This is a genomic window from Arthrobacter sp. KBS0703 (assembly GCF_002008315.2).
Classification (GTDB): Bacteria; Actinomycetota; Actinomycetes; order Actinomycetales; family Micrococcaceae; genus Arthrobacter.
Genome location: NZ_MVDG02000002.1, coordinates 1 through 226929, shown reverse-complemented (window position 1 = coordinate 226929; position 226929 = coordinate 1). Strand labels below are relative to the sequence as shown.

Below are 226929 nucleotides of genomic sequence, written 5' to 3'. Positions count from 1 at the left end.
GGTATAGCCGGTGACTATCCATTGCAGTCCGGATAGGCCGCCGCCAAGGTCGTTTCTGATCTCGGGCAGGGCGACGTTCACGATCTGGGTATCGAGGGCGACAACGAAGAAGCCCAGCATGGCTAGCGCCAGCGAAGCGCGCGGACGGGTCACGGTTGTCGTAGGGCTGACAGCCGACACGGACATGGTGTCCTTTCGGACGAGGGGGAAACTGGACTCCTTCAAGAAAACCAGCCCATTCCTGCACGTGGGAGTTCCTGCTGTGCGGTGTACTGCCAGTTCCTGTTAGGGATCACCGTGCCGCCGTAGCGTAGAGGCCATGGAGAACAGCAAAGACGCCCGCGAGTTCCTCATGAGCCGGCGGTCGCGCATCACACCGGCCCAGGCCGGGCTGCCCGCTTACGGCGGTACGAGGAGGGTGGCCGGCCTCAAGCGCGAGGAAGTGGCCATGCTCACAGGCGTCAGCACCGAATACTACGCCCGGCTTGAAAGGGGGAACCTGCGGGGAGTCTCCGAGAGCGTCCTCGAGTCCCTCGCCGGCGCCCTCCAGCTCGACGAGGCTGAGCGAGCCCACCTGCTTGACCTGGCCAAGGCCGCCGCGCCGTCGCGGGTATCAGGAACGCGTCGGGTCCGGGCAGAACTGCGCCCCAGCATTCAACGGATCCTGGCCGGGATGACAGGCACGCCGGCATACGTCCGCAACTCACGCATGGACATCGTGGCAGCCAACAGCCTCTGCTTCGCCCTCTATACGGACATCCTCTATACGGACATCCTCGGCCCCGACACCCTGCCACTGAACCTCGCCCGTTTCATGTTCCTGGACCCACGATCCCAAGACTTCTTCCTCGAATGGAGCGCCATCGCTGATGACCTCGCCGCCGCGCTCCGAACCGAAGCGGGACGCAACCCGCGCGACAGGGCTTTGAACAGCCTGATAGGCGACCTCGCAACGGGAAGCGCGGAATTCTCGACCCGCTGGGCACGGCACAACGTCCGCTTTCACCGCTCAGCCCGGAAGACGCTGCACAACCCACTGGTCGGCGACATCGAACTCACAGGCGATGCACTCGAACTCCCCGGCGAGGGTCTGACCCTTATCGCTTACACCGCCGAACCGGGAAGCCATGCCCAGGAACAACTCGACTTCCTCACCAGCTGGAGTACCACCAACCAGCCTCCGACCGAATCAGCTCCGGCCAGCCCGCACACCGCACCGACCAAGCCATCCGCAGGTGACTCGAGAGACTAGCCGAGCGACTAAAAGCGCTCACGAACGCGCGTGAGCCATTCGGCAAATAGGGCTTGAACGAGGTCGGGTTGCTCGTGCAGCAGAGCGTGGCCGGCGCTATCGAGTACGGCAAACGTAGCGCGAGGGTAGTGCTCGACCAACTCCCACGGGCCTGTGTGCCCGGCCGTGGCATCCTGCCGCCCGGCAAGGACCAACACTGGCTGAGGAACGTCGCGAGTATGCGCGCCAACCGGGCAGATCAGAGCTAGCCCGACAGCCTGATCAGCTCTGCGATTCGCAATCGCACGGGCCAAGTACCCACCGTAAGAGTGACCAATGACAAGAAACGGTTCATCACCAACGGTGCTGTCGATAAAGCCAAGGAGAATGTCCAGGACGTCATCGTTCTCGTGATCGTCCCGGCTGCCGGGGTGCGGCCCATCCCCGGCAGGTCGGGATACAGTCGCCGAACGCCAGGCACGCTGCTGAATATCGGTTCAAGAGCGCCGGAGATCTCCCTGTGATCCACCCCGGCCCCGTGCAGAGCTAGAACCGGCGTGCCGCTGCCGTACTCGGCGTAATGCACAGGCACCTCGCTGACCATAGCTTCCATCCAGCCAGTGTAAAAGGCGGGCGCGGTCATGCGGGGTCGAAGCGAGGGTGCGTGCGCTGCCGGCCCAAGCCGCCCGGCGTATCATGGGTCGCGAAACTCAAGGTAAGCGGGGCGCTGAGCATGACCCACGATCGAGAACGCAAAGAAGCGCCGGCCGGGAACGTTGCGCTCGTGACCGGTGCGAGCCGAGGCGTAGGCCGCGGCATCGCAATCGGCCTTCTGGCGGCCGGGTTTCGCGTTTACGGCACGGGCCGCTCGATCGACCAGGCGGACTTGCCGCAGCAGATACGGCGCCTGCGCTGCGACCATCTCAAAGATGAAGAGACGGTGCGCGTCTTTGAAGCGATCCGGTCTGACACTGGCCGCCTCGATCTCCTCGTCAATTGCGCCTGGGGCGGCTACGAGAGGATGGTCGAAGACGGCGTGTTCACGTGGGCTGCTCCGTTTTGGGAACAACCGCCGCATCGCTGGACCGGCATGATGGACGCCGGCGTTCGGGCGGCGTTTGTGTGTTCCGCGCGCGCGGCGGGCATGATGACGCCACGGCAGAGCGGCCTGATCATCAACATCAGCTTCTGGGCGGCGCAGCGTCACCTGGGCAACACCATCTACGGCATCGCCAAAGCAGCGACCGACAAGATGACGTCCGACATGGCCGTCGAGCTGAAGCCGTTCGATATCCCGGTCATCTCGCTGTACCCCGGTCTGGTTCGAACTGAGGCCGTCCTGGCAGCGGCGAAAAGCGGGGCGTTCGATCTCTCGACCAGCGAAAGCCCTGAATTCATCGGCCGCGTGATCAATGCGCTGTTCCACGATCCGAACCTGATGTCGCGGACCGGCCAGGTGCTTGTTGCCGCCGCGGTGGCGAAGGAGTTCGGCGTCCTGGACACCGACGGAAGTTCGCCGCCGGCGCTGACACTGGCGGACATCTAGGACTGTCAGACCAACGCCGCACGAATGCTCCTGTCTCCCTCAGCCGAATCACGAAGCTCTTACGCCAGGCTCCGTTTCCAGGCTGCCGAGGAATTGCACATTCGCAGGTTCTGACCTGCGGTCTCTGATGATGGCCTGGAGACCATCCTCGAAGTCCGCGCGTCGTGACTACTGCTCGTAAGCCGTGGAGGGAGCCGGCCCGAGCCTACTTGCCTGCGGGCTGGAACAACTCCACCACGTTGCCGGACGGATCTTCCAGCAGGATCTGCTGACCGCCCGGACCCTTGACGATGTCGTTCCGGAACGTCAGGCCGGCGGCGCGCAGTTGCTCCACCTCGGCCGCGACATCGCTCACGATCAGATGGATACGGTTCCATCCTCCCGGCGCCGGCACCGCGCCGTCGGGCATTGGCCGGCCTGCCGAGCTAGTTGGCCCGCTCAGCAGAAGCCGCAGTTGGCCGCGTGCGACGTCGGCGAAGGCCGGTGCGGCGCTCATCCTGAGGGTGAATCCGAGGTGCTTTGTGTAGAAGTCGATTGCCGCATCGACGTCGTGGACCATGTATCGGACGCTGACCATGTCAGTATCGGCGTTGGGCATTTCTAGATCCTCTCCGAACTCTTGGCCGGCGGCTGCTTCGGCCCCGGATCGGCGATGCTCCAGTGCACCACGGTCCATCCAGACAGATCAATCAAAGAATTGTGATTGATCTGTCGACGCGTCCGACGGCGGCCGGCCGGCGCTGCGGGGGAGCGGCACCCGACGCATGCGGACGGCGGCGGAACGGCCCGCCGTCGTCCGTTTTGCAAGGCGACTGGGCCCTTTTTCGTCGATAGCGGCCGGGGTTAGGATGCCGTGTGACCTTCACTCACGGTTTCGCGGACAACAACGGCCTTCGCATGTATTACGAGGTCCACGGCCCAGCGGTGCGCGGCAGGCCGCCGCTGCTCCTCATCCCGGGCGGCGGCTCCACCATCGGCACCAACTTCAGTGAAATCATCCCGCTGCTGGCCGGACAGCGCCAGGTGATTGCCGTTGAGGAGGAGGGCCACGGCCGCACCCAGCCCACCAGCCGCCCCCTCACCGCGGAGAACTCCGCCGGCGACGTCCTCGCTGTTCTGGACCAGCTCAACGTGGAATCGGTGGATGTGCTGGGATTCAGCGCCGGCGGCCACACCGCCATGGCTCTCGCACTCGCGCACCCCGCCAGGGTCCGGCGCCTCATCGCCGCCTCCACCTTTGCGGGACGCGATGCCGTGCCGGACGCGTTCTGGGAGGGCATGGCCAAGGCCACCCTCGACGACATGCCGGACACCTACAAGGTGGCCGATCGCTTCATCAACCCGGAACCCGGCCACCTGGAGCGGCTCTTCGAACTGGACCGGCAGCGCATACTGAACTTTGCCGGGTGGTCCGACGGCGAGCTGGGCACCATCGCTGCCGCCACGCTGGTGATGAGCGCCGACCGCGACGTCGTCACCGCCGCGTATGCCGCGCGGATGGCCGGCGCCATCCCGGGCGCACGCCTGCTGATCGTCCCCGGCGGCCACGGCGATTACCTCGGCGAGCAGGCCGCCAGCGGCGGCGACCTCCGGACGATGCACGCCACGGTCCCGTTCCTGCTGCGCTTCCTCGACGAGTAGCGGGCCGCCGTCGCGGGCTCCAAGCGAGGGCATCTGCAATGCCGGTCAGCATGACGGTCACCTTTGAATGGCGTGGAGCGGTTCGGAACGAAGAAATCAATCAGCTGCACGCGGAAGGCTTCGATCATGCCTATGTTGAAGACGATTGGACTGACATGCTCCAGCGCCTCAGCCCGGGGTGGGTGACCGCGCGGGACGATCAGGGCCTCGTGGGCTTCGTCAACGTGATCTGGGACGGTCAGGTACACGCGTTCATCGAAGACACCCTGGTGGCACACCGTGCCCGCAGGCAGGGCGTCGGGAAAAGACTGCTCGCCGTTGCCACAGAGCACTCCAGGGCAGCGGGGTGCGAGTGGCTTCATGTTGATTTCGATGACCACCTGAGGAGCTTTTACATCGACGCATGCGGTTTTCGTCCCACCAGTGCTGGACTAATCCAACTGCGGTAGCCGGGAAGGACAGCAAGAACCGATCATGTGCATCCTTCGACCTAGACCCAGGCTTAATTCCGCGCCGCCGGGACCGTGCTTAAGCTGGAGGGCGGCCGCGGAACGGTGTGGAGAGTGACCGCTTTGGGTGGGGTGAAGAGGACGCTGCCCTGCCGGTCGCGGTTCCCCATATCGGAGAACTGCTGAGCGTGCGGCGGCCGGTGTCCGACGCCCCTGGCATCAATCATGGGGATCTGACCGGGAATGTCTTGTTTGATTCCTCTCTTTCGCCGGCCGTAATCGATCTGACCACCGGGTGACCGACCGATCCTAGTCAGCCGGTTCGGTGGTCCATCCGGTGAGCGCCAAGAGATCAGCGGTGATCTCCCTGACGCTGCGGTTGTCCGTGGGGCATCGATGGACCCATTCGGGTGTTAGGAGTTCAAGTTCCCTAGCGGCGGCTTTGCTGCGGTCAAGATGTTCCTGAAAGTCGCTCCCCTGAATACGCCCGCGCAGCCGGGCTGAGGATGTCTCATCGGTGGCCGTCAGCAGAACGGCGGTAATTCTGGGTACGTCTCCCATGGCTGCCGCCAATTCCTGGGTGAATCGGACGCTCACGGTGTTCGTGTAGATCATCCGCCGATAGCCCAGATCCCGGTAGTTTTCCCAGATCGCGGCCAGATTGCGCTCCGCCAGGTGGTCCTCCCAAGGAGGCGGGAACGCCAGGTCGAGGCTGTCCCCTTCGATCACGCAGTGTTTAATTCTCAGGGCGGCGAGCTGGGCATGGAGTTCAAACGCCACGGAGCTCTTCCCGACGCCCGAGCGGCCGCCGACGAAAAGAACCTGGCTCTGCACGTTCATCTCTTGAGTATTGTGCAGAGGGGGCAGGATGGGCTGGTGACTTCCGAGGATGAGCGACTCTTTCTGACATATGTCCAACATGCGCCTGCCCGTCCTTTCGTTGTGGGGGAGCGGCACGCAAAGTAAACGGACGACGGCGGGATGTCCCGCCGTCGTCCGTTCCCTTAAGCGCTGACTGCTCAGGCAGCTAGCCGCGGTTGTACATGACGTGTTTGGTGCGGGAGAAATCCTCGAGGGCATAGACGGATAGGTCCCGGCCGTAGCCGGAGCCCTTGAAGCCGCCCCACGGCATTTCGTTGGCAATGACCAGGTGCGAGTTGACCCAGACGGTACCGAAGTCCAGCCGGCGGGGAGCGGAAAGCGAGCGGGCAGAGTTGGTGGTCCACACCGAGGCGGCGAGGCCGTACGGGGTTTCGTTGGCCCGGGTGATGGCCTCCTCGACGCTGCTGAAGGTCTCCACCGACACCACCGGGCCGAAGATCTCCGTCCTCGTGATCGCGGCACCGGCAGGCACATCGGTCACCACAGTGGGTTCGATGAAATAGCCCGGGCCCTCGATGGCGTTGCCTCCGACGGCGACCGTCAGGCCTTCATTGCGGACGTCGTCGAGCGCGGCCAGGACCCTCTCGTAGTGGGCTTTGGAGATCATGGAACCCATTCCGACGTCGCTGCCGGCGCCGGGAGTGCCGACGGAGATCTCGCTGACCTCCCGGACGAGAAGTTCGGTGAACTTCTCTGCGACCGATTCATGGACCAGGACACGGCACGCCGAGCCGCATTCCTGCCCGCCATTCCAGAACCCGGCGGAGCGGACGCCCTTCGCGGCGGCTTCCAGATCGGCGTCGGCGAACACGATGACGGGTGCTTTGCCGCCGAGTTCGAGGTGCACGCGCTTGACGGTTGCGGCTGCGCTGGCGGCGACCTTCTGGCCGCTGCCCACGCTTCCGGTGATCGCGACCAGGTCGACGTCGGGGTGTTCCGAGATCCGGTTTCCCACCACCCGGCCGGGGCCCGTGACGATGTTCAGGACACCGGCCGGGACCTCCGCGGCGATGAGCTCGGCCAGCTTGAGGGTGGTCAACGGGGTCTGCTCTGAGGGTTTGAGCACCAGGGTGTTGCCGGCGGCCAGGATCGGGGCGATTTTCCAGGCGGCCATCAGAAGCGGGTAGTTCCACGGGGTGATCACCCCGACGACTCCCACCGGCTCTCGGAGCATCACCGAGGTGTGGTTTTCTGCGTAGTCGCCCGCGCCGGGTGCGGTGAAGGCGCGGGCAGCGCCGGCGGAGAACCTGAAGGTGTCAATCGCGCTGGAGATATCGTCTTCGGCCACGGCAGCCGGTTTGCCGGTGTTGGCGGCTTCGAGGGTTTCGAGAAGTTCGCGGTTGGCCTCAATGATCTCCGCGATGCGAAGAAGGACCGAGGAACGGTCCTTGGGCGTCTTCGCTGCCCAGTCCGCCTTGGCCGCCACGGCAGCCGCCACGGCGGCGTCGACGTCCTCAACGGAACCGGCGGGAACCCGCGCGATTACTTCTTCAGTGGCCGGATTGACCACATCGACGGTCGCATCCGAACGAGACGCGGTGAACGCCCCGCCGATGAACTGGCCGAAAGGAGGGAGGGAAGGCGCGGGCGTCTCTGGCGCTCTGCGGACGGTGAACAATGCTGTGTCTGTCGCGGTCATGGTTTTTCCTCGAGTCCTGTCTTTACTTCTGGTTGAGGGCAGCCAGGGCGTGCTGAACCCGTGCGAGGTCCTCGGCGCTGAGGTCGGCGGTGGGGCGCCGTGGCGAACCGGCCGGAAGGCCCTGCAGGGCGAGGCCGGCCTTGACGGACGGGATGAACGGAACAGAGAGCAGCGCGTCGATGACCGGGTACAGCCGCTTCCACAGTTCAAGAGCGCCCGCGAGGTCGCCATCGGCGATGCGGCGGCTGACGGCGACGATTTCGTTGGGGACGACGTTGGCGGTTCCGGCCATCACACCGGCCGCGCCTTCGGCAAGGGCGCTGTAGATGTAGGCGTCCCAGCCGATGAAGGTGCCAATGACGTCGCTGTGGTGGTGGATCAGCTGGAGCGCCTGTTCCCAGTTCGCGCTGGAGTCCTTGATGTAGCGGATGTTATCCACGTCCTCGGCCAGCGCGCGGACCGTGGCCGGATCCAGGTTGACGCCGGTGACGGCCGGGATGTTGTAGAGCATCACCGCAATGTTCACGGACCGGGCCACGTCCTTGATGTAGGTGACCGTTTCCTCCAGGGACAGCGGCTCGTAGTACGGCGTGATCAGCATGAGCACGTCCGCCCCGGCCTTCTCGGCCGCCTGCGACAGCCGGATTGCCTCGGCCGTGGAGGTGGCGCCGGTCTGGGCGATGACCGGCACGCGGCCGTTCGCCTGCTCGATGACCGTGTCGATGAGCAGCAGCCGCTCCTCGGACGACAACGCGCCCACCTCGCCCGTCGATCCCGCCGCCACGACGCCGTCGACCCCGGCGTCGATGGAGCGGTCCACGATGCGCCGCAGGGTGTCGACGTCGATGGCGCCGTCCTGGTCAAAGGGCGTGGACAGTGCGGTGAGGACACCTGTGAGTTGCTGTGACATGGTGGGTTGTTCTCCTTGGTGATGTTGGTTCTTGGGCGGGCACAGGCGCCGGATCAGGTGCCTGTGGCGAGGTGCAGGGTGGGGACTGCGGCTCGCTGCTTGTCCGTGGCCATCAGGCTGGCCGCTTCCTGGGCGGCCGAGAAGCCGGTGGTGATGGAGCTTTCGGTGTAGAGACTTCCGAGGAAGTCTCCGGCCAGGAACACGCGGTCCGTCCCCCGCATGAGCGTCGACTGGAGCTTGGCCCGGCCGGGGAAGCAGTACGGGGAAGCGACCTTCCACCGATCCGTCGTGGCCTCGACGACACTGTCGGCAAAGCCATGGCCGAGGACCTGGTCCAGATCGGCAAGGTGGGTCTGGATGACTTCCTCGTCGCTCTTCTCCAGCAGCGCGCGCCCCAGGCCGGCCGGCGAGAACGTCATGAAGCTGCCGCCGGGCTTCCGCACGGACTCCGAACCGCGGACGATGCTCGCCTGATTCAGGGCGATCGCGAACGAGCGCTTCGGCGCCGCGATGGCATAGATGTCGTCCCAGGGCCGTGCCGACGTCTCATTGGTCAGGAAGGCCGTGCTGACGTGCGGGCCGTACTTGATCCGGCTGAGTGCGCCGCGTAGGTCCTCCGGAAGGTCGACGCCGATTTTGTGCGACACATCAGCGGTGGTGGCCAGGACGACGGCACGGGCCTCTACCTGCCGCTCCACACCGCCCTGGCTGTACCGGACGACGACGGAGTTCTTCTTGTGCACCACTTCCTGCACGATGGCTCCGAGCTGGACCCGGTCGCCCAGGGCGGCGGCGATTGACTCGGTCAGGGTGGACGGGCCACCGACGATGCCCTGGCTGAGCCCCTGCCCGATGCCGAGCACCAGGCTGAAGTAGCCGATGCCGGCACCGGCGGAGATCTCGTTCATGTCACCGGCTGAGCGTGTGACAGTGGTCTTGAAAAGTGCTGCGGCATCTTCGGACAGGCTGCCGATGAAGTCCAGGAACGAGTTGTCATTCTCGAAGTCATAGATCCGCTGCTGGCGCATCGCGCCGGATTCGCCCGAGCGCTTCCTCACGACGCGTGTGTACTTGGCGACGCCGCTGACCACCTTCATGCCGGCCCGCAGGGTGTCGATCCGGGATGAAAGGGACATCGGAATGCGGAACGGATAGGTGGCGATGTGCCCCTCGCGGATGAACTTGCCGTTCATCGACAGGGCCTGCAGGGATCCGGGGATCTGGACGGCCGTCACGCCGACCTCGTTGAGCAAGGCATCGGTGGACGAGCCGGCACCGGCGAAGACGTGCCCTCCCCAGTTCAACCAGTAGGCACCCCGGCGCTCCGAGCGGATCCGCCCGCCGACACGCGCGTCCGATTCCAGCAGCACGGTGTCCCAGTGCCGCAGCCGCCAGGCTGCCGACAGGCCGGCGAGCCCGCCTCCAACGATGACTACGTCTTTCATGGTCTGGACTTCTTTCATTGTTGGCAGATCCACCGAGGGTGGTGGGCCGGATCTGCAGGGTAAGGTTGCGGACTAGTTCGCTACGGGCTGGCCCAGGGGGGCCGTCGTGGTGGCTTTGCCGGGCAAGGCGGCGGCCTCACCGAGTGTCATTCCCCGGGTTTCCGGCGCCCAGGCCATGGAGACAACCATGCCGATCAGCGTGACGACTCCGGCAATGATCATGGTGGTTCCGATGCCGAGCGTCGTCAGGGCCAGCGGGACCAGGTACGTGCCGACGGCGGCACCGATGCGGCTCAGGGATGAGGCCAGCCCGACGGCGGATCCGCGCACCTCGGTGGGGAACAGCTCGTTGGGGTACACCCACTGCATGATCTGCGTGCCGCCGATGAGCAGCGCGTAGGCGGCGAACAGCGTCATGATGATGATGGAGTCAACGTTGGGGAACAGCCCCATGGCGAGGAGAGCGAGGCCGCTCCAGAGGAAGCTGTGGATGATCAGGGGGCGCCGGCCCATCCGGTTGACGAGGAACACGGCCACGAGGCAGCCGATGAGGAACATCACCGTGATGGCCGCGGAGCCAATGTGTGCCAGGTCGCCGCCGAGGTTGAGGGCCGAAAGGATGGCCGGCCCGAAGGCGTACACGGCGAAGAGCGGGACGATGGAACAGGTCCAGAAGATGGTGATGAAGGCCATCCGCTTGCCGTAGCCGGATTTCAGGAGCTGGCCGACGCTGACGTTGCTGCCTGCTTCTTCGGGCAGATCGGCGAGGGTGACGTTGGGACCGTAGACGCGCTTGAGTACCTTGTTGGCCTCGTCGAGGCGGCCGACCTTCACCAGCCAGCGCGGCGACTCAGGTGTGCCCATGCGCAGCAGCACAATGATGAGGGCGGGAACGGCCGAACTGGCGAGCATCCAGCGCCATCCGTCCTCGAAAGTGAGCAGGAACTGGCCCACGATGTAGGCAACCGCGGCACCGACGAACCACATGGTGACGAAGGCCCCGAGCAGCGGTCCACGCCATTTTTTGGGTGTGAATTCTGCCAGCAGGGACGTGGCAATCGGGTAGTCGGCGCCCACGGCGAAGCCGATGAGCAGGCGCAGGATGATCAGCCAGAATGCGTCGTTGACGAAGGCCTGGGCGACGGAGCAGGCGACCAAGGCGATGAGGTCAACCGTGAAGAGCAGGTGCCGGCCGAACTTATCGGTCAGCCAGCCGCCCAGGAAGGCACCGAAGAAGATGCCGGCCAGGGCGGCTGCCCCAATCAACCCCTGTTCCGACGGTGAAAGGTTGAATTTGGTGGTGATCTGGATCATCGCCACGCCGATAATGCTCAGAATGTACCCGTCGACGAACGGGCCGCCGGAGGAATACAGAGCCAACTTCTTATGGAATGACGACAGTGGCGCGTCATCGACTACATGGGACATTGCTGTTCCTTTCGAAACCCGGACAGTCTGGCGGTAAGCCCTCGGACGGAGGGCCGGGTGACCAAAAATCGGGGGAGTCTGAATTTGCTGGAGGGTCCCTGCCCGAACTCTGTCTTCTTCGGCAGCGGAGGGCGGGTTCCGCGGCTTTCTTGCGGTTGGAGAGGCGTCTGCCAGGAGCTGGTGTGTGCGCCTGGTCACACTTAAAAGATACATCATTGTATGATTAATGCAATAGCTTTTAGGGAACAGGAGAATTCTGAAGGGCAGCCATCGGTTGCTTTTGGGCGCAGCGCAACCCGGATTCCGGGGTGTGATGACGACGACGCTGCCCGGCTGCGTGCGGGGCAAACGCCTTACGGCTGGAGGCTGATGAGCTTCCAGGGCAGGCGGGTGCGGCTGCCCGGGGAGACGTCAAGCGAGGTCTCGGCCCGCTTCAGGTCTTCTTCCAGGAGCAGCGTGCCCGTGGCGATGCGCGCGTTGTTGGAGGCAATCACCCGGCCATTGGGCCCCAGCAGGACGACGGCGGGCTCGCGGAGCCGGAGCGCCCGGAGGAACACTCCCTCAAGCTTGGCGAGGGGTAGGTCGCAGCCGAGGACATGGATGCCCTGTGCGGTGTGGGCGGGAACGCAGAGGGTGATGATGTTGACATTGATGCCGCCGAAGTCGACGTAGGGACCGACTGCCACCGGCCGCCCGGTCGAGGAGGGAAGGGTGAACCACTCCCGGCCCGTGTAGTCGTAGTAGTTCAGCGAGTCCGGATTGAGGTCGTGCGTGACGAAGCGGGGGCCGCCTTTGGGCTGAGCCCGCCACCATTCCAGCCAATGCGGCGCCTCGGGGAGGCTCCCCGGGGCATAGGCGATCCCTGCACCGATGATGAGGTCGGAATGCAGCTCGATGATGTCGGCCAGCTCCTGCTTCAGGAACAGGTACTCGCTGCGGCGGGTGACTCCCGGCGCGGCCTCTGCGGCCGCAGTGACCGCTGCGGCGATCTTTTCCAGGTCGGCGAAGACGCCGTTGAGGCTGGAAGACAGGGTGCCGGCGGTCCGCTCAAGGGCTTCCATCATGGGCTCCACGTCACGCACCTTCTTCGGGCCGCATCGTCAACCTCAGATGCTGCTCAATCAAATATTCTGTCTCACTGCGGCTGTGATCCTCAGCGGCCCGGGCCGCGGCGTCGGCGTCCCGCTCCCTGATCGCATCGACGATCGCCAGGTGCTGTTCCACCAGGACGCCCTCGCCGCCGGGCTGGCCGGGATCGCCCCACCAAAGGGTCATCAGCTCGGCCTCAAGTTGAAGTGCCGCCGACGTGAGCCTGCTGGACTGCGAGGCGATGCTGATGGCCACGTGAAAGCGGCTGTCCATCCTGCGCCGGGCACGTTCATCGGTGGCTTCCCGGTGGCGCTTGACCAGGTCCTCCAGGTGCTCAACGTTTTGCGGATCTGCACGGCGGGCGGCAAGCCGGGCAGACATTGACGCGATGGCAGCCCCCAGGTCACCAAGGTCCCTGAGGGCTTCGGTGCTGGTGTCCCGGAGCTTGTGCCGCAACTGCGTATCCGTAAGTTCGATCTGGCGGCGGATGACGCTTCCGCCGCTGCGGCCCCGGCTGGTTTCGATCAGGCCCTTGGTCCGGAGGGCGGCAAGGGACTGGCGAAGGGTTATGGGCGAAATGCCAAGTTCCGCAGCGAGCGCAGACTCCGTGGGCAGCCTGTCGCCCTCGGTCAGGATTCCCATCAGGATCGCTGTTTCGATCTGGTAAGACACCTGGTCTGCGCGGCCGAGCCCTTCCGGCTCACTGCCGCGCAGCAGCAACAGAAGATCCAAGGCGCGAGTGGAGATTGCCGCACTTTGCATTCCGGGGCCTCCCTGCTGATAGGGCTCGGCGGGAATCCGCCGTCAGGCATTTTCCCTATTACCTTCAATCTTTGCACATTAGGGTTTTCGGCCGGGACTTTAGGGGAGCGGCGCGCAACGCCAGCGGACGACGGCGGGAGGTTGCCGCCGTCGTCCGGTCCCGGCGTGCTGCCCTGGCCGGCGTTCCGGCGGATTTGGGGGTGTCTGACAGACACTGCCACCGGCCGCTCCGGCTCCGTAGCGTGGTGGATGTGGACAGAAAAGAAGAAATCCGTGAGTTCCTGATTTCGCGCCGTGCGAAGATCAGCCCGGAGCAGGCGGGGATCTCCAGCTACGGGGAGCTGCGCCGCGTGCCGGGACTGCGCCGGGAGGAAGTGGCGCAGCTCGCCGGGGTGAGCGCGGATTACTACACGCGGCTGGAACGCGGCAGCCTGAGCGGCGTTTCAGACTCGGTCCTTGAGGCGGTGGCTTCTGCGCTCCAGCTGGACGAGGCCGAGCGGACACACCTGATGGACCTGGCGCGGACGGCCAACACACCGACGCGCCGGGCACCGCGCCGGCCACCGCAGCAGCGGGTCCGTCCCGGCGTGCTTCAACTCCTGGACGGCATGACCGTAGTGGTCGCCATGGTGCAGAACGGCCGTTCCGACGTGCTGGCCGCCAACCTGCTGGCCCGGGCGCTGTACGCGGAGGTACTCGACTCGGCCGCGCCTCCGGGGCAGGCCACGCCAGCCCGACTGCCGAACCAGGCGCGTTACATCTTCCTCGATCCTCGCGCCGGTGACTTTTATCCGGATTGGCCGGCGGTCGCCGCGACTGCGGTCGCGATGCTGCGCTTTGAGGCGGGGCGGAACCCCCATGGCCGGGAGCTGAACGAGCTGGTCGGGGAGCTGACCACGCGCAGCGGGCCGTTCGCCTCTTTGTGGGCCGGGCACGACGTGCGGATCCACACCACTGGGACCAAGCGCTTCCACCATCCGGTGGCGGGGGATTTGTCCCTCCAGTTCGAGACGCTCCATCTGCCCGGCGATGAAGGGCAAACCCTGTTCACCTTCACCGCTGAGCCCGGCTCCGCGTCCGAAAACGCGCTGGCGTTCCTCGCCAGCTGGGCGGCATCGCCTCCCGAACCAACCGCCGCCGGCGATCCTGCCGGCGGATCCACCGTCCCCGAGGCACGCGTCCAGGCGCAGCCCGGAACACCCAAGGGAAAGACAGAACCATCACATGACTAAGCAGAACAAAAGCAAGAAGGTCTGGTTCATCACCGGCGCCGGCCGCGGCATGGGCGTGGACATCGCCAAGGCGGCCCTTGCCGCCGGCCACGCGGTGGTCGCCACCGGCCGCAACCCGGAAAAGGTCACCCAGGCCGTGGGCGAAAACGAGAACCTGCTGGCCGTGAAGCTCGACGTCACCGACCCCGCCAACGCGGCGGCCGCCATCCAGGCCGCCGTCGAGCGGTTCGGCCGGATCGACGTGCTCGTGAACAACGCCGGCAACTTCTACGCCGGGTTCTTCGAGGAAATCACCCCTGCGGACTTCCGGGCGCAGATCGAAACCACCATGTTCGGGCCCATGAACGTCACCCGCGCTGCCCTGCCGGTGCTCCGGGCCCAGCGCTCCGGCCTGGTGGTCACGATCTCCTCGACCGCCGGCATCGCGGGCGGGGAGTTCCTCAGCGCCTACGCCGCGTCGAAGTTCGGCGTCGAGGGCTGGGCGGAATCCCTGGCCGCCGAGGTCGCGCCGTTCGGCATCCGCACCATGATCGTGGAACCCGGGTTCTTCCGCACTGAGCTGCTCACCCCGGAATCCACCAGCTACGCCGAATCCACCATCGGGGACTACGCCGAGCGCACCGCGCAGACAGTGGCCGCCTGGCAAAGCATGGACGGGCAGCAGGGCGGCGACCCGGCCAAGCTCGCCGACGCGCTGATTCAGCTGGCCGAGCTGGATGAGCCGCCGCTGCGCTTCGCCGCCGGCGCAGACGCCGTCGGAGTATTCGAAACCCGGGCCGCCGCTCTCAAGGAGCAGGCCGACGCCCACCGCGAACTGTCGAGCAACCTCGCGCACGAGGACGCCTGACGCAGTAGACAAAGGTCCTCGCACCGGAGGACGTCGCTGACGGCGTTGCCTACATGGTCACGCGGCCCCGGCGTGCCTCCATCGGCGAGCTGTGGATCATGCCGACTGACCAGGCCTGACACCTCGAGCCGGCCTGATTCCGGCCCGCGTCCCGCCGTCAAATGCCGCCGCATGCATCCTGGTCGCAACCTTTGACGCCCTAGCATGGGGCTGGCCGGCACTCGGAAACAGGCCCGGGCTCTTCCAGGGCCCGGCTGGAGACGGCAGCGCGCTTTCAGTAGCGGCACAACGAAGGGTTACTCGAATGACAAGAATGTTGATTATCGGGCCGCCCGGTTCCGGAAAAGGGACGCAGGCGGAGCGCATTTCGGAGCGCCTCGGCGTCGTAGCGATCTCCACGGGCGACATCTTCCGCGCCCATGTGAAGGGCGGAACGCCTCTTGGCATCGAAGCCAGGAAATACATGGACGCCGGTGACTTCGTCCCCGACAGCGTCACGAACGAGATGGTGCGCAGCCGCCTCAGCGAGGACGACGTCGAGAACGGCTTCCTGCTGGACGGCTACCCGCGCACGGCCTGCCAGGTCGACTACCTGGACGAAGCCCTGGCCCAAGGCGGGCAACAGCTCGACGTCGTACTGCAGCTGACCGCCGATGACGAGGAGCTGGTGACCCGCCTCCTGGGCCGCGCCAAGGACACCGGGCGCAGCGACGACAACGAAGCCGTCATCCGGCACCGGCTGGACCTGTACCACGAGCAGACCGAGGCTGTTGTGGCCAAGTACGCCGAGCGCGGTGCGCTGACCCGGGTCGACGGCGCCGGCGGCATCGATGAAGTCACCAACAGGGTGCTGGACGCCATCGCCACGGCTCCCCTCGCCGGCAGGCGGTGATCCTGCACCACGGGAAACCGTGTGTGGCCAGGAGCTAAACGCAAACGGACGACGGCGGGAGGTCCCGCCGTCGTCCGTTCCCGCCGTACGACTGCTACGCCGGGATGACCCCTGAATCAGGCTGAAAGCCCCACGTCATCTTCCGGATGGTCTCGCGCTGCAGTCCGCTCAGGGCCGCGAGTTCGTAGTCATCCAGGACTCCGAGCCGGCGTGCCGCGGCCAGGAGGTTCAGCCGCTTTCCCTTAAGCGCTGCCTTTGTCTGCTCAAGCGCGGCCAGCTCGGACTTGAGCCGGCCAATTGCCGCAAGATGCTGCTCAGGGGGCACACCCGAGGGGAGCAAGTCCTCGGACGACGGGTCCGGGCCCATCGGGGCGATGGCCGTCGCGGTGCTGAAGCTGTCTCTTATACACATCTAGATGTGTATAAGAGACATGCACGCCAAACCGCTCGAGATCGCCGCCGCGGTCGGCGCGGACGAGGTCCTGGCCGCCGGCGACGCGGACGCGATTGCCGCCGTCGAGGCCGACGTCGTGATTGAGTCCTCCGGGAACCATCACGGGCTGGCCTCCGCCATTGGGGCGCCGCCCGCGGCGGGACCGTGGTGATGGTCGGGCTGCTGCCCACCGGCCCGCAGCCGGTCCTGATCTCGCTGGCCATCACCCGCGAACTGGACCTCAAGGGCTCCTTCCGGTTCAACGACGAAATCGATGACGTCATCGCCGCCCTCGCCGACGGCACCCTGCACATCGAACCCGTCATCACCCACGAATTCCCGGTCCAGGACGCCCTCGAAGCCTTCACCGTCGCCCGCAACTCCGCCGAATCCGGCAAAGTCCTGCTGAGCTTTGCATAGAGCTGCTGAACCCGGCGCCGCACGCACGGCCCCAGGACGCATCGCCGCCGCACGCATCGCCGCGGGCGGCAGGAACTATTCAAGGAAGAACATCATGAACACGAATCTGCCGCCCCTGGTTGTCATGGGCGTGTCCGGCTGTGGAAAGTCGACCATCGGCGCCCTGCTGGGGGAACGTTTGGGCGTCCCCTTCTCCGACGGAGACGACTTTCATCCGCCCGCCAACAAGGCAAAGATGGCCGCCGGCATCCCGCTGGACGACGACGACCGGGCGCCGTGGCTCGCCGAAATCGGTGCCGCACTGGCGACGCCAGGAGGCGGCGCAGGCTCCCGCATCATCGCCTGCTCGGCGCTCAAGCGCAGCTACCGCGACCTGTTGCGCAGCTTCGTGCCGGACCTCGTCTTCGTCCATCTGTCCGGCGAGGCAGCGACGATTTCCGGCCGGCTGAGCAGCAGGGCGCACGAGTACATGCCCAGCAGCCTGCTCGCTTCCCAGCTGGCCACGCTCGAACCGCTGGCGGACGATGAGGCCCACATAGTCGCGGACATCCTCGAGGAACCGGCGGCCCTGGTGGACGGAATCGTCCGGCAGCTGGAACTATCCGCTGGCCCGCACGAGGAACTGGCCCGGCACGACGAACTGGCCGGGATGCCCGGCTCCTAAGGCTGGGGTTGGGGCATATTCATCGTTGGGGCGGGAGCCCCGCGCCGGCTGGTTTGGCGAGCGTTATTTCGGTGTTGACAATGACGGCGGAGCACTGGAATTGCGCGCTGCAGGTTTGCAGAATCACCGAAGCAGCGGCGGCGCCTTCGTTGAACGCCATCAGGTTTGGAACCACCCTGATGGTGACTGTCTGGGCCTGCTTGGTGCAGCTGAGCTGATCGTTTCCGCCGCCACCGGCGATCCGTCCGTCGCTGACTCGTTGGGTGAGTTGGACGACGGGTACCGCGATGATCAGGGCAGGGTCGGTGTCGCACACGAATTTGACGGGAACATCCACCGCGGCGCCGTCGGCGACGAGGATTCCCGGCCCCGCGCTCACGAGCGTTGCGGGGACTGCGTGCGCGGGCGCGGCTATGGTCATGAGGGCAACGGCAAGAGCGACGACGGCGAGGCCGCTTCTGGTGCCTAACATCAGGTTCTCCCTTGAATGGAAGCGTGGCACCCTGTGTTCCACGTTGTCGGCCAGTGTGGTGACGGGCGCCTTTATTTACGGGAATAGCCCCTGACGGCGGCGCCGTTCCGGGCGCCGCCTGATGCGGCCGAATGTCCGGCTGGCCGCAGAATACTAACTCCCTGCCTGGGTGACAATAGCCATTTACAAGACGCGCACGTCGGCGAGTCGGAGGCAGCGGTGGGAGGTCCCGCCGTCGTCCTCTGCCGGCGAAAACAACGCCTCATGTGACGCAGATTTTGCATCCGGCGCGGACAGCAGATAATGTGTGAGCCGTGTCACCCACCAGTGGCACAGCTTATGATCTGCGGCGGGAGAGTCCTGCCGGTACGTTCAGCAGGCGCCGTAGGAGCAAATCCTCCCCAGGAATCTCTCAGGCCCACGTACCGCCGCGGCAAGGCAACTCTGGAAAGCAGTCCGGGAAACCGGGCTCACCGACGGTGCAAGTGGCGCCTGCGAACAGCAGGCAACGCGGAAACTCTCAGGTCCAATACAGAGCGGGGAGGAACCCGAATCATCGTGGCACTCTGTGCCACCTGAATTATGGAGTTCCTCATGACGGTTCAATCGTCCCCGTCCACGTTCGCAGACCGCCACATCGGTGCGCGCCGCCAATCAGACATCGACACCATGCTCAAGGCCGTCGGCTACGACACCGTAGACGGCCTCGTTGACAACGCAGTCCCCGCCTCCATCCGCCAGGAAAAGCCGCTCAGCCTGGACACCGCCGTCAGCGAAGTTGAGGTGCTGGCCGAGCTGCGCAAGCTGGCGTCCAAGAACAAGACGGCCGTGCAGATGATCGGCCAGGGCTACTACGACACCGTCACGCCGCCGGTGATCCGCCGCAACATCCTCGAAGCCCCGGCCTGGTACACGGCGTACACCCCCTATCAGCCGGAGATTTCCCAGGGCCGGCTCGAGGCGCTGCTGAACTTCCAGACCATGGTCCAGGACCTCACCGCGCTCCCGGTCGCCAATGCGTCGCTCCTCGATGAAGCGACCGCCGTCGCCGAGGCCGTGCTCCTGATGCGCCGCGCCAACAAGTCCGCCGGACAGAACGCTGGCGCCCGCGACGGCAAGACCGTCCTGGACGCCGACTGCCTGCCGCAGACCATCGCCATCGTCAAGGGCCGCGCCGAGGCATTGGGCTTCGAGGTCGAGGTTGCGGACCTGACCCAGGGGCTGCCCGACGGCGACATCAACGGCGTGGTCCTGCAGCAGCCCGGCGTCTCCGGCCGGGTCTGGGACCAGTCCGCGGTGATCGCAGAGGCCAAGGACCGCGGCGCGCTCGTCACCGTGGCAGCGGACCTCCTGGCCCTGACCCTGATCACGCCTCCGGGCGAACAGGGCGCGGACGTCGCCGTCGGCTCCACGCAGCGCCTGGGGGTGCCGCTGTTCTTCGGCGGCCCGCACGCTGCCTACATGGCGGTGCGCGAAGGCATGGAACGCACGCTCCCGGGCCGCATCGTCGGCGTCTCCAAGGACAACGCCGGCGTCCCCGCCTACCGGCTGGCCCTGCAGACCCGCGAGCAGCACATCCGCCGTGAAAAGGCTACGTCCAACATCTGCACCGCCCAGGCGCTGCTGGCCATCGTCTCCTCGATGTACGCCGTCTACCACGGTCCCGAGGGCCTGAAGGCGATCGCCGAGACCGTCCACAACAACGCCCGAGCCCTCGCCGCCACGCTCAAGGTCGCCGGCCGCGAACTGGTGAGCGAGTCCTTCTTCGACACCGTCACGGTCCGTGTCCCGGGCAAGGCCCGGAAGGTCATCACCGCGGCAGAGGCCCGGGGCATCAACCTTCGTTTCATCGACGCGGACACGGTTGGCGTGTCAGTCGATGAGACCACGACGGCGGAGGTCCTCTCCGCGGTGGTCGTCGCCTTTGGCGCCGGTCCGGTGGTGGCGGCCCAGGGCTTCGAGCTGCCCGAGACGGTGCTGCGTTCCTCCGAATTCCTGCAGCACCCGGTGTTCAACACGCACCGCTCCGAGACCCAGCTGCTGCGCTACATCCGCAGGCTCTCCGACCGGGACCTCGCGCTGGACCGCACCATGATCCCGCTGGGTTCGTGCACCATGAAGCTGAATGCCACCGCCGAGATGGAAGCCATCTCCTGGCCGGAGTTCGCCTCGATCCACCCGTTCGCGCCGGATTCGCAGACCGAGGGCTGGCGGGAACTGATCGCCGACCTCGAGGCGCAGCTGACCGAGATCACCGGCTACGACCAGGTGTCCATCCAGCCGAACGCCGGCTCCCAGGGCGAGCTCGCGGGCCTGCTGGCCATCCGCGGCTACCACCTCTCCCGCGGCGACGAGCAGCGCAACATCTGCCTGATCCCGGCCTCGGCGCACGGCACCAACGCGGCCTCCGCGGTGCTGGCGGGCATGAAGGTTGTTGTGGTGGCCACGGCCGCCGACGGCACGATCGACCATGCCGACCTGAATGCCAAGATCGAGCTGCACAAGGACGCGCTGTCCGCCATCATGATCACCTACCCGTCCACGCACGGGGTGTACGACGCCGACGTCCGCGAGGTCTGCGACGCCATCCACGCAGCCGGCGGACAGGTCTACGTGGACGGCGCCAACCTCAACGCCCTCGTGGGCCTGGCCCAGCCGGGCAAGTTCGGTGGCGACGTGTCCCACCTGAACCTGCACAAGACCTTCTGCATCCCGCACGGCGGCGGCGGACCGGGCGTGGGCCCGGTCGCGGCAAGGCGCACCTGGCCCCGTTCATGCCGGGCGACGCCAACAAGGCCGCGCATGAGGCCGGGCGCGGCGTCGCCATCAGCGCCTCCCGTTACGGGTCCGCCGGTGTCCTGCCGATTTCGTGGGCCTACGTGAAGCTCATGGGCGGTGCAGGCCTGACCGAGGCCACCAAGTCCGCGCTGCTGGCGGCGAACTACATCGCCTCCCGGCTGAACGAGTTCTTCCCGGTCCTGTACACCGGCGAAGGCGGACTGGTGGCGCACGAGTGCATCCTTGACCTGCGTGATCTGACGGCCCGGACCGGCGTCACGGCCGAGGACGTTGCCAAACGGCTGATCGACTTCGGCTTCCACGCACCCACGCTGGCGTTCCCCGTGGCCGGGACGCTGATGGTGGAGCCCACCGAGTCCGAGGACCTCGCGGAGATCGACCGTTTCATCGACGCCATGATCACCATCCACGCCGAGATCGAGCAGGTCGCCGCCGGGGACTTCACCCTGGAGGGTTCCCCGCTGCGCAACGCACCGCACACGGCTGCCGCCGTCGTCTCCTCCGACTGGGCCCGCAAGTACCCGCGTGAGCAGGCCGCGTTCCCCGTGCCCGCTCTCAGGCAGGACAAGTACTTCCCGCCGGTGGGCCGCATCGACGGTGCGGCAGGGGACCGCAACCTGGTCTGCTCCTGCCCGCCGCTTTCCGAATTCGAAAACTGATTTCGACCAGCTCAATCACCGGATTGAAAGGATTTTCGCATGACTGAGAACTACACCGCGCTTTACGAAGAGCACAAGAAGGCCGGCGCCTCCTTCACCGACTTCGGCGGCTGGCAGATGCCCTTGAAGTACAGCTCTGAGCTGGCCGAGCACCACGCCGTGCGCTCCGCCGCCGGCCTGTTCGACCTCTCCCACATGGGTGAAGTCTGGGTCACCGGCCCGGACGCTGCGACTTTCCTGGACTACGCCCTGGCGGGCAAACTGTCAGCGGTCGCCGTCGGCAAGGCCAAGTACTCGCTGATCTGCCACGAAGACGGCGGCATCATCGACGACCTGATCTCCTACCGCCGGGGCGACGAGAAGTACCTCGTGGTCCCGAACGCCGGCAACGCCGCGGTGGTCGCCGCGGCACTGGCCGAAAGGGCCGCCGGCTTCGAGGTTACGGTGGAGGACGATTCCGCAGAGACGTCCCTGATCGCCGTGCAGGGGCCGAAGGCAGAGGCGATTCTGCTGACCCTGGTCCCGGCCGAGCAGCACTCGCTGGTCACGGAGCTCAAGTACTACGCGGCGGTCGAGATAGGTATCGCCGTCAACGGCACTACCCAGGAGCTGCTGCTGGCCCGGACCGGGTACACCGGCGAGGACGGCTTCGAGATCTACGTGCCGAACGAGGACGCAGCGGGCCTGTGGGAGGCGTTGCTGGAAACCGGTGCCGGACACGGGCTCATTCCCGCAGGCCTGGCTTGCCGCGACTCGCTGCGCCTCGAAGCCGGCATGCCGCTCTACGGCAACGAGCTCTCCCGCGAAGGCAACCCCTACGCCGCAGGGCTCGGCCCGGTTGTCTCCCTCGCCAAGGAGTCGGACTTCATCGGCAAGGCCGCACTGAGCGAGCTCAAGGCAGCAGGCGCGGGCTCCACCACCGGCCGCAAGCTGGTCGGCCTCAAGGGCCTGGGCCGCCGGGCAGGCCGCGGGCACTACCCGGTCCTGAAGGATGGCAACGTTGTTGGCGAAGTCACGTCCGGACAGCCCTCGCCGACGCTGGGCTACCCCGTCGCGATGGCCTATGTCGACGTCGAGTTCACCGAACCCGGCACCGCCCTGGACATTGACCTCCGCGGCAAGGCGGAGCCGTTCGAAGTCGTCGCACTGCCTTTCTACAAGCGCGCAAAGTAGTCCGCCCCGCTGGATGAGCTTGTCGAAACCGGTGGTCTCCGCAAGCTCGATCATTGGGGGTTGAGCTTGATGCCACCTGGATCTCGACAAGCCCGATCGGCGGTGCAGCCGCTGGTTGAGCTTGCCGAAACCGCGACTGGCACCCAAGCCCACCACAGATTTTTTAGACAGATGAGAAGTAAGGAATTGGAATGAGCAAAGTAGTTGCTGAACTGAAGTACTCCGCAGAGCACGAGTGGGTTGCTGCTGACGGGGCCGGCCCTGCGGGGATTGGCATCTCGGCCGTGGCTGCCGATGCCCTGGGCGACATTGTGTATGTGGACCTGCCCGAGGTCGGCTCGACCGTGACGGCGGGGGAGACCTGCGGCGAGGTGGAGTCCACCAAGTCCGTCTCGGACCTGTACGCCCCGGTGACGGGCGAGGTCGTCGAGATCAACGATGACGTCGTTTCTGATCCCGCCCTGATCAACAGCGATCCCTACGGTGCCGGCTGGCTGTTCAAGGTCGCCGTGACCGAAGAAGGTCCGCTCATGTCAGCTGAAGAGTACGCCTCCACGAACGGCGGCGAGCTGTGAGCGGGGCAGGCGCCGCAACGGCGGCCTTCGAGCAGGTCGTTTCCCCGTCCCTGGATGCGGAGCTGTCCGCGCTGGATCCGGAGATCGCGGCGAAGATCGACGACGAACTGACCCGGCAGCGCAACGGGCTGGAGATGATCGCGTCGGAGAACCACACCGCGGTCGCGGTGATGCAGGCGCAGGGTTCGGTGCTGACGAACAAGTACGCCGAGGGCTACCCCGGGAAGCGGTATTACGGCGGCTGCGAGCACGTTGACGTGATCGAGCAACTCGCGATCGACCGCGTCAAGGCCCTGTTCGGGGCCGAGTACGCGAACGTGCAGCCGCACTCCGGCGCGCAGGCGAACGCTTCCGTAATGCACGCGCTGATCCGTCCGGGCGACACGATCATGGGCCTGAACCTGGCGCATGGCGGGCACCTGACTCACGGGATGCGGATTAACTTCTCCGGCCGGCTCTACAACGTCATCCCCTACCAGGTCCGCGAAGAGGACCACCGGATCGACATGGCCGAAGTGGAGCGCCTCGCCCTCGAGCACAAGCCGGCGCTGATTGTGGCCGGCTGGTCCGCCTACGCCCGGCAGCTCGACTTCGCCGAGTTCCGCCGCATCGCCGACCTCGTGGGCGCGTACCTGATGGTGGACATGGCGCACTTCGCCGGGCTGGTCGCCGCCGGGCTGCACCCGTCCCCGGTGCCGCACGCGCACGTCACCACGTCTACGACGCACAAGACACTTGCCGGTCCTCGCGGCGGGATCATCCTTTCCAACGACGCCGACATCGCCAAGAAGATCAACTCGGCGGTGTTCCCAGGCCAGCAGGGCGGCCCGCTGGAACACGTCATCGCCGGCAAGGCCGTGGCCTTCAAGATCGCCGCCTCTGAGGAGTTCCGGGAGCGGCAGGAGCGGGTGCTGGCCGGCGCCCGGATCCTGGCCGAGCGCCTGGTCCGGCCGGACGTCACCGCGAAGGGGATTAACGTGATCTCCGGCGGCACGGACGTGCACCTGGTCCTGGTGGACCTGCGCGACTGTGAACTGGACGGGCAGCAGGCCGAGGACCGGCTCGCGGAAATCGACATCACGGTCAACCGCAACGCCGTGCCGTTCGACCCGCGTCCGCCGATGGTGACTTCGGGGCTGCGGATCGGCACCCCGGCCCTGGCCACCCGCGGGTTCGGCGAGGCCGCCTTCGCCGAGGTCGCGGACATCATCGCCGAGGCCCTGATCGCCGACGCCGGCGCGGACCTTTCCGGTCTGCGCGCACGTGTGGAGGCCCTCGCGGAAGCCCACCCGCTTTACCCGGCAGTGGCCGACCTCGCAGGCTGAACCTGTCGAAACCACCGTCCCCGTCCCCGGCTCCGGGGCCGGGGCCGGGTCATCTACCTCCCACCCATCCAGGCTCCCGCCCGCCCCACCCGACCACTTACCAACTAAGGAATTGCAATGGCTGTTGGAGTCTTTGACCTCTTCTCGATCGGGATCGGCCCGTCCAGTTCGCATACTGTGGGTCCGATGCGGGCTGCCGCGGTGTTCGCGGGGGAGCTTAAGGCGTCCGGGGTTCTGGACCGGGTGGCGTCGTTGCGGGTGGATCTGTATGGTTCGTTGGCCGCGACGGGGCATGGGCATGGCACCATGACGGCGATCCTGCTGGGGCTGGAGGGTTTCCATCCGGAGCTGATCCTGCCTGATGAGGTGGAGCAGCGGCTGGCGGCGATCTCGGAGACCGGGACGCTGCGGCTGGCCGGTGCGGTTTCGTTGCCGTACGGGGTGAAGGACATGGTCCTGCGTCCGCTGACCGTCCTGCCGCGGCATACGAACGGCATGACGTTCACGGTCTCGGACGCGGGCGGGGAGGTGCTGCGCAGTGCCACGTTCTTCTCGGTGGGCGGGGGTTTCATCGTCCGGGAGGGCGAGGAGGACGCGGCGCAGCAGGAACTGGACGAGTCCAAGAAGGAATTGCCGCTGCCGTTCCGCACCGCAGCCGAGTTGCTCGAGCACTGCCAGAACACGTCGTTGGGCATCAGCGATGTCATGCGGCTCAACGAGGAAGACAGCCGCACCGAGGAGGAGATCCGGGAGGGGCTGCTGCATATTTATTCGGTGATGGAGGGCTGTGTGGAAACCAGCCTCCGGCGTGAGGGGCTGCTGCCGGGCGGGCTGAAGGTCCGCCGTCGTGCCCCGGACTGGCACGAGCGGCTGCTGAAGGAGAGCCGGGACCAGGATCCCGATTACCGGGACCCGAAGTACTGGCAGGAGTGGGTGAACCTGATTGCCCTGGCGGTGAACGAGGAGAACGCCTCCGGCGGCAGGGTGGTTACCGCGCCGACCAACGGCGCCGCGGGCATCATCCCGGCGGTGCTGTACTACGCGCTGCACTTCGCCCCGGGCATGGATCAGGCGACCCAGCAGGATCGTGACGATGTGGTGGTGAAGTTCCTGCTCACGGCGGGCGCGATCGGGGTGTTGTACAAGGAGCAGGCGTCGATTTCCGGGGCCGAGGTGGGCTGCCAGGGCGAGGTGGGCTCGGCGTCGTCGATGGCCGCCGCGGGGCTGGCCGAGGTCATGGGCGGCACGCCGGCGCAGGTGGAGAACGCGGCCGAGATCGCGATGGAGCACAACCTGGGCCTGACCTGCGATCCGATCGGCGGGCTGGTGCAGGTGCCGTGCATCGAGCGGAACGCCATTGCCGCCGCGAAGGCCATCAACGCGGCCAAGATGGCGCTCTGGGGCGACGGCTCGCACCGGGTTTCGCTGGACGAGGTCATCGTGACCATGCGCGAAACCGGCAAGGACATGAGCTCCAAGTACAAGGAAACCGCGATGGGCGGCCTCGCCGTCAACGTGGTGGAATGCTGACCGGCACGTCCGCCCCAGCACCAAAGTCTTGCCGGTCCGCCGGCGCACGCACTAAGGAAAGAGAACAATGACACTGGCACCAGAAGGCCGGAAGATGCTGCGCATTGAGCAGCGCAATGCGGCCACCCCGGTGGAGCGCAAGCCGGAATGGATCAAGGCCAAGGTCCAGATGGGCCCGGAGTTCGTCCAGCTCAAGAACCTCGTGAAGAAGGAGGGCCTCCACACCGTGTGTGAGGAGGCCGGCTGCCCGAACATCTTCGAGTGCTGGGAAGACAAGGAAGCCACCTTCCTGATCGGCGGCTCCGAATGCACCCGGCGCTGCGATTTCTGCCAGATCGACACCGGCAAGCCCTCCCCGGTGGACGTCTTCGAACCCACCAAGGTGGCCCGCTCGGTCCAGGCCATGCAGCTGCGCTACGCCACCGTGACCGGCGTGGCCCGTGACGACCTCGAAGACGAGGGCGTCTGGCTCTACGCCGAAACGGTCCGCAAGATCCACGAGCTCCGGCGTCGAACTGCTGATCCCGGACTTCTCCGGCAAGCCCGAGCACATCGAGGCGATCTGCGATTCCAAGCCCGAGGTCTTCGCCCACAACGTCGAGACCGTGCCGCGGATCTTCAAGCGGATCCGCCCCGCGTTCCGCTACGACCGGTCCCTGGACGTCATCACCCAGGGCCGGAACCTGGGCATGGTGACCAAGTCCAACCTGATCCTGGGCATGGGCGAGACCCGCGAGGAAATCTCCGAGGCGCTCCGGGACCTGCACGAGGCCGGCTGTGACCTGATCACCATCACCCAGTACCTGCGCCCGTCCGAACGCCACCTCCCGGTGGACCGCTGGGTCAAGCCGCAGGAATTCGTGGACCTGCAGCAGCAAGCGGACGAGATCGGCTTCCTCGGCGTCATGTCCGGCCCGCTGGTCCGCTCCTCGTACCGGGCCGGCCGGCTCTGGGCCACCGCGATGCGCAAGAAGGGCTGGGACATCCCGGCCGAACTCGCGCACATCGAAAGCTCCGGCAGCACCCGCCAGGAAGCCAGCTCACTGCTCGCGGCCTCGGCCTGACTTTCCAGACCCACCCTGATGTTCAGAGAGGACCAAAGATGTTCCCCGTCAGAATAGAAATCATCCCCTCGGAAGGAATCGTTGAGCAGGTCGAGGCCCTGGTGCCCCTGACCACCACGCTCACCGTGACGTGCCTGCCCCATCACGGCATCGAGCGGACCATGCGCACGGCCGTCCAGCTGAGCGTGCTCGGCTACCAAGTGATCCCGCATCTCGCGGCGCGGAGCCTGCACAGCCGTGCCGACCTCACCGGAATCCTGCGCGACTGCGACGTTGCCGGCATCGGCGAAGTGTTCGTGATCGGCGGAGACCGGAAGCAGCCGGCAGGCCCGTACGAGTCCGCCCTTCCGGTGCTGGAAGACATCGCGCAGTACTCCGGCGGAATGATGCGGGCAGGCGTCGCGGGCTACCCGGAGGGTCACCCTTCCGTTGGCCCCGTGGACATGCTGGATGCCCTGCTGGCGAAGCAGCACCTGGCTTCGCACGTCGTCACGCAGATGTGCTTCTCCGCACCGAAAATACTCGACTACACGGCGCTCCTGCGCCGCGAAGGCGTCCGGCTGCCCGTCTGGGCGGGCGTGGCCGGGTCCGTTCCGCGGACCAAGCTGGTCTCCCTAGCGACGCAGATCGGCGTCGGAAGTTCCCTCAGGTTCCTTAGCCGCAAAGGCCCGCTGGCCCGCAAACTCCTGAGCGGCGACCGCTACTCGCCAGAGGGCCTCGTGTCCGGACTGGAAAGCCAGCCGGGCAGCGTCGCGGGCATCCATCTCTACAGCTTCAACAGCCTTGATTCGGTTCCCGGCGCCCCGGGTCAGGCGGCAACATCATCAGCACTCCAGCAAGCATTGATTCGAGGAGCAGCACGTGACAACTGAAACCGTAACTTCCCAGCAAACGCCGCATCTTGAGCGGCAGCTCAGCAACCGGCACATCCAGCTGATCGCCATTGGCGGCGCCATCGGCACCGGCCTCTTCATGGGCTCGGGCAAAACCATCTCCGCGGCAGGGCCCTCGGTCATCTTCGTCTACATGATCATCGGCTTCATGCTGTTCTTCGTCATGCGGGCCATGGGCGAACTGCTGCTGAGCAACCTGAACTACAAGTCCTTCAGCGATTTCGCGGCGGACCTCCTGGGCCCCTGGGCCGGCTTCTTCACGGGCTGGACCTACTGGTTCTGCTGGGTGATCACGGGCATCGCGGACGTCATCGCCATCGCCGGCTATTCGAAGGAACTCTGGCCGGGGCTTCCGCTCTGGATCCCGGGCCTGGCCACCGTGGCCATCCTGCTGCTCCTGAATCTCACCACGGTGAAGGCGTTCGGCGAGACGGAGTTCTGGTTCGCGCTGATCAAGATCATCGCCATCGCGGCACTGATCGTGGTGGGCCTGTTCATGATTTTCAGCGGGTTCCAGTCCGACGCCGGCCCTGCCACCTTCACGAACCTGTGGAGCCACGGCGGTTTCTTCCCGAACGAGTTCATGGGATTCGTGGCCGGCTTCCAGATTGCAGTCTTCGCCTTTGTGGGCATTGAACTGGTGGGCACCACGGCCGCAGAGGCCAAGGACCCGGAGAAGAACCTGCCCAAGGCCATCAACTCCATCCCCATCCGTGTGCTGCTCTTTTACGTGGGCGCCCTCATCATTCTGATGTCCGTCACGCCCTGGACCCAGTTCCAGGCCGGCCACAGCCCGTTCATCGCCATGTTCTCCTTGGCAGGCCTGGGTGCCGCCGCCACGGTGGTGAACCTGGTGGTGCTCAGCTCGGCCATGTCCTCGGCCAACTCCGGCATCTACTCCACGTCCCGCATGGTGTACGGGCTGGCCCAGGAGGGTGACGCTCCGTCCGTTTTCAGCGCGCTGTCGCGCCGCAAGGTCCCGCAGAATGCCCTGTTCCTGTCCTGCGTCCTCCTGCTCTCCGGCGTGGTGCTGATGTACGCGGGGCAGGACATCGGCAAGGCCTTCGACATGGTGACCACCGTGTCCGCCGTCTGCTTCGTGTTCGTGTGGTCCATCATTCTGGCCAGCTACATTTCCTTCCGCCGGCGCCGCCCGCACCTGCACGAGGCGTCGAAGTACCAGATGCCGGGCGGCGTCCCCATGGTCTGGGTGGTCTTCGCGTTCTTCGCCTTCGTGCTGTGGACGCTGACCACACAGCCGGACACCCTGACGGCGCTGCTGGTCACGCCGGTGTGGTTCATCCTGCTCGGCGCCGCCTGGCTGGTGCTGCGCCGGCGCCCGGCGCACCTGGCCCGCTACGCGACGTTCCAGGCCGAACTCACCGAGGATCTGGCGCAGGAGTCAGCCGCCGCGCGGGAATTTGGATCGGTGAAGAAATGACCACTGCACAGATGGGCACCGCACCGTTGCACGCGGCACAGACACTGAACGGCCCCGTCAGGACGGCGGAGGAGCCTGCAGCCGGGGTCGAACATGTCATGACGGTCGACTGTGCGGAGTCTCCGGGCATCGTTCACGCTGTCTCCGGTTTCCTACTCAACCATGGCTGCGACATCATCGACATCAAGCAGTACAGGGACAAGGGCGAAGGCCACTTCTTCATGCGCGTGCACTTTTCCTCAGCGCAGGAGTCCCCGGCACACGAGTCCCCAGCGCAGGAGTCCTTCACGGAAGAGCTGCGCCGGGACTTCACGCCGGTGGCGGAGCAGTGGCAGATGAACTGGCAGCTGGAACCGCACGGCCGCAAACGCCGCGTCCTGGTGATGGTGTCCAAAATGGGCCACTGCCTCAATGACCTGCTCTTCAGGGCAGGCACGGGCGACATCCCGGTGGAGATCGTCGCCGTGGTGTCCAACCACCGCGAGCAGGAGGCGTTGATGCAATGGCACGGCATCCCGTTCTTCCACCTCCCGGTCACCAAAGACACCAAGCCCGACGCCGAAGCCCGGCTCCTCGAACTCGTTGATGAATTCGACGTGGAACTCGTGGTGCTGGCCCGCTATATGCAGGTCCTGAGTGACGACCTATCGGCCAAGCTGGCAGGGCGGACCATCAACATCCACCACTCGTTCCTGCCCAGCTTCAAGGGCGCCAAGCCCTACCACCAGGCCTACGAACGCGGCGTAAAAACCGTGGGCGCCACCGCGCACTACGTCAACGCCGAGCTCGATGAGGGCCCGATCATTTCGCAGCAGGTCATCGACGTGGACCACACGTACGCCGCCGATGACCTGGTCGCGGTGGGCCGGGACGCCGAATGCGCCGCCCTCCGCAACGCCGTCCGCTGGCACTGCGAGGGCAGGATCCTGCTGCTCGGCAACCGCACCGTCATATTGCGATAGGGCGGTTCCATCCGGGTCCGCGAGTCCGGACCCGGATGGAACCCGAGTGAACGTCGAAGGTTCCACCGGGAGGATTATGTGCGGGCCGAGAACGACGCGTAGCGGGAAATCCCGCCGGACGTCGAACCGGGAAAGGACCGACGCGCGGCTGCGCCGGGAAACCTGGGCGGTCACTTTCACGGCCCTTGCCCTCATGGCAGTCATCGTTTGGCAGTCGATGTCCTACTGACCTGACTGGCCAGCCCGGGCGGCTGCTCCCGGGCGTCGCCGACACCGGCGCTCACCGCCCACGGATCAGTACAGCGCTTCGATCGGTGCCACCGCGACCAGATCGCGGGCCGCCAGCGCGAGCTTCCCGTCCAGGGTGACCAGGGCTTCGGCCTGCAGCTGGGTCAGGGCGACGTACTCGGCGTCGAGGGTGTCCGGCCAGCCGAGCTGGTCAGCCACTTTCCAGGCGGTGCCCTGAAGAACGCGGTCGCCGAGCAGGCGGATGCGCAGGGCCCGCACATAGTTGAGCTGCCGGGCGGCATCCGCCTTCGATAGCTCGCCGCGCCGTACCGCCTGGTAGAGGAGCGACAGGACCTGGGAGCGGAGAAGCGTCGGGGCCACCAGCTGGCACCCGTCGCCGGTGGCGGTCTGGTCCTGCGCGAGCCGCAGGGCTGTGTTCGGGGTGATCACATACCGAGTCATGGACCCATTTTCGCCCACGCCTGACTACGCAGGCCCTACGGCTGCCCTACGGCAGCCGGGACGGCCGCAGCAGCGTGGGCTCGCCCGCACGCTCTGGGTCGAGCAGTACGGGGCTGATCCTGTCTCTTATACACATCTAGATGTGTATAAGAGACATGCCGTCCGAAAGCGGCTGGCAGCGCACGCCGCCCCGCCCGCGCATGGCCTTGTGCGCCCGGGGCCAGCATCTGTCTCTTATACACATCTAGATGTGTATAAGAGACAGGCCTTCAGCCGCACCATGCTCCCGCGCGATTCCAGCTCGAAGTCCTGGCCAATCAGCGGAGCCAGGTGGGCGCCCCTGAGGACCACATTGCGCCGGGTCAGGAGGGGGTCGAAGGGCGCTGCGCCCAGCTCCGCGGCCATGGCTTCGAGCGCCTCAACCGCGAACAAGGTGACGGCAGCATCCATGTGCGCGGCCTTGCCGAAGAACCGGTCACCGACGATGCCCTTGCCCGCCACCAGCTGGACCCGGTCGGCATCGGCCGTGGGGACGTCCGCCGCACCCTCGCGGGCGCGGCCAAAGTAGGCGTGTTCCGGCGACACTAGGAGGTGCAGCACTTCGACGTCGTACCTGTAGCTAGCCGTCATGCCACCAAACTATCCCCATCGCAGGGGCCGGCACACCACCGGGCTCGCGGCGCTCGCCTTGCCCGCCGGTGGTTCTCGGTCGCCGCACCGACCAAAATTGCCGGCGCTGCGGGATTGCCCTCCAGCAGACGACGGCGGGAGGTCCCGGCGTCGTTCCCTCTCTCCCACCCCTGACCGCCTTCGGGACGGGCTTTGGGCTACCGTGGATTGCGCGCCATTGCGCCGGGTCGGCCGCACCAAGCGGCCGCCGGCGGTGGTGCAGGGAAAACACATTGCCACTCGTGGCGGGGGAACGGGGTACCAATGCGCAGCTTCACGTCCGTAGAGAACCGCATCGACGAGCGTGCGCACCGGCTGCTCGACAACGCCCCGGCCAGCGGCATCCGTGCGCGGCTCATGGAGTTCGCCGTCTTCGGCCTCAAGCAGGCCTGGGCCTGCATCTTCGGCGCCGCGCTCCTCGCCGTGATCTTCGCGGCGCGGCTCTGGTATCCGGACGCCGCCGCACTGGCCCGGAACGATTTCCTGACCCTCGCTGCCGTCGTGATCCAGATCCTGATGGTGGCCACCCGGTTGGAAACCGTGCGGGAGCTCAGGGTGATTGTCCTCTTCCACCTGGTGGGGACGGTGATGGAGCTGTTCAAGACCGACGTCGGGTCGTGGACGTACGAGGCCGAGGGTTTCCTGCGGATCGGGGCGGTGCCGCTCTTCAGCGGCTTCATGTACGCGGCCGTGGGTTCGTATATGGTGCGCGTGTACCGGCTCTTCGACCTGCGCTTCGCGGCATATCCGCGGCGGTGGATCACGGCGATCGTGGCCGCCGGCATTTACGCGAACTTCTTCACCCACCACTACGTCGCCGACGCCCGTTGGGTCCTGCTGGCCGCCGTCGTGGTGATCTTCGGCCGGTGCGTGATGCACTTCCGGGTGTTCCGCCGCCGGTTCCGGATGCCGCTGGTCCTGGCGTTCCTGCTGGTGGCGCTGTTCATCTGGATTGCCGAGAACATCGCCACCTGGTCAGGGGCGTGGCTTTATCCGAACCAGCTGAACGGCTGGCACATGGTCTCGCCCGACAAGCTGGTTTCGTGGTTCCTGCTAATGATCATCTCGGTGGTGCTGGTGGCCTGGGTCTACAAGCCGGAGCCGCCGGAGGCTTCCGGGGAGGCCGAGGGTACAGAGGCCGGCGCGGCACCGGCCGTCCCGGCGGCCACCGCGGAAGGCTAGGCGACGACGGCGGGAGGTCCCGCCGTCGTCCGTTCCCGCCTGCCGTTCTTACCTGAGTTGCGGTTGTCTTTAGGCCGGCTGCTCGCGCCGTTCGTGTGTCTGTCCGTAGGGGACATCGCGGCTTACAGCGACGGTGTAGCTGGTGTATCCGTGCTGCGTAACGAGGATGCCGTGGCGGGATTCCTTCATGGCTTGTTGGCGGACGATCTCTACGGCGGCGTTCAGGTCGTTTTCGACGGTGTCGGGGTCGTGGGCGGTGATTTCCAGGACGACGTCCGAGTGGCGCTTGATCATCGTGGTCTCTTTCTCGTCGGGATGTGCCGGGCTCTCAGCGGCAGAGGCTTCCGGGGCCGGGCGTACCCGGAGAGGCGGAAAGCGGTGGTTCGAGAGGGGTTGCCCGGCATTCTCTGATGGGGCGGGGGTGGCCGGCCGTGGTGTCTGGCGGGCTGGATCGGCGGAGGGAATCTCCTGCGGATCTGTAGCCAGTGTGGATGATCAGCGGGCCCCGGCGCAATACAAAGTCGGAAAAAGTCGGCCGTGGCAGTGCCGTGCGCCAGCCGGCGCGGTTGCACCGAAAGGGGTCAGGCCTGGCCGGTTAGGGTCAGGGTGATCAGCACGCAGTTCAGTCCGACGATGAGCGTGGCGCTGGTCCAGCCGGCGATCTTCAGCGGCTTGGAGTCGGTGTGGATGCCCATGACTTCGCGCTTTCCGGTGAGCCGGATCAGCGGGATCAGGGCGAAGGGGATGCCGAAGCTGAGCAGGACCTGGCTCAGGACCAGGGCGAGCGTCGGTTCGATGCCGGCGCCCAGGATGATGAGCGCAGGGATCAAGGTGACGACGCGCCGGGTGAGCAGCGGCACGCGGATCTTCAGCAGACCGCCCATGATGGTGGCGCCCGCGTAGCAGCCCACCGATGTGGAGGCCAGCCCCGAGGCCAGCAGCCCGATCGCGAACACGATGCCGATGGCCGGGCCGAGCGCCGACGGGACGGCGGCGTGGGCGCCGGCGATGGTGTCCGTTCCCTCGATGCCGCGCAGGCTGGACGCGGCCAGCAGCAGCATCGAAATGTTGACGACGCCAGCCAGCAGCAGGGCTCCGACGACATCGAAGCGGGTGGCCCGGATCAGCCGCGTCCGCACGGCCGGGTCTTCGGAGAAGCCGTGTCGGTCCCGCGCCAGGGCAGAGTGCAGGTAGATCGCATGTGGCATCACCGTCGCGCCGAGCATGCTGGCGGCCAGCAGGACCGTGTCGGTCCCCTCGAACCGGGGCAGCAGCCCGCCAAGGGCGCTTCCGGCATCGGGCGGGTTGACGAACAAGCCGGACACGAACCCGACGGCGATGACGCCGAGCAGGATCAGGATGGCGTACTCAAACGACCTCTGGCCCCGGGCTGTCTGCAGGATCAGCAGCAGCATGGAGGCCAGCCCGATGATGAACCCGCCCGCCAGCAGGGGGAGCCCGAAGAGCAGGTTCAGGGCCACGGCGCCGCCGATGACTTCGGCCATGTCCGTGGCACCGGCAACGATCTCGGCCTGGGCCCAGTACAGCCGCCGGCGCCGGGTCCCCAGGCGCTTTCCCATGATCTCCGGAAGGCTCAAGCCGGTGGCGAGGCCCAGCTTCGCCGACTGGTACTGCACCAGCACGGCCATGGCGTTCGCCACCACCAGCACCCAGACCAGCAGGTAGCCGTAGCTGGCTCCGGCGGTGAGGTTGGCGGCGACGTTCCCGGGGTCCACGTAGGCGATGGCGGCGACAAACGCCGGGCCGAGCAGCAGCAGCCGGGACCAGACCCGGGTGGCTGCCGGGCGTACCTGAAGTGTCGTTGTGGCCATCATCGGTCCTCGTCATCGGGGCATGCTGATAGGACGAGGATAACGCGAATTTAGGGATACCGAAAAGTAGCGTTTCGGACGGGCAACATCTCCTAGACGCCGCTCGGCACTGTGCTGAGCGGAACGTCGAGCTGGCCGAGCAGGTCAGCCCTGCAGGCGTTGGCGGTAGTGCCGCGGGGTTTCGCCGGTGTCGTTAAGGAAGTGCCTGTTGAAGTTGGACAGGTTGGAGAAGCCCACTTCGTAGCAAATGTCCGAGATGGCCTTGTCCGTCCGTTCCAGCAGGCGCCGCGCGTGGGCCAGGCGGAGTTTGCGCACCAGGTCGCTGAAGTTTTGCCCGGTGGCGCGTTTGAAGTACTTCGAAAACGTCGGCTCGGGCATGCCCACCAGGGCCGCCGCCTCGGACATTTTGACCGTCCCGGCGTGATTGGTGAACACGTACTCAAGGACGATGTCCACGACGGCGGCCGCCTGCCCGTCCAACTGCGGCCTGAACCATTCGTCGGCCAGATAGCGCCGCTCCTCCTGCGGTGCGCGGGTGAGGATCGCGAACAACTTAAAGAGATGGTGAAGCCGCTCCAGTCCCGTCGATGTGCCCATGGCTTCGATGGAAGCGGCAGCGTTCTCGGCGGAGCGGCCAAGGAACTCGATCCCGCGTGCGGACTGCTCCAGGAGTGGATTGACCTGAGCCAATTCGGGAACAATCGAGGCAGCCTGCAGGACCCACTTGCCGTCGAACTGGATAACGGCATCGCGGCCCTCAAGGACCCCGCCGGGCTCGAGGTCGCTGACCCAGTCGTGGGGAAGCCCCGACCCCACGATGGACACATGCCCGGCCTCGAACGTTCCTATGTGGTCTCCGACGATGAATTTGCCGGTGCCTTTCCGGATCAGGTGGATCTCGTATTCGGGATGGTAGTTCCAGCGCGCCAGCGGACTGGGGTAGTCATGCTCATGCCACCGGACTGACTGGTTCGGATCCGCCGGGATTACCTCCCTGTTGGCGCGCATGCCCAGCAGCCGCTCGGCAAGCCTCGCCGACGCGCCATCGTGCGGATCTGATGTAACCACAGCCGTACTCCTGCATCCCGGGTCATGAAATCTGGACATCACCGATGGTGATTTCTCCCAGAGTACCGCCTGGGCGGACGGCGGGCCGGGAAAATTAGTATCAGAAATTGGCAAGCAGGGCGCTAGTTGTGGGGCAGCGCACAAGCCTAATCTTGAGGAACATCAGCGCGGCACTCGGAAATTCCGATCAAAAGCCCCGCTCCAGTCCGGTACTTCGACACAGCAGTCGACGTGCAGTGGCTGCGCACCCCATGAAGAACGAAGGAGTCCTTAATGCGCCCGAAAATACGTGCAGCCTCACTGGCGGCCGGCGCCCTGTGTATCGCACTTTCTGCCTCTGCCTGCTCCGGTGCCGGCGGCGGCACGGCGGCAGGTGACCAGAACAGCATCAATGTCCTGATGGTGAACAACCCGCAGATGGAAGACCTGCAGAGGCTCACGGCGGACAATTTCACCAAGGACACCGGGATCAAGGTGAACTACACGGTCCTGCCGGAGAACGATGTCCGTGCCAAGATCAGCCAGGAGTTCTCCAGCCAGGCCGGCCAGTACGACGTCGCGTCCCTGTCCAACTACGAGATTCCCTTTTACTCCGCGAACAACTGGCTGGCGCCGCTGGACAATGTGGCCAAGGACCCGGAGTTCAACCAGGCGGACATTCTTCCGGCCTACACGGCGTCGCTGACCGGAAAGGACGGCAAACTCTACGGCGAACCGTTCTACGGAGAGTCCTCCTTCCTCATGTACCGCAAGGACATCTTCGATGCCAAGGGCCTGACCATGCCGGAGAAGCCCACCTGGGACCAGGTGGCCGATCTTGCTGCCAAGGCCGATGGCGCGGCTCCGGGCATGAAGGGCATCTGCCTGCGCGGCCAGCCCGGCTGGGGCCAGGTCTTTGCGCCGCTCACCACCGTGGTCAACACCTTCGGCGGCACCTGGTTCGACAAGGACTGGAACGCGAAGGTCAATGCCCCAGAATTCACCGAGGCGACCGAGTTCTACACCAAGCTGGTGCGGGAGCACGGTGAAGCCGGCGCCGCCCAGGCGGGGTTCACCGAATGCCTGAACAACATGAGCCAGAGCAAGGTCGCCATGTGGTACGACGCCACCTCGGCCGCCGGCGCCCTGGAGGCCGCAAGCTCCCCAGTCAAGGGAAAGATCGGCTACGCCCAGGCTCCGGTGAAGAAGACCGATTCTTCCGGCTGGCTGTGGACCTGGTCCTGGGGCGTGCAGGCAGCATCGAAGAAGCAGGACGCTGCCGGGAAGTTCATTGCCTGGGCCAGCTCGAAGAAGTACGAGGAACTGGTCGCCTCCAAGCTCGGCTGGGCCAAGGTTCCGTCCGGCAAGCGCATCTCCACCTACGAGAACGCCGAGTTCCAGAAGGCCGCGCCGTTCTTCAAGGCCGAACGCTCCGCCATTGAAAACGCCGATCCCAAGAACCCCGGCGTCCAGGAACGCCCGGTGGTGGGCATCCAGTTCGTCGGCATCCCCGAGTTCGCCGACCTTGGCACCACGGTCTCCCAAGGTGTCAGCTCCGCCATCGCAGGGCAGGGCTCTGTAGCCGACGCCTTGGCCAAGGGCCAAGACGCCGCACAAAAAATCGGCGACAAGTACAAGAAGTAACAACCCACACCAACCGGTTCCGTGGCCCGCCCTGGGCGGGCCACGGAACCGCAGGAGACCAAACATGACTACCGCAACAGCGCGCATCTCCCGCCCCGGGACCAGCGCAACCAAACCTTCCAAGAACGCCAGGGCCCGTGAACGTGCTCTGGCCTGGGCCCGGCGTGCGCCGTTGCTGCCGGCCCTGATCTTCCTCATCATCGTCACCCAGCTTCCGTTCGTGGTGACGCTGATCATTTCGTTCCTGAACTGGAACAGCCTCCGCCCCGACCAGACCGGCTTCGCCGGCTTGGAGAACTACATCCAGGTCCTCACCAACGCCGACCTGCGCCAGGCCATCTTCACTACGATCATCCTCACCGTCTCCGTCGTCCTGGCCAGCCTGGTCATCGGCCTCGGACTGGCCCTGCTGCTGGACAAGAAGTTCATCGGCCGTGGCCTGGCCCGGACCCTACTGATCGCGCCGTTCCTCGTGGTCCCCGTGGCCGCGGCACTGATCTGGAAGCACGCCCTCCTGAACCCCACTTACGGCCTGATCAACGGCACCCTGACCTGGATCTGGTCCCTCTTCGGCAGCAACACCCCGCCGCAGCCGGACCTGCTGTCCCAGGCGCCGCTGATGGCGGTCATTGTCTCGCTCGTCTGGCAGTGGACGCCGTTCATGATGCTCATCCTGCTCGCGGGCCTGCAGTCCCGGCCCATGGACACCGTCGAAGCGGCCCAAATGGACGGCGCAACGCCGTGGGACATCTTCCGCCACCTCACACTGCCGCACCTGCGCCAGTACCTGGAACTGGGCGGACTGCTCGGAGCCATCTACATCGTGCAGAACTTCGACGCCGTCTTCACCCTCACCTCAGGTGGGCTGGGCACCGCCAACCTGCCCTACGCCATCTACCAGACGTTCTACTTCGCCAACGAATACGGCCTGGCATCAGCCGCCGGCGTCGTCGTCGTCATCGGCACCATCGTCGTGGCGACCTTCGCCCTCCGCACCGTTTTCTCGCTCTTCAAGAAGGAGGCAGCACGATGAGCACCCTCACCCCTGCCGCACCCCAGAACTCCGTCCCCGGCCCGACCGCCCTCAACAGCGGATCACGGCGCAGTAGATTCGGAAAGTTCGGCGGCAAGTCCCGGATGGACCCCACCCGGAACAACACCGCCGCCGGCATCGCGGCCTGGCTGCTGGCCCTGCTGTTCGCCGCCCCGGTCCTGTGGATGATCCTGACCTCGTTCCACTCCGAAAACGATGCAGCCACCAACCCGCCCTCCCTCGCGGCGAACCTCACCCTGGACGCCTACAAGGAGTTCTTCGGCGCCAGCTCAGGCGTCAGCCCGTGGCCGCCGCTGATCAACTCCGCCACCGCCTCCATCCTCTCCACCGTGCTGGTGCTGGTATTGGCCATCCCGGCCGCTTACGCCCTCTCGATCCGGCCGGTGAAGAAGTGGACCGACGTCATGTTCTTCTTCCTCTCCACCAAGATGATGCCGGTGGTCGCCGCCATCCTGCCCCTCTACCTTTTCGCGAAGACCACCGGCGCCCTGGACAACATCTGGTTCCTGATCCTGATGTACACCTCCATGAACCTGCCCATCGCAGTCTGGATGATGAGGTCATTCCTTGCCGAAGTGCCGGTGGAAATGCTCGAAGCAGCCCAGATCGACGGCGCAAACCTGCTGCTGACCCTGCGCAAGGTCATTGCCCCGGTGGCGATGCCCGGCATCGCGGCCACCGCGTTGATCTGCTTCATCTTCAGCTGGAACGAACTGCTGCTGGCCCGGGTCCTCACCGGGGTGGTGGCCGGCACCGCTCCGGTCTTCCTGACCGGCTTCGTCTCCAGCCAGGGCCTGTTCCTCGCGAAAGTCTGCGCGGCCGCCGTCGTCATTTCCCTGCCGGTGCTGTTTGCCGGCTTCGCAGCCCAGGACAAGCTCGTCCAAGGCCTCTCCCTCGGCGCCGTCAAGTAACCGGCCATCCCCACTTCGATTCTTAGAGGATTACTTCGATGACAACATCAACCGCACAGTCTCCAGCCCTCGGGCGCCCGGAAGTACCGGCCACGATGCGTGCCTCCGTCCTGAAGAGCCAGGGCGACATGGCCATGGAAACCCTGTCCGTCCCGCAGCTTGAGGCCGACCAGGTCCTGGTGCAGGTCGCCGCCGTCGGCGTCTGCGGCAGCGACGTCCACTACTACGAACACGGCAGGATCGGCGACTATGTCGTGGACCATCCGCTGATCCTCGGCCACGAACTCTCCGGCCGCATCGCCGCCGTCGGAAGCGCCGTTGACCCCGCCCGGATCGGCCAGCGGGTCGCTGTCGAACCCCAGCGTCCCTGCCGCACGTGCAAGCAGTGCAAAGCCGGACGGTACAACCTCTGCCCGGACATCGAGTTCTATGCCACCCCGCCGATCGACGGGGCCTTCGCCGAATACGTGACCATCCAGAGCGACTTCGCCTACGACATCCCGGACAGCGTCAGCGACGAGGCAGCAGCCCTGATCGAACCGCTCTCCGTCGGACTCTGGGCCTGCGAACGCGCCGAAATCAAGCCCGGCAGCCGCGTCCTGATCGCTGGAGCCGGCCCCATCGGGATCATCGCGGCCCAGGCCGCCAGGGCCTTCGGTGCAACGGAAATCTACGTCACGGACATCGCCGAAGACAGGCTGGCCTTCGCGCTCGAGCACGGTGCAACCCACGCGCTCAATGCCAGGACGGACAGCGTCGAAGGGCTCGACGTCGATGCGTTCATCGACGCTTCCGGCGCGCCGCAGGCTGTCCGCTCCGGCATCAAGGCCGTCGGCCCCGCCGGCAGGGTCATCCTGGTAGGGCTCGGGGCGGACGACGTCGAACTCCCCGTCTCCTACATCCAGAACCGGGAGATCTGGCTCTCCGGCGTCTTCCGTTACACCAACACCTGGCCGCTGGCCATCCAGCTGATCGCCGACGGAAAAGTGGACCTGGACATCCTGGTCACCGGCAAGTTCACGTTGGCCGAATCAGAGGCGGCGCTCAACGCCGGCAAACAGCCCGGGCAGCTCAAGGCCGTCGTCTACCCGGGCCGCTAGGCTCCTCGTCCTGACCCACGAAGAACACTGCAAGGAAGCAGCCATGCGCGAAAACGAAACCACAACAGCCTCCTTTTCCGCTTTGGGGGACGCCAGTGTCACCGTCATCGGCGAGTCCCTCGTCGACGTCATCAGCGATCCGCGCCAGATGGCGCGCACCGAGGAACATCCCGGCGGGAGCCCCCTCAACGTGGCCGTGGGGGCGGCACGCCTGGACCTGCCGACGACCCTGGTGACTCACTACGACGACGACCGGCACGGGCTCATGGTCGAAGAGCACCTGCTTTCCAACCGCGTCACCGTGGTCAGGGGCGGCAGCGCGCCCACGTCAACGGCAACCGCCATGCTCAGTCCGGAGGGGGCGGCCACCTACGCCTTCGACATCACCTGGGACATCAACGGGGCATCGCTGCCTGCCCTCGCCGCCGTCGAGGCTTCCACCCACGTCCACACGGGATCGATCGCCGCCGTGTTCCCGCCAGGCGATCAGGCCACCCTTGTCCTCGTCGAGGCCGCCCGGGAGCACGCGACCGTCAGTTACGACCCCAACTGCCGGCCGGGGATCAGCCCCGATGTGGCCGCGGCACGCACACAGTCCGAACTCTTCGTGGCAGCCAGCGACCTTGTCAAAGCCAGCGATGAAGACCTGGCCTGGCTCTACCCGCACCGCACCCCGGAGGAAACTCTGCAAGCCTGGCTGGAAATGGGCCCGGCCATCGTGGCCCTGACGCGGGGAGCGGACGGGCCCGTCATCCTCACCCGCCACAGCCGGGCGGAAATGACCGCCGAACCAGTCACCGTGGCAGATACCGTGGGCGCCGGCGACTCCTTCATGGCCGCCCTCATCTCCGGCCTGGCTCAGCTGGGAGCGCTCGGGGCGGAAGGAAAACCACGGCTGCAAGCCCTGGCCTCGGATGAACTCCACGCCCTCGCTGCCTACGCCAACCGTGCCGCGGGGATCACCTGCTCGCGCCCGGGCGCCAATCCGCCCCACGCGGCGGAACTCGGCCCGCTGCACGTCCCGTCACAGGCTGCCCGGGAGCACTGACGCCATGCCAACCCTCAACAGCACCACCGTTACCGCCGTCCCGGCCTCCCTGGCCACGCCCCGATACGACCGTTCCGCCCTGACCGCCGGCATCGTCCACTTCGGCGTGGGCGGATTCCATCGCGCGCATCAGGCCATGTACCTCGACAGGCTGATGAACACCGGCCGCGCCCTCGACTGGGCCATCTGCGGCGTCGGCGTCCTGCCCTCCGATGCCCGCATGAAGCAGGTGATGGACAACCAGGACTGCCTGTACACCCTCGTGGTGAAAAACCCCGATGGAACCCGGGAAGGGCGGGTCATCGGCTCGATCGTAGAATACCTCTTCGCCCCCGACGACCCCGAAGCCGTCATCGAAAAGATGGCATCGGCGGAAATCCGGATCGTCTCCCTCACCGTCACTGAGGGCGGCTACAACTTCCACCACGTCACCGGCGACTTCAAGGCCGACAACCCCGACATGCTGCATGACCTCCAGCCCGGCGCCGCGCCGCGGACGACCTTCGGTCTCGTCACGGAAGCACTCGCCCGGCGGCGGCAACGCGGGCTTGCGCCCTTCACCGTGATGTCCTGCGACAACATCCAGGGCAACGGAGACGTCGCCCGCACCATGTTCACCGCGTTCGCGAACCTCAAGGACCCTGAGCTGGGCGCCTGGGTGGCAGCAAACGTCCCTTTCCCCAACAGCATGGTGGACCGGATCACCCCGGTCACCACGGACGCCGACCGCGCCGCCATCGCCGGTGAATTTGGGTTCGACGACGGCTGGCCGGTGGTGTGCGAGCCGTTCGAGCAGTGGGTGCTTGAAGACCATTTCAGCCTCGGCCGGCCTCCGTTCGAAGATGCCCGCGTCCAGCTCGTGAAGGACGTCGAACCTTACGAGCTGATGAAGCTGCGGCTGCTCAACGCCAGCCACCAGGGCATGTGCTACTTCGGCTACCTCGCCGGCTACCGCTACGCCCACGAGGTCGCACAGGACGCACTGTTCGCGCAGTTCCTGCTCGACTACATGGACAACGAGGCCACCCCAACGCTTCAGCCCGTCCCCGGTATTGACCTCGAATCCTACAAACGGACCCTGATCGAGCGGTTCTCCAACGAATACGTGCAGGACACCCTGGCGCGGCTGTGCGCCGAAAGCTCCGACCGGATCCCCAAATGGCTACTCCCGGTCATCCGCATCAACCTCGACCAGGGCGGCCCGATTCACCGCTCCGCGGCGATCGTCGCCAGCTGGGCCCGCTATGACGAAGGCACCGACGAACAGGGAAGCCCGATCGACGTCGTCGACCGGCTCAAGGAACCACTGATGGAAGCCGCCGCGCGGCAGCGCGAGGAGCCACTGGCGTTCATCGCCAACCGGGAGGTCTTCGGCGACCTGATGGACAACGAACGCTTCGTCGCCGCCTACGCCTTGGCCTTGAAGGACCTTCATGCAAGGGGAGCGCGGGCTGCACTGGAATCCTTGAGGTCCCGTTCCTAGGAATCCAGAGCCGCCCCGGACGGCAGGCGGGAGAACGTCACAGTCAAAGTCGTATCGTCGAATGTCTTGCATTATGAGTTGAATCCCATAATATGGGTTTAGCGATGTGGCCTTCCTCACGGTGCACATCTGTTCCCAAGCCTTCAATGTGGAAGGCCCAACGATCGGATTCCCCTCATGTCAGACATAGCTGTCCTGATCAATACGGCCGTGGCGGTCATAGCCGCCGTCGTCCTGATCGTCCGTTTCAGAGTCAATCCCGTCATCGCCCTCGTCATCGGTTCGGTCTACCTGGGCCTCGCCGCCGGACTCGGCGTGGAAAAAACAGTCAAGACCATCACGTCCGGTTTCGGCGAGATCATGGTGGACGTGGGCCTGCTCATCGCCTTCGGTGTGCTGATGGGGTCCATCCTCAATCAGAGCGGCGCAATCCGGCGCCTGGTGGAGCATCTGCTCAGTACCTTCGGCCCCAAGCGCCTGCCCTACACCATGGGCCTGGCCCTCGGAACGGTCCTCCAATCCATTTTCCTGGACGTGCTGCTGGTCATCTCGGCCCCGTTGGCCCGCAAGCTGGCACCGAAGATCGGCAAACTTGGCACGGCCCGCATGGCAACCGCCATGGCCATCGCCCTCGAATGCGGCATCGTCTTCACGGTCCCCGGCGTCGCTTCCCTCGCCCTGGCGGGGCTCCTCAATGTGCCGCTTGGAAAAATGCTGCTGTTCGGCCTGCTCCTGGTCATCCCCACCATCATCATCTCCATCGCCATCATGACGTTCCTCTTCCGCCGCGGCTTCTGGAACGAAGCGAAGGACGAGGACCACACCTTCGTCGAGGAGGAGGATCGTGAGGGCGAGGAGGAAGAGTACGACGGCGGGACGCTGCCTTCCGCTTCGGCGGCACCTGGCGGAAACCCCGGTTCCGACGGTTCTGCCGCCCGGCCGGCCGGTGCCGCTGTTGCCGTGGCCGAACACGAACGGAAGCAGGCGCCGCTGATTCTGCTTTTCGCCCCGCTCCTGACCTCGCTGCTCCTCATCGGAGCCGGCGCCATCCTGCAGATCCTGAAGATTGACATGCCCTGGCTGCAGCTCCTCGGCGAGCCCGTCATCGCCCTGCTGATCGGCCTGATCGGCACCTGCCTCGTCGCCCGCTCCGCCATCGGCCAGAAACGCGTCGAGCAGGCCATCACCGTGGGCTTCAAGGAAAGCGGACAGATCCTGATCCTCACCGGCGTGGGCGGGTCCCTCGCCGCAACCGTCGCCGCAGCGGGCCTCGGCAACATCCTGGGCGGATTCTTCTCCGCGAGCACCGTTGCCCCGCTCCTGGTGGTCTGGGCCATCGCGGCCGTGCTGCACATCGCCGTCGGCTCCGTCACCCTGTCCGCCATCACCGCGGCCGGGCTGCTCGCTCCGATTGCTCCGGCCATCGGGCTGGATCCCGTGCTCCTGGCCCTTTCCGCCGGCGCCGGATCCCTGTTCATGGTCCACGTCACCAGCAATACCTTCTGGCTCCTGCAGTCGCTGCTGGGGCAGAGTGTGAGGGGAGCGCTGAAATCGGTGACTGTCGGGGTATCGGTGGCATCCGTCGTCGCGATCCTGCTGATCCTGCCCATGAGCCTGCTGTTCTGACCGGACCGCGAGCATCAAGACCAGGCCCACGCCCACGAAAGAAGAAGAAGGACATGACACAGACACGCATTGCGCCCCTGGAGGGAGTACGCGTCCTTGAACTGGGCAACTATATTGCCGCGCCCACGGCCGGCCGGCTGCTTGCCGACTTCGGTGCCGAAGTGATCAAGGTGGAACGGCCCGGAACCGGTGATGAACTGCGCAACTGGCGCCTGCACAAGGGCGACACCTCCATGCTGTACCGGACGATCAACCGCAACAAGAAGTCCGTGGTGCTGGACCTCAGGACCGCGGCCGGCAAGGACGCGGTGCTCGCACTCGTGGCAAAGTCGGACATCCTGCTGGAAAACTTCCGGCCCGGCACGCTGGAAAAGTGGGGCCTCGGCCCCGACGTTCTCAACGAAGCCAATCCGGACCTCATCATCACCCGCATCTCGGCCTTCGGGCAGACCGGCCCGCTGTCCGCGCGGCCCGGTTTTGCCGCCGTCGCCGAAGCCTATGGAGGGTTCCGAAACCTGGTGGGCGACCCGGACCGCCCGCCGGTCCGCGTGGGTGTCTCCATCGGAGACTCGATCGCCGGACTTTACGCCGCCTTCGGCTCCATGATGAGCCTCTACCAAAGGGAAGCGCGACGCCGGGACGCGGCGGGCGCCGTGCCGCTCACCGAACGCGTCATCGACGTCGCGCTCCACGAGGCGATGTTCTCCATGATGGAATCCCTCATTCCGGACTACCAGGCTTATGGCGTGGACCGGCAGCGCGTGGGCGGCCGGATGGAAGGCATCGCTCCCTCCAACGCCTACATCTGCCGGGACGGCGCAAGCATCGTCGTGGCCGGCAACGGAGACTCGATCTACCAGCGGTACATGCACACCATCGGACGCCCGGACCTGGCCGAGGACCCGTCGCTGCAGACGAACGCGGGCCGCTGGGCGCGGCGCGAAGAGCTCGATCAGGCCATCGGCACGTGGGCAGGCGGGCTGGACGCCGCCGACGCACTCGCGGCACTCGACACCGCCGGGGTACCCGCCGGACCCATCTACACTGCGGCCGACATCAGCACCGACGGCCAGTACGCAGCCCGTAACATGATCCAAAAGTTCGACGTTTCCACGGGGGACGAAGTCCTGCCCGGCGTGGGATTCCCCGGCATTGTCCCCGTCATCGGAGACCAATCACTCGCCATCCGGAACCTCGGCCCTGACCTGGGTGCAAACACCGAAGAAATCCTCGGCGGGCTCCTCAACATGGGCCCCGCGGAGATCAGTGCGGCCTCCGGCCGCGAGGAGGCACTCCAGCCATGAACCGCCCCCAAGACACCCTCGCCGCAACATTGGGCGCCACGATCCTCCGGGACGTGACCCTGCGCGACGGGCTCCAGCTCACCGGGAAACTTCTCCCCACCGAGCAGAAACTCGAAACGGTCCGGGAACTGCTGCGCCTGGGTGTGCCCGCCATCGAACTGGGCTCCATGGCCCGCCCGGACCTCGTCCCCACCATGGCCAACACCCTGGAAGTCGTGCAGGCCCTCACGCCCGAGGAACTGGAAAAGTGCTGGATCTGGGTAGCAACACCCGGCCACGTGGCCAAGGCCTCGGCCGCCGGAGCGCGGAACTTCCAGTACTGCCTGTCGGCGTCGGACTCACACAACAAAGCCAACATTGGCCGCACCACCGAGGAAAGCCTCGCCGCTCTGCCTGAAGCGGTCAAATACGCCCAGGCCGTCGGCGGTCAGATCCAGCTCTGCATCGCCACGTCCTTCACCTGCCCCTTCGAAGGAACGGTGCCGGAGGAGCGTGTGCTGTCCATCGCCAACGATCCCCGCGCCGAGGGCACCACGGACATCGTCCTGTGTGACACCCTGGGGCAGGCCGTCCCGGCTCAGGTCTCGGGGCTGGTTACCCGGGTCCGGGAAGAATCCCCGCTCCGCAGGATCGTCTACCACGGCCACGACACCTGGGGCCTGGGCGTGGCCAACACCCTCGCCGCCATCCAGGCCGGCGCCGCCATGGTGGACGGCGCCCTCGGCGGTCTGGGCGGCTGCCCCTTTGCTCCCGGTGCCAGCGGCAACACCTCCAGCGAGGACATCCTGTTTGCCACCCGGCCCGAATGGCTGACCACGGAGACCTTCGCGGAGCTGGTGGTCCTGTCCGAGAAGCTGCTTGCCGAGCTCGGCGAGCCCAACCGCTCCAAAGCTGCCCAAGGCGCCCGGTCCAACGCGGCAGCCTTCGGCTGGGTGATCCCGTCGGACAGCACCACTCCCGCTCCCAGCACCAAGGGAGGCAACTGAGCGTGGGCAACAGATTCCTGGTCACCACCGCCATTCCGGAGCCCGGACTTCAGCTGCTGTCCGACGCCGGCCGGGTCACCGTGCTGCCCGAACCGCCGGATTACGAGACGCTGGCGGCGCTGTGCGCCTCGGGTGATTTCGACGTCGTCCTCACCCAGCTGCGCGATGTCATCGACGAGCCGCTCCTGGCCGGCGCCCGCCTGCGGGGCGTGTCCAACTTCGCCGTGGGATACAACAACATCGACGTCGGCGCCGCCACCCGGCACGGCATCCTGGTGGGCAACACCCCCGGGGTCCTGACCGACGCGACGGCGGACATCGCCATGCTGCTCATCCTCGGCACGGCCCGGCGCGTGGTCGAGGCGGACCGGCTGGTCCGCGATGGCAAGTTCCTCGGCTGGGAACCGGAGCTCCTGCTGGGCCGGGACGTCTCCGGCGCGGTGCTGGGCCTGGCCGGCTTCGGCAGGATCGCCCGTTCCACCGCCCGGCGCGCACTGGGCTTCGGCATGGCGGTGCTCTTCGCGCCGCGTCCCCCGGGCGACCGCCCCGTCAGCGACGACGAACTCGGCGAGTTCGCCGGCAAGGTCCAGCAGGTCCCCTGGGACGAACTGGTGGAGCGCAGTGACTTCCTGTCCCTGCACGTGCCGCTCAACGACCAGACCCGGCACCTCGTGGATGCCGGCGTGCTGGAGCGGATGAAATCCGATGCCATCCTGATCAACACCGCGCGCGGCCCGGTGGTGGACGAGGCAGCCCTGGTGGACGCTCTCCGCAACGGCGTCATCGCCGGTGCCGGACTGGACGTCTTCGAGGACGAACCGAAGCTCGCACCCGGTCTGGCCGAGCTGCCCAACACCGTCCTGCTGCCGCACGTGGGCAGCGCCACCGTGCCCGTACGCAGCGAAATGGCCCGGCTCAGCGCCCTGAACGCCGTCGCCATCGCGGAGGGCCGCACCCCGCCGCACGCCGTCAACCACCTCGCCACGGCATGACCGTCCTTGTTGCCCCGGACAGCTTCAAGGGGACATACTCGGCGGCGGACGTCGCCGCGGCAATCGGCGCCGGCATCGAAGACGGGGGCGGCACGGCCGTGCGGCCGCCCGTTGCCGACGGGGGCGAGGGGACGTTCGATGTGCTCTGCCGCAGCCTGCGGGCGTCGGCAATGCCGGTGGACGTGCTGAATTCCTGGGGCGAGCCGCTGTCCGCGATCATCGGACTCGCCGCGGCCGGGACCGCCGTCGTCGAGGTTGCCCAGGCCAGCGGCCTCACATCCGCACGGAACAGCCCGCAGGATGCGTTAACCGCCGGCACATACGGAACCGGCATGCTGATCGCGGCCGCCGTGGACCACGGCGCCACGCACATCCTGGTGGCAGCCGGCGGTTCAGCCACCACCGACGGCGGAGCAGGCGCGGTCCGCGCCATCCAGGACCACGGCGGACTCCGGGGTGCCCGGATCACTGTCCTCTCCGATGTGACCACGACGTTCCTGGACGCTCCGCGCGTCTTCGGACCCCAGAAAGGGGCCGACCCGGCCGGCATCAGGCTGCTGGAAGAACGGCTCACGCACCTTACCGGTTCGTATCCGCGGAACCCGGCAGGCGTGCCGCGCACCGGCGCGGCCGGCGGCCTCTCCGGCGGGTTGTGGGCGCACTTCGGGGCGGACCTGGTGTCCGGCGCGGACGCTGTCCTGGACGCGGCAAGGTTCGACGCCCACCTGGAGTCAGCCGACGCCGTGGTGGTCGGGGAGGGGCGCCTCGACTCCCAGACCGGGGAGGGCAAGATCATCTCGGCCATCTTGGAAAGAGTGCGGAACTCCGGCCGGACCATCCCCGTGGTGGCGGTTGTGGGATCCGTAGCGGCGGACCTCGGTACCTACGCGGAAAATTTCACGGAGATCCTCATCGCCATCGACGCGGCCGAGATGCAGGCCGCCGGAAAGTCCGTGGCCGGCTACTCCAAGCGCTGCTAGCCGGCCCGTGTTTCCTGGCGGGTATTACGACTCGCCGGGAAACCGGCCGCCAATCAACCTGGTCATGTGCTCCGCCGTGGCTAGCAGCGGCTCCACCCAGGCTTCACAGGTCTCCAGCGGCATCCTCAGGGTGGGTCCGCTGATGGTCACCGCCCCCACCAGTCCGGCCGCCGAGTCGAACACGGGAGCCGAAAGGCCCGACGCTCCGTCTTCGCGCTCACCCACGGTGATCGCAAACCCGTCCACCCGCGTCTTCTTGACTGCGGCTTCCAGATCCCCGGAGCTGGTGATGGTGGATTCCGTGATGGGCTCCAACGGATCCAGCAGGACGGCGTCCATCAGGTCCGGATCCCAGGCCAAGAGTACCCGCCCGGCCGAGCCGGCGTGGAGCGGAAGGACCTTGCCCAGATGCATCTCGCGGCGCAGCGCATGGCGGGTGTCGGCCATGGCCACGCAGACGCGGTAGTGCTGCTCAGCTTTGAAGAAACACGCAGTCTCGCCCGTGGTGTCCCGCAGCGTCTTGAGGAGCGGGCTCAGGATGTCGATGACTTCCATTCCGCGCGTTGCCGGAGCCGCCCAGTACGCCATCCTCATGCCGATGCGGTACGCATCCTCCTCGCGGTCCAGGAATCCCTGGGAGGTCAGGTTCGTGACAAGCCGCTGGACCGTGGACGTCGGCATTCCCGTGTGCTCGCGGATGTCGCTCAGCGAGAGGACAGGCTTGGAGAGGGAGAAAGCATCCAGGATGGAGGTTATTTTTCCGAGAACAAGCAAGGGGTTGGTGCTGGACTTCGCAAGAGCATCGGACGCCGACATAGAACTCACGCTAGACGCTGGCGGCGGCCTAATCCACTCGCCTCCCCGCACGGGGGCCGGACAGGTTGGAGACGCCGCCGGGCGCGGCCGACGAGGGCCGCCGGTGCTGACCGTGGAGGCGTTGAGTGTCCCGCGCCGGCGGGGTAGCGTGGCAGTACCGTCACTTGCATCGCACCGAGGGGGAGCGACCATGGCACATCTGAGACGTCAATTAGCGGCCGTCACGGCGGCCCTGGCATTGAGCGTGACCGGCGGCGCCGTCGCCAGCCCTGCGTTCGCCGATCCGCGGGCGACGGAAAAAACCGCCACCGCCACCGGGTATGGCGGTGCGGTCAGCACCGTTGACCCGGAGGCCTCCGCCGCGGCGATTGAGATCCTCCGCAAGGGCGGCAACGCGGCGGACGCGGCCGTCGCCGCCGCCGCGACCCTCGGCGTAACCGAGCCCTACAGCGCCGGGATCGGCGGGGGCGGCTACTTCCTGTTCTACAACGCCAAGACCGGCCGGGTGGGCACCATCGACGGCCGCGAGACGGCACCGGCGGCAATGCCCCGTAACGCGTTCATCGACCCCAAGACCGGCAAGCCCTACAATTTCACGCCTGAGCTCGTCACGAGCGGCGTCTCCGTTGGCGTGCCCGGCACGCCGGCCACCTGGGAGCGGGCCCTGGACCGATGGGGCACGCTGGACCTTGACGACGCCCTGAAGCCCGCCATCAAAGTCGCAACCCGCGGCTTCGAGGTAGACCAGACCTTCCGCCAGCAGACCCTCGACAACAAGGTCCGTTTCGCCGCGTTCCCCTCGACCAGCAAGCTGTTCCTCCCCGGCGGCGACGCGCCCGCCGTCGGAAGTGTCTTCAAGAACCCCGACCTCGCCGAAACGTACCGGCTCCTCGCGCAGAAGGGAACGCGCGGCTTCTACCGCGGAGCGCTCGCCGCAGAGATCGCGGCCACCGTCCAGGCTCCGCCGAAGACCAAAACCACCAAGCTGCCCGTCCCGGCGGGCCACCTGACGACGGCGGACCTCGCCGCTTACAGCGCCCTTGACCAGGGTCCCACGCACGTGGAATACCGCGACCTGGACGTCTACGGCATGGCGCCGTCGAGCAGCGGGGGCACCACAGTCGGCGAGGCGCTGAACATCCTGAACACGTTCAACCTTTCGGAGATGTCCGCGCCCGACGCCCTCCACCACTACCTTGAGGCCAGCGCCCTCGCGTTCGCGGACCGCGGCAAGTACGTGGGCGACCCCGCGTTTGTACACGTTCCCACGGACGCCCTGACAGACCCGCTGTTCGGGAAGGAGCGCTCGTGCGCACTTGATCCGAAGCACGCGGCCGTGAAGCCCGTGCCGCCGATGCGTGGCCAAGTACGACGGCGCGTGCCCGGCAGCCGCCGCGGCCCCCGCCGCCGAGCGGGACACCGAGAACATCTCCACCACCAACATGACCTGTCTCTTATACACATCTAGATGTGTATAAGAGACAGGCTCACCATCGAGCAGACCGGCGGGTCCGGCATCGTGGTGCCGGACCGCGGATTCCTGCTCAACAACGAGCTGACCGACTTTTCCACGGTGTATGACCCGGCCGACCCGAACCGGATCCAGCCGGGGAAGCGTCCGCGCTCCTCGATGTCGCCGACCATCATCCTCGAGGACGGCAAGCCGTTCCTCGCGCTGGGCTCGCCCGGCGGATCGACGATCATCACCACCGTCCTGCAGACCATCCTCAACCGCGTGGACCTGGGCATGAGCATCTCCGAGGCGATTGCGGCACCGCGCGCGGCCCAGCGGAACGCAGCCAAGGTCACAGCCGAGCCTGCCTTCATCAAGGCGCATGAAAGTCAGCTCACGCCGTACGGCCACCGGTTCACTCCGTCGGGTGACGCGTTCACATCGGCGGCGGAAATCGGCGCGGCCACCGCCATCGAGTTCGGCCCCAACGGGCGGATGGTCGCCGCGGCCGAGCCGGTCCGGCGAGGGGGAGGCTCGGCCATGGTGGTCAAAGCGTCGCGGTGAGCTGCCCGGCCTTAGGGTGATCCGCCGTCGGGCCGGTCCGTTCGGTCCGGCTCCGGGCAGATCGGGATGTCCAGGGCGTTCTCGCCCCCGATCCAGCTGCTCCGCGTGCCGAGCTGTGTGCTCAGCCGCTGCATCCTGTAGATTTCGACGCCGCGGAAAATGTGGGCCGAATGCCCGAACACGACGTCGGCCCCTGCCTCGATCAGCGACCGGGCCAACCTTCGATGGGCGGCCGGGACTTCCGATCCCCAGTTGCCGCCCCAATGTGCCGACGTGACCAGCAACTGGACCCGGCCCTTCGTCTGACGGACCAGTTCCAGCAAACCCGCGACCCTCCCGCCGCCGGCATCCACAGGGACGTATCATGCTGGGCCGGCTGGTCAACGACCGGCTGAAGATCGCCGATCCCTCCCCCAGGAGCGCGATCTGCATGCCCCACCTCCAACTCGCAAGGCTCTTGCTATCAGGATGCCCCGCTTCCAGACGGGTGCCAATCCAGCGGCGGAGGCGGTATCCGCCGTCGAACCTTCAGCGGTTCCGCGCCGCAAAAAAGGGCCTCGCAGGGTCGGGATTCGTGCGGGATAGTGGGAGGAGGAGCAGTAGGCCGCAGCACGGATCTGCGGCCGCCGTGTTGATGGGAACGTCGCAGTCATGGGCATTTTCGCGGACAGGGCTGATGCGGGGCGGCAGTTGGGGCTGCGGCTGGAGTATTTGCGTGGGGCGGACGCCGTCGTCCTGGGCGTGCCCCGCGGCGGAGTGCCGGTGGCCTTCGAGGTTGCGCGGGCACTCGATGCGCAGCTCGATGTGATCGTCGTGCGCAAGCTGGGGGTACCGTCCCAACCCGAACTCGCGATGGGAGCCATCGGGGAAAAGGGGGCATTCACCCTGGACAAACGCGTCCTCGCACTCGCACGGGTCAAGGATGCAGACCTGCGGGCTGTTGAACACCGGGAGCGCCGCCTGCTTGATGATCGGGTGGCACGCGTCCGTGCTGGCCGGCCGCCCATGGATCTGCGCGGCCGCACCGCCGTGGTCGTCGATGACGGGGTTGCCACCGGATCAACGGCCCGCGTGGCCTGCAGCATCGCGCGCAAGCTGGGGGCGGCGAGAGTGGTCCTGGCCGTTCCTGTTGCCTCCGCCGACATCCTCCGCTCGTTGCCGGAGGCGGACGAGGTGGTGTGCCTCTTCACGCCCCGGCACCTCACCGCTGTCAGCCAGCACTACCGTGACTTTTCGCCGACCAGTGATGACGAGGTGGTGTGGCTGCTGGAAGCGGCCGCCCGGCGTGCGCAGAGGGCGACGTCGGCCCCCGGCAGCCCTGGCCCCGATGAAGACGTGCAGATTCTTTCGGACCGAGTGCCACTCCGGGGACACCTGAACCTTCCCCGGCCGGCTGCGGCAGTGGTGGTGTTCGCCCACGGCAGCGGCAGCGGCCGGCACAGTCCGCGGAACCGATTCGTCGCCGCGGTACTCCAACGGGCGGGCCTGGGCACCTTGCTTCTGGACCTGCTCAGCCCCGGCGAGGAGCTTGAGCGCGCCAACGTGTTCAACATCGAACTGCTTGCGCGCAGGCTGACGGCGGCTACGGACTGGCTTGGCAGCCGGCCGGACACGGCCTCGTGCGGCGTGGGCTACTTCGGCGCGAGTACAGGAGCCGGTGCCGCCTTGTGGGCGGCGGCTGAACAAGCCGAAAAGGGGCGTCAGGTCAGCGCGGTCGTCTCAAGGGGAGGCCGTCCGGACCTGGCCGGCCCGTGGCTTGCCCTTGTGCGCGCCCCGACGCTCTTGATTGTCGGCAGCGCAGACCACCGGGTGCTCGAGCTCAACCGCGGGGCGCAGGTCCGGATGCACTGCACCAACCGGCTGGAGCTGGTTCAGGGCGCAACCCACCTCTTCGAAGAACCCGGGACATTGGAGCAGGCAGCCGTCCTGGCCAGGGACTGGTTTGTCCAGTACATGCCCCGGGAGGTGGAACCTGGGACCGAGCCCGCCCGATGACCAACGCCCCCGCCCAGCAGCTGTGGCTAGAGCAGTCCCTGGTGCTGGGTCCCGGCAACGATCGGGGCCAGGCGGGTCACTTCAACAGGCTCCTCCAGGAGTCCCTCGAGCGAGGCATTCAACCGCTGGACGGCTTCGCCCGCGCCGTGGGCGTCGAGGAGCTCCGCGGTTTCCCATTTCTCAATCATGAGGATCTGGCCGTTCGGGTCCTCGTGGATGGCGTAGAGCAGGCAGCCCGGTTCTTCGTGGACTTCGGCGATGGCGGGGGAGAGGGCCGCGACGACGTCGTCGAAGGCGCCCTCTTTCGGCGTGAATACAGCAGTGACGATGACGGTCATGGTGTTCCTTAACTTGCAGCGGAGCGGATAAGAGGGGCAGAACTGTTGCGCGGCACGAAGTCCGCCTTGACCTCGATGGTTCGGGCACCGGCCGGCAGCCGGCCCTGCATCCGTCCGAGGACGAGTTCGACGGAGTGCACGGCCAGCATATCGATCGGCTGGCGGATCACGTTGAGCGGCGGGTTGGTCAGTTCGGTCCACGGATTGTCGTCGAACACGATGACGGAGAGTTCGTCAGGTATCCGCACGCCGACCTGAACGAGGCGGCGGACGGAGCTCTGCACCTGGGCGGTGTTCGCGACGATGAGTCCCGTGGGACTGTCCGGAAGCGCGAGCAGGGACCCGACGGCGTCGCCGCCGCCGTCTCCGCGGAACGGTACGTCCCGGATCAGCATGGGATCCACCGTGATGGACGCGTTGTCGTGGGCGGATCGGTAGCCTTCGATCCGTGCCTGGCCGGTGGAGGTGCTCGTGGGGCCTGTGATGAGGCCGATGCGGGTGTGGCCGAGGGCGATGAGGTGCTCGGTGGCGCGGCGGGCTGAATCGGAGTTCTCGATGCTGACGACGTCCACATCCTCGAGCTCCGGGATGGTGCGGTCGACGAAGACAACGTTTACGCCGAGGTCACGCAGCCGTTCCCACTTCTCGATGTTGCCGCCAGTGGGCGTTGCGATGACGCCGCCAACGGAGCGGTCGAGGAGAGTGTCAAGGGAGTCTGCCTCAAGGTGGGGGTCCTCCTGGGTGGTCATGACCACCACCTGTATTCCGTGGCTGCGGGCCTCCCAGACGACGCGGTCTGCAAGGTGGGCGAAGAAGGGGTTGGCCAGATCCGCAACCACGAGCCCGATGGTGAGCGCGTGGCCTGCACTGAGCTCCCGGGCCGCGGCGCGGGGCCGGTAGCCGAGCTCCGCAATCACCCGTAATACTTGTTCGCGCTTTGCCGGCGCGACGGGTCCGGATTCGGGATTCAGGACCCGGGACACCACGGAGACCGATACACCCGCCGCCGCCGCGACATCGCGAATAGTCGGGGCCTTTTTCATGTCTCCTCCTCCTTGAGGTCCTGCCTTGAGCGTGCAATGCCGGTCATGCTCCGATTCACCGGACCTGTTGACACAGCCTAACACCGACTGGTACAAAAGTGGAACCGGTTCCACTCGGTCCCGAAATCAGCTCACACCGCGACGAAGAAGTTGCTCCGCCCCTGAGGTGGAGAGCTCCTCTCCGGCGCGAAACGTCAACCAGAGAGATCCCCATGAACCTCCACAAACTTCTCAGCGATCGCGAGCAGCAGGGCCGCCCGGTTCGAGTCGGACTCATCGGAGCTGGCCGCTACGGCACCATGTATCTGGCCCAGGCGAACAACATTCCCGGTATCCACGTCGTCGCCATCGCCGACATCAACGTCAAGCGCGCTGAAGGCGCTTTCGCGCTGGTTGGGTGGCCCGAGAACCAGATCGCCCCCGACATCGCCACGGCGCTGAAGAACCGTTCGACCACCATCGTTGCAAATGCGGACGAACTGTTCGACGTCGACATCGACGTCATCGTCGAGGCAACGGGAAACCCCATTGTCGGGGTGAAGCACGCACTGCGCGCCATTGAAACCAAGAAGCACATCATCATGGTCACGGTTGAGGCGGATGCCCTGGCGGGGCCGGCCCTGGCCAAGCGCGCAGAAGAAGCCGGCGTGGTCTACTCAATGGCCTACGGCGACCAGCCGGCCCTCATCATGGAACTTGTCGACTGGGCGCGGACCAGCGGCTTCGACGTCGTCTGTGCCGGCAAGGGCGCAAAGTACCTTGAGCACTACCACGAGATGAACCCGGACAACGTCTGGGAGAACTGGGAGTTCTCCAAGGAGCTCACCGACTCCGGGCAGCTGAACCCCTACATGCACACCTCGTTCCGCGACGGCACCAAGGCCTCCATCGAGATGGCGGCCGTCGCTAACGGCGCAGGCCTGACCCCTTCCGACAACGGGCTGTCCTTCACCCCGGGCGACGTGGAGGAAATCGCCACGATCTGCCGCCCTGCCGACGTCGGCGGCGCCCTGGCCCATGAAGGAAGCGTCGACGTCATGTCCAGCGTCAACCGCGACGGCAGCTGGATCAGCCACAACACCCAGGAAGGCGTGTTCGTCGTCGTCAAGGCCACAAACGCGTATGTTTCCGGCTGCTTCAACGAGTACCCCTGGCACCCGGACCCCACCGGCCAGTACGCGGCGCTCTACCGCCCCTACCACTACGTGGGCCTCGAACTGAATATGTCCATCGCCAACGCAGCCCTTCGTGGCATCGCTACCGGGTCCCCGGTCGGTTTCTTCGGCGACGTCGTGGCCACCGCCAAAAAGGACCTCAAGGCAGGCGAATTCCTCGACGGCGAAGGCGGCTTCACGGTGTGGGGCAAGCTTGTCTCGGCCAAGCACTCCGTAGCCATCGGGGCCCTGCCGGTGGCGCTCGCCCACCACGTGGAACTCCGTGCCGACATCGCCAAGGGCGCGACTGTCCGGTGGGAAGACGTCATCATGGACGATTCACTGTCCCAGGCCCTTGAGCTGCGCCGTGAAACCGAAGCTCTCGTGGCCGAAGCCGCCCTCAGCATCTAACCACTCCGCTCCAACCCCTCCCCGGGCCGGCTGTGAGATGACGACGTCGTTTCACGCCTCCGGAACCAGACTCCTTCCAATGAAGAAAGGCATCACATGAAATCCAAGACCCGCGCCCTCACCGGAGTGCTGACATGCACCCTTGCCGCCTCGCTCCTCGCCGGCTGCGCTTCCGGAGCGCCCGGCGGGGGCGGGCCCGTGGCCAAGATCCAGCTGTCCATCCCGGACCCGCTCACGTCCTCCGTCGGCGTTTCGGCCCAGCACTTCGCCGACCAGGTGAAGAAGACATCCAACGGCTCTGTCGCGGTGACGGTCGTCCCCAACGGAACCAGCTTCAGCGGAGACCAGAACGCCGCCGTCACCCGGCTGCAGGGCGGTTCCCTGGACGCGCTCATTCTCTCGACCTCCGTGTACGCGTCGGTGGTGCCGGAAATGAATGCGATCAGCATCCCTTACCTCTTCGACAACACTGCTGAGGAAGCGGCGTTCCTGGAAGGAAAGCCGGGCCAGGTCCTCAAGGACAAGCTCGCCGAGAAAAACACCGTGGTGCTGTCCTTCCTCACCCGCACCGGACGGCAGATCACCAACTCCGAGCGCCCCATTGAAAAGCCGGCCGACCTCAAGGGCCTGAAAATCCGCGTCCCCGGCAACCCGCTGTGGACCGACTTCTTCGGGAAGCTGGGCGCGAGCCCGACGACGATGGCGTTCTCCGAGGTCTTCACCGGCCTGCAGACCGGAACGATCGACGGCCAGGAAAACCCGATCGAGGTGCCCTGGACCAACAAGTTCTCCGAGGTGCAGAAGTACGTTTCCCTGACCCACCACATCAACGACGCCTGGGTCCTGGCGCTGTCCGACAAGAAGTGGGACTCGCTCACCGAAGAGCAGAAGAAAGCCCTCACGGATGCCTCCGCCGAGACCGCGACCTTCAAGACCGGCTACGACAAGGAGCAGTCCGAGAAGCAGCTGGCTGAGCTTACAAGCAAGGGCATGACGGCCAACGAGCCGTCCGCCGCCGGGCTTGAGCAGTTCAAGGAAGTGTCCAAGAGCCTCTACCCGGTGTTCTCCGAGCTGATCGGCAAGGAATTCTTCGATCAGGCGATTGCCGCCGCCAAGTAGCAGCATCTTGAGGTCCGGAGCGCCGTGCCGCGCTCCGGACCTCAGCCGAACATCCCCGCTCTCAACGTTGACAGTCTGGAAGAACATGGAACATACACTCGCACCCAGGGAACTCGAAGAGGTCCTTCCGTCTGACGCGGAAGAGATTCTCCACCACGGTCACGTCGCACCGCGCTGGAGCGGGGCCGCCTGGCTCGACAAAGTCCTGGAAGGAATTGTGGGCGCGGCGATCCTGGCCGAGCTCGTCGTCATCCTCCTGAACATCACGGTCAGGGTGGTCACCGGTGACTCGGTGCTCTGGACCCAGGAAGTCTCTGAAATCGCACTGCTGTCCATCGCCTTCATCGGCGGCGCCATCGCGTATCCCAAGGGCGCGCACATGTCCGTCCAGGCACTCATCATGCGCCTCCCGGCGAGCTGGAAGCCCTACCTGGCGGCCCTCGTCGACTGCCTTGTGTTCGTCATGAGCGCGGGGGCGTTTGCGCTGTTCGTTCCCACCCTCGTGCAGCAGATCGAGGAGAAAACACCGATCCTCCAGCTGCCCGTCTTCTGGGTCTCGCTGCCCTTCTCCATCGGCATGGTGCTCATCGCCTGGTTCGCGGTCCTCAAGCTCTGGCGGCAGGAACGCCGCACTGTCCTTGTGGCCGTCGGCATCACGGCAGTCCTGGCGGCCGCCGTCCTGGTCTCGCAGCCGCTTTTCTACTACGCCTCGCCCAACCTGCTTCTCGCCGTCGTGCTTATCGTTCTGTTCGTCCTGCTGTTCCTCGGCCTGCCGATCGCGTTCGTCCTCGCACTGGCTTCCGGCATCTACCTCTACCTGGGCGGCATTTCCGAGGTCAGCGCCATTCCGATCGGCATGGCCTCGGGGGCAAAGGGCTTCGTGCTCCTGGCCATCCCGTTCTTCATCCTCGCCGGCACAGTCATGAACTCCGCCGGCCTCACCCTCCCGCTGGCCAAACTCGTCGACGCGCTCATCGGGCACCTGCGCGGCGGCCTGCTTCAGGTGGTCGTCGTGACCATGTACATCTTCTCCGGCATCTCCGGCTCCAAGGTCGCGGACGTCGCCGCCGTCGGCACCACCATGCGGGGGATGCTCGAGGAACGCAAATACCCCCGCGGCGAAGTCGTCGCCGTCCTTTCAGCCTCGGCCATCATGGGCGAGACGATCCCGCCCAGCATCGTGCTCCTCATCCTCGGATCCATCACCACCATCTCCACCACCACGCTGTTCCTGGCCGGGTTCGTTCCCGCCGCCTTCCTGGCCCTCGTGGTCATGGGCCTCGTCTTCTTCCGCGCCCGCAAGCAGGGCGGCGTCGCCAGCCCCAAGGCCACCTGGCGCGCACGGGGGTCGGCAACCTTCTTCGCGATTCCCACCCTCCTGCTCCCTGTCGGCATGGTGGTGGGCATCCTGAGCGGCTTCGCCACTCCCACCGAGGTGTCCTCCGTGGCCGTCGCCTACGCCTTCATCCTCGCCGCCGCGTACCGCCGCGGCAGCAGGCGCCTGCTCGGCGACACGCTGCGGGAAACGACGACGACGGCCGGCATGGTTCTGTTCATCATCGCCGCCGCATCCCCGCTCGCCCAGACGCTCGCCCTGGCCGGTGTGTCACAGCAGATCCACGACCTCATGTCCGGGCTGGGCGACTCGCCGGTGCTGTTCATGCTGTTCACCGTCATATTGCTCATCATCATGGGCCAGCTGCTCGAGGGCCTTCCGGCGGTGCTGATCTTCGCACCCCTGCTCCTGCCGATCGCCATCGACTTCGGCGTCAACCCGGTGCAGTACGCCATGGTGCTGATCATTTCCATGGGCATCGGGTCCTTCGCGCCGCCGGCGGGCGTCGGCTTCTACGTTGCCTGTGCAACCGGGCATGAAACCGTGGAGAAGAGCCTCAAGCACTTCTGGCCCTACCTCATCGCCGTCTTCCTCGGGCTGCTTGTCCTTGCCGCCGTCCCGTGGTTCAGCACCTTCCTGCCCGCCGCTGCCGGACTCATCCCCTTCTAGGCTCATGACGACACCGATCAACACCCAAAAGCAGTTGCCCGACTTCGCGCTGACTGTCTCGCTGTGCGGCACCGGGCCGATGGGTGCTCCCATCGCCAGGAACATCCTCAGCGGCGGCCTTCCCCTCACCCTCTGGAACCGCACGGCAGCAAAGGCCCAGGCGATCTCCGGAGGCAGGGTGGCAGGCTCCCCGGCGGAGGCCGCCGCGGAGGTGGTCCTGACGGTGCTGCCCGACCTGCCCCAGGTCGCGGCCCTCCTCCCCGGGGAGGACGGCCTGCTGGCAGGATGGGCGGCTGCCGGAATACGCAACCCGGTCCTGGTCATCCACGGGACCGTCTCGCCGGTGGCCGTCGCGGAATTTGCCGAGGATTGCCTGCGCGACTACGGACTGGCCGTCATCGACGCGCCGCTCAGCGGCGGAACCATCGGGGCGGAGGAGGGGCGGCTGAGCACGATGGTCGGAGGCCCCGCCGACGCCGTGGGGCGCCTGACGCCGCTGTTCGGGCTCTACAGTTCGACGGTCGTCTGGTTCGGCAAGACCGGCGCGGGGTCAACCGTGAAGGCGTGCAACCAGATCGTCGTGGCCGCTACGGTCACGGCCTTGTCCGAGGCGATGGCCGTTGCGACCGCCGCCGGACTGGACCTGGGTAAGGTTCAATCCGTGCTGGCCGGCGGCCTGGCCGGCTCGGAGGTGCTGATGCAAAAGGGAGCGCGCTGGATCGGCGGGGACTTCGAAGGCGGCGGGTCCGCGAAAAACCAGCTCAAGGACCTCAACTTCATTGCGGAGATCGCGAAGGACTCCGGGCTGCAACTACCGCTCTCCACAAGCGTCCGTGGCGCGTTCGAAGTGATGATCGCTGCAGGTGACGGCGACCTGGACCACACCGGGATTTACCGGTCCATCCTCGCGGGATCCGAAGCTGCGGCCGCCTGATCACGTTGGTTGAACCGGTACCCGGTCAGCTTTTATGAAATCGATGGATAAAGCTGTTCTGGTACCGCTGACGAAGAGTGTGGTGCCAGTGGCATCCCGTCCTGACCTGGCCGGCGACGCCATCCCGGGTGACCCGGCCGGCGTCGGGCGCTATTTGGCAGGTTTGCCGACGATGGATGCCGGCGGTTTGGGGAAGGCCTTAGCCGGGTACAGCCGGGCTACTTTGAGCATGTAGTTGGCCCACTGCGGGCCGGCGATCATGTAACCGTCAATCCGCGAGTAGAACTTACCGTTGACGGTGAGGTTCTTGCCGGGGCGCTGCTGGCCTTCAAGGGCGTCCCCGAAGAAGGAGGCGGTGGCCAGGCCCGTGGTGTAGCCGAGCACCCACGTGGCGCTGTTGCTGTTGTTGGTGCCGGTCTTGGCGGCCACCGGTACGCGGCTCTGGACCTTGGGGTTGATATAGACCCCGGAGCCCTTGTTGAGCATGTCCTGCAGCGCCTTGTTCACGCCCCGGGCCACGTTCGGGTCCACGGCGTCGCGGCAGTCGGGGTCCTGGTGTGGGAGCGCCCGTCCGGCGAAGTCGGCCACCCGCAGGATCGCAATCGGCGCGCAGTACCGGCCGTCGGCGGCGAAGGTGGCGAAGGCGGCAGCCATGGACATCGGGGACACGCTAGTGCCGCCCAGCAGGTTCCCCAGCTGGTGCATGCTGATGGGAGTGCCGTCCAAACCGCTGCGCAGGCCCACGCTGTTGACCATGTTCTGGATCCCGCAGAAGTCCAGCTGTGCCGCCTCGGCAAACGTTGCCGTGTTGATGGAGTTGTAGAGGCCGTAATCGGCCGGCATCTTCCGGTAGTAGCCGGGGGAGGCGTTCTGCAGGTCATCGGCTACTTCCAGGCCGGCCCTGCGCTGCTTGGTGCTGTAGCCGCCGATCACTTTCCCGCAGGAGGACCGCCAGCGGAATCCCAGCGGGTACTCGCGCCGCGAAGCATCCACCACCTCGGTCATGGCCCGCGCCTGATGCAGCCATTCGGCGAACGTGAACGGTTTCATCGTCGATCCGGGCTGGAATCCGCCGGCGCCGTTGAGGTCATTGCCGTTGGGGTCCTTGGCGTCCACATTGAAGTTCAGCTGCGAGTCGAACTTCCCGCGCTGCGCCAGGAAAACCGTGTTCTGCGCCATCGCCAAGACCCTGCCTGTCAGGGGCTGGACCGTGACCAGCGAGGCGCCCCATTTGTCCGGGTTTGCCCCTGCCGTGGCGTTCACCTGCGCCTGGGCCGCTGCCTGCAGCCGGCTGTCCAAAGTGGTGGTGATGGTCAGCCCGCCGCGGCGCAGCCTCTGTTCCCGTGCTTCCGTGTCTGCGCCGAAAGCCGGGTTGTTGAGGATCAGATGGGAAACGTAGTCGCAGAAATACGGTGCCATGGCTGCCGCGGCGCAGCCCTGCCTCGAGGGCCTGATTTTCACCCCGACACCGGTGGCGACGGCGGCGTCATGCTGCTTCTTGGTGATCTTGCCTTGGCTGAGCATGGCGTCCAAGACCTGGTTGCGCCGTGCCAGGGAGTTCTCCGGGTTGGCCACAGGGTCGTAGAAGCTGGGGCTGTTCACCAGTCCGGCGAGCAGGGCAGCCTGGGGCAGGTTGAGCTTGCTGGCCGGCACGCTGTAAAAGTATTGGGCGGCGGCCTCGATGCCGTACGCAGTGCGGTTGAAGAAAACGATATTGAGGTAGCCCTCGAGGATCTGGTCCTTGGTGAATTTCCTCTCCAGGGCAATCGCCAGCCGCATCTCACGCAGCTTGTCACCGATGTTCTTCTGCCCGCTGAGGATCACCTCATCCTCACGGCCGGAGGAGATTCTGGCTTCATTGGCCACGTTGGTGACGTACTGCTGGGTCAGGGTAGACGCACCCTGCCTCTCTCCTTGGGTGAGGTTGCTGGTTAGTGCCCTGAGAACGCCCTGCGCATCCACGCCGCCGTGCTCGTAGAAGCGGCTGTCCTCGATCGCGACGATCGCATCCTTGACGTAAGGGGACATGTCCTTGAGCGGGATCCGCACCCGGTTTTCCTCATAGAACGTTGCGATGACCTTCCCGTCCGCCGCCAGCATCCTCGTGGTCTGCGCCGGCGGCTGCACCGCAAGCTCGGTGGGCAGGCCGTTGAAGAAGCTGATCGACCCGCTCACGGCGGTGCCGGCAGCGGCAATCTGCGGAACCAGGAACGCGGCCACCAAGACGCCGCAGATCCCGCTGAGGAGCACGAATCCGAGCATCCTTGCCAGAAACGTGCGAAACCGGGATAACAGGCTTCTCCGTGCCATCACTGCAGCTCACACCCCGTCCGATGTGACACCAGAATACTCGCCGAAAAGCACGCGATCCAGAGAGCAAATTCAGAGGTGCAGCCCCGCAGGCGGCGCCTCGCTGGCCGCCCTCACCACGGGCGATGGACGAGGTCCCGCCAGCAGAATGGCTGCCGCGTTGGTGGCGACGATCAGCACGATTCCCAGCCATTCATGCAAGGCGAGAATCTGCCCCAGCACGATCATTCCTGAGAGGGCTGCGAGGAGGGGGTTGATGCTCATATACACGCCGAAGAATGCCTGCCGCACGTGACGGAGCGCACTGAGGTCCGCGGCGTAGGGGATGACAGAGCAGAGCACTCCGGCGAGGACGGACAACAACAGCGCCGGACCCGTCAACGACCCCGCCGAGAGGAGATATGCGGCCACCGGCAGGTAGAACACCAGGGAGACCATGGTTGCAACTGCCGGGCCCTGTAGGCCTGGCAGCCGCTGGCCAACCACCCCGTTCAGGATGATGTAGGCCGCCCAGCAGGCGGCCCCGGCCACCGCGATGCCAATGCCGGGAAAGTCGCTGGAAGGTCCTGGCAGTACAAGAACGTAAACCCCGACGCCGGCACTCACCGCACACAGCACGTCCAGTTTGGACTTGGACCGCGTGAGGGCGATTGCCAGCGGGCCGAGGAACTCCAGGGTGACGGCCAGGCCCAGCCCGATGCGCTGAATCGCGACGTAGAGGCAGATGTTCATGAGCGCGATCGTTCCGCCCAGCAGGAGCGCCGGCCACCACTGTTTCCACGTCAGGCGGTGCAGGGGTGGCCGGGCCGCCGGCAGGAGCACGGCAGCGGCGACGAGTTGCCGCACGGCGACCACCCCCGCCGGCCCAAGCGCTGGGAAAGCATGCGCTCCGATCCCCGCACCGATCTGATTGCTGATGCCGCTGCCCGTCATGGTCAGCAGGCCGCCGAGAATTCGGGACCGGGATTGGGTTGCCTGACGGCCGTCCGGGCCGAAGCTGTCCTCTGCGTAAGTCTCCATATCCCCAAAGTGTGGGGGAAAATTTTCAAACCAATAAATGCCTCCGCTACTTGTTCTATACGATGACCGTATGAATCTTGAGCTGCGCCATCTTCGGTCTCTCGTGGCCGTCGACGAGGCCCGGACCTTCACCGACGCAGCCATCAGCCTGGGAACTTCCCAAGCCAGCGAGCTGCGGGTCGGGTACGCCTGGTCCGCGCTGGGCGGCCGGACCATAGCCCTGCAGCGCCGCTGGGAGGAGGCAAACCCCGGAGTTCAACTCATCTGGGTCCAGTCGGGCTCCCCGACGGCCGGCCTGGGCGGGGGATCAGTCGATCTGGCGGTGGTCCGGCGGCAGCTCAATGACCCGCGCTTCACTGAAACCCTGGTTGGAACGGAGCGCCGCTATGCCGCGGTGGCCGCCACGGATCCGCTGGCCCGCAGGCGGTTCCTGCGCATGGCCGACTTTGCGGAGCGGACGATCGCCGTCGACAGCCGCACCGGCACCACCGCGGAAAATCTTTGGGGTCCGGAGGCCCAGCCTTCATCCGTCCGCTATGTCGAGGGTGTTGACGATTGGCTCACGCTCATCGCCACGGGAAAGGCCATGGGCATGTCCTCCGAGGCGACCGCGGCACAGTACCCACGGCCGGGAGTGGTCTACAAGGTGGTCCGTGATGCGCCGCCGATATCGGTGCTCCTTGCCTCGTGGAAGGATGACCTGTCAGTCCTCATTGCCGACTTTGCGCGCCTGGCCCGGCAAGCTTTTGCCGAAACCCCACCCGCCGAAAACCGCGGCGGGCACCGTGCCTGATTACCGGGTCTCCCTGAGGCCCGGGTCGCGAAGGTGATCCAGCAACGCCCTTTCCGGGTTCCCGGGATTTTCCGCGAGGTGCTTCAGGAGACCGGCGCGTACCTCGGGCCGCACCGGTGCGGATTCGGAGAGAACGTCCAGGATGATGTCGATAATCTGCTCGCGAAGGATAGTCCCGCCGGTAGCCTCATGCGTACCGGAGCCTGACTCGGCAAGATCCTGTGCGCGGTCACCGGCAGCGTTCTCGCGGGACTGAAATTTGGTAAGCATCTCCGACTCCTTTTCTGAGCCTCACGCAATAGTCCTGCCAACTGCTTCCATCATGAGCGCCCAGTCTGAGTCGCACGTGAGACTTGTCTGAGAGTCTTCTCATCGTCTCGCGGAGCGATGCCGAGCCGTGGATCCCCGCGGGGCCCGCAAACTAGCTCACGATGTTTGCCGCACCAAGCTTGGATGACTCTTGGATTTGTTCTGGACCTACCTTTTCCAACAAATTCCTACGGTTGAACCATGAAAACAAAAGCAGCCCTCGCACTGTCCCTCACCGGCATCCTCCTCACCGGGTCCGCCGCCCTCGCGGCCAATTCCCAGACGCCCAGCTCAGGCACTGGTGTCAGCGACGACGCCGGGAACGTCCGCCTCACGGACGATTCCGTCACCAAAAACCCTGCCGTAGCGCCGGCCAAGGCCAGCCCCAGCGCAACGCTGAAGGCAGCCACCAAGGCCAGCGACGACAAGCAGGCCAACGACAAGAAAGCAGCAGCAGCCAAACAGGCCTCCCGTCCTGCCGAACCAGGCGACGACGAAGGCGGTCTCCGCACCACAGCAGAGCCGGGCGACGACAAAGGGGGTCTTCGCGCCACGGCGGAATCCGGCGACGACAAAGGCGGCCTCCGGTCGGCTCCGGCATCCAGTGCGGAGCCCCGCGACGACAACGGCGGCCTTGTGAAGGCGCCCGAACCGGGAGACGACAGCGGCGGCCACGGCGGCCACGGCAGCGACGACTAATCCCAGCCTGACGCACCAAGAGCCAGCCCACGAACGGTCCTCCCGGCAACTCGGGAGGACCGTTCTCTTGGACGTATCTTGGATGTCCTTTTCATCTATCTTGGCCATAGCTGCCCTACAGTTGAACCATGAAATCCAAGGCAGCCCTGGCACTGTCAATTGCCGGGATCCTTATTACCGGCTCTGCCGCCCTGGCCGCGAACACGTACACGCTCAACAGTTCGAGCACGTCGACCCTCGGCAACGCCAGCAATATCCTGCTGCCAAACGATTCCGCAACCAAGACTCCTGCCCCGGCCGACACTCCTGCCAGGCCCAAAGCGACACCGAAGCCGGCCGGCCAGGCAAGTAGTGGCACACCCACCGTCGCAAAACCAGCGCCATCCAGGACAGCTCCCCCCTCGCCCGCACAGGGGAGCGGCGGCGCCGTGACCTCCCAACCCGGCAGCGGCGGGACCATCGCAACCCCGGCTCCCGGCGGTGGCGTCGTCAGCACGCCCGGCGACGACAAGGGCGGCCTCCGGAACGGCGGCAGCGGCGGCCACGGAAGCGACGACTGAACAGGCACCAGCCTCCCTCCAGTTCCGCCCGGTGACGAAGCACGGGACCGTGCCGCTCGCGCGAAATCGCGCGATTCCGTGTCAGGATCGGTTATGCCCCACCGCCTGATGCTGCTGGACACTGCGTCGCTGTACTTTCGCGCCTTCTACGGCGTACCCGACACGATCCGCCGCGCTGACGGCACCCCGGTGAACGCCGTCCGCGGACTGCTGGACATGATCGCGCGGCTGACCACCGACTACGGCGCGACGCATCTCGTTGCGTGCTGGGACGACGATTGGCGGCCGCAGTGGCGCGTGGACCTCATCCCTACCTACAAGTCGCACCGGGTTGCGGAGGTGGTGGCCGGCGCCCCCGACGTGGAGGTGGTGCCGGACGCACTTGAGGCGCAGATTCCGATGATCCGCCGGGTGCTCGACCTCGCCGGCGTCGCCATCGTGGGAGCTGCCGACCACGAAGCCGACGACGTCGTCGGCACCTACGCCAGCCACGCCGAGCTTCCGGTCGACGTGGTGACCGGCGACCGCGATCTCTTCCAGGTTGTCGACGACGACCGTCAAGTGCGGGTGATCTACACGGCGCGCGGCATGAAGAACCTCGAAGTCATCACCGACGCGGTCGTCGTCGGCAAGTACCGCGTGCTGCCCCAGCAGTATGCCGACTACGCGACGCTCCGCGGCGACGCCTCCGACGGGCTCCCTGGCGTTGCCGGCATCGGCGAGAAGACCGCCGCGTCATTGCTGTTGGAGTACGGCACACTCGACGGGCTGCTGGAAGCCGCGACGGATGCCGCAAGCGGGCTGTCCGCATCCGTGCGGTCCAAGCTGGCTGCGGCCGCCGACTACCTCGAGGTCGCGCCCACCGTCGTGAAGATCGTGCGCGACCTCGAACTGCCGACGCTCGAGGAAGCCGGCGCGCAGATGCACCCCGTGGAGGGCGATTCGCGCGCCGAACTCGAGCGCCTCGCCACCGAGTGGAACCTCGGCGGCTCCGTCAAACGGCTCCTCGAAGCGCTGGACCTGCATCACTGAACGAGCACGTCCAGCTGGCATCCACGAAGCGCTGAGTCATTTTCAGCAAGAGGAGACAGACTGGTCTGTCTCCTCTTGCTGCGTCGGAATCCCGCAGCAAGGGTGCCGCTTTGTCATTGCCTCTGGTAGCCGCGCATGCACGTGGGTAGACTCCGCCTTGTCGCTCCCCGGATCGGCGGCGCCGGGATCCGACGGCCCGATCAACGAGCGGTCTGCAAGGCGGAGGCATTTCCGAGTCGGCTGGACCGCGGAAGCCAGGAGCAAGTCATGAACAGGGTTGAAAAAGGCGTGGTCAACGCAGCTCTGGTCGCCGGCCTCGCGGGCGGCAGCATCTATCTCGCCATGGGCGGACCCGTCAGTGCGTCATTCTCGAGCCAGTCGGACAGCCGCTCCGCTGCAACGGCAGCCAAGGGCGGCCACCAGGCCAACGGGATCACGGAGCAGCTGCTGACCGGGACCCCGGCAGCCAGGGTCAGGGCGGCTGTGCTCGCGGCAAATCCCGGGGCAACGGTCCAGCGTGTCGAGACCGACGCCGAGGGCGCCGCCTACGAAGCCCACATCATCAAGGCCGACGGCTCGCCGGCAACGGTGAAGCTGAACGCTTCCTTTACCGTCACGGCCACGGAGCCAGGGCGGGGACGCTAGAAACGACGACGGGCGGGCGACGACGGCGGGAGGCCCCGCCGTCGTGAGTTCCACTTTGGTCCTGCGTCCGGTTCCCCGCCCGTTCACCTATTCACCGAGGTGCCCGATGAGCGCGTCAAGGATCGGCACTTGCCCCTTCACCAGCTTCATGCGGGCTTCGGCTTCCGGAAACCACCTCGCGTCATCGATCTCGGGGTAGTCCTGCAGCACGCCCGATCCCTTCGGCCATTCCAGCGAAAACGTGTTGCTCACAATCTGTTCGGGCTGGAAGTCCGCCTCTGCGGCGAAGGCCGTAATGAGCTTGCCTGAGGGTTGCCGGAAGGTCCCCAGCTGCAGGTAGTCGGCAGCCGGTGCGGGCGTGCCCATTTCCTCGGCAAATTCACGCAAGGCGGCGGCCAGGGGATCCTCGGGCTCGATGTACTCGCCCTTGGGGAGGGACCAGGCGTGGGTGTCCTTGCGGGCCCAGAACGGCCCGCCCATATGCGCAATCCAGACCTCCAGCCGGGATTCTGCGCTCCGCCGGTACAGCAGGATGCCTGCGCTGCGAACCGTCATGTGCCCTCCACGTCCCAAGCCATAGGTAACCATTGTGCCCCGGGGACTTCGGTTCCAGGGTGAGGGTGTTCTCACCAACACCAGGAGGGGCGATGCCCGGCCAGGCAGCACCGCAAACGCAGCGGACGACGGCGGGAACCTCCCGCCGTCGTCCGTTTGCGTTTTCTAGCGCTTCTGGTCCTAGCGGCTCAGGCTGACCGTAAACGTGTTCGGTCCGCTGCAGGTGACCGCGATGCTGTGCTTTGGGGCGTTGGCCCGGGTGGAGAGGTCGTGTACGGCTGCCTCCAGTGTGTGGTCAATCGCAGACCGGTCCCAGATTTTCAGCGTTACGGAGTCAGTGGTTTCGAACGTCATTATTCGGTGCCTCATTCATTAATTCGGTCAAGGGCCGCCGCATCGGCGCGGAGCCCGGAACAGTCCAAACCGTGAACGTTCGGAGACCTAGTGCAGCTCGGCTGAGCTCACTGGTTTGGCCTCGTTGCGTCCACCAGGTTGGGTTTAACTTTGCTTCTCGGCCGCTCGGCCGTCCATTCCATGATGCCCGGCGGGGCGATTGCGTCTCAAGCGGATTTGCGTTCATTGCAGGTGAGACTGATCACAACGTGCTGGAGGGCCCCCATGGGAGCCACCCTTTCGCGGGTCCGCCGTGCCACTTGGACAGTCAGTACGCCTTGACCCGTTGTTCGACGATGAGGTGGATCAGGGCAAACACCCCGTTCCGATCGATGGCCTCGAGCGCGGCGTCGAGGGCCGCCGGCACGTCCTTGTCCTGCGTGACCGTGACGCCGAAGCCGCCGAAGGCCCGGGCCATGAGGCCGAAGTCGGGGTTCTTCAACTGCGTGCCGGAGACGCGGGACGGGTAGTGGCGTTCCTGATGGGTGCGGATGGTGCCGTACTCCTGGTTGTCCATCACGATGATCAGCGGGGTGGCGCCGTATTGGGCCGCGGTGGCCAGCTCCTGGCCGTTCATGAGGAATTCCCCGTCGCCGGCGATGGTGACCACCCGGCGCTGCGGGCTGGCCAGTGATGCGGCGATGGCCGAGGGCACGGAGTAGCCCATGGAACCGTTTCTGGCGCTGATCATCGAGGCGTAGCACCGGGTGGGAAAATACCGGTGCGCCCAGTTGGTGTGCTCGCCCGCCCCGAAGGTCACCATGGCGTCCTCGGGCAGTCGCGGGACGAGGTTCGCCATCAGCGTGTCCATCCGTGCAGGTCCCTCACCCGGTGTGGCCGGCGGCAGTGCGGCGAAGGACGCCTGCTCGGCGCGCATCCTGCCCGTCCACGCCTTCCACTCCTCCTTCACGGGCAGCTTGATGCCGGCGAGATCCCGGACGAATGCGTCCGGTTTCGCCAGGATCTGCCGGGAGACCGGGCCGGAGCGGCCGCGCAGCGAGGGGTCAATGGTGACGAGGAAGTTCTTCTTGTTCCAGTCCTGCCGGCAGACAAATCCGTCCGTGATCACGTCCCCCGGGACGGTGCCGACGAAAACGAGGAGGTCGGTCTCCTCCAGCAGGTCGTAGGTGGGGCGGGGGCGGCCGTAGCCGATCGGACCAACGTAGGACGGGGAGTCGAAGGAGACCGTTCCCTGGGTTCGCCATTCCGCGGCGGCCGGGATGTGGTGCCTTTCCAGCCATTCGGTGAGCTGGCTGGCCGCTTCCTGGGTCCAGTCGTTGCCGCCGGTGACGAAAAGTGGCTTCTTGGAGAGTGCAAGGGCGGCGGCGAGTGCCTCGGCGTCCGTGGTGCTCATGCCGCCCGCCGCCACAGGGATGGCTGGGTGCAGGGCCGGATCAACCTGCTGGCGGATGATGTCTTCCGGCAGGCCGACAACGACCGGCCCCGGCCGTCCGCTCATGGCCGCGAACATGGCTTCCGCAACAATCTCGGAGGCGCGCTCGGCGTGATCGAGCACCATGACGCGCTTGGCCCCGGTGTCGAACCAGGCCTTGATATCGAATTCCTGGAATGCTTCGCGGTCGCGGTGCGCAAAGGGGATCAGCCCGACGAAGAGCAGCATGGGCGTGGAGTCCTGCCAGGCGGTGTGCAGGCCAACGTGGGCGTTGGCCGCACCCGGGCCGCGCGTGACCATGGCAACGCCCGGCCGCTGGTTCATTTTGCCGTCGGCCTCAGCCATGTAGGCGGCCCCGCCCTCGTGCCGGCAGACCACGGTGTCGATGTCCGAACCGTGCAGCCCGTCCAGCACGTCCAGGAAGCTCTCGCCGGGGACCACGTAGGCGCGGTCCACTCCGTGGGCCACCAGGGCGTCAACAATCACGTGCCCGGCGGATTTCAGTGTGCTGCCGCCGCCCGGGCCGCGCGCGCCGTCCGTGCCGGACGGCGCGGCCGGTGGGAGGGCTTGTGCCGCGGAGTGGTTGGGGATGTGGCCTTCGAACGGTTGCGTGTGGGTTGTGGTCATGGTGGATGCGGACTCCGTTGTCATCACTATTTGTCTTCTTGGGTTGGGTGTGGGTTTACGTGTGTTGGGTGGAGGCGCCGGTGGCGCCTAGTCGGTTTCCGGTCCGGTGCAGAAGAAGCAGCCGTCCTCGCAGCTGTCAATCGGCTGGTTTTCCGTTGGCGCCCGGTCGGGTTGGGGGCGCAGCAGGTCGTGTCGGTTCATGGCGGTCTTTCGTCGGTTGTTGTTGGGTCTGGGGACTGTGGAAACCGGGGCGGTGGCGCGACTTGCTACCGGATGGGAGTCCGGTTGGCCACCACCGGCGCGGCACCGGTGTAGCCGTCGCGGGTTTCGGCGATTTCGTGGATGCGTTTGCGGCAGGCGTACCAGCCGGCGACCATGAGGGCGCAGGCGACGAGGGTCACGAGCAGGGTGAGCGGGGAGTCGATGAAGACCATGACGAGGACGCCGACGAGGAAGAGCAGGGAGAGGTAGCCGGTGTAGGGGGCGCCGATCATCCGGAAGGTGGGGCGTTTGAGCCAGCCTTTGTCGGCCCAGCGTTTGAGCTGCATCTGGCACAGGACGATGGTGGCCCAGGTGACGATGATGCCGACGGAGGCGACGTTGAGGACGATTTCGAAGGCCTGGGTGGGGACGAGGTAGTTCAGCGGGACGCCGAGGAGGGAGACGCCGGCGGTGATGGCGATGCCGCCGTAGGGGACGCCGGCTTTGTTCATGCGCTGGGCGAACTTGGGGGCGGAGCCGGCGACGGACATGGAGCGCAGGATCCGGCCGGTGGAGTAGAGGCCGGCGTTGAGGGAGGACAGGGCGGCGGTGAGGACGACGAGGTTCATGATGACGTCCACGCCCTGGATGCCGATGGAGCCGAAGAAGGTCACGAAGGGGCTGACGCCCTTCTGGTAGGTGGTGTAGGGCAGCAGCAGGGCCAGGAGGATGACGGAGCCGACGTAGAACACGGCGATGCGGAAGACCACGGAGTTGATGGCCTTGGGCATGATCTTTTCGGGGTTTTCGGTTTCGCCGGCGGCGGTGCCGACCAGTTCGATGGAGGCGTAGGCGAAGAGCACGCCCTGCATCAGGATGATCATGGGCAGGATGCCGTTGGGGAAGATCCCGCCGTTGTCGGTGATGAGGCTGAGGCCGACTTCCTGGCCGTCCACGGGGGTGCCGAAGATGACGAAGTAGGTGCCTATGAGGAGGAACGCGACGAGGGCGGCGACTTTGATGATGGCGAACCAGAATTCCATTTCGCCGAAGACCTTTACGGAGACGAGGTTCAGGCCCAGGACGACGATCAGGGCGGTCAGGGCCCAGGCCCATTGCGGGACGTCGGCCATCCAGGGGACGTATTTGCCGAAGAAGTTCATGTAGAGGGCGGCGGCGGTGATGTCCACGATGGTGGTGGTGGCCCAGTTGATCCAGTAGAACCAGCCGGCGACGAAGGCGGCCTTCTCGCCGAAGAATTCCCGGGCGTAGGAGACGAACGAGCCGGATGACGGGCGGTGCAGGATGAGTTCGCCGAGGGCGCGGAGGATCAGGAAGGCGAAGAAGCCGCAGACGGCGTAGGCGATGACGAGGGAGGGGCCGGCGGCGTTGAGCCGGCCGCCGGCGCCGAGGAACAGGCCGGTGCCGATGGCGCCGCCGATCGCGATCATCTGGATCTGCCGCGGTTTCAGGCTCTTGTGATAGCCCTTGTCTTCGGCGTGAAGGAGGGAATCCGAAGCGTGGGCGTGGCCGCCGTCGGCCTCGTGCTGGGCAACCTCGTCATTGGGGTTGTTGGACATGGGTGATCCTTTCGACCGGTTGAAGATCTAACTGGGGTGGAACAGGAAAGTGCGGGGACCGGATCTAGAAAACAGACCATCCGGTGCGGTCGGACAGATCAGCGAGGGCCGCCGAGCCCGCCAGGGAATTGCCCTTGGCGTCCAGCCGCGGGCTCCAGACGCAGATGGAGCACTCGCCGGGGACGATTACCAGGATTCCGCCGCCCACACCGCTTTTGCCGGGAAGGCCGACGCGGTAGGCGAACTCACCGGCGGCGTCGTACATACCGCAGGTGAGCATGATGGACCCGATGCGCTTGGCCTCGCTCCGGGAGACGACAGGGCCGTTTGCTCCGTGGCCGCCGCTGGCAAGGAACAGGCCGGCCTTCGCCACCTCGACGCAGCTCATCATGATGGAGCACTGCCGGACGTAGTTCTCCACCACGGCCTCGGCGGGCCGGTGCAGGTTGCCGAAGTTCTTCAGGAAGTGGGCCAGGGCCAGATTGCGGCTGCTGTTGGCCAGCTCGTTCTCCGCCGCCACCTCATCGATGAACGGTCCCTGGCCACTGAGCTGCCCCGCCTGCCCGCGGAGGAACCGCAGGACATGCCCTGCAGAGTCAGCGAACTTCCCCATCACGTGGTCGGTCACCACCAGGGCACCCGAGTTGATGAACGGGTTCCGGGGGATCCCGTGCTCCACTTCAAGCTGCACCAGGGAGTTGAACGATGTCCCTGACGGCTCACGAAGTACGCGGGTCCAGAGCGCACCGGGGTCGTCGGCGCGGAGCGCCATGGCCAGGGTGAAGACCTTCGAGATGCTCTGGATCGAGAAGGGCAGGTCGGCGTCGCCGGAACTGAACACGTCCCCGGACGTGGTGGCCACCGCAATCCCGAAACGGTCGAACGGCGGCGCTGACAGGTGCGGGATGCTGGCGGGAACTGATCCTGCTTCACTTCGGGGCCGGTGGTTGCGGACGATCTCGTCCAGGACCAGGTTAAGAGGCGGCGAATCGAGTGCTGTCATCATTTCTTGCCCAGGTGCTCCTTATGCTTGCCGGCCCACTCCTGGATATGAAGGAGGGCGACCAATGAGTGGTGGAGATCGCTGAAGTTCAGGCCGGTAACGCGGCTGGCCTTGCTGATCCGGTAGTAGACGGTGTTCTTGTGCAGTTTCATCCGCTTTGAGCATTCGGCCACATCCAGCGACGCCTCGAAATACGCCAGCAGGGTTTCGGCCAGTTCGCCGTCGTCGCGGAGGAGGGCCCAGAGGCTGCGGTGGCGAAAAGCCGAGGCGGTGAAGCTCTGAAGTGCTTCGTGAAGGAGGATGTCCACCTCGAAGTCGTCCACGGTGGCCACGGCAGCGGTGCCTGACCGCCGCATGCTGCCGAGCAGTGCCTCCGTTTTGGCGGTCACGGAATGAATCGAGAGCAGATCCGGGGCGATTGGTCCCACTGCGGCGAAAGGACTGACACCCAGATGCCTCCCGGCGTCCCGGACGATCGCTTCGGCGAGGCTACGAATTCCGGCCTCGGCGTTGGCGGACTGGAGCGCCGGGATGATGACGGCGGTGTCGCCGTTGAACTGCCCCACTATGGCTGACGGTTTGTAGGCTGCCGCATGGATTGACGCCAGGTTGGCGAGCTCACCATGTTTGAGGGCCGCATCGTCGTGCTGGGCCTCAGCGGCAGACATTCCCAGCAGGATCAGTGCCGAAGGACGGTCCGCGGGGATCTTCTCGCTATGCGCACTTGCGGCGGCCTCCGCCGGGCCCGAAAGGATCCGCGCAATGCGGTCCTGGCGCATGTGCACCGACTGCTGGTTGCGGTGGCGGATCAGCTCGGCTGACACCCGAGCGGCCGATCCGGTCAGGACGTAGTCGACGTCCGCGCCGAAGCCGTCCCCGGTTTCCTGCAGCCAGATGTACCCCATGATGCGGTCGCCGGCGAACAGGGTGATGGCGACGCGCTCCCTCAGCCCGTCCTGCGGCCGGGCCGGAACCCTGACCGGCAGGCGGGTCCGGTGCAGTTCGCGGTAGGCGCCAAGATCCTTGAGGAGCAGCTCGTATTTCCGCGGACCGCGGCGCGCAAGGATCGATGCCTTGCGGAGCTCGTCGATGTCATTCGTCACCGTGGAGTAGGCCAGGACCTTGTTGGCGGCATCCTCGATCACCACATGGCTCGAGGTCAGGCGGGCCGTGGTCTGCGCGATGGCGAACAGGTCCTCCTCCAGCAGCGTCAGGACTTCGCTCTGGTAGCTGCGCGGCGTGATCCGGTCCTTGGCGATGGACAGCAGCCGGTCCCAGTCCGCGGCCGGATCCACCAGCAGGAGACCGGTTCCGGCAGCCCGGAGCAGCTCTTCGGCTTCCCCCAGTTCGCCGGGGCCGCCCTTGACGGCCAGCACCAGCGGAGGGTTTTTCAGAAGGCGCCGCAGCGCCGGCAAAGCGGAGCGTCCGCGGACCCCGATGAGCAGGACAAACGCGGCCCCGCCGTCGGACGTCTCGTCGTCGGCGTCAACGATCAGAAAGCGTTCGATAGGCGTTTCGGCGCGGTCCGGTCGAAGAATGAGGCTGGCGAAACCCAGAGGGAGATCCGACAGGATGTCGTCCACTGTAGCTGCGGCCATGGGCTTCCTTGCGTTGATACCCGTCCGGACGGCTCTGTCCGGTCACCCAATGCTATCGACAGTAAATCCCGGAATGTATGGATCCCAGCCTAAAACCAGCCCTCCGTTTTCGGTCCCGGAACCAATGCGCACCAGTTACGGGCGGGCGGGGATTGACACCCTTCCCGCGCGGCCATAATCTACAACCAAATGGTTGTAGATCAGCTTAGCGATGCCGAACTCGACCGCCTCTTCCAGGCGTTCGCGGACACCACCCGGCGGGACATCATGCGCCGGGTGGCGGTGGAGGAGTATTCGGTGTCCGGCCTGGCGTCCCTCTACGCCATGAGTTTTGCCGCCGTCCAGAAGCACGTGGCGGTGTTGGAGCGCGCTTCCCTGGTCACCAAGGAAAAGCGCGGAAGGGAGCAGATCGTGCGGGGCAGCCGTGAAGGACTGCAGAAAGCCCGGCGGCTGCTTGACGAGTACGAGGCGATCTGGCGGCAGCGCGCCGAGCGGATCGCAGACATCCTCGCTGAAGAATAGGAAGGGTCCGGCAATGACGGTTATCAGTTCCACGAAGAGCGCAGAGACGCTCAGCTTCACCCTTGTGGCCGAGTTCGACGCCGACGTCGAGCGGGTCTGGCAGGTCTGGGAAGACCCGCGGCAGCTTGAGCGCTGGTGGGGCCCGCCCACCTGGCCGGCCACGTTCGTGAAACACGAATTCACCCCGGGCGGAGAGGCCAGCTACTACATGACCGGCCCCGAGGGCGAGAAGGCCGGCGGCTGGTGGCGCATCACCGCCATCGAGGCTCCGCGCCGCCTCGAATTTGACGACGGTTTCGCCGACGACGACGGCGCTCCGGTCGAGGCCATGGGCACCACGCATGCGACCGTCACGCTTGAGGACCTCGGCGGCCGCACCCGGATGACCGTCCTGTCCACGTTCGAATCCGAGGAACAGATGGGCAAGATGATCGAGATGGGCATGGAGGACGGCATGAAGGAAGCCGCCGGCCAGATCGACGCCCTGATCGCCGAACATTCCCGCGCCTGACCGGCACGGCGAACCTGCGGTAGGAACGCGGAAGGCAAGCGGACGACGGCGGGACCTCCCGCCGTCGTCCGCTTGCTGCGTGTGCCTCCGGCCTAGAAGCTCCTGGCGTTCGCGAGCACCGGGAGTTTTCCGCGAACTTCCGCAATGACGGCCGGGTCGATGTCGATCACGGCCAGCTCGGGCTCGCCGCCCAAAGTAACCAGCGGGGAGCCGAGCGGGGAGATCACGGCGCTGTGGCCGATCCCGGTGGGGGCGGCACCTGCGGACGGCAGGCCGATGCTGGCGGGATCGCCCTGGCCGCAGGCCACCACAAACGTGGTGCTGTCCACGGCACGGGCCCGGACCAGCAGGTCCCACTGCTCAGCCTTTCCTTCGCCGGCGCCCCACGAGGCGCAGACGATGTTGACCTGGGCCCCGGCTTGGGCGTTGGCCGTGAAAAGGCCGGGGAAGCGCACGTCGTAACAGGTGGCGAGGCCAATCACCGTGCCGTTGAGTTCAAAGGTCACCGGTGACGTGCCGGCATCTACCGAATCGGACTCGGCGAAACCGAAGGCATCAAAGAGGTGGATCTTGTCGTAGGACGTTTCGATGCCCGGGCCGGTGACCAGCAGGGTGTTCCGCACACGGCCGCCGTCGCCCGGGGTGAACATCCCCGCCACGATGGCGATGTCCAGCTCGCCGGCGATGCTGCGGACGGCAGTTGCCCACGGTCCGTCCAGCGGCTCGGCGATGTCCGCCAGACTGTTGCCGAAGGCGCGCATCGCCGCTTCCGGGAATACGGCCAGCTCGGCTCCGGCGGCTTTGGCGCGCGTGGCGTATTCTCGAATCAGCTCCAGGTTGGCGGCCGGATCGGCTCCGGTGATGATTTGGGCCACTGCTAAACGCATGGAATTACTCCAGTCTGTTGTATACATAATGTATGCGAAAAAGTTCGGGGACGGCGGCGTCCGGCCGCGAGAAGGCGTACGCGTACCTGCGCGAAAACATCCTGATTGACCCGGAGGTGCAGGGGAAGTTCCTGAACGAGCAGGAACTGGCTGCCGAGATCGGCGTCTCGCGCACTCCGGTCCGGGAGGCGCTCCTGCTGCTCGTCTCGGACGGCCTGGTGGAACTGATTCCGCAGCGCGGAGCCTATGTTCCCCCCATAACCGGCCGGGAAATGTCCGAGCTCATGGAACTGCGCGGAGTCCTCGAAAGCCACGCCGCCCGCCTGGTCATCGAGCAGCGCAGGGTCCCGGCCGAGACGATGCAGGAGACCCTGGACCAGCAGTCCAAGCTTCCGGAAACCCTGAGCCCGGACGCAGCGCGGGAGTTCATCCGCCTGGATACCCTCTTCCACCAGCAGCTCATTGATGCTGCGGGAAACGAACTCATCTCCCGCACCTACAGCAAGCTCCATGTGCGGCAGATCCTGGTGGGCGTATCCGCGCTGTTCCGCACCGGCGGCCGGCGCGGGGAGGTGTGCGCCGAACACCAGGACATCCTCGATGCCCTGGTGTCCGGAGACGCGGCGGAGGCGCAGAAGGCCATCGACCATCATCTGGCCGTTACCCGCGACATCCTGCTCCGCACCTAGGTCCCGCTCACTTGGAATCTGCGGCGCCGGACGGCTGGGGTGCTGCGGCGGTTCCTTCCAGCAGCAGGCGGTAGTCCGCGTCCTCTACGGTGTCGTTGTCCCGGCCAAGGGCCAGCCCCACCAGGGTGACGGCGGCGGCCACGGCGACGTAGATGGCCACCGGAATCCAGGTGCCGAACTGGGACAGCAGGAGCGTGAACATCAGTGGGGCGATGGCACCGCCGATTACGCCGGCGAACGTGTAGGCCAGTGAGCTGCCGGTGGAGCGGAGCCGCGGCGAGAACTGCTCCACGATGAAGGCGGCCTGGGGGCCGTACATGAAGGAGTGGGCCATGAGGCCGAGCACGATGCCCACGATCAGCATCGGTTCGTTGTTGCCGCCCAGGACGCCGAAGAAGATGAACGTCCAGACGGCGCCCGCCACGGCGCCGATGCCGTAGACGCGGCGGCGGTTGAAGCGGTCGGAGACGGCGCCTGCCAGCGGGATCATGAACAGCTGGAACGCGGAGCCGACCAGGACGGCGGTGAGCACCTGGTTGCGTTCGTAGCCGAGGGTCTGGATGCCGTAGGTGAGGGTGAAGACGGTGAACAGCGCGTAGAGCACATCCGGTCCCACGCGGCACAGGATGGCCGCGATCAGCGGACGGAGCTCTTTGCGGAAGACCTCCTGGACCGGGGCGTGGGGCTGCTCGCCGTGGGCCTGGATGGCCTTGAAGATGGGAGTGTCTTCGAGCCGGAGCCTGATCCAGAGGCCGAATCCGACCAGCAGGGCCGATACCAGGAACGCGATGCGCCAGCCGAAGGAGAGGAACTGCTCCTCGGTCAGTGCCAGCGTGAGGACCGCCAGGGCGCCGTTTGCCAGCAGGTTGCCTGCCGGCGGACCCACCTGGGCCGCAGAGGCCCAGAAGCCGCGCCGGTGGGGATCGCCGTATTCGCTGGAGAGCAGGACGGCGCCGCCCCATTCGCCGCCCACGCCCACGCCCTGGCCGAACCGCAGCAGGACCAGGATGATGGGGGCGGCGATGCCGATGCTCGCGTAGCCGGGCAGCACGCCGATGAGCACGGTGGCCACACCGATGATCATCAGGGTGGCCACCAGGACCTTCTTGCGGCCGATGCGGTCCCCGAGCCGGCCGAAGATGATGCCGCCGACCGGGCGGGAAACGTAGCCCACCGCGTAGGTGGAGAAGGCCAGGATGGTGCCGGTCAGGGGATCGGATGACGGGAAGAAGACGACGGGAAATACGACGGCGGCCGCCGCCGAGTAGACGGCGAAGTCGTACCACTCGAGCGCGGTGCCCGTGAGGCTGGCGGCGAAGGCCTTGAACAGGCCCTTGGGATGAATCGGCTTGTCCGGATGCGGCGTAGTGCCGGAAGCCGGAACTGGGACGTTTGCCATGGTGTTGTCCTCCACGAGTCTTTTATGGTGACGCCTGTCACGCTGGCGTTAAATGTATACATTACGCATACTGGATGTACATTGGCGACTGTTTCAGGTTTCCGGTTTGTAATTTTTCAGCAAAAGGATGGATCCACCATGACGACTCTGAGCTTCGAACTTCCCGACGGCAGCACCAAGGACGTACAGGTGAAGCGCCTCCTGAACGCGGGCTACGCAGGGCGGGAGCAGGATGAAGTGCAAGCCCACATTGCCGAACTGGCTGAACTTGGCGTTCCCGGTCCCACCACCACGCCGGCCCTATATCCAGTGTCCCCCTATCTGGCCCAGCAGGTATCGGAAGTGAGCGTGCAGCATGGACGAACTTCCGGCGAGGCCGAGTGGGCGATGGTGATCACCGACGACGGCGTGCTGCTCACCGTCGCCTGCGACCATACGGACCGCGAACTGGAGGTCCACGGCGTGGCCTGGAGCAAGAATGCCAGCCCGGATGTGCTGGGGCGGAAGGCCTGGCGCCTGGACGACGTGCGGGACCATCTGGACCAGATCACGCTGAAGGGCTGGGTGGGGGAGGGCGACACCGCCGACACCCTGATCCAGGACAGCTCGCTGGCCGCCCTGCTGACCCCGGACTACTGGCTGGACGTCCTCACGGAACGCGGGCTGAACGCGCCCGGAACCGTCCTTATTTCCGGCACGGTGGCCATGACCCACGGCGTGAACCAGTTCGCCCGCAGCTGGAAGGTCGAGATGACAGATCCCGTCACGGGCGCCTCGGTGGATGCCCAGTATGTGGTGGAGCAGATGCCCGAGCCGATCGGCTGATTCGGCCCCTGAGCGGCGAACGGAAGCGGACGACGGCGGGAGGTTCCCGCCGTCGTCCGTTCTGCGTTGGGGAGGTGCCCGGACCGGCGGTCAGCACGCCAGCCAGCCGCGGGAAGATGCCAGGTTAGACGGTTTCGACAGGCCTGTCCGTGGCGTGTCCATACTGGGACCAGCCGCCGACGAACAGTCTGCCTTTGCCTTTTCCGAGTTGCTCCAGAACCAGCAGGTTGTGGCAGGCGGTCACTCCGGATCCGCAATATGCAATGGTGTTCTGGGCGGAGACGATGCCGGCCCGCTCGAAATTCTCGCGTAGCTGTTCCTCTGGGATCAGTCTTCCCGAGGAGTCGAGGTTCTCGCGGCAGGGGACATTTACGGCGCCGGGTATGTGCCCTGGGCGGGGGTCAACAGGGTCTCGGCGCCCCTCGAAGCGGTCACGATTCCTCGCGTCCACGACCCTGAATTGATCGGAAGACGCCTCGGCGATACCGGCAAGCAGGCTTTCAGGCCAGACCTGGGCTGAGAAGTCTCCTTCCAGCCTTTGCCGGGACTCGGTAGCGAGCTCTCCCGGGTAACTGGCGATGCCGCCGTTCAGGATCGCGGCGCTGCGGCCCGTCGATCGGAGCATCCACACCATTCGGGCCGCGATGACTCCACCTGCGTCGTCATAGGCGATCACGACGTCAGAGTCACTGATTCCGGCTTCCTGCATCCCCTGGGCAAACACTTCAGGATCGGGCAGCGGGTTCCTCCCGGCTTTCTTCGAAGCCGCCCCCGAGAGCCACCGATCCATGTCGACGAAGACGGCATCCGGGATATGACCAGCGTTGTAGGCGTCCCTTCCCGAGGTCCCATCCAGATACCAGCGGGTATCCACCAGAACGAACCGCCCCAAGTTGCCCGCGCACCAGGTCCAGTCAACAAACGGCTGCAAGTCCGACTCGCTATTACTCATAATCCGGAGTCTAAAGCGAGGATCCGTATGTTGAGATGTCCATCTCAACATACGAACCCGAGCGTCCGGGAATCGGCGTTCCGCTCCGGGGCCCTGAATCTATTGGGGTGACAGGTCCGGCAGGACCGGCGCGGGCTACGCGGCGCGGGTGCGGCCCCCCCGGGCGCGGTAGGCGGCCAGGAAGGTGGCGATGCGGCGTACGGCCTCCCGGATTTCGTCCACGGGCGGCAGGATGACGAACCTGAAGTGATCGGGGGAGGGCCAGTGGAACGCCGAGCCGTGGGAGACCAGGATCTTCTGCTCCTGCAGCAGGTCAAGCACGAACTGCTCATCGTCCGCGAAGGGGTACATCTCCGGGTCCATCTTCGGGAACAGGTACATCGCCCCGGCCGCGGGCACGCAGGTGATTCCCGGAATCTCATTGAGCAGCCGCAATGCGAGGTCGCGCTGTTCGCGCAGCCGGCCGCCGGGTTTGATCAGGTCTTCGATGCTCTGGTAGCCGCCCAGTGACGTCTGGATGGCGTGCTGTGCCGGAACGTTCGGGCAGAGCCGGAGCGAGGCCAGCAGTTCGAGGGATTCCCGGTACGCCGCGGTGGCCGAGCGCTGTCCGGTGACGGCAACCCAGCCGGCCCGGTAGCCAGGCATCCGGTAGGCCTTGGACAGGCCCGAGAAGGTCAGCACGGGCAGGTCGCCGGCCACGGAGGCGGTGTGGATGTGGAGGGCGTCCTCAAACGTGATTTTTTCGTAGATCTCATCGGAGAACAGCACCAGATCGTGCCGCCGGGCGATTTCGACGAACCCGGCCAGGATGTGGCGCGGATAGACGGCCCCGGTCGGGTTGTTGGGGTTGATGATGACGATGGCACGGGTGCGGTCGGTGATCTTCGTCTCGACGTCGGCCATGTCCGGCCACCAGTTGTTCTGCTCGTCGCAGGCGTAGTGCACGGCTTCGCCGCCGCTGAGGACCGTCGCTGCCGTCCAGAGCGGGTAATCGGGCGAGGGGATCAGCACCTCGTCGCCGTTTTCCAGGAAGGCCTGGAGGGTCATGGAGATCAGCTCGCTGACCCCGTTGCCGATGAAGATATCCTCGACGCCGATCTGCATCAGGCCCTTGGTCTGGTAGTACTGCGAGATGGCGGTCCGGGCGGAGAAGATGCCCTTGGAGTCGCTGTACCCCTGCGCCTCGCGCAGATGGTGGATCATGTCCACCACGATGGACTCGGGGGCGTGCAGCCCGAACGGCGCCGGATCGCCGAGGTTCATGCGCAGGATGCTGTGGCCCTCCGCTTCCAGCTTCTTCGCGGCATGCTGCACCGGGCCCCGGAGGTCGTACCGGACATCTTGCAATCGGCTGGAATTCTGCATGGCGCGCATGAGGCATATTTTCATAGCCGCACTGCCGGAAACAACGTGGGCCGGTTCCGTCACAGCTCCGGGACGCACTGACCCGTGCCGAGCAGCGCCAGGCCGGCGAGGTCGCCGGCGGCGAACTCCGTGACGTCGGTGCCCTCAGGGTGCATCAGCTGGGTCGGATCGTCCACATGGTCCAGTCCCACCACATGGCCGAGTTCATGCATGATCACTGCGCGCACATAGTCCGGTCCGTCCGGCCAGTGCATCATCTCGGTCAGATCGGGAGCGTCCAGTGCCACCTGCCCGGCCACGAGGACGTAAGGGCGCCCGGTGGTGTACGCGTACGAGCTGCCGCCCAGGCCGTCCACGTCCCCGGCCAGGTCCGGACTCTCCTGGGGCGTGGACCACGCGATGAGGACCGGCGCCCACCTCTTGCCGTAACGGTCCGGCTGGTAGCTCTCCCGTTCGTCGCGGGGAGCCTCCGACGTGTAGCCGTCGAAGACGAACCGCAGACCGGTGGCAGCCGAAACCTTGGCGACGGCCTGTTCCATGAGCTGGTCGGCGCCCGGCGGCGCATTGTAGGGACGGACCACGTAATGCACCGGACGGCAGGGATCATAGGCGGCGAACGGCTGGCCGGGGTCGGGAGATTCCTGCAGCGCGTAGGCCTTGGAGCCGGTGCCGCCCGGCGGGTGCCCCAGCGGGGTGTCCGATGCCTCGAACCCGGGCGGCGGCACGGGAGCTCCCGGAAGGTAGGGCAGGACCGCCGGGAGCACGAAACGTTCGAACACAGCGGGAACGGAGTAGAGGCTGGCGAGCAGTGCAATGCCCGCAGCGATGGCCCACTTCCTGCCACCGCCTATTCCGCCACGCCTTTTGCCACCAGGCTGCGGATACCAGATCTGAGGGGAAGCGTGCCCTGGCGGCTGCGGAGGAAATGCTGCCTCGGAACGCCATGGAGCGGCGCCCTCCGCTGTCCCCATGGCCTCATCAATTGCCCACTGCGGAATGCGCCCGCTGGCAGAGCGTCGGACACCCGGCGGCAGGTCCTCGTCCGTCATCGGCAAACGCTCTGCAGGCGGATCGTCCCGCCAATTAGATGTCGAACGCAACAGTGTCCCCCAACAGTGTCCCTCTGGTTGCCACGCCATCTTGAGTGATGGACCACCCCAGCATAGGGGACGACGGCGGTGTCTTCCCGCCGTCGTCCCCCGCCTTGGCTGTGACTGTCGACATCTGGAGCCGGCTCCGGACTAAGCTGCCCTTCTCCGGTTATTATTTGGGTAATTTCAAGGGCCCGCAGAGCTGGCCCAAAGGCAGGATCCCGGAAGGTGGAGATAGGAATGAACAGGGCCGCGAACAAGGTGCACGCTCGGGAGGCATTTAGCCGCGCGGAGAAGCGACTCCGGTCGGGCGGGCGGGCCTCCAGGACAGCGTGGCTGGTCCTCGGTATTTTGGCGGCCGCCGTCACCGGATCGGTGATCGTGTGGCAGGTCCTGGAGCGCAGCGAAGAACCGAACAGTGCACCCGATGAAGAACCCCGCACGGAAAACATGTGACGGGCTAGCCCTTCCGGGGGCGGCGACGGCGGAACCTCCCGCTGTCGCCGCCTCCGGCAGTTCAGCGTCAGGATGTGACACCGCCGCGTCCTCCGTAACCGCAGGTAGGCAGTTATTTTGAGTCAGTCAAAATAACGGGTATAGTTGGTCATGCCAGCTCAATAGCGAGCTGCCGGGCCCAGCCCGGGCAATCCGCGGAATCCCTTCCGCCTCCGCCGGCCTGGTCGAGTGCTTCAGACTCGCCAAGGCGGCCCTCCTCAAAGCGCCGGGTGGGTAACAACCACCGCCACACTCCATGTGTGAGCCGCGCGGAAAACCAGAGACATCGACTGCGTCGTCGCAGCGGCCCCCGCCTTACCATCCGATCCTCAGGGGTCCGCTGGTTCATGCCGCCGTGCCGTCTACGCCGCTTGCCCGGACCCGCTGGCCCGGAGACACCTGCCCAAAAACCACCGCCTACCTGCCACACCGCAGGCACCAACGAGGAGAACAAACCATGACTTTGAAGACCGAACGATTCACGCCCCGCAGCGCCGCAACCGCCGCCGCAACCATCCTTCGGACACCCCGCGGCGGCAGCTACGTGACGCCGACCAGCCACGCGGCGCCCGGCGGCAACCGCGGTGCCGGGCGCACCGAAGGGTCCTACATCACCACTCCCGGTGGCGGCCACGGTAACGGCAACCGCGTCCAGGGACGCTATGTCACGCTCGCTGGCGGGTACCCGGACGACACCGAGGGAAGCTACGTCACCGGCAGCTGACAACATCCGGAGAAACTCCAGAGGACGACGGCGGGAACCTCCCGCCGTCGTCCTCTTGTGTCCCGGCATGGGCAGCCGTCAGGTGGTGCGCGGCGCTTTGGCGAGGTTCTCGGCCAGCTGGGCCGCGTTCTGCCGCACGACGTAGGCGGGGCGGTCCCGTTCCGCGCGCCAGCTTTCGGACAGCGGGCCGATGTTGACGGTATCGAAGCCGAACTCGTCATAGAGCTTCGTCACCAGGGCGCTCGCTTCCGCGTAATCACTGGCGGTGGCCAGCGCCCTGCGGTTGGGCGTGCCCGCAGGGGTGCCGTCCGTGGTGATCTGCTTGGCCATGATGTGGTTGAAGCCCTTGGCCACCTTCGACGCGGGCAGGTGTTCCTGCAGTAGCCCCGACGTGGTGGCTTCGCCGCTGTCCAGGGCCGGGAAGCGGCCGTCGCGCTCCCAGTAGTAGTTGTTTGTGTCGATCACGACCTTGCCGGCCAGTGGCTCCACGGGGATGTCCCGGTAGTTCCTGAGCGGGACGGTGACGACGGCGAAATCACCCGTCGCTGCCGCTTCGGCCGGCGTCGCGGCGCGCGCCCGCGGCCCCAGTTCCGCCACCAGCTCCGCCAGGGTTTCCGGTCCCCTGGAGTTGCTGATGACCACGTCATAGCCGAGCTGCACCGCCTTGCGCGCAACCTGGCTGCCAATGTGTCCTGCACCGATGATTCCAATTGTTGTCATGTCCGGGCCAACAGCGCCGCCGGTGCAGATATTTCGTGCGTTACGCCGGAGGACGGCGGCGGATCCCGCCGCCGCCCGCCCTGCCGCCCGCCCCGCCGGTTGAAGCCTCCTCGTGCGGTCAGTAGAGTCGCCCGGTGACTTCAATGCTGCATTCCCTGGTTGGCGACGTCGGCGTGAGACTGCTGCATTCCTCTGATGCGGACGCCCAGGCGGCGGCGTACCGGCGCAACCGTGAGCACCTCGCCCCATGGGAGCCGGTCAGGCCGGAGGACTTTTTCACGGTGGCGGGCCAGCACCAGGAAATCGAGACCAGGCTCGCCCAGTACGACTCCGGCCTGTCGGTCCCGTGGGCTCTCGTCGACGGCAGTGGCCGAATCGTTGGAAACATCACCCTGAGCCGCATTGTCCGCGGGCCGCTGCTCAGCGCACACCTGGGCTACTGGGTGGACCGGGAGGTCAACGGCCGCGGAATCGCCTCCGCCGCCGTGGCGTTCGCGCTCCCCTCCGCACGGGACGGCTACGGGCTGCACCGGGTCCAGGCCGGGACTCTCGTCCATAACGCGGCCTCCCAGAAAGTGCTGGCCCGCGCGGGCTTTGAGAAGATCGGCCACGCCGCGTCGTACCTCAGGATTGCCGGCCGCTGGCAGGACCACATACTCTTCCAGCGCATTCTGGACTGATGTGCCGGTCCCGAGTGGACAAGTAGCCAGCGTAGAAAAAACTCGGGTAATTGATACGGATGCTTCTGCCGCTAGGCGGCCATAGTGTTATTGCATTGGGTGGTTGTGAGGGCAGGGACATGCACGATGGGCCTGCACCGCTGGGCTGGGACGGCCGCCACGGTCGCTGTCGGAGTGGCAAATCCAGGTCTGCTTCTCCGGCACCACGATGATCGACGCCGCCAATTGGGCCGGCCGGTTGCAGCGCTGCACCAGCCCGCCCGCATGACGGCACGGACATCGTTCACGAGTCCCATGGTTCCGGCTTTCAGTGGCCGACGATATGCGAGGGTACCTATGAATCTTCCGAGGTCTGAGCTTGCAGCCGCCTCTGAACCCGTGCACACGCCGCCCAGCGGGGTCGCGCCTGGCCCCGGCGGCCCAGCCTCACCCGTGTCCGTCGGCCCGGCAACGCCCGACGCTGAAGGCCCGTCCCGTCCCGGCGCACCTGCCGCCGGCGATGCCCCCGGCCCTGCCGCCCCGGTCCGCGCGGCCATCGGAAACTGGCCTGACCCGATGTAAGCAAACGCAGGGTTACGACGGCGGGAGGCTCCCGCCGTCGTACCCTGCTGTCCCGTTCGGCGGCAGTCGGTTTCCCCGGTGCGCGCTGGGCCGGGGCGGTTGAAGAGCAACGCCCCCGGCGGAATACTGGAAATCGGGTTTATGGATTCCAGACGGGCAAAGGCGTGGTGGATGATGGGCAGCGGGGCGGCGGGCGAGTTCAAACGGCGGATGGAACGGGGCGCGGAACTCCGCGCCGTCCTGGCCTCCGGCGGAACGGCCCAGGAAGATGCGGAGCTTGCCGCGGCCGAGGAGGAAGACCGGCAGAAACGCAAGAAAATCGATGACGCCGCCCGCGTTGAGTACCTGATCCGGGACGCCATGGCGCAGGGGAAGTTCGACAACCTGAAGTACGCCGGCAAGCCGATTCCTGGGCTGGGGGAGGGCTACGATCCTGATTGGTGGGTCAAGGGCCTGATTCAGCGTGAACACCTCACCGGGCTGGGGCCGAAGGCAATTCTCCTGCGCACCGAGGACGCCGAGCTCGACTCCAGGCTCGATGCCCAGTACTCCGAGAAGCAGGTGCGGGACCTGGTGGCGGACTTCAATGCACGGGTGATTGATGCGCGGCGCCAGCTCCAAGGCGGTCCGCCCGTGATCACCAAAACCCGCGACGCCGACGCCGAAGTGCAGTGCTGGAAGGAGCGGCGGGCAGCCAGGGCCGCTGCTGCCCCGCCGGAGCCTGAGCCGGAACCCACCCGCCGGTGGTGGCGGCACCTCTGGAGCGGGTCCACCTGAACGGCCCCGCAGGTGGCACCATAAAGACATGGTGGCTGTATTGCTCGGATGGAACCCGGGCGCCGGTACTACGTGGCCGGAGTATTCGAGGGTTGTCGACGAGCTCGCCGCGGCCGGGGTCCATCGCCGCCCGTGGCGGATCCTCAACAGCGCAAGCGTCTTGCCCGGTGCGGATGCCTGGCTGCTCCTGGTCGGTAAGGCAGGCCGCGGACTGATCGGCCACGGTGTTACCGCTTCGCATCCCTACCGGCCCGCCCGCGAGGAGCAAACCGGCGCATCCGGCACGGTCATTGATGTCGACTTTGACGCCCTGCTTCCGGTGGGCGACCAGATTCCCGTGGACTTCCTCCTTGAAAGGGCACCGCGGGCCGGGTGGAACACCGTTAAAGCAGCTGGCCGGCGGATCCCGGAGGAGGAGGAACGGGCGGTCCGCGCCATCTGGGCGGAGCGCCTGCCGGCCGACGGGATCGATCCGATCCTTCCCGTGCCCGGGACTGCACCGCAGGATGCCCTGACCCGGGTCGGCATGAACCGGTATGAGCGCAGCCCCCAGGCCCGGCGGATCTGCCTGGCACACCACGGCACGTCCTGCGCTGCCTGCGGATTCTCCTTCGAAGCCGTCTACGGTCCCGAAGGGGAAGGGTTCATCCACGTCCATCACCTGACGCCCGTCTCCCAGCTGGGGCCCGGCTACGAGCTGGACCCCATCGGCGACCTGGTCCCGCTGTGCCCGAACTGCCACTACATGGCTCACCGCCGGCCCGTGCCCTACACCCCCGCGGAGCTCAGGGCGATGATGTCAGGAGCCGGACACATTGCAGGCTCGGTCTTGTCCCCGCAGGAACTGGAGGCGCAGGCCGCCGCCCAGAGGATCCTCGACAGCAGGTGACCGGCCGGGTCACGGGGAGGCTGACTAGTCACGGTGTGGCTGTCCCGTCACGGTGACCACAGCCAGTCCCGTTCGAAGTCCGGATGGTCGGAGTAGGGCAGCGCCAGGGCATTCAGGGACAGCCCGGTCCATTCCAGGGCGCCCGGGATCCAATGGGTGTCCTCGCCGAACGGGTCGCTGACAAGCGTTGCCAGGGCGGTCTGCCGGGCGGCTTCGATGATGCCGATGAGCCTTCTTTTGGCCTCGCATTCGAGCAGCAGGCGGCGTTCGTACCACTTGCCCGCTTCGGAGGTGGTCCGGTCACCGAGGAGCTTGCGCGCAACCGCCTCATCTTCCGCGATGCGATCGGACAGAAATTCCACAATGTCCACAAAGTGAGCCTACGCCCGGGAAATCATCCGGCAATAGCGCCCGGCCCCCGGCTATGGCGTGGCGACGAGGTCCGCCGCCGGCAGCGGGAGGTAGTAGGCGGAGTGGTAGCGGCTGTCATCGCCGGTGAGGACCCAGGCGGATCCTTTCCGGACGCGGAACCGCTTGTTCAGGACCGTGCGGTCATGGCGGATCAGGTGGTCCAGGACGCCTTCCATGACGCCCTCGTGCGTGCACAGGACCGTTCCGGTCCCGCGGGCCTGCGCAACGAGGCGGAGGGCAGCTTCGATGCTGCCTCCCGTCAGGTGGTCTGAACGTTCCACCTCAAGGGACTCCCGCCGCGCCAGCGCGGCTACGGTCTCGACACAGCGGACCGTAGGGGCGGACAGGACGCGTTCTATTTTGAAAACCGCGCCCAGCGCGGCGAGTGATCGCGCGGCGTGTTCAACTTCCTCACCCGGCGACCAGACGTCATCCGAAAGTTCCCGCTCGCTTCGCTTGGTGACCTGGGCGCCGCGGACCAGCAACAGCATCTTTTCCCGCTCGGGCGCGGGACGCACTCCGAGCTGCAGGTGGAGCTGCGTGCCCAGGGCGACGATGGCGGGCCGGTCCCGCGGCTCTGTCACGGTGCGCAGGGCTGCGGGGAGGGAGAGCCACCTCGCCGCGTCCACCTCGGCATTGGCGCGGAAATGGCCCGACTCTGCGGCTGCAGCCCAGTAGCGGATCGTCTTGATCCTGTTCCTGCTGTCCTCGTACCTGATCCTGGGGAGTTCCGCGCCGAGACGGCAGTCGAAGCCGGTCTCCTCCCGTAGTTCCCGTGCCGCACATTCCCGGCCCGACTCTCCGGGCTCGGCCTTGCCCTTGGGGATGGACCAGTCGCCATGCGCCGGCCGGTGAATGAGGAGTACTTCGAGGGCGCCCTTGCTTCCGATGCGCCACGGCAGTGCACCATAGGTGGCGGGCTTGATCTTACTCATGTGCTTGACTCCGTCGGCACCAGGGCCAAGGCCGGCACGGGCGTGTCCTTGGCGTGCTGGAGCTGGTCCAGGCGGCTGTAGAGGCCGCCGGCTGCGACAAGCTCGCCGTGCCGGCCGCTCTCGATCACCCGTCCGTGGTCCATGACGTAAATCCGGTCAGCGCGTTTGAGCGTCGAAAGCCGGTGGGCAATGACGATGACCGTGCGTCCGGCCATCAGCCGTTCGAGGCCACGCATGACGTACTGCTCCGAGATCGCATCCAGGCCCGATGTGGGTTCATCGAGGATGACGATGGGTGTGTCCCGGACCAGCGCCCGGGCGATGGCGATGCGCTGGCGCTGTCCGCCGGAGAGGGTTACGCCCCTCTCCGCTACCGGCGTGTCATATCCCAGCGGCAGCTTCCCGACGAATTCGTCCACGTAGGCCGCCTCTGCGGCCGCAAGCACCTGCTCCCTGCTCGCCCCCTCGGAGCCGTATGCGATGTTGTCGTAGATCGTTCCGCGGAAGAGGATGGACTCCTGCAGCACCATCGAGATCTGCCTGCGCACGGTGGCGACCTGCATGTCCTTCACGTCCATGCCGTCGAGCAGGACGGCACCCTGCGTTGCGTCGTAAAGGCGCGGAATCAGACTGACGACGGACGATTTGCCGGCTCCCGTGGGCCCGGTGATAGCCACGACGCTGCCCGGTTCGGCTGTGAGGTCGATTCCGTGGAGGACATTGCGATCCCCCTGGTAACCGAAGCTGACTCCGCGCAATTCGACTGCACCGGCCAGCCTTGGGGCAGGCGCGGCCCCCGGTTTGTCGGAGATGGCCGGAGCCGTGTCCAGGATTTCCTGGATGCGCTCGGCGCTGGCCTGCCCGCGGCTAATCACGGTTGTCAGTTTCGCCAGGGATTTCATCGGTGAATAGAGCGCCTTGAGGTAGGCGAGGAATACAAGCAACATTCCCAGGGTCATGGTTCCGTCCAGCACCCGTTGGGCGCCGATCCAGAGCACCAGGACCGTGCCCATGGTCGCGATGACGTCAACCAGGGGCGAGAACATGGACTGCAGCCGGATGACCCTCAGCCCGGCATCCCGCCGTCCGTTGTTGCGTGTGCGGAAGTCGTCCTCATGGCGCGCTTCGCTCGTATATGTCTGCATCACCCGGACAGACGCGAATGTCTCGGACATGGCTGCTGCTATGTCGCTGTCCTTGCTGCGGGCCTCCCGGGAGGCCGACTTTATCCGGCGCCGGTAGAGCAGCACCGTGACGAACAGCAGCGGCGCCACCGCAAGGCCGATCAGGGCAAATGTGGGATCGACGATCACGCAAATGGTGGTGACGAAACCCAGGATGAACACGTTGGGAAGCAGCACCGAAAGCATCGACACCATCAGCGCGCGCACATAGTCGACATCCGTGGTGGTTCGTGTGACCAGATCGCCCAGCCGCTGTTTGTCGTGGAATGACAGGGACAGCCGTTGCAGATGGGCGAAGACGTCGGCACGGATGGTGGCCATGGTCTTCTCGCCGACGCTGTTCAGCAACCGGGTCCCCAGATAGTCGGCGGCGGCGTTCATTACTGTCATGGCGAGCAGCGCCCCTGCGGCAAGGAGGAGCAGCTGAAGGGGCCGGAGCGCGGCCAGCCCCGGGAAGTCCGGCGTGCCGTGTTGAGCGGGTTGGCCCAACGGCTGCAGGACGTCGTCGACGATGATTTTCATGGGCCAGGGCAATGCAACTTCCATTGCGGCAACGAAAATGACCAGCAACGCACCTCCGCCCATCGCCCCGGCGTGGGCTGCGATCGCGCTGCGGAACCGCCAAAAGGTTAGAAACATCTTTTCCCCCAAATCCCTAGTGCCGCTCACTATCTCTGGCCGAGCTTTGGGAAAGGTCTGCCAGAGGTTGGAGAAACCTTGCTGATAGGGGCAGCGGGGGAGGCGGGATGTGCACCAAAGCAGGGGTTTCGGACCTTCAGGCCGTGCGGAACCGCTCCGGAGACAGCCGGAATCACGGTGCGGGGCACCAGAAGCGGGGAGCTGGGCCCAACGGTGCGGAAGTGGCTTTCTGGGGGCTTACATTCGGGCCGTCACGGGCTACCGTTTTGCTTGTGGGCAGTTCCTGCCGCGCATGGCGAGCAAAGGAGTTCCAATGGGTGACGTGTGGATCCGCACGATCAGCCAGAGCCTGGTCCGTGCGGACAGGGTCACGGAAATTGCAACCTCCCGCGGATCCGTCCATGACGATCAGGGATACTCACTCAAGGTCATTGCGGACGGAAAAGCCTCCATCCTGATCGACAACAGCGACCTCGCGGGCACCACGGGCGAACGGCTGGAGCACGCGCGGCGCATGGAAGACGCGCTGCTCCTCGCGATGGATGCCGCCAGCAGCACCAATTCATCCGTGGTGATCAGCTACGAACAGGATGGCGAACGCTGGATCCTCAGGCCCGCGTCGGAGCTGGCCGGCGAGATCGCACCCTGAATGGGGCGCCGGCGAGCACGCCGTCAGAAACGGCATCGAGGGCTGGCGCCCGGCGCTGGAGGTCAGTGTTAGACGGTCGCGGCCAGCTCGTAATCCGCCCCGCGCATGTCCTCGCACAGTGCCACGCAGGCGCCGATGCGGGCCTTGAACTCGGGTTCCTGCTTCCACGCGTTCCGGGAAGCCTCGTCGGTCCATTCGGAGAACGAAATGTAGCGCCCGGCCGTCCCGCTATCGCGGAGAAGTTTCGCCACCACCAGGGCCGGGTAGTTTTCCCGTGACCACTGCAGGAACTCCTTCCACCGCTCCACAAACTCGTCGTCGTTGCCAAGTTTGACCTGCCAGACCCCGGAAGCGTAATGCTCTGCCATCGGTCTCACACCCTTTCGCGCGTGCTCAGATAGCACAATCTTAGGACGGGACCCGCACGCGGGGGAGTGCCGATCGCTGGCCGCCCCGCCGTCGTGCCCGGCGGCGGGGAATGGAACCCACTACTTGAACGTTCAACAAAACATGGACTTTGGCATCTTCACCTTTGGCGAGCTATCCCGAAACATCAACACCGGCGCGGCGCTGTCCCCGCAGCAGCGCCTCAAGGAAATCATCGAGCTAGCCAAGCTGGCTGATCAGGCCGGCCTCAGTTTCCTCGGCCTGGGGGAGCACCACCGGCGGGACTTTGCCCTGTCCGCCCCGGAGATCGTCCTGGCGGCCATTGCCCGGGAAACCACGAACCTTCGGCTCGCCACCGCAGTCACCGTGCTCTCCACGCAGGACCCCGTGCGCCTCTTCGAACAGTTCGCCACCCTGGACCTGATCTCCGACGGCCGGGCCGAGATCATCGCCGGCCGCGGAGCCTTCGTGGAGTCGTATCCGCTGTTCGGCCACGAGCTTGACGACTATGACGCCCTCTTTGATGAAAAGCTGCGCCTCCTGCTGGAACTCCGGGACGCTGCGGTGGTGACCTGGCAGGGAAGCCTTACCCAGAGCTTTCCCGGAATGGACATCGCACCGCGGCCCGTCCAGGACAAGCTCCCTGTCTGGGTGGGCGTGGGCGGCACCCCGGCGAGCTTCGCGCGGGCCGGGCGCCTGGGGCTTCCGCTCTTCATCGCCCTGCTCTCCGGACCGGCCAGGTTCCGCCGGCTCGTGGAACTCTACCGCCAGAGCGCAGCCGACGCCGGGCACGATTCCGCCGCCCTTCCGGTAGGGGCGGGCGGGCACTTTTACGTGGCGCCCACCTCGCAGCAGGCGCGGGACACGTTCTACCCCCATTACCGGGCCTATTTCGAACAGAACATGCCCCGTCCGGTGGACCACTTTCCGCGGCCCACCTTCGACGACTGGACCGAACCCGGCGGCGGACTCCTCGTGGGCAGCCCCCAACAGGTCACCGAGAAGCTCCTGGACATCCATGAGAACCTCGGCACCAGCCGGTACCTGGCCCAGATCGGTTTAGGCGGCCTCCCGTTCGCCGAAACGGCTCGCTCCATAGAGTTGCTGGCCACCGAAATCATGCCCGCGGTGAACAAGGAAATCGGCGTCCCGGCGAACTGAGCCACCGGGCCTGTCACGTCACCGGGTCCGCTAAGTCACCGGGCCCGCTAAGTCACCAGGCCCTTGGCGTCGTCGGGGCCGACAAAATCGCAGGATCCAGCGTGGCGCTCGGGCAGGATGCACGTGCGCCCGGTAGCCAGATGAACGTTGCCGCAGCGCCCAGTGCGCGCCACGTCTTCGCGGACGTGCAGGCTCCTCAGATCGGGCCGTTCGCTGTGCGGTTGCAGGTGGAAGGTATCGGACGTGCCGTTTTCATGACTGTTCATGCCTTGATACTCCTCATCGAGTGGCTGCCCCCAGTAGCAAAAGGCCAGTCGTTTGGACCCCGAGACTTAAGGGTCGCCCCGCGGGATTAACGGCGGGTTACGGCCATGTTAGATCCGGACGCGCCGTATGTCAGCCAGCAAATGTTTCAGCCCAGCAAATCGTCGACGTAGCACCAACGCCAGTCCTCGCCCGGTTCAATGCTGCGCATGGCGGGATGGCCTGTCGCCTCGAAATGCTTTGACGCGTGGGTGCCGGGCGAGGAATCACAGCAGGCCACGTTGCCGCATTCCAAGCACATCCGGAGGTGGACGGTCGTGGTGCCGTCGCGGACGCACGCGAGGCAGTAGGCGTCCTGCGGGACGGCCGGATCCGGTGCCGATTCAAGGTGCTCGCACCCGCCGCCGGGCCGGGGAGTCCTTCCCGTCCCGGAGACGTCGGCTTCGTCAAGGGCGGCATCGAGCATCGACTCCTCGATGTCGAGCCTCTCCAGCACGTCGCTGAGCACCTCGTGGGCGTACTCGCCGCCGCGGCGAAGTTCCAGCACCCGGGCCCGTTCAGCGTCCAGCATGGCCAGCCGCAGCCAGGCGTAGCGCTGGCTGGGAGTGGCGGCCTCCGCCGTCGGACGGCCCAACCTTTCCCACGCCGCGAGTCCGCGTTCCTGCGTCCGCCGCTTCAGCATGGCCACGACCTCCGGAGGATCGTTGTCAGTCCGCAGTTCGTGCAGCCGTTCAACGCCTGCCGCCGTGGCCAGATGCATCAACGCGGCCTTGCTGAGCGCGTCTTCGCGCGGATCCGGGCCCCGCACGCGGAGCAGCCGCACCAGCGGCGGAAGGGTGAAGCCCTGGATGGCCAGCGTGCCCGCCACCACCACCATGGCCGCCAGGATGAGCACGGACCGGTGCTCCAGGTCCTGGGGGAGCGTCAAGACCGCCGCAAGGGTCACCACGCCGCGCATCCCGGCCCACGAAACGATGGCCGTGTCCTGCCACGGCGGCGCGGGATCCTTGCGGGATACGGCGGGAATGAGCCGGGGCAGGTAGGTGGCGGGAAACACCCAGAGCGGCCGGAGCACCAGCACGGCCAGCAAAATCACCGCGCAGCCCGCCCAGATCCGTCCCGGGCCCAGTGGATCGTCCTGGATGCCGTCGATGATGGTCCGCACCTGCAGGCCGATGAGCAGGAACACCGAATTCTCCAGCAGGAACTGCACGGTGTCCCAGTTGCTCCGCTGGCTCAGCCGCGCTGCGCCGTTGGGCATGGACGGTGCTTTGGTGCCCATGATCAGGCCGGTGACCACCACGGCCAGCACCCCGGAGGCGTGAATCCCCTCCGCGGGCAGGTAGGCCACGAAAGGTGCCATCAGCGACGTCGACGTGTTGATCGCAACATTGTGGATTCTCAAGCGGAGCTGCGTGAGGAGATAGGCCGCAGCGAGGCCCACAGCCAGGCCGCCGCCCGCCGCCAACAGGAACTCGCCGCCGATCTCCGCCGCGGAGACTGCTCCTGCAATCGCGGCGATGGCACCGCGCAGGCACACCAGGGCCGTGGCGTCATTGACCAGTGATTCGCCCTCCAGGATGCTCACGATCCTGCGCGGCATCCCCACCTTCCGGGCGATTGCGGTGGCGGCCACGGCATCCGGCGGGGCCACCACGGCACCCAGTGCGATGGCCGCAGCGAGTGGTATTTCCGGGAAAAGCCAATGAACCACCGCTCCCACCGCGATGGTGGCAAAGATGACGTAACCCACCGAAAGCAGTCCGATGGTCCGAACGTTGGAGCGGAAGTCGAACAGCGAGGTCCGCAGCGCGGCGGCATACAGGAGCGGGGGAAGCAGCCCCACAAGCACCAATTCGGGGTTCAGCTCAAGTGGCGGAACGAACGGCAGGAATGAGCCCGCGACGCCGGCGAGGACCAGGAGCAGCGGAACGGAAACATTGATTTTCCGGCCGAGCGCGCTGCCTGCGCACACCACAGCCGCCAGCACCACCAGTCCCAGAGCGACGTCCATGCCGCTATTCTTTCAGCTCGGCTCGTTCAGTTCAGTGTGCCGGTGCGGTCTGGTGTTGTTGCTGGGCCGTGCCCTCACCCAAGCGTGGCTCGGGCACCGCGCGTGCGGGTCTATTTCCCGCTCGCGTCATCGGTGATGTCGGCGCCTTCGGCAGGCTCCTGGGAATGGACGCGGATGTCAGTGGGGTCGGCCAATTCGTCCCCTTCGGCCGGGGCCTCGCTGTGGATCCGCTGCACCGTTGGGTATTCACTCATGACCGCTCCTCTGCCGCCGTTGTGTGCTGTTGGCCATCACCTAATGTTCATCTAGCTCCTGCTTTCGTGGACTGTCAAGAACATTCCAGCCGCTATGGCCGTGCAACTTGTTGTGTGTTGGACTGTGAGTTGAGTTCCGCCTGCGCCGCCCATTGCGGCCCCGCAGCAGCCCGCCACGCACCGCTTCAAGCACCGTCGGAAAGCCGGTTTCGCTCCGGCTGTAGGAAAGGATCAACCTCATGGCAACGTACAAGATCGGATACTTCGTCGGGAGCCTGGCCAGCGGCTCCATAAACCGCACCCTCGCCAACGCCCTCATTAGGCTTGCCCCGGACGATCTGGAGTTCACGGAGATCCCCATCAAGGATCTTCCGCTGTACAGCTACGACTACGATGCCGACTTCCCGGCGGAAGGACGGGCCCTGAAGGACGCCATTGAAGGCTCCGACGGCATCCTCTTTGTGTCCCCTGAATACAACCGGTCCATCCCGGGAGCGCTGAAGAATGCCATCGACTGGGGATCACGCCCCTGGGGCACCAATTCCTTTGCCCGCAAGCCGACGGGCATCATTGGTGCCTCGCCGGGCAGCATCGGCACGGCCGTGATGCAGTCCTCCATGCGTGCCGTGCTGAGCTTCCTTGACGCGCCCCAGCTCAACGCCCCGGAAGCCTACGTCAAGTTCAATCCCGGCGTCTTCGCCGACGACGGAACGGTCAGCGACGACGGCACCGCCAAGTTCCTGCGCCATTACATGGAGGAATACGGTGCGTTCGTGGAACGGGTGCTGGCCGCCAACGCGCCCGGACACATCGGCGACCCCAAGCCAGACGCCGAAAAGCTGTCCCGCTAGGGTCTGCGACGGACTTGTGGCCGGACTGCTTCCGGCGGGCCGGCCCGCCGTCCGGCTAGGCCGGGCTGGCGGCCTCCGCAACGAGTCCGCCGAGGCGGCGGTATTTTTCGATCCGCTGCGGCAGCAGTTCGCCGGTTCCGGCCGAGGACAGCGCGGCCAGTTCGTACTCGATCGCCTGTCCCATGCGCTGGCAGAAGGCCCTTCCCTCCAGCGCGGCGTCCGGGCGTTCGTCCACGATGTGCTCCACCATTCCGTTGGCGTACAGCGACGCGATGTTGACGCCCTGCGCTGCGGACATGGCCGGGGCAAAGTCCGTGCTCCGGTGGACGATCGCGCTGGCGCCTTCGGGCGGCAGCGGTGAGAGCCAGGCGTGCTGTGCCGCGATGGTCCGGTCGGCCGGCATCAGGGCCAGCGCCCCGCCGCCCGCTCCCTGCCCCAGCAGCACGGACACTGTGGGTGAGTTGAGGCCGATGAGATCGTGCAGGGACCTCGCGATCTCGCCGGCCAGGCCGCCTTCTTCCGCTTCCTTGGACAGGGCAGCGCCGCCGGTGTCGATGACCGTCAGCAGCGGCAGCCCGAGCTCCTCGGCCAGCCGCATGCCGCGGCGTGCCTCGCGGAGCGCCGCCGGCCCCAACGCCGTCTGCTGCGACGGCCGCGGCCGGGTGTGGCCGATCACCACGCAGGACTTCTGCCCGAACCGTGCCAGCGCCAGCAGCAGGCCGGGGTCCTTTTCCCCTTGGCCGGTGCCGTTGAGCGGAAGCACGTCGCGGGCGCCGTAGGCGAGCAGCTGTCTCTTATACACATCTAGATGTGTATAAGAGACAGATTCCGTGAGATTTCGATTGATTCCCAGGCTCCGGCGTCGGACGGCTTCACGGCGAGCGTGCGCGGCGGAGCGACGCGGGGGTGCGGGCCGGTGACCAGAATACTCAGGGCGCGGTCGACGACGTCGGACAGCTGCCAGGGCGGCACCACCGCATCGATGAGCCCCTTGTCGAAGAGGTTCTCGGCGACCTGGACGTTCTCTGGAAACGGCGTGCCGTAGAGGGCCTCGTAGACGCGGGGCCCGAGGAAGCCGAGCAAGGCACCGGGCTCCGCCACCGTGATGTGCCCGAGCGATCCCCACGACGCCATGACGCCGCCGGTGGTGGGGTGCCGCAGGTACACCAGGTACGGCAGGCCGGCCTGCCGGTGCGCCCGCACGGCGGCACTGATTTTTACCATGGAAAGGAACGCTATGGTGCCTTCCTGCATGCGCGTGCCGCCCGACGCCGGGCCCGCCAGGAGCGGCAGGCCTTCCCGGGTGGCGCGCTCGACGGCGTTCACGATCCGTTCCGCCGCGGCGAGCCCGATGGAGCCGGCCAGGAAACGGAACTCGCTGACGATGACAGCCACCCGGCGGCCGCGGATGAGGCCTTCGCCGGTCAGCACGGACTCGTCAACGCCGGTCTTCGCCCGTGCGCCGGCCAGTTCTTGCCGGTACTCGGGACTAGGATCAGGATCCGTGACCGGGGCATCCCAGCTCCGGAAGGAGCCGGGGTCAAGTACGGCGGCGATCAGCTCGGCGGCTTCCAGGTGCCGGACGTTCTGCTGGGTGAGCATGCTCAGTTGCCCTCCCCGCCGGTGCCCGGGCTTTTGCCGGACGCGCCGGTGCCGGCGGCGTCGGCAGGGGTCAGCCCCAGCCACTGCCGGATCTGGCTGCCGTCCTGGTCCAGCAGCGGCGGAGCCGTGTGCGTCTTGAGGGTTGTCTCGGCGGTGTCGGCGGCGCTGAAGAACCGCAGGGGCGGCCCGGGCAGGCTGACGTTGCCGAGGATCCTGTGGTCCACGTCTATCACCAGGCCCTGGGAGTGGACCTGCTCCCATGCGTAGACCTCGTCCAGCGTCCGCACCTTGCCGGCCGGGATCCCGGCCTCATTCAGCTTGGCGAGCAGCGGCTCGGCTTCGAAGTCGGAGAACACGCGCTCCACCTCTTCGATGACCTTTTCCCGGTTCCGCACCCGGTCCGCGTTGCTGGCGAACTCGGGCCTGGTGTTATCGATCCCGAAGGTCGAGGCAAAAGTGGCCCAGAGCTTCTCGCTGCCCACGCTGATCTGGACCCGGCCTTGCCGGCAGTGGAACAGCCCGTAGGGCGCGATGGACGGATGGTGGTTGCCCTGGGCCTTCGGCATCTCCCCGGCGACGGTGGCCCGTGTGCCTTGGAAGGCGTGGACACCGATGAGCGCTGCGAGCAGGGAGGTACGGACGATCTGCCCCTGGCCGGTCCGCTCGCGCTGCAGCAGGGCCGCGAGCGTGCCGAACGCCCCGTACATGCCGGACAGCAGGTCAGCGATGGGGACGCCGACACGCTGTGGGTCGTCCGGCCCGGACCCGGTCAGGGACATCAGCCCGGCCTCGCCCTGGAGGATCTGGTCGTAGCCGCTGCGCCTGGATTCGGGCCCGTCGTGGCCGAATCCGGTGATGGACAGGACCACGAGCGCGGGGTTCAGCGCATGCATCTCGGCCGCCGAGAACCCGAGCCGGTCCAGCACGCCGGGGCGGAAGTTCTCGATCACGACGTCGGCGCGTTCCAGCAGTTCGCGCAGGACCGTCCGCCCGTCGTCGCTCTTCAGGTCCAGGGCGATGGATTCCTTGTTGCGGTTGCAGGACAGGAAGTAGGTGGCCTGGGGATCATCCTCGGGGCCCACGAACGGCGGGCCCCAGCCGCGCGTGTCGTCGCCGGTGCCCGGGTTCTCGACCTTGATGACCCGGGCACCGAGGTCCGCCAGCATCATTCCCGCGTGCGGGCCGGCGAGGGCGCGGCTCAGGTCCACCACGACGTAGCCCGAGAGGGGGCCTTCGGCCCGGGGCGTGGATTCAGTGCTCATGAAGGCTGTTCCTTTTCTTGCTGTGCGGGGGTCTGCCGAGGGGCGGGTATTGCGGTGCTGGGGGCGGGCTACATCCAGCCCGGGACCACCATGACCAGCCAGGCGATGCCCGGGCCGACGGCGACGACGATGCCGCTGTAGGCGAGGATCTGCTTGTAGAACCTGTCCTTGTCCACGTCCTCCGGGGCGTTGGCCAGCACCAGCGCCCCGTTGGTGGAGAACGGCGAAACGTCGACGATCGTGGAGGCGACGGCCAGGGCCGCGATCACCCCGACGGCACCGACTTCGCCCGTGGCCAGGAACGGGACGGCCAGCGGGATGAGGGCTGCGAGGATGGCGGTGGAGGAAGCAAAGGCGGAGACGACGGCGCCGATGTAGCAGATCAGCAGGGCGGCCACGAGCGGCATGCCGAGGTGGGCCACGCCGTCGGAAACGAATTTGATGGTGCCGGCTTCCTCGAGGACGCCTACGAAGGTCAGCATGCCGCAGATGAGCAGGACGGTGGACCAGCTGATCTTGTTGACCGCGCCCTTCTGTGCGGCCGGGGAGACGAGGGCCAGGATGATGGCGATGGTGATGGAGACGAATCCGACGTCCACCTTGAAGCCCAGCGAGATGACGGCGAGGGCGATCAGGCCCAGGACGGTGATGAGCTGGGGAACATTGGCGCGGGCGCCGTTCGACGCTTCCTGCGGGGCGGCAGCCGCGGAGGAGCCGGAGGTCCCCTTAGCGGAGACGCCGGAGGGCGAAATGTCCGAACCGGAGCCCTGAAGGGTGACGCCAGCCGCCCGGGCGCCGACGCTGACGGCCATCCGCGACTCGGCAGCTTTCTCTACCAGACGGCCGGTCTTGGTGCTGAGCAGCTTGCTGCCGCCCAGGACCACGAAGAGCACCACGGCGATGGCCAGGTTGAAGAAGAAGCTGGCCAGGAAGATGGCCATCGGGCTGGCCTCGAGGTCGGTCTTGGCAATGATGCCGTTGACCGTGACGCCGTAGACGGCGATGGGGGAGAAGCCGCCGGCCTGGGCGCCGTGGACCACCATCATGCCCATCATCAGCGGATTGATCTTGTGCTTGGCGGCAAAGCTCAGCGCGATCGGCGCAATGATGGCGACGGCGGCCGGGGACAGTGCGCCCACCGCGGTGATCACAGCCGTGATGGCGAACATGACCCAGGGGATGAGTGCCACTTTGCTGCCCACCAGGCGGACAGCGCCCCGTACCAGCAGGTCAATGGTGCCGTTGTTCTGCGCGATGGCGAAGAGGTAGGTGACACCGACGATCGTCAAGAACAGGCCGCCGGGGAAGTTGGCCAGAATGTCGTTGGTGGACATCCCGAGGACTACGGCGCCCAGCAGGAACGCTCCCACGAAGGCCAGGGCGCCCATGTTGAGGGGCAGCACCGTGGCGAGCAGGAACATCACCGCCAGGATGATGATGGACAGGACGGGAGCGGACATCTTTGTTCCTCCGGATCAAGAGATTGGTGGTGTGATGTGGATTACTGGCTCACTGGCCTAGCCTCCTAGACACTAGGTGACTTTGTCAATAGTTCTCCGCTAAGCTAGTGCCGACGACGTCGCCGGAAGGACTTGCATGCCCAAGAAGACAGCAACGCAGCAGATTTCCCGCGTCTCGCGGCCGCGCCTCTATGAGCAGCTGGTGGAGCAGCTCATGGATTTCATTGAGGCCGCGGAGCTGGGACCGGGGGACACGCTGCCCGCGGAGCGGGACCTGGCCGAACGGCTGGGCGTCTCGCGGGCCACGCTGGCCCAGGCGTTGGTTGCGCTGGAAGTCCTTGGCGTCATCGACGTCCAGCACGGGACCGGAGCGGTGCTGGTCTACCGGCCGAATGTTCCGTCCGTGATCAAGGGCCTGCGCGAGCACAGCAGCAGGCTCCCCGAGATTGTTGAAGCCCGCAGCACGCTGGAGGTCAAGCTTGCCGAGCTGGCTGCCGCAAGGCGGACCGACGCGGACATGAAAGCCATCGACAAGGCGCTCGACGCGATGGCCGAGGAAGTGGCCTCGGGCGCCAAGGGAGCGCACGGTGACGAACTTTTCCACCAGGCTGTCACCGCAGCGGCGCACTCCTCGGTGCTGGCCCAGCTCATGTCCTTCATTGCCGGGATGATCCTGGAAACCCGCCTCGAGTCGCTCGGCCAGCCCGGCCGGCCGGAGCAGTCGCTGGCCTCGCACCGCAAGATTGCGGACGCCATCAGGGCCCGGGATGCCGACGCCGCCGCGGCGGCCATGCTGGACCACATCACCCTTGTCTCCGACGTCGCACTGCTGAAGTAAGCCCGTGAAACCGTTTCTGTTGCTCGCGTCGCGGGCCGAGGACACCGCGGCGGACGAAGAGTACGAGGCCTACCTGCGCTTTGGCGGGCTGGACGCGAGCCAGCTGAGGCGGATCCGGATGGAGCAGGCCCCGCTGCCTGAGCTGGAGCTGGACGACTACTCCGGGGTGATCGTGGGCGGCAGCCCGTTCACGTCCAGCGATCCGCCCGAAAAGAAGACTGAAACCCAGCACCGCGTGGAGCGGGAATTGTCCAAGCTGCTGGACCGGATCGTTGCGACGGACTTCCCCTTCTTCGGTGCCTGCTACGGCGTGGGCACGCTGGGGCTGCATCAGGGGGCGGTCATCGACCGGACCTACGGCGAGCAGCTGGGCGGCGTGACCATCACCCTGACCCCGGAAGGCCTGGACGATCCGCTGCTGGCGGGCATGCCCGCCGAATTCACAGCCTTCACCGGCCACAAGGAAGCGTGCACGGTGCTGCCCCCGAACGCCGTGCTGCTCGCGAGCTCGGCCGCGTGCCCGGTGCACATGTTCCGGATCAAGAAGAACCTGTACGCCACCCAGTTCCATCCTGAACTCGACGCCGAAGGGCTGGTGACCAGGATCGACATCTACCGTCACGCAGGGTACTTCCCGCCGGAATCCGCCGAAGAACTGATGGAGGCCGCCCGGACGTTCACGGCAACAGAGCCGATGAAGATCCTGCGGAACTTCGTGAAGGTCTACGGCAAGTAGTCCCGGACGGAAAGGAACGACGGCGGTGCGTCCCGCCGTCGTCCGCTTGCGTTCCCGGCGGCTATCCCGGCAGGGCCGGGTCCGCGGAAGGGCCCGGAACTGCCGAGAGGTGCTCGTGGACGGCAACCACCTCGCCGCCGCCGGTCCGGGTGAACACAATGGTCTCCCGTTCGTCAGTGGACAGGGTGCTGCCGTCCGGGCCAGTCCGGACCACCGTGGCCACCCGGTGCGTGAAGACGGCAGCGGAGCCAAGCAACTGGATGTTCTGCTCGCTGCTGCGGCAATCGAGCACCTTCCACCCCGAGCCGACCCACATGTCCCAAAGTTGCCGGTACTCGCTCCGGGAACCCAGTGCCTCCGGCTCGGGATGGAAAATGAACGTGGCTGACGGGCTGAAGGCGGCGAAGTAGCGTTCCGTGTCCGTCGCGGCGAAGGCTGCGATCAGCCCGTCCGCGGCCTCCTGGACCTCCGCCCGGCTCAGGTCCCGGCTCTCCGGCTGCCGGGACGGCGCACCGGGCTGCCGGGACGGCGCTTCGTGCCCGAAGCTGGCCGGTCCGGTCCGCGCCATGGCCCGGACCGGTGCCCCGTCGGCGTCGGGGATGCTGAGCGGGAAGAGGAAAACCTCGACGCCGGTGCCGCTGGCCAGCGCCCGCTGGACCTGGTCCAGCCCGGTGAGGTTCTCGGCGATGACGCAACCGTTGCCGGCGAGGATGTGATGGGCCGGAAAGGCCTGGTCTTCGGCGAGGCTCCCGGTTCTGTCCACGCTCAGGGCATCCACTCCGACGGCTCGGTAGCCGCGGTCCACGATCAGCTGGGCGGCGGAGGCGTCGAGCCACGGGTGGTCCAGGTAGGCGGGGGAGCCCCAGTGCTCTGCGAACCCCGTCCGGAGCAGCAGGATGCTCTCCGGCTGACCGGGCCGGTCATTCCCGGCCGTGGCCGGCGCGAGCCCGGACAGGTGTTCCGCGGTGATGGCGCCGCCGGCACCGGCGCTACGCACGTCAATCAGCTCCACGGGCCCGCTGAACTGCGCCGGCGGCAGCGCGTCGAGTGCCGCCAGCGAATTCCGGACGTGGAACGGCGCGTCAACATGCGTCCCCGAGTGGGAGCCGATGGCGAGGGACAACACGTTGGCACCGTCGCCGTCGGCTGTCAGCGCCGGCGAGATCCGCACTTCCGGGTCGCCGGGATAGACGGGCATGCCTGTCCGGAGCGGGACGCTCAGATCCATCCATGTCACGGCCGGACCGCCGAGCTCGTAAGCGCCCGGTCGTCCTCCGCCGGCGTCGGCTGCTCCTGCAGTCCCGGGTCCGGCTGCCCCGGCGCAACGGCGCGCCCGGCGCTGTCCATCACCGGCGGCACGGCAACGTTCCGGCTGGGAATCCAGCGCGGACCGGCCTCCGGAAACACGGCGCGGGGTTCGGGGAAGATCCACAGCATCCCCACGTAGAGCACCGCGGCAAGGACGAGGGAGGCCGGGAGGCTGATATCCACGCCGCCGGCGAGGTTGCCCAGCGGGCCCTGGAACTGTCCCGGCATATTGACCAGGCACAGGCCTGCCGCGGCGCTGAGCAGCCACGCCAGCATTCCACGCAGGTTCCAGCCATGATTGAACCAGTAGCGGCCGCCTGTTTGGCGGCGGTTGAACACCTGCAGGGCGTCGGCGTCGTACCAGCCCCGGCGGGTAATGAAGCCGATGATCATCACCACCATCCAGGGGGCCGTGCACGTGACAATCAGCGTGGCGAAGGTGGAGATGCTCTGGACGAGGTTGAAGGCGAAGCGGCCCACGAATATGAACGCGATGGCGAGTACGCCGATGAACACAGTGGCCTGCACGCGGTTAAAGCGCGGGAAGACACTGCTGAAATCCAGTCCGGTTCCGTACAGCGAGGAGGCGCCCGTGGACATGCCGCCGATCAGGGCGATCGCGCAGAGCGGGACGAAGTACCAGGAGGGGGACACAGCCAGGAGCCCGCCCACATAGTTGGGGGCCGCCGGATCCATGAACTCCGGTGCCTTGGTGGCGATGATGGACGCCGTCGCCAGCCCGAAGACAAACGGCACAAGGGTGGCCAGCTGCGCGAGGAGGGCGGCACCCATGACCTTGCGCTTGGGCTTGTTCGTGGGAATGTACCGAGCCCAGTCGCCGAGGAAGGCTCCAAAGGAAATCGGGTTGGACATCACGATGAGGGCGGCGCCGATGAAGGCAGGAATGAAACCGGCTACGCCGAGGCCGTCCAGGCCCACCCCGAAGGAGCCGGCAAAGTTCAGGTCCAGGTCCCCTGCGAACGCGATGTATCCGATCACGAACAGAAGGGTGGCCGCCGTTACCGCGATCTTGTTCACGAGCAGCATGAACCGGAACCCGTAGATGCAGACGGCCAGCACCAGAACTCCGAAGAGCCCGTAGGCCACGGCAAAGGAGCCCATGTCCTGGGGCAGGCCAACCAGGCGGTTAAGGCCTCCCACCAGCGCGTCGCCGGAGCTCCATACCGAGATGGAGAAGAAGGCCGTGGCGGTCAGGAGCGAAAGGAACGAGCCGACGACCCGGCCGTGGACGCCCAGATGGGCCGAGGACGATACCGCGTTGTTCGTGCCGTTCGTGGGTCCGAAGACGGCCATCGGCGCCAGCAGGAGCGCGCCCACCACCAGGCCGAGGACTGTCGCTGCCAGACCCTGCCAGAACGAGAGGCCGAAGAGGATGGGGAACGCTCCGAGGAACGCTGTGGAAAACGTGTTAGCGCCGCCGAACGAGACCCTGAACAGGTCAAAGGGGCTTGCGTTCCGGTCCTTCTCCGGAATTTGTTCGATGCCGAACGCTTCCACCTCGGTCACCTTGACGCGGCCGGTTCGGCCGGCTTTGGCCTTTTGCTGAACATTTTTCACACTGGTCTCCCTCTGGCTGATCCATCCTGTGTTGCCAAGAGGGCATCACAAGTTGTTGATTAGGCTACATTTGTCACGAGGCTACAGTGTGAAGCGGCTCACATCGAAGATTTCGTCATCATGACGCGCCCCCAGGGACAACGGCAGAACTGTCGGCGCCGCACGCACGGAACCGGACGAACGGAAGCGGGCAAACGGAAGCGGACGACGGCGGGTGCGTCCCGCCGTCGTCCGCTTCTGTTTGGGCCAGTCCCCTGGGAAAAGGGGGCCCAAGTGTTCGTTCGCGCTGCCTGCGGTTAGCGGGCGGGCGTCACAGTCGCCTCATAGGTGAGGATCTCGGTGGCCATGCCGGCATTGTCCGGTGCGACGCGCATGGTCAGGTGGTTGCCGGCGGCGGTCATCTTGAACGGATTGCGCGATGCCACGTGGCCGTCGGCGGACCACTGCTGGAACGGGACGCTGTGCAGCGTGGCGTGCGTCCTGCTGTCAATCAGGGCGATGCCGCCCAGATCGTACTTCGCGGCTGGACCGCCCGCGGCGGGCATCTGCGGAAGGCTGGCCACGCCGGCGCAGAGCATCTTGGAGTCCGCCGCGTACTGGCAGTCCTGGTAGTCGATGAAGTTGTCCGGGTTCTGCCAGCTGCTCAGCTCCTTGCCCTTCAGGGTCCACTCGGCGAAACGCCGTGAGCCCCAGCTGTTGCCGATGAGGTGGCCGGACTGCTTGTCCATGACAATGCCGCCGAAGTGGTCCTTGACTTCGAACTGCTTCCGCACGTCCAGGGACTTTGCGTCCACCCGGTAGACGATGGAGCTGCTGTTGGGCCGGTACTGTGCCACGGGGACCCACACGTTGGTGCCGTCGAAGTCGATGCCGCCCGGGTGGTACATGTCGCCTTCGCCCAGCACGATGTCTTTCTGGAGCTTGCCCGCCTTGTCCATGACGAACAGGTGGCCCTTGCCTTTGCCGGCCGTACGGTCGTAGCCGCCCTGCGGGCTGGGGAACTTCACCGTTGGCTCGAGGATTTCCACAGAGGACAGGAAGATGTGGTCCTCCGAGAAGGCGATGCCTTCGGTGTGGAAGGTGGGGAAGTCCAGCTTGAGCCTGCTGGTGAGCTGCCAGGCCGTGTTGCGGTCGACGGCGGTGAATGCGTCTGCGACGGCGGTGTCCGCCGTGCGGTGGTCACCACCGTTTCCGGTGTCCCGGGACGCCTGTGCGACTGCGGCGCCGCCGATGGCTGTCGCTGCAATGGCCGCCGCGATGACGGCTTTGGCCAGGCTGCGGGTGCGGAGTGATTTCATGGGGATGGCCCTCTCGTTGGTTCGGACCGGTGTGACGGTACGGGCCGGTCATGAACCGGGAGCGACGGGCGGCTTAACGCGGTTCGGCAGTTGCCTGCTCCCCGCAGCGGCGGGGGCCCCATTTGCCCATTGACTTCGGCCGGAGGACGGCTAACGTTGAACTACGTCAACACGGATCTGTTGTACGCACGTGCGCTGAGGGGGCGGCGGCGCAATTGCAGATTGTTCGCACACACAGGCCTCGGTCGGCAGCCGCAACTCCTCAAGCTGGTTCACGCCAGCGCCCTCATGTCTTGATTCCAGGTCTCACCCTAGCCCCAGGTGCCGTCCCATGACCGCTAATATCGTCACCGCCTTTGCCGTCAAGTCCTTCGATGTCCCCGACAAGAAGCGTTACCCGGACAAGGCCGAAGTGGACCTTGTCAGCGTGAACGACTATTCCGTTGCGCGGCTCATCCTCGCCCCCGGCTGGCGGTGGTCCGAGTGCTCTAAACCCACCGAAAAAACACCATTCTGCCAGCACAACCACCTCGGCTTCTGCGTGTCCGGGGTGATGGAGGTCGAAACGCCGGAAGGTGTCCGCTCGTCGATCCACGCCAACGACACGTACGCCATCCCGCCGGGCCACAATGAATGGGTGGTGGGTTCGGAGCCGTTCGTGGCCGTGGAATTCCTGGGCGCGGCGTCGTTTGGCCGGCCGGTCAGCCGCGGCCAGCACGCCAAGATCTGACTCGGATCAGCCGACCTCGGATCAGTCGCGCGGACCCAGTGCGGCGGGCGGTCAGCCCACGTGGACCCAGGGCCGCCTCGACACGTCAGGCTCGGCTTCGCGCAGCACTTCGCGGGTGACCGGTGCGATCTCGCCTTCGCCCAGGAACAGGAAGCGCAGCAGGTTCACCACTGGATTTCCCTCGGTCCAGCGGAAATAGATGTGCGGCATGAGCCCCGTGACGTCCCGGATGTGCAGCAGCACGGAGGCGATGGTGTTGGGCACCACGGGTCCGTGCACTTCCAGGATCTGGTAGCCGTGCCGGGTCACCCCGGTGACCTCCAAGGCTGTTTCAAAATCGGAGGAATCGTCCACGATCACTTCCAGGAACAGCGCCTGGTAGTCCACCGGGAGATGGCTGACCTCGATGGCCGATGTCAGCTTGTCCCGGTAGGCCTGCGCGCTGAGTCGGAGCGGTTCGTGGGCAATGATGGAGATGGGTCCCTCCAGGTTCGAGGACATGAATTCCAGCGCCTGCCGGTCAAGGTGGACGTGGGTGGCATGCAGCTCGAAGGAACGGAGGATACGGGAGAGCAGGGAGATCCCGATGATGCCCAGGATGAAGAACGACGCGATCCGGAGGCCTTCGGGCCGTTCAAAGACATTGGCGACTGTCGTGTAGATGAAAACCACTGCGATGATCCCGAAGCCGACGGTCCGCCGGTGCTGCTGCTGACGCCGGGCCGACAGTGTCACGGCAACCGCTGCGGAAGTCATCAGCACCAGGACGCCGGTGGCGTAGGCGCCGCCCTGGGCATCGACGTCGGCGTTGAAAAGATAGGTGATCAGGAACCCGATCGCCGTGAACACCAGCACCAACGGGCGGACAGCCCGGGCCCATTCGGGCGCCATGCCGTACCGGGGCAGGTACCGCGGGACGAGGTTCAGCAGTCCCGCCATCGCGGAGGCGCCGGCGAACCAGAGGATGCCAATGGTGCTGACATCGTAGACGGTGCCGAAGCCATTCCCCAGGTATTCATGGGCCAAGAACGCCAGGGCGCGGCCGTTCGCCTGCCCGCCGGGCTCGAATTCCTGCGCCGGGATCAGGATCACGGTGGTGAGGCTCGTGGTCACCAGGAACGAACTCATGATGACGGCGGCCGTGGTCAGCAGTTTCCGGGTTCCCTCGATCCTGCCTGCCGGGTACTCGTCCGTGTCGCCGGGCCGGCCCTGGATCTGCGGCATCACCGCGACGCCCGTCTCGAAGCCGGACAGGCCAAGGGCGAGTTTGGGAAATACCAGCAGAGCAATGCCGACCACCATGAAGGGGCTTCCGTGCGAGGTTGTCAGGGCTTGCCACCAGTCCCCGACAGCCGTCGGGTGGGCTGCTGCCTCGAATACCGTGGCGGCGACGACGATCACGTTCAGTCCCAGATAGAGTGCCACCAACGCGACGGCTACGCCGATAGCCTCCTTGAATCCGCGCAGGAACACCGCTCCGAGCAGGGCAAGGAGGAACAGGGTGACAACAATGTTTTGTCCCTGCAGCCAGCCGGGCGCAAAGGGGTTCTGGATCGCGTGTGCTGTGGCGTCGGCGGCCGACAACGTCATGGTGATCATGAAGTCCGTCGCCGCGAAGCCCAGAAGGACCAGGACGAGGAGCTTGCCGCCCCAGCGGGGCAGCAGCCGCTCAAGCATGGCGATGGATCCTTCGCCGCGGTGGCTTTCGCCCGCAACCCTGCGGTAGACGGGCAGGGCGCCGAACAGGGTGACGGCCACCAGCACCAGCGTGGCCAGCGGGGAGATCACCCCGGCGGCAAGCGCGGCGATCGCCGGCTGGTAACCGAGGGTCGAGAAGTAGTCGACGCCTGTCAGGCACATCACCTGCCACCACGAATGCTTCTTGAGGTGCGCGTCGCCCACAGCGCCGGGACCCTGGTGGGTGCCCTTGGCATCCTGAAGGCCGAACAGCAGCCAGCTCCGGAATCTGTCCCTGGCCCCGGGCCGTGCGGCGGACGGATCAGCCGGAGGCCTGCTCAGCGTGGTCATGTCTGCCTCTCCGCGATGCGCAGCACCGCTCCATTGCCGACGATAACAGCGGCCGGCCGCCGTGCTCCCGGTGCCTCCGCAATCCTGACGCATCCTTAACGTGGCGGTGGCGCCAACGGGGCGTGGGCGTCGGGTCCGGCCAGGCGCTATGCGGGAACTTCGCCGGGCGGCGGGGTTTCAACGTAGACGATCAACGTTGCCGCGGCAGGCAGGTACCAGTGCCGGCGGTGCAGCACCGGCCGGTAGGCGCGGCCGTAGGGGTCCCGCACGCGGGCCTGCTCCAGGCGGATCTGACGGGAGAGCCGGCGGTCGACTTCCCGCAGGTCGTGCAGGCGCGTGGTGACACCCCCGAACTCCAGGGTCCATTGTCCGGCCGCGGGGTCGGCGCCCTGTTCGAGGAGGAGAATTTCGAAAAGGTCCCGCAGCAGCTGGTCACGGGTGCCGGGGTGGAAGCGACGAAGCCGGTGCCGCTCGACGTGCAGGTTCTGGGCAGCCTGCCACGCCTGGCCGAGCCAATGGAATTCCACCGGACCGAGTGCCGGTCCGAGGACCAGGCGGCGGTCCGGATCCATAACCAGAAGATAGTCATTGCCCCTGCGGTCGATGACGCTCCTGGCCTCGCCGGAATATTCAAATGCCGCGAGCAGCTCGTGAGCTGACCGGTGATAGCCAAAGTCGCCGGTATCGTCGACAGTGACGTAGTCCCCGCCGGCAGGGGGCGGGCCATCCGGAGGATGCGGCTGGAGCCGGGACGTGGAATTCATTTCGCATGCTCCATCGGAGGATTCGGCCGCGACCTCCGTGGCCGCGGGTCCCACGGTTCCATGACACCACCGGCAGGGCCGTTTCCGGGACTGTTTTAACGCTTTCCATATGCCGCGAGGAATGAAATTAGCGTTCTCTTAACGCGCGGCTACCGCTCGGGTGCTGCGCCCTCCCGGATACACCGGCAGGTGTTGGCACAGCGGCGGGGAAGGGCTAACGTCACAGCCAGGAGGCCCGATTCAACGAAGGAGTCGCTGCCATGACCATTGTCGACAATGCCGTGTATGTGGCAGGCCGCCGGACGGCGGATCCGGAGGGCCTGGAGGAAACGTACTTCCTCCTGCGGCAGCGGCAGGGGATGGCATGGATCGGGCTCTACCGGCCGGATGCGCGGGAGCTGCGCTCTGTGGCTGACGAGTTTGACCTGAGCTCGCTGGCAGTCGAGGATGCCTTGACCGGACACCAGCGGGCGAAGGTCGAGCACTACGGCGACACCCTCTTCATGGTGCTGCGCCCCGCCCGGTACCTCGACGATGTGGAAAAGGTGGAGTTCGGTGAGATCCACATCTTCATCGGCCCCGACTTCGTGGTCACCGTCCGCCACGCCGAGTCCCCGGACCTGGCCAAGGTCCGCCGGCGCATGGAGTCCGAGCCCGAGTTCCTCGCGCTGGGGCCCGACGCGGTCCTGTACGCCATCCTCGACCAGGTGGTGGACGAATATGAGCCCGTGGCCGCCGGCCTCGAGAACGACATCGATGAGATCGAAGACGAGCTCTTCGGTGCGGATCCGGAGGTCTCGCGCCGGATTTACGAGCTCTCCCGCCAGGTCATTACGGTCCAGCGCGCTACCGGGCCGCTGGCCGGGATCCTACAGGCCCTCATGACAGGAACGCCTGACCACCATCCCGACGCGGAGTTGCAGGACCATCTCAGGGACGTCCAGGACCACGTCCTGCGGCTGAATGACCGGATCGCGTCATTCCGCGCCCTGCTGCAGAATGCCCTTGCGGTCAATGCTGCCCTCGTGGCCCAGCGCCAGAACGATGAAATGCGCCGCCTCACCGAATCGAGTTTCGCCCAGAACGAGCAGGTCAAGAGGATTTCCTCGTGGGCAGCCATCCTCTTCGCACCGACGCTCATCGGCACGATCTACGGCATGAACTTCCACACCATGCCCGAACTCGACTGGGTGTTCGGCTACCCCATGGCCATCAGCCTGATGGTCGGCATGGGACTGATCCTGTACGCCACGTTCAAGCACAATAACTGGATCTAGCCCGCCGGACGGCGTTGAGCGCGCCGCCGGCACTCCTGAGCGCGAATGCCCCGGGGGCGTGGCCGTCAACGCCCAATTTGGGTGGGCAGCGAGCCGAAACGGCACGTGCTCCAAGGTTTTTTGGAGCCGCCCCGCTGATGATGGGGCTGTTCCTTCCTCATTGCGGCAGTGGTGCAGATGACCGGGTCCGGACATGCGTTCCAAAGGCATCCGGGTGACCCTCGGGATCTGCGTTTCAGGGGAAAGGCAGGCCTGTGGCCCGTTCGGCCACAGGCCTGCCTCTTTATCCACATGACCGAAAATCTGGAGAAGACAATGGCGTCCAGCAGGGAAATGCTCAGGCTTGGTTTGATGGGGCAGCGGCAATGACAGCGCCCGCGGTCCACCGCCCGGGATTCCCGGCGGGACCTGGCATGAATGAGCCCGCCCAGCGCAGGATTACGCCAGCTTTTCCCCAGCGTCCGAAGGTTCACCGAAGGTTATGGACAGCCGGGGGACTTCCCGGGACGACCGAAAATACACTGGAACTAGCCAGATTCCGGCTTCCGTTCGCCGGTCCTCACACCCGAAGGAACCCCAAAATTCGTGCCCTGTCCGCTCTCCGTCCCGCACTGGCATCGCTGCTGCTGACCGCCCTGGCCGCCACCTCCGCCGGAGTGGCGGCCGGCGCCGCATCGCCGGCCGCCACGAACTCCGAAGCAGCAGCACCCGGCGGCGCAACTGCCCGGTACCTGGTGCGGTACGCCGCCGGCACTGATGTTCCGTCCGAGGTGAGTAGCCTGCGTTCCCGGAACATCGCCGTCGGCCGCACGTTCTCCAAGGCGCTGCGCGGTGCGGTGGTGACGGCGACGCCGGCCCAGGCTGCAGAGCTGAAGCGCTCGGCGCGGGTGGCCGCCGTCGAGATCGATGCGCGGGTGACAGCCGCGGAAACCCAGCAGCCCGCGCCGTGGGGACTGGACCGCATCGACCAGCGCGCGTTGCCGCTGTCCGGCTCCTTCACCTCGGCGTCGTCGGGGGGCGGGGTGTCTCTTATACACATCTAGATGTGTATAAGAGACAGACTCCGGCGTGCTGGCTGCCCACACGGAATTCGGCGGCCGCGTTGCCGCAGGATGGACTGCCGTGTCGGACGGCCTGGGAACGGGCGACTGCAACGGCCACGGCACGCATGTCGCCGGAACCATTGCCGGCAAGACCTACGGCGTGGCCAAGGCGGCCACCATTGTTCCTGTGCGCGTCCTGGACTGCACCGGCTCGGGCTTCAACTCGGACGTGGTGGCAGGCCTGGAGTGGGTGGCCTCGCAGCACCAGGCGGGGACGCCGGCCGTCGCAAACCTGAGCCTCGGCAGCGTCACCAGCGCGGCGGTGGACGCTGCCGTGCAGGGCCTCGTCAACGACGGCGTCACCACAGTCGTCGCCGCCGGAAACGCTGCCGCCGACGCGTGCAACAGTTCCCCGGCCCGGGTGCCGGACGCACTGACCGTCGCCGCGAGCGACTCCTCTGACAGGCAGGCGTCGTTTTCCAACTTCGGAACCTGCGTTGACCTGTACGCTCCCGGCGTGGGCATCACCTCCGCCAGCTCCGCTTCGACGACGGCGACTGCCTCCATGAGCGGAACGTCCATGGCGACTCCGCATGTGGCCGGCGCCGCTGCCGCGGTGCTGTCGAGGTCGCCAGAGCTCACGCCCGCTGCCGTGGCGTCTAAGCTGCTCTCCGCTTCCACCCCCGGCGTGGTCACGGCCTCCGGTGCAGGCACCCCGAACCGGCTGCTGTTTTCGGATCCGTCCGCGGGAATCCTCACCGCGCCGGTGGTAACGGGCAACAGCCCGGCCGCCAATGCCGCAGGCGCCGCAGTGGCCGGCAGCGTGTCCGCCACGTTCAGCAGAAACGTCCAAGGGGTCAGCGGTTCCACCTTCGTCCTGAAGAACGCCGCCGGAACCGCCGTCCCGGCCGCCGTCACCTACGACGCGGCAACGCGGACCGCGACGCTGAAGCCGTCGTCCCTCCTGGCCGCATCCCAGAAATACGCGGCGACACTGACGGGCGGGACGGCAGCCATCCGTGACACCACGGGCACGCCGCTGGTCACGACGGGCTGGAGCTTCACCACGGCGGCGGCCCCCACCGTGACCTGTCTCTTATACACATCTAGATGTGTATAAGAGACACCGGCGCGAACGCCACCGGCGTGGCCGCAGGGAGCAACATCACCGCCACCTTCAACAGCGCAGTCCAGGGCCTGGACGCCGGCACGTTCCTCCTGCGGGGCCCCGGCGGTGCCGCGGTCCCCGCGGCGGTCAGCTACAACGCCACCACCCGGACGGCCACCCTCAATCCGGCGGCCAACCTCGCCAACGACACCAAGTACACCGCCACCCTGACCGGCGGAGCGGCTGCCGTCCGCGACGCCGCAGGAACCCCGCTGGCCACATCGAGCTGGACGTTCACCAGCGGGCCGGCCCCGGTCATCACGGCCATGACGCCGCGGCCGGGGGCCACCCTGGTGAGGCGCGCGAACAACGTGGCGGTGACATTCAGCGAAGCGATCCAGGGCGCAGGTACAGGCACCGTCGTCCTGAAGGCCACGGCCACCGGCGCGAAGATAGCCGCCACCGTGTCACGCGTCGGCACCACCAACCAGTGGATCCTCGACCCCACCGCGACGCTGGCCGCCAGGACCGGTTACACCGTGACCGTCACCGGCGGCACAGCGGCCATCCGGGACCTCGCAGGGAACAGTCTGGCGTCCTCCAGCTGGGCATTCACCACCGGGTCCCTCTGACTCAGGTGGCTGTTGGCAAACAGAGGCCGACGGCGGCACTTTCGTGCCGCCGCCGGCGTCCCAGTCGTTAAACACTCAGTTGCATGGCCATTCCAGACTGTTACCTGTGGTTGTTCGAAACCCAGATGGTGACGGTGTTGCTCCTGTCAAAATCGGACGACCCGTTCCTGTGACCGCCCCGGTCGTCCTGCACACGGATCCTGACGGTGTGGTACACCGTTACCGACCTTTCGCCCCGGTCGGCAGTCACCCTCTCGACATTGACGATTCTGTCGTGACCGGAAACCCATACGGTGTCCCAGGCATTCCCGATTTCTTCGGTGTCCCAACGGTCGTGCTTCTGGAACATCCTTTGGTTGTAACGAACCTGGGCGTCCTTGTCGCAGTGAATCCTGAACGGGAAACTAACCCTCACGGATTTGCGGTTACCGTTGCGGGGATCGCCCCTCATGGCTTCCCTGCCGTGGTTAGAAGCGTAGGGGTCGAGAGCCGTGACGGTACAATCGGCTTTTCTGGAATGATTGGGCATTGCCGTGGCTGGCCCGGCCATGGCGATTGGGCCGGCAAGCAGCCCCAGTGAAACTGTGGAAACCATCGCGACCCTTGCCGCTAGGGAACGACGGGGCCGTGTTGGCGGAGTCATAGTCATTTTTCCTCCCGCGATTGTGCGTTTCGGGCAGCCCTGGCCGATCACGTTGCGTTTGGCAGGCTTAGTCAGCCACTTCCGCCCGTATTAAAAAAGGCTCCCGTGATGAGCGGGAGACCTGGAGCCGGATTCGTTTTCGAGGCATTTCCTTGGATCCGGTACCTCACTATCTTACGCCTCGGGTCCGGTTGTGTGCCCTTTTTTCCACCGATTTTGGTTGTTTTGGCCACTCGGCACGGCAAAGGGCGGCCGACGGCGGCAAGTACCGCCGCCGGCCGCCCTTCGGACTGCCGGGCTACTTCCGGAGGAAGCCGAGCAGGACCTCGTTGACTTCGGCGGCGTGCGTCCAGAGCAGGCCGTGCGGGGCGCCGTCGATCTCCACGTACTCCGCATCCGGAAGGGCCTTGCTGAATTCCCGGCCGGTGGCGTCGATCGGCAGGATGTTGTCGGCCGTGCCGTGGACGATCAGCGACGGGACGTCGATTTTGGGGATGTCGGCGCGGAAGTCGGTGATCCAGGTGGGCTGGGCGGCGACCGAGGCGAAGGCCCCGGCGCCTGCGGCAAGGTTCCAGCTGGCCCGGACGGCTTCCTCGCTGAGGCGGGGCGTTCCCAGGAAGGTATCGCTGTTGTAGAAGTTCTTGAAGAACTCGGTGAAGAAGGCGTAGCGGTCGGCCGTGACCGCGTCCTTGAGGCCGTCGAACACCGACTGCGGCACGCCCGTGGGGTTGTCGCCGGTCTGCAGGAGGTACGGCTCCAGGGACCCCAGGAAGGCGGCCTTGGCCACGCGGGCCGAACCGAAGGTAGAGATGTACCGGGCAACTTCTCCGGTTCCCATAGAGAACCCGACCAGCACGACGTCGTTCAGGTCCAGGGTGTTCAGGACCGTGTCGAGGTCGGCGGCGAAGGTGTCGTAGTCATACCCGGTGGTCGGCTTGCTGGACTTCCCGAAACCGCGCCGGTCGTACGTGATGACGCGGTAGCCGGCCTCCAGCAGGGCGGCCGTCTGCTTCTCCCAGGAGGAGCCGTCCAAGGGATAGCCGTGGATGAGGACGGCCGCCTGGCCGGTCCCGTGGTCTTCGTAGTAAAGCTCGATGTCGGTGCTGTTTTCCTGTCCAACGGTGATGTACGCCATGTCAGCAGTCCCTCCGGGCTCGTGAGAACGGTCGTCCTCTGGTGGTGGTACCAACCTATCGGGATTGTCCGCCGGGCGGACCGGCCGGCGGCAACTTCCCTGCGGCAACGTCCCTGCGGAAACGTCCCCCCGGAATGGCAGCAGCCGCGGGAGCGTTGTGGACGGCATGAAACGAATTGGCTTCCTGTCCTTCGGCCACTGGGGCCCGGTGCGGGGTTCGCACACCAGGACGGCGCGGGACGCGCTGCTGCAGGGCATCGACCTGGCCGTGGCGGCCGAGGAAATCGGCATAGACGGCGCGTTCTTCCGGGTGCACCATTTCGCCCGGCAGCAGGCCTCGCCGTTCCCGCTGCTTGCGGCCATCGCCGCCCGCACGAGCCGGATTGAGTTGGGCACCGCCGTGGTGGACATGCGCTACGAGAACCCGCTGTACATGGCCGAGGAAGCCGCCGCGACGGACCTCATCAGCGGCGGCCGCCTCCAGCTCGGGATCAGCCGGGGTTCACCCGAACCCGCCAGGAACGGCGCCTCCGCCTTCGGGCACGTGCCGCGCGACGGGGAGACGGACGCGGACATGGCACGCAGGCACGCCGACGAGTTCCGCCGCGCGGTGGCCGGTGCCGGCATCGTGGAAGCTGATCCCAGGTACGCCGGCGGAGCCACCGGCCTGCTGCCCGTCCAGCCGCGCTCCGAGGGGCTGGGGCAGCGGATCTGGTGGGGTGCCGGAACCCGGGGCACGGCCGTGTGGGCGGCCGGGCAGGGCATGAACCTGATGAGCTCAACGCTGCTGACGGAGGACACCGGAGTGCCGTTCGACCAGCTCCAGGCCGAACAGATCGCGATGTTCCGGGAAGCCTGGAAGGCAGCCGGCCACAGCCACGAACCGCGGGTCTCCGTCAGCCGCAGCGTCCTGCCCCTGGCCGACGACGAGGACCGGCAGTACTTCGGGCTGAGCGCCCTGCGCGAGAGCCGGGACCAGGTGGGAGCCCTCGACGGCGCCCTGGCCCGCTTCGGCAAAAGCTACATCGGCGAGCCCGACGCCGTCGCCGCGGACCTCGCTGCCGATGCCGCAGTGCAAGCCGCAGACACCGTCCTGGTCACCGTTCCCAACCAGCTGGGCGTGGAGTACAACGCCAAACTCCTGGGGAACATCGCCCGGTACGTCGCGCCGGCCCTCGGGTGGGAACCGGCGCGGGGCATGCCGGAAGCGCGTCGCGGCTAGCCCCGGGAGCCGCCCGGCCAATGGTTTGTTGGGTCCAACGGGCGTAACCTACTGGCATCGTGCGGTTCCTGCGAGCGGGGCGATTTCCATGAAAGAGAATCAGTACGACGACGGCGCGCACCGTGGACACAGGCGTCCGGCCATGGATTCGGGGACGGACGCTGCCCGGGAGGGTGACCCGCAAACTGGTGACCCTCGAACCGCCGGACCGCAGGCATTGGACGGGGCGCCGTACCGGCTGGCCGCCACCCTTCTCTTTTCCGGCGTGGTGGTTTCCCTCGTGGCCGGGATCCTGCATCCGGAGCGGGCCAACGCGAATGACCACGTGGCCGCCTTCACCGAGTATGCGGGCAGTGAACTCTGGATTGGCGTGCACCTGGGCCAGTTCGCGGGCATGGCCATCCTCACTGCGGGCTTGTATGTTCTGGGGTCGGCGCTCGCCGGCGTGCCCGGCCGGTCGGCGTGGGCGGCGCGGCTCGGCAAGTTGGCAGCGGCTGCCGCCCTTGCACTCTACGGCTGCCTGCAGGCTGTGGACGGAGTAGCCCTCAAACACTCCGTCGATGCGTGGGCAGCCGCCGACGACGCCGAGAAAGCCGTGCGCTTTGCCGCGGCGGAGGACATGCGCTGGCTGGAGTGGGGCATGCGGAGCTACCAGAGCTTCGTGCTGGGTGCCGCCCTGGTCCTGTTCGGCGTCGCGGTGGGAACGGCGCGGGGGATACCGCGTGCGGTCGGCTACCTCATGGGCCTGTCCGGGGTGTCGCATCTCGTGCAGGGCTGGGTGATCGGGACGGAAGGATTTTCGGGCAGCAACACCGTGCCGACGCTCGCGGGCATTGTGCTCATCCTGGTCTGGACCATCTGGCTGCTCGGAAGCTCCTGGCGCAGGTTCTGGCCGGACCGGGTCCGGGCACTCGACCACTGGCGTGCATAGACTGGGAGCTCGCTCGGCCTGCGGAGCCGGAACTGCGCAGTCAGCAGGCCGGCGGGACCGTGCCGGCGAGCTATGTGGGGAGCGGCGCGCCGGACAACGGCCACAAACCGGAAGAAGCCGCGGATGACTCCGGTCTGTGGGACGCGGAGGACCGGTAGGGGCCCAGCGCCGCAGCTGCCCGCCTCAGCCCCAGCGGATGATCCGGTCCGCCCGGTGGCGGGTGGCCTCGATCAGCCGGGCATTGGCTTCGTCGGACCCCGTGGCCCAAGCCTCGGCGGCGGGCCGGCCCATGCCGAAGAGCATGTGCCGTTCCACGAGGCGGGTCAGCCGAAGCTCCCGGGGAGTGTCAACAAACCAGACCTCGTCCAGCTGGGACCTCACCTGCTGCCATTGCGGGCCGTCGGCCAGCAGGTAGTTTCCCTCGGTGATGACCAGCGGCACGTCGGCCGGCACGGCAATCGACGCGGCCACAGGCTCGTCGATGGAGCGGCGGAAGTCCGGTGCGTAGACAACTTCCTCGTCCCGCTGCGCGAGCCGCCGCAGCAGCGAGAGGTAGCCGCCGACGTCGAACGTGTCCGGAGCGCCCTTGCGCTGCTTTAGCGGGGTGCCGTCAACGATGGCATTCCCCAGATGGAACCCGTCCATCGGGACCACGAGGGCAGATCCGGGGCTCAGGGCTTCCGCCAGGCAGGCAGAGAACGTGGACTTTCCGGAGCCCGGTGCGCCGGCTACGCCGAGGAGTACCCGGCTCCCGGTGGCTAGTCTGCTGCGCAGCCCGGCAAGGGCCTGCTGAGTGTCCGGGGATTCAAAGGCCCGGACCGCCAGGGGCCGGACGTCGCGAACTGTCATGAAAGCATCCTAGGCGAGTCCGCCCGGCGTGCACCGTGCGTGTCCGGCGCCGGCAGCGAATCAGCCTGCTCCGCGGGGAGCGTCCTGGTGGAAGTTCAGTCCAGCGGGATGGTGACGGTGACTGCGGTGCCACTGCCGGGAGTGGAGTCGATGGCCATGGTTCCGCCGGCTTCCTGAACCGCGGCGGACATGGTGCGGAGCCCCCCGCCCCCGAATCCGGTGCCGTTGTCAGCGACGGTCAGGCGGATCCCGTGGAACACCGCGCACAGGCGGACTGTCACGTCGGTGGCATGCGCGTGCCTGAAGGTGTTACTCAGGGCCTCTTGCGCGGTCCGGTACAGCAGCGATGCAGAACTGGAGGAGATCTCAAGGCCGTGGTGCGGCGTCTCCCAGTGAACGCACGTTCCCTGCCTGCGCAACGGCGCCGTCAGCCTGTCGATGCATCCGGCAAGCCCCAGCCGGTGGAAGTCCACGGGCTGGTGATCCGTGATCACGCCACCGACGTCGGTGACTTCTTCGAGAGTTGCTGCCGTGGTCATGGCACTTCCCGCTTCCTGGCCGCTCTTGCATGCTTTCCCCGGAAGGATCGCTCCCCCCACGGGCTGATGCACTTAAGAGTGGCGCGGGCAGATCAGGCTTACCGCGGCTTTTCCTCAGGATCCGATCAAGTTTCCCGCGCGGGGCCCTTGCCGGATGGTGCGGATTACTAGGCCACAGACCAAGGTTGAAGCGCTTGCCGCGGGTACATGACGGCATCGGCTGCGTCCAGGACCTCCAGCGCAGTCATGTGGGCCGCTGCGGCCACGTCGCGGATCGGCTTCCCGTGGGTCACGGCTGCCGCCACCGCGGTCTGCAGGCTGATCGCCGCAGGCTCGTGCTCTTCGCTTGCGGATTCCAGGGTCGCCACGGCTTCCTCCACAGCGCGGATGTCGTCATCGTCCATCGGTGCACTCCCATCTCTGCTCCATTGCAGTAACCTCTGCTCCATTGCAGTAGCGCCAGCGACGCCGGGGACTGCCTGTCCCCGAAGTTGCGTGCGTCTTGTTGATAAAAAGAATAGGACAGACAAGTCTGTCTCTGCCAGTCCCAAGGTAGACTATTTCCTTAATGAGTGCACCTGATTCGACCGGGGACGCCTTACTGCCTAGCGAGGTGCGTACCGGCCATAGCGAACCAGTGGACCGGATACTTTCCACTGCCTACGAGCTGTTCTCCCGCCGCGGTATTCGCGACGTCGGGATCAACGAGCTAATCGATCGATCAGGTGTGGCCAAGTCGACTTTCTACCGTCATTTTCCGTCCAAGGATGCGCTGGTTCTTGCCTTCCTGGCGCTCCGCGACCAGGTCTGGACGGTGGACCTCATCGTGTCGGAAGCCAGGCGCCGTGGAAACACGCCGGCGGAACAGCTGCTGGCCGTTTTTGACGTGTTCGGAGACTGGTTCCAGCGTGACGACTTCGAGGCCTGCACCTTCATCAACGTCCTCCTGGAAATGGGCCCGGAGCATCCGCTCGGGGAAGCCAGCATCGGCTACCTCGCAAGGATCCGCGGGCACATCAAGGCGCTCGCCGAAGAAGCTGGCCTTCAGCGCACCGACGACTTTGCCCGCTCCTGGCACATCCTGATGAAGGGCTCCATCATCTCCGCGACGGAAGGTGACTTCCTGGCGTCCAAGCGGGCCCAGCAGATGGCCGGCTGGCTGATCGACCACCACCGGAACTAGGGCCGGCCGGCTTGTGCGCGGTGGTCGTCCTACCCGCCGCCCTTGCCCTTGTTGGAGCCCTTGGCCTTGCTTTCGCCGCCGGGCCGCTTGTTAACAGCGGGCAGGGGCGCCGTGGCAGGTGCCTGAGTGACGACGTCGGCTGCTGCGGCAGCGCTCTCAGCCGCGGCTTTCGCAGTCGCCTCCCGGGCCGCCGCCGCCTTCGCCGCTGTGGCCCGTTCTGCTGCGGCTTTGGCTGCCGCTGCCTTCGCGGCCTGGGCCGCCAAAAGGTCGGCGCGCACCGCCTCTACTGCTTTCATGATGCTTTGGTGGCGCTTGAAGGACACCTCGCCATTGGCGGCGGCGCCGGTCACATGGCCGACCAGCTCATCGAGGGACCGCAGCCCCGCAGCGGGGTCCTGCGCGGCCGCCGCCGCGCTGACTACAAGCACCTGCGCCTGCAGCTCCTTGCCGGTCTTGGAATCCAAATCCGGGGCTGACTGCGCGCAGCCCGCCAGGGCGGCGGCGAGGCATCCAGCAATAAGCATGGTGCCGGTTCCGCGCCCCCGGCCCGGCCTTCCGCCTAGCAAAACCAACGTTCCTCCAAGCTTTTACCGGGTGACGCACCGGCACCGTGTCAGGTGCCAGTGCCGCCGTCGTACAACGGCAACCCATAGATCATAAGCCTACTTAGCTTCATTCGGGGAGCGCTCATTCCGGGAGTCCGAACAGGTCCGTCCGCGAACCGGCGCATTCCCGGAGATGGCCGCCGGGGCTCCAGCCCCCGAACGCATCTGCGCTCCGGGCGTCGGAGCTCTCGGCCGGGGTGAAACCGGGCACCGTTGAAAGCCGGGCGTTCTCCCTCAAGTGGGAGAGGAGTGCCTGTTCGGGGCAGCCCGGATGGGCGGCAAGGTGGCGCAGCAGCCTCAGCCGCACCTCGGACTCCTGATCGGTGGCGCCAAGGATATCGAGGATGACTTCGACCACCTGGTGGCGCATCACTGTCCGTTCGGTGACGCCCAGCCAAGCGAAGAACGCGGAGGGGCTCTTGAAGGCATCGGCGTCGGGGGCGGTGGCGTCGAATCCGTCGAGGGCGGGCGCTCGGACGGCCGGGGCGCCTGCCGGCATTGCAGGGTCCTGCGGGCCCTGGAAATCAGTTGGCATGGCGGCCGCCGTGGTGTCCGCTGCGGCTGTCTTCGGACTTCCCGTTCTGCCTGCTCCGCCCTCGGCCCCGCGAGCCGCCGTCGTCCCCGGCCTCGTGACTGCTGATGACGATCTCGGCGGCCGGTACCAAGACCGTGACCCGGTCCAGGGATCCTGCATCCAAGAGCTCCGGTGGCACCGCCGACGGTTCTTGAACGGCGGAGGGGGCAGCCGCACGGGTCACCGCCGGGCCCTTCGCCGTGGTCTTCGCTGCGGGCTTGAACGTTGTGCTTGAGACGCTCTTCGCTGCGGCGGCTTCGGGGATCTCTGCCCCCTGCACGTCCGCTGCGAGGTCAGGGCCCCCGCCGTCCCCGACTACCACGCCCGGGCCCCGGAAATTGGCCGGCTCCGCCACCGCCTGACTCCAAACATTGAGCCCTGCGAGTGTAACCAGCGGAATACCAAGGAGTAACAACTTTTTCATCAGGGCTCCTCATAAGACGGCTCGAATGTCTGCACTCCGCCACTATCCTGTGCGTCTCCTGTGAAAACCTCGCTTTGCGAACCCCTCGTTCCGGTGAGGAAGGTGGGTAATGGGGGACTGGTGTGACGGATAGGCCGCCGCAGCCCCCGCGGGCAGGGATTCCACCAGAAAGTTCCGGGGTTTTCATAGGAAAACCCACAGGTCCCAAACGCTCGCATGGTTGTTTCGCGGCCTTAACAACATGGTGGCGGGGGCGTAGCTTTGGTGGTGTTGGAAGCCATCCCCGGCCCCGGGCGAATCGGCCAAAAAGGGCCGGAAGCAATCAGGAGGTAACAGCGATGACCAACATTCTTCGCCGCGCGGGCGTCGACTTTCCGGAGCCTTTCCGGCGCTTCCTGGAAGGCGATCTGGACACCTGGCTCCGAGTGGAGGAATACCGTGAGGCCGGGTTCCTGGTGGTCAAGGCCGAGGTCCCGGGCCTTGATCCGGACAGGGACGTTGACATCACCCTGGCGGGTAATCAGCTTCAGATCAGTGTGCGGCGCGAAGAACGCTCCGAGCACAAGGACAAAGAGGGTTACCGCTCCGAGTTCCGTTATGGCACCTTTGCCCGGACCGTGAGCCTCCCCGCTCCTGTAAACCAGGACGACATCCGTGCTTCGTACACGGACGGCATCCTCGAAGTCCGCGTCCCGCTCCCGGAAGAACCCGCCGCCGGATCAAGGAAGATCCATGTCTCCCGCGGATCGGGGTTCACGGGGTCAGCCGGTCAACAGGCGCCCGGTCAGTAATCAGGCAGCAATAGCCCGCCTAGCGGGTGTTCTTCACCCTTCGTAGTGGGTCCTCGCCGGTCCCTGGCCCAACGAGGCAACGATTGACGCAGCCACGCTGTGCAGCTTGGTGTTGCGGGTACTGGATGCGGTCCTCAGCAGCTCGAAGGCCTCCTTCTGGCTGCACCTGTTCTGCGCCATGATGACCCCCACGGCGACGTCGATCACGGTTCGTGTTTCCAGGGTGGCCTTCAGGTTCGCCGCGGCGTCACTGTAATGGGCGAAACGGACAGCCAGCCGCAGCGCCATCGAAGTCTGGCTGACAAAATCCTGGGCCAGTTCCAGGACCCGCCCCTCGAACCGGCCCGGCCTGTGCGAGTAGAGGTTCAGGGCTGCCCGCGTATCGCCTTCGAGCCGGAAGGGAACGGCCAGGATGGACCGGACGCCGTGGCCGAGGACCGTCGCCGAGTATTGCGGCCAGCGTTCGTTGTCTTCGAGGTCCGTGATGTGGACGGTCGCCTGCTCCCGCGATGCCGTCATGCAGGGGCCGTCACCGAAGTCGTACTGGATCTCGTCCATGGCCTGGGCCGCGGGGCTGCTGCTGGCCACGGTGGCGGCCTTCCGGTGCCGCAGCAGCGTGATGCCACATAGGACTTCGTCCCCCGGTTCGGACAGGCTGCGGGCGGACACCCGGGCCAGCTCGTGGAGGAATTCCTCCACATCGGCGCTGGCAAGCACCGTTTCATTCAGGTGCTCTGTGATGGACGTTTCAGATTTTGCGGTCGACTCGCTGGCCACGATTCCCGGTACCGTTTCGCTCAGGTCAAGACGAGCCGGCGGACGCAGCGCAGATTGCCCGGGACCGGGACGGGTAGCGGCAGCAAGAAGCCGGATCGAACAACTATCCAACGGCCTTCTGCTAAACCGTACCGGGAAATTATATACATCTGTTCGGGGGCATTATGACAGCAAGTCAGAACAATGAACATGGCTGGCATTCTGCCCGGGCAGCCCGAGTGGCTCCGGTTTTCCTAGGACTCGGAGGGCCTGCCAAAAGGGCTGCGCAGTCCGCCTGCCGCCCCTAGGCTGGACAAGGACGTTGCGGGCGGTGCGCGCCTACCGCCCGCTGCAGTCAGGCAGGCTGCCAAACCAACCAGAGGAGACCACCATGAGGATTGCCGTAACCGGCGGGAGCGGAAAGCTTGGACGCCACGTGGTCCGCAGGCTGGTTGAGGACGGCCACGCCGTCCTCAACCTTGACCGAACGGGGGAGAGAAGCGCTCAACTGGCGGTCGTGGACCTGCGCAACTACGGGCAGGTGCTGGACGTCATTTTGGGCCTTGATGACAGGCATAAGGGCTTCGACGCCGTCGTCCACCTGGGCGCCATTCCGGCTCCGGGCCTCGTGCCGGACGCCGCCACGTTCGAGAACAACATGCTCTCCACCTACAACGTGTTCCAAGCGGCCCGCAGGGCCGGCATCAAGAAAATCGTGTACGCCTCGAGTGAGACGGTGCTGGGGCTTCCGTTCGACGTCGACCCTCCCTACATCCCGGTGGACGAGGAATATCCGGCCAGGCCGGAAAGCACGTACTCCCTCGTGAAGCACCTGGAGGAACAGATGGCGATCGAAATGACACGGTGGGACCCCGAGCTCAGCATCACAGGCCTGCGGTTCTCGAACGTCATGGATGCCGGCGACTACGAGAACTTTCCGTCCTTTGACGCCGACGCGACGCTGCGCAAATGGAACCTCTGGGGCTACATCGACGGACGCGATGGTGCCCAGGCGGTGGCGCGTGCCCTGGAGCTCGGCAAACCGGGATTTGAGGCCTTCATCATCGCCAATGAGGACACCGTGATGAGCCGCTCCAGCGCCAGCCTGGCCGCCGAGGTGTTCCCCGGCGTCAAGGTGACCAAGGAACTAGGGGAGCACGAGACCATGCTCTCTATCGACAAGGCCAAGCGGCTCCTCGGATTCGCACCCGAGCACAGCTGGCGGACCTACCACTCGAACCGCACCACGCCCACCGAAGACTGAAATCGAGGACTGACAGCCGAAGACTGAAATCGACGACTGACAGCCGAAGACTGACCCCAACGACTGAGGAGAACCATGCAATACCGCACACTGGGAAACAGCGGTGCCGTCGTGTCCAACTACGCGCTGGGCACCATGACTTTCGGCGCCGAGGCCACCGAGGAAACCTCCCACGCCATCCTGGATGACTACGTGGCGGCGAGCGGCAACCTCATCGACACAGCCGACGTCTACAGCGCGGGTGTCTCCGAGGAAATCATCGGGCGCTGGCTCGCGAAGCGGCCGGAAGCCAAGGATCGGGTGGTCCTGGCCACCAAGGGCCGCTTCCCGATGGGGAAGGGCCCCAATGACCTCGGCACCTCCCGCCGCCACCTCACCAAGTCCCTGGACGATTCATTGCGGAGGCTCGGCGTGGAGCAGGTGGACCTCTACCAGATGCACGCGTGGGACCCCGTCACCCCGCTCGAGGAGACCCTCCGTTTCCTCAACGACGCCGTCAGCAGCGGAAAGATCGCGTACTACGGTTTTTCGAACTTCCTGGGCTGGCAGCTGACCAAGGCCGTCCACCTGGCGAAGGCGCACGGCTGGAGCCCGCCGGTGACGCTTCAGCCGCAGTACAGCCTGCTGGTGCGCGAGATCGAGTCGGAGATCGTGCCCGCCTCGCTGGACGCGGGCGTCGGGCTGCTGCCGTGGTCGCCGCTGGGCGGCGGCTGGCTGTCCGGCAAGTACAAGCGGGACGAGCCGCCGGCCGGAGCCACCCGCCTGGGCGAAAACCCGACGCGGGGCATGGAGGCCTGGCAGGCCAGGAACGACGACGACCGCACCTGGCAGGTGATCGGCGCCGTCGAGAAAATCGCCGCGGACCACGGCGTGACAGCCTCCCAGGTTGCGCTGGCGTGGCTCGCCGGCCGCCCGGCCGTCACGTCGGTCATCCTTGGTGCCCGGACCACGGAGCAGCTGGCGGATAACCTGGCCGCGGCGGACCTCGAACTCACCCCGGAGGAGACCGGGCGGCTCACCGAAGCCAGCCAGCCGCGCGTCGGCGTTTATCCGTACGGGCCGATGGCGCAGGAGCAGCGCAGCAGGAAGATCGCCGGCGGCCGCTAGCCGCGACCCGGCGCGAACGGACACTTGCGGCCTTTGCCGCCGCCCCTTGGGTTCTAGCCCTGTTGGGCGGCGGGTGGGGGCTTAAGTGTCCGTTTGCGCGGAAGGGCCCTGGTAGTTCTGGGACCAGATATCGCCCATTTCCTCCGTGGACTGCTCCACGATCCGGCTCATCGCGGCGTGGGCCGCCTCGGCTTCGCCCCGCTGGATGGCGCTGGCCACGTCCACGTGCAGCTGGAGTGCCTCGTGGTGCGGGAGGTGCGGCATCAGGCCGTGTTCGGTGCGGCCGGTAAGGACTTCCCTGACCAGGTTGTGCAGTTGCGAGAACATCGGATTGCCGGAGGCCTTGAGCACGGACGCGTGGAAATCGATGTCCAGGAGCAGGAACTGTTCGCGATTTCCTGCCTGGCCCGCCGCCCACAGCCGCGCCGCCTGGAAAACCAGGTCGCTCCCGGCGTCCAGCGAAATCCGGTTGGCCGCGAGCCGGGCGGCCTGCGGCTCGATCGCGCCGCGCAGTTCGTTCAATGCCCGCAGCTGGTCAAGCCGCCCGGACGTAGCCAGGCGCCAGCGGATCACCTGCGGATCGTAGAGATTCCAGCAGTCCTCTTCCTGGACCACCGTCCCGAGGCGCCTCCGGGACTCGAGCATCCCCATCGAGCAGAGCACCCGCACGGCTTCCCGCACCACGGATCGGGAAACATTGTGCTGGGCTTCCAGTTCATCGAGCCTGAGGATGCTGTTCGGCGCCAGCGTGCCGTCGGCTATGGCCAGGCCGAGCCGGTGCAAGAGCGATGCGTGCAGGTTCGCCGGGTGCTCCGCCTTTGGAGATTTCATAAATAAATCATACTGGTGGGGCACAAGGGGTTGTTTAAGTCTGCTTTATTTACCTATGATCGCTTCCGGAGCAGATGCAACGATGCGTTTGCGGGCGGCCGGGGATGATCCGGCCATGATTTTTAGGGAGTCGTAATGAAGCGACGTTCAGTAGTGAAGTATGCGGCCGTCGCCGCGGCCCTCTCGCTGGGTCTGACCGCCTGCGGAGGTGGAAGCAGCGAGTCCAAGGGTTCGGATACCGTCCGGGTCACCCTTGCCAACCATGTGTGGACCGAAGGCATCAAGGCAGCAATTCCGGAGTTCGAAAAGTCCACCGGGCTGAAGGTGGAGCTCACCCAGCTCGGCGAAGACCAGCTCTCGGACCAGTACAACGTCAAGCTCAACGCGGGCAGCGACGAGATCGACGTCATGATGTACCGCCCGCTGCAGGAAGGCAAGGCGTTTGCCCGCAACGGGTACCTCGCGGACCTGACCAGCAAAGTCGCAGAAGACGCCAGCTGGAACTGGAAGGACTACCAGGACGGCCCCGTCAAAGCCACCACCTACGAGGACAAGGTGACGGGCGTCCCCATCATCACCGAACGCGAAGTGCTCTACTACCGCAAGGACCTGCTGAAGGCCGCCGGCATCGAAGTTCCCAAGACCATGGAGGAGCTCGAAGCCGCCGCCAAGAAGCTTTCCTCCGCGGACACCGCAGGGTTCGTCGCCCGCACCGGCAAGTCGGCAGCGGTCACGCAGTTCTCCAGCTTCCTGTACAGCTTCGGCGGCGACTTCACCGACGAAAACGGCAAGTCCACCGTCGGCACCGAGGAAGCTAAGAAGGCCTACGCCTTCTATGGCGGCCTGATCAAGAACTACGGCCCCAAGAACGTCAGCACGGACATGAGCTGGCCCGAGGCAATGGCCATCTTCACCCAGGGCAAGGCCGCCTTCTACACCGAAGCGGATTCCCTCTACAAGAACGCCACGGATCCGGCCAAGTCAAAGGTGGCCGACACCGTCGGGTTCGCCCCGCTGCCCGCCGGACCCGCCGGTTCCAAGCCGTACAACATCCCGTCCTGGGGCCTCGCGGTCAACAAGGCCTCGGCCAACCAGGACAACGCGTGGAAGTTCATTAAGTGGGCCACCAGCAAGGAGCGCACCCTGGAAGCGCAGAAGGCCGGCGTACCCGGGCCGCGCGCCTCGGTCTGGTCCGACCCCGCCGGAACCTCCACCTACCCGAAGGACCTCGCCGCCGCCATCGCGGTGAGCGCTGAAAACGGCGTGGGCCACGACCGCCCGCAGGTCCTCACCGTGGGCAAGGCCCGCGAGATCGTCGGCGGCCCGATTGTCGCCTCCATCACCGGTGCCGACGCTTCAGCAGCCGCGGACACGGCCAACACCGCGTTCCAGAAGTTCCTGGACGACGAAAAGTAAGTAACCAAAGCGCGACGGCGGGACACCCGCCAGGCTGTTGTCCCGCCGTCGTCCGCTGAAGATTTTTCACCCCCAACTTCTTAGGTGAACCATGTCTGTACTGACCCCTGCCCGGACCTCCGGTCGACCGGCTAGCGCCCAGGAGAATTTCTCCGCCTGGGCCAACCGCCACCGGAAGTGGCTGTTCGCAGCGCCCGCCATGATCTTCGTGGGCGTCCTCATCATCTTTCCGCTCGCCTGGACCCTGTACCTGAGCCTGACCGACTCCCAGGGGTCGGTGCGCGCGGCGTCGGACTTCGTGGGCCTCGAGAACTACTTCACGGTCCTCACCGATACCGAGCGCTTCTGGCCCGCCGTGGGCCGAACGCTCTCGTTCACGCTCGTGGCGCTCGCCTGCGAAATTATTCTCGGCATGTGCATCGCCTTGCTGCTGTGGCGTCCGTTCCGCGGCGAAAAATGGGTCCGCGTGGCAATTCTGTTGCCACTTGTGGCCACCCCCGTGGCGGTCGGCATGATGTGGCGGCTGATCTTCGACCCGAACATCGGCTTCGCCAACCAGCTGCTCGGCCTCGTGGGCATTCCGCCGCAGCCGTGGCTGTCCGGGCAGGACTCCGCCCTGCCCACCACCATCTTCATGGACGTCTGGCAGTGGACCCCCATGGTGGTCCTCATTCTCCTGGCCGGCCTCACCTCCCTCTCCGAGGAGCCGGATGAAGCCGCACGGATGGACGGGGCCACCGCGGTCCAGCGTTTCTTCTACGTCACCCTGCCGTTGATGATGCCCACGGTCATCGTGGCCATCCTGCTCCGCGGCATCGATGCCCTGAAGACCTTCGACATCCTCTACGCCACCAAGGGCAAGGGCGGCGGTTCCTTCCACGAGGTGGAGACCCTGAACGTCTACGCCTACGGACTGAGCTTCGACTACAACCAGTACGGGCTGTCCTCGGCCGTACTGATCCTGTTCTTCATGATCATCGTTGGCTCCATGTGGCTGCTGACCATGCGCAAGAAAGCGGTAAGCAAATGACCCTCCTGACTGAACCCCAGGCACCGGCCCGGCACCGGCCGCAGGTGGCACGCCGCAAGAAGCCGCTGCGCAGCCGTGCCTACAAGACCTTCCGCGTAGCAGCCCTGGTGGCGGTGGTGCTGTTCCTCGTCGCGCCGCTGTTCTGGATGCTGCTTGCCTCCTTCAAGACCAACGTGGACATCTACGACGCCGGCAAGTCTTTCCTGTTCACACCCACCGGCGAGAACTACGCCAACGTGCTGCAGCGCAACAACTACTTCGTCTTCATCTTCAACAGCTTCTGGGTGGCGTTCGTGTCCACGGCACTGTCGCTGATCCTGGGCGTCCCGGCCGCCTACGCTATGAGCCGGTTCACCATGCACCGCTCGGCGCTGGTGGTCCTGATGGCCCGCGTCATCCCGGGCGTCTCCCTGCTGGTGCCCTGGTACTACGTCTTCTCCAACCTGAAGATGGTGGGCGGCTTTGAGGTGCTGATCCTCAGCCACATGTTTGTCGCCCTGCCGCTGATCGTGTACATCATGATGAGCTACTTCGATTCCCTGCCGCTGGAACTCGAGGAGTCGGCGCAGGTGGACGGACTGACGCCGATCGGCGCGTTCCGCCGCATCACCCTGCCGCTGTCCGTGGCCGGCATGGCCACCGCCGGGATCCTGTCCTTCATCTTCTCGTGGAACAACTTCATGTTTGCCCTGGTCCTGTCCGGTTCGAAGACGAAGACGCTGCCTGTGGCCATCTTCGACTTCGTCTCCTACGCCAGCATCGACTGGGGCGGACTGATGGCCGCCGCCACCGTGGTGACCATCCCGATCATGATCATTGCGCTCTTCACGCAGAAATACATCGTGTCCGGCATGACCGCCGGCGCCACCAAGGGCTAGGGGCACACCGTGACTCGCATCAGCAGAATAGAAACCTTCCTGGTCCCGCCGCGCTGGCTGTTCGTCCGCATCGAGACGGACAGCGGGATCGTCGGCTGGGGAGAAGCGTCCTGCGAGGGGCGCAGCGAAACCGTCCGCACCGCCGTCGACCAGCTCTCCGAGCTGTTGCTCGGACAAGACGCCCTGCGGATCGAGGACCACTGGCAGGTCATGACCAAGGGCTCCTTCTACCGCGGCGGCCCCATCCTGGCCAGTGCCGTGTCCGGACTGGACCAGGCGCTGTGGGACATCGCCGGCAAGCACTTCAACGCGCCCGTCCACCAGCTGCTCGGCGGCCCTGTCCGCGACCGGATCCGGATGTACGGCTGGGTGGGCGGCGACGAGCCCAACGAGGTGGCCGACCAGATCAGCGCCCAGCTGGACGTCGGACTCACCGCGGTCAAGATGAACGCCAGCGGCCGGATGAGCCCGGTTGCGTCGGTGGCAGAGCTCGACGGCGTGGTCCGCCGGGTGGCAGCCGCCCGCGAAGTCCTGGGGGACCACCGGGACGTGGCCGTGGACTTCCACGGCCGCTTCAGCCTCGCCAACGCACGCCGTGTGGCGCCGCTCCTCGAGCCGTACCGGCCGTTCTTCCTCGAGGAGCCGGTGGTTCCGGAGAACACCCACCTGCTGCGCGAATTCACCTCCTCCACCACGACGCCGGTGTCCACCGGCGAGCGGCTCTACAGCCGGCAGGAGTTCCTTCCCGCGCTGCAGGCCGGAATCGCCGTGGCGCAGCCTGACCTTTCGCACGCCGGCGGCATCACGGAGGTCCGCAAGATCGCCTCCCTGGCCGAAATCTACGAGGTCCAGCTGGCGCCGCACTGCCCGCTGGGTCCGCTGGCACTGGCCGCCTGCCTGCAGGTGGGCTTCGCGACGCCCAACTTCCTGATCCAGGAACAGAGCATCGGCATCCACTACAACCAGGGCGCGGAAGTCCTCGACTACGTGGTGGACAAGTCGCCCCTGAAGTTCGTCAACGGCCACATCGAGCGGCTCACCGGGCCCGGGCTGGGCATCGAGATCGACGAAGCGGTGGTCCGGGCGGCGGACAAACGGGGACACGCATGGCGCGGACCCGTGTGGCGGCACCCCGACGGTGCTTTCGCAGAGTGGTGAGCCCCGGAACGGTGACCCCGGACCAGAACGCCCCGACAAAGGAGAACCCTGACATGGAGAACACCCCCACGCCCGGATCGCTGACCCCTGAATCGTTGCTCGCCGGCATCCGGGAGACCCGGTTGGTGGCAATCGTGCGCGGCACGGACGGAACGGCTGCCGCGAAGGCGGCCCTGGCCGCGATGGCGGAGGGTTTCCGGTACGTCGAGATCGCCCTGACCACGCCCGGCGCCCTGGAGGCAATCCGCGAGGTCCGGGCTGCGGCACCTGCGGACTGCTTCGTCGGGGCGGGAACCGTGCTGACCGCCCAGGACGTGGGCCGGGTCGCCGAGGCGGGCGGCCAATTCATGGTGACCCCTGCGCTGGCGGAGTCCATTGACGAGTCGGCGCGCCGGGGGATACCGGTGCTCGCCGGAGCCCTCACCCCCAGCGAAGCTTACGACGCCATGAACCGCGGGGCCACCGCGGTCAAGCTCTTTCCCGCCTCCATCGGCGGCCCGGGCTACCTCAAGGCGCTCCGCGATCCGTTCCCCGGCATCCCGTTCATCGCGGTGGGCGGAGTGGGGCTCGACGAAGCGGCGGGCTACTGGGAAGCCGGCGCCATCGCCGTCGGGCTCGGCGGGCCGCTGTTCGGCGACGCCGGCTCCGGAGGGAACCTGGCCCCCGTGCGGGAGCGTGCCCGCAGCTTCGTTGGACTGGCCGCCGATTTCGGCCGCCGGACCGTTGAGGCAGGTTCCCGGTGACGGCCGCCGTCGACCTCCTGACCCTGGGCGAATCCATGGTTTCGCTCAGATCGGGCGGCCCGCTGTCCGCCGGCGGCAGCCTGTCGATGCATGTGGCCGGTGCCGAGTCCAACGTTGCGGTGGGCGTGGCACGCCTGGGCCACGGAGTGTCGTGGGCGGGCGTGGTGGGAGGTGACCCGCATGGCCAGTTCATCGTGCGGCAGCTGCGCTCGGAAGGCATCGGGCTGCACCACCGCGAAGACGCCGCGCGCAGCACCGGGGTGATGTTCCTGGAGCAGCGGACCGCAGATGTGAGCCGCGCATATTATTACCGGTCGGGGTCGGCCGGGTCCACGCTCAGCATTCCGGACGTGGATGCAGCGCTGCGGGACGGCGCCAGGGTGCTCCACCTGACCGGAATCACCGCCGCCCTCAGCCCTGAGGCCCGGCGCGCAGTGGAGTATGCCGCCGAGCGCGCCGCGGGGGAAGGCATCCTGGTTTCGCTGGACGTCAACTACCGGGCCAAGCTCTGGTCACGGGACGAGGCACGTGCCGCTCTGGCCCCGATCGTCCGGCACGCCACCATCGTGATCGCCTCGGAGGACGAACTGGACCTGGTGGCGTCTTCGATTGTGGCTGCGGGCGCCGAACCGATTTTGGACCCGGCTGCGGCCCCGGCAGCGGGACTATCCGAAGCTGCCGAGGCTCTCCTGGCGAAACGGTTGCTGGAACTGGGCGTACGGGAGGTGGTGGTCAAGCGCGGTGCCGCCGGTGCCGGCGCCTACACGGCCGACGGCCAGTGGGAAGTGCCGGCCGTGCAGGTGACCAGTATCGATACCGTCGGCGCCGGTGATGCCTTCGCCGCCGGCTACCTCTCAGCGCTGCTCGACGGCGACGACGTGGCCGGGCGGCTGCGGCGCGGCGCCCTCGCGGGAGCCTTCGCCGTCAGCACCGCCGGTGACTGGGAAGGCCTCCCGAGCACCGCGGAACTCGCACTGCTCGGCAACCACGTTGCCGGAAGCACGCAACGCTGACCCGACCCCGCACCCAACGCCTGTGCCGGCCGGGACGCCGGAACGTTCATTGTTGACCGAAAGAAAGCCTGGACCTGTTGTGAAAATCATTGCCGCGGAAGTCTTCGTGACGAGCCCGTCCCGTAACTTCGTGACGCTCCGGATCACCACGGAGGACGGCGTGACCGGCATCGGTGATGCCACCCTGAACGGCCGTGAGCTCGCGGTGGCCGCGTACCTCAAGGAGCATGTGGCGCAGCTGCTGATCGGAAAGGACCCGCACCGGATCGAGGACACCTGGCAGTTCCTGTACCGGTCCTCCTACTGGCGCCGGGGGCCGGTGACGATGGCCGCGATCGCCGCGGTGGACATGGCGCTCTGGGACATCAAGGGCAAGATCGCCGGGATGCCGGTGTACCAGCTCCTGGGCGGGGCGTCGCGGAACGGGCTGCGCGCGTACGGGCACGCCTCCGGCGCGGACATCCCGTCGCTGTTCGACTCGGTCCGCGAGCACCTGGAACTCGGCTACAAGTCCGTCCGGATCCAGACCTCCGTCCCGGGCATCAAGGCCGTCTACGGCGTCGCGGCCCAGGCGCAGGCCTCGGGCGAACGCTACGACTACGAACCCGCCGGGCGCGGCGCGTTCCCGGTGGAGGAAGACTGGGACACCCGCGCCTACCTCCGGCACCTGCCGTCCGTGTTCGAGGCCGTTCGGAACGAGTTCGGCCCGGAGCTGCCGCTGCTGCACGACGGGCACCACCGGATGACCCCGATCCAGGCCGCGAAGCTGGGCAAGGCGCTGGAACCGTATGACCTGTTCTGGCTGGAAGACTGCACCCCGGCCGAAAACCAGGAAGCGCTGCGCCTGGTCCGCCAGCACACCACCACCCCGCTGGCGATCGGGGAGATCTTCAACACCGTGTACGACTACCAGAGCATCATCAAGGAACAGCTGATCGACTACGTCCGGGCGGCCTCGACGCACTTCGGCGGGATCTCGCCGCTGAAGAAGGTGATGGACTTCGCCGCGCAGTACCAGATCAAGTCCGGCTTCCACGGCCCGACCGATATTTCCCCGGTCGGATTCGCCGCGCAGCTGCACGTGGGCCTGGCGATCCATAACTACGGCATCCAGGAATACATGCAGCACTCCGACGCCACCAACACCGTGTTCGAGCAGTCCATGACCTTCGTGGACGGCTACCTGCACCCGGGCGAGAAGCCCGGCATCGGCGTCGAATTCAACGAAGAAGCCGCCGCGGCCTACCCGTACCAGCAGGCCTACCTGCCCTACAACCGCCTCGTCGACGGCACCGTGCACGACTGGTGAGGAACGCCGCCAGGCCCTGAGCCCGAGCAGTTCCTGAACGGGCCGGCATTCCGTGCGGCCGGTGACCTGAACTGGCTCAGGACACCGGCCGCACCTCGAAGCCGTCCGACTTCGCGATCAGCTGGCGGCCGTGGTTGCCGTCGAATCGCAGCCACATCACCGACGAATCCAGGGACGCATCCTCCACCTCGGCAGTGCGGACGTGCAGGCCGTCGCGCCGCAGCTCCACGGTGCGTCCGATCAACAGGTTCCAGTCGTCGCTGGCGTGGGACATGCGCATTCCTTCCGTGCGGTGCCCTGCCCGCCCAACTGGGTAGCAGCACACGCGGTTCTGGGCGCTGAGAACGGCGCGTGCTGCTACCCAGTTGGGCCTGGCGGGGCGGATCAGGGGTTTTCGACCGCGCCCACCGGCTCCGCGCCCACCGGCTCGGCGCCCACTGGCCCGGCGCCCGCAGGCTTGGCGGCAACGGCAACGGGCGTCTTGGCTGCCGGCTGGGGTTCCTCGGCGCTGTCCGACGGGGCCGTCTTCCACTTGAACCGTTTGGCGATGGTGGGTCCGCCGCCGCTGCGGTTCTTGTTGAAGATGTCGAAGCCCACTGCGAGCAGGAGCACCAGGCCCTTGATGAGCTGCTGGTAGTCGGTGCCCAGGCCCAGGATGGACATGCCGTTGTTGAGCACGCCCATGATGAGGCCGCCGATCATGGCTCCGGCCACGGTGCCGATTCCGCCCTGGACTGCGGCTCCGCCGATGAACGCCGCGGCAATGGAATCCAGTTCGAAGCCCGTGCCCCCCGCCGGCTGCGCCGAGTTCAGGCGCGCGGTGAACACGAGTCCGGCCAGGGCGGCAAGCACACCCATGTTCACGAACAGCCGGAACGTCACGGCTTTGGTCTTGATGCCGGAGAGCTCGGCTGCGTGGAGGTTGCCGCCGATCGCGTACGTGTGCCGGCCGAAGATGCTGTTGCTCATCAGCGCCGAGTAGGCGATCACCAGGACGGCGAGGACGATCAGCACGATCGGGGTGCCGCGGTAGCTGGCGAGGAGGAACGTGATGGTCAGCATGAGCACCGCGATGAACGACGTCTTGGTGGCGAACCAGGCCATGGGCTCGTTTTCGAGGTTGAACTTCCGGCGCACGCGGCGTTCCTTGATGGACTGGAACAGGATCGCGGCGGTGCCGCCGACGCCGAGGATGACCGTCAGCCACTCCAGCACCGAGGTGCCGCCGGAGATGTCCGGGAGGAAGCCTCCGCCCAGGGCCCGGAGCTCGTCCGGGAACGGGGTGATCTGCTGGTTCTTGAGCGTGATCAGCGTCAGGCCGCGGAAGATGAGCATGCCCGCCAGGGTCACAATGAACGCAGGGATGCCCACGTAGGCAATCCAGTAGCCCTGCCAGGCCCCGACGAGCGCGCCCACCAGCAGGCAGGCCGGGATGGCGATCCACCAGGCCCAGCCCCAGTGGACGATCATCACGCCCGATACGGCCCCGATGAAGCCCGCAATGGAGCCGACGGAGAGGTCGATGTGGCCGGCGATGATCACCATCACCATGCCGATGGCCAGGATCAGGATGTAGCTGTTCTGGACCACCAGGTTGGTGACGTTCTGGGGCTGGAGCAGGATCCCGTCCGTGAGGACCTGGAAGAGCAGGACGATCAGGATCAGGGCGACGAAGATGCCAACCTGGCGGAGGCGGCTTGTCAGGAAGCCGAGGGATTCTCGTAGGGCGGACATATTCGTTATTCCTTCTCTTTGGTCATGTAGTGCATGAGGGTTTCCTGGGTGGCCTCGGCGATTGGCACTTCGCCGGTGATGTGCCCCGCGGACAGCGTGTAGATCCGGTCGCAGATGCCCAGGAGTTCGGGGAGCTCGGAGGAGATCACGATGACGGCCTTACCCTCGGCGGCGAGTTCGGCGATGATCGTGTAGATCTCGAACTTGGCACCCACGTCGATGCCGCGGGTCGGCTCGTCGAGAATCAGCACGTCCGGGTCCGAAAACATCCACTTGCTCAGGACCACCTTTTGCTGGTTGCCGCCGGACAGTTTGCCCGTGATGGCCGCAACCGAGGGGGCCTTGATGTTCATGCTGGTCCGGTACCGGTTGGCCACGATGGTCTCTTCGTTCCTGTCCACCCAGCCGCGCTTGGCGAGCTTCCGGAGGGCAGCCATCGAGACGTTGCGCTTGATGTCCTCGATGAGGTTCAGGCCGTAGTGCTTCCGGTCCTCCGTTGCGTAGGCGAGCCCGTGGCGGATTGCCTCCGACACGGTGGAGGTGTTGATCTCCTGCCCGTGCTTGAACACTTTCCCGGACACGGCGCGGCCGTACGTCCGGCCGAAGACGCTCATGGCCAGCTCGGTCCGGCCGGCTCCCATGAGGCCGGCGAGCCCGACGACCTCGCCCTTGCGGACATTGAGGCTGGCGTTGTGGACCACGGTGCGGGTGTGGTCCTGCGGATGCTGCACCGTCCAGTCTTCAATCCGGAGGACTTCTTCGCCGATGCTGGGCGTGCGGTCCGGGTAAAGGCTTTCGAGGTCGCGGCCCACCATGCCGCGGATGATGCGCTCCTGGGTGATCTGCCCCTGGTCGAGCCGAAGGGTCTCGATGGTCCTGCCGTCCCGGATGATGGTGACGGCGTCCGCCACTTTCCGGATCTCGTTGAGCTTGTGGCTGATGATGATGCTGGTGACGCCCTGGCCTTTCAGGTGCAGGATGAGGTCCAGCAGGTGGCCCGAGTCCTCGTCATTCAGCGCGGCCGTGGGCTCGTCGAGGATGAGCAGCTTTACTTCCTTGGAGAGCGCCTTCGCGATCTCGACGAGCTGCTGCTTTCCGACGCTGATGTGCTGGATTGGTGTCACCGGGTTTTCGCTGAGTCCGACCCGGGCCAGCAGCTTGGCGGCTTCAAGGTTGGTTTTGCGCCAGTCCACCCAGCCGCGGGTCGCCAGTTCGTTGCCGAGGAAGATGTTCTCCGCGATGGACAGGTACGGGCTCAGCGCCAGTTCCTGATGGATGATGACGATGCCGCGCTTTTCGCTGTCGCTGATGGTGGAAAAGTCACACGGCTCGTTTTCAAAGAGGATGTCGCCGTCAAACGTGTTGTGCGGGTACACGCCCGACAGCACTTTCATGAGGGTGGACTTCCCTGCCCCGTTCTCACCGCAGATGGCGTGGACCTCGCCGCGGTTCACGTCCAGGGTGACGTCCTGGAGGGCTTTGACGCCGGGGAAAGTCTTGGTGATTCCCCGCATTTGAAGGATGGGTACGTTCATGTTTATTTCCCGCAGATTGGTTGGAGCCGGACTCCTGCTGATGCAGGGCCCCCGGGGAGTGCGGCCGGGCAGGGGCCCGGCCGCACCCGTCACGGCGGCTACTTGATGTCGGCCTCCGTGTAGTAGCCGGAGTCAACGAGCTCCGGCTTGTAGTTGTCCTTGGTGATGATCACGGACTTCAGCAGGAACGCGGGAACTACCTTGACCTTGTTGTTGTAGGTTTCGGTGTCGTTGGTTTCGGGCTGCTGGCCCTTGAGGACCGCGTCGACCATCTTCACTGCCTGCTCGCCCAGCTTGCGGGTGTCCTTGAAGATGGTGGAGTACTGTTCCCCGGCGATGATGGACTTCACGGAGCCCTTCTCCGCGTCTTGGCCGGTGACGACCGGCAGGCTGCCCTTGGAATAGCCGCCGGTGCTGGTCAGGGCGGAAATGATGCCGATCGACAGTCCGTCATATGGCGACAGCACGCCGTCGAGCTTCTTGCCCGAGCTGTAGGCGGCGGTGAGGATGTCCTCCATGCGCTTCTGCGCGACGGGTGCCTGCCACCGGAGGATGGCTGCCTGCTCGAACTTGGTCTGGCCGCTGGGCACCTTGATGGTGCCGGCATCCATGAACGGCTTCAGGGTGTCCATGGCGCCGGTCCAGAAGAAGTTCGCGTTGTTGTCGTCCGGGCTGCCGGCGAAGAGCTCCACGTTGAACGGGCCCTTGCCGTCCACCTTCTTGCCGCTGGCGTCCATGAGGCCCAGCCCGGTCAGGAGGGACGTCGCCTGCTGGACGCCCACCGTGTAGTTGTCGAAGGTGGTGTAGAAGTCGACGTTCGGCGTGCCGTTGATCAGGCGGTCGTACGCGATGACCTTGACGTTCTGTTCCTTGGCCTTGGCCAGGACGTCCGTCAGGGTGGTGCCGTCGATGGCCGCGATGATCAGCGCCTTCGCGCCCTTCGTGAGCATGTTCTCAATCTGCGAGACCTGTGTGGGGATGTCGTCGTTGGCGTACTGAAGGTCCGCCTTGTAGCCGAGCTTGGCTACGGACTCGGAGACGTTCTTGCCGTCGGCGATCCAGCGTTCGGACGTCTGCGTGGCTGTCTCTTATACACATCTGCCGACGAGGGCACCGGCAGCGTCTGCGCTGCCGGACGGGGCCGCGGTGCCGGGCCGGCTGCCGCAGCCGGTTGCCCCATACACATCTGGCGAGGACGACTGCAAAGGCGCCCAGAAGTTTCTTGATACGCACTTGTTCTCCTTCCGCGGCTGACTCGTGCCGCGAATTGGTGCTGGGTCGAAAGGCATCTGCGCCTTCCGACGGGACCGGCTGGTGGCGTTGCGGTCACGTTGTGAGCGCTAACAAAGTCGAGAATAGCCCAATTTCCGACTGTGAGTCAACTCACACGCGTCCGCGTCCCGGAACCGGCAGTGCCACGGGAGGAGCGTAACGGTTTTGACGGCGGGATGCCGGCCGGAATGGGCCGGCACCCCGCCGCGTATTTGGAGCGGTTAGCCGCGCTACTGCAGTCCCGGAACGCCGTCGTGGATCTGGAAGGAGGCCTTGGTGCTCACCGGCGAACCGGGGGCCGCCACGTAGTCCAGCACCCGGAAGTCGGCCGTCATCGAGTCCTTGGTGATGGTGGTCCTGACGTACCCGCGCTGATCGTTGAAGAACTTCAGATGATCGTTCCAGGCCATGGTCGGGTCTGTGACGGAGCCTGTTCCGTTGCCGGTCGAGGTGACGGAAGTGCACACCAGTTCCGAGCCCACCACGGGCGCACCCGGGTTCTTGTAGTCGACCTTGACGTTGTTGGCCCAGTTGCGGTGGACGTCGCCGGTAAGCACGACGGCGTTCCTCACCTTCGCGTCCACCCAGCCCTGGGTGATCCGGCGGCGGGAAGCGGCGTAGCCGTCCCAGCCGTCCATGGACATGTCGTCGATGTCCGCGGCCGCGTTGCGGTCGCGTTCGGCGAAGAACACCTGCTGGCCCAGGACATCCCAGCGGGCACGGGACTTCCGGAATCCGTCCAGCAGCCACTGTTCCTGCTCCGCGCCCGTGATAGTCCGGTTCTCCGCGAGGCGCTCCTGCACGTTCCTGCGCCAGCCGTCGCCGGCCAGCTGGTCGTCCCGGTACTGGCGGGTGTCCATCATGTGGAAGTTCGCCAGCTGTCCCCACTGCACGGTGCGGTAGATCTTCATGTCTGCCCCCGCGGGACTGGTGGGAGCGCGCAGGGGCATGTTTTCGTAATAAGCCTGGAACGCCGCAGCCCTGCGCCGGCGGAAGTTGGGGGCGGTGTCATTCAGCTGGGCCGGGTCGGTGTTCTCCGGCACCTCATCCGCCCAGTTGTTGTCCACCTCGTGGTCGTCCCAGACCACCAGCCACGGTGCGGCCGCGTGCGCGGCCTGAAGGTCGGCGTCGGCCTTGTACTGCGCGTGGCGCTGGCGGTAGTTCTCGAGCGTCACAGTCTCCGGCCCCTCGTGGTCGCGGGGGTTGCCGCCCGCCGTCACGTAGGAGCCCTTCTTGTATTCGTACTGGTAGTCGCCCAGATGCAGCACGAGGTCCGGCTGGTCCTCGGCGAGGCGCCGGTAGGCCGTGAAATAGCCGTGCTCGTACTGGGCGCAGCTGGCGAAGGACATGGCCAGCGCCGCGGGCGTCTCGTTCCAGGCCGGGCTTGTCAGTGTGCGGCCAACCGGGCTGATGTGGCGGCCGGCACGGAAACGGTAGAAATACTCGCGGCCCGGCTTGAGTCCGCGCAGCTCGGCATGCACGGAGTGGGCGCCTGCCGTCACGGCCTGCTCGACCCCGCGCCGGACAACCTTCCGCATTGCCGGGTCTTCGGCCACTTCCCAGCCCACGGCGACGGTGCGCGACGGCATGCCGCCCCGGCCGTCTTCCGCGAGCGGGCTGAGGGCGAGGCGGGTCCAAATCACAAAGCCGTCAGGCCACGGGTCGCCGGAGGCCACGCCCAGGGTGAAAGGGTCTGTGGGAAGGCTAGCCTCCGAGTTCCGTTCGTCGGCGATTGCGGTTCCGGGCAGGGCGATGACGAGTCCGGCACCAAGGCCGGTGGTGATGAGCGTTCTGCGCGTAATGTCCATGGCCCGAACCTAGCCAGCCCGTTTGGACAGGCGAGAACGCGCGCGTGAATCGGGAGTGAACGCAATCGTGCCGTCCGGCTACTTTGAGGGCTGCGGAACTTCGCAGGCGATCTTGGGGTTGGCGCCCATGTAGTTCAGCGGCCCGGCGACGATGGTCACGGCCACGGTGCCGAACTCGGCGCACGAGTTAGGGGAACCGCCGAAATAACCGCGCTGGAATGCAGCAAAGGCCCCGATGAGGAGCCAGATGATCAATAGCGTTCCGACGATCCTCATGGCATCCTCCGTAGCTGCGTCGCCACCACTGTGAATCCATTATCCACCGGGGTCCTGCTGCGGGACAGAGCCCGGATTCGGCGGCCCTGATTCGGGCTGCGCCAGTGTCAGCCCGGCTCGGTGGTGTCCACGGGGGTGTTGTCGACGTCTTCAGTTTCTTCGGCGGTGGCCACTTGGGGGTCGGTTGTGGGGAGTGCCGCTTTCCCGTCCTTTGGTGCGGCTGCATCAGGCTGATCGTCCTGGCCTGTTCCGGTTCCTTCAGTGCTCATGCTGTCTCCTGAGGCCTTGTAGTGGCTGGGTAGTTCACGGTAACAGCGGCGCGGTTCCTCCGTAAGGCGCCGCCGAACATGGCTTTTTCCGCCCGGCGTTTCCGCAACGGGGATATTCTCATCAGAGGACAGTTTCCCCTCGGCGTATAGGCAGGCTTCCAATGGCAGAAGAATCAGCGGGCAAGGCGGGCTGGTGGCGGACATTCCACGACAAGTTCGTGGTTGAGGAACGCTACATGGACGCCGGAGCGAGAAAAGCGCTTTACGTGACTGCGGTGGTCCTGGTGCTGGTGGGTGCCGCAGTCTTCTTCGTGACACTGGCCGGAGTCCTCCAGCACGACGGAGTGGCGAGCGCCGACGAGGCAGCGCGGCAATGGCTGCTGACCCTGCGCTCCGGTGCCTTGACCGTTGTCATGATTGCCCTGGCGGTCATATTTGGGCCGGTGGGGTTGCCTATCATCGTCCTGGTGGTCACGGTCGCGTGGGGGATCCTGGCCAAGCACGCCTGGCGGCCCATTTTGCTGGCGGCTGCGATGCTCACGGGTGTGGGGCTGGCGCAGCTCATCGGCCATTCCGTTGGGCGTGACCGCCCGCCGGTGGATCTCATGCTGTTCGGGGCCGACCACACCTTTTCGTTCCCTTCCGGCCATGTGCTGGGTGCCTCGGACTTTCTGCTGGTGACCACGTTCCTCGTGTTTTCTCGGCGGAAGTCCAAGTCGGCCGCCGTCGCATTTGTCTTCGCCATTATTGGCGTGTTCCTGGCGGCGGTCAGCCGGCTCTACCTCGGCTACCACTGGGTGAGCGACGCCGTGGCCTCTGTGGCGCTCTCCCTTGTGGTGGTGGGCGCCGTGATCGCCGTGGATACCTGGCGGACTGCCCGGGTGCGGGGTGAGGCCGTCACCGGCGAGCTGTCCAAAGCTGATTCCCCCGCGGATTGACGGCGCGCGCGTGTCCGCGCGTCCAGGTGGCGGCGCGCCCGGGTAGCCGCGTGTCCGCGCGGATATTGCCGCGGCCGGCGCGCGGTGCCACAGTGGGGCATGGTCACCGAAGCCGACGTCCGCCGCATCTGCCTCTCACTGCCGGGCGTCACCGAACGTCCCAGCTGGGTCAGCCGGCATGGTTCGCGAAGACGCTGATGGCCCGGATCTGGGAAGAGGGCGTGCTGACCGTCAAAACCGGGGAGCGCGAGGCGCTCGCGGGCACGGATCCGGAGACGTACTTTTGGACGCCGCACCACGAGCGGTCGCCGCAGCTGGTGCTGGTCCGGCTTGAAAGGCTCGACGGCGGCGAACTCGCCGAGCTGCTGGAGGAGTCATTCATGCTCGCTGGCGGACGGAGCTAAGATTCGGACGGAGCTGAGCGGCACACGGAGTTGAGAAGCGTGGTGCGCCGGGCGCGGGGAGCTCGGTGCCGCGTGTTTCAGAGGCCGGTGGCGCGCCGCGAGTTTCGGGTCCGGGACCGTTCCAGCTCCCGCCGGAGCCTGGCGTTGTCCACCTCGAGGGCAAGCACCTTGGCCACGCCCGCCAGGTTGAGCCCGTCGTCCAGGAGCTCCGCGATCCGGCGCAGGACCGCCAGGTCCTGCTCGCTGTACTGCCTGGTTCCGCCTGATGTCCGGTCCGGGGTGAGCAGGCCGCGCCGCTCGTAGAGCCGGATGTTCTGCTGGCCGGTACCGAGGAGTTCCGCCACCACGGAAATGGCGTACAGCCCCCGGTCGTCGCCCTGATCTGCCACTGTTTCCCCCGGTCTGGAAATTTTCGAAATAGTCTCTTGCGCCAGTTTGTCACGGATGCTATAAAAAATCTATATCCACCACCATAGATCTGAATCATGGATCTCGGGGTGGGTTGCCATGAACACCTACATGCTGAAGGAGTGGGAAATGATGTTGATCCGTACCGACCCGTTCCGTGAGCTGGACCGGCTCACCCAGCAGGTCTTCGGCACGGCGGCTCGTCCGGCCGCGATGCCCATGGACGCGTGGCAGGAGGACGGCGAGTTTGTCGTCGCCTTTGACCTGCCCGGCGTCACGCCCGACACCGTGGACCTGAACGTTGAACGGAACGTCCTGACAGTCCGGGCAGAGCGCCGCGACCCGACGCAGCCCAACGTTGAGCTGGTGGTTGCCGAGCGGCCCCGCGGCGTCTTCAGCCGCCAGCTGATTCTCGGCGACACCCTCGATACCGAGCACATCAAGGCCACCTATGATCTCGGCGTGCTGACGCTCCGGATCCCGGTTGCCGAGCAGGCCAAGCCCCGCAAGATCGAAATTGAGAGCAGGGGCCAGCTGCACGAAATCGGAAGCTAACCGAGTCGCCCCGGGGACGGCTTCCGGTTTCCCGCTTCGGGCGGAACCGGAAGCCGGTCCTGTACCCTCCAGCTAGGGGACCCCCGATGGCCAGCGCCGTTCCCGACCACTACGCGGTGTTGCACGTTCCCCGCGCGCGCCTACCGTTCCCTGATGCGCACGCATCACCCTGACCTGGACAGCGGGGAAGCCGTGCCCGCCGAACCGCAGCGCATCACGCAGGCCTTGTTCGTGCTGAGGGACCCGGAACGCCGCAGTGCCTATGACCAGGAAACCGCCCGTTCCGCCGACACCAGTCCGGTCCGCACCAGCACCGCCAACCCGCGGAACATCCCCGTCCGGCGCATCCCGCACGCGGATCCGCCGCTGTGGGTCGGCCCTGTCCGGTGGGAGAGCGGCCCCTGGGCTTGAACCCTACGCCAGCGTCATTTTCCCCAAGTCATCATGCCCCGGGGTGGAAGGGGCCTTGCGCGCCGAAGCCTGGCCCGCCGAAACCGTCGCCGTCGCCGGGGCCACTGCCGAGGAGCTGTCTCTTATACACATCTAGATGTGTATAAGAGACAGCTTCGCCGTCGGCCATCAGCCCGTCCACTGCCTGGCCCAGGTGCCCGTCGGCGACGGGCACGCCCTCCAACGCGGCGGCCACTACCGCCCGGCGCACGAGCTCGCGGGCGAACGAGGCCGTGGTGCCTTCGGTGCGCGCGGCGGCTGTCTCTTATACACATCTAGATGTGTATAAGAGACAGGGACTGAAGGGGATCCCGCGGGCATACAGTTTCACCAGTTCGGTGCGTTCCGCCACGGCCGGGAGGGGGATCTCCACGGCAAGGTCCACACGGCCGGGACGCTGTGCCAGGGCGCGTTCAAGCATGTCCACGCGGTTTGTGGTGAGGACGAACGCAACGTCGGCGTCGCTGTCCAGGCCGTCCATGGCGTCCAGCACTTCGAACAACAGCGGCTGCGGCCCGTGCCCGAAGCTCCGGTCCTCGGCGATCAGGTCGCAGTCCTCAAGAACCACGATGGACGGCTGCAGCGCCCTGGCCATGGTGGCGGCTTCCGAGATTCTGGCCAGCGATCCGCCGGACAGGAGGATGGCGGTGGCGCCGTCACTCTGGCTCAACAGGTACCGCACGGTATGCGTCTTGCCCGTGCCGGGTTTGCCGTAGAGCAGGATGCCCCGCTTGAGGTGCTGCCCGTATTCGCTGAGCGACTCACGGTGCTCGGCGATCCCGAGGGCATGGTCCGACACCTTTTGCAGCAGGCCGTCCGGCAGGATGACATCAGAGGCAGCCAGCTCCGGCCGGGGATGGAACGTGACTCCTGCGGCGCTGGGGCCATACTCGCCCATGACCAGTGATATGACCTGGCCCTTCAGGACACTGGGGTGCTGCATCTGCCTGCGGAAATCGGACAGGAAGCCGGCGGAGTTCGTGGTGTCGCCTGCCAGGACTTCGAGGGAGGCGGTCTGCCGTCCGTACCGGGGGTTGGCGTCACGCTGCAGGACGGCGACTGGCCTGCCTCCGTGCCTGAAGAGCCACAGCCCGAGCGCCACCGCCTGCCGCTGCTCGTCCGGCCCCACGGCGAGGTTGGTGTAATCGGGCTGGGACAGCGGGAACTGCGGGAAGAACTGGGATTGCTGCAGCATGTCGCTGAGTGACTGGTGGTGGCGCTGGTCACCGCCGCCGATGCCCACGAGCTGGAATCCCTCATCCGCACCGGCCAGCTCGGCCATCAGGATGTCCGCATCCACGAACCGGTGCGGCGGAATTTCCTCCACCACCACGGACAGTGATTCGGCGGGGATCCCCAGATGGTCTGTGAGCGTCGTCAGCAGCTGCGTTCCCGCACGGACCCGGTGCTGGCCGGACTGCGCGAGTTCCACCAGCCGGGCAAAATTGTCGATGAACTTCCCCAAATTTTCATCCATGCGCAGACCCTACCAGTGCAATCAGTCGACGCCCGCGGCCCCCTGGGCGCGCCCGCCGGTCGGAGCGGGATGCCCTCGTCAGCCGACACGGCGTGTGTCATTCTGGAAGATACCGCAGTTCACTGATATACCTAGCCTTCCCGACAACACCATAGAGGTTCCGCTCATGCACATGTCCGCCAAAGAGCTGGCCACCACGATTCCGGCGGCCTTCACGCTCGGAGTGGCAACAGCCGCTTTCCAGATCGAAGGCGCGCTCGACGAGGATGGCCGCGGACCTGCAGGCTGGGATGTCTTTGCCGCCAAACCCGGTGCGATCGTGGACGGCCACAGCCCGGCGGTGGCGTGTGACCACTACCATCGGATGCCCGAGGACGTTGCCCTCATGAAGGAATTGGGCATCGACTCATATCGATTCTCCCTTTCATGGCCGCGAATCCAGCCCCGCGGCAGCGGACCGGTGAACCGCGCAGGGCTGGACTTTTACGACCGCTTGCTGGACGAGCTCCTGGCCAACGGGATCTCTCCGATGGTGACGCTCTACCACTGGGACACGCCCCTGCCCCTGGACGAGGCCGGCGGATGGCTGAACCGGGACACGGCCTACAGGCTGGGCGAGTTCGCGGCAGTCGCCGCGGCCGCCTACGGCGACAGGGTGGCCCGCTGGGTGACCATCAACGAGCCCGCAACGGTCACCACCAACGGCTATGCACTCGGCCTGCATTCGCCGGGCAAGGCGGAGTTCTCGAACGGGCTGCCTTCCGTGCACCACCAGCTGCTGGGCCACGGATTGGCGGTCCAGGCGCTGCGGGCGGCAAAGGTGCCGGGCGAAATCGGCATGACCAATGTCTACTCACCCATGGTGCCGAACTCCGGCAACCCGCTGGACTGGATGAGCGCCGGGGCAATGGACGTGGCCCAAAATCGCCTGTACTCGGACCCGGTCCTTCTGGGAAAGTACCCGGACCTCGTGCGGGTCGGAAAGTTCTTTTCGTCCTTCGAGCATCCGGACGAGGACATGGGCGTCATCTCCCAGCCGCTGGACTTCTACGGGCTCAACTACTACATGCCCACACGGGTGGCGGCCGGCGCTGGCGACAGTCCGGTGCCTGCGGCCATGGCCGAGGCCATGGGGGACGATCTCAGCGCCGCCACGCCCGGCGCGCCGCTGCACATCGAGCCCTGGCCGGACACGGAGACCACCGCCTACGGCTGGCCGGTCAAGCCGGGATACATGGCGGTCGCACTCAAGGAGATGCGGGACCGGTATCCCAACCTCCCGCCCGTCATCATCACCGAAGGCGGAGCGAGCTTCGAAGACATCATCGTCACGGACAAGTCGACCAACCGCAAGTTCATCCCGGACGAGCGGCGCCTGCGCTACCTGTCGGACCACCTGGGCACGGCACTTGCGGCCACGGCCCCCGGCGGCGTGGCGGAAGGGCTCGACCTTCGCGGCTATTACGTATGGTCCCTGATGGACAACTTCGAGTGGTCCGGCGGATACAAGCAGCCCTTCGGGCTGGTGCACGTGGACTTCGAGACCCAGGAGCGGACGCCGAAAGCGTCCTACTACTGGTTCCAGGAACTCCTCGAGGAACGCAAGCTTGCGACCTCGGCGGGAGCCGCCATCGCCGCGGCCGTGGTGCCGGAAGCGATGCAGTCCGACGGCGGCGCGCAGCCACTCGAGCTCTGACCCGCCAGGCCGGCATGGGTCAGGTCAGGGCCGGTCAGATGAGCTGGAGCTCCCTGAGCTGGCGGGCCATGCCGGCGCCGTCGGGGGAGTAGATCCACGGCACGGAGGAGGCGCTGTGGTCGCCGTCCTCCGAGTGGCCGCCGGCGAGGACTGATTCGCTGACGGACAGTTGCCGGATGGCGATGGCCGCCACCTTGTCAGCGTGGTCCTGGGCGAACTCCGAGTAGATCTCCTCGTCGTGCTGGCCGTTGTCGCCGACCAGGAGCCAGCGCATGTGCGGAAACTCGGCGGCGAGCCGGTGTAGGTTCCCGAGTTTGTGGTCCTGGCCGCTGCGGAACCAGCGGTCCTGCGTGAGCCCCCAGTCGGTCAGCAGCAGGGCGCCGGACGGATACATGTTGCGGTTGAGGAACCGGGCCAGCGTGGGCGCCGCGTTCCAGGGGCCGGTGGAAAGGTAGATCACCGGCGCTTCAGGGTGCTCCACTGTCAGCCGGTCCAGCAGTACAGCCATTCCCGGGGTCGCCATCCTGGCACGCTCGCTGAGCACAAACGTGTTCCACAGGGCAAGGAAGGGCCGCGGCAAGGCCGTGACCATGACGGTGTCGTCGATGTCGGACACGATTCCGAAGTTGGTTTCGGGGCCGATGACGAAGATGCGGGCTTCGGCCGGTTCCGTGCCGACTGAACGCAGGACGGCCGTGTGCCAGCCCGGCGCGAGGGACACCTGGACATCGATGTCAATCAGTCCGCCCCGGTCGGCCGTGACCTTGGTGACCGTTCCGCCGATCTCAATCTCCACCTCGGACCGCGGGATGGGCACACTGGTGAACGCCCGCCAGCCGCGCACGTTTTCGTTGCCGTTCTTGGCGGCGTGCTCCGCGCGGCTGCCCGGCACCGGTTTGCTGGCCAGCACCACCCTGCCGAGGACACGGACCCACCCCGTCGAGCCGTAGCCCTGGTAGGCAATGGTTTTGGGTTCGAACTTCCAGCGCCGCGCAAGTTTCAGGCGCGCGGTGTTGACCGCGTCTGAGAGCCGGTGGGCCAGGCGGAAGACGCGCTTGCCTGACAGGGATGTTTGGTGTGACGCGGTGTCCATTCCTTCACTCTGCCACAGGCCGGGGTCCGGCGGGTCGCCGTCATGCTCTGTTACCTTCAGCCACCGGGACGGCCGCACGGGCGCCGGCCCCGATCAGCCGTCCCCCAGCAGCCACCGCAGGGTCTCCGCGTTCCGCACGGCGTTACCCCCGCCGTCGTTGTTGAAATAGGCGTACACATCCTTGCCGGCGCCGCGCCACTCGCGGATCCGGTCAGCCCACCAGCCAAGCTCCTCATCCGAGTACGATCCGCCGTACAGGTGCTGGTGGTCCGGACCGTGCAGCCGGACGTAAACGAAGGGGGCGGTGGCGCGCAGGATGCAGGGCAAATTGGCGCCGCTCATAACGCAGTACGCGGCCTGGTGCCGCTCCAGCATGCTGTACACCTCGGGGTGGTCCCAGCTGGGGTGCCGGAACTCCACCGCGACCGGGATCCAGCCCGGCATGGCGGCAAGGAAATAGCCAAGGCGGGCGTCGTCGCGTGCCAGATCCGGCGGCAGCTGGACCAGCAGCACGGCGCGTTTGTCGCCAAGTTCATGCCAGCACCGCGCGATCCGCTCGATCCACACGTCCGGGCCGTAGAGCTTCTTGCCGTGGGTCAGGCCGCGCGGGGCCTTGACGGACAGGGCGAATCCGTCGGGCAGCCGGCGCCGCCAGCTCGCGAAGGAGGTGTCCCGCGGCCAGCGGTAGAAGCTCGCATTCAGCTCCACGGTCCTGAACCGCGCCACGTAGTGCTGCAGTCGGTCCCGGGCGGGCAGCCCGGGCGGGTACAGCACATTTTCCCAATGGTCATAGCTCCAGCCGGACGTGCCGATGTACACCGTCACCGTGCCCCCGTTCTCAGTTCATGGCGGTCGAAAAGTGCTCCCCGTCGGCGGATTCCGTCCGACGGGGGCACCAGTCACTCGAAGTGGGTTGTCAGGCTCCCGCCGCCGGCCGATATCACGGTGGCGGCTGCCACCTCCCGGAGTTTGACATTGCGGCTGCTGGAAGCGGATTTCAATAAGTCCACGGAGAGTAGCGTGCCAGTTCATTGAGGAAGTCCCCGACGTCCCGGGTTCCGAGCAGGAGGTCCTGGGCGTACTCCGCCACGTCGGTTTCGTTCAGGTCACTATCCAAAAGTTGGCTCCAAAGTTCTGCCCTGCCCTCTCGCCAAGGACGGCCCGGCAGGGACAACAGTCAGCTTCCGACGGCAACTGCTTTACCTGCGTTCAGGCTACACCCGGCATCCTCTCGTGCCGCGGGGTCAGCTGTGGCACTGTAAGGGCATGGTACGCATCGAGGACTACGCCATGGTGGGCGATCTGCACACGGCAGCCCTGATCAGCACGGAAGGCTCCATCGACTGGCTCTGCCTGCCGCGCTTCGACTCCTCTGCGTGCTTCAATGCGCTCCTCGATACGCCCGAATCGGGCCGGTGGATCCTGGCACCTGAGGGCGGCGGCGAATGTACCAGCCGCCGCTACCGCCGGCACACCCTGATCCTGGAAACCGAGTGGGAAACCGAAGACGGAGCGGTGCGGGTCATCGACTTCATGCCCCCGCGCGACGAAGTGGCGGACATCGTGCGGATTGTGGTGGGCCTGCATGGCAAGGTCAGGATGAAAGGGCAGCTGGCCCTGCGCTTCGACTATGGCCACATCATGCCCTGGGTGCGCCGAGACAGCCGCGGACTGCATGCCATCGCCGGGCCGGATTCTGCTTACCTCGTGACGGACGCGCCGCTTCGGGGCGAGCACATGCAGACCGTCAGCGAGTTCACCGTAAAGGCCGGCGATCGTGTGCCGTTCGTGCTGACCTGGGCGCCGAGCCACGTCCACCGGCCCCGGTCCGTGGACGCCGAAAGCGTCCTGGAGTCCACCGAGAAATTCTGGCGGGAATGGGCCGGGCGGTCCAAGGTGACCGGCCCCTATAAGGATGCGGTGGAGCGTTCGCTGATCACGCTCAAGGCCCTCACCTACGCTCCCACCGGGGGCATCGTGGCGGCCGTGACCACGTCCCTCCCGGAGCAGCTGGGCGGCCCGCGCAACTGGGACTACCGCTTCTGCTGGCTCCGTGACGCCACCCTGACGCTGCAGGCTTTGCTTGCCGCCGGCTACACGGCAGAGGCTGCCGCCTGGCGGGACTGGCTGCTGCGCGCCGTCGCGGGCGATCCGGCGGACCTGCAGATCATGTACGGCATCCACGGCGAACGCCGGCTGCCCGAGATGGAGATCCCCTGGCTGGCAGGGTACGAGGGCTCGTCGCCGGTCCGCATCGGCAACGGCGCTGCGGGCCAGCTGCAGCTGGATGTCTGGGGCGAGGTGCTGGACTGCCTGTCCCTCACGCGCAACTCCCTGCTGAAGCACACGGACGAAGCCTGGGATGTCCAGGTGGCGCTGATGGAATACCTGGAAGGCGCATGGGACCAGCCGGACAACGGGCTGTGGGAAATGCGCGGGCCGCGGCGCCATTTCACGCATTCGAAGATCATGGCCTGGGTCGCGGCGGACAGGATGGTCCGGGGCGTCAGGGATTCGGGCCTTCCCGGTCCGGCCGACCGCTGGGAGGCCCTGCGGGACACCATCCGCGACGACGTGATGACGCACGGCTTCGACGCGGAACGGAACACGTTCACGCAGTCCTACGACCGCCCCGAGCTGGATGCCAGCCTGCTGCTCATTCCGCGCGTGGGCTTCCTGCCGCCGGATGATCCCCGGGTGATCGGTACCATCGACGCCATCCAGCGGGAACTCACCGAGGACGGATTCGTGCTCCGGTACCGGCCCCAGGAAAGCGACGACGGCCTGCCCGGCGACGAAGGTGTCTTCCTGGCCTGTTCGTTCTGGCTCGTGGAAGCGCTGCTCGGTGCCGGCCGCCGGCGGCAGGCCACGGAGCTCTTCGAGCGCCTGCTGGCGCTCCGCAACGACGTCGGCCTGCTGAGCGAGGAATGGGGTGTCCAAAGTGCGCGGCACCTGGGAAACACGCCGCAGGCGTTCAGCCACTTCGCGCTCGTGACGAGCGCCCTGGAACTTCACCAGCAGCGGCCCCGGCGCAGTGACAAGCCCATGGAGTCAAGGGCGGGCAGGGCCTGACGCTGCCCCTTTTTGGCTCTTATCTTGCAGCTGGCAGTAAGTATACTTACTAATAACTCGCCGAATCGTGAAGAAGCGGATGGTGAAGAAGGAGGAAAGCGCGATGGCTGGATATTTCGAATTGGTGGACGCTCCCGACGGAGGCTACAGGATCCGGTTGCTTGACGGATCGGGGGCGCTCATGGCCGTCTCCGTCACTTTTCCCACCAAGCGCGCAGCTGTGGCCGGCGTGGCGCGTGCCCGTGAGATTGCCGGCATGGGACTGGTCCGCGATCACTGCAAGGATGCAGTCAAGCGGCCCGCAGTCCACAGCACCAAGCCCGCACGTAAGGCGGCAACCGCGGGCGCAACCCGCACGCCCGCCCTCCTGACGCATCCGCACTCGCCGGCCGGGCACTGAGGCCGCGGAGGAATGCCGAACCGCCAGTTGAAAGGCCGATACACCAAGGGAGTCCTGTTCGATGTGGACGGGACTCTCGTCGATTCGTCCTACATCCACACGATTGCCTGGTGGCAGGCGTTCCGCCAGGCCGGCTTTGACGTGCACATGGCACGGATCCACCGCTGCGTGGGAATGGGCGGCCCGCGGCTGGTGGACGGCCTGCTGCCGGAGGAACGCGACAAATCCCTCGACGACACTGTCCTGTCGGCGCACTCGGGAATATTCGGCACGTACTGGCCGTCCCTCCGCGCGTTCAGCGGAGCCCGGAACTTGCTGGCCCAGTGCTACGAGAGCGGGCTGGCCGTGGCGCTGGCCTCCTCCGCGAAGGGCGGGGACCTTAAGGCCCTCCGCTCCACCCTCGCCGCCGATTCCTTCATCCATGCGGCCACGAGCGCCGACGATGCCGAGGAAAGCAAGCCCGAGCCGGACATCTTGGTGGCGGCGCTCGACGCGCTGGGGCTTGCGGCCACCGATGTTGTCTACGTGGGGGATGCCGTCTGGGATGTGCTGGCCGCCAATAAGCTCGGGATCCCCACGATCGGGGTCACCTGCGGCGGCACGAGCGAGGCGGAACTCCGGGCGGCCGGCGCGGTCGAAGTCTACGAAGGACCCGGCGAGCTCCTGGACGGACTCAGGGACAGCGCCATCGGCAGGCTGCTGGAGGGCTAGGCCCCTGCGTCCACAACGCAGAAGCGGTTTCCGTCCGGGTCCTCCAGGACCACGAAGTCGGGGTCGTCCGGGTACAGGTCCCAGTCCACGCGGGAAGCTCCGAGCTCCACGAGCCGTTCCACTTCGCCGGCCTGGTCATCGGCGTAAAGGTCCAGGTGGATGCGCGGGTGTGCCTGCACGGGCGACTCGCTGAGCATGAGGGCCAGCCGGGCGCCCTCGCCCCGTTGCGGGACCAGCACCACCCACGTTTCGTCGCCCTCCTCCCGGGGGACGTAACCCAAGGCATCACACCAGAACGCGGTGGCGCGGGCGACGTCGTTGACTCCGAGGACAGTTGTTCCGATGGTCAGCATGCCTTCATGCTTCCGCGCGCCCTGTCCCGATGCAAGGGTGGCGGCCCTAGCACCAGTCGTTCAGTGTTTGCTGGGCCAGATCGGCCATCTCCGGGACGAGCGGGTGGAGGAAGGCCACGAACGGCGACGGCGGATAGGTCATGGCCATGAAGATCTGCCGCGTACCGTCGGCGCTGGTCATCGCCACCATCCCGTAGCCCTGCACGTCCCCGATGTTGCCGTAGTAGAAGTCGTTGGTGCAGGTGTCGTTCCACCGGGTCATCCCGAGTTTGAAATCGGAGTACACCGCTTCCTTCATCTGGGCCAGGGTGGAGGGCTTCAGGAGCTTTCCCTGCAGCAGCGCCGCATAGTAGGTGTTGGCATCCCGGACCGTGGAAACCATGCCGCCAGGGGCGTCGATGTACACCCGGGGATAGGCGACATCGAACTGCCTGTCCTCAACGGTGATGTACCCGTGCAGGAGCTCCGCTTTCGGAGGCCCTCCGGCGGTCATGAAGGTGTCCGTGAGTCCCAGCGGCTCGATGATCTCCGACCGCAGAACCTCGGCGAAGGGATGTCCCCTGAGCTGTTCTATGAGCAGGGCGAGGGCGACGAAGTTCGATCCGGAAGGCTCGAAGGGCTGGGCGAGTTTGTACGCCCAGGGCAGGTGCGCGGCGAGCCTGAGCCGGTCACGCAGGGACAGGGGCGTGTTGAAGACCTGCCGGAGCGGCCCGGACGTCCACAGTTCGTCGCCGTAGTCCGGGATGCCCGACTCCTGGTTCAGCAGCCTGCGCACGGTAATCGGCTCAGGCTCCTTCAGGATGCGGCTGAATTCCGGAAGGTATTGGTCCACCGTGCCGTCGAGCGTGATGCGCCCTTCCTCCGCGAGCCTCAGCACGGAGACGGCGATCATGGACGTCGTGAGCCCGCCCATCTGGACCGGATCGGTCAGCTGCACCGGCTGCCGCCCGTCGAGGGTCCGGACCCCCTCGGCGTGATTCCACTCCACACCGTTGTTCCTTGCCTGGACGAGGACGGCCGGAGCGCCCTCCTCGCGCATCGTCTGGCTGAAATCAAGCAGGTCCGCGAATATCCAGCTGGGCGGCGTCTGCCGGTCGGGCGGCTTGGGCACCGGTGTGCAACCGCCGAGGGCGACGGCCAGCATGCCTGCAGCCACGGCTGCAACGCATCGCTGGATGGAGCCCGGAAACCGGAGCCCTGGCATGGCATCAGGATACGCGCCAAGCCGCCGGAAGCGCCGCACCGAATTTGCCGGAACGCGGGAGATCGCCGGATGCTTGCGGTGGCAGGCTTCCGGCGATCTCATCGTGGGTATTAGGCGTCGCTATTAAAAGGCAGGCAGGCTAGGTCAGCCGGATTTGGCGGTTCATGTCCTTGTACAGCAGGTAACGGAACTGGCCGGGGCCACCGGCGTAGCAGGCCTGCGGGCAGAAGGCGCGCAGCCACATGAAGTCGCCGGCCTCCACCTCAACCCAGTCGTTGTTGAGCAGGTACATGGCCTTGCCCTCGAGGACGTACAGGCCGTGCTCCATGACGTGGGTCTCCGGGAACGGGATGACGCCGCCCGGCTGGAACGTCACAATGTTCACCTGCATGTCGTGGGCCAGGTCGCTGGAATCCGTGAAGCGGGTGGTCTTCCAGGCGCCGTCGGTATCCGGCATCGCGGTGGGTTCCACCTCGGCATCACTGGTGACGAAGGACTTGGCCTCGTAGCCCTCGAGCCGCTCGTAGGCCTTGCGGATCCATTGGAAGGAGACAATGTCATCCGAGACGTTCTCCAGTCCCCAGGTGGCACCGGCGGCCAGGTAGGCGTAGCCGCCCTCCTCAAGCTGGTGCAGTTCACCGTCGAGGGTCAGGTTGACCTTGCCCGTGGTGACGAAGACGACGCCTTCGACGCCGGGCTCAAACTCGGCCTTGGGAGCACCGCCGCCCGGGCCGATCTCCACGATCAGCTGCGAAAACGTGGTGGCAAACCCGGAGATCGGGCGGGCCAGGATCCAGGAGCGGGTGTTGGAGAATCCCGGCAGGGTGCTGGTCACGATATCGGTCATGACGCCCTTGGGGATGACCGTGTAGGCTTCCGTGACGATGGCCCGTTCCGTGGTGAGGTGGGTCTGCGGCGGCAGGCCGCCCTGGGGGTAGTAGTACTTGCCCATCATTGGATCCTTACTTCGAAGTGGTGTGGGCCAGCCTCGGGTGGGCCAGGCCGGTGAGTTGGGGGATTCCGACGCCGGCAAGCGCCTGGACGTCTTCGGCACCTACGGCGCCGCACTGGACGCCGCGCAGCACGAAGGCGGCCAGCGCCCGGGCGGTGGCCGGTTCGTCCATGACCCCGCCCTCGGTGTGTTCAATGTAGTTACGCAGCCGTGCCGCCGCGGCGGGCAGCCCCTGGCGGTAGAACGCGTAGGTCGCCGCGAACCGACTGGGCAGCTGGGCCGGGTGCAGGTCCCAGCCCTGGTAGTAGCCGCGTTCCAGGGAACGCCGCACCAGCCGCCCGTGCAGGCGCCACGCGTTCTCCACGTTGTCGCCCACGGGAATGATGTTGGTGGAGCCGTCCGACAGCCGGATGCCCGTGCCGGCGGCGGCCAGCTGCATGACTTCCTTGGCGAAGTCCGCCACCGGGTGTTCCATGGACTGGTATTCGGCGGAGATCTGCAGGGAAGCGGAATAGTCGTACGTGCCGTAGTGCAGGCCGCTGATCCTGCCCGGGACCGCGTGCGGAAGCTGCGCCACAGGTGAGCTGCCGTCCGGGCCGAGGATGAGCTGCGGCGTCTCCACCTGCACCTCAAACCGCAGCCGGCCCGCCGGCAGCGAGTGGATTTCCTCGAGCCGGGAAACGGCGAAGTCCATCGCCTCCACCTGGGCCACCGTGGTGACCTTGGGCAGCGTGAGGACCAGGCCATCGGGGAGCTCGCCGGCCGCGGCCAGGCCCGAAACAAACAGGTCCAGGGTGCGCAGCCCGCGGGCCCGGGTGGGGGCTTCGAAGCACTTGAACCGGATCCCGATGAACGGCGGCGCGGAGCCGGCCGCAACAGCGGCGGCCACGGCGGAAGCCGCCGAGACGGCGGCGGCGTCCTCGGCGTCGTCGCCCCGGTCCCCGAAGCCGTCCTCGAAGTCGAGCCGGAGGTCCTCGATCGGTTCGCTGCTCAGCTTCGCCTCCACCCGTGAGGCGACGGAGGCGGCCAGGTCGCCGTCCTGGCCCAGCAGCGCGCCGAGCCGGGCCAGCCCGCCGTGGGCGGCCGCCGTCGACAGCGCCTGGGCGCCCCAGTCGGCGGCGAGCGACGGCGTGAACCGGTCCGCGGGGACGTAGACGGTGTGAACTGGCTGGCGGGTGCCGTCGTCGCCGGGGTAGTTCCGCTCCAGCAGGCGGTCGGTGGCCGCCAGCTGGGAGTCGATCCGGGCGAGGTCAGCGGCACTAAGCGAGGGTTCGGGTACTGCCATGCGTCAGCCCACCAGTTCGTAGGCCGGGGTGGTGAGGAAGTCCGTGTAGTCCTCGGACAGGCAGATGTCTCCGATCAGGCTGCTGGCCGGCCGGTAGTAGCGTTCGAAGGCTTCCTCGCCCACCTCGCCGCGCAGCTTCTCGGTCTCCTCGGCCAGGATCGTCGTGACCAGTTCGCGCGTCACGGTGTTGCCGGTGTCGGCGAGGACCACCTGGTTGCGGATCTGCTGCCACACCTGCGAGCGGGAGATCTCGGCCGTGGCGGCGTCCTCCATCAGGTTGTGGATGGCCACCGCACCGTTGCCCGAGATCCACACGGCCGTGTAGGCGACGGCGACGTACAGGTTCAGGCGCAGGCCCGCTTCCGTGACCTGGCCGTCGGCCGAGGCGATGTCCAGCAGCTGGCCCGCGGTCACGCTGACCTCGGGGCGCTGCTTATCCAGCTGGTTGGGGCGGTCGCCGAGAACCGAGTCGAACACTTCCTGGCAGACCGGGACGAGGTCCGGGTGCGCCACCCAGGAGCCGTCGAAGCCGTCGTTCGCTTCGCGGGTCTTGTCCGCGCGGACCTTCTCGAAGGCCTGGGCTGTGACTTCGGGTTCGCGCCGGTTCGGGATGACGGCTGCCATGCCGCCCATCGCGAAGGCGCCGCGGTGGTGGCAGGTCTTGACCAGCAGTTCCGTGTAGGCGCGCATGAAGGGCGCGGTCATGGCCACCGTGGCACGGTCCGGCAGCACGAAGCTGGCGCCGGCGTCGCGGAAGTACTTGATGATGCTGAACAGGTAGTCCCAGCGGCCGGCGTTCAGCCCCGAGGCGTGGTCGCGGAGCTCGTAGAGGATCTCGTCCATCTCGAACGCGGCCGGGATGGTCTCGATCAGCACGGTGGCGCGGATGGTGCCCTGGTGGATGCCCAGGAAGTCCTGCGCGAACACGAACACCTCGTTCCAGAGGCGGGCCTCGAGGTGGCTTTCCATCTTGGGCAGGTAGTAGTAGGGGCCCTGGCCGTTGAGGACCAGCTGCTTGGCGATGTGGAAGAAGTGCAGGCCGAAGTCCACCAGGGCGCCCACGGCGGGTGCGCCGTTGATCAGCAGGTGCCGTTCCTCCATGTGCCACCCACGGGGCCGGGCCACCACGACGGCGAGCGGGGCGTCCGTGCGGAGCCGATACTCCTTGCCCTCGGGGGAGGTGTAGCTCAGGGTTCCCGTGGCGGCGTCGCGGAGGTTCAGGATGGCGTCGATGACGTTGGCCCAGGTGGGGGTGCTCGCGTCCTCGAGGTCCGCGAGCCACACCTTGGCGCCGGAGTTCAGCGCGTTGATGGCCATTTTCGCGGGGGAGGCGGGGCCCGTCATCTCAACCCGGCGGTCCCGCAGGGCCGCCGGCGCAGGCGCGACCTTCCAGTCGCCGTCGCGCACGTCCTGGGTGTCCGGCAGGAAATCGAGGCTGCCGGTCCTGGCCACGTGCTCGCGCTTGACGGCCCGGGCCTTGAGGAGGTCCGAGCGGGTGCCGGCGAAGCGCTTGTGGAGTTCCTCCACGAAGGCCAGCGCCTTGGGGGTGAGGATCTCCTCAGCACGTTCGATCGGCCGGGGGTCTGTGACTGTGATAGCCATTGTGGGTCCTTTCCAGGGCTGCGAATCAGGCGTTGGCGAAGGCCGGGTCAGCGGATGCTGCTGCTTCTGTTGAGTCTTCCGCTGTTGCCGCCGGGATGCCAGTACCCGCCGCGGCGAGGGCGGCTGCGGCGACTGCTGCCGCGACGTCCGCGGCCACGTGGGGATCGAAGACGCTGGGGATGATGTAGCTGGCGTTGAGCTCATCGTCGGCAACGCGATTGGCAATGGCCTCGGCAGCGGCCACCAGCATTTCGGGCGTGATGTCCGACGCCCCGGCGTCCAGCAGCCCGCGGAAGAATCCGGGGAACGCCAGCACGTTGTTGATCTGGTTCGGGAAGTCGCTGCGGCCCGTGGCCACGACGGCGGCGTGCTTGGACGCGATGGCGGGATCGATCTCCGGGGTGGGGTTTGCCATGGCGAACACGATCGCATCCTTGGCCATCGAGGCAACCTGCTCCTCGCCGATCACGTGCGGGGCGCTGACGCCGATGAACACGTCCGCGCCCTTGAGCGCCTCGTGCAGGGTTCCGTTGAAGCCCTCTTCGTTGGTGTTCGCGGCGATCCAGCTGCGGTGTTCGTCGTTGTACTGCTCGCCGGAGTGGATGGCGCCGGAGCGGCCGGCGGCCACGATGTGCCGCGCGCCCTGGGCCTTGAGCAGCTGGATGATGGCCGAACCCGCCGCGCCCACGCCGGACACCACGATCCGGACCTCGCCGAGCTTCTTGCCCACCACGCGGAGCGCGTTGACGAGGGCTGCCAGGGTGACGATGGCGGTGCCGTGCTGGTCGTCGTGGAACACGGGGATGTCGAGTTCGTCGCGGAGCCGGTTCTCGATCTCGAAGCAGCGCGGGGCGGCGATGTCCTCGAGATTGATGCCGCCGTATACGGGGGCCATGGCCTTGGCGATCATGATGATTTCCTCGGTGTCCTGGGTGTCCAGGCAGACCGGCCAGGCGTCAACGTTGGCGAACTGCTTGAACAGGGCCGCCTTGCCTTCCATGACGGGCAGGGCCGCGGCCGGGCCAATGTTGCCCAGGCCAAGCACGGCTGAACCGTCGGTAAGGACGGCGATGGTGTTGCGTTTGACCGTCAGGTTGCGGGCCGCTGACGGGTCCTCTGCGATGGCCAGGCAGACGCGGGCGACGCCGGGGGTGTAGGCGCGGGAAAGGTCGTCGCGGTTGCGGAGGGCAACCTTCGGGACGACCTCGAGCTTGCCGCCCAGGTGCATGAGGAAGGTGCGGTCCGAGACGTTCCGGACCGTGACGCCGTCGAGCGCGTTGAGGGCGTCCTTCACGCGGTTGGCGTGGTCGTCGTCGGTGGTGTTGCAGGTGACATCGACAACCAGGGTCTCGTGGTGCGACTCGGTGACGTCCAGGGCGGTGATGGCAGCGCCGGCAGCGCCGACGGCGGCGGCGAGTTCGCTGGTGGCGGAGAAGCTGGACGGCGCTTCCACACGCAGGGTGATCGAATTTCCGGGGCTCGGGTTCGCCATTGAATGGTCCTCCTGTTTGGGCCCATCGCTGGGCCGGTTCGTTGCGGTGAATGTTTTCGTATTATGGATATTATTATCTACCTTATGGAAACACAAGCCCGAAGGTGCATCGACGCCGGCGATACGGTGCTGTATCTTTGGCTTTCTAAGCAGTTCTTTTCACGATGCGGATAAGAGTTGTCGGAACCGAGCAAGCAGGAGATTCCTACATGGCTGAAAAAGCCCCCGGAGGCGTGCAGTCCGTTGAGCGCGTCTTTGAACTTTTGGAACTGATTACCGACGCCGGCGGCGACGTCACGCTCAGTGAACTCTCCTCGTCCACGGATCTGCCCCTGCCCACGATCCACCGGCTCCTGCGCACCCTGGTCACGCTGGGCTACATCCGCCAGCTGCCTAACCGCCGCTATGCACTCGGACCGCGGCTGATCCGGCTCGGCGAAGGCGCCAACAAGCAGCTCGGCGCCCTGGCCCGGCCGCAGCTGAAGTCCCTCGTGGACAGGCTGGGCGAGACCTCCAACATGGCGGTGCTGGACTCGGACATGGTGATCTACGTGGCACAGGTGCCGTCGCTGCACTCCATGCGCATGTTCACCGAGGTGGGCCGCCGCGCGCACACGCATGACACCGGCGTGGGCAAGGCCATCCTGGCGCAGCTGGACGACGAAGTGGTCCGCGGGATTGTCACCCGGACCGGAATGCCCACGCCCACGCCCAAGAGCATCGGCGACTTCGATTCCCTCATTGCGGACCTGAACCGCATCCGCGAGCGCGGCTACTCCATTGACGAGGAGGAGCAGGAGCTCGGGGTCCGCTGCTTCGCCATGGCCGTGCCCAACGCTCCCACGCCCACGGCCATCTCGGTGTCCGGGCCGGTGTCCCGCGTGGACCAGTCGTTCGCCGACCGGGCCGTGCCGCTGCTCCGCGAAGCAGCCCAGGCGATCTCGGACGAGCTCAACCAAAACTGACCCCCGCCGTCGTACTTCGCGCTTGCTTTTGGTGCTGCCACTGGAGCGCGAAAGAACACTTGAGGCCCGGCGCTTTCCAGGGGCCTCAAGTGTTCGTTCGCGCTTTTTCGTGGAGTGGCTCCGTGCTCAGTGCTCCGTGGTGGTGGAGGACTGGACCGGGACTTCCTTGCCGTCGCAGTCGATCAGCTTGCCGCCCTCGTAGCGGTCGCCGTCGGCCAGGCACTTCAAATCCTCCTCGCGGACCACGCGGCCGGTTCCCGCCACAAACACCGACTGGTTCTCCGAGTTGCCGGCCTTGAGGTGGTTGAAGAGCAGGTTCAGCGCGATGGCCATCACCGCGGCCGAGCTGATGCCTGAGTGGAAGATGGTGCCGAACCAGGACGGGAACTGGTCGTAGAACGCCGGGGCGGCAATCGGAATCATGCCGAACCCGATGGATGCAGCCACGATGATCAGGTTCATGTTGTTCTTGTACTCCACTTTGGCAAGTGTCCGGATGCCGCTGGCGGCTACCGTTCCGAAGAGTACGACGCCGGCGCCGCCCAGGACGGGAGTCGGCACCGCTGCGACCACCCGGCCAAGCACCGGCAGCAGGCCAAGGATGACGAGGATGAGGCCGCCGGCGCTGACCACGAACCGGCTCTTGACGCCCGTGATGGCAACCAGGCCCACGTTCTGGGCGAAGGCACTCTGGGTGAAGGAGTTGAACAGCGGTGAGATGGCGCTGGAGAGCATGTCCGCCCGCAGGCCGTCGCCGATCCGCTTGGAGTCCACCTTGGTGCCCACGATCTCGCCCACAGCAATGATGTCCGCTGAGGTCTCCGTGAGGGTCACCAGGATGACGATCAGCATGGAGACAATCGCGGCGATCTCAAAGGTGGGGGCGCCGAACGCGAACGGCGTGGGGAACGCGACGATTTCGCCCTGGCCCACCTTGGAGAAATCGGCCATGCCGAAGATGACGGCGATCAGGGTGCCGAGCACCATCGCCAGCAGGATGGAGAGCCGCGAGATCGCGGCGCTGCCCACCTTGCTCAGCAGCAGGACGATGGCCATGGTGGCGGCGGCCAGTCCGATGTTGGCGACACTGCCGTAGTTCGGTGCCTTGCTGTTGCCGCCCATGGCCCAGTTGGCCGCGACCGGCATCAGCGTCAGGCCGATCGTGGTGATCACCGTGCCCGTGACCACCGGCGGGAAGAATCGGATGATCTTGGAAAACAGCGGGGTGATGAGCAGGCCGATCAGCGATGCTGCGATCACCGAGCCAAAGACCGCCTGGATGCCACCGCCGCCGTGGACGATCGCCACCATGGTGGACACGCCCGCAAAGGAGACGCCCTGGACCAGGGGCAGCTGGGACCCGAAGAACCGGATGCCGACGGTCTGGAGAATTGTGGCCAGGCCGCCAACGAACAGGCAGGCGGCAATCAGCAGGCCGATGTCCTGCGAGGACATCCCTGCAGCCGCACCGATGATCAGCGGCGGGGCAATGATTCCCCCGTACATGGTGAGGACGTGCTGGAACCCGTAGGCGAAGGTGCTGCCGATGGGCAGTTTCTGGTCTTCGGGGCGGGCTGCCGCTGGGCGGACTTTTTTCTTGGTGTTCATGGCAGACTTTCTTGGTTCATGGCAGACGCCTTCGTCTGGCTAACAATGTCTGGCTAACAAGTTTTGAATCAGTGGTGCTTGGCGGGCCCTGTCGGGACTGCCTGCCCGGTGGCCGAGCCTGGGGGGAGCCAGGCTCAGCCGCCGGTGCGGGTCAGCAGAAGCCGGCGATGCCGGACCAGGCGATCTCTGCCGGAGCGGCATCGTCCCGCTGGACGGTGGCCTCGATCAGGCCGTACGGGCGGTCCGCGGCGAAGAAGACCTCGTTGGGGTTGTCCAGGCCGAACGGCGAGAGGTCCACCAGGAAGTGGTGCTTGTTGGGCATCGAGAACCTGATCTCCTCGATCTCGCTGTGCGCCTCGAGGACCTTGGTGCCCATGTCGAAGAGCGTCTGCTGCAGGGCGTGCGAGTACTTCTCGGTGAAGCCTTCGAGCAGGAGGGCCTTAACGTCGTCGTAGTTCTTGTTGAAGTCCAGGGAGTTGAAGTCCGTTCCTGCCTTGAAGCGCCAGCGGGCGGAAACGTCGGTGGCGAGGATCCGGTCCGTGGTCTCCGGCAGCGTGGTGTATTTGTCCTTGGGGTAGCCAACAAAACCGGACTGCGTGGACTTCAGGACGGTCAGGTCCTTGAGCCCCGAAATCAGGTGGGTGGTGGAGCCCTCGCGGACCAGCACCGCCGTACGGACCTCCTGGCCGTTGCGCACGAAGGAGTGGTCGTGCGCGCTGCCGTGGGCCTGGATGCGGTCCCAGCTGTAGGACTCGGCTTCCCAGCGGCCGCCGGTGACCCATTCGAAGCTGGACGTGAAGTGCTCTCCGAGGCGCAGCAGGAAGGCTTCGGGTGAGCCGATACCTTCGCGGGCGAAGGCGTAGATGGTGTTCTTCTGCGTGTCCGTGGCCACGACGTGGGCGTTGTCGCCTTCGAGGTGGGCCGCGGCGAAGTCGCCGCGGAGCTGCGAGGTGACGTTCAGGTCTTCAATCTCGTGGCGCGCCGTGTCCCGGGTGATCTTGACGACGCGGACTTCAGCCTTGCCGTACTGGTTGTTGCCGAGGACGATGTTGTTGCTCATGGTCAGTTCCCAACTTCCGTAAGTGGAACCAAAGTTCCACAGTGAAATTAAGCGCGTGTTTCCCACGCGTTTCTTGTCCCGTCGACCCAACAAAAAATGAGCCGACATCAGTTGATGTCAGCTCATTACGACCCTGCCTGCTGCTCCCAGGTTACGTGACATGCGCCACGAATTGCCTTCCAGCGTAGCGCAGCCATGCCGTGGTGTACATCACAATTTGAAAAATCCGATTGTGACCGGTCGCCTTGCGGGGTCTTGACCGCGCCGGCAGGCCGGCCTAGAATTTTCCATATAACAAAAAATACTTTCCGGATTGTGAAATTAGTCCGGAAGGCAGGCAACACAAGAACGAGGAGGAACAGATGGACTCGCAGGATAAGAACAACGTCGCGGAATTCCCGGCGCCCGGCCAGGAACTGTATCTGCCGTTCGGCGCCACGGATCCCGACTTTTACATCCCGGCCGACTGCGACCGCCAGGCCCGCGGCCTCTCCCGCTGGCTGCGGGCGCTGCCGGTCTTCGGCCGCGAGCGACGCGCAATCCGCTGAGGGGCGCCGGCGTTAGGACGCCGGACGCCCCGGCCACTCCTTGCCGGCCCAGGGGTCGTAGTCGGCGATGAGCTCCTCCTGCGGCGGACGCTCCGCTTCGGGGACGTGCTGCAGGTTCACCCGCACCCGGTACCAGAGCGAGCTCGATCCGCGCATTCCGTCGACGAGCACGTCGGCGGGGTGTAGGGCCGGGACGAGGTCCGCATGCAGGGTCTTCCATTCGTCGAGCGCCGCGAGCGCCTCGGGCTTGGTCCTGGTGCGGGCGACCTCAATGAGTGGCATCACCGACCTGCCGGCGGCCGGAGCCGTCGCCGCCGCGCGGCGGCTTCTCGGCGGGGCCGAGCTCGGCGGCCAGCGCGAGGAGCCCGTCGAGTGAGCCGACCGCGCCGTCGATGCCGGCGTGGGGTCGCCCATCGCGGCGAAGCGCTCGATCACTGTGGGCACCGTGAACTGTTCCGGCCGGGCGGAGCGGACCTCATCCCAGGTGAGCGGCGTCGAGACCCGGGCGTCGGGCAGGGGCCGGATCGAGTAGGCCGATGCCACGGTGCGGTCCTTGGCGTTCTGGTTGAAGTCGACAAACACACTCTCGCCGCGCTCCTCCTTCCACCACCGCGCGGTGGCGAGGCCCGGAGCGCGGTTTTCGACCTCGCGGGCGAGGGTCTCGGCGGCGAGCCGCACGTCGCGGTACGACCACTGCGGCGAGATGCGCACCAGGATGTGGAGTCCGCGCGAACCGCTCGTCTTCGGCCACCCCACGAGCCCGACGTCGTCGAGCACCTCCCGCGCGACATACGCAACATCAACGATCTGGGACCAGTCGACGCCCGGCATCGGATCGAGTGTCTCTTATACACATCTAGATGTGTATAAGAGACAGGTTCGAGGTCCTCCGCGCGCACCGGATGCGGGTTGAGGTCGAGGCAGCCAAGGTTCACGACCCACGCCAGGCCCGCGGCATCCCAGATGACGGCCTCCTCAGCCGACGTCCCCGACGCGTAGTTCAGTACCGCCGTGTCGATGAATTCGGGGTGGTTTTCGGGCACGCGCTTCTGAAAGAACGGCTCGGCGTCGATGCCCTTCGGGAAGCGCTTGAGCACCATCGGCCGGCCGCCCGCGCCGCGCAGCGCACCGTCCGCGACGGCAAGGTAGTAGCGCACCAGGTCGAGCTTCGTCAGGCCGGGCTCGGGGAACACCACCTTGTCCGGACTCGAGATGCGGACCTCGGTGCCGGCAATGTCCAGGATCTCGGCCGGCGTCTTCGACGGAGTCATGGCGCCACGCTAGCAACGATCGGATGTCGCAGCATAGGCCCCGTTTCGATGGTTCCCGGCGCGCAAGACGTTTGCGTGCATCGAGTGCGAAGGGAACGGTCGAAACGGAGCCTGCCGGAAAGGGGAGCCTAGCCGGCGACGAGCCGCCGGGCTGCGGCCGAGTGCTCGGCGATCAGCCCGGCCACGTCCAGCCCCGGGATCTGCCCGTCAATGACGCGCCACTGCCCGCCCACCATCACCCGGTCGGCCCGGTCCGCACCGCACAGCAGCAATGCGGCGAGGGGATCGTGGCTGCCCGAGAACCGCAGGTCATCGAGCCTGAACAGGGCCAGGTCGGCCTGCATCCCGGGTGCCAGCTGGCCGAGGTCCGTCCGGCCCAGCGCCGCCGCCGATCCGCGGGTGGCCCAGCCCAGCGCACGCTCTACAGGAACCTGGGCCCCGTAGCGCAGCCGCTGCAGGTACAGCGCCTGCCGCGCCTCGAGGATCATGTTTGACGCATCGTTCGACGCCGATCCGTCCACCCCCAGCCCCACGGGCACTCCCGCGTCCTCGAGTTCCAGGACCCGCGCGGTGCCGGATGCCAGCCGCATGTTCGACGTCGGGCAGTGCGCGACGGCGGTGCCCGCGGCTCCCAGCCGGGCGATCTCGGCGTCGCTGAAATGGATGCCGTGGCCGAGCCATGTCCGGTCCGTCAGCCAGCCCACGCTGTCGAGATAGTCGACGGTCCGCAGCCCGAACATCCTGAGGCAGAACTCTTCCTCGTCCAGGGTCTCGGCCAGGTGCGTGTGCAGCCGGACGTCCAGCCGCTCGGCCATCAGGGCGCTCTCGGCCATGATCTCCCTGGTCACGGAAAACGGCGAACACGGAGCCAGTCCGATCTGGATCACGGCGCCGTCGCCGCGCTCGTGGTACTGCCCTATCAGCCGTTCGCTGTCGGCAAGGATCACTTCCGCCGCCTGCACGGTCGACTGCGGCGGCAGCCCGCCGTCGCTCTGTCCCAAGGCCATGGAGCCGCGGGTCAGGGTGGCCCGCATCCCCAGCCGGCGGACCGCCCGCACTTCGATGTCTATGGCGTCCTCCATGCCCGGCGGGAACAGGTAATGGTGGTCCGCCGCCGTGGTGCAGCCGGACAGCAGGAGCTCGGCGAGGGCCACGGTGGCGGCGAGCTCGAGGTCCCGCGGCGTGAGCCGGGCCCACACCGGGTAGAGGGTCTGCAGCCAAGGGAACAGCGGGGCGTTGGCCACCGGCCCCCAGGCGCGGGTCAGCGTTTGGTAGAAGTGGTGGTGGGTGTTGATCAGGCCCGGTAGCAAAACATGCGCGGAGGCGTCGAACGTCTCCTCGCAGGCCGCCGACGGCAGTTCGCCGGAGCCAAGCACCTCCGTGATCCGGCCCCCGCTGACCACTACGCCGCCGGAGGGTTCAATGCCGTTGGCGGAGTAGGCGGCCTGCGGATTCCTGATCCAGAGCCGGGGTTCGGGGGTGCGGAAAGGTGTCTGGGTCATGTGCGATTCCTGTCTGGGCGTGCCGATGCGTTCCAGCTCAGGGGCCTGTCTGCTGATCCAGGTGCCCGGCCGCCTGACGGGGGCCGGATCGGCACCAGCGTAGGGCCGGCTCCGGAAGGGCGTCAATGCCCGCGCAATGTGACAGCCGTGAGCGGTAGGCGAAGTGACAGCCCGGAAACATGGATTTCACATCGCGAAATTAAGTTTCCAGAAAAGTATGGCGCAGGCCACAATCCGGTGCTAATCTCGATCTTGCCAAAGGCGGGCACCCGGCCACCGGGAAGCTATCTACCAGGCGCAACTTAACCTTCAAAAGCACATGCTGAAGCCTGGTAACCGTCGCAACTGGTCCTTTCCGTCCCGGCACGGGTACAGGCTTCCACAGCAAAGGGAGTCGCATCATGAGTACCACCGTCACGGCCGAACACTTTCTGGCCAGATCCATCCGGTTGGCAACCGCCAACGTCCTGAATAGCGGCGGCCCGTTCGGAGCCGTGATCGTCACCGCCGACGGTCAGGCGTTCGACGGCGTCAACCGCGTCACCGCCGACAACGATCCCACCGCCCACGCCGAGGTCACGGCCATCCGCCGCGCGTGCAGCGGACTCGGCACCTTCGACCTCCGCGGCTCCACCCTCTACAGCAGCTGCGAGCCGTGCCCCATGTGCCTGGCCTCCGCGCTCTGGGCCCGCATCGACCGCGTGGTGTTCGCCGCCGACCGGCACGACGCCGCCTCCGTCGGCTTCGACGACGCCGTCTTCTACGAGTACTTCGACAACGCAGACCGGGATGCCCTGATGCCCGTGTCCAAACTGGACCTCGGCGAACCCGGCGCGCCGGCCATCCTGGAACCGTTCACCACCTGGAACACGCTCGACTCCAGGATCGATTACTAGGGCCGGTGGCTGAGATGACAATCCTGGACACCACCCCCGAGGGGCCCCGCGTGGCACCCCAGCGCCAGCGGAAGCAGGCCCCGAACACCCGGCCGCCGGCGTCGAACGCCTTCCCTGACCGCTTCTTCCAGATCACCCAGCGCGGCTCCACCCTGGCGCGCGAACTGCGGGGCGGGCTGGTCACCTTCTTCACCATGGCGTACATCGTCATCCTGAACCCGCTGATCCTGGGCGGCTTCAGCGCGGACAATGCCCCCACGGACGTTGCCGGCGGCTGGCTGTCCGCGGCGCAGGTGGGCGCCGTCACCGGCCTCACCGCCGGAGTCATGACCATCCTGTTCGGATTAATCGCGAACCTGCCCTTCGGACTCGCGGCAGGCCTCGGCATCAATTCCTTCCTCGCCGTGGCCGTGATCCACGAGGTCACCTGGGCCGAGGCCATGGGACTGGTGGTCATCAACGGCATCCTGATCGTCCTGTTCGGCGTCACCGGCGCCCGGACCGCCATTTTCCGGGCAGTCCCCAAGGAGCTGAAGGCGGCCATCACCGTCGGCATCGGCCTGTTCATCGCCTTCATCGGCTTCGTGGACTCGGGCTTCGTCCGCGCCACCACCGGCGGGCCGCCCGTCCAGCTCGGCGAGAACGGCTCCATCACGTCCATCCCCACCATGGTGTTCATCGTGGGCCTGCTGGTCATGGGCATCCTGGTGGCACGGAAGGTCCAGGGCGGCCTGCTGATCGGCATCGTGGCCAGCACCGTCCTGGCGGCATTCGTGGAGGCGATTTTCCACATCGGCCCCGGCAGCGAGGCCAACCCCGGCGGCTGGCACCTTAACACCCCCGTGCTGTCCGGCCATCTGGTGTCGGCGCCGGACCTGGGCCTGGTGGGCCAGTTCGACATGTTCGGTGCCTTCGGCCGGATCGGCGGGCTCGCCGCGACCATGCTGGTGTTCACCCTCGTGTTCACCAACTTCTTCGACGCAATGGGCACCATGACCGGGCTCGCCAAGAGCGCGGGCGTGGCACACAAGGACGGCACGTTCCCGCGGCTGAAGTCGGCCTTCATCGTGGAAGGCATCGGGGCCGTGGCCGGCGGCGCGACGTCGGGGTCCTCCAACACCGTGTACATCGACTCCGCGGCGGGCATCGGGGAAGGTGCCCGCACCGGGCTGGCGTCGGTGGTCACCGGCGCGCTGTTCCTGGGGTCCATGTTCCTCACCCCGCTCACCAGCGTGGTGCCGCTCGAGGTTGCCGCCGCCGCCCTGGTGGTGGTGGGCGCCATGATGATGGCCCAGATCCGCGAGATCAAGTTCTCTAAGTTCGCGGTGGCCCTCCCGGCCTTCCTGACCATCGTCACCATGCCGCTGAGCTACTCGATCGCCAACGGCATCGGAGTGGGCTTCGTGTCCTGGGCCGTGATCGGGGCAGCCTCCGGCAAGGCCAAGAAGATCCACCCGCTGATGTGGGTGGTGACGGCCGGCTTCCTGGTCTACTTCGCCCGCGGCCCCGTCAGCGCGCTGCTCGGCGCCTAACGGTTCGGCGCGTAGCCGGCCGACAAAGACCGGACCGGGGCAGGCAGATGGGGCCCGCCCCGGTCCACCAACTGCAACCAAATTGATGCGTGCGCCATGGTGAACGCTTCCCCGTACAAAGGATAGGAATGACAATATGGGCACCATCGCACGGGAAGAGGGAGTGCCGCCATGCTGGATCTAATGCCTTCTCTGAGCGGCTGGCGCCCGGCGGTGTCCGGCGAGCAGTGTGCCGTGGCCACCATCGTTGCGGCCAGCGGCTCGGTACCGCGCCCGCCGGGGACGTCCATGCTGGTTTCCGAAACGGGAAGGATCCTGGGCAGCCTGTCCGGCGGCTGCGTTGAGGGGGCCGTGGTTCAGTCGGCACTCGAAGTGATGGCCGACGGCGGCAGCCGCCTCGAGCATTTCGGCTACAGTCGCGAGGACGCGTTCGCCGTCGGGCTCACCTGCGGCGGTGAGCTGGAGGTCCACATCCAGCCGCTGGGATCGGCCCCGGGCGGGCTCCGGCTGGAGAACCTGCAGGCGCTCGCCGGCCACGGACGCGACGGCGCACTGGCCCTGATCCGGCGGGTGGACGAGATGTGTATAAGAGACAGGCGTTGGCCGTCGTGATCCCCGATCCGGCAACCTTCCGGGTGGCCGCTTCCGCGGAACTCGCGGCGCTACTGGGGCTGGACCATGTTGGCGCCCCGGCCGCCGGGCGGCAGATGCTGGCGGCCGCTGCCCAGCTGGAACCGCTGCTGCGCGGCGGCCGGACCGGACTGGTGCGGCTCGCCCCGCCGGAGGGCTGCCTTCCGGCGGCCGGCACCTCGGCCCCCGTCTCGGCCCACGCCGCGGCAACGTCCGGTGAAGGTTCGGTTGTAGTTTCCGGCACGGATTCCGGCACAGCCGTGCCACAAAACGACGGCACCGGCCCGGAGCCGGCCATGCTGCTCGTGGAGAGCAGGATGCCTGCGGCCCGTTTGCTGGTCTTCGGGGCCAACGACTTCGGCGCCGCGCTGCTGCCTGCCGCAAAGCTGCTCGGCTACCGCGTCACGCTCTGCGACGCCCGCCCCGCGTTCTCCGGACAGGACCGCTTCGCCGCCGCGGATGACGTCGCCACCGACTGGCCGCACAGGTATCTCGCCGCCGAAGCCTCCGCGGGCCGGGTGGACGCGAGGACCGTGATCTGCGTGCTCACCCACGACCCCAAATTCGACATCCCGCTCCTGAGGACCGCACTGGGCCTGGACGTCGCGTTCGTCGGAGCGATGGGCTCGCGGCGCAGCCACCGGCAGCGCTTCGATGCCCTGCTCGAGGCGGGCGTGACCCCTGCACAACTGGCCCGGCTGCATTCACCGATCGGCCTGGATCTCGGGGCCGTCACGCCGGCCGAAGTGGCGGTCTCCATTACGGCGGAGCTCATCGCTGCCCGCAGCGGCTCCGCGGCCTGCCCGCCGCTCAAAGACGGCACCGGTCCCATCCACCGCCTTCCCGCCGAGCCCCGCTTCCCCTCTGAACAAAGCCTTTTCGCCGAACCGCGCCTCCCTTCCGGGCCGCGCCTCAGCACAGAGCCGCGCCCCGGCACCGCATCAGCCCGCCAGGAGACAGCATGGACATGAACACCATTGAGGCCGTGGTCCGCACCACGGACCCTGCCGACTGGCGCGACGGCGACGCCTGGCTCGCCGGCGGCACCGTGCTCTTTTCCTACGGCAGCACCGCCTTCGGCCCGGAGCCGCTCCGGCGCCTGCTGGACCTCGGCTCGGCCGGCTGGCCCGCAGTCACGGTAACAGATGCGGGCATCGAGCTCGCCGCCACGTGCACCGTTGCCGAGCTCTACGCACTGCCGGACACGCTGGCCGGATCACCGACAGCCGGATCAATGACCGCAGAGTCACCGGCACCGGCCCCCGACTGGCCCGGCCTGGACCTCATCCGCCCCTGCTGCGACTCCTTCGTGGCGTCTTTCAAGGTGTGGAACATGTCCACGGTGGGCGGAAACCTGTGCACCTCACTCCCCGCCGGCCCCATGATCTCGCTCTGCGCCGGACTGGACGGCACCGCCACGGTGCTCAGCCCGGACGGCTCCAGCCGGGAGCTGCCGGTGGCGGAGTTCATCACCGGAGACGGGCAGAACGCCCTGGCACCAGGCGAGCTGCTGCGCAGTGTCAGCCTCCCGGCGTCGGCCCTGTCCTCGCGGGTGGCGTTCCGCCGGCTGTCGCTGAGCAACCTCGGCCGCTCGGGGGTGCTGCTGATCGGAACGCTCGACGGCTGCGGGCACCTGACGCTCACTGTCACGGCCGCGACGAAGCGGCCCGTGCAGCTGCGCTTCGGCTCGGCGCCGGACGCGGAGGACCTCGCAGCCGCGCTGGACGGGGCCATCCCGGACAGCCTGTACCACGACGACATTCACGGCCTGCCGGCCTGGCGGCGCGACATGACGCACCGCCTGGCCGGGGAGATCCGGGACGAGCTGGACACCCGGACGGGCGGGATGCCCTCCCGTGTGTCCGGCGATTTCTGGCCGCCACAGAGTCCGCGGCGGGAATCCACGCCGCAGGAAGGGGCCTGATCATGGCCATCGACATCAACGGCGCAGCGGTGGACACCCCGCCGCGCCCCGGCCAGTGCCTGCGCACGTTCCTGCGCGAACAGGGCAACCTCGGCGTCAAGAAGGGCTGCGACGGCGGGGACTGCGGAGCCTGCACCGTGCACGTTGATGGCACGCCCGTGCACAGCTGCATCTGTCTCTTATACACATCTAGATGTGTATAAGAGACAGCCGACGGCCACGCAGTCACCACCATCGAGGGCCTCGCCGGAACCGCGGCCGAAACCACGGCCGGCATCGGCGGCGCAACCGACGGCCGCGCCGCCGGCGCCACGGCGGCGCCGCGCTCCATCCGATGCAGCAGCAGTTCCTGGACCGGCAGGGCTTCCAGTGCGGTTTCTGCACCGCCGGCATGGTGATGACGGCCGCCACCTTCGATGACTCCCAGAAGGAGAGCCTGCCCCGCAGCCTGAAAGGAAACCTGTGCCGCTGCACGGGGTACCGGGCCATCGGCGACGCCGTGTGCGGCCACGAGGGCCACCCGGATCCCGCCGGGCCGGGCTCGGGCATCGCCGGCGAAGGCCAGCCCGCGCCGCAGCCCGGCCAGCTGGGCGACGACGTACCCGCCCCCGCCAGCCGGGCCGTGGTGACCGGCCAGGCCCGCTACACGCTGGACGTCCCGGCGGAGGAATTGCCCGGACTGCTTCACCTGAAGCTCGTGCGATCGCCGCACGCCCACGCCCGGGTGCTGTCCATCGACAAGTCCGCGGCCCTGGCCGTCCCCGGCGTCGTAGCCGTCCTCACCCACGAGGATGCGCCGGCCCAGCTGTTTTCCAGCGCCCAGCACGAGCTCTACACCGACGACCCCGACGACACCCGGGTGCTGGACACCGTGGTGAGGTTCCGCGGGCAGCGCGTTGGCGCCGTCGTGGCCGAGTCCGTGGCCGCGGCCGAGGCGGGCGTCCGCGCCGTCCGGGTGGACTACGAAGAACTCCCCGCCGTGTTCACGCCGCAGGATGCCACCAGTCCCGGGGCGCCCGCGCTCCACGGCGACAAGGACGCCGGCGCCGCACGGATCGCCCGGCCGGACCGGAACATCGTGGCCGAGTTGCACTCCGAACTGGGCAGTGTCCGGGACGGGTTTGCGGCGGCGGACTTCGTCCACGAACAGACGTACCGCACCCAGCGCGTGCAGCACGTGGCGTTGGAGACGCACGCGTCCATCGCCTCGGTGGACGACGCCGGCAGGCTGCAGGTGCGCACGTCCAGCCAGGTCCCGTTCCTCGTGCGGCGCACGCTCTGCCGCGTGTCTCTTATACACATCTAGATGTGTATAAGAGACAGGGTCCACGTGGTTGCCGGACGCGTGGGCGGCGGCTTCGGCGGGAAGCAGGAGGTGCTGACGGAGGACATCGCGGCGCTCGCAGCCCTGAAGCTGGGGCGCCCGGTGCAGCTGGAGTTCACGCGCACCGAGCAGTTCACCGCCAGCACCGTCCGCCACCCGTTCACCATCAAGCTCAAGGCCGGCGCCGGCAGCGATGGCAGGCTGACGGCGCTGCAGCTGGACGTCCTCACGAACACCGGCGCCTACGGCAACCACGCACCCGGCGTCATGTTCCACGGCTGCGGCGAATCGCTCGCGGTCTACAAATGCGCCAACAAGAAGGTGGACGCCCTCGCCGTGTACACCAACACGGTGCCCTCCGGCGCGTTCCGGGGCTACGGCCTGAGCCAGATGATCTTCGCCATCGAATCGGCCATGGATGAGCTGGCCCTCGGCATCGGCATGGACCCCCTGGAGTTCCGCCGCCGCAACATGGTCCGCGAGGGCGATGACATGCTCTCCACGCACTCCGAGCCCGAAGAGGACGTCCATTACGGCAGCTACGGGCTGGACCAGTGCACGCGGCTGGTGCAGGACGCCCTGGAACGGGGCCGTGAACGCTACCGGTCCGCCGGGCTGGACGATCTCGGGCCGGACTGGGTCACGGGGGAGGGCACGGCGCTGTCCATGATCGACACCGTGCCGCCGCGGGGCCATTTTGCCCATTCGAAGCTCAGGCTCCTTGCGGACGGCACGTACGCCGCCGACGTCGGGACCGCCGAATTCGGCAACGGGACCACCACCGTGCACGCACAGCTCGCGGCGACGGCACTGTCCACGGTGGCCGCCCGGGTCGCGGTCCGGCAGTCTGACACGGACCTGATCGAGCACGACACCGGCGCCTTCGGCTCCGCCGGAACCGTTGTGGCGGGCAAGGCAACGCTGGGCGCCGCCGAGGAACTTGCCGTCCGGATCCGGGCCTTCGCCGCCGGCAGCCGGCAGATCCAGGCATCGGGCTGCGTGCTCGACGGCGACGCCGTGGTCTGCGAGGGAACCCGGGTGCCGCTGACGGAACTTTACGACGCCGCCAGCCGGGCCGGCGTCGAACTCGCCGCCGAGGGGCGCTGGGGCGGGACCCCGCGATCGGTGGCCTTCAACGTCCATGGGTTCCGGGTCGCCGTGAACACCGGAACAGGGGAACTGAAGATCCTGCAGAGCGTCCAGGCGGCGGACGCCGGCGTGGTGGTGAACCCGCGGCAGTGCCGCGGCCAGATCGAGGGCGGGATCGCGCAGGCACTGGGCGCCGCGCTCTATGAGGAGGTCAGGCTGGACGACGCCGGACGCGTCACCACCGACATCCTCCGGCAGTACCACATCCCCTCCTTCGCCGATGTGCCGCGCAGCGAGGTGTACTTCGCCGACACGAACGACAAACTCGGGCCGCTCGGGGCAAAGTCCATGAGTGAGAGCCCGTTCAACCCGGTGGCTCCGGCCCTGGCGAACGCCATCCGCCACGCCACCGGGGTGCGGTTCGCCGAGCTGCCCATCGCCCGGGACAAGATTTACCTGGGCCTGAAGGAAGCCGGTCTGGTCCCCGCCACCAAAGCGTCCGCGCCGCCAAACGCAACGCGGGGTCACTTAGCGCCCAATGAACCGCGTCAAACGGGCGCTAAGTGACCCCGCGTTGGGGTTCCCCACATATAGTCGTGGGATGAAACAGCGCATCTTAGGCAAGACCGGACGGAACGTTTCCGTCGTAGGACTCGGCACCTGGCAGCTCGGCGCCGACTGGGGGAACGTGGATCCGGAGCAGGCGCAGGCCATCCTCGCCGCCTCGGCTGAAGCGGGGGTGACGTTCTTCGACACCGCTGATGTCTACGGGGACGGCCGCAGCGAACAGGCCATCGGTGCGTTCCTGGCGGACAACCCTGGGCTGGGCATCACGGTTGCCACCAAGATGGGGCGCCGGGCGGAACAGCGCCCGGAGAACTACAACCTGGCCAACTTCCGCGAATGGACGGACCGTTCCCGCCGCAACCTGGGGACCGACTCCCTGGACCTGGTCCAGCTGCACTGCCCGCCCACGTCCGTCTACAGCAACGCCGAGGTGTATGACGCCCTGGACACCCTCGTCGCCGAGGGCGCCATCCGGAACTACGGCGTCAGCGTGGAACGTACAGACGAAGCACTGGAAGCGATCAGCCACGCCGGCACGGCGTCGGTGCAGATCATCCTGAACGCGTTCCGGCTTAAGCCGCTGGACGAGGTCCTCCCCGCCGCAAAGGCCGCGGGCGTGGGAATCATCGCCCGCGTGCCCCTCGCGTCCGGCCTGCTGTCCGGCAAGTACACCAAAGACACCTCGTTCGCCGCGGACGACCACCGCAACTACAACCGCAGCGGCGGCGCGTTCGACGTCGGAGAGACGTTCTCCGGCGTCGATTACGAGCTGGGGCTCAAGGCGGTTGCCGAGTTCGAGCAGCTGGTGCCCGAGGGGGCCGGCACCGCGCAGGCAGCCATCGCCTGGATCGCCGCGCAGGACGGCGTGACTTCGGCAATCCCCGGTGCCCGGAACGTGGAGCAGGCACGGTCCAACGCGGCCGCGGCCGGAATAACCCTGGACGCGGAGTTCAACGAGGGCGTGGCCTGGATCTACGACCACTACTTCCGCGAGGCGATCCACCCCCGCTGGTAGCTGCAACGCGGGGTCACTTCCGGCCCAATCCGGGGCCGCTATGGGGCGATATCTGACCCCGCGTTGCTGTGGCGGGCGGGGTCAGTCCAGCAGGTGCAACTGGTCCAGGGTGTCGATGTCCGCGCCGCCGGACTCATCGCCCCCGGTCTGCGCTCCGCAGTCCACCAGGTCGATCAGCCCCGGGTGGGCCTGCAGGAATTGCCGCGCTCCGGCGTCGCCCGTTGCCGACTCCGCCGCGCCGGCGCGGAGCGTGGAGTCGAGCAAAAGCGGGTGCCCGCGCCGGAGCTTCCCTGCCGCATCCGGGTAGGCCGCGGCCGTCACCCGGCCGGGCCGGTGCGTCCTGAGCAGGCGGGCCACTGTGTCCGGTGTCAGCCCCGGCTGGTCAACAAGAGCCACGAGCACGTTGTCCCCGGGCCGGGCGCAGGAGAGCCCCAGCCTCAAGGAGCTGCCCATGCCGCCGGCCCAGTCCGCGTTCTCCACGACGGTGTGCCGGCCCAGATCGGTGGCGGCGCGGACGGTGCCGGCGGCCGCGCCAAGGACGATCACCACTTCACGGCAGCCGCCGTCGAGCAGCACGTCCGCCAGCACTTCAACGAGCGTGCGGCTGCGGAAGGGCAGGAGCGCCTTCGGACCGAGTCCCAGCCTGGTTCCGGCGCCCGCTGCCAGCAGGACAGCCGTGGTGGCAACCGTCGGGGAATCTGACATGTGCACCACCTTAGGGGACTTTGCTGGGGGCCGACCGACGGGCCCCGCCATGGTGCCGCCGGAAAACTACCGATTAGTAGGGGTGGCTACTTCGGTTAATGGCCGCTAACGTCGTAGACGTCGTGTTGGCAATTGGGGGTCACAGACGGCTGCAATGGCGCAGCCCAGAAGGAGCATAGATGGCAGGCACATTCGAAATACTGAGCGAAGGCAAGGGGGCATTCCGGTTTCGGCTCACGGCGGAGGATGGCACCGTGGTTGCGGTTTCACCCAGCTTCCCGAACATCAAAGCAGTGGTCGCAGGCATCACCGCGGTGCGGGAAAACGCTGCGACCGGTTTCATCGTTGACCGTCGCCCGGGGCTGAGCTCAACGTAAATCGAACGCGCTCTACGGAACGGCCGACGGCGGTCCCCACCGGAAGGTGGGGACCGCCGTCGCTGGTTGCGGGGAGCGTGCACTCCGCCGGTTGAGCCTGCCGGGACCAGGTTTCGGCAGGCTCAACCAGCAGCGGTCAGGACTCGCCGCCGGCTCCGCCGGTGGTGCCCGCGTTGACGTCGAGGAGCTTGTAGCGGTCCATCGCATACGCAGGCACTCCGCCGTCCACCTCTCCCCTGGCCGCGAGCAGCTGCAGGGTCTTCACCACGATCGAGTGGGTGTCGTTCTTGAAGAAGCGGCGTGCGGCGGCGCGGGTGTCGGAGAAGCCGAAGCCGTCGGCGCCGAGGGAGGCGAACTGGTGGGGCAGGAACTGGCGGATCTGGTCCGGGACGGCCTTCATGTAGTCGGAGACCGCCACGACGGGACCCTGGGCGTCTGCCAGTTGCTGGGCCACAAAGGGGACCCGGGCCGGTTCGCCGGGGTTCAGGAACGCCTCTTCCTCGGCGGCCAGGCCGTCGCGGCGGAGCTCGTTCCAGGAGGTGACGGACCAGACGTCCGCGGAGACGCCCCAGTCCTCTGCCAGGATCCGCTGCGCGTCCAGGGCCCACGGCACCGACACGCCGGAGGCCAGGATCTGGCTCTTGGGACCTTCAGCGCCCGACGCTGATACGCGGTAGATGCCTTTCAGCACGCCGTTGACGTCGAGGTTCTCGGGTTCGTTTGGCTGGGTGATCGGCTCGTTGTACACCGTGATGTAGTACATGAGGTTCCGGTCCGTGGCCGAACCGGCCGTCCCGCCGTCGGGGTGTTCACCGTACATGCGCTCGAGTCCGTCCCGCACGATGTGGCCCATTTCGTAGCCGTAGGCGGGGTCGTAGGTGACCACGGCCGGGTTGGTGGAGGCAAGCAGCGGGGAGTGGCCGTCGGCGTGCTGGAGTCCTTCGCCGGTGAGGGTGGTCCGTCCTGCGGTGGCGCCGATGATGAAGCCGCGGCTCATCTGGTCGGCTGCGGCCCAGAAGGCGTCGCCGGTGCGCTGGAAGCCGAACATGGAGTAGAACACGTAGACCGGGACCAGCGGCACGCCGTGGGTGGCGTACGCGGTTCCGGCGGCAGTGAACGCCGCGACGGCGCCGGCTTCGTTGATGCCGGGGTGGATCAGCTGGCCCTGGGCGGACTCCTTGTAGGCCAGGACCAGGTCCCGGTCCACGGACAGGTAGTTCTGGCCGCCCGGGTTGTAGATCTTGGCGGTGGGGAAGAACGCGTCCATGCCGAAGGTCCGTGATTCGTCCGGCACGATGGGAACGATCCGGTGACCGAACTTCTTGTCGCGGAGAAGGTCCTTCAGGAGCCGCACAAAAGCCATGGTGGTGGCGGCCTGCTGCTTGCCGGTGCCCCGCTTCGCGACGTCGAAGGTCTTGGCCTCGGGCAGTTCAATGGCCGCGTGGTTGGGACGGCGCTCGGGCGTATAGCCGCCCAACGCCGCGCGCCGCTCAAGGAGGTAGGCGATCTCGGGTGCGTCCGCGCCGGGGTGGTAGTAGGGCGGGCTGTAGGGGTCCTCCTCCAGCCGGGCGTCGGAAATCGGAATCCTTAAGTAGTCCCTGAATTCCTTGAGGTCGTCGAGGGTGAGTTTTTTCATCTGGTGGGTGGCGTTGCGGCCTTCGAAGTGCGGGCCGAGTCCGTAGCCCTTGACCGTTTTGGCCAGGATCACGGTGGGCTTGCCCTTGAATTCGGTCGCGGCCTTGTACGCGGCGTGGACCTTGCGGTAGTCGTGGCCGCCGCGCTTGAGGTTCCAGATCTGGTCATCGGTCAGGTCCGCGACCATGTCCTTGGTCTGCGGGGTCTTGCCGAAGAAGTGTTCGCGGACGAAGCCGCCGGATTCGGCCTTGTAGGTCTGGTAGTCCCCGTCCGGGGTTTCGTTCATGATCTTCACCAGCGACCCGTCGGAGTCGCGGGCGAGCAGGTCATCCCATTCCCGGCCCCAGACCACCTTGATCACGTTCCAGCCCGCGCCGCGGAAGAACGCCTCGAGTTCCTGCATGATCTTGCCGTTGCCGCGCACCGGCCCGTCCAGGCGCTGGAGGTTGCAGTTGATCACGAAGTTCAGGTTGTCCAGGTTCTCGTTCGCGGCGAGCTGGAGCAGGCCGCGGGACTCGGGCTCGTCCATTTCGCCGTCGCCCAGGAACGCCCAGACCTGCTGCTCCGCGGTGTCTTTCAGGCCGCGGTTGTGCAGGTACCGGTTGGACTGGGCCTGGTAGATCGCGTTCATCGGCCCGATGCCCATCGAGACGGTGGGGAATTCCCAGAACTCCGGCATCAGCCGCGGGTGCGGGTAGGAGGACAGGGCGTGCCCGGCCTTGGACTTTTCCTGCCGGAACCCGTCCAGGTCCTGCTCGGTGAGCCGGCCCTCCATGAACGCCCTCGCGTACATCCCGGGGGAGGCGTGGCCCTGGAAGAAGACCTGGTCCCCGCCGCCGGGGTGGTCCTTGCCGCGGAAGAAGTGGTTAAAGCCGACCTCGTACAGCGTCGCGGCCCCGGCGTAGGTGGAGATGTGCCCGCCCACCCCGATCCCGGGCCGCTGGGACCGGTGCACCATCACGGCCGCGTTCCAGCGCATGTACGCCCGGTACCTGCGTTCGAACTCCTCGTTGCCCGGGAACTCCGCTTCCTGGTCCGCCGGGATCGTGTTCACATAGTCCGTGGTGGTGACCATCGGAACCCCGACGCTCTGGGCGCCGGCACGCTGCAGGAGACTGCGCATGATGTATTGGGCACGCTCGGTGCCCTGTTCCCTGATCAGCGAATCCAGGGACTCAACCCACTCGGCGGTCTCTTCCGGATCACGATCAGGCAGCTGGTTAGTCAACCCGCTGAGGATATGGGAGGTATCTTCTCCTGCAGCCACGGCAGCCTCGTTTCATCTTTGAATGTTGGGCTCATGTTTTCGTATTGTGAGAAAACATTCTTGCCATTCGAGATTAGGCACTGAAGGATTGGCCGGTCAAGACGGGCGGCCGGGGAGTGCCCCAATTGGGGCTTCCCGGAGGCTGCGTGCCGATTGTGACCGCCCGGCGCAGCAAATCAACCTTGACGGCGGGGTGACCTAGGTCATACAGTAATTCCACTCTTCAAAAGCTAATTTCCACAAAGCGGAATCAGCTACCCGGAAGCTCAGCCTTCCGCCCTCAATCCTTCCCCAGAACTGGAGAACCAGATGCAGACGACCCCATCAGTCGGCGTCGAAACGGCTCCCGCCCCGACAGCGCTGTCGGGCAAGCCGGTCCATCCCGCCACGGGCATCGACGCCCTCTGCGAGGCGGCCAGCACCGCCTCAGGCCACGACATCAGCCCCACGCTTTACAACGCCGACCTCGCTCCCACCAAGCGGCACGGACGCCGCTGGACCGGCTACAGCATCTTCACCCTGTGGGCGAACGACGTCCACAGCCTCGGAAACTACGCGTTCGCCGTCGGCCTCTTCTCCCTCGGCCTCGGCGGATGGCAGATCCTCATGGCCCTGGCCATCGGCGCCGTCCTTCTCTTCGCGCTGCTCAGCTTTTCCGGCTTCATGGGCCAGAAGACCGGCGTTCCCTTTCCGGTCATGAGCCGGATCAGCTTCGGGATCCGCGGCGCCCAGCTGGCCAGCCTGCTGCGCGGCGCCGTCGCGGTGGCCTGGTTCGGCATCCAGACGTTCCTGGCGTCGGTGGTGCTTCGGGTGATGCTCGTGGCCATGGTCCCGTCCCTGCATGAACTGGACACCAACTCCATCCTCGGCCTGTCCACGCTGGGCTGGATCGCGTTCGTTGCGCTGTGGATCGTGCAGCTGGTGATCGTCAGCTTCGGCATGGAGATGATCCGCAAATACGAGGCGTTCGCCGGTCCCATCATCCTGCTGACCATGGTCCTGCTGGCCGTCTGGGTCTTCATCGAGGCCCACGGCGCCATCCAGTGGACCGGCATCAGGGGTCTTGAAGGCGGCGACATGTGGCGGACCATCTTCGCCGGCGGCGCCCTCTGGGTGTCCATCTACGGAACCTTCGTCCTGAACTTCTGCGACTTCACCCGCTCGGCCAAGTCCAGGAAATCGATCGTCCGCGGCAACTTCTGGGGCATCCCGATCAACATGCTCCTGTTCGGCGCCATCGTGGTGGTCCTGGCCGGCGGGCAGTACAAGATCAACGGCACCATCATCGAAACGCCGTCGGACATCGTCGAAAGCATTCCCAACACCCTCTTCCTGGTGCTGGCCTGCCTCGCGATCCTCATCCTGACCATTGCCGTGAACCTGATGGCCAACTTCGTCGCCCCCGTCTACGCCCTCACCAACCTGTTCCCCAAGCACCTGGACTTCCGCAAGGCGGCCTGGGTCAGCGGCACAATCGGCCTGGTCATCCTGCCGTGGAACCTCTATAACAACCCGCTCGTCATCGTGTACTTCCTCGGCGGACTCGGTGCCCTGCTCGGCCCGCTGTTCGGCGTGGTCATGGCCGATTACTGGCTGCTCCGCCGCGGCAAGGTCAACGTCCCCGAGCTGTACAGCGACAACCCCGGCGGTGCGTACTTCTACAAGAAGGGCGTGAATCCCAAAGCGATCTCCGCGCTCCTGCCGGCCTCGGCCGTCGCGATCCTCATCGCCTTCGTCCCGGCACTCGAGGCAGCGGCCCCGTTCGCCTGGTTCTTCGGCGCGGGCGTCGCCGCCCTGACGTACTACCTGATCGCCGACCACAAGCAGCAGTTCGAGGACGTCGACGGCGAATCCATCGCCGTCGCGAGCACCCACTGACCGCAGCCCGCATGCATCCCAGGAGGACAACTTGCGCATTCTCGTCGCCAACGTCAACACCACCCGGTCCATGACCGACTCCATCGCCGCGCAGGCCCGCAGCATCGCGGCGCCCGGCACCGAGATCATCGGGCTCACGCCGCGCTTCGGCGCGGATTCCTGCGAGGGCAACTTCGAAAGCTACCTGGCCGCCATTGCCGTGATGGACCGCGTGGTCAGCTACCCGGAACCGTTCGACGCCGTCATCCAGGCAGGCTACGGGGAGCATGGCCGGGAGGGGCTCCAAGAGCTGCTGGATGTGCCCGTCGTCGACATCACCGAGGCCGCGGCAAGCACTGCCATGTTCCTCGGCCACAAGTACTCCGTGGTCACTACCCTTGACCGTGCCGTGCCGCTCATCGAAGACCGGCTGAAGCTGGCCGGCCTCGACGCCCGGTGCGCGTCGGTGCGGGCCAGCGGCATGGCAGTCCTGGAGCTTGAGGAAGAACCCGGGCGCGCCGTCGAGGCAATCATCGAACAGGCCCTGCTTGCCGTCCGGGAGGACAAGGCCGAGGTGATCGTCCTGGGCTGCGGCGGCATGGCCGGACTCGACGAGCAGATCCGGCAGCGGGCCGGAGTTCCGGTGGTGGACGGTGTGGCGGCCGCGGTGACCATTGCGGAATCGCTCGTCCGGATGCGGCTGTCCACGTCCAAGGTCCGGACTTACGCCACGCCCCGGCCCAAGACCGTCATAGGCTGGCCACTGATGGGGGCGGATGTTCACGCCACCCAGTAAGCCGGCCCAGTAAGCCGGCCACTAGGCCAGGAACCAGCAGGAGTACCGCATGACCACCACGCCAAAGCCCGGACCCGTCGCCGTCGTCACCGGGGCCGGTTCGGGCATTGGCCGGGCGGTGGCCCGCCAAATGCTCGCGGGCGGTTACCTGTCTCTTATACACATCTAGATGTGTATAAGAGACAGCCCTGGCCGGCCGCCGCGAGGCGCAGCTGCTCGAAACGGCAGGCGGCCACCCGGACGCACTGGCGGTGCCGTGCGACGTCACCGTGCCCGAGGACGTCGAGCGCCTTTTCGCTGCCGCCCTCCAGCGGTGGGGGAGGGTGGACGTGCTGTTCAACAACGCGGGCGTGTTTGGCCCGGCGGCTGTCTCTTATACACATCTAGATGTGGATAAGAGACAGGATTACGCTCGCCGACTGGGAAGCCACCGTTGCCGTGAACCTCACCGGATCGCTGCTGTGCGCCGGTGCGGCAGTCCGCGCCATGAAGGCGCAGACTCCACAGGGCGGCCGGATCATCAACAACGGATCCATCTCGGCGCATTCACCGCGGCCGCGGACCGTGGCCTACGCCGTCACTAAGCACGCCATGACAGGCCTGACCAAGAGCATCGAGCTTGACGGCCGCGGCTTCGGCATCACCTGCGGCCAGATCGACATCGGCAATACCGCCACCGAAATCATGGACACCATCGGCGTCGGGTCGGGCGCGCTCCAGGCCGACGGCACCCGCAAAGTCGAGCCCATGTTCCCCGTGGAAGACGCCGCCCGGGCGGTCCTGATGATGGCCGGCATGCCGCCGTCGGCCAGTGTGGGCTCCGTGGTCATCACGGCTGCCGGCATGCCCTTCATCGGCCGCGGCTAACAGGACTTCCCACCGTTTTCCGCTACGTCTTCGGACCTCCGCACACGGGCTCCCGTGCGCGGAGGTCCGAGGGCGCAACGGATTTCTGCATGCCAAAATCCGATGATGAAATTCCGCAATATGGAAAGTGTTTATCCCCTTGCGGAATAATGTGAGCGGGGTTACTTTGGAATTAGACCCCGATTTCCGGGGCTGTCCCCGATTGAATAGGTACAGATCAATGAAGATCCCAGATTCCGCGGCGCTGAAGGCGAGTTCGGCGCCGTCGAAGAAGAAGCCCCTGTACAGGTCGCTCTTCTTCCAAATTCTGATCGCCGTCGTGGCAGGTGTTCTCATAGGGCATTTCTGGCCGGACCTAGGCGCTCAACTGAGGCCGCTAGGTGACGGCTTCATCCAGCTCATCAAAATGATCATCGCGCCGCTGATCTTCCTGGTGATCGTCACCGGAATCTCAGCCGTAGGCGACGTCAAGGCGGTCGGAAGGGTAGGAGTCAAAGCACTTCTGTACTTCACAGCGGCCACGCTTTTCGCCCTGGTCTTTGGCCTGGTTGTGGGCAACATCGTCCAGCCGGGAGCCGGCCTGAACATCGACCCGAGCACCCTGTCGCAGGAGGCGGTCGACGCCAAGACCGGCCACGCCGTGCCCAAGGATGCCGCATCCTTCATCCTGGACATCATTCCCACCAGCGTCATCGGAGCCTTCGCCAGCAACAGCCTGCTGCAGGTCCTCTTCTTCTCGGTCTTTTTCGGGGCGGCCATCGTCGTCATCGGCCGCGAGCGCTGCATGCCGGTTGTCAGCCTCATGGAGACCGTCCTGGAACTGATCTTCAAGATCATGTCCTGGATCATGAAGGTGGCCCCGATCGGCGCGTTTGGCGCGATGGCGTTCATCATCGGCCAATACGGGCTGGACACCCTCGGAACCTACGCCCAGCTCATCGCCGCCTGCTACGGCGCAGCCCTGGTCTTCATCGGGCTCCTGTTCCTCGTGGCGTGGGGCTTCGCCCGCGTCCCGCTGTGGCAGTTCCTCAAGTACACGAGGGAGGAGTTTCTCCTGGCCCTCGGCACGGCGTCCACCGAGGCCGTCATGCCGCGCATCATGACCAAGCTGACCAACGCGGGCTGCTCCCGGGCCACCACCGGCCTGGTGGTTCCCACTGGCTACTCGTTCAACCTCGACGGCGCCGCGATCTACCTTTCGATTTCCCTGCTGTTCCTGGCCCAGGCATTCGGCCACCACCTTGACCTGGGGCAGCAGCTCGCGGCACTGGGTGTCCTCCTGCTGACGTCCAAAGGCATGGCCGGCGTCCCCGGATCCTCCTTCCTGGCCCTCTCCGCCACCGCGGCAGCCCTCGGGATCTTCCCGGTTGCCGGCGTCGCCCTCCTCCTGGGGGCCGACCGCCTGATGGACTCGATGCGCGTGGTGGTCAACCTGCTGGGCAACTGCGTGGCCACCTTCGTGGTCTCCAAGTGGGAAGGACAGTTTGACCGTGACGTCATGGTCCGGGCCTTCAAGGGCGAGATCACCAACCACGATTCGGCGATCATGCTCGGCGTCGAGGACGACTTCGAGGACCAGGAACTTGAACGGATCAGCGGCGGCGGCCAGCCGTCACCCAAGTTCCGTGGCGGCCCGACCGCCGACCAGATCCCCGAGTTCCAGATGAGCAAGCCGTCGGCGGCCATCAACCACGAATAGCTGCACGGCGCTGCGGCCACAGCCTCCAGCTCGTAGCCCGCGACACTCCGCCCCGACTATCCCGGGGCGGAGTGTCACGCGTTAAGGCGACGACAGGCCGTGGCTACAGGGGCAGCAGCGCCGACAGGTCGGCGCGGAGTCCGGAGGCAGCCACCCGTCCGCCCCCGACGGCGTCCGCCCAACTCAACGTGCCGGTCACCATCGCAAGCCAGGTGGCGGCGTCGCACTCGATGACGTTCGGCGGCGTGCCTCGGGTATGGCGCGGGCCTTCGACGCACTGGGTGACGCCGAACGGCGGGACCCGGACCTCGACGGAGTTGCCGGGTGCCCGGGCGGTGACTTCCTCGAGCGAGTAGCGCACCGCCGTCGCAATCACGGACCGGGGGACCTCCGGTGCGGCGGTACCTGCGCCGGTACCCGCAGCGGAAGGTGCGGCGGAACCTGCAGCCGGCGGCGTGCCGGCGGCCGACCATTGGGCCACGGCCGCTCGGCCCTCTTCGGGGTCAATCCGGCGTCGGGAAACAGCCAACGTCCTGGCACCTCCACATCGATTTTCTTCCGTCATTACCCTACGCCACAGGCTCCGGAACCCGGCTGTTTCGCCCTCCGGCCCGGCGCCTGGCCCGCGTAGGGCGGCCAGGTTAGGGGCCTAGTCCAGCAGGGCCGAAACGGCGTGCCCCAGGCGGATCCTGCCCACCGGCCGGCCGCCGCCGAGGACGGGCTCCACCACCTTTTCCAGCACACTGGACACGCCTGGAATATCCACGGCGCCGGCGGCGGCCAGCAGCGTCAGGCCGATCAGCGACGTGGCACGCAGGTTTCCGTCCAGCACCTTCACCGCCACTGATACGCCCTGCGTCGTGGCCATGACCAGGATGCCCTCCGCGCCGATCTTGGCAATGACGTCCAGCTCCTCCATCACGATGGTGTTGGCCTCACCCCTGCCCTGCACGGCCCACGGGTAGTCCAGCATCGACGTGGCGATCGTGGCTGCCCGGGCGTTGGAATTCTTGTCGCCGGGCGCCTTCGCCAGCTTGGAGTAGGCGCGGGCCAGGCCGGTCAGCGAAATCGCGGCCACGGGGGCGCCGCAGCCGTCGATGCCCAGGTGCGCGATGTTCTCGCCCGAATACTCCTCGATCACGGTGCGGATGCGCTGCTGCAGGGGGTGGTTAGGCTCCAGGTAGCTGTGCGTGTCCCAGCCGTTTTCGGTGCAGGCCCACAGGAACGCGGCGTGCTTGCCGGAGCAGTTGTAGGCCAGCCTGGACTTGCCCTTCTCGGAGCGGGTGAGCCACGTTCGCGCTGTCTCGTCCTGCGGCCAGGCGGCCGGGCACTGAAGCTGCTCCTCCTTAACGCCGGCGGCTTTCAGCATGCCCTCCACCACGTCCATGTGGTCCAGCGAGCCGGTGTGGGAGGCGCAGGCGAGGGCCACCTGGGCACCCCGGAGCGGAACGCCGGACTGCATTGAGGCCAGGGCCTGCAGCGGCTTCAGCGTGGAGCGGGCAAGGATGGGGGTGGTGATGTCGCCGAGCTGGGTGACCACCATGCCGTCCGCGGCCAGGACCACTGCTGCTCCGATGTGCCGGGATTCGACGAATCCGCTCCGTTCCACAACCGCGAGTTCGACGGCGGACTCCACAGAGAACGTGGCATGCGAATTTAGTGGCATAGCCCAAGTCTATGGTGCCGGATTCGCATTCCCGGGACCCGTCAGGGGCCGGTCCGCCCCTACTCCACGGTGACCATGACGGACTGCCAGCCGGAAGCGCCATCGGGCACCGGATCCGCCCTTTTCTCCGTCTGGACCTCGCCCGTGCCGTCCGTGGCACGCACCCTGATGTAGTGCGAGCCGGGCTTGGCGTCCCAGTCGAAGGACCATTGCCGCCACGTCACCACGGAGGCCTCGTCAGACAGGACGGCCGGTGCCCACCCGGCGCCGTCGATCTGGACTTCCACCTTGGTGATGCCCCGGGTCTGGGCCCACGCCGTGCCGCCGATCGCCACCCGCCCGGCGGGCACCACGGCGAAGGACTTGGGTACTTCCACCCGGGCCATGGTCTTGATGGGGCCCCGCTCGGACCAGCCGCGCTGCGTCCAGTACGCCTTGCTGTCCGCAAAGCGCGTCACCTCCAGGTCCACCACCCACTTGGTCGCGGAGACGAAGCCGTACAGCCCTGGCACCACCATGCGGACGGGGTAGCCGTGCTCCAGCGGCAGCGGCTCGCCGTTCATGCCGATGGCGAGCATGGCGTCGCGGCCATCCTGCAGGACCTCCAGCGGAGTCGACGCGCTGAACCCGTCGATCGACGTGGAGAGCACCATGTCCGCGCCGTCCTTGGGCCGGGCACGCTTGAGGACTTCGCGGATGGGCAGCCCCAGCCATTTGGCGTTGCCGGCGAGGTTGCCGCCCACGGGGTTGGAGACGCAGGTGAGGGTCACATGGGACTCGATCAGGTCGGCGTCGAGCAGGTCCTGGAACGTGAGCCGGACCTCCTGTTCCACGAGGCCGTGCACGCGCAGTTCCCACTCGTCTGCGTTGATTTCGGGAACGCTCAGCGCCGTATCGATCCGGTAGAAGTCGCCGTTCGGCGTGAGCCAGGGCGTGACGCCGGGCACCGCGGACTGCACCCCGGCGGGCACCGCGGCCGCGGCCTTGCCCGGCGACGGCAGCCGGAGCGACCCGCGGGCCTGCGCCACGTTGCTGCGCGCAGCGCTCAGCAAACGGCCGCCGGTCGCGGCCATCCCGGCGGCCACGGCGGTCAGGCCGGTTGCCGTGAAGAATGCCCGCCGGGTGGTTGCGGGCCGGTCCGGAAGCTTCGCCGCGACGTCGGCCGGGGCCTCGGGAAAGGGCCTCATCCGCCACAGCCGGGAGACCAGGAGCCGCAGCATGATGAGTCCGGCCACCGTTCCGAGGAGCGTCGGCACGGCATCCACCGGCTTGACGCTGGCCCGGGTCACCACGCTGTCTCTTATACACATCTAGATGTGTATAAGAGACAGCAGCAGCACTCCGGCCACACCCAGCGACCACTTGCGGTAGGCCACCACGCCCAGCACGCACGCCAGCAGGAAAATGGTCAGGCCCATGCCCACGAACAGAGCGGCCTTGTCATTCGTGCCGAACGTGGCGATCGCGAAGTCCTTCATCCACGGCGGCGTGAAGTCGATGAACGTGGAGCCCAGCGCGATGACGGGGGTGGCCCGCGCCGTAAAAAACGCGCCGATCAGTTCCGCGACGGAAAGTACGACGGCGGCAGCCGCTACGCCGGCCAGCGCCGCCAATGGGGCGGGGCCCTTGAGCCACTTCGTGAGCTTCTTCATGCCCGTTGTTCGTAGCGGCGGGTCCGGGGGATGGTTCCAGGCGGCGGGAAGCACGGACGGGGGCCGCCGGCCGGGCCCGACACAGCTTAGGAGCCAGCCCTCTCCACGAAGTACGCTTGGAGACTGTGAAGGTACTCGTCATTGGCCCCGGCGGCCGCGAACACGCCATTGTCCGCTCCCTGCTTGCAGATCCCAACGTTTCCGAAGTCCATGCGGCTCCGGGCAACGCCGGCATCAGCAAGCTTGTCCCAACGCACGCCATTGACGGGAACGATCCGGAGGCCGTGGCGGCGCTGGCCACCCGGCTGGACGTCGACCTGGTGGTCGTCGGGCCGGAAGCGCCCCTCGCCGCCGGCGTATCCGATGCCGTCCGTGCCGCGGGCATTCCCGTGTTCGGGCCCAGCAAGGCAGCAGCCCAGCTCGAGGCCTCCAAGGCCTTTGCCAAGCAGGTCATGGCCGAAGCCGGCGTGCCCACCGCCATGGCGCTCGTGGCGGGCAACGCCGAGGAAGCCGCAGCGGCCCTGGACACCTTCGGCGCACCCTACGTCGTCAAGGATGACGGCCTGGCCGCGGGCAAGGGCGTGGTGGTCACCAACAACCGCGACGAAGCCCTCGCCCACGCGCAGAGCTGTTTCGACGCCGGCGGCACCGTGGTGATCGAGGAATTCCTGGACGGCCCCGAGGTTTCCGTGTTCGTCCTGTGCGACGGCCGCAACACCGTTGCCCTGTCCCCGGCACAGGACTTCAAGCGCATCTACGACAACGACGAAGGCCCCAACACCGGCGGCATGGGCGCCTACACGCCGCTGGAGTGGGCTCCGGAAGGCCTCGTCCAGGAAGTCATCGACCGCGTGGCCCAGCCCACCGTGAACGAGATGGGCCGCCGCGGCACCCCCTTTGTGGGCGTCCTGTTCGTCGGCCTCGCGCTGACGTCCCGCGGCACCCGCGTCATCGAATTCAACGTCCGTTTCGGCGATCCCGAAACCCAGGCCGTGCTGGCCCGGCTCAAGACGCCGCTCGGTGCCCTGCTCCTGGCAGCTGCCAAGGGCGAACTGGACAAGGCAGAAGAGCTGCGCTGGTCCAAGGACACCGCAGTCGCCGTCGTCGTGGCGTCCGAAAACTACCCCGACACCCCTCGGACCGGCGACCGCATCCGCGGCCTCAAGAAGGTGGACGAGCTGGACGGCGTCCACGTGATCCACGCCGGGACCAAACTCGACGACGAAGGCAAGGTGGTTTCCGCCGGCGGACGCGTGCTCGCGGTGGTGGCGCTGGGCTCCGACCTCGTCGAAGCCAGGGAAAGGGCGTACGACGGCGTGGAGCTGGTTCAGCTGGAAGGCGCCCAGTTCCGTTCGGACATCGGCGGCAAGGCCGCCCGCGGCGAAATCAAGGTGGCGTCTGCTGCCGCGGCCCCGTCGGCTGCCAAGGCCGGCTCCACTCCTAAAGAAAAGGCATGACAGTGGCTGAACTTGAGGGCAACGGCAGCGAGTCCAGGCGCGGCCTGGACACCGCGCCCCCGGAGCTTCCGGGCTGGAACCACGTCTATTCGGGCAAGGTCCGCGATCTGTACGTCCCGGTGGACGAGTCCATCACCCAGCAGTTCGGGCAGGACTGCGTGCTGGTGGTGGCCAGTGACCGCATCAGCGCCTACGACCACGTGCTTAGCAGCGAAATTCCGGACAAGGGCCGCATCCTCACCCAGCTGAGCCTCTGGTGGTTCGACCAACTGGAGGTCGAGCACCATGTGCTGGCCTCCTCGGTGGCAGACGGGGTTCCCGCCGCCGTGGAAGGCCGGGCCATGATCTGCAAGAAGCTGGAGATGTTCCCGGTCGAATGCATTGCCCGCGGCTACCTCACCGGCTCCGGCCTCGTGGAGTACCGGCAGTCCGGCACGGTGTGCAACATCCCGCTGCCGCCAGGGCTGGTGGACGGTTCCCGCCTGGAGAAGGCCATCTTCACGCCGTCCGCGAAGGCCGAGGTGGGCGAGCACGACGAAAACATCACCTACGATGCCGTCGTGTCCATGGTGGGCGACGACATCGCCGCGCGCCTGAGCGAGCTGACCCTGAAGATCTACACCAAGGCCGAGCGGACCGCCCGCGACCGCGGCATCATCCTGGCGGACACCAAGGTGGAATTCGGCTACGACGTGGTGACCGGCGCCATCACGCTGGGCGACGAGGTCCTGACGCCCGACTCCTCGCGGTTCTGGGACGCCGCCACGTACGAGCCCGGCAAGGCCCAGCCCTCCTACGACAAGCAGTATGTCCGTGACTGGCTGACCTCGGCCGAGTCCGGCTGGGACAAGGCCTCGGACACGCCTCCGCCGGCTCTACCCGCGGACGTCGTGGAGCGCACGCGGGCCCGCTACGTCGAAGCGTTCGAGAAGCTGACCGGCCGGACGTTCCAGTAGCGGCAGCTCTTATGTAGCGGCCGCCTCCAGCAGGCCAACGAAAAGGCGCCCCCGGGATCCGTTCGCGGCGGCGCCTTTTCGGTTGTCTCAGCTGGCTTCGGCCGCGGCGGCCCGGCGCTGCGCGAGCCGGATCTCCAGCATGGCGTCGAGGGCCTGCTGCACGCGGTCCTGGGCGCCGGCGGCGCTGAACTCCTTCTGCGCTTCTTCGAGGAGGACCAGCGCCTCCTCGGATTCGCCCGCTGCCTTGAGTGATTTGCCCAGGAGCAGCGACACCTCGCCGGCCGTGTGCTTGGCCAGTGCGGCGCGCTCGGCGTGGATCTCCCGCAGTTTCTGCACGGCCGCCACGATGTCGCCGGTCAGGTAGAGCCAGCGGGCGCGGATGAAGGCCACCTCGAGCTGGTCCGTCTTGTTGCCGCCCACAATGGACAGCGCAAGTTCGGCGCGTTCGATCGCGGACAGGGTTTCCGGCTCCACGATCCCGGAGGAGAGCCGGACGGCGGCCGACGCCTTGTTGAAGCGGGCCCAAAGATCGATGTCGTTCGCGGGGGAGAGCAGCTTGGCCGCACGCTCGTGGTGCTTGATGCCCTCCGGGTAGTCGTGCCGCATGAACGCGACGTTCCCGATCACCCAGGCCACCTCCCCGGCCAGCTGGGACATGGAGTGCTCGTCCATCTGCTCGTTCATGTCCTGGCAGTACTTCCAGGCCTCGTCCAGGCGACCGCTTTCCGCCAGGGCGCCGATCAGCGCACGGAGCGCGCCGATGATCAGCGTGGAGCCCTTGGGCAGCTGCGCGCACTGTTCCACGGCCTTCTGGGCATGCTCGACGGCGGCGCTCAGCTGGCCCTGCCCGTGGCACAGCGCCGCGAGCATCTGGCGGGCACGGACGCCCAGCCCGGCGGATTCCGTGGCCATGGGGTGCTCCAGCAGGTGTTCCATGACCCTCTGGCATTCCTTCAGCTGGCCCTGCTTCATGAGGCACTCGGCCTGCATGTAGGTCATGTTCCACCAGGCGCTGGTGTTCTTGCCTTCGAGGGCGATGCGCGCGGCCGAGGCGGCATGTTCGGCGGCGAGGGCGTAGTCGCGCAGGTCCCAGGCCTGCCGGGCATACAGCCCCGCCAGGACGTATTCGGCGTCGCTGACTGAGATGGGCTGGCTCCAGGCTTCAAGCGCTTTCGGCGCGAGCTCAAGCCTGCGGGCGAGCTCTTCGATGACGTCAGCCGTGGGTTCCCTGCGGCCGGTCTCCAGCAAGGAAATGTAGCTGGGGGAATAGAGGTCCTTGCCAAGCTCCGCTTGGGTGAGGCCGCGCTCGAGCCGCTCTGCTCGGAGCTTCTCCCCGAATCCGTTACCCACGGGAATCCTCCTTATTCCGGACACGTCTTGTACACAATGCTTGACACGCCCTGTGGAAAACATTTTACAATGTATGTCAACAAGGAAAGTGCTGACTTTGTAACGAATCCGACTCGTATTGAGGACCTCACATGTTGAAGAAGATTGCAGCCGCTGCCGTACTGGCAGGGGCCCTCGCATTCTCCGCCACGGCCCCAGCCGTTCTGTCCGCCGGTTCTGCCGCGGACAACTCGGGCACCACTGTTGCCATTGGCAACTGGCCGGATCCAATGAGCGTGAACTACATGAACATCGGCAACTGGCCGGATCCTATGTAGCAGGCTTTCCTCAGGAAAAGGGCCCCGGGACATGCGCGAACCATGTTCCGGGGCCCTTTCCTTTCACCCAGTTTTCCGCCAGGACCATAGAGGCCGGGACCACAGAAAGGGCACAACATGAAGCAACACGGAGCTAACGGGCTGCAACGGGCTTACCTTCTGTGGACCATTGCGGGTACGTCGCTGATTGTGGCGGCGGTCGCCGGGGCATCGGTCATCGAAGTGCTCACCGGAACGGCCGACGCCGGGAGCCTGGTCTGGGGGATCATCGGCATTGCGGCGCTGCTGGAAGCTCTGGTGCTTTTCGCTGTCGGCCTGCGGTTGCGGCACCGGTACCTGCACCAGGTCCAGGGGTACGAGAGCCGCGGCGACTACCTGGCCGACGACGGTTCTAACCGTGTCCAGATTCCACTGCTCGGAGACGGGCAGGCGCGGCCGAACATCACGCACGAGGGCCTCTGAGCCCCTAATCCGGAAGCCGCGGCAAGCGCCGGGCAGTGCAAAAAAGAGGGCCTCCCCGTGGGGAGACCCTCTTTTGTTTGGTCGGGATGACAGGATTTGAACCTGCGACCTCTTCGTCCCGAACGAAGCGCGCTACCAAGCTGCGCTACATCCCGATCCGCTGCAAAAGCAACTTTACAAGGATAGCCGATGCAGGGCCCACATGCGAAATCGAGGCCAGGACCCCCTGCAGGACTCCTCCAAAGGTGGGGGAGCTCGGCAGGAACCCCAGCCGAGGCGTCGGCCAAGCCACGGCTCAGACCAGCGAATCCTTCCAGGCCCCGTGGAGCCGGGCAAAGCGTCCGCCGCCGCCAATGAGCTCCGCCGGGGTGCCGTCCTCCACCACCTGGCCGTCGTGGATCACCAGCACCCGGTCGGCCGTCTCCACCGTGGACAGCCTGTGCGCGATGATCAGGGCCTGTCTCTTATACACATCTAGATGTGTATAAGAGACAGCCGCGCGGGGGCGGCCGGGCCGCCGTCGTCCGTTCCCTGCAGCAGCCGGGCCAGGCCGGTCTGGACGAGGCGCTCCGAGGGGATGTCCAGCGAGGACGTGGCCTCATCCAGGATCAGGACCGCCGGCCGCGCGAGGACGGCCCGGGCGAAGCTGATCAGCTGGCGCTGCCCGGAGGATACGCGGCCGCCGCGTTTGTTGACGTCCGTGTCGTAGCCCTCGGGGAGTTCGCTGATGAACTCATGCGCCCCCACGGCCCGGGCGGCTGCCTCGATCTCGTCGCGTGACGCCTCCGGCCGGCCCAGGGCGATGTTGTCCGCCACCGAGCCGCTGAACAGGAACGCCTCCTGCGTGACCATCACAATGTTCCGGCGCAGGTCCGCCGTGGCGAGCTGGCGCAGGTCCACACCGTCAAGCATGACCGAGCCGGACGTGACGTCGTAGAAGCGGGCAATCAGCTTGGCGAGCGTGGATTTGCCGGCGCCCGTCTGGCCCACCAGCGCCACCGTCTGGCCGGCCGGGACGGTGAGGTTCAGTTCCGGGATGATGAGCGGCCCGTGGCCGTAGCGGAACTCGACGCCCTTGAATTCGACCCTGCCGCGGGCTTCGCGGAGTTCCACGGCGTTCCGCGGCGGGCGGACGGTGGGAACCTCCTCGAGCAGGCCGGACACCTTTTCCAGGGCGGCCTGGGCGCTTTGGAAGGAGTTGTAGAACATGGCCATCTGGTCCACGGGCTGGAAGAAGCGCTTCGTGGAGAGCATCAGCGCCAGCAGCACGCCGACGGCCAAGTCGCCGGTGAGCACCCGGAACCCGCCGAACAGCAGCACCGCGGCCACGCAGACGTTGCCAATCAGGACCAGGCCCGGCTGGAACACTCCGTTCAGGTTGATAGACCGGACGGTCACCCTGCGGTATTCGTCGGCCAGTTCCCCGTAGCGCGCGTCGTTCTCGCGCTCCTTGCGGAAGGCCTTGACGGCGCGGATGCCGGTCATCGTTTCCACGAAGTGCACGATCAGCCGGGCAGACACCACCCGGGATTCCCGGAACGCGATCTGCGAGTGCTTCTGGTACCAGCGGGCCAGGAAAAACATGGGCACACCGGCGGCCAGGACGATCAGCCCGCTGCGCCAGTCGAGGGCAAAGACCGTGACGGCCGTGAACACCATGAAGAGCATGCCGGAGGCCAGGGAGCTCACGCCGGAATCCAGGAGTTCCCGGAGCGCCTCGAGATCCGAAGTCTGCCGCGCGATGATGCGGCCCGAGGTGTACTTCTCGTGGAATTCGAGGCTAAGCCGCTGGGTGTGACGGAACACCCGCAGCCGCAGGTCCAGCAGCATCGCCTGGCTGAGCTTGGCCGTCGAGGTGACATACAGTGCCGTCAGCACGGAGGCGGCCACCGCCGCAACCAGGTAGGCGACGCCGGTGATCACCAGCGGGACGTTGTCGCCGGCGCGCAGGGCCGGCAGCGCGTGGTCGATGCCGAAGGCAATCAGGGCAGGCCCTGCCACGCGGGCCGCCTGCGACAGGACCACAGTGGCCAGGGTCAGCCAGAACCGCAGCCGGACGGGCCGGATCAGCGATCCCAGCAAGGCGAGCGACCGCCGTCGAACCGCTTTACTGTCGCTCTTGCTGAGGTGGGCGTTGTCCTCGTTGGCGGTGCCGAATGCTGCGGCGCTCATCGGATGTGTTCCCCTGCTTCGTCTTCGAGGGCCGACAGCTCGGAGTCCAGGTCGCGGGGCTCAGTCTCCAGGCTGGCGATGACGTACCGGTAGTGGGCGTTGTCGGCGAGCAGCTCGGCGTGGGTTCCGACAGCGGCGATGCGGCCTTCCTCGAGCAGCGCCACCCGGTCCGCCAGGGCCACGGTGGACGGCCGGTGCGCGACGATCAGCGTGGTGGTCCCTGACAGCACCTCGCGCAGCCGGCGTTCCACGAGCTCTTCGGTATTGACGTCCAGGGCGGACAGCGGATCGTCGAGGACCAGCACCGTGGGCTTGGCAGCGATGGCGCGGGCCAGGGCAATGCGCTGCCGCTGGCCGCCGGACAGGCTCAGCCCCTCCTCGCCGATGAGGGTGTCCAGGCCGTCGGGCAGGGAGTAGGCGAAGTGGGCCTGGGCGGTGTCCAGCGCTTCCTCCAGGATTTGTTCGAGGCCGTCCCCGGGGTCTTCACCGGCGCCGGGGACGGCAGTCGTTGTTTGGACCGCCGCAGTCCGTGCCCCCAGGAGCACGTTGTCCCGGACGGAGCTCGAGAAGAGCGTCGTGTCCTCGAACGCCACGCCCACCACGGTGCGAAGTTCCTCCACGCTGAAGGCGCGCAGGTCCACGCCGTCGATGGTGATGGAGCCTTCCGTGACGTCATAGAGCCGGGGCACGAGCTGGAGGAGGGCGCTCTTGCCGCTTCCGGTGATGCCCACGAGGGCCATGGTTTCGCCGGGCCGGATGTCCAGCCGGATGTCCCTGAGGATCGGCTTGTCCGGGGCGTCGTCGAAGGCGAACGTGACGTTGTTGAAGCTCAGGGCGCCCTTCAGCTCGGCCGGCCGCCGGGGTGCCGCCGGGCTGGTGATGGTGTTCTGCGAATCCATGACCTCGAAGTGGCGGTCCAGGGCGCTCTTAGCGGTCAGGGCCATGGCCAGCAGCATGCCGGAGAACTCCACGGGGGCAGCGATGACGGCCGCGGTGGCGAAGAATGCCACGAGCGCGCCGATGGTGAGCTGCCCGTCCGCCACCAGCATGATGCCCGCCACCAGGCCTGCGCCCAGCCCGAGTTCCGGCAAAAGCGTGACCACCATGCTGAAGGTGGCCTGGTGTTTGGCCTTGGCGATCTCGGTCTGGCGGAGTTCCTCGGCCTGGCCGTTGAAGGTCTCCAGCGCTTCCCGGCTTCGGCCGAAGGCCTTCAGCACGCGGATGCCGTGGACGGATTCCTCCACTGTCGTGGCGAGGTCCCCGGCCTGGTCCTGGCTGCGCCGTGCCACCTTGCTGAAGCGCGTCCGGAAACGGAAGCCGTAGGCCATGATGGGTACAGCCGCGGCGAGGAAGATGAGGGCCAGCTGCCAGCTCATGGTGAACATCACGACGACGCCGATCACCACCGTCAGCGTGGTCACCACCAGCATGATGGCGCCGAACGCCATCCAGCGCCGGAGGAAGTTCAGGTCCGTCATGGCGCGGGAGAGCAGCTGCCCCGATCCCCACCGGTCATGGAAGGAGACTGTCAGGTCCTGCAGGTGGGCGTACAGCGAGACCCGCATCCTGGTTTCCACTGTCGTGGCAGGGTTGATGACGAATGTGCGGCGGAGGGCCACCAGCGCGGCCTCGGCGATGCCCAGGGCCAGGATGACGCCCGCGGAGGACCACACGGCCGCCGCGGTGGCGCCGTGCCTCAGGGAATCGTTGATGAGGACCCGCAGCACCTGGGGGATGGTGAGCGCCACCACGCTGGCCAGGAGCGCGCACAGCAGCCCCATCACCAGCCGGGGGAGGATTGGCTTAACGTGGGGGTACAGTCGGCTGACGGATCTGAAAAATGAACTTTGCTTGGCCATGCCCGCTTCTCAACTCGCGAATGTAGTTTCCCGTAGCAACTACCCTATGCCATCGGTGACCTGGTTCACACGGGTCAGAACTCAGGGACGGGCGGTGAGGGTGAGCAGTACGGCCTCAGGCTTGCAGGCGATACGGATGGGGGCGAAGCGCGAGGTGCCGATGCCGCCCGAGACGTTGACCGGCGTCGTATGTCCGTTGCTCTGCCAGTCGTGGAGTCCCTTGGCGCGCCAAGTGGGAATGTCGCAGTTGGCAATGATGGCGCCGTATCCGGGGATGCAGAGCTGGCCGCCGTGCGTGTGGCCTGCCAGCAGCAGATCCGCGCCGTCCTCGGTGAAGTGGTCCAGCACCCGCTGGTACGGGGCATGGATGACGGCCACACGCAGGTGCTCGGTTGCGTCCTGGCCCCTGGTGCCCCGCGGCCAGCCCGCATACCGTTCACGCTTGAGGTGGGGATCGTCCACACCGGAGAAATCGAACCGCATGCCCCTGAGCACAATCGACTGGTGCCGGTTGGTCAGATCCACCCAGCCGCCCATGCCGAAGCCGGACCGCAGGCGCGGCCAATCAAGTTCCTCCTCGTCCTGCTTGGCCTTGGAGGGGCCGAGCAGGTACGACGCCGGGTTCTTGAGCCGGGGAGCGTAGTAGTCGTTGGAGCCCGGAACGAAGACGCCCGGGAAGTCCAGGAGCGGTGCCAGCGCCGTCAGCAGCGGATCCACCGCCTTGGGGTGGCTGAGGTTGTCGCCGGTGTTCACCACGAGGTCGGGCCTCAGCCCGGCCAGCGAACGCAGCCATTCCGCTTTCGCCTTCTGGCCCGGAACAAAGTGGATGTCGCTCAGGTGCAGGATCCGGAACGGGTCCCGTCCCGCAGGCAGGATGGGAAGGGTTTCTTCCCGCAGCACAAACTGGTTCTTCTCCCACAACCCGTAACTCGTGGCCGCGAGGGCTGCCACCGCTCCCGCTCCGGCGGTTACGGCAAAGCCACGCCCGATGCTACGGACGCGGCTCGCCAGCTGCGATGTGTCGATCACCGTCAGCCATTCCCCTTGTTGCCGTTGCCGTTGCCGTTTCCGTTGCCGTTTCCGTTACCGGTGCTGCCGCCCGTGTTGCCGGTCTGCGGGGGCTGGGGGTTGTTCGGTACGGGGACCGAAGGCTGGAACTCCGGGGTCCCATAGAGCAGGTTGGACGGCGGTTCCGGGAACGGATCGGTGCCGTAGGTGGGAGCGATTTGGGACATGAACTGGGAGAACATGGGACCGGCGATCATGTAGCCGTCAATGCCGGTGTAGAACTTGCCGTTCACGGTGACGTTCTGGCCGGCCCGGTCCTGGGCGCCCAGCGCATCACCGAACCAGGCGGCGGTGGCAAGCCCGGAGGTGTGGCCGACGACCCACGTGGAGCCGTTGTTGTTGGACGTACCGGTCTTGGCAGCGATCGGGAACGTGGTCCGGGTGGAAATCCGGGGCTCGATGAGCGAACCGGAGCCCTCGTTGAGGACCTGCTGGAGCGCGTAGTTCACGCCGCGGGCCACCTCGGGCTTGACGGCATCCCGGCAGGCGCTCGACTGGGCGGGGAGCTGTGCCCCCGTCTGGTCGGTCACGGACGTGATGGCGATCGGGGCGCAGTATTTGCCGTCATTCGCGAACGTGGCGAAGGCGCTGGCCATGGTCAGCGGAGCCGTCTGCGTCGAACCAAGCAGGTTACCCAGCGTGGTCATGGTGACCTTCGGATTCGCATCAACGATGGCGTTCGTTTCCTTGTCGCGGACCGGCAGCCCGCCGTGCAGTCCAACCGCGTCCACGACCTTCTGGATGCCGCACAGGTCAACCTGGGAAGCTGAAGCAAAGGTCGCCGTGTTGATGGAGTTCTTCAGGCCGTCCAGCACGGTCATGTTCCGGTAGTAGCCCTCTTCGGCGTTCTGGAGGTCATCGGTTCCGTTGCTGCTGTCATACCAGCCGACGGTGGGCGTGGAACATGTGTTCCTCCACGGGAAGTCCTGCGGGTACCGGCGCTGGCTCGCATTGACGATGGTGTTCATCGACTTGCCCTCGTCGAGCCATTCGGCAAAGGTGAACGGCTTCATGGTGGATCCCGGCTGGGCGCCTCCGAGGCCGTTCAGGTCATTGCCCTGATCGTCATATTGATCCACGCTGAAGTTGATCTGGGAGTCGAACTTTCCCTTCCCCGGGAACCACGAGGTGTTCTGGGCCATATTCGTGATCTTGCCGGTCTTGGGTTCGACCGAAACGAGCGCCGCGCCCCACTTGTCCGGGTTGGCCCCCGCGGACGCGTTCACCTGGTCCTGGGCGGCCTTCTGTGCCTTGGGATTCAGGGTGGTCTTGATGGTCAGGCCGCCGCGGAAGATCTTCTTTTCACGCTCGGTGGCGTCCGCGCCGTAGGCCGGGTTGTTGAGCAGGAGGTGCAGCACGTAGTCGCAGAAGTACGGCGCAGTTGGTGAATAAGCGCAGCCCTGGCGTGCCGGCGTGACCTTGGGCTTGACCGGGGTGGCAACAGCAGCTGTGTGCTGGGCCTTGGTGATCTTGCCCTGGGCCAGCATTGCGTTCAGCACCAGGTCCCTGCGGACCTTGGCGTTCTCCGGGTGCGTGATGGGATCGAAGGCCGAAGGGCTGTTGACCAGGCCGGCAAGAAGAGCGGCCTGGGGGAGTGTGAGGTCCTTGGCGGAGGTGCTGAAGAAGAACTTCGAAGCGGCCTCAATGCCGTAGGCGTCCCGGTTGAAGAACACGATGTTGAGGTAGCCCTCGAGGATCTGTTCCTTGGTGAACTTCTTCTCCAGGGCGATGGCGAGCTTCATTTCGCGCAGTTTGTCGCCCACGCCCTTGTTGACGCCGTTGAGCTTGACGTCCGCGGTGCGGCCTTCGGATTCCAGCGAGGCGTTGAGGACGTTGTTGACGTACTGCTGGGTGATGGTGGACGCACCCTGCTTGTTGCCCCGGGCCGTGGCCACGAGTGCCCGGAGGATGCCTGTGGTGTCGACGCCGCCGTGCTCGTAGAAGCGGTTGTCCTCAATGGCGATCACCGCGTCCTTCATGTACGGGGAGATCTGGTCCAGCGGCACGCGGGTGCGGTTCTCCGCATAGAGGTTGGCGATGACGCTCCCGTCCGCTGCCAAAATCTTGGTCGACTGGCTGGGCGGGTCCACCTGCAGCTCCGCCGGGAGAGTGTCGAAGAATTCGATCGAGCCACTGGCTGTGCTGCCTGAAACAGCGGCGGCCGGAACCAAAAGGCCGGCCACCAACACACCGCAAATAGCGCTCACGCCAAGGAAACCTAAAATCTTTCCGAGGGTGGTGGCCGTGTCGAATAAAGGGTTCCTACGAGTCGCCATGTTCTCCAGTTTACCGGCAAGTACTAGGCTTTAGTTCATGACCAAATGGGAGTACGCAACGATTCCGCTCATCATCCACGCCACGAAGCAGATTCTGGACCAGTGGGGAGAGGACGGCTGGGAGCTCGTCCAGGTAGTCCCCGGCCCCGACGGCAACGGTCTGGTTGCCTACCTCAAGAGGGAGAAGCAGTAGCATGACCACGCCCCAGGAAACCGCTTCCGGCGCTGCGGCGGCGCCGTCGTCCGCCGTCGAACAGCGCCTTGCCGAGCTCGGGCTGACCCTCCCGGAAGTGGCAGCCCCCGTGGCTGCCTACGTGCCGGCCGTCATCAGCGGCAACCACGTCTACACGTCCGGACAGCTGCCGTTCATTGACGGCAAGCTCGAAGCCACGGGCAAGGTGTCCGCCGGAACGGAAGGAACCTCCGACGAGCCCACCGTGTCGCCCGAGGACGCCAAGGCCTATGCCGCCGTCTGTGCCGTCAACGCCCTGGCCGCCGTCAAGAGCGTCATCGGCGACCTCGACCGCATCACCCGGATCGTTAAGGTCGTGGGTTTCGTGTCCTCGGACCCGTCCTTCACCGGCCAGCCGGGCGTCATCAATGGCGCGTCGGAGCTCCTTGGCCGGGTCTTGGGTGACGCGGGCCAGCACGCCCGCTCCGCCGTCGGTGTTTCAGTCCTGCCGCTCGACTCTCCCGTAGAAGTCGAACTGATCGCCGAATTCAGCTAAGGACCGGTCGCTTCCTTTGCCCCAGCTAGCACGTCGCCTGTTTGTACTACCTCCCGAACTCGAAGGGGCAGCACAAAGCTGGGTAGAACACGGCGAACGCACGCCGCGCGCCGCCCGGCTGGCCTCCTCGGTGGTACTCCTCCGAGATTCGCCCACCGGCCTGGAGACCTGGCTGGGGTACCGGCCGGGGTCTTCGCCACTGGGCGTCCTCGCCTTTCCGGGCGGCTCCCTGGATGCGTCCGACGACGACCCCGTCGGCTGGCTGGGCCCCTCACCGCAGCATTGGGCCGAGCAGATGGGGACGGACGACGTCGGGCTGGCGCGCCGCCACGTGGTGGGCGCCATCCGCGAACTGTTCGAGGAGACCGGCGTGCTCCTGGCCGGACCGGACCTGTCCTCCACCGTGGAGGCCACGTCCACGTCCGAGTGGATGAAGGCGCGCGAGGCCGTCGCTTCCCAGGAGAAGTCGTTCACCGACGTGCTGGCCAAACGCGGGCTGTCCGTCCGGACCGACCTGCTCAAGTCCCTCGTGAACTGGCTCAGCCCGGACTTCGCGCACCGCCGCTTCAACACGCGGTACTTCGCAGCGACTGTCCCCATGAACCAGCAGCCCAGCCTGCTCGCGAGCAAAGGCGTCTGGGGCCGGTGGGTGTGCGTCACCAAGGTGGTCAGCGAACGCGACACCACCGCCCTGGGCGATGAGGTGGGCCAGGAAAACACCGTGGGCCTCAAACTCGGCCAGCTGCTGGTGCCCGGTTCCGAGATCATGCTCGAGAAAATGGCGGCGGCCAACGGATGCATCGCCTACCTCAGCTACAAGCGCACCCCGCACGTCTACCAGCCCAAGCTGGTCGAAGAAAACGGCACCCTCATGCTCGAGGTCGAGGCCGCAAAGACCGTAGCCGGAGAGCCCCAGCGGGAGCGCTAGGGCTGCCGAAATCACCTGGCGACACGAGAAATGCCTGGCGACACCGGAATTCCGGTGTCGCCAGGCATTTTCTGTGTCCTAGGGACCTTTGCGCGTCATTTCACGCTTAGCGGGAGCGCTGGCGGAGGCGCTGCATGTCCAGGATGACCACGGCGCGGGCCTCAAGGCGCAGCCAGCCGCGCTGGACGAACTCGGCCAGGGCCTTGTTGACCGTTTCGCGGGAGGCTCCCACCAGCTGGGCGAGCTCTTCCTGGGTGAGCTCGTGGGCCACCAGGACGCCGTCGGTCGCGGGGCGGCCGAAGCGGTCGGCCAGGTCCAGGAGGGCCTTGGCCACGCGGCCGGGGACGTCGGAGAAGACGAGGTCGGAGAGGGAGTCGTTGGTGCGGCGCAGGCGGCGTGCCAGCGCCTGCAGCAGCTGCGCAGAGACCTCCGGGCGGGTGCGGAGCAGGGAGTTCAGGCTCTCGTTCTTGAGCCCGGCCAGACGCGTTTCCGAGACGGCCGTGGCCGTGGCGGTGCGCGGGCTGGGATCGAACAGTGCCATCTCGCCGAAGAGCTCGCCCGGGCCAAGGATGGCCAGCAGGGATTCGCGGCCGTCGGGGGACGTGCGGCCGAGCTTCACCTTGCCGGAGACAATGAAGTACAGCTGGTCACCCTGGTCACCCTCGCGGAAAACGGATGCCCCACGCGACAGGTCAACTTCGGTCAGCTCGTCCGTCAGCAGACGGAAAGCTTCGTCGTCCAGCGTGGCGAAAAGGGGTGCGCGGCGCAATACCTCGATGTCCATGAATTCTCCTGATTAAAAGTGTCGTCTGGGGGCGCTTGTGCCATTGTTTCAGAATTTTGAACGATCTGTGACGTACTTGGCAGCTGAAACGCCCTAAAAGGCGCTAGGCAGCCGCGGCGGGCCCCTTGCGGTCCACGGCAAATTGTCAGACTCCGCCAGTAGAATCGGGGCGAAGCTGCCTGTGAGGAGACCGCGTGTTTGGCCTGACCGTTCTGGACCTTGCGTTGATCCTGACGCTCCTGTCCTACCTGATTTACGGCCTGCGCAACGGGTTCCTGGTCACCGTCGGTGGCCTTGCGGGATTTGCCGCCGGCGCCATCGCGGCATTCCTGTCGGTGCCGATCGTGAGCAACTTCGTGGAAGACAGCAGCTGGAGGCTGACCGCCATCATCGGCACCGCCGTCGTGCTGGTGGTCCTCGGCAACGCGCTGGGCACCATGATCGGCCGCAGCATCCGCAGCGCCGTGCGGCTGAAACCGCTCCGCGCCGTGGACAGGACGGTTGGCGGCGCCGTGAATCTGGTCGTGGCAGCGCTGGTCATGTCCATGCTGGCTTTCAGTATCAGCTCCCTCGGCGTGCCCTTTGTCTCCCAGCAGCTTGCCGAATCAAAGGTCATCCGCTTCATCGACGGGCTGACGCCCTACCCGGTGAAGACCGCCATGGCCCAGCTTCGGTCGGCGGTGATCGGTGACGGGATCCCCAGGCTGATCGAGGGCATCGGGCAGGAACAGCAGGTCCCTGTTCCCGATGCCAACACCGACACCCCCGCCCTGAACAGGGCCGCCGGTTCGGTCCTGAAGATCGCGGGCACGGCGTTCCAGTGCGGGCAGAACCAGACCGGAACAGGCTTCGTCGTGTCGCCCGGCAGGGTTGTCACAAATGCGCATGTCGTGGCGGGCGTGTCGCAGCCCGTCGTCGAGATTCCAGGCGGCGGGGCGATGCCCGGCCGGGTGGTCTACTTCTGTCTCTTATACACATCTAGATGTGTATAAGAGACAGATCTCGCCGTCCTCGCCGTCGACGGCCTGCCCGCCGCAGCGCTGGCCCTGAGCCCGGACCTGCCGGCCGGCACCAGCGCCGCGTTTGCCGGCTATCCCCATGGCGGTCCCTACCAGTCCAAGCCCGCCACGGTGCAGGGCATCTCCACCGTGCTGGTGCCGGACATCTACGGGAACAACCCCGTCCCGGACGAGGTCTACAAGCTGGCCGGCGACGTCCAGCCCGGGAACTCGGGCGGGCCGCTGCTGACCACCGGAGGTCAGGTGGCGGGAGTGATCTTCGCGAAGGCCACGTCAAACACGGCGCTGGGCTTTGCCATCCCCATGATCGACCTCCGGCCCGTCGCGGAGAGGGCGCCGAGCCTCAGCAACGCCGTGTCGTCAGGCCAGTGCATCCAGAAGTAAGTGGGCGGTCCTAAAACAGGTGATTCCGGCCACAGGCTGCAGCCCTGCAGCCCCAACCCACGGCTAGAGCCACTCCAGGCTCTGCCCGTGAGGACCCGTAATGGCCACCGGCCGGCCGTTGTGGAGCAGCAGGAAGTTTCCCCGGAGCCTGCCTGGCGCCATCTCCGGAACCACGCTGGACCCGTCCTCCTGGGCAATCACCGTTTCGCCCTCGTTGGACAGCCAGTGGCACCCGCGGCCGGCCGCCAGGTCCTGCACCGTAGCGCGGAACCGTGAGCGGCCGTCCGCACTGAGGTAGCCCATGACGGCGCTGTGGAACACCACCAGTGCCGCGTCGGCCGGAGCCAGGCCGGCCAGGGACACCAGTTGCTGGTTCAGGTCGCCGGCCACCAGCAGCGGCGGGTTTTCGCGCGCGACGCCGATCGCCTTCCGCAGCCGTTCGCGGCGGAAGTCCTGTTCGGGCCAGATCAGCGCTTCCAGCCAGGCGACGTCGTCGTCGTTTCCGACGTCGAGGGGGTTCAGGTCGATCCCGGCCCGCCACACCACCTCGGGGAGCTTGTCCGGCAGGGGAACCGCGCCGGAGACAGCGCACCGCAGGACGGGCGGCACGGGTGCCGGCGGCTGTCCCTCGGGGCGGGGTTCCGGAAGCAGCCGCGTGACTGTTGCGCCGTCGTCGTACTCGTAGCCGTACCGGTCCGGGAACAGGGCAAGCCCGGCGGAGGCGCCCACCTCGATCAGGGCGAGGGGCTTTAGTTCGGCGGCGGAGATGGCTGCCAGGGACGGCAGCAGGGTGGCGCAGCGGCCCACCTCGTTCGTTTGCGTGGCGCGGGACAGGACAGTCCGCGAGATGTCCGCCCAATGCGCATCCAGGAACGTCCGGAACTGGCCGTAGGGGGACACCTTGGCGCCCAGGTAGCGGGCAGCGGCCAGGAGCAGCAGCGGCTGGCGCTTGTTGTGCGGCCACTGGTCGATCCGGGCGATCAGCGCGGGGTCGTCGGCGATGTGCAGCGACCAGTCGGCATAGCAGGCTGACGAACCCGGGGCATCAACCGTGCCGAAATGCCGGTACCAGTCTGCGGTGCCCAGGGCCGCGGCAGGCATTGTCAGGCCTTGCCGGCATTCAGGTCGGCGAGGTATTCCACCGCGAAGCGGTAGCCCATGATCCCGGCGCCCGCGATTACGGCCTTGCTGATGTCCGAAAGGTAGGAGTGGTGCCTGAACTCTTCGCGGGCATGCACGTTGGTGATGTGGACCTCCACCGCAGGCAGCTGCACCGCGGAGATGGCGTCCCGGATCGCCACCGAGGTGTGGGTGTAGGCGCCGGCATTGAGCACGATGCCGATCGCCCTGCCGCGGGCCGCGTGGATGGCGTCCACCAGCGCGCCCTCGTGGTTGGACTGGAAGCACTCAACGTCCAGCCCGTGCGCCGCCCCGGCGTCCTTTGCCAGCTGTTCGACGTCGGCCAGCGTTGCCGTGCCGTACTTCTCGGGCTCGCGGGTGCCCAGGAGGTTCAGGTTGGGGCCATTGAGGACAAGGATGGTGCCGCGGCCGGCTTCGGTGGCGGAGGGGGCTTCAGTCATGGGTGCAAATCTATCGCGTCGCGCCGCCGGTCCCCTTCTCGGCCGAACTTTCGTTACGCCAGGCCTCCCCGAACACGCCGGTGGCCGGTGGCGGGAATACCCGCCACCGGCCACCGGTTCATTCTGCCCGGTTCATCCGGCCAACGTTTTCCCTCAGAGCGCCGTAACCTTCAGGAGCAGAGCGTGCTCCGGGTTCAGGTTCGGCATGGGCAGCCCCACCTGGGCCAGGAATTTGCCATTGGCTTCCGCCCCGGACGCCAGCCACGCCGGTGCCTGGATCTGCGTGAAGGTGTGGGCGTAGTCGGCATCGCCCGGTGCCGGGAATACGGCTTCGAGGCGGTAGCTGCGGTCAGCTTCCAGGCCCGGAACCGTGATCCGTCCGGGCTGCTCGGCAAACGACGTCCGGGTGCTCACCAGTGCGAACAGGGCCGCAGTCTCGCCGGCGGAAACTTCTCCGCCGGCCGCCACGCCATGAAGCATGAAGGAGTCGTCGGGAACGTCCGAACGGACCATCCGGCCGCTGTGAATGAGCCCGCGGTGCTCCTTGTAGAGCCCGATGAACCGCTTGAGCTCGTCGCGTTCTGCGCCCTGGACCTCGCGGACGTCCCATTCCATGCCGAAGTGGCCGAACAGTGCCGTGATGGCGCGGAAGGACAGATCGTGGGTGCGGGCCGTGGTGTGGGACGTGGTGGGCCCGATGTGCCCGCCCACGAGCTCCGGCGGAACCACCATGCCGGTCCAGCGCTGGATGGTCTGCCGTTCCAGGGCGTCGTTGCAGTCCGAGGCCCAGATGCGGTCCGTGCGCTCCAGGATCCCGAGGTCCACGCGCGCGCCGCCGGAGGAGCAGCTTTCGATTTCGACGCCGGGATGGACCTTGCGGAGTTCATCGAACAGGCGGTAGGCGGCGAGGGTCTGCTCGTGGACGGAAGACCGGCCGGCGTGGCCGTGTTCGGTGAGGTCCCGGTTCTGGTCCCACTTGAGGTAGCTGATGTTGTTCTCACGCAGCAGGGCATTGATCCGGTCGAAGATGTACTGCCAGGCTTCCGGGTTCACGAGGTCGATGATGTGCTGGTTCCGCCATTGCAGCGGCAGTCGGCCGCCGTCCTTGTGGGAGGCCGCGGCCGGGCCGACGATCCAGTCCGGGTGGGCGCGGGCGACGTCTGAATTGAGGTTGATCATCTCAGGTTCCACCCACAGGCCGAACTCCATGCCCCGGGTGGTGACGGCCTCGATGAGGGGAGTCAGCCCGTCCGGCCACAGGGTCTCGTCCACGAACCAGTCGCCCAGCCCGGCTTTGTCGTCGCGGCGGCCCCGGAACCAGCCGTCGTCCAGCACGAAGCGCTCGACGCCGAGGTCGGCGGCGGAGTCGGCGAGTTCGATCAGCGTGCCGAGGTCGTGGTCGAAGTAGACGGCTTCCCAGGTGTTGAGCACCACGGGGCGCTGCTTTCCGCCGCCCGCTGCCGGCAGCACATGGTGCGGACGGGAACGGAACCAGCTGTAGAAGGCCTCGCTGATTCCGTCGAGGCCGCGGTCGGAGTAGGCCGCGAAGAGCGCGGGGGTGGTGTAGCTGCCGCCGGGTCCGAGGACCACCTCGGCCGGGCCCAGCAGTTCGGAGCCGCCGATCATGGTCCGCCCGTCAGCCAGCGTGTCCGCGAACTGTTCGTGATTGCCGCTCCAGGCCAGGTGCGTGGCCCAGACCCTGCCGTGGCGGTTGCCGAAGCCGGCGGTGCCCGCGGCGAAAAGGAGCGAGGAGTCATGGCCGGTGCGGCCATGGCGTCCGGTGCGCACCCAGGTGCCCTGCTGGATGGGCCGGCGCTGCGGGTGCCGTTCCCGGCACCAGCGCCCGGTCAGGTCCAGGAGTTCGACGGCGTCCGGCGCCACCGGGAGGACCGTGGCCAGTTCGTCGAGCTGGAAAGGCGAGGTCCCGTCGTTGGTGACGGTGTGGCGCAGTTCCAGCAGGCCGCCGTCGTGCAGTGCGAGCGTGGATTCCACGGTGATGCCGGCGTCGGCATCCTGCTGCACCACGACCGCCGAGTTGCCCGTGACGGCGGCATGCACGGCGCGAAGGCGGGCGGAGAAGTCGAGCCCGGAAACGCCGTCGGCAATGCGGTGGCCGCGCAGCCCCGGCCGTCCGCGCCAGCTCGAGGATGCCTGCGGGAGAAGCCCGGCAGGAACGGTGGCATCGATGGCGGAGTTGGGGATGGGTTCGGCGAGGATGGCGAGGTCCGGGAGCTCGGTGCCGAGGTCGGCACCCCAATGGATGACCTCGGCCTCCCCGCTACTGAAACTGATCACCAGGCTGGTGCCGGCGGAACGGAGGTGCAGGGGATCCATAGGAAGTTCTCTTTCGGTGAGGAGCAAAAGCGGTAGGTAGGGAAAGCCGTTGCGGGGCCGGCACAGGGTGTGCTGTGCCGGCCCGTAAACGTGGTGCTGCGGTGGATGCCTGGGCTTCGATTGTCGCCCAGTTTGTTCCCTACTTGAAGAGGGAGTTGACCTGGCCGTTGGCGTCGGTCAGGGAGCTGGCGTCCTTCTTGCCGGACACAACCGCGTCCATGGCGGGCTTCATGACACCGTCCACCTTGGCGGCCTTGTCAGCGATGGGGAACAGGAAGGTGGTGCCATCCGTGACGTGCGTGGTGAAGGCGCTGACGTCAATGCCCTTGGCCTTGAAGGCAGCGGCGGCCTTGTCGGAGGAGCTCTTGATGGCGGGGAAGACGACGGCCTTGGAGGCCACGACATCCTGGCAGGCGCTGGAGGCCAGGTACTCGACCCACTTCACGGAAGCAGCCGGGTTCTTGGTGCCGGCCCAGATGGAGTCGGCCAGGCCGTTGAACATGCTGGCGCGCTTGCCGTCAGGTCCCTTGGGGGTCGGGGCGATTCCGGTTTCGACACCCTTGTAACTGGTGTACTGGCCGATCATCCAGGATCCGTTGGTGTTGATGGCTGCCTTGCCGGCACCGAAGGCGTCTGAGACGCTCGCGCCGACGGTGGTCTCAAGCTTGGGCATGTAGCCCTTGTCCGCGAGACCGGCCCACCACTTGATGGTCTCCTGGAGCTTGGGATCGTCGTAGTTGAACTTGGTGCCCCACGGGTTCTTGTCCGTGTGGGTCCAGCCGGTGGTGGCGGACAGGAAGCTCCATTGGGTCTGGCCCTGGCCGGAACCGGAGGACTCGAGGCCGAGGCCGTAGGTGGCCACCTTGGTCTTGTCGAAGCCGGCCTCGTCGCCGCGCTTGCCGCTCTTGTCCACGGTGAGGTGGGCGATGGCCTTCTCGTAGCTGCCGCCGTCCTGCGGGTTCCAGTCGAGGTTCTTCAGCTGCTCCTCGGTGTAGCCGGCATCCTTGACGAGCTTCTTGTTGTAGAACATGGCGACGGTGTCCCAGTCCTTGGGCAGTCCGTAGCGCTTGCCGTCCTGGCCCACCCACAGATCGGCGAGGCCCTTGTTGTAGACGTCCAGCTTGACCCCGTCCTTCTGGACGGCGTCGTCCAGGGCGAGCAGCTGCTTCTTCGAGGCGTATTCGGGGAACTTGGAAAGGTGGTCGGTGAAGACGTCCGGTGCCGTTCCGGCGACGAAGCCGTTGGTCAGGGTGGTCCAGTAGTCGTCCCAGCCGCGCTGGGTGATCTTGACCTTGATGTCCGGGTTGGCCTTGGTGAAGTCGGTGGCGCACTGCTGGTACGCGGGGAGCTGGTTGGCGTCCCAGAGCCAGTAGTTGATTTCTCCCTTGGCCTCGGCGGACGGGGCGGCGGATCCGCCGCCACAGGCGGACAGGGAAAGGGCGATGGCTGCGGCGGCAGCGACGGCGCCGATAGTTTTCTTCATGATGGACCTTTCTTGGGTGGTGCAAGGGGGTGCCGGGAGCGGCGGTTTGACGGGGTTGTCTGGAGGGAGAGGCTTATTTGATGCCGGAGAAGCCGATGGAGTTGACCACCTTCTTGCCGAAGGCGATGAACAGCAGGAGCACGGGGACGGCGGCCACCAGCGTGGCGGCCATCAGTCCGGTCCAGTCCGGGGCGCCCTGCGGGGACTGGGACTTGAAGACGCCCAGGCCCACGGTGAGCACGCGGACGTTTTCGTCCTGGCCCACCAGCAGCGGCCAGAAGTATTCGTTCCACTGGCCGATGAAGGTCAGCAGCGCCAGGGTGGCGAGGGGGGCGGCGGCATTCGGCAGGACGATCTGGAAGAAGATCCTCAGGTGCTTGGCACCGTCGAGCATTGCGGCTTCCTCCACTTCCCGGGACATGCTGAGGAAGAACTGGCGCAGGAAGAAGATGGCGAACGGGGTCATGAACAGGAAGGGCAGCGTCATTCCGGCGAACGTGTTGAGCAGGCCCATGTTCTTGATCATGAGGAAGTTGGGCAGCGCGGTGAAGATCGGCGGGACCATCATGGTGGCCAGGAACAGGGCGAACACGGCGTTCCGTCCGGGCCAGCGGAGCCGGGAGAACGCGTAGGCTGCCATCGCGCTGAAGAAGACCTGCCCGGCGGTGGTGACGCTGGCGAAGATCACCGAGTTCCGGAGGTACAGCCAGAAGTTGATGGCGGCTCCCGAGCCTCCCTCAGCGATGGCCTCTTCCGGGCTCTGCATCCCGAGGACCCTCTTGAAGGCGCCGAGGCTGAAGTCCGCGGGCAGCAGGTTGCCGGCGTTGGATGCCAGCGAGGCGTTGCTGGACAACGCGGTGCGCAGCATCCACAGGAAGGGTGCAACGGTGACGGCTACGGCGATGGCCACCAGGGCCCAGGCTCCGACGCGCCGCCAGTTGACCGGCTTCTTGGCGGGAACGGTATTCAGGGACTTCTTGCGGGTGAGTGTAGAGGTGCTCATGGCTGGGGTTCCTTAGTCCAGATCCGATTCGTTGCCCTTGAGGAACTTCATTTGCACGAAGGCCACCAGGGCAAGAATGAGGAAGAGAATGACGGACAGTGCCGATGCGTAGCCGAAGTCCGATTCGCCGAAGGCCTTTTGGTAGATGTACATCTGGATGACGCGGGAGGCGTTGACCGGGCCACCGCCCGTAGTCACTGCCACGGTGTCGAACACCTGGAAGGACCCGATCACGGTGACCACCAGCACCAGCACCATGACGGGGCGCAGGAGCGGCATGGTGATGCTCCAGAACGTCCGGGTGGGGGAGGCGCCGTCTAGTGATGCAACCTCGTAGACGTGGTTGGGGATGGACTGCAGGCCGGCAAAGATCAGGAGGGCGGTGTAGCCCATGTGGCGCCATACGTTGACGGCGGCGATGGTGGGAATGGCCCATTGCTCGCTGCCGAAGAAGGCGATGCGGGGCAGGCCCATCCAGCTGATGATTTCGTTGACGATGCCCATCTGGTAGTCGAGCATCCAGAACCACAGCAGCGCGACGATCACATTCGCCACCAGGAAGGGCAGCAGCAAAGCGCCGCGGATGAATGTGGACTTTGCGACGCGGTGCATGAGGAGGGCCAGTCCAAGGGCGATGACGGTCTGGAAGCCGATGTTCAGGCCGACGTACTGGACGGTGACTGCCATGGCGTTCCAGAACAGTTCATCGCCGAGCATGGCGGTGTAGTTCTTGATGCCGATCCAGGTGGGGTCACCCAGGATGCTGTACTCGGTGAAGCTGAGGTAGACGCCCCGGATGGTGGGGACCAAATAGAAGAGAACAAAGCCGATCATCGCCGGGAAGATGAAGAACAGGGCGACCTTCAGGTCGCCGAGGCGGTTGGTAAGGCTCCTGCGGGCGGGCTTCCCTGCCTTGGGGAGTCCGACCCGGGCTGCCGGGTCCTGTTGCTGCTTGGTAAGGGTGGTCATCTTCGACCCTTTCCTGACTGTGATGTGGGTAACAACTGAATGAGAATCTACACGAGTAGATTCCGAGTGGCAAGCTTTTCTTCCCGCAAACATTGAAAGTTACGTTTCCACTTGGCTAATTCGTTGACTCGAGTAGATTGCAGTGCAAGACTCTCAACAAGCCCACTTAGGGCCATTCGCGCCCGGACCTGCGGGCCAGCCAGGGAAAGGTAAACAATGGCGTTTTCAATCGGAGTCGTCGGCGTCGGACAGTTCGGCGGCCATTTCGCCCATCTTTTTAAGCTCCACCCGGGAGTCACGGAGGTCTACGTCGTCGACGAACGGCCGGAACGGGCCGCGGCCGCCCAAGCAACGTGGGGGCTCGACGGAACCATGGACAGCTTCGAGGAACTGCTGGCGTCCGACGTCGACGCCGTCGCCATCTTCACGCAGCGCTGGACCCACGGGCCGCTCGTGGAGCAGGCGCTGCGCGCCGGCAAGCACGTCTACTCGGCAGTGCCCATGGCGGTTTCCGAAGAGGAGATCGAACGCATCATCGAGGCCGTGAAGGAAACCGGGCTCGTCTACGCCATGGGGGAGACCAGCTACTACAACCCGGCGACCGTCTATGCCCGCAACCAGCATGCCGCCGGCAAATTCGGCCGGATCTTCTACAGCGAAGGCGACTACGTCCACGACATGGACCTCGGCTTCTATGATGCCTACCAGTACAGCGGCGGCGACCGCTGGAAGGAGACCGCCAGCTACCCGCCCATGCTCTACCCCACCCATGCCATCGGCGGCGTCCTGGGGGTGCTGCCGTCGCACGCGGTCAGCGTCAGCTGTATCGGCGTCAAGGACGACCGCGGGGACGGCGTGTTCGACAAGGACGTGAGCATGTTCGGCAACGACTTCTCCAACGCCACGGCGCTGTTCGAACTGAACGACGGCGGTGCGATGCGCACCAACGAAATGCGCCGGGTTGGCTACCCGTCCCACATCCGTGAGTCCCGGTTCCGCTTTTTCGGCACCGAGGCCAGCTTCGAGCAGATCGCGACGGTGACGGTGTGGCAGGACAAGGAAAACGTCCACGACATCTCGGACCAGGTGGAAACCCGGCCCAGCATCCCGCTGGATGATCCCTCGCTGGCCGGCGTTGCCCCCGAACTGCGCGACGCCTTCATCTCCGGGCTTGCCCCGGTGCACGACCGCGGACGGCTGCCGGACGAATACCTCGGAGCCCCGACCGGCCACGAAGGCAGCCACCAGTTCCTGGTGGACGACTTCGTGACGGCGGTCAACACCGGCACGCTGCCGCCCGTCAACGCCTGGGTGGCCGCTCGGTTCACGCTTCCCGGAATCGTGGCCCATGCCTCGGCCCAGCAGAACGGCGAACGCCTGGCCATCCGCGACTTCGGCGATGCCCCGGCGGCGCAGTAGCTAGCATGGACACCATGACGACTCCGGCAGTGCCCGCCCCGCGAACCCAGGTGACCCGCAAGGATGTTGCCCGGTACGCCGGGGTGAGCACCGCCGTCGTCAGTTACGTTGTGAACGGAGGCCCCAAGAAGGTAGCGCCAGCCACGGAAGCCAGGGTCCAGGAGGCCATCAGGCTCCTGGGCTACCGGCCCAACGCGGCGGCGAGGGCGCTGAAGCTGGGCTCAACGGAGACCATCGGCCTCATCATCCCGGACAACAGCAACCCCTTCTTCTCCTTGCTGGCCCATGCCGTGGAGGACGCGGCGGCAGAGCTGGGCTTCGCGCTCTTCCTGACGAATTCGGACGGGAACCTTGCCAAGGAGCGCCGGAACATCCGGAACCTCGCCGCCCGGCAGGTGGACGGGGTGGTTTTGGCGAGTGTGCTGTTGGACCCGGACCTGGCTGACCTGCAGGCTGCGGAGATACCGTCCGTGCTCCTGAGCCACAGCGAGAGGTCCGCAGGCTTCACCACGGTGGGTGTGGACCTGGCCGAAGGGGCCCGCACCGCCGTGGAGCACCTGATCGGGCACGGCCACACCAACATCGGCCTGGCGATGGGTACCACCACGGGAAACGAAGGGGACGCCCGTGAGGACGGGTGGCTGCGGGCCCTCAAGGACGCCGGCCTGCCCGAAGGGCCGATCGCACGCAGCGCGTTCACCCGGGTCGGCGGGTACGCGGCCGGCAAGCGGCTCCTTGCCTCGGCGAACCGGCCAACGGCGATCTTTGCGAGCTCGGATATGCAGGCGATCGGCATACTCCGGGTCCTCCATGAAGCGGGACTGGCCGTGCCCGGCGACGTGGCGCTGGCATCCTTCGACGGCTCGGTGGAGGCTGAGTATTCGTGGCCGCCGCTGACCACTGTTGAACAGCCCGTGCGCGCCATGGCGGAGGCCGCAGTGCGCGCGCTTGTCGGCGCCGACCGTGCCGAGCCGCCGCGGCACCAGGTCTTTCCGACCCGGCTGCTGGTCCGGCAGTCCTGCGGCTGCGGCTGACGAAGTTTCAGGGGATCGCGGCCTAGACGAGCCGCAGCCGGCTTACCCGGTCGCGGAGGATGCGCTGGGCTTCGCCGGACAGGCCGGCACCACTGATCACCTCGTCGGCTTCCTCGAGTTCCGCGATGGTGCTGATGCCCTGGGTGCCCCACTTGGTGTGGTCGGCCAGGACCACTACTTTGCGGGAGGCGGCCACGAAGGCGCGGTCGGTTTCGGCTTCCAGAAGGTTGGGGGTTGTGTAGCCGGCCTCGGCGTCCATGCCGTGCACGCCGAGGAACAGCAGGTCCAGGTGCAACTGCCTGAGCGCCGCGGTGGCAATGGGTCCCACCAGCGCGTCCGACGGCGTGCGCTCGCCGCCGATTAGGATCACCGTTGAGCTGTGCCGCGGGCCGCCCGACGCCGCACCGTGGTGGAAGAGGTCGGCGATACGGATCGAGTTGGTCACCACGGTGATCCGCGGGCCGTTCACGAGCTCCTTGGCCAGCGCCCAGGTGGTGGTGCCCGCGCTGAGGGCCACGGCCATGCCCTCATGCACCATGCTGGCGGCCTCCACGGCAATGGCGCGCTTCTGCGCCGTCAGCTGGGTGGACTTGAGTTCGAATCCGGGCTCGTGGGTGCTGGCGTCGCCGGGCAGCTTGGCGCCACCGTGGATCCGCTCCACCTGCCCGCTTTCCTCCAGCGTTTCGATGTCCCGGCGCACGGTCATGAGGGACACGCCCAGCAGCTGGGCGAGGTCCGAGACACGGACCACGCGCTCGCGCTGGACGGCATCCACTATGGACTGGTGGCGGGCGGCGGGAAGCATCGGAATCCTCTCAAGCGGTGACGGCGGCGGCGTGGCTGCTCCTGCCATCTTCGCTTACCCCTTGCTGGAACCAAGAGTCAGCCCGGCAACAAACTGCCGCTGCAGGAGCAGGTAGACGATCAGCGTCGGAATAACGGTGATCACGGCTCCGGCCGCCAGCAGGTTGTAGTCGTTCAGGAATTCGCCCTGGAGGTTGTTGATGGCCGTGGTGACGGGAAGCCTGTCGCCGCTCTGGATGAAGATGAGGGGCCAGAAATAGTCGTTGTAGATGAAGATGACTTCCAAGGTGCCGAGCGCGGCAAAGGCCGGCCGGCACAGCGGCATGATGATCTCCCGGTACTGGCGCCAGATGCCCGCCCCGTCCACCAGTGCGGCCTCGGTCAGGTCGGGGGAGAGCGCCTTCATGTAGTTGGACAGGACGAACGTGCAGAAGCCCATCTGGAAGGCCGTGTTCACGGCGATGACCGCGATGTACGTGTTCAGCATGTTGCCGGAATCGCTGAAGGCGTACGGCACTTCGAAATGCTTGGCCATCTCGAACAGCGGCGCCGCCAGGACCTGGGGCGGCAGCAGGTTGCCGGCAGTGAACATGATGAGCAGCGTGACGTTGAACTTCCAGCTCACCCGGCTGACGGCGAACGCCATCATGGATGCCAGGAACAGCACCAGCAGGACCGCCGGAACGGAGATGATCACCGAGTTCCAGAAGTACTTCGCGATGCCGCCCTGCGTCCAGGCCTGGACGAAGTTGTCGAAGTTGAAGTCTCCGGCGATGCTGAAGTAGCCGTATTCATTGGTGGAGGCGATGGGCCGCAGGGCCGTGAAGAGAGCCCATCCGAGCGGAATGAGCCACATGACGGCCATGACCGTGAGGAAGATGTGGGTTCCGTAATGCCGTTTTGGCTTGCTGCCGGAACGGCGCTCCGCCACGGACGGAACGCCTGCGCGGGCCGTGGTGCTCATGCTCTGTTCTCCTTGCCGAAGGTGCGGCTGAGGTAGAAGACGATGGGGACCAGGGAGATCACCAGCAGGACCACCGCAAGGGCTGAGCCGACGCCGATCACCTGCCCCTCTCCCACCAGGTTCTGGATCACCAGGGCACTGATCAGCTCCAGGCCGTTGGTGCCGCGGTTGATGACATAGACGACGTCGAACGCACGCAGCGACTCGATGATGGTGATCACGACGATCACCACGTTGATGGGGCGCATGGCCGGGAAAACCACCCGGAAGAACGTCTGCACCGCGTTCGCGCCATCGATCGCCGCGGCCTCCTTGAGGCTCGGGTCGACGCCCTTGAGGCCGGCCAGGTACAGCAGCATGACGTAGCCGGCATGGCGCCAGGTGGCGGCGATCAGGGCTGCCCAGATGTTGACGGAGGAGTCACCGAACCAGTCAACGGCCTGCGGGGTGCCGGACGTGCCCAGCAGGAAGTTCAGCAGGCCGTTGTCCCGCTGGTAGAAGAGCTGCCAGATGATGCCGATCAAGGCCAGGGACAGCATTACGGGAGCGAAGAAAATGCTCTGGTAGATTTTGCTGCCGCGGATCTGCTGGTCCAACAGCACAGCCAGCAGGAGTCCCAGCGGCGTGGCCACGAGGGCCAGGAACGCAAGCCAGAGCAGGTTGTGCTGCATGGCCGGCCAGAACGGCGGGTAGTCCTGCGAGATGTACTGGTAGTTACCGAGGTCTGCCGGCCTGATGTCGGTCAAGGCCAGTCCGTTCCAGCGCGTGAAGCTCAGGGCGATGGACATCAGGGTGGGCAGCCAGACAAAAACGAGCTGGATGAGCGTCGGAATGCCGACCATCAGGGTCAGGACGATCTTGTCCCGTTTGGAAAGCCGCCGGACCTTCCCGCTTTTGACGCCCTTGGCCTGCGCTCCGGACGGTGCCCTGGATTCCGGTGGGACCAGGTCTCTTGCTGTAGTGCTCATGACGGTCCCCTGCTACTGGGCCGCGTAGAGGGTCTTGGCCTGGGCCTCGAGGTTTTTGACGTCCATCTTGCCGTCCTTGAGGAAGGTCTGCAGGGCGGGAATCATGACGTTGTTGGCCATGGCGGGAAGGGCGTCACGGTCGAAGAACTGGCTGATGGACTTGGCGTTGGCGATGGTCTCGGCACATTTCTTGTTCAGCTCGCTGAATTTGGAAGTGTCCGCGCCCTTGGCGGTGGCGATGTTGGAGGGGTCCACGGCGGCGTAGGCGTCCTGGGCCTCGGGCGTGCCGATGAATTCCATGAACTGGCGCGCCGCCGAGTTCTCGCCGCCTTTCTTGGACAGGAGCAGGCCGTCGATGGGGGCTTCGACAGCGTCGCGGCCTTCAGTGGCGATCTCCGGGAACGGGAAGAAGTCGATGTCCTTGAGCACGGCGGGATCCGTGAACTGCTGGGTGACGAAGGAGCCGAGCAGGTACATGCCGGTCTTCTTGGCCGCCAGTGACTTGGCCGCGTCCTGCCAGGTCTGGCCCAGCGCTGCCGGGTCCTGGAAGGGAAGCAGCGCGGACCACGTGGTGAACACCTCGGTCACCTTCGGCTGGTCCCAGGATTCCTTGTGTGAACAGAGGTCCACGTGGAACTGGTAGCCGTTGAGCCGCATGTTGATGTAGTCGAACGTGCCCATGGCCGGCCAGCCGTCCTTGTCGGCAAAGCCGATCGGGATGATACCGTCGGCCTTCATCTTGGCCGCCAGCGTCTTGAGGGCATCGAAATTTTCCGGAACCTCGTAGCCCTTCTCCGCCCAGAGGCTCTTGCGGTAGAAGAAACCCCACGGGTAGTTGTAGTTCGGCACGAAGTACATCTTGCCGTCAGGGCCGGTGGAGGCTTTCTTCAGGGCATCCGAGAAATTTCCGCCGATCTTCTCCCAGACATCATCGACGGGAGCGAGGAGGCCCTTGCCGGCGTAGAACTGCATCCGGTAGCCCGCGAACCAGGTGAACGTGTCGTCCGGCGAGCCCTGCAGGTAGGAGTTGATCTTGTTCTGGAAGTCGTTGTGCGGCACCACGTTGGTGTTAACGGTCTTGCCCGTCTTTTTCGTGAAGGCATCGGTCACTGCCTGGTAGGCCTTCTTGGGAACCTCGTCGGAGGACCCTGAGCCGAAAGTGAGTCCCGAGGAATCAGTGCCTCCGCCGGAGGGGCCGGTGCCCCCGGTGCAGGCTGCCAGCAGCGGCACGCCGGCCAGCCCGGCAACACCCACGCCCATGGTCTTCAGGATTGTGCGTCGGCCCGGGCCGGCGGTGAGGGACGGTGCTGTGTGTGCTGCCATGATCTCTCCCTTGAAATTCAGCTGGTTGTGAGGCACCTCACATAGGAATGACTATAACCTCGCAAAAGAGAACAGGAAAGATCGAAAAGCAACATTTATCCGTGCCGATGAAAAGTCGGTGGGCAGCCCGACGGGCAGGCGCGGGCAGGGCCCGGCTGCTGCGTGCGGCCGGGCCCTGCAAAGTGCGGTTTTGTGCTTATTTCTTCAGTGAAGCCGCGATCTGGGCCATGACGGTGTTGTCGGCCAGGGTGGTGGCGTCTCCGGTGTCGCGTCCTTCGGCGACGTCCTTGAGCAGGCGGCGCATGATCTTGCCGGAGCGGGTCTTGGGCAGTTCGGGCACCACCAGGATGGTCTTGGGTTTGGCGATGGGGCCGATCTCCTTGCCCACGTGGTTGCGGAGGTCCTGGACGATTTCGTCGCCGGAGTCCACGGCGTCGCCGCGCAGGATGACGAACGCCACCACGGCCTGGCCGGTGGTTTCGTCCGCGGCTCCGACGACGGCGGCCTCCGCCACGGCCGGGTGGCTCACCAGGGCGGACTCGATCTCCGTGGTGGAGAGGCGGTGGCCGGAGATGTTCATGACGTCGTCCACGCGGCCCAGGAGCCAGATGTCGCCGTCCTCGTCCTTCTTGGCGCCGTCACCGGCGAAGTACATGGTCTCGAACCGGGACCAGTAGGTTTCCTTGAAGCGCTCGGGGTCGCCCCAGATGCCGCGCAGCATGGCCGGCCAGGGTTCGCGGATCACCAGGAAGCCGCCGTGGCCGTTCGGCACCGACGCGCCGTTCTCGTCCACGACGTCCACGGCGATGCCGGGCAGCGGGACCTGCGCCGAGCCGGGCTTTGTGGCCGTGACGCCGGGCAGCGGGGCGATCATCTGGGCCCCGGTTTCGGTCTGCCACCAGGTGTCCACGATGGGTGCGTTGTTCCCGCCGATGACCTCGCGGTACCACATCCAGGCCTCGGGGTTGATGGGTTCGCCCACCGAGCCCAGGACCCGGATGGAGGAGAGATCGTACTTGTCGGGGATGTCCCGGCCCCACTTCATGAACGTCCGGATGGCCGTGGGGGCGGTGTAGAGGATGGAGACCTTGTACTTCTGGACGATCTCCCACCAGCGGCCCTGGTGCGGGGAATCGGGCGTGCCCTCGTACATGACCTGCGTGGCGCCGTTGATGAGCGGCGCGTACGCGACATAGGAGTGGCCGGTGACCCAGCCGACGTCGGCCGTGCACCAGTAGACGTCCGTTTCCGGGTGCAGGTCGAACACGGCCTTGTGGGTGTACGCGGTCTGGGTGAGGAACCCGCCGGTGGTGTGCAGGATGCCCTTGGGCTTTCCGGTGGTGCCGGAGGTGTAGAGGATGAACAGCGGGTGTTCGGAATCGTGGCCCACGGCGGTGTGTTCGGTGGAGGCCGCCCCGACGGTGTCGGCCCACCAGTGGTCCCGGCCCTCGTGCCAGTCCACATCCTGGCCGTTGCGCTTGACCACCACCACGTTCTGCACGCTGTGCCCGTCCGCGGCCAGGGCCTGGTCCACGGCGGACTTCAGGGCGCTGGGCTTGCCGCGCCGGTAGGTGCCGTCGGCGGTGACCACCAGCTTGGCTTCGGCGTCCTCGATCCGGGACCGCAGGGCGTCAGAGGAGAAGCCGCCGAACACCACCGAATGCACTGCCCCGATCCGGGCGCAGGCCAGCAGCGTGATCACGGCCTCCGGAATCATGGGCAGGTAAACGGCCACGCGGTCACCCTTGGCAACACCGAGGGACTCGAACGCGTTGGCGGCCCTTTTTACTTCATCGGTCAGCTCGGCGTAGGTGTAGGAGCGGGAATCGCCGGGTTCGCCTTCGAAATAGATGGCCACGCGGTCGCCGAGCCCGTTCTCCACGTGCCGGTCCAGGGCGTTGTAGGCGGCGTTGACCTCGCCGCCGACGAACCACTTCGCGAACGGCGGGTTGGACCAGTCGAGCGCCTGCGTGAAGTCCTTGTTCCACGTCAGCAGTTCGCGCGCCTGCTTTGCCCAGAAGGCGGGGCGGTCGGCATCGGCCTCGGCGTAGGCTTCCGCGCCAACGACGGCGTTGGCGGCGAAGTCCGCGGTCGGGGCAAACTTGCGGTTCTCGTGCAGCAGGTTTTCAAGTGCATCGCCCTGCTGGCTGGTGGCGGCGGCGGTGGCCGTCGAGCCGGGAGTGTCCTGGGACATGGTGAACCTCATCATTCATCGATCTTTGCAGCGCGGGATGCGCCGGCCCCGGCTGCCACCCTGCCGCTGTGCGCGGCGCCGGGCAGCGGCCGATCGCGGACATACCGCAAAGAGCTGTTCCGAAAACAGACTAGCCCCTTCGGGTTCAGCCACGTGTGCCGCGTCACATAGTGAACAGTGAACGGTGCGTTATTAGCGACGAATGGTTGCCCTGCGTACGCGGCGTCCGTGCGGGGGTGTGGCCGGAACGGCGTGCCGGGGGCGCCCCGCCGCGGCCCGTCAGCTAGTGATCATCCATGCACTTGGCTAGGCTGAGATGGACTCGTGACAGAGGCCGGAGGCAGCCTGACCGTTTGAGGTCTGGCCCGCCGGCCGTTAGGCGTCGCCGGGCATTGGACAGCCGCCCGGATGCCGCCACGCTAAGGAGAACAGTATGAATCAGCAAAGCCACGGCCAGCCGGGTCTAGGTCAAACGGGTCCGGGCCAGGGGGATTCCGGTCAGCAGGGTCCGGCCCCGCGTGACCTGGGTCAGCAGGTACCAGCCGGGCAGGGTTCCGCCGCGCAGGCCGGAGCCGAGAAGGATTCAACCGGACACCGGGACACGCCGCGGGATGTTGCGCCGGCCGCCGGTAGCGACGTCCGCTTCATGAAACCGCAGGGCGGGGCGTTCGCGAACTCCGCTGCTTCTCCGTCCAATGCTTCCGCTGGCGGCAGGGGGCCCGGGGTGCGGAACGTTGCGGTCCTTGGTCCGTTTACCGTCCGTGACCTGACCGTTTTCGGGGCCACGCTGATTCTCTTCATCGCATCGCTGATTCCGGTGTTCGCCGTCCGCTACAACCTGTGGAACCTGGGGAGCTTGTTCTTCCTGGGGCTGGGGATCGTGCTGCCCCTCATCCTTGCGGCGCTGTTTGTGGCCCGCCGGCTGGCTCCGGAGACGAAGGTCCGGATCGGCTCGCTGTCTGTCGATCAGTTCGGCTCGGTGGTGGCATCCTTTGCCGTGGCTTTCTTCTTCCTTTCCGTTGCAGGGGCGTTCACGCCCAGCCTGCTCGTGGCCCTCATCGGCGCGCTGGTGCTGTTTGCCGCCACGGTACTGGCCAGGTTCATCCCCTTTTTCGCCGGGGACTTCCTGGACCGGGCCGAAGTGCCGGCCCACATCACCGCCCGCGAGTCCGCCGTACCCGTCCGGACACCGAAGGCACCCAAACCGGCCAAGCCAACTGAGCAGGGCAAACCAGCCGAGCAGGGCAAGTCAGCTGAACAGAGCCCGACGGCGGGCGGCCATAAGGCAGCCGGCCGGATTTTTGGCGGCCACAAGTTCGGCGGCCAGGCCGCTGCCCATGCACCGGGAACCGCCGCCCCGACGGCCGGTACACCGACCGCCGGCACGCATCCGCGGGCGCTCCAACAGCCGGCGCTGCAACGGCCGGGGCGCGGCCGCCGGTGCCGGCATTGCAGGTGCCGGACTTACCCGTCCGCTGGTGCCTGGCCCGCCGCGAATGCAGCCAGCAGCGCCGCAGCGTCCCCCGAAACGGGACCTGCCGCCGTCGTGCCTTCCGCAGAAGCGCCGGCCGCCGCCCGACCTGCCGCCGTCGTGCCTTCCGCAGAGGCGCCGGCCGCCGCCCGGCCTGCGGCAGCCGAACCGGCAGCGCCGCCGCCGAAGTGACGCAGCTGGACGGCACCCGGTCACCGCTGCTGCAGCCGCCGGAGCCAGGACGGCGACAGGGAACCGGCCCGCGGCCACTGATGCCGCCACCGGCGCCATGCCGCATTCGGCGGCGTCGGCCCTCCTGCCACCGCCGTCCATCAGCAGGTGAAGCCGCAGGAGCAGGTGAAGTCGCAGGAGCCGATCGGCGCCACGGTCGATCCGCAAGCCGGCCCGAGGAGGCCGAAGAGCAGCCGGTCCACGAGGCATTCTGGTTCGCGGTGGCGCAGCACCGGACGGCCGTGGATGAGCGCACGGGCGCACCCCTGTTCGGGATCGAGCCCGGCGGCTGGGTGCTGGCGCTCGAGGACCGGGGCGACAGTTCCTGGTCCAGCACACGGACGGCCGCGTGGGCGTCCTGCGCGATCTCAGCAACATCGAGCGCGGCTAGCCGGCCTCCCGTGGCCGCCTCCGAAGGTGCCGGGCCCCGGTCCGGCGAGTCAGCGCTGGCGATCAAGCGGCGTGCCCGGCGAATCAACCGGGCCCTTGCCGAGCAGTACCCCTATGCCCACGCCGAGCTCGACTTCCGGAACCCGTTTGAGCTCCTGGTGGCCACGGTGCTGTCCGCGCAAACCACCGACGTGACCGTCAACCTCATCACGCCGTTGCTTTTCGCCCGCTACCCCGATGCGCGGGCCATGGCCGAGGCCGACGCCGCGGAGCTGGAGGCGATCATCAAGCCGACCGGCTTCTTCAGGGCCAAGACGAAAAACCTTTTGGCCCTCGCGAACCGGCTCGTGGACGAGTTCGACGGCGTGGTCCCCGGCCGGCTGGAAGATCTGGTGACGCTTCCCGGCGTCGGACGGAAAACCGCGAACGTGGTGCTGGGAAATGCCTTCGGCATTCCCGGCATCACCGTTGACACGCACTTCGGACGCCTGGCGCGGCGCTTCGGCTGGACCGGGTCCGACGATCCCGTTCGCATCGAATCCGACGTGGCCGAGCTCTTCGAGCCTAGGGACTGGACCATGCTGTCCCACCGCGTGGTGTTCCACGGTCGGCGGGTCTGCCATTCCCGGAAGCCTGCCTGCGGCGCCTGCGCCGTGGCCAACTGGTGTCCCAGCTTTGGCCTGGGCGAAACGGACCCGGCCAAAGCCGCGAAGCTTCTGAAGTATGAGCTTGCGCCGGGAAACGAGGAGCTCCTCGGCAAACTCCTGGCCGAGACGCACCGCGCCGCCGAAATCCGGATGGAATCCCAGCGGAGGTCCCCGTGACTGCCCGCCAGGACCTGGTGGACCTCGTCGACTCCATCAACGCAGGAACCGGCCCGGCCCGGAACCCCTACTGGCGGACCCTCACCGTGGACGCGTCAGTGGCACGGAAGGCCGCCGTGCTCATCCTGTTCGGAGCGCTGGACGACGTCCCGGCGGCCTCGGGAAAACCGCTGGTTGCCGCGGACCTGGACGTCCTGCTCCTTGAGCGCGCGCACACGCTGGACGACCATCCCGGTCAGGTGGCGTTTCCCGGCGGCGGCATCGATCCGGACGAGTCACCCGTTGCGGCGGCGCTGCGCGAGGCGGAGGAGGAGACCGGCGTGGATCCGGGCGGAGTGGAGGTGCTCGGGGTCCTGCCCGAACTGGCGCTGCCCCGCGGCAACTACCTCGTGACGCCTGTCCTCGGCTGGTGGGCTTCGCCGTCGCCCGTCCGGGTGGTGGACTACGGCGAGTCCGCCCAGGTTTTCCGGGTTCCGGTCCGGGACCTGCTGGACCCGGAAAACCGGGCGATGGCCACCGTCACCCGGATGAACCAGACCTTCCAGAGTCCGGCCTTCACCGTGAAGGAAGTGGTGGTCTGGGGCTTTACCGGCATGATCCTGAACGAACTGTTCGACCAGCTCGGGTGGGCCGTACCGTGGGACCGGACCCGGCTGCACCAGCTGGAACTTTAGCCCTCGCTAGCCTTGGGGCTGCGGTCTCCGCAGGTCTACCACGAGTCCCGTTGCGGCGTTTTCCCGCATCGCGTTGATCCCGTCGACAACCCCGGAAACGGTCTTAAACCGCGGTGACACGGCCACCACGTTGCCGTCCCCGTCTACGAGCCGGAATTTGTAGGACTGCTCGTCGTCCTGGTGTATTTCAAACCTGCCCGCCATTGGCGTGGAACCCCCTGGTAATGCTTCATCGCACCTGCCGGGCCAACGATTCTGCCACTGCCCGGCCACCTCCGAGCCTAGTGTCATGTGCCACAGGGGGCGAGCTACTAGCGGGTACGTTACTCCGTTCAACGGTCCGTGTCCGTAGCGGCGGATGTGACTTTAATTCCCGCCGTTGAGCGGCTACCCTCACGCCCTGCGCCGCTACTTCGCGTTGTCGTAGGAATCCACCACGGCCACGCTGACCGGGAATTCCACCGGAATCGGGCCGAAGAGGAGTTCCTTCGCGGCGTTGGCGGCTTCCTCGATCGCCCTGATGCATGCATCGACGGCGGCCTCTGGGGCATGCACCATCACCTCATCGTGCAGGAAGAAGACGAGCTCCCCGGAAGCGGAGCCGTCGGCGCGCAAGGTACGCAGCCGCCGTCGTAATTCCGCCAGCCAGCAGGCGGCCCAGTCCGCCGCGGAGCCCTGCACCACGAAGTTGCGCGTGAACCGCCCCCGCGAACGTGCGATGGAATCCGCGCGCCGCTGCTCTTCCGCCGAGGTGGACCGCTGGCTGAGGAGCCACCGCTCGGACGGGGGCGGGCTGCTGCGGCCCAGACGGGAGGTGACCGTCTTCCCGGCCTCGCCGTCGCGGGCGGCCCGCTCCACGAAGCCGACGGCGCGCGGGTACGTCCGCACAAGCTGCGGCATGAGCCGGCCTGCTTCGCCGGAGGTGGCGCCATACATGGCGCCGAGCAGGGCCATCTTGGCCTTGCCGCGGTCGCCGCCGAATCCCTTGGCGGCGATGCCCGCGTAGAGGTCCTGGTCACGGGCCGCCTCGGCCATAGTGGAATCCTGGGCGAGGGCAACCAGAACACGCGGCTCGAGTTGGGAGGCGTCCGCGACGATCAGTTTGTGGCCGGGGTCGGCGTGCACGGCGCCGCGGATCTGGCGGGGGATCTGCAGCGCGCCGCCACCGCGTGACGCCCAGCGCCCCGATACGACGCCGCCCACCACGTATTCGGGCTGGAACCGGCCGTTTTTCACCCAGGCATCCAGCCACGCCCACCCGTTCGCGGTGTGCAGCCGCGAGAGTTTCTTGTACGCCAGAAGGGGCTCGATGGCCGGATGGCTGGACCCCTTCAGCTCCCACTGCCTGGTGGACTTCACCTCGATCCCGTTCCGGTGAAGGGCGCGCATGAGTTCCTGCGGGGAATCCGAATTCAGGCTTGGCGAGTTCAGGAGCCGCCGGAGTTCGGTGTTGAGCGCCTCAAGCTTGGCGGGCCGGTGTCCGAGCGGCGGGCGGGGGCCCAGGTAGTCGGCGAGAATCTGCTGGTGCAGTTCCTCCCGCCAGGGCACGCCTGCATGCTGCATTTCGGCGGCGATCATGGCCCCGGCCGATTCGGCGGCGAGCAGGAGCTGGAGCCGCTGCCTCCGGTTGCCGTCGGCGCTCGCGCCGCCCAGCGCCTCCTGCTCTGTCTCTTATACACATCTACGCAGCTGGACGGCACCCCGGTCACCGCTGCTGCAGCCGCCGGAGCCGGGACGGCGACAGGGAACCGGCCCGCGGCCACTGATGCCGCCACCGGCGCCATGCCGCATTCGGCGGCGTCGGCCACTCCTGCCACCGCCGTCCATCAGCAGGTGAAGCCGCAGGAGCAGGTGAAGTCGCAGGAGCCGATCGGCGCCACGGTCGATCCCGCAAGCCGGCCCGAGGAGGCCGAAGAGCAGCCGGTCCACGAGGCATTCTGGTTCGCGGTGGCGCAGCACCGGACGGCCGTGGATGAGCGCACGGGCGCACCCCTGTTCGGGATCGAGCCCGGCGGCTGGGTGCTGGCGCTCGAGGACCGGGGCGACGAGTTCCTGGTCCAGCACACGGACGGCCGCGTGGGCGTCCTGCGCGATCTCAGCAACATCGAGCGCGGCTAGCCGGCCTCCCGTGGCCGCCTCCGAAGGTGCCGGGCCCCGGTCCGGCGAGTCAGCGCTGGCGATCAAGCGGCGTGCCCGGCGAATCAACCGGGCCCTTGCCGAGCAGTACCCCTATGCCCACGCCGAGCTCGACTTCCGGAACCCGTTTGAGCTCCTGGTGGCCACGGTGCTGTCCGCGCAAACCACCGACGTGACCGTCAACCTCATCACGCCGTTGCTTTTCGCCCGCTACCCCGATGCGCGGGCCATGGCCGAGGCCGACGCCGCGGAGCTGGAGGCGATCATCAAGCCGACCGGCTTCTTCAGGGCCAAGACGAAAAACCTTTTGGCCCTCGCGAACCGGCTCGTGGACGAGTTCGACGGCGTGGTCCCCGGCCGGCTGGAAGATCTGGTGACGCTTCCCGGCGTCGGACGGAAAACCGCGAACGTGGTGCTGGGAAATGCCTTCGGCATTCCCGGCATCACCGTTGACACGCACTTCGGACGCCTGGCGCGGCGCTTCGGCTGGACCGGGTCCGACGATCCCGTTCGCATCGAATCCGACGT

General features: G+C 66.5%; 206 protein-coding genes, 1 tRNA gene, 14 pseudogenes and 1 riboswitch (1 of these 222 only partly in view). Of the genes and pseudogenes, 112 read left to right on the top strand and 109 right to left on the bottom strand.

Annotated features, from left to right (window positions below):
* On the bottom strand, window positions 1-186 hold the 5' portion of the coding sequence (locus tag B1A87_RS21575; RefSeq protein ID WP_078029684.1) for a DHA2 family efflux MFS transporter permease subunit. The gene continues 1179 nt to the left of window position 1, outside the view; 186 of the gene's 1365 nt are visible here — the first part of the coding sequence; it begins with the start codon at window positions 184-186; the stop codon falls past the left edge of the window.
* Window positions 187-319: 133 nt separating this feature from the next.
* Between B1A87_RS21575 and B1A87_RS21570 the strand changes: the two genes are divergently transcribed.
* On the top strand, window positions 320-1252 hold the full coding sequence (locus B1A87_RS21570) for a helix-turn-helix transcriptional regulator (RefSeq protein ID WP_078029666.1): 933 nt from the start codon (window positions 320-322) through the stop codon (window positions 1250-1252).
* 8 nt (window positions 1253-1260) lie between these two features.
* Here the strand turns inward: B1A87_RS21570 and B1A87_RS24395 are convergent, their stop codons facing one another.
* On the bottom strand, window positions 1261-1620 hold the full coding sequence (locus tag B1A87_RS24395) for an alpha/beta fold hydrolase (RefSeq protein ID WP_260681125.1): 360 nt from the start codon (window positions 1618-1620) through the stop codon (window positions 1261-1263).
* Here B1A87_RS24395 and B1A87_RS24390 point away from each other — a divergent pair.
* Both B1A87_RS24390 and B1A87_RS21560 read left to right on the top strand, forming a co-directional pair.
* On the top strand, window positions 1561-1755 hold the full coding sequence (locus tag B1A87_RS24390; RefSeq protein WP_260681108.1) for a hypothetical protein: 195 nt from the start codon (window positions 1561-1563) through the stop codon (window positions 1753-1755). The genes B1A87_RS24395 and B1A87_RS24390 overlap by 60 nt on opposite strands.
* A 209-nt stretch (window positions 1756-1964) precedes the next feature.
* Window positions 1965-2777 carry an SDR family NAD(P)-dependent oxidoreductase gene (locus B1A87_RS21560; RefSeq protein ID WP_078029667.1) on the top strand — a complete coding sequence of 271 codons (813 nt, stop codon included), beginning with the start codon at window positions 1965-1967 and terminating at the stop codon, window positions 2775-2777.
* A 205-nt stretch (window positions 2778-2982) separates the two neighbouring features.
* On the opposite strand, the gene B1A87_RS21555 is transcribed toward B1A87_RS21560, so the two are convergent.
* Window positions 2983-3375, bottom strand: coding sequence for a VOC family protein (locus tag B1A87_RS21555; protein ID WP_078029668.1), 393 nt, complete (start codon window positions 3373-3375; stop codon window positions 2983-2985).
* A gap of 257 nt (window positions 3376-3632) precedes the next feature.
* On the opposite strand from B1A87_RS21555, the gene B1A87_RS21550 reads away from it, so the two are divergent.
* A complete protein-coding gene (locus tag B1A87_RS21550) occupies window positions 3633-4418 on the top strand; it encodes an alpha/beta fold hydrolase (RefSeq protein ID WP_260681106.1) in 786 nt (261 codons plus the stop codon).
* Between the two features lie 50 nt (window positions 4419-4468).
* Entirely contained in the window at window positions 4469-4867 is a 399-nt protein-coding gene (locus B1A87_RS21545) for a GNAT family N-acetyltransferase (protein WP_078029686.1), read from the top strand.
* Between the two features lie 309 nt (window positions 4868-5176).
* On the opposite strand, the gene B1A87_RS21540 is transcribed toward B1A87_RS21545, so the two are convergent.
* The 7 genes from B1A87_RS21540 to B1A87_RS21510 all read right to left on the bottom strand — a co-directional run bounded on the left by B1A87_RS21540 (window position 5177) and on the right by B1A87_RS21510 (window position 13022).
* On the bottom strand, window positions 5177-5707 hold the full coding sequence (locus B1A87_RS21540; protein ID WP_078029687.1) for an adenylyl-sulfate kinase: 531 nt from the start codon (window positions 5705-5707) through the stop codon (window positions 5177-5179).
* 187 nt (window positions 5708-5894) lie between these two features.
* Complete coding sequence (locus tag B1A87_RS21535) at window positions 5895-7388, bottom strand: aldehyde dehydrogenase family protein (RefSeq protein WP_078029670.1); 1494 nt, start codon at window positions 7386-7388, stop codon at window positions 5895-5897.
* A gap of 22 nt (window positions 7389-7410) precedes the next feature.
* A complete protein-coding gene (dapA, locus tag B1A87_RS21530) occupies window positions 7411-8298 on the bottom strand; it encodes a 4-hydroxy-tetrahydrodipicolinate synthase (RefSeq protein ID WP_078029671.1) in 888 nt (295 codons plus the stop codon).
* A 53-nt stretch (window positions 8299-8351) separates the two neighbouring features.
* On the bottom strand, window positions 8352-9743 hold the full coding sequence (locus tag B1A87_RS21525; RefSeq protein ID WP_078029688.1) for an NAD(P)/FAD-dependent oxidoreductase: 1392 nt from the start codon (window positions 9741-9743) through the stop codon (window positions 8352-8354).
* A gap of 72 nt (window positions 9744-9815) precedes the next feature.
* Window positions 9816-11171, bottom strand: coding sequence for an MFS transporter (locus B1A87_RS21520; protein ID WP_078029672.1), 1356 nt, complete (start codon window positions 11169-11171; stop codon window positions 9816-9818).
* Between the two features lie 353 nt (window positions 11172-11524).
* Entirely contained in the window at window positions 11525-12244 is a 720-nt protein-coding gene (locus B1A87_RS21515; protein WP_078029673.1) for a cache domain-containing protein, read from the bottom strand.
* Between the two features lies 1 nt (window position 12245).
* Window positions 12246-13022 carry a FadR/GntR family transcriptional regulator gene (locus B1A87_RS21510; protein ID WP_078029674.1) on the bottom strand — a complete coding sequence of 259 codons (777 nt, stop codon included), beginning with the start codon at window positions 13020-13022 and terminating at the stop codon, window positions 12246-12248.
* A gap of 251 nt (window positions 13023-13273) precedes the next feature.
* On the opposite strand from B1A87_RS21510, the gene B1A87_RS21505 reads away from it, so the two are divergent.
* From B1A87_RS21505 to B1A87_RS21490, 3 genes are all read left to right on the top strand, one after another.
* Window positions 13274-14254 (top strand): helix-turn-helix transcriptional regulator, encoded by a 981-nt coding sequence (locus tag B1A87_RS21505; protein WP_078029689.1) that lies wholly within the window; start codon window positions 13274-13276, stop codon window positions 14252-14254.
* On the top strand, window positions 14247-15101 hold the full coding sequence (locus B1A87_RS21500) for an SDR family oxidoreductase (RefSeq protein WP_078029675.1): 855 nt from the start codon (window positions 14247-14249) through the stop codon (window positions 15099-15101). The genes B1A87_RS21505 and B1A87_RS21500 overlap by 8 nt, the downstream gene beginning before the upstream one ends.
* 313 nt (window positions 15102-15414) lie before the next feature.
* Window positions 15415-15993: an adenylate kinase gene (locus B1A87_RS21490; protein WP_185982431.1), complete on the top strand. Its 579-nt coding sequence runs from the start codon at window positions 15415-15417 to the stop codon at window positions 15991-15993.
* 94 nt (window positions 15994-16087) lie between these two features.
* Here B1A87_RS21490 and B1A87_RS21485 read toward each other — a convergent pair whose 3' ends face one another.
* A complete protein-coding gene (locus B1A87_RS21485; protein WP_185982443.1) occupies window positions 16088-16405 on the bottom strand; it encodes a hypothetical protein in 318 nt (105 codons plus the stop codon).
* On the opposite strand from B1A87_RS21485, the pseudogene B1A87_RS21480 reads away from it, so the two are divergent.
* Together B1A87_RS21480 and B1A87_RS21475 are read left to right on the top strand one after the other, a co-directional pair.
* Window positions 16344-16846 (top strand): annotated as a pseudogene (locus B1A87_RS21480) (zinc-binding dehydrogenase); the annotation flags it as partial. The gene B1A87_RS21485 and the pseudogene B1A87_RS21480 overlap by 62 nt on opposite strands.
* 94 nt (window positions 16847-16940) lie before the next feature.
* Window positions 16941-17510 (top strand): gluconokinase, encoded by a 570-nt coding sequence (locus B1A87_RS21475; protein ID WP_078029678.1) that lies wholly within the window; start codon window positions 16941-16943, stop codon window positions 17508-17510.
* Between the two features lie 19 nt (window positions 17511-17529).
* Here B1A87_RS21475 and B1A87_RS21470 read toward each other — a convergent pair whose 3' ends face one another.
* The gene (locus B1A87_RS21470; protein ID WP_078029679.1) at window positions 17530-17982 is read right to left on the bottom strand and encodes a hypothetical protein; all 453 of its coding nucleotides are present in this window, start codon (window positions 17980-17982) and stop codon (window positions 17530-17532) included.
* A 340-nt stretch (window positions 17983-18322) separates the two neighbouring features.
* Window positions 18323-18420, top strand: a riboswitch (glycine riboswitch).
* Between the two features lie 156 nt (window positions 18421-18576).
* On the opposite strand from B1A87_RS21470, the pseudogene gcvP reads away from it, so the two are divergent.
* The 9 genes and pseudogenes from gcvP to purU all read left to right on the top strand — a co-directional run bounded on the left by gcvP (window position 18577) and on the right by purU (window position 30403).
* A pseudogene (gene gcvP, locus B1A87_RS21465) lies at window positions 18577-21440 on the top strand (aminomethyl-transferring glycine dehydrogenase).
* Window positions 21441-21479: 39 nt separating this feature from the next.
* A complete protein-coding gene (gene gcvT / locus B1A87_RS21460) occupies window positions 21480-22613 on the top strand; it encodes a glycine cleavage system aminomethyltransferase GcvT (protein ID WP_078028486.1) in 1134 nt (377 codons plus the stop codon).
* 191 nt (window positions 22614-22804) lie between these two features.
* Window positions 22805-23188, top strand: a complete 384-nt coding sequence (gcvH, locus tag B1A87_RS21455; protein WP_078028487.1) for a glycine cleavage system protein GcvH — start codon at window positions 22805-22807, stop codon at window positions 23186-23188.
* Complete coding sequence (gene glyA / locus B1A87_RS21450) at window positions 23185-24513, top strand: serine hydroxymethyltransferase (protein ID WP_078028488.1); 1329 nt, start codon at window positions 23185-23187, stop codon at window positions 24511-24513. Before gcvH ends, glyA begins: the two co-directional genes overlap by 4 nt.
* A gap of 117 nt (window positions 24514-24630) precedes the next feature.
* Entirely contained in the window at window positions 24631-26043 is a 1413-nt protein-coding gene (locus B1A87_RS21445) for an L-serine ammonia-lyase (protein ID WP_144275927.1), read from the top strand.
* A gap of 67 nt (window positions 26044-26110) precedes the next feature.
* Window positions 26111-27107 (top strand): annotated as a pseudogene (lipA, locus tag B1A87_RS21440) (lipoyl synthase).
* Window positions 27108-27145: 38 nt separating this feature from the next.
* Window positions 27146-27979, top strand: a complete 834-nt coding sequence (locus tag B1A87_RS21435; RefSeq protein WP_078026855.1) for a methylenetetrahydrofolate reductase — start codon at window positions 27146-27148, stop codon at window positions 27977-27979.
* Window positions 27969-29441 (top strand): D-serine/D-alanine/glycine transporter, encoded by a 1473-nt coding sequence (cycA, locus tag B1A87_RS21430; RefSeq protein ID WP_078026856.1) that lies wholly within the window; start codon window positions 27969-27971, stop codon window positions 29439-29441. Before B1A87_RS21435 ends, cycA begins: the two co-directional genes overlap by 11 nt.
* 98 nt (window positions 29442-29539) lie before the next feature.
* Complete coding sequence (gene purU, locus B1A87_RS21425; protein WP_260681124.1) at window positions 29540-30403, top strand: formyltetrahydrofolate deformylase; 864 nt, start codon at window positions 29540-29542, stop codon at window positions 30401-30403.
* A gap of 294 nt (window positions 30404-30697) precedes the next feature.
* Here purU and B1A87_RS21420 read toward each other — a convergent pair whose 3' ends face one another.
* Together B1A87_RS21420 and B1A87_RS21415 are read right to left on the bottom strand one after the other, a co-directional pair.
* Window positions 30698-31093: a type II toxin-antitoxin system VapC family toxin gene (locus B1A87_RS21420; RefSeq protein ID WP_078026859.1), complete on the bottom strand. Its 396-nt coding sequence runs from the start codon at window positions 31091-31093 to the stop codon at window positions 30698-30700.
* Window positions 31094-31139: 46 nt separating this feature from the next.
* Window positions 31140-31723, bottom strand: a pseudogene (locus tag B1A87_RS21415) (molybdenum cofactor biosysynthesis protein).
* Window positions 31724-32026: 303 nt separating this feature from the next.
* Between B1A87_RS21415 and B1A87_RS21410 the strand changes: the two are divergent.
* Entirely contained in the window at window positions 32027-32944 is a 918-nt protein-coding gene (locus B1A87_RS21410; RefSeq protein ID WP_078026861.1) for a DUF817 domain-containing protein, read from the top strand.
* A gap of 69 nt (window positions 32945-33013) precedes the next feature.
* Here B1A87_RS21410 and B1A87_RS21405 read toward each other — a convergent pair whose 3' ends face one another.
* The 3 genes from B1A87_RS21405 to B1A87_RS21395 all read right to left on the bottom strand — a co-directional run bounded on the left by B1A87_RS21405 (window position 33014) and on the right by B1A87_RS21395 (window position 35844).
* Window positions 33014-33238: a hypothetical protein gene (locus B1A87_RS21405; RefSeq protein WP_078026862.1), complete on the bottom strand. Its 225-nt coding sequence runs from the start codon at window positions 33236-33238 to the stop codon at window positions 33014-33016.
* Between the two features lie 287 nt (window positions 33239-33525).
* The gene (locus B1A87_RS21400) at window positions 33526-34776 is read right to left on the bottom strand and encodes an Nramp family divalent metal transporter (protein ID WP_144275941.1); all 1251 of its coding nucleotides are present in this window, start codon (window positions 34774-34776) and stop codon (window positions 33526-33528) included.
* Between the two features lie 144 nt (window positions 34777-34920).
* On the bottom strand, window positions 34921-35844 hold the full coding sequence (locus B1A87_RS21395; protein ID WP_260681104.1) for an AraC family transcriptional regulator: 924 nt from the start codon (window positions 35842-35844) through the stop codon (window positions 34921-34923).
* A gap of 273 nt (window positions 35845-36117) precedes the next feature.
* Here B1A87_RS21395 and B1A87_RS21390 point away from each other — a divergent pair, with 273 nt between their 5' ends.
* The 11 genes from B1A87_RS21390 to B1A87_RS21340 all read left to right on the top strand — a co-directional run bounded on the left by B1A87_RS21390 (window position 36118) and on the right by B1A87_RS21340 (window position 48951).
* Window positions 36118-37467, top strand: a complete 1350-nt coding sequence (locus B1A87_RS21390) for a sugar ABC transporter substrate-binding protein (RefSeq protein ID WP_078026864.1) — start codon at window positions 36118-36120, stop codon at window positions 37465-37467.
* Window positions 37468-37531: 64 nt separating this feature from the next.
* Window positions 37532-38500, top strand: coding sequence for a carbohydrate ABC transporter permease (locus B1A87_RS21385; RefSeq protein ID WP_078026865.1), 969 nt, complete (start codon window positions 37532-37534; stop codon window positions 38498-38500).
* The gene (locus B1A87_RS21380) at window positions 38497-39432 is read left to right on the top strand and encodes a carbohydrate ABC transporter permease (protein ID WP_078026866.1); all 936 of its coding nucleotides are present in this window, start codon (window positions 38497-38499) and stop codon (window positions 39430-39432) included. Before B1A87_RS21385 ends, B1A87_RS21380 begins: the two co-directional genes overlap by 4 nt.
* 38 nt (window positions 39433-39470) lie before the next feature.
* Window positions 39471-40532, top strand: a complete 1062-nt coding sequence (locus B1A87_RS21375; protein WP_078026867.1) for an NAD(P)-dependent alcohol dehydrogenase — start codon at window positions 39471-39473, stop codon at window positions 40530-40532.
* Window positions 40533-40575: 43 nt separating this feature from the next.
* The gene (locus tag B1A87_RS21370) at window positions 40576-41580 is read left to right on the top strand and encodes a carbohydrate kinase (RefSeq protein ID WP_078026868.1); all 1005 of its coding nucleotides are present in this window, start codon (window positions 40576-40578) and stop codon (window positions 41578-41580) included.
* 4 nt (window positions 41581-41584) lie between these two features.
* On the top strand, window positions 41585-43063 hold the full coding sequence (locus B1A87_RS21365; RefSeq protein ID WP_078026869.1) for a mannitol dehydrogenase family protein: 1479 nt from the start codon (window positions 41585-41587) through the stop codon (window positions 43061-43063).
* Window positions 43064-43240: 177 nt separating this feature from the next.
* Window positions 43241-44689: a GntP family permease gene (locus tag B1A87_RS21360; RefSeq protein ID WP_078026870.1), complete on the top strand. Its 1449-nt coding sequence runs from the start codon at window positions 43241-43243 to the stop codon at window positions 44687-44689.
* 53 nt (window positions 44690-44742) lie between these two features.
* Entirely contained in the window at window positions 44743-45993 is a 1251-nt protein-coding gene (locus B1A87_RS21355) for a CaiB/BaiF CoA-transferase family protein (RefSeq protein ID WP_078026871.1), read from the top strand.
* The gene (locus B1A87_RS21350) at window positions 45990-46979 is read left to right on the top strand and encodes a hydroxymethylglutaryl-CoA lyase (protein ID WP_078026872.1); all 990 of its coding nucleotides are present in this window, start codon (window positions 45990-45992) and stop codon (window positions 46977-46979) included. The genes B1A87_RS21355 and B1A87_RS21350 overlap by 4 nt, the downstream gene beginning before the upstream one ends.
* Before the next feature lie 2 nt (window positions 46980-46981).
* A complete protein-coding gene (locus B1A87_RS21345; protein WP_078026873.1) occupies window positions 46982-47971 on the top strand; it encodes a D-glycerate dehydrogenase in 990 nt (329 codons plus the stop codon).
* Window positions 47968-48951, top strand: a complete 984-nt coding sequence (locus B1A87_RS21340; RefSeq protein WP_078026874.1) for a glycerate kinase — start codon at window positions 47968-47970, stop codon at window positions 48949-48951. Before B1A87_RS21345 ends, B1A87_RS21340 begins: the two co-directional genes overlap by 4 nt.
* 24 nt (window positions 48952-48975) lie before the next feature.
* On the opposite strand, the gene B1A87_RS21335 is transcribed toward B1A87_RS21340, so the two are convergent.
* Window positions 48976-49767: an IclR family transcriptional regulator gene (locus tag B1A87_RS21335; RefSeq protein WP_078026875.1), complete on the bottom strand. Its 792-nt coding sequence runs from the start codon at window positions 49765-49767 to the stop codon at window positions 48976-48978.
* On the opposite strand from B1A87_RS21335, the pseudogene ggt reads away from it, so the two are divergent.
* Window positions 49649-51784: pseudogene (gene ggt / locus B1A87_RS21330) on the top strand (gamma-glutamyltransferase). The gene B1A87_RS21335 and the pseudogene ggt overlap by 119 nt on opposite strands.
* An 11-nt stretch (window positions 51785-51795) precedes the next feature.
* Here the strand turns inward: ggt and B1A87_RS21325 are convergent.
* Window positions 51796-52107, bottom strand: a complete 312-nt coding sequence (locus B1A87_RS21325; RefSeq protein WP_260681103.1) for a CapA family protein — start codon at window positions 52105-52107, stop codon at window positions 51796-51798.
* Window positions 52108-52435: 328 nt separating this feature from the next.
* Between B1A87_RS21325 and B1A87_RS21320 the strand changes: the two genes are divergently transcribed.
* On the top strand, window positions 52436-53779 hold the full coding sequence (locus tag B1A87_RS21320; RefSeq protein WP_078026877.1) for a phosphoribosyltransferase family protein: 1344 nt from the start codon (window positions 52436-52438) through the stop codon (window positions 53777-53779).
* A 26-nt stretch (window positions 53780-53805) separates the two neighbouring features.
* On the opposite strand, the gene B1A87_RS21315 is transcribed toward B1A87_RS21320, so the two are convergent.
* Window positions 53806-54117 (bottom strand): putative quinol monooxygenase, encoded by a 312-nt coding sequence (locus B1A87_RS21315; protein WP_078026878.1) that lies wholly within the window; start codon window positions 54115-54117, stop codon window positions 53806-53808.
* Window positions 54118-54125: 8 nt separating this feature from the next.
* Window positions 54126-55160, bottom strand: coding sequence for a LacI family DNA-binding transcriptional regulator (locus tag B1A87_RS21310; protein WP_078026879.1), 1035 nt, complete (start codon window positions 55158-55160; stop codon window positions 54126-54128).
* A gap of 212 nt (window positions 55161-55372) precedes the next feature.
* Here B1A87_RS21310 and B1A87_RS21305 point away from each other — a divergent pair, with 212 nt between their 5' ends.
* The 4 genes from B1A87_RS21305 to B1A87_RS21290 all read left to right on the top strand — a co-directional run bounded on the left by B1A87_RS21305 (window position 55373) and on the right by B1A87_RS21290 (window position 60783).
* Window positions 55373-56725: an NAD(P)H-dependent oxidoreductase gene (locus B1A87_RS21305; RefSeq protein ID WP_078026880.1), complete on the top strand. Its 1353-nt coding sequence runs from the start codon at window positions 55373-55375 to the stop codon at window positions 56723-56725.
* Between the two features lie 96 nt (window positions 56726-56821).
* Window positions 56822-57844 (top strand): DctP family TRAP transporter solute-binding subunit, encoded by a 1023-nt coding sequence (locus B1A87_RS21300; RefSeq protein ID WP_078026881.1) that lies wholly within the window; start codon window positions 56822-56824, stop codon window positions 57842-57844.
* An 85-nt stretch (window positions 57845-57929) separates the two neighbouring features.
* The gene (locus B1A87_RS21295; protein ID WP_078026882.1) at window positions 57930-59849 is read left to right on the top strand and encodes a TRAP transporter large permease subunit; all 1920 of its coding nucleotides are present in this window, start codon (window positions 57930-57932) and stop codon (window positions 59847-59849) included.
* Window positions 59850-59853: 4 nt separating this feature from the next.
* On the top strand, window positions 59854-60783 hold the full coding sequence (locus B1A87_RS21290; RefSeq protein ID WP_078026883.1) for an NAD(P)-dependent oxidoreductase: 930 nt from the start codon (window positions 59854-59856) through the stop codon (window positions 60781-60783).
* 150 nt (window positions 60784-60933) lie between these two features.
* Here the strand turns inward: B1A87_RS21290 and B1A87_RS21285 are convergent, their stop codons facing one another.
* Window positions 60934-63093, bottom strand: a complete 2160-nt coding sequence (locus tag B1A87_RS21285; RefSeq protein WP_078026884.1) for a transglycosylase domain-containing protein — start codon at window positions 63091-63093, stop codon at window positions 60934-60936.
* Window positions 63094-63165: 72 nt separating this feature from the next.
* Window positions 63166-64113 (bottom strand): DMT family transporter, encoded by a 948-nt coding sequence (locus B1A87_RS21280; RefSeq protein WP_078026885.1) that lies wholly within the window; start codon window positions 64111-64113, stop codon window positions 63166-63168.
* A gap of 70 nt (window positions 64114-64183) precedes the next feature.
* On the opposite strand from B1A87_RS21280, the gene B1A87_RS21275 reads away from it, so the two are divergent.
* Complete coding sequence (locus B1A87_RS21275) at window positions 64184-64906, top strand: LysR substrate-binding domain-containing protein (protein ID WP_078026886.1); 723 nt, start codon at window positions 64184-64186, stop codon at window positions 64904-64906.
* On the opposite strand, the gene B1A87_RS21270 is transcribed toward B1A87_RS21275, so the two are convergent.
* Complete coding sequence (locus B1A87_RS21270; RefSeq protein ID WP_078026887.1) at window positions 64907-65176, bottom strand: hypothetical protein; 270 nt, start codon at window positions 65174-65176, stop codon at window positions 64907-64909.
* A gap of 240 nt (window positions 65177-65416) precedes the next feature.
* On the opposite strand from B1A87_RS21270, the gene B1A87_RS21265 reads away from it, so the two are divergent.
* From B1A87_RS21265 to B1A87_RS21250, 4 genes are all read left to right on the top strand, one after another.
* Window positions 65417-65914 carry a hypothetical protein gene (locus B1A87_RS21265; RefSeq protein ID WP_078026888.1) on the top strand — a complete coding sequence of 166 codons (498 nt, stop codon included), beginning with the start codon at window positions 65417-65419 and terminating at the stop codon, window positions 65912-65914.
* A gap of 128 nt (window positions 65915-66042) precedes the next feature.
* Entirely contained in the window at window positions 66043-66474 is a 432-nt protein-coding gene (locus tag B1A87_RS21260; RefSeq protein WP_139362691.1) for a hypothetical protein, read from the top strand.
* A gap of 93 nt (window positions 66475-66567) precedes the next feature.
* Window positions 66568-67506 carry a 5'-3' exonuclease gene (locus B1A87_RS21255; protein ID WP_185982440.1) on the top strand — a complete coding sequence of 313 codons (939 nt, stop codon included), beginning with the start codon at window positions 66568-66570 and terminating at the stop codon, window positions 67504-67506.
* A 267-nt stretch (window positions 67507-67773) separates the two neighbouring features.
* Window positions 67774-68151 carry a hypothetical protein gene (locus B1A87_RS21250; RefSeq protein ID WP_078026890.1) on the top strand — a complete coding sequence of 126 codons (378 nt, stop codon included), beginning with the start codon at window positions 67774-67776 and terminating at the stop codon, window positions 68149-68151.
* An 87-nt stretch (window positions 68152-68238) separates the two neighbouring features.
* On the opposite strand, the gene B1A87_RS21245 is transcribed toward B1A87_RS21250, so the two are convergent.
* From B1A87_RS21245 to B1A87_RS21225, 6 genes are all read right to left on the bottom strand, one after another.
* On the bottom strand, window positions 68239-68706 hold the full coding sequence (locus tag B1A87_RS21245) for an NUDIX domain-containing protein (protein WP_078026891.1): 468 nt from the start codon (window positions 68704-68706) through the stop codon (window positions 68239-68241).
* A 180-nt stretch (window positions 68707-68886) separates the two neighbouring features.
* A complete protein-coding gene (locus B1A87_RS23185; protein WP_185982430.1) occupies window positions 68887-69060 on the bottom strand; it encodes a hypothetical protein in 174 nt (57 codons plus the stop codon).
* A gap of 307 nt (window positions 69061-69367) precedes the next feature.
* The gene (locus B1A87_RS21240) at window positions 69368-71119 is read right to left on the bottom strand and encodes a thiamine pyrophosphate-dependent enzyme (RefSeq protein WP_395940285.1); all 1752 of its coding nucleotides are present in this window, start codon (window positions 71117-71119) and stop codon (window positions 69368-69370) included.
* A gap of 266 nt (window positions 71120-71385) precedes the next feature.
* The gene (locus B1A87_RS21235) at window positions 71386-72900 is read right to left on the bottom strand and encodes an amino acid permease (RefSeq protein WP_144275926.1); all 1515 of its coding nucleotides are present in this window, start codon (window positions 72898-72900) and stop codon (window positions 71386-71388) included.
* Window positions 72901-72964: 64 nt separating this feature from the next.
* Window positions 72965-73906 (bottom strand): glutaminase, encoded by a 942-nt coding sequence (locus B1A87_RS21230; RefSeq protein ID WP_078028284.1) that lies wholly within the window; start codon window positions 73904-73906, stop codon window positions 72965-72967.
* Entirely contained in the window at window positions 73903-75501 is a 1599-nt protein-coding gene (locus B1A87_RS21225) for a CdaR family transcriptional regulator (protein WP_078028283.1), read from the bottom strand. Before B1A87_RS21225 ends, B1A87_RS21230 begins: the two co-directional genes overlap by 4 nt.
* Before the next feature lie 189 nt (window positions 75502-75690).
* On the opposite strand from B1A87_RS21225, the gene B1A87_RS21220 reads away from it, so the two are divergent.
* Window positions 75691-76023 (top strand): helix-turn-helix domain-containing protein, encoded by a 333-nt coding sequence (locus B1A87_RS21220; protein ID WP_078028282.1) that lies wholly within the window; start codon window positions 75691-75693, stop codon window positions 76021-76023.
* 13 nt (window positions 76024-76036) lie between these two features.
* Complete coding sequence (locus B1A87_RS21215) at window positions 76037-76534, top strand: SRPBCC domain-containing protein (protein WP_078028281.1); 498 nt, start codon at window positions 76037-76039, stop codon at window positions 76532-76534.
* Window positions 76535-76626: 92 nt separating this feature from the next.
* Here the strand turns inward: B1A87_RS21215 and B1A87_RS21210 are convergent, their stop codons facing one another.
* The gene (locus tag B1A87_RS21210) at window positions 76627-77421 is read right to left on the bottom strand and encodes a carbon-nitrogen hydrolase family protein (RefSeq protein ID WP_078028280.1); all 795 of its coding nucleotides are present in this window, start codon (window positions 77419-77421) and stop codon (window positions 76627-76629) included.
* A 32-nt stretch (window positions 77422-77453) separates the two neighbouring features.
* On the opposite strand from B1A87_RS21210, the gene B1A87_RS21205 reads away from it, so the two are divergent.
* Window positions 77454-78110: a GntR family transcriptional regulator gene (locus B1A87_RS21205; protein WP_078028279.1), complete on the top strand. Its 657-nt coding sequence runs from the start codon at window positions 77454-77456 to the stop codon at window positions 78108-78110.
* Between the two features lie 7 nt (window positions 78111-78117).
* On the opposite strand, the gene B1A87_RS21200 is transcribed toward B1A87_RS21205, so the two are convergent.
* Window positions 78118-79509 carry an MFS transporter gene (locus tag B1A87_RS21200; protein ID WP_078028458.1) on the bottom strand — a complete coding sequence of 464 codons (1392 nt, stop codon included), beginning with the start codon at window positions 79507-79509 and terminating at the stop codon, window positions 78118-78120.
* Window positions 79510-79647: 138 nt separating this feature from the next.
* Between B1A87_RS21200 and B1A87_RS21195 the strand changes: the two genes are divergently transcribed.
* Window positions 79648-80334, top strand: a complete 687-nt coding sequence (locus B1A87_RS21195; RefSeq protein ID WP_078028278.1) for a DUF2848 domain-containing protein — start codon at window positions 79648-79650, stop codon at window positions 80332-80334.
* A gap of 124 nt (window positions 80335-80458) precedes the next feature.
* Here B1A87_RS21195 and B1A87_RS21190 read toward each other — a convergent pair whose 3' ends face one another.
* From B1A87_RS21190 to B1A87_RS21180, 3 genes are all read right to left on the bottom strand, one after another.
* Window positions 80459-81286, bottom strand: coding sequence for a sulfurtransferase (locus B1A87_RS21190; RefSeq protein ID WP_078028277.1), 828 nt, complete (start codon window positions 81284-81286; stop codon window positions 80459-80461).
* A 135-nt stretch (window positions 81287-81421) separates the two neighbouring features.
* Entirely contained in the window at window positions 81422-82660 is a 1239-nt protein-coding gene (locus B1A87_RS21185) for a pyridoxal phosphate-dependent aminotransferase (RefSeq protein WP_078028276.1), read from the bottom strand.
* A 50-nt stretch (window positions 82661-82710) separates the two neighbouring features.
* On the bottom strand, window positions 82711-83430 hold the full coding sequence (locus B1A87_RS21180; RefSeq protein ID WP_260681100.1) for a matrixin family metalloprotease: 720 nt from the start codon (window positions 83428-83430) through the stop codon (window positions 82711-82713).
* Between the two features lie 552 nt (window positions 83431-83982).
* Here B1A87_RS21180 and B1A87_RS21175 point away from each other — a divergent pair.
* Complete coding sequence (locus B1A87_RS21175) at window positions 83983-84198, top strand: hypothetical protein (protein WP_078028275.1); 216 nt, start codon at window positions 83983-83985, stop codon at window positions 84196-84198.
* A 496-nt stretch (window positions 84199-84694) separates the two neighbouring features.
* On the top strand, window positions 84695-84961 hold the full coding sequence (locus B1A87_RS21170; RefSeq protein ID WP_078028274.1) for a hypothetical protein: 267 nt from the start codon (window positions 84695-84697) through the stop codon (window positions 84959-84961).
* A 78-nt stretch (window positions 84962-85039) separates the two neighbouring features.
* On the opposite strand, the gene B1A87_RS21165 is transcribed toward B1A87_RS21170, so the two are convergent.
* Window positions 85040-85681, bottom strand: a complete 642-nt coding sequence (locus B1A87_RS21165) for an NADPH-dependent F420 reductase (protein ID WP_078028273.1) — start codon at window positions 85679-85681, stop codon at window positions 85040-85042.
* A 143-nt stretch (window positions 85682-85824) separates the two neighbouring features.
* Here B1A87_RS21165 and B1A87_RS21160 point away from each other — a divergent pair, with 143 nt between their 5' ends.
* The 3 genes from B1A87_RS21160 (at window position 85825) to B1A87_RS21150 (ending at window position 88588) form a co-directional block, all read left to right on the top strand.
* Window positions 85825-86361: a GNAT family N-acetyltransferase gene (locus tag B1A87_RS21160; protein ID WP_078028272.1), complete on the top strand. Its 537-nt coding sequence runs from the start codon at window positions 85825-85827 to the stop codon at window positions 86359-86361.
* A 735-nt stretch (window positions 86362-87096) separates the two neighbouring features.
* A complete protein-coding gene (locus B1A87_RS21155) occupies window positions 87097-87699 on the top strand; it encodes a DUF1992 domain-containing protein (RefSeq protein ID WP_144275940.1) in 603 nt (200 codons plus the stop codon).
* A 28-nt stretch (window positions 87700-87727) separates the two neighbouring features.
* Window positions 87728-88588 (top strand): HNH endonuclease, encoded by an 861-nt coding sequence (locus B1A87_RS21150; RefSeq protein ID WP_078028271.1) that lies wholly within the window; start codon window positions 87728-87730, stop codon window positions 88586-88588.
* Window positions 88589-88635: 47 nt separating this feature from the next.
* Here the strand turns inward: B1A87_RS21150 and B1A87_RS21145 are convergent, their stop codons facing one another.
* The 3 genes from B1A87_RS21145 to B1A87_RS21135 are packed head-to-tail and all read right to left on the bottom strand — an operon-like array spanning window position 88636 to window position 91757.
* Window positions 88636-88959, bottom strand: coding sequence for a DUF6221 family protein (locus tag B1A87_RS21145; protein WP_078028270.1), 324 nt, complete (start codon window positions 88957-88959; stop codon window positions 88636-88638).
* A gap of 51 nt (window positions 88960-89010) precedes the next feature.
* A complete protein-coding gene (locus B1A87_RS21140) occupies window positions 89011-89934 on the bottom strand; it encodes an NUDIX domain-containing protein (RefSeq protein ID WP_078028269.1) in 924 nt (307 codons plus the stop codon).
* Window positions 89931-91757, bottom strand: coding sequence for an ABC transporter ATP-binding protein (locus tag B1A87_RS21135; RefSeq protein WP_078028268.1), 1827 nt, complete (start codon window positions 91755-91757; stop codon window positions 89931-89933). Before B1A87_RS21135 ends, B1A87_RS21140 begins: the two co-directional genes overlap by 4 nt.
* A 313-nt stretch (window positions 91758-92070) precedes the next feature.
* Between B1A87_RS21135 and B1A87_RS21130 the strand changes: the two genes are divergently transcribed.
* Complete coding sequence (locus B1A87_RS21130; RefSeq protein WP_078028267.1) at window positions 92071-92406, top strand: hypothetical protein; 336 nt, start codon at window positions 92071-92073, stop codon at window positions 92404-92406.
* A gap of 68 nt (window positions 92407-92474) precedes the next feature.
* Here B1A87_RS21130 and B1A87_RS21125 read toward each other — a convergent pair whose 3' ends face one another.
* Window positions 92475-92774, bottom strand: coding sequence for an antibiotic biosynthesis monooxygenase family protein (locus tag B1A87_RS21125; RefSeq protein ID WP_078028266.1), 300 nt, complete (start codon window positions 92772-92774; stop codon window positions 92475-92477).
* Between the two features lie 124 nt (window positions 92775-92898).
* Between B1A87_RS21125 and B1A87_RS21120 the strand changes: the two genes are divergently transcribed.
* On the top strand, window positions 92899-93954 hold the full coding sequence (locus tag B1A87_RS21120) for an LLM class flavin-dependent oxidoreductase (RefSeq protein ID WP_260681098.1): 1056 nt from the start codon (window positions 92899-92901) through the stop codon (window positions 93952-93954).
* Between the two features lie 47 nt (window positions 93955-94001).
* On the opposite strand, the gene B1A87_RS21115 is transcribed toward B1A87_RS21120, so the two are convergent.
* The 3 genes from B1A87_RS21115 to B1A87_RS23180 form a co-directional block, all read right to left on the bottom strand.
* Complete coding sequence (locus tag B1A87_RS21115; RefSeq protein ID WP_078028264.1) at window positions 94002-94220, bottom strand: hypothetical protein; 219 nt, start codon at window positions 94218-94220, stop codon at window positions 94002-94004.
* Between the two features lie 146 nt (window positions 94221-94366).
* Window positions 94367-96232 (bottom strand): Na+/H+ antiporter, encoded by a 1866-nt coding sequence (locus B1A87_RS21110; protein WP_078028263.1) that lies wholly within the window; start codon window positions 96230-96232, stop codon window positions 94367-94369.
* A gap of 110 nt (window positions 96233-96342) precedes the next feature.
* Window positions 96343-96486, bottom strand: coding sequence for a hypothetical protein (locus B1A87_RS23180; RefSeq protein ID WP_185982428.1), 144 nt, complete (start codon window positions 96484-96486; stop codon window positions 96343-96345).
* Between the two features lie 239 nt (window positions 96487-96725).
* On the opposite strand from B1A87_RS23180, the gene B1A87_RS21105 reads away from it, so the two are divergent.
* A complete protein-coding gene (locus tag B1A87_RS21105) occupies window positions 96726-97337 on the top strand; it encodes an NADPH-dependent FMN reductase (RefSeq protein ID WP_078028262.1) in 612 nt (203 codons plus the stop codon).
* Between the two features lie 55 nt (window positions 97338-97392).
* Here the strand turns inward: B1A87_RS21105 and B1A87_RS21100 are convergent.
* The 3 genes and pseudogenes from B1A87_RS21100 to B1A87_RS21090 all read right to left on the bottom strand — a co-directional run bounded on the left by B1A87_RS21100 (window position 97393) and on the right by B1A87_RS21090 (window position 101661).
* A pseudogene (locus tag B1A87_RS21100) lies at window positions 97393-98939 on the bottom strand (carboxyl transferase domain-containing protein).
* A gap of 2 nt (window positions 98940-98941) precedes the next feature.
* Window positions 98942-100201 carry a CaiB/BaiF CoA-transferase family protein gene (locus B1A87_RS21095; RefSeq protein WP_078028260.1) on the bottom strand — a complete coding sequence of 420 codons (1260 nt, stop codon included), beginning with the start codon at window positions 100199-100201 and terminating at the stop codon, window positions 98942-98944.
* 68 nt (window positions 100202-100269) lie between these two features.
* Complete coding sequence (locus tag B1A87_RS21090) at window positions 100270-101661, bottom strand: SLC13 family permease (protein ID WP_078028259.1); 1392 nt, start codon at window positions 101659-101661, stop codon at window positions 100270-100272.
* A 136-nt stretch (window positions 101662-101797) separates the two neighbouring features.
* On the opposite strand from B1A87_RS21090, the gene B1A87_RS21085 reads away from it, so the two are divergent.
* Both B1A87_RS21085 and B1A87_RS21080 read left to right on the top strand, forming a co-directional pair.
* On the top strand, window positions 101798-102499 hold the full coding sequence (locus tag B1A87_RS21085; RefSeq protein WP_078028258.1) for a FadR/GntR family transcriptional regulator: 702 nt from the start codon (window positions 101798-101800) through the stop codon (window positions 102497-102499).
* Window positions 102500-102503: 4 nt separating this feature from the next.
* Window positions 102504-103235, top strand: a complete 732-nt coding sequence (locus B1A87_RS21080) for a glutamine amidotransferase (RefSeq protein WP_078028257.1) — start codon at window positions 102504-102506, stop codon at window positions 103233-103235.
* Between the two features lie 61 nt (window positions 103236-103296).
* Here B1A87_RS21080 and B1A87_RS23345 read toward each other — a convergent pair whose 3' ends face one another.
* From B1A87_RS23345 to B1A87_RS21065, 3 genes are all read right to left on the bottom strand, one after another.
* On the bottom strand, window positions 103297-104463 hold the full coding sequence (locus tag B1A87_RS23345) for a cyclase family protein (RefSeq protein WP_221937616.1): 1167 nt from the start codon (window positions 104461-104463) through the stop codon (window positions 103297-103299).
* 5 nt (window positions 104464-104468) lie between these two features.
* Complete coding sequence (locus tag B1A87_RS21070) at window positions 104469-106121, bottom strand: cytosine permease (protein ID WP_078028256.1); 1653 nt, start codon at window positions 106119-106121, stop codon at window positions 104469-104471.
* A gap of 296 nt (window positions 106122-106417) precedes the next feature.
* Complete coding sequence (locus B1A87_RS21065; protein WP_078028255.1) at window positions 106418-107419, bottom strand: DUF6454 family protein; 1002 nt, start codon at window positions 107417-107419, stop codon at window positions 106418-106420.
* Between the two features lie 331 nt (window positions 107420-107750).
* Here B1A87_RS21065 and B1A87_RS21060 point away from each other — a divergent pair, with 331 nt between their 5' ends.
* Window positions 107751-108149 (top strand): cupin domain-containing protein, encoded by a 399-nt coding sequence (locus B1A87_RS21060; protein WP_078028254.1) that lies wholly within the window; start codon window positions 107751-107753, stop codon window positions 108147-108149.
* A 51-nt stretch (window positions 108150-108200) separates the two neighbouring features.
* On the opposite strand, the gene B1A87_RS21055 is transcribed toward B1A87_RS21060, so the two are convergent.
* Together B1A87_RS21055 and B1A87_RS21050 are read right to left on the bottom strand one after the other, a co-directional pair.
* On the bottom strand, window positions 108201-110177 hold the full coding sequence (locus B1A87_RS21055; RefSeq protein WP_078028253.1) for an amino acid transporter: 1977 nt from the start codon (window positions 110175-110177) through the stop codon (window positions 108201-108203).
* A 146-nt stretch (window positions 110178-110323) separates the two neighbouring features.
* Window positions 110324-110941, bottom strand: coding sequence for a hypothetical protein (locus tag B1A87_RS21050; RefSeq protein ID WP_139362818.1), 618 nt, complete (start codon window positions 110939-110941; stop codon window positions 110324-110326).
* A 260-nt stretch (window positions 110942-111201) separates the two neighbouring features.
* On the opposite strand from B1A87_RS21050, the gene B1A87_RS21045 reads away from it, so the two are divergent.
* Complete coding sequence (locus B1A87_RS21045; protein WP_078028251.1) at window positions 111202-112218, top strand: magnesium and cobalt transport protein CorA; 1017 nt, start codon at window positions 111202-111204, stop codon at window positions 112216-112218.
* Between the two features lie 656 nt (window positions 112219-112874).
* Complete coding sequence (locus B1A87_RS24775) at window positions 112875-113261, top strand: protease inhibitor I9 family protein (protein WP_313902514.1); 387 nt, start codon at window positions 112875-112877, stop codon at window positions 113259-113261.
* Here the strand turns inward: B1A87_RS24775 and B1A87_RS24770 are convergent.
* The gene (locus tag B1A87_RS24770) at window positions 113248-113379 is read right to left on the bottom strand and encodes a hypothetical protein (protein WP_313902513.1); all 132 of its coding nucleotides are present in this window, start codon (window positions 113377-113379) and stop codon (window positions 113248-113250) included. The genes B1A87_RS24775 and B1A87_RS24770 overlap by 14 nt on opposite strands.
* Between B1A87_RS24770 and B1A87_RS24765 the strand changes: the two genes are divergently transcribed.
* Together B1A87_RS24765 and B1A87_RS24760 are read left to right on the top strand one after the other, a co-directional pair.
* Complete coding sequence (locus B1A87_RS24765) at window positions 113341-114381, top strand: S8 family serine peptidase (RefSeq protein WP_313902512.1); 1041 nt, start codon at window positions 113341-113343, stop codon at window positions 114379-114381. The two genes, B1A87_RS24770 and B1A87_RS24765, sit on opposite strands and share 39 nt — an antisense overlap.
* Entirely contained in the window at window positions 114372-115001 is a 630-nt protein-coding gene (locus B1A87_RS24760) for an Ig-like domain-containing protein (RefSeq protein ID WP_144275925.1), read from the top strand. Before B1A87_RS24765 ends, B1A87_RS24760 begins: the two co-directional genes overlap by 10 nt.
* A 100-nt stretch (window positions 115002-115101) precedes the next feature.
* On the opposite strand, the gene B1A87_RS21030 is transcribed toward B1A87_RS24760, so the two are convergent.
* Window positions 115102-115596: a hypothetical protein gene (locus B1A87_RS21030; protein ID WP_139362817.1), complete on the bottom strand. Its 495-nt coding sequence runs from the start codon at window positions 115594-115596 to the stop codon at window positions 115102-115104.
* A gap of 346 nt (window positions 115597-115942) precedes the next feature.
* The gene (locus B1A87_RS21025) at window positions 115943-116779 is read right to left on the bottom strand and encodes an alpha/beta fold hydrolase (RefSeq protein ID WP_078028248.1); all 837 of its coding nucleotides are present in this window, start codon (window positions 116777-116779) and stop codon (window positions 115943-115945) included.
* Between the two features lie 166 nt (window positions 116780-116945).
* Between B1A87_RS21025 and B1A87_RS21020 the strand changes: the two genes are divergently transcribed.
* Together B1A87_RS21020 and B1A87_RS21015 are read left to right on the top strand one after the other, a co-directional pair.
* Window positions 116946-118001, top strand: coding sequence for an LLM class flavin-dependent oxidoreductase (locus tag B1A87_RS21020; RefSeq protein WP_078028456.1), 1056 nt, complete (start codon window positions 116946-116948; stop codon window positions 117999-118001).
* An 88-nt stretch (window positions 118002-118089) separates the two neighbouring features.
* The gene (locus tag B1A87_RS21015) at window positions 118090-118932 is read left to right on the top strand and encodes a DUF4386 domain-containing protein (RefSeq protein ID WP_260681097.1); all 843 of its coding nucleotides are present in this window, start codon (window positions 118090-118092) and stop codon (window positions 118930-118932) included.
* A 183-nt stretch (window positions 118933-119115) separates the two neighbouring features.
* On the opposite strand, the gene B1A87_RS21010 is transcribed toward B1A87_RS21015, so the two are convergent.
* From B1A87_RS21010 to B1A87_RS21000, 3 genes are all read right to left on the bottom strand, one after another.
* Window positions 119116-119781, bottom strand: coding sequence for a nucleoside/nucleotide kinase family protein (locus B1A87_RS21010; RefSeq protein WP_144275924.1), 666 nt, complete (start codon window positions 119779-119781; stop codon window positions 119116-119118).
* 95 nt (window positions 119782-119876) lie between these two features.
* A complete protein-coding gene (locus B1A87_RS21005; RefSeq protein WP_078029200.1) occupies window positions 119877-120320 on the bottom strand; it encodes a sensor histidine kinase in 444 nt (147 codons plus the stop codon).
* A 167-nt stretch (window positions 120321-120487) separates the two neighbouring features.
* Window positions 120488-120724, bottom strand: coding sequence for a hypothetical protein (locus tag B1A87_RS21000; RefSeq protein WP_078029201.1), 237 nt, complete (start codon window positions 120722-120724; stop codon window positions 120488-120490).
* Window positions 120725-120888: 164 nt separating this feature from the next.
* On the opposite strand from B1A87_RS21000, the gene B1A87_RS20995 reads away from it, so the two are divergent.
* Window positions 120889-121503: a TetR/AcrR family transcriptional regulator gene (locus B1A87_RS20995; protein WP_078029202.1), complete on the top strand. Its 615-nt coding sequence runs from the start codon at window positions 120889-120891 to the stop codon at window positions 121501-121503.
* Between the two features lie 29 nt (window positions 121504-121532).
* Here B1A87_RS20995 and B1A87_RS20990 read toward each other — a convergent pair whose 3' ends face one another.
* The 3 genes from B1A87_RS20990 to B1A87_RS20980 form a co-directional block, all read right to left on the bottom strand.
* Window positions 121533-122027, bottom strand: a complete 495-nt coding sequence (locus tag B1A87_RS20990) for a hypothetical protein (protein WP_078029203.1) — start codon at window positions 122025-122027, stop codon at window positions 121533-121535.
* 163 nt (window positions 122028-122190) lie between these two features.
* A complete protein-coding gene (locus B1A87_RS20985; RefSeq protein WP_139362879.1) occupies window positions 122191-122643 on the bottom strand; it encodes a hypothetical protein in 453 nt (150 codons plus the stop codon).
* Window positions 122633-123106: a hypothetical protein gene (locus B1A87_RS20980; protein WP_139362880.1), complete on the bottom strand. Its 474-nt coding sequence runs from the start codon at window positions 123104-123106 to the stop codon at window positions 122633-122635. Before B1A87_RS20980 ends, B1A87_RS20985 begins: the two co-directional genes overlap by 11 nt.
* A gap of 338 nt (window positions 123107-123444) precedes the next feature.
* On the opposite strand from B1A87_RS20980, the gene B1A87_RS20975 reads away from it, so the two are divergent.
* Window positions 123445-123897 (top strand): Hsp20/alpha crystallin family protein, encoded by a 453-nt coding sequence (locus B1A87_RS20975; RefSeq protein ID WP_078029206.1) that lies wholly within the window; start codon window positions 123445-123447, stop codon window positions 123895-123897.
* 33 nt (window positions 123898-123930) lie between these two features.
* On the opposite strand, the gene B1A87_RS20970 is transcribed toward B1A87_RS20975, so the two are convergent.
* Window positions 123931-124674 (bottom strand): GAF and ANTAR domain-containing protein, encoded by a 744-nt coding sequence (locus B1A87_RS20970; protein ID WP_078029207.1) that lies wholly within the window; start codon window positions 124672-124674, stop codon window positions 123931-123933.
* A 370-nt stretch (window positions 124675-125044) separates the two neighbouring features.
* Between B1A87_RS20970 and B1A87_RS20965 the strand changes: the two genes are divergently transcribed.
* Together B1A87_RS20965 and B1A87_RS20960 are read left to right on the top strand one after the other, a co-directional pair.
* Complete coding sequence (locus tag B1A87_RS20965) at window positions 125045-125917, top strand: NAD(P)-dependent oxidoreductase (RefSeq protein ID WP_078029208.1); 873 nt, start codon at window positions 125045-125047, stop codon at window positions 125915-125917.
* 75 nt (window positions 125918-125992) lie between these two features.
* Complete coding sequence (locus tag B1A87_RS20960; RefSeq protein WP_078029209.1) at window positions 125993-127024, top strand: aldo/keto reductase; 1032 nt, start codon at window positions 125993-125995, stop codon at window positions 127022-127024.
* 81 nt (window positions 127025-127105) lie between these two features.
* On the opposite strand, the gene B1A87_RS20955 is transcribed toward B1A87_RS20960, so the two are convergent.
* Window positions 127106-127855 carry a FadR/GntR family transcriptional regulator gene (locus tag B1A87_RS20955; protein WP_078029210.1) on the bottom strand — a complete coding sequence of 250 codons (750 nt, stop codon included), beginning with the start codon at window positions 127853-127855 and terminating at the stop codon, window positions 127106-127108.
* 135 nt (window positions 127856-127990) lie between these two features.
* Between B1A87_RS20955 and B1A87_RS20950 the strand changes: the two genes are divergently transcribed.
* The 7 genes from B1A87_RS20950 to manD all read left to right on the top strand — a co-directional run bounded on the left by B1A87_RS20950 (window position 127991) and on the right by manD (window position 135402).
* Complete coding sequence (locus B1A87_RS20950; RefSeq protein ID WP_078029211.1) at window positions 127991-129271, top strand: ABC transporter substrate-binding protein; 1281 nt, start codon at window positions 127991-127993, stop codon at window positions 129269-129271.
* A 91-nt stretch (window positions 129272-129362) separates the two neighbouring features.
* A complete protein-coding gene (locus B1A87_RS20945; RefSeq protein ID WP_078029212.1) occupies window positions 129363-130301 on the top strand; it encodes a carbohydrate ABC transporter permease in 939 nt (312 codons plus the stop codon).
* Window positions 130298-131179, top strand: a complete 882-nt coding sequence (locus B1A87_RS20940; RefSeq protein WP_078029213.1) for a carbohydrate ABC transporter permease — start codon at window positions 130298-130300, stop codon at window positions 131177-131179. Before B1A87_RS20945 ends, B1A87_RS20940 begins: the two co-directional genes overlap by 4 nt.
* 9 nt (window positions 131180-131188) lie before the next feature.
* Complete coding sequence (dgoD, locus tag B1A87_RS20935; RefSeq protein ID WP_078029214.1) at window positions 131189-132337, top strand: galactonate dehydratase; 1149 nt, start codon at window positions 131189-131191, stop codon at window positions 132335-132337.
* Between the two features lie 53 nt (window positions 132338-132390).
* Window positions 132391-133080 (top strand): bifunctional 4-hydroxy-2-oxoglutarate aldolase/2-dehydro-3-deoxy-phosphogluconate aldolase, encoded by a 690-nt coding sequence (locus tag B1A87_RS20930; protein WP_078029215.1) that lies wholly within the window; start codon window positions 132391-132393, stop codon window positions 133078-133080.
* Window positions 133077-134093: a sugar kinase gene (locus tag B1A87_RS20925; RefSeq protein ID WP_260681096.1), complete on the top strand. Its 1017-nt coding sequence runs from the start codon at window positions 133077-133079 to the stop codon at window positions 134091-134093. Before B1A87_RS20930 ends, B1A87_RS20925 begins: the two co-directional genes overlap by 4 nt.
* Window positions 134094-134172: 79 nt before the next feature.
* A complete protein-coding gene (manD, locus tag B1A87_RS20920; protein WP_144275841.1) occupies window positions 134173-135402 on the top strand; it encodes a D-mannonate dehydratase ManD in 1230 nt (409 codons plus the stop codon).
* 76 nt (window positions 135403-135478) lie between these two features.
* Here the strand turns inward: manD and B1A87_RS20915 are convergent, their stop codons facing one another.
* The 7 genes and pseudogenes from B1A87_RS20915 to B1A87_RS23170 all read right to left on the bottom strand — a co-directional run bounded on the left by B1A87_RS20915 (window position 135479) and on the right by B1A87_RS23170 (window position 142296).
* The gene (locus B1A87_RS20915; protein WP_078029220.1) at window positions 135479-135676 is read right to left on the bottom strand and encodes a hypothetical protein; all 198 of its coding nucleotides are present in this window, start codon (window positions 135674-135676) and stop codon (window positions 135479-135481) included.
* Between the two features lie 110 nt (window positions 135677-135786).
* Complete coding sequence (mmsB, locus tag B1A87_RS20910; RefSeq protein WP_078029221.1) at window positions 135787-137136, bottom strand: multiple monosaccharide ABC transporter permease; 1350 nt, start codon at window positions 137134-137136, stop codon at window positions 135787-135789.
* Between the two features lie 5 nt (window positions 137137-137141).
* Window positions 137142-138671 (bottom strand): multiple monosaccharide ABC transporter ATP-binding protein, encoded by a 1530-nt coding sequence (mmsA, locus tag B1A87_RS20905; RefSeq protein ID WP_078029222.1) that lies wholly within the window; start codon window positions 138669-138671, stop codon window positions 137142-137144.
* Window positions 138672-138769: 98 nt separating this feature from the next.
* Window positions 138770-139904 (bottom strand): annotated as a pseudogene (chvE, locus tag B1A87_RS20900) (multiple monosaccharide ABC transporter substrate-binding protein).
* Window positions 139905-140173: 269 nt separating this feature from the next.
* Entirely contained in the window at window positions 140174-141751 is a 1578-nt protein-coding gene (locus B1A87_RS20895; RefSeq protein WP_078029224.1) for an alkaline phosphatase, read from the bottom strand.
* A 78-nt stretch (window positions 141752-141829) separates the two neighbouring features.
* Entirely contained in the window at window positions 141830-142027 is a 198-nt protein-coding gene (locus B1A87_RS20890; protein WP_078029225.1) for a hypothetical protein, read from the bottom strand.
* A 107-nt stretch (window positions 142028-142134) separates the two neighbouring features.
* A complete protein-coding gene (locus tag B1A87_RS23170; protein WP_185982427.1) occupies window positions 142135-142296 on the bottom strand; it encodes a hypothetical protein in 162 nt (53 codons plus the stop codon).
* Between the two features lie 161 nt (window positions 142297-142457).
* Between B1A87_RS23170 and B1A87_RS20885 the strand changes: the two genes are divergently transcribed.
* Together B1A87_RS20885 and B1A87_RS20880 are read left to right on the top strand one after the other, a co-directional pair.
* A complete protein-coding gene (locus tag B1A87_RS20885; RefSeq protein WP_078029226.1) occupies window positions 142458-143234 on the top strand; it encodes a phosphatase PAP2 family protein in 777 nt (258 codons plus the stop codon).
* A gap of 197 nt (window positions 143235-143431) precedes the next feature.
* Window positions 143432-143638, top strand: coding sequence for an MmcQ/YjbR family DNA-binding protein (locus tag B1A87_RS20880; protein WP_260681094.1), 207 nt, complete (start codon window positions 143432-143434; stop codon window positions 143636-143638).
* Window positions 143639-143715: 77 nt separating this feature from the next.
* Here B1A87_RS20880 and B1A87_RS20875 read toward each other — a convergent pair whose 3' ends face one another.
* Window positions 143716-144027: a MerR family transcriptional regulator gene (locus B1A87_RS20875; protein ID WP_078029227.1), complete on the bottom strand. Its 312-nt coding sequence runs from the start codon at window positions 144025-144027 to the stop codon at window positions 143716-143718.
* 151 nt (window positions 144028-144178) lie between these two features.
* Between B1A87_RS20875 and B1A87_RS20870 the strand changes: the two genes are divergently transcribed.
* Window positions 144179-144601 (top strand): Hsp20/alpha crystallin family protein, encoded by a 423-nt coding sequence (locus B1A87_RS20870; protein WP_078029267.1) that lies wholly within the window; start codon window positions 144179-144181, stop codon window positions 144599-144601.
* Between the two features lie 153 nt (window positions 144602-144754).
* Window positions 144755-145012 carry a J domain-containing protein gene (locus B1A87_RS20865; RefSeq protein WP_221937615.1) on the top strand — a complete coding sequence of 86 codons (258 nt, stop codon included), beginning with the start codon at window positions 144755-144757 and terminating at the stop codon, window positions 145010-145012.
* Between the two features lie 31 nt (window positions 145013-145043).
* Here the strand turns inward: B1A87_RS20865 and B1A87_RS24375 are convergent, their stop codons facing one another.
* Entirely contained in the window at window positions 145044-145181 is a 138-nt protein-coding gene (locus B1A87_RS24375) for a hypothetical protein (RefSeq protein WP_260681093.1), read from the bottom strand.
* Between B1A87_RS24375 and B1A87_RS24370 the strand changes: the two genes are divergently transcribed.
* On the top strand, window positions 145149-145340 hold the full coding sequence (locus B1A87_RS24370; protein WP_260681092.1) for a hypothetical protein: 192 nt from the start codon (window positions 145149-145151) through the stop codon (window positions 145338-145340). The two genes, B1A87_RS24375 and B1A87_RS24370, sit on opposite strands and share 33 nt — an antisense overlap.
* On the opposite strand, the gene B1A87_RS20860 is transcribed toward B1A87_RS24370, so the two are convergent.
* Entirely contained in the window at window positions 145317-146528 is a 1212-nt protein-coding gene (locus tag B1A87_RS20860; protein WP_260681091.1) for an ATP-binding protein, read from the bottom strand. The genes B1A87_RS24370 and B1A87_RS20860 overlap by 24 nt on opposite strands.
* Window positions 146529-146694: 166 nt before the next feature.
* Between B1A87_RS20860 and B1A87_RS20855 the strand changes: the two genes are divergently transcribed.
* On the top strand, window positions 146695-148224 hold the full coding sequence (locus tag B1A87_RS20855) for a GH1 family beta-glucosidase (protein ID WP_078029229.1): 1530 nt from the start codon (window positions 146695-146697) through the stop codon (window positions 148222-148224).
* 34 nt (window positions 148225-148258) lie between these two features.
* Here B1A87_RS20855 and B1A87_RS20850 read toward each other — a convergent pair whose 3' ends face one another.
* Together B1A87_RS20850 and B1A87_RS20845 are read right to left on the bottom strand one after the other, a co-directional pair.
* Window positions 148259-149317 carry an App1 family protein gene (locus B1A87_RS20850; RefSeq protein ID WP_078029230.1) on the bottom strand — a complete coding sequence of 353 codons (1059 nt, stop codon included), beginning with the start codon at window positions 149315-149317 and terminating at the stop codon, window positions 148259-148261.
* Window positions 149318-149410: 93 nt separating this feature from the next.
* Complete coding sequence (locus B1A87_RS20845; RefSeq protein WP_078029231.1) at window positions 149411-150142, bottom strand: DUF72 domain-containing protein; 732 nt, start codon at window positions 150140-150142, stop codon at window positions 149411-149413.
* 441 nt (window positions 150143-150583) lie between these two features.
* On the opposite strand from B1A87_RS20845, the gene B1A87_RS20835 reads away from it, so the two are divergent.
* The 3 genes from B1A87_RS20835 (at window position 150584) to B1A87_RS20825 (ending at window position 153500) form a co-directional block, all read left to right on the top strand.
* Window positions 150584-152389 carry a glycoside hydrolase family 15 protein gene (locus B1A87_RS20835; RefSeq protein ID WP_078029232.1) on the top strand — a complete coding sequence of 602 codons (1806 nt, stop codon included), beginning with the start codon at window positions 150584-150586 and terminating at the stop codon, window positions 152387-152389.
* Window positions 152390-152492: 103 nt separating this feature from the next.
* Window positions 152493-152789, top strand: a complete 297-nt coding sequence (locus B1A87_RS20830) for a hypothetical protein (protein WP_078029268.1) — start codon at window positions 152493-152495, stop codon at window positions 152787-152789.
* A gap of 12 nt (window positions 152790-152801) precedes the next feature.
* On the top strand, window positions 152802-153500 hold the full coding sequence (locus B1A87_RS20825) for an HAD family hydrolase (protein WP_078029233.1): 699 nt from the start codon (window positions 152802-152804) through the stop codon (window positions 153498-153500).
* Here the strand turns inward: B1A87_RS20825 and B1A87_RS20820 are convergent.
* The 6 genes from B1A87_RS20820 to B1A87_RS20795 all read right to left on the bottom strand — a co-directional run bounded on the left by B1A87_RS20820 (window position 153497) and on the right by B1A87_RS20795 (window position 160388).
* On the bottom strand, window positions 153497-153853 hold the full coding sequence (locus B1A87_RS20820; protein WP_078029234.1) for a VOC family protein: 357 nt from the start codon (window positions 153851-153853) through the stop codon (window positions 153497-153499). The genes B1A87_RS20825 and B1A87_RS20820 overlap by 4 nt on opposite strands.
* Before the next feature lie 46 nt (window positions 153854-153899).
* Window positions 153900-155057, bottom strand: coding sequence for a serine hydrolase (locus B1A87_RS20815; RefSeq protein WP_078029269.1), 1158 nt, complete (start codon window positions 155055-155057; stop codon window positions 153900-153902).
* A 139-nt stretch (window positions 155058-155196) separates the two neighbouring features.
* The gene (locus B1A87_RS20810; protein WP_078029235.1) at window positions 155197-156009 is read right to left on the bottom strand and encodes a bifunctional allantoicase/(S)-ureidoglycine aminohydrolase; all 813 of its coding nucleotides are present in this window, start codon (window positions 156007-156009) and stop codon (window positions 155197-155199) included.
* Between the two features lie 10 nt (window positions 156010-156019).
* Entirely contained in the window at window positions 156020-157294 is a 1275-nt protein-coding gene (locus tag B1A87_RS20805; protein ID WP_144275923.1) for a DUF6986 family protein, read from the bottom strand.
* 3 nt (window positions 157295-157297) lie between these two features.
* On the bottom strand, window positions 157298-158896 hold the full coding sequence (gene aceB, locus B1A87_RS20800; RefSeq protein WP_078029236.1) for a malate synthase A: 1599 nt from the start codon (window positions 158894-158896) through the stop codon (window positions 157298-157300).
* Window positions 158897-158921: 25 nt separating this feature from the next.
* A complete protein-coding gene (locus tag B1A87_RS20795) occupies window positions 158922-160388 on the bottom strand; it encodes an NAD-dependent malic enzyme (protein WP_078029237.1) in 1467 nt (488 codons plus the stop codon).
* A gap of 209 nt (window positions 160389-160597) precedes the next feature.
* Between B1A87_RS20795 and B1A87_RS20790 the strand changes: the two genes are divergently transcribed.
* The gene (locus tag B1A87_RS20790; RefSeq protein WP_056622701.1) at window positions 160598-161353 is read left to right on the top strand and encodes an IclR family transcriptional regulator; all 756 of its coding nucleotides are present in this window, start codon (window positions 160598-160600) and stop codon (window positions 161351-161353) included.
* A gap of 126 nt (window positions 161354-161479) precedes the next feature.
* On the opposite strand, the gene B1A87_RS20785 is transcribed toward B1A87_RS20790, so the two are convergent.
* Entirely contained in the window at window positions 161480-162961 is a 1482-nt protein-coding gene (locus tag B1A87_RS20785) for a nucleobase:cation symporter-2 family protein (protein ID WP_078029238.1), read from the bottom strand.
* 151 nt (window positions 162962-163112) lie between these two features.
* Window positions 163113-164021, bottom strand: a complete 909-nt coding sequence (gene pucL / locus B1A87_RS20780; RefSeq protein ID WP_078029239.1) for a factor-independent urate hydroxylase — start codon at window positions 164019-164021, stop codon at window positions 163113-163115.
* 362 nt (window positions 164022-164383) lie between these two features.
* Between pucL and B1A87_RS20775 the strand changes: the two genes are divergently transcribed.
* On the top strand, window positions 164384-164569 hold the full coding sequence (locus B1A87_RS20775) for a hypothetical protein (RefSeq protein WP_078029240.1): 186 nt from the start codon (window positions 164384-164386) through the stop codon (window positions 164567-164569).
* A 12-nt stretch (window positions 164570-164581) separates the two neighbouring features.
* On the opposite strand, the pseudogene B1A87_RS20770 reads toward B1A87_RS20775, so the two are convergent.
* Window positions 164582-165840: pseudogene (locus tag B1A87_RS20770) on the bottom strand (DNA polymerase domain-containing protein).
* A 128-nt stretch (window positions 165841-165968) separates the two neighbouring features.
* Window positions 165969-167342: an 8-oxoguanine deaminase gene (locus tag B1A87_RS20765; RefSeq protein ID WP_078029242.1), complete on the bottom strand. Its 1374-nt coding sequence runs from the start codon at window positions 167340-167342 to the stop codon at window positions 165969-165971.
* 401 nt (window positions 167343-167743) lie between these two features.
* On the opposite strand from B1A87_RS20765, the gene B1A87_RS20760 reads away from it, so the two are divergent.
* From B1A87_RS20760 to B1A87_RS20735, 7 genes and pseudogenes are all read left to right on the top strand, one after another.
* Window positions 167744-168238 carry a nucleoside deaminase gene (locus B1A87_RS20760; RefSeq protein WP_078029243.1) on the top strand — a complete coding sequence of 165 codons (495 nt, stop codon included), beginning with the start codon at window positions 167744-167746 and terminating at the stop codon, window positions 168236-168238.
* A 14-nt stretch (window positions 168239-168252) separates the two neighbouring features.
* Window positions 168253-169770, top strand: a complete 1518-nt coding sequence (locus tag B1A87_RS20755; RefSeq protein WP_078029244.1) for an NCS2 family permease — start codon at window positions 168253-168255, stop codon at window positions 169768-169770.
* A 183-nt stretch (window positions 169771-169953) separates the two neighbouring features.
* Window positions 169954-170382 carry an XdhC family protein gene (locus tag B1A87_RS25125; protein ID WP_395940284.1) on the top strand — a complete coding sequence of 143 codons (429 nt, stop codon included), beginning with the start codon at window positions 169954-169956 and terminating at the stop codon, window positions 170380-170382.
* On the top strand, window positions 170352-171371 hold the full coding sequence (locus B1A87_RS20750) for an XdhC family protein (RefSeq protein WP_395940283.1): 1020 nt from the start codon (window positions 170352-170354) through the stop codon (window positions 171369-171371). Before B1A87_RS25125 ends, B1A87_RS20750 begins: the two co-directional genes overlap by 31 nt.
* Window positions 171362-172324, top strand: a complete 963-nt coding sequence (locus tag B1A87_RS20745) for a xanthine dehydrogenase family protein subunit M (protein ID WP_078029246.1) — start codon at window positions 171362-171364, stop codon at window positions 172322-172324. Before B1A87_RS20750 ends, B1A87_RS20745 begins: the two co-directional genes overlap by 10 nt.
* Before the next feature lie 2 nt (window positions 172325-172326).
* A pseudogene (locus B1A87_RS20740) lies at window positions 172327-175304 on the top strand (molybdopterin-dependent oxidoreductase).
* Window positions 175305-175338: 34 nt separating this feature from the next.
* A complete protein-coding gene (locus B1A87_RS20735; protein WP_078029247.1) occupies window positions 175339-176319 on the top strand; it encodes an aldo/keto reductase in 981 nt (326 codons plus the stop codon).
* 81 nt (window positions 176320-176400) lie between these two features.
* Here the strand turns inward: B1A87_RS20735 and nboR are convergent, their stop codons facing one another.
* Window positions 176401-177024 carry a nicotine blue oxidoreductase gene (gene nboR / locus B1A87_RS20730; protein ID WP_078029248.1) on the bottom strand — a complete coding sequence of 208 codons (624 nt, stop codon included), beginning with the start codon at window positions 177022-177024 and terminating at the stop codon, window positions 176401-176403.
* Window positions 177025-177203: 179 nt separating this feature from the next.
* Here nboR and B1A87_RS20725 point away from each other — a divergent pair, with 179 nt between their 5' ends.
* The gene (locus B1A87_RS20725; protein WP_078029249.1) at window positions 177204-177401 is read left to right on the top strand and encodes a YegP family protein; all 198 of its coding nucleotides are present in this window, start codon (window positions 177204-177206) and stop codon (window positions 177399-177401) included.
* Window positions 177402-177537: 136 nt separating this feature from the next.
* Here the strand turns inward: B1A87_RS20725 and aceE are convergent, their stop codons facing one another.
* Complete coding sequence (aceE, locus tag B1A87_RS20720; protein WP_144275922.1) at window positions 177538-180303, bottom strand: pyruvate dehydrogenase (acetyl-transferring), homodimeric type; 2766 nt, start codon at window positions 180301-180303, stop codon at window positions 177538-177540.
* 309 nt (window positions 180304-180612) lie between these two features.
* On the opposite strand from aceE, the gene B1A87_RS20715 reads away from it, so the two are divergent.
* From B1A87_RS20715 to dctA, 4 genes and pseudogenes are all read left to right on the top strand, one after another.
* A complete protein-coding gene (locus B1A87_RS20715) occupies window positions 180613-182181 on the top strand; it encodes an NCS1 family nucleobase:cation symporter-1 (RefSeq protein WP_078026569.1) in 1569 nt (522 codons plus the stop codon).
* Between the two features lie 31 nt (window positions 182182-182212).
* Entirely contained in the window at window positions 182213-182956 is a 744-nt protein-coding gene (locus tag B1A87_RS20710; RefSeq protein ID WP_078026568.1) for an aspartate/glutamate racemase family protein, read from the top strand.
* A gap of 49 nt (window positions 182957-183005) precedes the next feature.
* Window positions 183006-183823: pseudogene (locus B1A87_RS20705) on the top strand (SDR family oxidoreductase).
* Between the two features lie 220 nt (window positions 183824-184043).
* On the top strand, window positions 184044-185522 hold the full coding sequence (gene dctA, locus B1A87_RS20700) for a C4-dicarboxylate transporter DctA (RefSeq protein WP_078026566.1): 1479 nt from the start codon (window positions 184044-184046) through the stop codon (window positions 185520-185522).
* A gap of 103 nt (window positions 185523-185625) precedes the next feature.
* Here the strand turns inward: dctA and B1A87_RS20695 are convergent, their stop codons facing one another.
* The 3 genes and pseudogenes from B1A87_RS20695 to B1A87_RS20685 all read right to left on the bottom strand — a co-directional run bounded on the left by B1A87_RS20695 (window position 185626) and on the right by B1A87_RS20685 (window position 188840).
* A complete protein-coding gene (locus B1A87_RS20695) occupies window positions 185626-186051 on the bottom strand; it encodes a sterol carrier family protein (protein WP_078026565.1) in 426 nt (141 codons plus the stop codon).
* Window positions 186052-186171: 120 nt separating this feature from the next.
* Complete coding sequence (locus tag B1A87_RS20690) at window positions 186172-187188, bottom strand: asparaginase (RefSeq protein WP_078026564.1); 1017 nt, start codon at window positions 187186-187188, stop codon at window positions 186172-186174.
* Between the two features lie 59 nt (window positions 187189-187247).
* A pseudogene (locus tag B1A87_RS20685) lies at window positions 187248-188840 on the bottom strand (molybdopterin-dependent oxidoreductase).
* A gap of 125 nt (window positions 188841-188965) precedes the next feature.
* Here B1A87_RS20685 and purD point away from each other — a divergent pair.
* Window positions 188966-190297 carry a phosphoribosylamine--glycine ligase gene (gene purD / locus B1A87_RS20680; protein ID WP_078026562.1) on the top strand — a complete coding sequence of 444 codons (1332 nt, stop codon included), beginning with the start codon at window positions 188966-188968 and terminating at the stop codon, window positions 190295-190297.
* Window positions 190294-191253 (top strand): phosphoribosylaminoimidazolesuccinocarboxamide synthase, encoded by a 960-nt coding sequence (locus B1A87_RS20675; RefSeq protein ID WP_078026561.1) that lies wholly within the window; start codon window positions 190294-190296, stop codon window positions 191251-191253. The genes purD and B1A87_RS20675 overlap by 4 nt, the downstream gene beginning before the upstream one ends.
* 87 nt (window positions 191254-191340) lie before the next feature.
* Here B1A87_RS20675 and B1A87_RS20670 read toward each other — a convergent pair whose 3' ends face one another.
* Window positions 191341-192603: a helix-turn-helix transcriptional regulator gene (locus B1A87_RS20670; RefSeq protein ID WP_078026560.1), complete on the bottom strand. Its 1263-nt coding sequence runs from the start codon at window positions 192601-192603 to the stop codon at window positions 191341-191343.
* A gap of 131 nt (window positions 192604-192734) precedes the next feature.
* On the opposite strand from B1A87_RS20670, the gene B1A87_RS20665 reads away from it, so the two are divergent.
* Together B1A87_RS20665 and B1A87_RS20660 are read left to right on the top strand one after the other, a co-directional pair.
* A complete protein-coding gene (locus tag B1A87_RS20665) occupies window positions 192735-192920 on the top strand; it encodes a hypothetical protein (RefSeq protein WP_078026559.1) in 186 nt (61 codons plus the stop codon).
* A 117-nt stretch (window positions 192921-193037) separates the two neighbouring features.
* The gene (locus tag B1A87_RS20660) at window positions 193038-193382 is read left to right on the top strand and encodes a hypothetical protein (RefSeq protein WP_078026558.1); all 345 of its coding nucleotides are present in this window, start codon (window positions 193038-193040) and stop codon (window positions 193380-193382) included.
* Window positions 193383-193460: 78 nt separating this feature from the next.
* Here the strand turns inward: B1A87_RS20660 and B1A87_RS20655 are convergent.
* From B1A87_RS20655 to B1A87_RS20635, 5 genes and pseudogenes are all read right to left on the bottom strand, one after another.
* A tRNA-Pro gene (locus tag B1A87_RS20655) sits at window positions 193461-193537 on the bottom strand.
* A 140-nt stretch (window positions 193538-193677) separates the two neighbouring features.
* A pseudogene (locus tag B1A87_RS20650) lies at window positions 193678-195554 on the bottom strand (ABC transporter ATP-binding protein).
* The gene (locus tag B1A87_RS20645; RefSeq protein ID WP_078026556.1) at window positions 195551-197413 is read right to left on the bottom strand and encodes an ABC transporter ATP-binding protein; all 1863 of its coding nucleotides are present in this window, start codon (window positions 197411-197413) and stop codon (window positions 195551-195553) included. The pseudogene B1A87_RS20650 and the gene B1A87_RS20645 overlap by 4 nt, the downstream one beginning before the upstream one ends.
* A gap of 81 nt (window positions 197414-197494) precedes the next feature.
* A complete protein-coding gene (locus B1A87_RS20640) occupies window positions 197495-198442 on the bottom strand; it encodes a metallophosphoesterase (RefSeq protein ID WP_078026555.1) in 948 nt (315 codons plus the stop codon).
* Window positions 198443-198444: 2 nt separating this feature from the next.
* Complete coding sequence (locus tag B1A87_RS20635) at window positions 198445-200757, bottom strand: transglycosylase domain-containing protein (protein ID WP_078026554.1); 2313 nt, start codon at window positions 200755-200757, stop codon at window positions 198445-198447.
* A 37-nt stretch (window positions 200758-200794) separates the two neighbouring features.
* Between B1A87_RS20635 and B1A87_RS20630 the strand changes: the two genes are divergently transcribed.
* The 3 genes from B1A87_RS20630 to B1A87_RS20620 are packed head-to-tail and all read left to right on the top strand — an operon-like array spanning window position 200795 to window position 202413.
* Window positions 200795-200950: a DUF4177 domain-containing protein gene (locus B1A87_RS20630; RefSeq protein WP_009359196.1), complete on the top strand. Its 156-nt coding sequence runs from the start codon at window positions 200795-200797 to the stop codon at window positions 200948-200950.
* 1 nt (window position 200951) lies between these two features.
* Entirely contained in the window at window positions 200952-201485 is a 534-nt protein-coding gene (locus B1A87_RS20625; protein ID WP_078026553.1) for a RidA family protein, read from the top strand.
* 16 nt (window positions 201486-201501) lie between these two features.
* Window positions 201502-202413: an NUDIX hydrolase gene (locus B1A87_RS20620; RefSeq protein WP_078026552.1), complete on the top strand. Its 912-nt coding sequence runs from the start codon at window positions 201502-201504 to the stop codon at window positions 202411-202413.
* 106 nt (window positions 202414-202519) lie between these two features.
* On the opposite strand, the gene B1A87_RS20615 is transcribed toward B1A87_RS20620, so the two are convergent.
* Complete coding sequence (locus B1A87_RS20615) at window positions 202520-203197, bottom strand: Crp/Fnr family transcriptional regulator (RefSeq protein ID WP_056634704.1); 678 nt, start codon at window positions 203195-203197, stop codon at window positions 202520-202522.
* A 194-nt stretch (window positions 203198-203391) separates the two neighbouring features.
* On the opposite strand from B1A87_RS20615, the pseudogene B1A87_RS20610 reads away from it, so the two are divergent.
* Window positions 203392-204600, top strand: a pseudogene (locus B1A87_RS20610) (MarP family serine protease).
* 63 nt (window positions 204601-204663) lie between these two features.
* Here the strand turns inward: B1A87_RS20610 and B1A87_RS20605 are convergent.
* The 6 genes from B1A87_RS20605 to B1A87_RS20580 form a co-directional block, all read right to left on the bottom strand.
* Entirely contained in the window at window positions 204664-205701 is a 1038-nt protein-coding gene (locus tag B1A87_RS20605; RefSeq protein WP_078026550.1) for a DUF2332 domain-containing protein, read from the bottom strand.
* A 2-nt stretch (window positions 205702-205703) separates the two neighbouring features.
* Window positions 205704-206180, bottom strand: a complete 477-nt coding sequence (aroQ, locus tag B1A87_RS20600) for a type II 3-dehydroquinate dehydratase (protein WP_078026549.1) — start codon at window positions 206178-206180, stop codon at window positions 205704-205706.
* A gap of 153 nt (window positions 206181-206333) precedes the next feature.
* Window positions 206334-208514: an alpha-galactosidase gene (locus tag B1A87_RS20595; protein WP_078026548.1), complete on the bottom strand. Its 2181-nt coding sequence runs from the start codon at window positions 208512-208514 to the stop codon at window positions 206334-206336.
* A 139-nt stretch (window positions 208515-208653) separates the two neighbouring features.
* On the bottom strand, window positions 208654-209997 hold the full coding sequence (locus tag B1A87_RS20590; protein ID WP_078026547.1) for a sugar ABC transporter substrate-binding protein: 1344 nt from the start codon (window positions 209995-209997) through the stop codon (window positions 208654-208656).
* 73 nt (window positions 209998-210070) lie between these two features.
* Window positions 210071-211000: a carbohydrate ABC transporter permease gene (locus B1A87_RS20585; protein ID WP_078026546.1), complete on the bottom strand. Its 930-nt coding sequence runs from the start codon at window positions 210998-211000 to the stop codon at window positions 210071-210073.
* A 12-nt stretch (window positions 211001-211012) separates the two neighbouring features.
* The gene (locus tag B1A87_RS20580; protein ID WP_078026545.1) at window positions 211013-211969 is read right to left on the bottom strand and encodes a carbohydrate ABC transporter permease; all 957 of its coding nucleotides are present in this window, start codon (window positions 211967-211969) and stop codon (window positions 211013-211015) included.
* A gap of 216 nt (window positions 211970-212185) precedes the next feature.
* On the opposite strand from B1A87_RS20580, the gene B1A87_RS20575 reads away from it, so the two are divergent.
* Both B1A87_RS20575 and B1A87_RS20570 read left to right on the top strand, forming a co-directional pair.
* Window positions 212186-213388 (top strand): Gfo/Idh/MocA family protein, encoded by a 1203-nt coding sequence (locus B1A87_RS20575; protein ID WP_078026544.1) that lies wholly within the window; start codon window positions 212186-212188, stop codon window positions 213386-213388.
* A 14-nt stretch (window positions 213389-213402) separates the two neighbouring features.
* Window positions 213403-214422 carry a LacI family DNA-binding transcriptional regulator gene (locus tag B1A87_RS20570; RefSeq protein WP_078026733.1) on the top strand — a complete coding sequence of 340 codons (1020 nt, stop codon included), beginning with the start codon at window positions 213403-213405 and terminating at the stop codon, window positions 214420-214422.
* A 22-nt stretch (window positions 214423-214444) separates the two neighbouring features.
* Here B1A87_RS20570 and B1A87_RS20565 read toward each other — a convergent pair whose 3' ends face one another.
* The 5 genes from B1A87_RS20565 to acs all read right to left on the bottom strand — a co-directional run bounded on the left by B1A87_RS20565 (window position 214445) and on the right by acs (window position 220675).
* Window positions 214445-215227 carry a DeoR/GlpR family DNA-binding transcription regulator gene (locus B1A87_RS20565; protein WP_078026543.1) on the bottom strand — a complete coding sequence of 261 codons (783 nt, stop codon included), beginning with the start codon at window positions 215225-215227 and terminating at the stop codon, window positions 214445-214447.
* A 54-nt stretch (window positions 215228-215281) separates the two neighbouring features.
* Window positions 215282-216190, bottom strand: coding sequence for a carbohydrate ABC transporter permease (locus tag B1A87_RS20560; protein ID WP_078026542.1), 909 nt, complete (start codon window positions 216188-216190; stop codon window positions 215282-215284).
* Window positions 216187-217158: a carbohydrate ABC transporter permease gene (locus B1A87_RS20555; RefSeq protein ID WP_078026541.1), complete on the bottom strand. Its 972-nt coding sequence runs from the start codon at window positions 217156-217158 to the stop codon at window positions 216187-216189. Before B1A87_RS20555 ends, B1A87_RS20560 begins: the two co-directional genes overlap by 4 nt.
* 12 nt (window positions 217159-217170) lie before the next feature.
* A complete protein-coding gene (locus B1A87_RS20550; protein WP_078026732.1) occupies window positions 217171-218481 on the bottom strand; it encodes an ABC transporter substrate-binding protein in 1311 nt (436 codons plus the stop codon).
* A gap of 196 nt (window positions 218482-218677) precedes the next feature.
* The gene (gene acs / locus B1A87_RS20545) at window positions 218678-220675 is read right to left on the bottom strand and encodes an acetate--CoA ligase (RefSeq protein ID WP_078026731.1); all 1998 of its coding nucleotides are present in this window, start codon (window positions 220673-220675) and stop codon (window positions 218678-218680) included.
* A 724-nt stretch (window positions 220676-221399) separates the two neighbouring features.
* Between acs and B1A87_RS23165 the strand changes: the two genes are divergently transcribed.
* The 3 genes from B1A87_RS23165 (at window position 221400) to B1A87_RS20525 (ending at window position 224265) form a co-directional block, all read left to right on the top strand.
* Window positions 221400-222338, top strand: a complete 939-nt coding sequence (locus tag B1A87_RS23165; RefSeq protein WP_185982425.1) for a hypothetical protein — start codon at window positions 221400-221402, stop codon at window positions 222336-222338.
* A gap of 440 nt (window positions 222339-222778) precedes the next feature.
* Entirely contained in the window at window positions 222779-223591 is an 813-nt protein-coding gene (gene nth, locus B1A87_RS20530) for an endonuclease III (RefSeq protein ID WP_078026540.1), read from the top strand.
* The gene (locus B1A87_RS20525; RefSeq protein WP_078026539.1) at window positions 223588-224265 is read left to right on the top strand and encodes a CoA pyrophosphatase; all 678 of its coding nucleotides are present in this window, start codon (window positions 223588-223590) and stop codon (window positions 224263-224265) included. The genes nth (B1A87_RS20530) and B1A87_RS20525 overlap by 4 nt, the downstream gene beginning before the upstream one ends.
* A 6-nt stretch (window positions 224266-224271) precedes the next feature.
* On the opposite strand, the gene B1A87_RS20520 is transcribed toward B1A87_RS20525, so the two are convergent.
* A complete protein-coding gene (locus tag B1A87_RS20520) occupies window positions 224272-224469 on the bottom strand; it encodes a YegP family protein (protein WP_078026538.1) in 198 nt (65 codons plus the stop codon).
* Window positions 224470-224673: 204 nt separating this feature from the next.
* A pseudogene (locus tag B1A87_RS20515) lies at window positions 224674-225897 on the bottom strand (bifunctional 3'-5' exonuclease/DNA polymerase); the annotation flags it as partial.
* Here B1A87_RS20515 and B1A87_RS24365 point away from each other — a divergent pair.
* The gene (locus tag B1A87_RS24365; RefSeq protein ID WP_260681090.1) at window positions 225820-226383 is read left to right on the top strand and encodes a hypothetical protein; all 564 of its coding nucleotides are present in this window, start codon (window positions 225820-225822) and stop codon (window positions 226381-226383) included. The pseudogene B1A87_RS20515 and the gene B1A87_RS24365 sit on opposite strands and share 78 nt — an antisense overlap.
* A 10-nt stretch (window positions 226384-226393) precedes the next feature.
* The coding region (nth, locus tag B1A87_RS20505; protein ID WP_185982424.1) for an endonuclease III at window positions 226394-226929 on the top strand (536 nt) is incomplete at its 3' end.

Bases quoted from the DNA above. Each gene is read 5' to 3' on its own strand.
- B1A87_RS21570 (WP_078029666.1), top strand. From the start codon at position 320: ATGGAGAACAGCAAAGACGCCCGCGAGTTCCTCATGAGCCGGCGGTCG.
- B1A87_RS21560 (WP_078029667.1), top strand. From the start codon at position 1,965: ATGACCCACGATCGAGAACGCAAAGAAGCGCCGGCCGGGAACGTTGCG.
- B1A87_RS21555 (WP_078029668.1), bottom strand. From the start codon at position 3,375: ATGCCCAACGCCGATACTGACATGGTCAGCGTCCGATACATGGTCCAC.
- B1A87_RS21545 (WP_078029686.1), top strand. From the start codon at position 4,469: ATGACGGTCACCTTTGAATGGCGTGGAGCGGTTCGGAACGAAGAAATC.
- B1A87_RS21540 (WP_078029687.1), bottom strand. From the start codon at position 5,707: ATGAACGTGCAGAGCCAGGTTCTTTTCGTCGGCGGCCGCTCGGGCGTC.
- B1A87_RS21535 (WP_078029670.1), bottom strand. From the start codon at position 7,388: ATGACCGCGACAGACACAGCATTGTTCACCGTCCGCAGAGCGCCAGAG.
- dapA (WP_078029671.1), bottom strand. From the start codon at position 8,298: ATGTCACAGCAACTCACAGGTGTCCTCACCGCACTGTCCACGCCCTTT.
- B1A87_RS21525 (WP_078029688.1), bottom strand. From the start codon at position 9,743: ATGAAAGACGTAGTCATCGTTGGAGGCGGGCTCGCCGGCCTGTCGGCA.
- B1A87_RS21520 (WP_078029672.1), bottom strand. From the start codon at position 11,171: ATGTCCCATGTAGTCGATGACGCGCCACTGTCGTCATTCCATAAGAAG.
- B1A87_RS21510 (WP_078029674.1), bottom strand. From the start codon at position 13,022: ATGCAAAGTGCGGCAATCTCCACTCGCGCCTTGGATCTTCTGTTGCTG.
- B1A87_RS21500 (WP_078029675.1), top strand. From the start codon at position 14,247: ATGACTAAGCAGAACAAAAGCAAGAAGGTCTGGTTCATCACCGGCGCC.
- B1A87_RS21490 (WP_185982431.1), top strand. From the start codon at position 15,415: ATGTTGATTATCGGGCCGCCCGGTTCCGGAAAAGGGACGCAGGCGGAG.
- B1A87_RS21485 (WP_185982443.1), bottom strand. From the start codon at position 16,405: ATGTGTATAAGAGACAGCTTCAGCACCGCGACGGCCATCGCCCCGATG.
- B1A87_RS21475 (WP_078029678.1), top strand. From the start codon at position 16,941: ATGAACACGAATCTGCCGCCCCTGGTTGTCATGGGCGTGTCCGGCTGT.
- B1A87_RS21470 (WP_078029679.1), bottom strand. From the start codon at position 17,982: ATGTTAGGCACCAGAAGCGGCCTCGCCGTCGTCGCTCTTGCCGTTGCC.
- gcvT (WP_078028486.1), top strand. From the start codon at position 21,480: ATGACTGAGAACTACACCGCGCTTTACGAAGAGCACAAGAAGGCCGGC.
- gcvH (WP_078028487.1), top strand. From the start codon at position 22,805: ATGAGCAAAGTAGTTGCTGAACTGAAGTACTCCGCAGAGCACGAGTGG.
- B1A87_RS21445 (WP_144275927.1), top strand. From the start codon at position 24,631: ATGGCTGTTGGAGTCTTTGACCTCTTCTCGATCGGGATCGGCCCGTCC.
- B1A87_RS21435 (WP_078026855.1), top strand. From the start codon at position 27,146: ATGTTCCCCGTCAGAATAGAAATCATCCCCTCGGAAGGAATCGTTGAG.
- purU (WP_260681124.1), top strand. From the start codon at position 29,540: ATGACGGTCGACTGTGCGGAGTCTCCGGGCATCGTTCACGCTGTCTCC.
- B1A87_RS21420 (WP_078026859.1), bottom strand. From the start codon at position 31,093: ATGACTCGGTATGTGATCACCCCGAACACAGCCCTGCGGCTCGCGCAG.
- B1A87_RS21410 (WP_078026861.1), top strand. From the start codon at position 32,027: ATGCGCAGCTTCACGTCCGTAGAGAACCGCATCGACGAGCGTGCGCAC.
- B1A87_RS21405 (WP_078026862.1), bottom strand. From the start codon at position 33,238: ATGATCAAGCGCCACTCGGACGTCGTCCTGGAAATCACCGCCCACGAC.
- B1A87_RS21400 (WP_144275941.1), bottom strand. From the start codon at position 34,776: ATGGCCACAACGACACTTCAGGTACGCCCGGCAGCCACCCGGGTCTGG.
- B1A87_RS21390 (WP_078026864.1), top strand. From the start codon at position 36,118: ATGCGCCCGAAAATACGTGCAGCCTCACTGGCGGCCGGCGCCCTGTGT.
- B1A87_RS21385 (WP_078026865.1), top strand. From the start codon at position 37,532: ATGACTACCGCAACAGCGCGCATCTCCCGCCCCGGGACCAGCGCAACC.
- B1A87_RS21380 (WP_078026866.1), top strand. From the start codon at position 38,497: ATGAGCACCCTCACCCCTGCCGCACCCCAGAACTCCGTCCCCGGCCCG.
- B1A87_RS21375 (WP_078026867.1), top strand. From the start codon at position 39,471: ATGACAACATCAACCGCACAGTCTCCAGCCCTCGGGCGCCCGGAAGTA.
- B1A87_RS21370 (WP_078026868.1), top strand. From the start codon at position 40,576: ATGCGCGAAAACGAAACCACAACAGCCTCCTTTTCCGCTTTGGGGGAC.
- B1A87_RS21365 (WP_078026869.1), top strand. From the start codon at position 41,585: ATGCCAACCCTCAACAGCACCACCGTTACCGCCGTCCCGGCCTCCCTG.
- B1A87_RS21360 (WP_078026870.1), top strand. From the start codon at position 43,241: ATGTCAGACATAGCTGTCCTGATCAATACGGCCGTGGCGGTCATAGCC.
- B1A87_RS21355 (WP_078026871.1), top strand. From the start codon at position 44,743: ATGACACAGACACGCATTGCGCCCCTGGAGGGAGTACGCGTCCTTGAA.
- B1A87_RS21350 (WP_078026872.1), top strand. From the start codon at position 45,990: ATGAACCGCCCCCAAGACACCCTCGCCGCAACATTGGGCGCCACGATC.
- B1A87_RS21340 (WP_078026874.1), top strand. From the start codon at position 47,968: ATGACCGTCCTTGTTGCCCCGGACAGCTTCAAGGGGACATACTCGGCG.
- B1A87_RS21335 (WP_078026875.1), bottom strand. From the start codon at position 49,767: ATGTCGGCGTCCGATGCTCTTGCGAAGTCCAGCACCAACCCCTTGCTT.
- B1A87_RS21320 (WP_078026877.1), top strand. From the start codon at position 52,436: ATGGGCATTTTCGCGGACAGGGCTGATGCGGGGCGGCAGTTGGGGCTG.
- B1A87_RS21315 (WP_078026878.1), bottom strand. From the start codon at position 54,117: ATGACCGTCATCGTCACTGCTGTATTCACGCCGAAAGAGGGCGCCTTC.
- B1A87_RS21310 (WP_078026879.1), bottom strand. From the start codon at position 55,160: ATGAAAAAGGCCCCGACTATTCGCGATGTCGCGGCGGCGGCGGGTGTA.
- B1A87_RS21305 (WP_078026880.1), top strand. From the start codon at position 55,373: ATGAACCTCCACAAACTTCTCAGCGATCGCGAGCAGCAGGGCCGCCCG.
- B1A87_RS21300 (WP_078026881.1), top strand. From the start codon at position 56,822: ATGAAATCCAAGACCCGCGCCCTCACCGGAGTGCTGACATGCACCCTT.
- B1A87_RS21295 (WP_078026882.1), top strand. From the start codon at position 57,930: ATGGAACATACACTCGCACCCAGGGAACTCGAAGAGGTCCTTCCGTCT.
- B1A87_RS21290 (WP_078026883.1), top strand. From the start codon at position 59,854: ATGACGACACCGATCAACACCCAAAAGCAGTTGCCCGACTTCGCGCTG.
- B1A87_RS21285 (WP_078026884.1), bottom strand. From the start codon at position 63,093: ATGGCACGGAGAAGCCTGTTATCCCGGTTTCGCACGTTTCTGGCAAGG.
- B1A87_RS21280 (WP_078026885.1), bottom strand. From the start codon at position 64,113: ATGGAGACTTACGCAGAGGACAGCTTCGGCCCGGACGGCCGTCAGGCA.
- B1A87_RS21275 (WP_078026886.1), top strand. From the start codon at position 64,184: ATGAATCTTGAGCTGCGCCATCTTCGGTCTCTCGTGGCCGTCGACGAG.
- B1A87_RS21270 (WP_078026887.1), bottom strand. From the start codon at position 65,176: ATGCTTACCAAATTTCAGTCCCGCGAGAACGCTGCCGGTGACCGCGCA.
- B1A87_RS21265 (WP_078026888.1), top strand. From the start codon at position 65,417: ATGAAAACAAAAGCAGCCCTCGCACTGTCCCTCACCGGCATCCTCCTC.
- B1A87_RS21260 (WP_139362691.1), top strand. From the start codon at position 66,043: ATGAAATCCAAGGCAGCCCTGGCACTGTCAATTGCCGGGATCCTTATT.
- B1A87_RS21255 (WP_185982440.1), top strand. From the start codon at position 66,568: ATGCCCCACCGCCTGATGCTGCTGGACACTGCGTCGCTGTACTTTCGC.
- B1A87_RS21250 (WP_078026890.1), top strand. From the start codon at position 67,774: ATGAACAGGGTTGAAAAAGGCGTGGTCAACGCAGCTCTGGTCGCCGGC.
- B1A87_RS21245 (WP_078026891.1), bottom strand. From the start codon at position 68,706: ATGACGGTTCGCAGCGCAGGCATCCTGCTGTACCGGCGGAGCGCAGAA.
- B1A87_RS23185 (WP_185982430.1), bottom strand. From the start codon at position 69,060: ATGACGTTCGAAACCACTGACTCCGTAACGCTGAAAATCTGGGACCGG.
- B1A87_RS21240 (WP_395940285.1), bottom strand. From the start codon at position 71,119: ATGACCACAACCCACACGCAACCGTTCGAAGGCCACATCCCCAACCAC.
- B1A87_RS21235 (WP_144275926.1), bottom strand. From the start codon at position 72,900: ATGTCCAACAACCCCAATGACGAGGTTGCCCAGCACGAGGCCGACGGC.
- B1A87_RS21230 (WP_078028284.1), bottom strand. From the start codon at position 73,906: ATGATGACAGCACTCGATTCGCCGCCTCTTAACCTGGTCCTGGACGAG.
- B1A87_RS21225 (WP_078028283.1), bottom strand. From the start codon at position 75,501: ATGGCCGCAGCTACAGTGGACGACATCCTGTCGGATCTCCCTCTGGGT.
- B1A87_RS21220 (WP_078028282.1), top strand. From the start codon at position 75,691: ATGGTTGTAGATCAGCTTAGCGATGCCGAACTCGACCGCCTCTTCCAG.
- B1A87_RS21215 (WP_078028281.1), top strand. From the start codon at position 76,037: ATGACGGTTATCAGTTCCACGAAGAGCGCAGAGACGCTCAGCTTCACC.
- B1A87_RS21210 (WP_078028280.1), bottom strand. From the start codon at position 77,421: ATGCGTTTAGCAGTGGCCCAAATCATCACCGGAGCCGATCCGGCCGCC.
- B1A87_RS21205 (WP_078028279.1), top strand. From the start codon at position 77,454: ATGCGAAAAAGTTCGGGGACGGCGGCGTCCGGCCGCGAGAAGGCGTAC.
- B1A87_RS21200 (WP_078028458.1), bottom strand. From the start codon at position 79,509: ATGGCAAACGTCCCAGTTCCGGCTTCCGGCACTACGCCGCATCCGGAC.
- B1A87_RS21195 (WP_078028278.1), top strand. From the start codon at position 79,648: ATGACGACTCTGAGCTTCGAACTTCCCGACGGCAGCACCAAGGACGTA.
- B1A87_RS21190 (WP_078028277.1), bottom strand. From the start codon at position 81,286: ATGAGTAATAGCGAGTCGGACTTGCAGCCGTTTGTTGACTGGACCTGG.
- B1A87_RS21185 (WP_078028276.1), bottom strand. From the start codon at position 82,660: ATGCGCGCCATGCAGAATTCCAGCCGATTGCAAGATGTCCGGTACGAC.
- B1A87_RS21175 (WP_078028275.1), top strand. From the start codon at position 83,983: ATGAACAGGGCCGCGAACAAGGTGCACGCTCGGGAGGCATTTAGCCGC.
- B1A87_RS21170 (WP_078028274.1), top strand. From the start codon at position 84,695: ATGACTTTGAAGACCGAACGATTCACGCCCCGCAGCGCCGCAACCGCC.
- B1A87_RS21165 (WP_078028273.1), bottom strand. From the start codon at position 85,681: ATGACAACAATTGGAATCATCGGTGCAGGACACATTGGCAGCCAGGTT.
- B1A87_RS21160 (WP_078028272.1), top strand. From the start codon at position 85,825: ATGCTGCATTCCCTGGTTGGCGACGTCGGCGTGAGACTGCTGCATTCC.
- B1A87_RS21155 (WP_144275940.1), top strand. From the start codon at position 87,097: ATGGGCAGCGGGGCGGCGGGCGAGTTCAAACGGCGGATGGAACGGGGC.
- B1A87_RS21150 (WP_078028271.1), top strand. From the start codon at position 87,728: ATGGTGGCTGTATTGCTCGGATGGAACCCGGGCGCCGGTACTACGTGG.
- B1A87_RS21140 (WP_078028269.1), bottom strand. From the start codon at position 89,934: ATGAGTAAGATCAAGCCCGCCACCTATGGTGCACTGCCGTGGCGCATC.
- B1A87_RS21135 (WP_078028268.1), bottom strand. From the start codon at position 91,757: ATGTTTCTAACCTTTTGGCGGTTCCGCAGCGCGATCGCAGCCCACGCC.
- B1A87_RS21130 (WP_078028267.1), top strand. From the start codon at position 92,071: ATGGGTGACGTGTGGATCCGCACGATCAGCCAGAGCCTGGTCCGTGCG.
- B1A87_RS21125 (WP_078028266.1), bottom strand. From the start codon at position 92,774: ATGGCAGAGCATTACGCTTCCGGGGTCTGGCAGGTCAAACTTGGCAAC.
- B1A87_RS21115 (WP_078028264.1), bottom strand. From the start codon at position 94,220: ATGAACAGTCATGAAAACGGCACGTCCGATACCTTCCACCTGCAACCG.
- B1A87_RS21110 (WP_078028263.1), bottom strand. From the start codon at position 96,232: ATGGACGTCGCTCTGGGACTGGTGGTGCTGGCGGCTGTGGTGTGCGCA.
- B1A87_RS23180 (WP_185982428.1), bottom strand. From the start codon at position 96,486: ATGAGTGAATACCCAACGGTGCAGCGGATCCACAGCGAGGCCCCGGCC.
- B1A87_RS21105 (WP_078028262.1), top strand. From the start codon at position 96,726: ATGGCAACGTACAAGATCGGATACTTCGTCGGGAGCCTGGCCAGCGGC.
- B1A87_RS21095 (WP_078028260.1), bottom strand. From the start codon at position 100,201: ATGAGCACTGAATCCACGCCCCGGGCCGAAGGCCCCCTCTCGGGCTAC.
- B1A87_RS21090 (WP_078028259.1), bottom strand. From the start codon at position 101,661: ATGTCCGCTCCCGTCCTGTCCATCATCATCCTGGCGGTGATGTTCCTG.
- B1A87_RS21085 (WP_078028258.1), top strand. From the start codon at position 101,798: ATGCCCAAGAAGACAGCAACGCAGCAGATTTCCCGCGTCTCGCGGCCG.
- B1A87_RS23345 (WP_221937616.1), bottom strand. From the start codon at position 104,463: ATGGATCTGAGCGTCCCGCTCCGGACAGGCATGCCCGTCTATCCCGGC.
- B1A87_RS21065 (WP_078028255.1), bottom strand. From the start codon at position 107,419: ATGAAATCACTCCGCACCCGCAGCCTGGCCAAAGCCGTCATCGCGGCG.
- B1A87_RS21060 (WP_078028254.1), top strand. From the start codon at position 107,751: ATGACCGCTAATATCGTCACCGCCTTTGCCGTCAAGTCCTTCGATGTC.
- B1A87_RS21055 (WP_078028253.1), bottom strand. From the start codon at position 110,177: ATGACCACGCTGAGCAGGCCTCCGGCTGATCCGTCCGCCGCACGGCCC.
- B1A87_RS21050 (WP_139362818.1), bottom strand. From the start codon at position 110,941: ATGAATTCCACGTCCCGGCTCCAGCCGCATCCTCCGGATGGCCCGCCC.
- B1A87_RS21045 (WP_078028251.1), top strand. From the start codon at position 111,202: ATGACCATTGTCGACAATGCCGTGTATGTGGCAGGCCGCCGGACGGCG.
- B1A87_RS24760 (WP_144275925.1), top strand. From the start codon at position 114,372: ATGTGTATAAGAGACACCGGCGCGAACGCCACCGGCGTGGCCGCAGGG.
- B1A87_RS21030 (WP_139362817.1), bottom strand. From the start codon at position 115,596: ATGGTTTCCACAGTTTCACTGGGGCTGCTTGCCGGCCCAATCGCCATG.
- B1A87_RS21025 (WP_078028248.1), bottom strand. From the start codon at position 116,779: ATGGCGTACATCACCGTTGGACAGGAAAACAGCACCGACATCGAGCTT.
- B1A87_RS21020 (WP_078028456.1), top strand. From the start codon at position 116,946: ATGAAACGAATTGGCTTCCTGTCCTTCGGCCACTGGGGCCCGGTGCGG.
- B1A87_RS21015 (WP_260681097.1), top strand. From the start codon at position 118,090: ATGAAAGAGAATCAGTACGACGACGGCGCGCACCGTGGACACAGGCGT.
- B1A87_RS21010 (WP_144275924.1), bottom strand. From the start codon at position 119,781: ATGACAGTTCGCGACGTCCGGCCCCTGGCGGTCCGGGCCTTTGAATCC.
- B1A87_RS21005 (WP_078029200.1), bottom strand. From the start codon at position 120,320: ATGACCACGGCAGCAACTCTCGAAGAAGTCACCGACGTCGGTGGCGTG.
- B1A87_RS21000 (WP_078029201.1), bottom strand. From the start codon at position 120,724: ATGGACGATGACGACATCCGCGCTGTGGAGGAAGCCGTGGCGACCCTG.
- B1A87_RS20995 (WP_078029202.1), top strand. From the start codon at position 120,889: ATGAGTGCACCTGATTCGACCGGGGACGCCTTACTGCCTAGCGAGGTG.
- B1A87_RS20990 (WP_078029203.1), bottom strand. From the start codon at position 122,027: ATGCTTATTGCTGGATGCCTCGCCGCCGCCCTGGCGGGCTGCGCGCAG.
- B1A87_RS20985 (WP_139362879.1), bottom strand. From the start codon at position 122,643: ATGCCAACTGATTTCCAGGGCCCGCAGGACCCTGCAATGCCGGCAGGC.
- B1A87_RS20980 (WP_139362880.1), bottom strand. From the start codon at position 123,106: ATGAAAAAGTTGTTACTCCTTGGTATTCCGCTGGTTACACTCGCAGGG.
- B1A87_RS20975 (WP_078029206.1), top strand. From the start codon at position 123,445: ATGACCAACATTCTTCGCCGCGCGGGCGTCGACTTTCCGGAGCCTTTC.
- B1A87_RS20965 (WP_078029208.1), top strand. From the start codon at position 125,045: ATGAGGATTGCCGTAACCGGCGGGAGCGGAAAGCTTGGACGCCACGTG.
- B1A87_RS20960 (WP_078029209.1), top strand. From the start codon at position 125,993: ATGCAATACCGCACACTGGGAAACAGCGGTGCCGTCGTGTCCAACTAC.
- B1A87_RS20955 (WP_078029210.1), bottom strand. From the start codon at position 127,855: ATGAAATCTCCAAAGGCGGAGCACCCGGCGAACCTGCACGCATCGCTC.
- B1A87_RS20950 (WP_078029211.1), top strand. From the start codon at position 127,991: ATGAAGCGACGTTCAGTAGTGAAGTATGCGGCCGTCGCCGCGGCCCTC.
- B1A87_RS20945 (WP_078029212.1), top strand. From the start codon at position 129,363: ATGTCTGTACTGACCCCTGCCCGGACCTCCGGTCGACCGGCTAGCGCC.
- B1A87_RS20940 (WP_078029213.1), top strand. From the start codon at position 130,298: ATGACCCTCCTGACTGAACCCCAGGCACCGGCCCGGCACCGGCCGCAG.
- B1A87_RS20930 (WP_078029215.1), top strand. From the start codon at position 132,391: ATGGAGAACACCCCCACGCCCGGATCGCTGACCCCTGAATCGTTGCTC.
- B1A87_RS20915 (WP_078029220.1), bottom strand. From the start codon at position 135,676: ATGTCCCACGCCAGCGACGACTGGAACCTGTTGATCGGACGCACCGTG.
- mmsB (WP_078029221.1), bottom strand. From the start codon at position 137,136: ATGTCCGCCCTACGAGAATCCCTCGGCTTCCTGACAAGCCGCCTCCGC.
- mmsA (WP_078029222.1), bottom strand. From the start codon at position 138,671: ATGAACGTACCCATCCTTCAAATGCGGGGAATCACCAAGACTTTCCCC.
- B1A87_RS20895 (WP_078029224.1), bottom strand. From the start codon at position 141,751: ATGGACATTACGCGCAGAACGCTCATCACCACCGGCCTTGGTGCCGGA.
- B1A87_RS20890 (WP_078029225.1), bottom strand. From the start codon at position 142,027: ATGAGGATCGTCGGAACGCTATTGATCATCTGGCTCCTCATCGGGGCC.
- B1A87_RS23170 (WP_185982427.1), bottom strand. From the start codon at position 142,296: ATGAGCACTGAAGGAACCGGAACAGGCCAGGACGATCAGCCTGATGCA.
- B1A87_RS20885 (WP_078029226.1), top strand. From the start codon at position 142,458: ATGGCAGAAGAATCAGCGGGCAAGGCGGGCTGGTGGCGGACATTCCAC.
- B1A87_RS20880 (WP_260681094.1), top strand. From the start codon at position 143,432: ATGGCCCGGATCTGGGAAGAGGGCGTGCTGACCGTCAAAACCGGGGAG.
- B1A87_RS20870 (WP_078029267.1), top strand. From the start codon at position 144,179: ATGTTGATCCGTACCGACCCGTTCCGTGAGCTGGACCGGCTCACCCAG.
- B1A87_RS20865 (WP_221937615.1), top strand. From the start codon at position 144,755: ATGCGCACGCATCACCCTGACCTGGACAGCGGGGAAGCCGTGCCCGCC.
- B1A87_RS24370 (WP_260681092.1), top strand. From the start codon at position 145,149: ATGTGTATAAGAGACAGCTTCGCCGTCGGCCATCAGCCCGTCCACTGC.
- B1A87_RS24375 (WP_260681093.1), bottom strand. From the start codon at position 145,181: ATGGCCGACGGCGAAGCTGTCTCTTATACACATCTAGATGTGTATAAG.
- B1A87_RS20860 (WP_260681091.1), bottom strand. From the start codon at position 146,528: ATGGATGAAAATTTGGGGAAGTTCATCGACAATTTTGCCCGGCTGGTG.
- B1A87_RS20855 (WP_078029229.1), top strand. From the start codon at position 146,695: ATGCACATGTCCGCCAAAGAGCTGGCCACCACGATTCCGGCGGCCTTC.
- B1A87_RS20850 (WP_078029230.1), bottom strand. From the start codon at position 149,317: ATGGACACCGCGTCACACCAAACATCCCTGTCAGGCAAGCGCGTCTTC.
- B1A87_RS20835 (WP_078029232.1), top strand. From the start codon at position 150,584: ATGGTACGCATCGAGGACTACGCCATGGTGGGCGATCTGCACACGGCA.
- B1A87_RS20830 (WP_078029268.1), top strand. From the start codon at position 152,493: ATGGCTGGATATTTCGAATTGGTGGACGCTCCCGACGGAGGCTACAGG.
- B1A87_RS20825 (WP_078029233.1), top strand. From the start codon at position 152,802: ATGCCGAACCGCCAGTTGAAAGGCCGATACACCAAGGGAGTCCTGTTC.
- B1A87_RS20820 (WP_078029234.1), bottom strand. From the start codon at position 153,853: ATGCTGACCATCGGAACAACTGTCCTCGGAGTCAACGACGTCGCCCGC.
- B1A87_RS20815 (WP_078029269.1), bottom strand. From the start codon at position 155,057: ATGCCAGGGCTCCGGTTTCCGGGCTCCATCCAGCGATGCGTTGCAGCC.
- B1A87_RS20810 (WP_078029235.1), bottom strand. From the start codon at position 156,009: ATGGGCAAGTACTACTACCCCCAGGGCGGCCTGCCGCCGCAGACCCAC.
- B1A87_RS20805 (WP_144275923.1), bottom strand. From the start codon at position 157,294: ATGGCAGTACCCGAACCCTCGCTTAGTGCCGCTGACCTCGCCCGGATC.
- aceB (WP_078029236.1), bottom strand. From the start codon at position 158,896: ATGGCTATCACAGTCACAGACCCCCGGCCGATCGAACGTGCTGAGGAG.
- B1A87_RS20795 (WP_078029237.1), bottom strand. From the start codon at position 160,388: ATGGCGAACCCGAGCCCCGGAAATTCGATCACCCTGCGTGTGGAAGCG.
- B1A87_RS20790 (WP_056622701.1), top strand. From the start codon at position 160,598: ATGGCTGAAAAAGCCCCCGGAGGCGTGCAGTCCGTTGAGCGCGTCTTT.
- B1A87_RS20785 (WP_078029238.1), bottom strand. From the start codon at position 162,961: ATGAACACCAAGAAAAAAGTCCGCCCAGCGGCAGCCCGCCCCGAAGAC.
- pucL (WP_078029239.1), bottom strand. From the start codon at position 164,021: ATGAGCAACAACATCGTCCTCGGCAACAACCAGTACGGCAAGGCTGAA.
- B1A87_RS20775 (WP_078029240.1), top strand. From the start codon at position 164,384: ATGGACTCGCAGGATAAGAACAACGTCGCGGAATTCCCGGCGCCCGGC.
- B1A87_RS20765 (WP_078029242.1), bottom strand. From the start codon at position 167,342: ATGACCCAGACACCTTTCCGCACCCCCGAACCCCGGCTCTGGATCAGG.
- B1A87_RS20760 (WP_078029243.1), top strand. From the start codon at position 167,744: ATGAGTACCACCGTCACGGCCGAACACTTTCTGGCCAGATCCATCCGG.
- B1A87_RS20755 (WP_078029244.1), top strand. From the start codon at position 168,253: ATGACAATCCTGGACACCACCCCCGAGGGGCCCCGCGTGGCACCCCAG.
- B1A87_RS25125 (WP_395940284.1), top strand. From the start codon at position 169,954: ATGCCTTCTCTGAGCGGCTGGCGCCCGGCGGTGTCCGGCGAGCAGTGT.
- B1A87_RS20745 (WP_078029246.1), top strand. From the start codon at position 171,362: ATGGACATGAACACCATTGAGGCCGTGGTCCGCACCACGGACCCTGCC.
- B1A87_RS20735 (WP_078029247.1), top strand. From the start codon at position 175,339: ATGAAACAGCGCATCTTAGGCAAGACCGGACGGAACGTTTCCGTCGTA.
- nboR (WP_078029248.1), bottom strand. From the start codon at position 177,024: ATGTCAGATTCCCCGACGGTTGCCACCACGGCTGTCCTGCTGGCAGCG.
- B1A87_RS20725 (WP_078029249.1), top strand. From the start codon at position 177,204: ATGGCAGGCACATTCGAAATACTGAGCGAAGGCAAGGGGGCATTCCGG.
- B1A87_RS20715 (WP_078026569.1), top strand. From the start codon at position 180,613: ATGCAGACGACCCCATCAGTCGGCGTCGAAACGGCTCCCGCCCCGACA.
- dctA (WP_078026566.1), top strand. From the start codon at position 184,044: ATGAAGATCCCAGATTCCGCGGCGCTGAAGGCGAGTTCGGCGCCGTCG.
- B1A87_RS20690 (WP_078026564.1), bottom strand. From the start codon at position 187,188: ATGCCACTAAATTCGCATGCCACGTTCTCTGTGGAGTCCGCCGTCGAA.
- B1A87_RS20675 (WP_078026561.1), top strand. From the start codon at position 190,294: ATGACAGTGGCTGAACTTGAGGGCAACGGCAGCGAGTCCAGGCGCGGC.
- B1A87_RS20665 (WP_078026559.1), top strand. From the start codon at position 192,735: ATGTTGAAGAAGATTGCAGCCGCTGCCGTACTGGCAGGGGCCCTCGCA.
- B1A87_RS20660 (WP_078026558.1), top strand. From the start codon at position 193,038: ATGAAGCAACACGGAGCTAACGGGCTGCAACGGGCTTACCTTCTGTGG.
- B1A87_RS20645 (WP_078026556.1), bottom strand. From the start codon at position 197,413: ATGGCCAAGCAAAGTTCATTTTTCAGATCCGTCAGCCGACTGTACCCC.
- B1A87_RS20635 (WP_078026554.1), bottom strand. From the start codon at position 200,757: ATGGCGACTCGTAGGAACCCTTTATTCGACACGGCCACCACCCTCGGA.
- B1A87_RS20630 (WP_009359196.1), top strand. From the start codon at position 200,795: ATGACCAAATGGGAGTACGCAACGATTCCGCTCATCATCCACGCCACG.
- B1A87_RS20625 (WP_078026553.1), top strand. From the start codon at position 200,952: ATGACCACGCCCCAGGAAACCGCTTCCGGCGCTGCGGCGGCGCCGTCG.
- B1A87_RS20615 (WP_056634704.1), bottom strand. From the start codon at position 203,197: ATGGACATCGAGGTATTGCGCCGCGCACCCCTTTTCGCCACGCTGGAC.
- B1A87_RS20605 (WP_078026550.1), bottom strand. From the start codon at position 205,701: ATGCCTGCCGCGGCCCTGGGCACCGCAGACTGGTACCGGCATTTCGGC.
- aroQ (WP_078026549.1), bottom strand. From the start codon at position 206,180: ATGACTGAAGCCCCCTCCGCCACCGAAGCCGGCCGCGGCACCATCCTT.
- B1A87_RS20595 (WP_078026548.1), bottom strand. From the start codon at position 208,514: ATGGATCCCCTGCACCTCCGTTCCGCCGGCACCAGCCTGGTGATCAGT.
- B1A87_RS20590 (WP_078026547.1), bottom strand. From the start codon at position 209,997: ATGAAGAAAACTATCGGCGCCGTCGCTGCCGCCGCAGCCATCGCCCTT.
- B1A87_RS20585 (WP_078026546.1), bottom strand. From the start codon at position 211,000: ATGAGCACCTCTACACTCACCCGCAAGAAGTCCCTGAATACCGTTCCC.
- B1A87_RS20580 (WP_078026545.1), bottom strand. From the start codon at position 211,969: ATGACCACCCTTACCAAGCAGCAACAGGACCCGGCAGCCCGGGTCGGA.
- B1A87_RS20575 (WP_078026544.1), top strand. From the start codon at position 212,186: ATGGCGTTTTCAATCGGAGTCGTCGGCGTCGGACAGTTCGGCGGCCAT.
- B1A87_RS20570 (WP_078026733.1), top strand. From the start codon at position 213,403: ATGACGACTCCGGCAGTGCCCGCCCCGCGAACCCAGGTGACCCGCAAG.
- B1A87_RS20565 (WP_078026543.1), bottom strand. From the start codon at position 215,227: ATGCTTCCCGCCGCCCGCCACCAGTCCATAGTGGATGCCGTCCAGCGC.
- B1A87_RS20560 (WP_078026542.1), bottom strand. From the start codon at position 216,190: ATGAGCACCACGGCCCGCGCAGGCGTTCCGTCCGTGGCGGAGCGCCGT.
- B1A87_RS20555 (WP_078026541.1), bottom strand. From the start codon at position 217,158: ATGAGCACTACAGCAAGAGACCTGGTCCCACCGGAATCCAGGGCACCG.
- B1A87_RS20550 (WP_078026732.1), bottom strand. From the start codon at position 218,481: ATGGCAGCACACACAGCACCGTCCCTCACCGCCGGCCCGGGCCGACGC.
- acs (WP_078026731.1), bottom strand. From the start codon at position 220,675: ATGTCCCAGGACACTCCCGGCTCGACGGCCACCGCCGCCGCCACCAGC.
- B1A87_RS20520 (WP_078026538.1), bottom strand. From the start codon at position 224,469: ATGGCGGGCAGGTTTGAAATACACCAGGACGACGAGCAGTCCTACAAA.
- B1A87_RS24365 (WP_260681090.1), top strand. From the start codon at position 225,820: ATGCTGCATTTCGGCGGCGATCATGGCCCCGGCCGATTCGGCGGCGAG.